Genomic DNA, 229,477 nt, shown 5'->3' with positions numbered 1-229,477 from the left:
ACGAAGCTGTGCCAGTAGTCGGCGTATCGGGCCACGAGCCGCAGCGTCTTCTGCTCGCCCTTGCCCCCGATCATCACGGGGATCTTGCGCGTCGGGGCGGGATTGAGGACATCCCAGCGCGCGTGGATGCGGGCGAGCCCGTCGGCCAGGTCGTCCAGGCGCGAGCCCGGGGTGCCGAATTCGTAGCCGTACGCGTCGTAGTCCTTCTCGAACCAACCGGCACCGGTGCCGAAGATGAACCGCCCGTCCTGCCCGTTCTTGGCGCTGATGTGGTCGATCGTGCGGGCCATGTCGGCCTGCAGGTCGGGGTTGCGGTAGCTGTTGCAGTTCACCAGAGCACCGAACTCGACGCGCTCGGTCTGCTCGGCCCACGCGCCGAGCATCGTCCACGACTCGTAGTGCAGGCCATCCGGGTCGCCGGAGAGCGGGAAGAAGTGGTCCCAGTTGAAGAGGATGTCCACCCCCATCTCCTCGAGGCGGAGGACGGCATCCCGCATCTGCGCATAGGTGACGTGCTGGGGCTGAAGCTGGACGCCCAACCGGACGGGGGTATCGGTAAGCATCCTTCCAGCCTAGGTCTCAGCGTCGGGAGCGGACCGTCTTGAGGACCACATCGATGATGTCCCAGACGGCGATCAGCACGATGCCGAATCCGAAGACGACGTTCACGATCGCGGCCACCTCGGCGCCGCCCGCTCCGACGACCGTGGGGAAGAACTGCGGGTTCAGAAGCTGGCCCTGCGACAGCAGGAGCAGCGCCGGCACCGCGAAGGCCAGGGCCAGAACGGCGTTCGCGACCGCGAGCGCCGGAGTCCACCGGCCGATCAGGTACACCACGACGGCCAGCGTCGCCTCGAGGGCCATGAGCACGAACAGCCCGGCGATCCACCACGGCCACAAGGCCGGGTTGAGGAAGGGCAGCGGTTCGCCCGCGCCGGAGACGGATGCCGGAACGAAGCCGATCGTCAGATCCCAGATGACCGCGCCCGCTGCCAGCGCCAGGAAGACGAGGGACACGATGAGGTCGGCGAACCCGACGCCGCGCTGCCGCGGCTCCGGCAGCTGGTCGACGCTCCACTCGGTGAACGAGCCCGCCCGCGCGCCCGTGCGCTCGACGATCACGAAGACCAGCGTCGTCCAGAAGCACAAGTGCACGGCGACCGAGATCAGCGTCACCACAACGCCGCCGATGATCGATCCGATCGGCTGGCCCTCCAGGGTCTCGGCGAGCGCGATGCCGAACGCGGCAGCCGGGAGCACGATCCACAGCAGCAGCTTCAGCAAGCGCCACCACTCGAGGTAGTACTTCGGTCCGATCAGGTGCAGCGGCCGGTCGGTGTAGCCGGCGGCAAGCTTGTCGGGGTCGCCGAGCTCGGTGAGCACCGCGCGTTCGGCCGCGGCGTGGTGCTCGCCATTCTCCATGCGCCCGTCGACCTGATCGGCGATCGAGGCCCGCAGCTCAGCACCGAGGTCGTCCCGCTGCTTCTCGGGCACGGTGCGCATCGCCGCGGTGACGTAGCGGTCGGTCAGGGTGGTGGTGTCCATCTCAGTCCTCCTCGTGGATGCCGGGTAGGGCGCCGATCGCGGCTGCGATCGCCTGGAAATCGGTCGTGAGCGCGGCCGCGAGCCGCGAGCCCGCGGCGCTCGTGCGGTAGAACTTGCGCGGCCGCGCCTCATCGGTGTTCCACTCGCTCGTCAGGTGTCCCTGCTTCTCCAGTCGGCGAAGCAGGGGATAGAGCGTGTTCGCGTCGGTGTCGAACCCGCGCGCGCTCAGCTCTTCGAGCAGGCTGTAGCCGTACCCGGGCGTGACGAGCAGGCGCAGGCACGCGAGCACAGCCGTCCCGCGCCGCAGCTCCTGCAGGTGCGTCTCGAGCGCTTCGGTTTCACTCATGTCCCACACTGTACTGTGTGATACACACTAACGTCAATCACACTTTGCTGTCAGCTCGACTTGTCGTGAATGCACGCGACACGCCGCGCGCCGCATGCATATACGACAAGTCAGCGATGGGGGCAGCGGACCGGGCGGCGCCGCGCGGCGCGGAAGGCGGCAGGGCATGATGGTCGGGTGAGCACCGACGCCGCAGCATCCCTTCCGTCCCTCGCCGACCTGCTCGCCACGGCGCGCGTCGTCTCGCTGCCGCTCGTGACCCGGTTCCGCGGCATCGACGTGCGCGAAGCCGTTCTCTTCGAGGGGCCCGAGGGCTGGACGGAGTTCTCGCCGTTCGTGGAGTACGACGACGCGGAGGCGGCGGCCTGGCTTGCGGGCGCGATCGACTACGGGTGGATGCCGGCACCCGCGCCGCTGCGCGACCGGGTCGCCGTCAACGCGACGGTCCCCGCGGTGGACCCGGCGTCGGTCGCCGGAATCCTGGCACGCTTCGACGGGTGCCGCACGGCGAAGGTCAAGGTCGCCGAATCCGGGCAGCGGCTGGCGGACGACGTCGCCCGCGTGCGGGCGGTGCGCGCGGCGATGGGCCCCGAGGGTCGGATCCGGGTCGATGCGAACGGCGGCTGGAACCTCGACGAAGCCGAGCACGCGATCCACGCGCTCACCGAGTTCGATCTCGAATACGTGGAGCAGCCGTGCTCCTCGGTGGACGAGCTGGCAGAGCTGCACCGGCGGATCAAGTACCTCGGGATTCCGATCGCTGCGGATGAGAGCGTACGCAAGGCAGCCGATCCGATCGCGGTCGCCCGTGCCGGCGCGGCGGACATCGTGGTGGTCAAGGCGCAGCCGCTCGGCGGCCTTCGCCAGGCCCTCCGGATCGTCGCCGACGCGGGCCTTCCCGCGGTCGTCTCCAGCGCCCTGGACACCTCGGTGGGGCTGGCGATGGGCGTGGCGCTGGCCGCCGCACTTCCGGACCTCGAGTACGACTGCGGGCTCGGCACTGCCGCACTGCTCGGAGCGGATGTGATCGCCCCCGGACTGACGCCGCAGGGCGGCTCGCTCTCCGTGGGTCGCGTGGTGCCCGAGCCCGCACTGCTGGACGCGCATGCGGCATCCGACGATCGCCGCGAATGGTGGCACGCGCGGATCGCGCGCTGCCACTCCGAGCTCACCCGGGCCTGAGTCAGCCCCCGGGCGCGACGATCACGAGCTCCGCGACCCGGGCCAGCTGCTCGCTCGTCTGGCGGCACACCGCCGCATAGTCCAGCCCCGCCATCGTCGCGCGCACGGACTCGGTCTCCCAGACGGTGAGCATGAGCCGCGCGACCTCGTCGGCGGGGAGACGGAAGACGATGTGCTTGGCCGTGCCGATGTCGGTGATGATCTGCGCGACGCTCGCCCGCATCTCGGCGTCCTGGGCGAGGTAGGCCGAGCCCAGCTGCGGGTCGCGCAGCGCATGGATGCGGATCTCGCTCATCAGCAGGATCGCGAGCCGGTCATCGCCCGAGACGTCCAGAACCTCCTGGACGACCGCGAGCGCATCGGTCGCCACGTCTTCGAGATCGCCTTCGCGCTCCAGCTGTGCGACGCGCTGACGCACGGAGTCCACACGCGCCCGGGCCACGCGGCCGGCGAGTTCGAGGAAGAGCTCGTCCTTCGTCTCGAAGTTCGAGTAGAACGCGCCCCGCGTGAAGCCCGCGCGCTCGCAGATCGCCTCGACGGATGCCGCATCCAGCCCCTCCTCGGCGAAGACCTGCGCGGCGGCATCCAGCAGCTTCTGGCGCGTCGCCTCCCGACGGCGCGAGGTCAGGCCGCTGGGCGGCACATCCACGGTGTCGGTCATCGCTCCTCTTCTCGCACGGCAGGACCTCGGGGTGGGCGAGCGGGCTGAAATACACACTCAGCACTCAGCTTCGCCTCTCGGCCGCGCTCTACGATACACTCATGTATCCGATACAGCGCTGTATCCATCTTCTCTGAAACTCTCACGCAGTTCAATCACGCGGAGGCGCTGTGTCCACTCTCCTGTATGCGCTCGGTCGCTGGTCGTACCGCCACTCGTGGCGCGTGCTGATCGCCTGGCTGCTGCTGCTGGGCGTCGCCGGCGGCAGCGCCGCTGTGTTCATGCAGGGCACGAACAACTCCTTCTCGATTCCGGGCACGGAAGCGCAGGCCGGTCTCGAGCAGCTGAGCCGGTCGTTCCCGCAGGCGAGCGGAACGAGCGCGCAGCTCGTCGTGGTCGCCGCCCCCGGGGACCGGGTCGACCAGGATCCGTACGCCAGTGAGATCGAGGACGCGATCGGTCAGCTCGAGGACCTCGACGGCGTTCTGGCGGTGACCGATCCGTTCGACGAGATGGTGTCCGGGCTCGTCTCGGAGGACGACGGCGCGGCGATCATCCGCCTGCAGTTCGACGGCCAGGCCACCGATGTGACACCCGAGACCAAGGAGCAGCTCCGCGACATCAGTGCCGAACTGCAGGACGCCTTGCCGTCGGGCTCGCAGATCGCGATCGGCGGCGACCTGTTCTCCCAGTCGGTGCCGGCGATCTCACTGATCGAGGCGGTCGGCGTGCTCGTCGCCCTGTTCGTCCTGATCATCACATTCCGCTCGTTCGCAGTGGCCTGGTTCCCCCTGATCAGCGCATTGATCGGCGTCGCGCTCGCCATCGCGCTGATCTTCGTCGCGACGGCCTTCGCGTCGATCTCCTCGACGACACCGCTGCTGGCCGTGATGCTGGGCCTCGCGGTCGGCATCGACTACGCGCTGTTCATCGTCGCCCGACATCAGGATCAGGTGCGCTCCGGAGTCGATCCGGAGGAGTCCGTCGCCCGCGCCACCGCGACGGCCGGATCGGCGGTGGTGTTCGCGGGAGTGACCGTGCTGATCGCACTCATCGGACTGTCCTTCGCCGGCATCCCGTTCCTGACCACGATGGGCATCGCCGCATCGGTCGCCGTCGCGATCGCGGTGCTGGTGGCGATCTCGCTGACACCGGCTCTGCTCGGCTTCGCGAAGGGGCGGGTCGTCGGCTGGAAGCGTCGTGCGCGCGCGCCCCGCGCCGCCCGCGCACCCCGCGCCACCCGCTCCTCGCGCCCCGCGGCTGTCGTCGCGCCGGCGGCCGGAGCGCGGCGAGGTTTCGCCGACCGCTGGGTCTCGGGCGTCACCCGGCACCCGGTCATCACCACCGTGGCCGTCGTCGCCGGTCTGGGCGCCCTGGCGATCCCCGCCACGAGCCTCACGCTCGCCCTGCCGAACGCCGGAATGCAGCCGGAGACGAGCGAAGCCCGGCAGGCCTACGATCTGACCTCGGAGAACTTCGGTCCGGGCTTCAACGGCCCGCTCATCCTCACCGGGACGATCGTCACCTCGACCGATCCCCTCGGCCTCATGCAGGATCTGGCGGACGAGGTCGAGACGATCCCGGGCGTGGAGGAGGTGGCACTGGCGACTCCGAACGAGACCGCCGACACGGGCATCGTCCAGCTCATCCCGACCACCGCGCCGGACGACCCCGCGACGGCCGAACTGGTGCGCGAACTGCGCTCGCACCATGACGAATGGCTTGAGGAGTACGGCGTCGACCTCAAGGTCACCGGATTCACTGCCGTCGCGATCGACATCTCCGACCGCCTCGGAGCGGCGCTCGTGCCGTTCGGGATCTTCGTTGTCGGCCTCTCCCTCGTCCTGCTCATGATCGTCTTCCGGTCGTTCTGGGTGCCGATCAAGGCGGCGCTGGGATACCTGCTCTCCGTCGCCGCCGCTTTCGGCGTCGTCGCGCTCGTCTTCGAGCACGGCGTAGGCGCAGATCTGCTGCACGTGGCCAAGACCGGGCCGGTCATCAGCTTTATGCCGATCCTGCTGATGGGAGTGCTGTTCGGGCTCGCGATGGACTACGAGGTCTTCCTGGTCTCGCGCATGCGGGAGGACTACGTCCATAAGGTTCGCGCCCTGGGCGGACACCACGACCGCGACATCGCCGTGGGCGCCGTGCGATCGGGCTTCACCGCCTCGGCTCGCGTGGTGACGGCCGCCGCGATCATCATGTTCTCGGTCTTCGCCGCCTTCATCCCCGAGGGCGACACGGCCATCAAGCCGATCGCGCTGGGCCTCGCGGTCGGCATCGCGATCGACGCGTTCCTGGTGCGCATGACGCTCGTGCCGGCCGTGATGGCCCTGCTCGGCGACAAGGCGTGGTGGTTGCCGCGCTGGCTCGACCGGGTGCTTCCGCACTTCGACATCGAGGGAGAAGCGGTGGAGCGGGAGATCGCGCTCACCGACTGGCCCGAGCCCGAGTCGAGTGCCGCGGTCGTCGCCGAGGGCACCCGGGTGACGGCGGGCGATGTGCGTCTCGTCGATGGCGTGGCCCTCCGCGTCGAGCCCGGGGGCGCACTGGTCCTGACCGCGTCGGATGCACGGGGTCCCCGCGCTCTGCTGCTGGCACTCGCGGGACGCGCGCCCCTCGAGGGGAATGCCCGTGTCGGCGGCCACCTGCTGCCCGGTCGGGAAGCCTGGGTGCGCTCGCACGTCGGCGTGGCGATGCTCGAGGGCTCGGCCGAGCCGCTGCGCGAACTTCGCAGGGCGCTCTCGGGGCGCCCGGGCATCGTGGTGATCGACGGTCTCGACGCCCTCGCTCCGGGGGCGGCGCTCGAGAGCGCCTCCACTGCGCTGCGTGAGGCCGCCGCCGCGTCACCCGGGCTCACGATCCTCGCGTCCTCGACGCTGCCCGACGCCGCACTCGCGCTGCTCGCCGACGCGGGATGGTTCGACGTGCCAGTGCTCGACGTCACGCCGGCTGACCCGGCGCCGTCGGATCCGGTCTCAGCCGCTCCGGCCGCATCCGCGCCTGACGGCGCCCCCCTCACTGTTCCTGCCACCGAGGTGAACGCATGACCCTGCACATCGAGCGCGCCCGTACGCGCCGCCCTATCACCTGGCTCACCCTCATCGGGGTGCTGCTGCTGCCCGTACTGATCGGCGGCATCCTCGTCGCCGCGCTGTACAACCCGGCCGAGCGGCTCGACAACATGAGCGCCGCGATCGTGAACGAGGACGAGCCCGTCACGATCGACGATCAGCTCGTGCCGCTCGGCCGTCAGCTCACGGCGGGCCTCGTCGAGGGGTCCGACGAGATCGCCAGCAATCTGGACTGGACGATCTCGAACGCGCAGGACGCGGCCGAGGGTCTGGCCGATGGCACGTATCAGGCCGTCGTGACCATCCCGGACAACTTCTCCGCCGCCGCCACTTCGACCGCTCCCGGCGGCGTGCCCGAGCAGGCGACCATCGAGGTCTCCACTCCCCCGGACTCCAAGGTCGTCGACGACGCCATCACGGCGCAGGTCACCTCGGCGGCGGCATCCATCCTCGGCACCCAGCTCTCGGAGGTGTTCCTCGAGAACGTCTTCCTCGGGTTCACGACGCTCGGCGACCAGCTGGGCGAGGCGGCCGGTGGGGCACGACAGCTCGCCGACGGTGCCGCGCAGGCGGCCGACGGCGCGGCACAGCTGCCCGGGGGCATCGCGCAGCTCGGCGACGGCGCGTCGCAGCTCGCATCGGGCGCGGGACAGCTCGGCAGTGGACTGGACACCATCGCATCCGGCACGGGCGACGCCGCGAACGGTGCGAACCAGCTCGCGGCAGGACTGGACACCGCTGCTGCTCAGGTGAACAACCAGGAACTGGTCGGTGCGGCCCAGGCGACCGCGACCTACGCGGCCACGACGGCGTCGCAGACGGCCGGTGTCGCGCAGAGCGTGGGCGGTCTCGCCCAGACACTGGGCGGGCTGGCAGCAGAATGCCTCGCTTCGGGGGCATCCCAGGCATTCTGCCACGAGGTCGGTGCTGCGGCAGCCTCAGCCGGCACCGCCGCGACCGATGCTGTGGCCGCCGCCACGAGCGCGGGCTACACCAGCGGCTACGCCGCTCCGACGGCCGCGGGCATCCAGCAGCTCACCTCTCAGACCAGCGCCGGGCTGACCGAGGCGGCCACGCAGACGCGCACTCTGGCAGGCGGCCTGACGCAGCTCGCCGACGGCAATGCCCAGTCCGCCGATGGCGCGCGGGGCCTGCAGTCCGGCGCGGCGCAGCTGGCGGACGGGGCGACGCAGGCATCCGACGGGGCGACCTCGCTCGCGGGCGGCGTCGCCGAGCTCGCCGGCGGCACCTCGACGCTCGCCGACGGCCTCGACCAGGCCGCGACCGCGCTGCCGTCGTACACCGACAGCGATGCGACCAGCCTCGCCGCGGTCGTCGCCGACCCGGTCGCTGCCGAGGGCGTCGGATCGTCTCTCTTCGGCGCCTCGGCCGTGCCCCTTCTCGCGACCCTGGCGCTCTGGTTCGGCGGGTTGGGCACCTTCGTCGCGCTGCAGGCCGCTTCGCGGCGCGCCCTCACCTCCCGGTCGCCTTCGGCCGCGCTGGCATTGCGCGGATTCGCCCCCGCCGCAGCTCTCGGCGCCGTGCAGGGGCTGATGGTCGCCGGCGTCGTGCAGCTGGCGGCTTCGTACGACGGGGGCCGGTGGTCGCTCTTCGCGGCGCTCTGCGTCATCGCCGGCATCGCGTTCGCCGCCGTCAACCAGGCGCTGGTCGCGGTCTTCGGCGGCGCCGGCCGGTGGCTCGCCGCCCTCGTGGGCGTGCTCGCCGTGGCGACGGGTGTCGTCTCCACCGTCCCCGGGCCGCTCGCCGACGCGGCCGCGCTTCTGCCGACCGCGCCCGCCTACAACGGCATGCTCGCTGCGCTGACGGATGCCGGAGGTCTCGGCGCCGCGATCGCCGGGTTGGTGATCTGGGCCGGCCTCGCCTTCATCGCGACGACGATCGCCGTGGCCCGGCGACGAGTGGCGCGGCCGAACGATCTGCTGGCCGCGTCCGCGGCGCCCGCGTAGGACGGCAGCCCGGGTTGCCGGGGGCGCCCCAACGCCCTCGGCAACGGGCTCAATCAGAGTTCACGCGCATCGGCGCTTCAGCACGGCAGCCGCGACCCGGCTGTCCCCCGCTTCGAAGCCGGACCCGACGAAAGGCGCGTGCGCGCATGTTCGAAGCGCTGAGTGAGCGCTGCCCCATCGCTTGCTGCTCCTGCACTCGATCATGTCGCGCGCCTGTCGTCCCGGTCGAACTCTGACAAAGCGCCGGCGCACCCCTGCTCGCTCGTGCGGCTCCCCCGAACCGGCTCACTCTGCGCGACCCCCAAGTCGACGCGTCCATCCGCGAGAAACGTAGACCCCGATGCAGGACCGCGTCAAGACCGGCGCGTGCTCGGCTCTGTCAGCTCAAGCCGGAGTATGCGTGCAGGCCCTTGAAGAACATGTTCACGATCGTGAAGTTGAACATCACGGCGCTGAACCCGATGATCGACAGCCAGGCCGAGCGCGAGCCTCGCCATCCGCGGGTGGCGCGTGCGTGGATGTATCCGGCGTAGAGGACCCAGATGACGAAGGTCCACACCTCTTTGGTGTCGAAACCCCAATAGCGTCCCCAGGCGTCGTTCGCCCAGATCGAGCCGGCGATCAGGGTGAACGTCCAGAAGATGAAGCCGATGATCGCGAAGCGGTACGCGATCGATTCGAGCGCGTCGCTGCCGGGCAGTGTCCGCAGGAAGCGAGGACCCGTCTTGGCCGCGGCCACGGCTTCGCTCGAGGCGTCGACCAGCGCGGCGGTCTTGCGCTCGCGCCGCGCCTGCATCAGCTGCAGCACGGACAGGCCGAACGCCAAGGCGAAGATCGCGGTGGCAAGGGAGGCGACGAACACATGGATGACGAGCCAGATGCTCTTGAGCGGATCCATGAGCGGCGAGATCTCGACGTAGAACCCGAGCGCCGCGCCGCCGAGGAGGAGGACGACCAATCCCGTGATGAACGAGCCGAGGAAGCGGAGGTCGTAGCGCAGCAGCGAGACCAGGTAGACCGCGACGATCAGCATCGTGCCGGTGAGGGCGAACTCGTACATGTTCGACCAGGGCACCCGGCCCGCCGCGATGCCGCGCGTGACATCGCCGGCGATGTGGAACAGCAGTCCGAGCACCGTGAGCGATGTGCCGATGCGCGCCCACAGCATGCGCGGGCGGTCGCCGGGACGAGCCTGGAAAGCCGCCTCGGCCTCCCGCTCCTGTGCCCGCAGGCGCGTGTTCGCGTCCCGCCCCGAGGACGAGGGCGCCGCTGCGGCCTGCCCACCGGCGGCGACCGAGACGAGTTCGCGTTCCCGCAGCGCGGCATCCTGCGCCTCGGCGCTGAGGGCACCGCGGCGGGACAGATCGACCGCGTAGGCGATGAAGGCGAAGGCATAGACCGAGATCGCGGTCCAGACCAGCAGCACGGAGACCGCGTCGAGGGTGAGGGTGCCGGGCATGGTGTCAGTCTACGCGGGGCGCGCGCGGCGAGTCCGGTCCGGTGACATCGGCCGGCGGGCGCAGCAGCGGCTCGAGGCCGCTCTCGTGCCTCTGGGCGAACTGCTCCAGCGCAGCGCCGATCGTCGGATCCTCGCCGCGGGCCAGACCCGCGTACTCGATGTGAAGGGTGTGCCCCTCCGGCCGGATCTTCACCCACATGCGGCGGCGGGGCACGAACAGCGCCGCCAGCAGGCCCAGGACAGCGAGCACGGCGAACGCGAGCACCCAGGTGGCCGCAGCGTCGCGGTGAATCGAGAGCGACACGAAGCGCTTCACGGACTGCTCGTAGCCGGTCGCGCCCTCCGGCGACTCGTTCTCGAACGTGATCGTGCCGAGTCCGTCGGGCAGGTCGACCGTCTCACCCGGCGCGAGTTCGAGCGAATCGACGTCGATCGCCCGGCCGGTCAGCTGAGTCATGTCTCCGGTGTCCAGCGCGTACACCGAGCGCGGCGTGCCGTCGTCGATGCCGAGGTCGCCCTCGTAGACGTCGAGGGTCATCACGGGGTTGCTCAGCGACGGATAGGCCGATGTGAACGCGCCCGAGGTCAGCGGAGCCTGGGTCGGGTAGAAGAAGCCCACGAGGCCGAGCTGCTCGGGCATGCCGTCGGGAACCTTGATGACTCCGAGCGAGGTCATGTTGGTGTCCTGCGCGAGGAACGGCACCGATTCGGAGAACACCACGTCGTCCGCCGCGTTGCGGATCGTAATGGTCGGGGCGTAGCCGTTGCCCATCAGGTACACCCGATCGCCCGCCATCTCGAGCGGATGGTTCACCCGCACCTCGCCCTGCTGCGGATCCTGCCCCGCCAGCTGCGTCGTGAGGTGGGCCACGAAGTCCCCCGCCTGGCCCGCGCCCCGGGTGCCGAAGGGCTGATAGGTCACGCTGAACTCGTCGAGTGTGAGCGAGTAGGGGGTCAGGGTCTCCTCGTCGACGAAGCGCCCCGGATTGAAGGAGGTGTAATCCAGCAGGGTGTTGACGAAGGTGCCGCCCTCGATGATCACGCCCTGCCCCGTGTAGGTGTAACCGCCGCCGACGCCGACGGCCACCAGCACGCCGATCAAAGCGGTGTGGAAGACGAGGTTGCCGGTCTCGCGGACGTAGCCGCGCTCGGCCGAGACGGACAGCGTGCCCCGGCCGTCGTACCGCTCGACGCGGTAGCCGCCGCGCCGCAGCTGCTCGGCCGCCGACTCGATCGCGGTGGTCGCCGCCGCGTCGGAGGCGACACCGGGCGCCAGTTCCACGATCGACGATCGGTGATCGGCCAGCCGCTCGAGCCGCGCCGGCGTGCGCGGCGGGCGCGCGCGCAGGGCCTTCCAGTGATGCCTGGTGCGCGGGATCACGCAGCCGATGAGCGAGATGAACAGCAGGATGTAGATCGCCGAGAACCAGGCCGACGTGTAGACGTCGAACAGCTGGAGGCCGTCCAGCACCGGCGCGAGGTCGGGGTTGTCGACGAAGTACTGCGTCACGCCGTTCGGGTCGGCGCTGCGCTGCGGCACGATCGACCCCGGGACAGCGGCGATCGCGAGCAGCAGCAGCAGCACGAGGGCGGTGCGCATGCTCGTCAGCTGGCGCCACCCCCACCGCAGCCAGCCGGCCGGACCGAGCGCGGGCTGGGCGATGTCCTCGGATGCGGGCGCGGCGGTGTCGGCGTGATCGGCCGGCCGCAGCGTCCCCTCGGTCAGAGCCGGATCGGGTGCGTCAGAGCGGGAGGGGGACATTCAGGAACACCCCCTGCAGCTGCGCCATCATCGCCGTCCAGACGCCGGAGACCATGAGGACGCCGAGGATCACCAGGAGCACGCCGCCGATGATGTTGACGGTGCGGATGTGACGACGCAGGAACCCGACCGAGCGCGTCGCCCAGCCGAAGCCGAGCGTGATCAGGATGAACGGGATGCCGAGGCCGAGCGAGTAGGCCAGGCCCAGGAGTCCTGCCCGAAGCGGATCGCCGAAGTTCCATGAGATCGCGAGGATCGCCCCGAGTGTCGGGCCGATGCACGGCGCCCAGCCGATGCCGAGGGCGACACCGAGCAGGGGCGCTCCGACCAGCCCCAGGTTGCCGCGCACCTGCGGCTTGAAGGTCCGCTGGGCGAACCCGAACAGGCCGATGAAGACGAGCCCGAGCAGGATGACGACCACTCCCATGACCCGGGTGATCGCGTCGGCGTACTCCAGGAAGAAGCGCCCGACGGTGCCTCCCAGGATGTTGACCGCCATGAACACGACAGTGAATCCGGCGATGAACAGGAGCACGCCGCCCAGCAGCCGGCCGCGGCTCGGCTCGGCGTCGATCAGGGTCGCCGCGGGCGCGGCATCCACTCTCTGCGTCGGAGAATCGCCCGCGCGTCGGAGCATTCCGGTCGAATCCTCCGACGTCGGCGCGATGCTCCGACGCTCGGGTGCCCGCGGCGCGACCGCCCCGCCGATGAAGCCCAGGTAGCCGGGAACGAGGGGCAGGACGCAGGGCGACAGGAACGACACCAGTCCCGCGAGCACCGCGATCGGCAGGGCGATCCACAGTGCGCCGTCGGCGATGATCGCGCCGGGGTTCACGGGGACTCCTCGAGCGTCTCGCGCACGAGAGTCTTGAGGATCGATCGATCGGGCAGCTGGCCGATGATGCGCGCCGCGACGCGGCCTTCGGCATCCAGGATCAGCGTCGTCGGTGTCGCCTGGATGGGCGTCTTCTCGGCGAAGGAGAGCTTGATCGCGGGGGTCTCCGAGGCGATGGCGCTGGGATAGGTGATCCCGTAGGTGTTCGCGAAGGCGGCGGCGGCGGCCGCCGAGTCGATCGTGTTCACGCCGAGGAAGGCGACGTCCTCCCCCGCGAACTCGCCGTGCACCGCCTCGAGGTCGGCGGCCTCCGCGCGGCACGGGCCGCACGCGGCGTACCAGAAGTTGACGACGAGCACGTCGCCGGCGTAGTCATCGCTCGAGACCGCGTCGCCGTTCTCGGTGGTGGCGGCGAACTCGATCGGCTCGCCGCGCTGGTCGGCCGGGATCTCGGTCACGGCGCCGTCCCCCGAGATGAACCCCTTGTTGTCGCCGGCCCGGTACTGATCGGCGAGCGGGTCGTTCGCGCACGCCGCGAGCGAGAGGGCTGCTGCGCCGGCGAGGAGGGTCGCGGCGGCGCGCGTCACAACAGACGAACGGATGCCGCGCATCAGACGGCTCCGACGTCGACGGCGTCCGCGGTCGAGGCCGGCTCGACGTAGTCCGTCTCGCGCCAGACATCGCCGACGAGCTCGAATGTCGTGATGCTCGAGAGCGCGCAGCGCCGCACCCTTGGGTCGTGGCGGGTCGGCAGGCCCGCGACGAAGAGGTGGGTCACCCAGATCGGCAGCTGATGGCTGACGACGACGACGTCGCCGGATTCGGTCTCATGCCAGAGCTGTGTCATCGCGGACTGCATCCGCTCGACGACCTGTTCGTACGGCTCACCCCAGGACGGGATCTCGGGCCGGGAGAGGTATCGCCAGTTCATCGGATTGCGAAGGGCACGGCTCATCCGCTTGCCCTCGAACACGTTCGTCGGCTCGATGACGCGCTCGTCGATCAGCGGGTCCATTCCCAGCAACTCCGTGAACGGCTCGGACGACTCGCGCGCACGCTGCAGCGGCGAACACACGAGCGCGCCGACTGGTCGTCCGAGGCCGTGGATGTACTGCGCCGCCTGGCGGGCCATCCTTCGCCCGTCGGCGCTCAGGCCGAAGCCGGGAAGCCGCCCGTACAGCACGCGGCGAGGGTTGTGAACCTCTCCGTGGCGCACGAGATGGAGGCGGTCGGCGGGCACCCCTTCAGTCTACGTGGGCAGTCCGTGGGGCAGCCTGGACGGCGGCCGTGAGCGGCTACAGCGCTCCCGGCACTCCGGCCGACGCGATGAGCGCTCCGAGCGGCCACGAGGCGATGATCAGCGCGCAGCCGACCAGCGGCACCCAGAACGCAAGACGGCGCTTGACCAGCAGCACGATCGCGACGATGGCCACCAGGATCAGCACGAGCCACGGCAGCGCGACAGCGACCATCAGCCCCGTGGCGATGAGGTCGGAATTGCAGTCGCGGGCGCCGCACGCGTCGCCGGCCATCGCGAGGAAGAACCCGAAGAACGACATGATCGCCGCCAGCACACCCGCGAGCACCAGCAGGACGATCGTGAGGACGAGGTCCCACGTGCGCAGCGGTCGCCTGCCCGGGGGCGGCACCGCGTAGCCGTAGGGCGCGACGGGGTAGCCGTAGGGACCGGCCGACTGCTCGGGTGGGCCCGGCGGGGGGCCGTAGGCGGGAGGCAGCGTCGTCACGCGCTCATCATAGGGCGGCAGTCCGGCCCGTAGACTGTCCCCTCGTGAGTCAACGCGTTCTGATCAAGCAGCTGCAGTCCCTTCCCGACGGTCCGGTCTCCGTGTCCGGGTGGGTCGAGACCGTCCGCGATCAGAAGAAGGTGCAGTTCGTTATCCTGCGCGATGAGACGGGCGCCGCGCAGCTGGTCAACCCGGCGACGCGTCCGCCGGTCGAGCCCGTCGAGGGCGCCGAGCCGCAGGATGCCGCCGCACTGGCGCTCACCGACACGATCTCCGCGCTCACCACCGGCACGTTCCTCACCGTTCACGGCGAGCTCAAGCACGACGAGCGGGTCAAGCTCGGCGGCGTGGAGATCAAGGTGGCCTCGCTCGAGGTGGCCTCCCTCGCCCTGCCCGAGACGCCGATCGCGGCCGACAGCGGCTTGGACAAGCGCATGGACTGGCGATTCCTCGACCTCCGCCAGCGCCGCAACAACCTGATCTTCCGCGTCTCGACCACGCTCGAGCACGCGATGCGCACCTGGTGGGTCGAGCGGGACTACATCGAGGTCCACACCCCGAAGCTGATGTCGAGCCCGTCCGAGTCCAACGCCGAACTGTTCTCGCTGGAGTACTTCGGCGACCAGACGGCCTACCTCGCGCAGAGCCCGCAGCACTACAAGCAGATGGCCCAGTCGGCCGGCTTCGGCAAGATCTTCGAGATCGGCGACGTCTACCGCGCCGACCCCTCGTTCACGTCCCGCCACGCGACGGAGTTCACGAGCGTGGATGCCGAGATCAGCTGGATCGACTCCCACGAGGACGTCGCCGCCATGCAGGAGGAGCTGCTTGCCTTCGCGATCGCCGCGGTCAAGGACAAGCACGGTGCCGAGATCGCGGAGCTCTTCGGCGTCGAGGTGACTGTTCCGACCATCCCCTTCCCGCGCATCCCGCTGTCCGAGGCGCGTGAGATCGTGGCCGCGCGCGGACACGAGACGCAGCGCACCGACGGAGACCTCGAGCCCGAGGGCGAGCGTCAGGTGTCGGCGCACGTCAAGGAGAACTTCGATCACGATTTCGTGTTCGTGACGGACTATCCCTTCGGCATCCGGCCCTTCTACCACATGAAGGATGCCGAGACCGGGCTCACGAAGAGCTACGACCTGCTCTACCGGGGCGTCGAGATCACCACCGGAGCCCAGCGCGAGCACCGCATCGAGGTGCTCGAGGAGCAGGCGCGAGAGAAGGGGCTGGCGCTGGAGGGACTCGAGCACTACCTGGACTTCTTCCGCTACGGAGTGCCCCCGCACGGCGGTTTCGGCATGGGCCTGGCCCGCGTGCTGATGCTTTTGCTGGGCGAGTCCTCGATCCGCGAGGTCACGTTCCTCTTCCGCGGCCCCACGCGCCTCGCGCCGTAGTCGCCGGCAGGGGCGACGGTACCGTGGCGGCGGCATCCCTCCTCGAGGGCTCGTACAATTTCCGCGACACCGGCGGCATCCCCCTGCGCGTCGGCGGGGCGACCCGCTCAGGCGTGCTGTACCGCTCCGACGCACTCAGCGGTCTGACCGCGCGCGGGCTGGAACAGTTGGCCGCGACCCCGATCGGCACCGTCGTCGACTTCCGCACGCCGATGGAGCGTGCCATGGCACCGGACCGGCTGCCGCTGACCCGGTCGTTCCGCGTCGTCGAACTCGCGCTGCTGGAGGGCGCTCTGACGGGCCTCGCACAGCAGGCGATGCAGGCGGGGGCGGCGGGGGATCCGGATGCCGCCGCCGCGGCGGTCGGTCAGGCGCTCAGCCAGCTGCCCCCGCTCGGCGACCTCTACGTCTCGATGCTGACGCACGGCAGTGACGCCTTCGCCGAACTGGCTCGGCTGGTCGCGTCCGCCGACCCTTCGTCCTCCGACGCGGCGGTGCTCGTGCACTGCACGGCGGGCAAGGATCGAACGGGCGTGGCGGTGGCCCTGCTGCTGGATGCCGTCGGAGCGGACCGCGAGGCGGTCATCGCCGACTACAGCTCGTCGGAGGCGAACCTCTCGGGCGAATGGGCTGCCGGCATGTTCGCCCTCATCGACATGATGGGCGTGCCTCGCACACCCGAGCTCGACGCGCTCGTGGCCGCCACACCCGCCTCGGCAGTCGCCGAGGCACTCGACTGGGTCGATCGTGCACACGGCGGCTCCGCGGGGTACCTGCGCGCGGGTGGCCTGACCGATCTCGAGTTGTCGGCGCTGCGCGCCCGGTTGGCCGCCTGAGACCTATCCGGGCGGTCCCCGGAGGGTCTAGCGTGACACTCAGCGGCCGCCTGGCCGCGTCGAACAACGGGGTGGGCGATGGCGGGCAAGTTCGAACTGTGGACCGACAAGGGCGGTCAGTGGCGTTTCAACCTCAAGGCCTCCAACGGCCAGGTCATCGCGACCAGTGAGGGGTACTCGTCCAAGGCGAGCGCTCTGAACGGCATCGAGTCGGTCAAGAGCAACGCGCCGGGGGCGGCGACGGTCGAGGTCTGACCCGCTCAGCCGGCCGCCGCGAGCAGCGCGGTGCGCAGGCCATCGGGGGCGACGCGCCAGTGCGCGTGAAGCCGACCGTCGATGAGCACGACCGGGATCTTCTCCCACCAGAGCTCGTACAGCGCAGGGTCCTCGGCGATCGAGGCCTCGGTCACGTCGATGCGATCGGCCACGTCGTCGGGGAGCTCGGCGAGCACGGTCTCCACGACCTCGTGGGCGACATCGCAGAGGTGGCAGTCGGGCTTGCCGATCAGCATCAGCTCCGTCATCGCTCGACGGGGTATCCGGCGTTGATCCAGCCGTTCGTGCCGCCCTCGACGTTCACTGCGTCGTACCCGCGCGCTTCCAACGCCTCGACCACACGGCCCGAGCGGCCGCCGACCGCGCAGATCACGTCGAACTCCCCCTCGGGAAGCTCGTGCAGGAGGTCGCCGATGCGAGACATCGGAAGATTGACCGCGCCGGGAACGCGCGCAGCGGCGAACTCGTCGGGCTCGCGGACATCGATGAGGGGCACGTCCTCGCGGGCGCGGCGCTGTTCGACGGTGATCGACTTCATGATCCCATTCTGATCGCAGTTCGGCCGGTCGGGTGCCGGCGCTCGAGGTCGGGCCGCCGAACCCACGCGCTGCCCGCGAGCCCACAGGTACGCGTGAACAGGAACCCATGGGTTCGCGAGGAACGCATGGGCTCGCGGACGGAGTCGGCAACACGAAGCGCCCGTCCCGCGGGACAGGCGCTCGGTGTGCGCGGGCTCGCGCCCGCGGCCGCTGCTACTTCTTGTTGCGGCGCTGGTGGCGGGTCTTACGAAGCAGCTTGCGGTGCTTCTTCTTCGCCATGCGCTTGCGGCGCTTCTTGATGACTGAACCCACGGAAAACCTCACTAAGTCGGGGTCTGGGCTACCTGCACTCGCGTGCAGTCATGCCCGGGAACGGCAAGAACGGAAAATGCCTGACCGAAGTCTATCAGGCGCGCCGACCGCCGATTGAGCCGGTCGGTCAGCCCACGTCGGCGATCGGGCGCTGCAGCGCCTCGGTCACCGCGGACTCGGGCACCCGGTAGCTGCGACCGAAGCGGACGGCGGGCAGCTCGCCGGAGTGCACCAGGCGATAGACCGTCATCTTGGACACGCGCATGATGTCGGCGACCTCGGCCACCGTCAGGAAGCGCACATCAGGCAGTTCCGCCATGATCTCCCCTTCCCCAGGATCGTGCTGAGCACACTCTATGGTGTCGGTGCGACGCGTGTAAACCTGTGTGACTGCTGGGACGTCCTGCGCCGACTCAACGCCCGGGCAGCTTCTTCAGCGCACTCTCCAGCGCGTGCTTGGCGGATGCGGCCGCGCGGCCCAGCGTGTCGGCGGCGTGCGCGGCGGAGTCCGGCAGCATCGAGGCGCCGGCAGCGTCGGCCGCGGCATCCATTCCGTCGTCGAGGAACGGGATCAGCCAGTCGTCGATCTCGTCCAGCGGTGCCGCCGACAGGCTGTAGTAGCGGTGCTGTCCTTCTTCGCGCACCGAGACCAGCTGCGCCTCGCGCAGGACCTTGAGGTGCTTCGAGACCGTCGGCTGGCTCACGCCGAGTTCGTGCACGATGTGCGACACGCTCGTGCCCCGTTCGCCGGCGGATGAGCGATCGAGCAGGAGCTGCAGGATGTCGCGACGTGTGCCGTCCGCGATCACGTCGAAGATGTCCGCCATAGGCTTAGGTTAGTCGGGCATCTCCCGGAGTACCATGACTCAGGTTTCGAGCGAAGGGGCCAGGCATGGCGGCTGACCCGAACAGGTCGTTCGTCCGACGCGCGACACGTGCTCTCGCCCACGGGTGGGACCGCCTGCAGGATCTGACCACCTCTTCGCCGGCGCGCTTCGCGGTGCTCGTCTTCGCGACCCTGATCCTCCTGTTCACGGCCCTGCTGTCACTGCCGGCAGCGACAGCGACGGGGCAGCGCGCTCCGTTCGCCGATGCCCTCTTCACCGCGGTCTCCACGATCTGCGTGACCGGCCTGTCGACCGTGAACATGGGGACGTACTGGTCGGGCTTCGGGCAGGTCATCGTCTTCATCGGCGTGAACGTCGGCGCCATGGGCGTTCTCACACTCGCCTCGATCCTCGGCCTGATCATCTCGAAGCGATTGGGGCTGCGGGCCAAGCTGATCGCCGCCGGCGACACGAACCCGATGCGCGCGCACGGCGGGCCGGTCAACGAAGGCCAGACCGTGCGTCTCGGTGAGGTCGGCGTGCTGCTGCGCACGGTGGCGCTCTCGACGCTCGTGATCGAGGCGGGCATCGCGGTGCTGCTGTACCCGTCGCTGATCGTCGGCGGGGTCGAGCCGCTCGTGGCGCTCTGGGAGGCCCCGTACTACGCGGCGATGGCGTTCACCAACACCGGCTTCTCGCCGAACCCCGACGGCATCCTGCCGTTCCAGTACGACTACTTCTTCCTCACCGTGATGATGGCCGGGGTCTTCCTCGGCTCGATCGGCTTCCCCGTGATCTACACGCTGTGGAAGCACCAGTGGCACGTGCGACGCTGGACGCTGCACGCCAAGCTCACGCTCATCACCACCGTGCTGCTGTTCTTCGTCGGTGCGGGCGCTTTTCTCGCTCTCGAGTTCGACAACCCGGCCACATTCGGCAGCAGGGACGCGTGGGACACCGTCTTCCAGTCGTTCTTCCTGTCGGCGATGACGCGCTCGGGCGGTTTCTCGGTCGTCGACATCGGCGAGCTCAACGGCTCGTCGCTGCTGGTCGGATCGATGCTGATGTTCGTCGGCGGCGGCTCGGCTTCCACCGCCGGCGGCATCAAGGTCACGACCCTCGCCGTCCTCGCGCTGGCGGTCTGGTCCGAGGCGAAGGGCCGCCCGTCCGTCGAGGCGTTCGGCCGCCGCATCCCGAGCGATGTGCAGCGCGTCGCCCTCTCGGTGGTCGCGTGGGGGGCCACGATCGTCGCGCTGTCGACCATCACGATCTCCCACCTGACGAAATCCCACGTCGAGGACGTGCTGTTCGACGTGATCTCGGGGTTCGCGACCGTGGGACTCTCGACCGGACTGACCGCGAGCCTGCCCGATCCGGGGGTCTACGTCATGGCCCTGACGATGTTCATGGGGCGCATTGGTACAGTGACACTCGCCGCGGCCGTGGCCGCGACATCCCGTTCGCAGCTCTACTCGCTGCCCGTGGAAAGGCCCATCGTTGGTTGAGCGCATCAGGAGCGACGCTCCTGTCCTGGTGATCGGACTCGGACGATTCGGCGCCGCGTGCGCGGGAGAGCTCGATCGGCTCGACCGCGACGTGCTCGCGATCGACGAGAGCCTTGACCTCGTGCAGAAGTGGTCCGAGCGCGTGACGCACGCCGTGCAGGCCGACGCCAAGAACATCGATGCCCTCAAGCAGGTCGGCGCCGGTGACTTCCAGGTGGCGGTGGTGGCCGTCGGCTCCTCGATCGAGGCGTCGGTGCTGATCACCGCGAACCTGGTCGACCTGAAGGTGCCGCAGATCTGGGCCAAGGCGGTCTCGCAGTCGCACGGCAAGATCCTCTCGCGCGTGGGCGCCAATCACGTGATCTATCCCGAGCGCGAAGCCGGCGAGCGCGTGGCGCACCTCGTCAGCGGACGCATGCTGGATTTCATCCGCTTCGACGACGACTTCGCGATCGCCAAGATGTACCCGCCCAAGTTCATCCGCGGTGTCGGCCTGAACGAATCGGGCGTCCGCACGAAGTACAACGTGACGGTCGTCGGGGTGAAGAGCCCCGGCAAGCCGTTCCGCTACGCCGAGGCGAACACTGTCGTGACCAATCACGACCTGATCATCGTCTCCGGCACGAACAGCGACATCGAGCGCTTCGCGGCCCTGGACCGCTGAGCCCTAGGAGCCGGCGGCCATCTCGCGGGCACGGGCGAGCGCGGCATCCGTCGCCCGTCCGAACAGCTCGTCCAGCCGTGCGTCCTGCAGGACGCCGATCGCCCGTTCGGTCGTGCCGTTGGGGCTGGTCACGCGACGGCGCAGCTCGGCCGGGTCGACGTCGGATGCCGCCAGCAGGGCGGCCGCGCCGATGAAGGTCTGCTCCGCCATCGCACGCGCTTCGGGCTGCGTGAACCCCTTGGCGACCGCTGCCCGGGTGAACTCCTCGACGAGCAGAAAGAAATAGGCCGGACCGGAACCGGAGATCGTCGAGAGCGCGTCCATCTGGGACTCCGGCACCTCGATCACGCTGCCCACGGTCTCGAACAGCGCGCGCACGAGCGCGACGTCGTCCTCAGACGCGTTCGTGCCGGCGGCGAGTCCGGTCACGGCGGCGCCGACGACGGCAGGCGTGTTGGGCATCGAGCGCAGTACGCTCGCCCGCTCCCCGAGGATCTTCTCGAACGTCGCGATCGTGACGCCCGCGGCGAGGCTCACCACGATGGTGTCGGGTGCCAGGTGCGGCGCGAGCTCACGCAGCAGGTCGGGCACCATCGCGGGCTTGACGCCGATGAGGACGATGCGGGCGGATGCCGCCGCCTCGGCGTTTCCGTCGGGTCGCTCCTCGAGGGCGATGCTCGTCACGCCGTCCAGGTCGGCGAGGGCGTCGGCCTTCCCACGGGTGCGATTCGTGACGGTCACGCCGGAGGTCGCCAGACCCGATCGGACGAGCCCCTGAAGGATCGCACCCCCCATGGATCCGGCGCCGATGATGGCGATGGGGGGCAGGTCGGCGGTGTCTGCGGGCATGCCGGTCAGTCTACGGATGGGCGCGGATGATGGTCCGCTCACCGCTTCGAGCGGCGGGTCTATAGTCGAGGAACCGGGGGCGACGGCGCCCCCTTCCCGACCACGAAGGACCTCGCAATGACCCTGTTCGACGGCATCCGCTCACGTCTGGTCGAAACCCCGGATCTGAGCGTGGGCGTCCTCGAGCGCGACGGGGATGATCCCGCGACGCCGCCCGAGCGCACGGTCGTCCTGGTCCACGGGAACGTCTCGTCGTCGCTGTTCTGGCAGGAGATCATGCAGGAGCTTCCGAGCGACCTGCGGGTGCTCGCGATCGACCTGCGCGGCTTCGGGTTGACCGAGCACGCGCCCGTCGATGCGAGCCGGGGCGTGCGCGACTTCAGCGACGACGTGTGGGCCACGCTCGAGGCGCTGGGCATCCCGACCGCGCACCTGGTGGGCTGGTCCATGGGCGGCGGCGTCGTCATGCAGTACGCGCTCGATCACCCCGTCCTGAGCCTGACGCTGCAGTCCCCCGTCTCGCCCTACGGCTTCGGCGGCACCCGCCGCGACGGCACCCGCCTCACGGATGACGACGCCGGCACCGGCGGCGGCGGAGCGAACCCCGACTTCGTGCAGCGTCTCATCGATCACGACACCTCCGCTGACGCGCAGACCTCGCCGCGCAGCGTCTTCCGTTCCGGGTATGTCGCGCCGGGATACGCGAGCGAGCACGAAGACGTTTGGGTCGAGTCCATGCTCACCACCTCGACTGCGACCGGCAACTACCCGGGTGACGGTGTGGCGAGCCAGAACTGGCCGGGATTCGCCGCCGGTACGATCGGCGTGCTCAACACGATGGTGCCCGGGAACTTCGATGTGTCGGGGATCGTGCGACTGGACCCGAAGCCGCCGATCGCGTGGATCCACGGCACCGCGGACGCGATCGTCTCGGACACGTCGTTCTACGACCTGAACTACCTCGGACAGCTCGGAATCGTCCCCGGCTGGCCGGGGGCGGAGGTGGCACCGGCGCAGGAGATGGTATCGCAGACGCGCGACGTGCTGGATGCGTATGCCGCAGCCGGCGGCGACGTGCGAGAGGTGGCGCTGGAGGGCGTCGGTCACTCGGCCCACCTCGAGGCGCCCGCGGAATTCCGTCATGCCCTGCTGTCGGTCATCGGCTACGTCGGCGCACCGGCCGACCCCGCGCCGCCCACCGAGGCGATCATCCTCAAGTCCGAGGACTGATCCGGCCGTCGCGATCGCCGCCGGGCCCTCCGTAGACTTGCCCGCATGAGTGCATCGGGCGGCGGCAAGGCGATCATCGCGGCGTTCCTGGCGAACATGGGCATCGCCCTGGCCAAGTTCATCGCCTGGTTCTTCTCGGGTTCGGCGTCGATGCTGGCCGAAGCCATTCACTCTGTCGCCGACTCCGGGAATCAGCTCCTGCTGCTGCTCGGCGGCCGCAAGGCCAAGAAGGAAGCCGACCGGGAGCACCCGTTCGGTTACGGTCGCGAGCGCTACGTCTACGCCTTCGTCGTGTCCATCATCCTGTTCTCGGTCGGCGGGCTCTTCTCGATCTACGAGGGGGTCGACAAGCTCACGCACCCGCACGAGCTCGAGAACTTCTGGATCCCGCTGACGGTGCTCATCGTCGCGATCGGGCTGGAGTCGTTCTCGCTGCGCACCGCGGTCAAGGAGAGCAACCTCGTCCGCGCGAAGGGGGAATCGTGGGTGGGCTTCATCCGCCACGCGAAGGCGCCCGAGCTGCCTGTCGTCCTGCTGGAGGACGTCGCCGCGCTCATCGGCCTGGTCTTCGCGCTGCTGGGTGTGGGACTGACCGCGATCACCGGTAACTCGCTGTTCGACGCGATCGGCACGCTCATGATCGGAACCCTGCTGATCGTGGTGGCCATCACGCTCGGCATCGAGACCAAGAGCCTGCTGGTCGGAGAAGGCGCCGGCGCCGGCGACTACAGAAAGATCGTCGCCGCGATCACGAACGGACCTGAGGTCGAGCGCCTCATCCACATCAAGACCCTGTACCTGGGGCCTGACGAGCTGCTGGTGGCGGCCAAATTGGGCTTCTCGGGCGACAAGCTGCTGGCCGACGTCGCCGCCGAGATCGACATCGTCGAGGCCCGCGTGCGCAAGGCGGTGCCCACCGCGCAGTCGATCTACTTCGAACCGGACGTGTACGGCGCGTCTGACGGCCCGAACCCGCCCACCGAAGAGGTCGTCATCCGGTCCGCCGACTGAGGGCGCTCTTCGCGCAGCTCGCCGAAGAACCGCTGCAGCAGCGCGGTGGACTCGTCCGCGCGCACGCCCGCGACCACCTCGGCGCGGGACGGCAGCCGGCGATCGCGCACGACGTCGTAGAGCGAGCCGGCCGCGCCGGCCTTCTCGTCCCAGGCGCCGAACACCAGCCGGGACACGTGCGCCTGCAGCAGCGCTCCGGCGCACATGAGGCAGGGTTCGAGCGTCACGACGAGCGTGCACCCCGCCAGGTTCCACGAGCCGAGGGATGCTGCGGCCTCGCGCATCGCGACGACTTCGGCGTGCGCGGTGGGGTCGTGCGTGGCCTCGCGGAGGTTGCGGCCCTCCCCGATGACCCGGCCCTCGGCATCCGCCACGAGCGCTCCCACGGGAACGTCGTCCGCCTCCCGCGCGCGGGCGGCCAGATCGAGAGCGCGCACCATGAGTGCGTCGTCCCGTTCGGATGCTGCAATCGCCACGGCCCCAGCGTAGGGCGTCGACGCAGAAGGCCCGGTGGCCCACTGCCCGGTGCCCTAGCCTGGGCGTATGCGCCTGCACGTCGCGGATCATCCGCTCATCACCCACAAGCTCACGGTCCTGCGCGACGAGAACACCCCCTCCCCCGTGTTCCGCCAGCTCACCGAGGAGCTCGTCACGCTCCTCGCCTACGAGGCCACCCGGGGCGTGCGCGTCGATCCCCATGAGATCCGCACACCGGTGACGACGACCATCGGAGTGAAGATCAGCGAGCCGCGCCCGCTCGTCGTGCCGATCCTGCGGGCCGGGCTCGGGATGCTGGATGGAATGGTCAAGCTGCTGCCCAGCGCCGAGGTCGGGTTCCTCGGCATGGCGCGCAACGAGGTGACCCTCGAGCCGACGACATACGCCGAGCGTCTTCCCGAGGACCTGAGCGACCGCCAGTGCTTCGTGCTCGACCCGATGCTCGCGACGGGCGGGTCGCTGGGCGCTGCGATGGAGTTCCTCTTCCGGCGCGGGGCGCGCGACGTCACCGCGATCTGCCTGCTGGGCGCGCCGGAAGGCGTGGCGGCGATCGAGAAGCAGGTCGACGGACGCGACGTGACGCTCGTGCTCGGCGCGCTGGATGAGCGCCTGAACGAGAAGGGCTACATCGTGCCCGGTCTCGGCGACGCCGGCGACCGCCTGTACGGCACGGTCTGACGCTCAGACCAGCGCGCCCACGGGCTGTGCGGCGACGAGTTCACCGGTGCGGCCACCCCCGCTGATCACGGCGATCGGAGTGACGCTGCGCCCGTTGAAGCGCGTCGCCGTCACCACGGTGTAGGCGCCCATCACCGGGCTGACCAGCAGATCGCCGACCGCGAGATCGGGAAGGAGCGCCTCCCGGGCGATCACATCGGTCGAGTCGCACGTCGGGCCCGCGAGGGTCGCCCAGCGGTGGGTGGCGGCATCCACCTCGAGCCCCTCGATCTCGCGCTCCGCGAAGATCAGCGGGTGCACGTCCTCGGTGAGCACATTCGAATAGGCGCCGTACAGGCCGTCGTCCAGGTAGTACCAGCGGCCGTCGCCGCGTTCGGCGAGGCCCACGACGCTCGTGAGGAGCGTCATCGACTCCGCCACCATGATGCGCCCGGGCTCGGCCAGGATCGTGAGCCGGTCGGCGCGCGGCTCGAGCAACGGACGGATCACTGCCGCGAGCTCTTCGAGCGGGGTGACCGCCGTGTCGTAGGCGACCGGAAAGCCGCCGCCGATGTCGAGCGTCTCGAAGCGCACGGGCAGCGCCGACTCCAGCTGATCCATGAGCGCCAGGGTCTCGGTGGTCGCCGCCGCGAACCGCGCGGGGTCATCGAGCTGGCTGCCGACGTGGAAGCTGAAGCCGCCGATCCGGATGCCGCGCGCGAGGGCACGCTCCACCAGGCGGGCGGCCTCGAACGGACCTACGCCGAACTTGGTCGACAGGTCGCTCTTGGCCTGCGGGCTCCGGTAGGCCAGGCGGATGAGGAGGCGCACGTCCGACGGGGCGGAGCGGAACTTGTCGAGCTCCACCTCGTTGTCGATCACGAATGTCCGCACTCCCGCCTCCAGCGCCTCCGCGACCTCGGATGCCTTCTTGATCGGGTGCGTGTGGATGATGCGCTCGCGTCCGATGCCCGCCAGCAGTTCCAGCTCCTCGCCGGTCGCGACGTCGAAGCCGCAGCCCTCTTCGGCCAGGGCGCTCAGCACATCGACGTGCGCGAGCGCTTTGACCGCGTAGTGGAACCGGACGAACGGCAGTGCCGCCGCGAGCCGGCGGTACTGCGAACGGACCCGCTCCGGATCCAGCAGCAGCACGGGTGTGCCGTGCAGAGCGAGCGCCGCCTTCGCGATATCCGAGGACAGCAGCGCGGCGGTCTCGGCGCGGCGGAGCTCCCGCAAGCTGCTCTCGGCACGCGCATCGTGCGCCGCCGGCGGGATGGTCATGACTCGTTCTCCGCGCTGCGGCGACCGTCGCGCAAGCCCGTCTTCGCGGTGATCGTGAAGGCGCCGGCGGCGATGGCGTAGAAGACGACGTCGGCGAAGACCTTGCCGGCCAGCAGTCCCCACACCGGGTCGGGCAGCAGCCACACGCCGAGGATGAGCGCGGCAGGCCGGATCAGCAGACTGTCGAGCAGTTCTGCCGGGCCGAACTCGGCCAGCAGCAGCAGGAACGTGCGGCCCACCGCCCGACGCCAGGTGTCCGAGACAGCAGACTGCTCGGCGTAGATCGTGATCGCCAGAACCGTGTAGAAGCCGATGCTCTCCCCGAGCAGCGCCGCCAGGGCGATGAGTGCGGGCGCCTCGGTCCAGACGGTGACCGCAAGCCCGGCGAGCACCATGGCTGCGGTCCCGACGATCTCCGCGGGCAGGTAGCGGACGACCCAGAAGACCAGTCCGCGACGCCTCGGCACCCCGTCCTGCGCGGCAGTGGCTCCGCCCATCTCGACGGCGACGGCATCCGCTGTGACGGCGATCTCGGAACCCGCGGCGATAGCGCTCATGTGACACTCCCTGTTCTCGAAGGGAGAGGACGCAGGGCGCACGGTGATACCGGCGGAAAGGAACGGCCGCCGGAAAGAGAATGGTCGCGGCATCCACGATGCGCGCGGCGCGCTCCGTGCGCGGAGGGGTGGATACCGCCCATAAAAAATGGTCGCGGCATCCACCCCTCGCCGAACGGATGCCGCGACCTGCGTCTACGAGAGACGCCCGCCCAGGCTACGGGTGCGCAGTTTCTGACCCAACGGGGTTGACAGGGCGCACCCGGGGGTCTACCCCTCGAGATTCCCTTCGTCGCCGAGAACGGGGCTCGCCGGCGGACGGCGACCGGTCTCCTGCTCCCAGAATTCCAGCTGCTGGGTGAGGGCTTTGGCCAGTTCGAACACCTGCTCGGGAGGAATCCGCACCCGGCTCACGACTCGCGCCGGAACGATGGTGCGCCGTTCGCCGGTCTCGGGATCCACGGCTTCGGCCGGCGGCTTCGCCAGCGTCAGGAAGTCCATGATGAACACCGTGGGCGTGTGCCACACGTTGGCGAAGTCCGCGTACGAACCGGCGATGAGCTCAGGGGGCAGATCGATTTCGAACTGGCGCTCGTCGGTCATGGCGGCCTCCTCTGAGATCAGCGAGAGTCTACGCGCGTGGCATCGCGCCCCTCCACGAGCCGGACGAACCCGCTGAGGCGCGTCACACCGTCGGGGGTGTGGGGAAGATCATCCAGCAGCCCCGGCGAGGAAAGGAGGTACGCGGTGTGCATCGCGCGCGAGATGGCGACGTTGAGGCGGTTTCGCAGGAGCAGGAATTCCAGTCCGCGCGGCGCATCGCGGCCGGACGAGGCCGCGAGCGAGACGATCGCGACCGCCGCCTCCTGACCCTGGAACCGATCGACGGTCCCGACCCGCACGTCGGGAAAACCGGCGTCCACGAGTGCCTGCTCGACCGCGACCTGCTGCGCGTTGTACGGCGTGACGACGATGATGTCGCTTTGGCCGAGAGGACGCGGCGGCAGCACGGTGGTCTCGCCCGCGTCGCCGATCAGGATGCCGGTCCATTCGCGCCCGACGAGGTCGCGGACGAGGTCGGCCACGACGGCGGCCTCTTCGACGGACTGCGTCGCGTTGCCGCGGTGCCGCACCGGCACGGGGATCAGGCCCGGCTCGATCCCGGCCAGTCGGCGCAGCGCGGTCGCGGGATGCGCCGCGAGCTCGCCGCTGTACGAGAGGCGCGATACCGGCTCCGCGACGTGAGGGTGCATGCGCCAGGTGCGGGCGAGGAAGTAGCCGTACTCGGGCGGGATGACGTCCGCGCCGTCCATCACCCAGCCGAGCGCCGAGGTGTCCACCGGCTCCGGATGCGTTCCCTGGCTGACCTGCGGCAGCTGCTGCGGGTCGCCGAGCAGAAGCAGGCGCCGTGCTGCCACCGAGACGGCGATCGTCGAGGCGAGCGAGAACTGGCCCGCCTCATCGATCACGAGCAGATCGAGACTGGCGCGCGGTATGCGGTCCGCGTGGGCGAAGTCCCACGCGGTTCCCCCGACGACATAGCCGGTGTCGGCGTGCTCGGCGGCGAAGCCCGCGATGCCGTTCTTCGCGATCACGGTGAAGGGGATGCCGGATGCCGAAGGATCCTTGGGCGCCTTGCCGACGAGCGCAGGATCCAGGCCGGCGGCGACGATGCGCCCGAGCATGTGCTCCACGACCGCGTGGGACTGCGCCACGACGCCGACCTTGTAACCGCGCTCGGCGACGAGGCGGGCGATGACGTGGGATCCGACATAGGTCTTGCCCGTGCCCGGCGGCCCTTGGACCGCGAGATAGCTGCCGTCGAGGTCGACGACCGCCTGCACGATCGACTGGACGTCGTCGCCGACGTGCGGCGGAAGGCCGCCGTCGGGCCGCACCGTCCGAGGCGGTCGGCGCAGCAGGATGTCGGTGGCGGGATCCGCGGGAAGCGCGGGTGCCGCGGCGATCGCGGCATCGGCCCACTCGTCGATCGCCCCCTGCTGGCGTCCGGCGCTCGGGGGCGACGGCGGGGTCAGGGCGATGGGCAGGCGATCCCACGTGCAGCCGTCCACGGCGAGTTCCTCGACGATGGCTCCGTCGTCGAGGACCTCGAGGACGCGGACCGTGCGCGTGCCGTGGATCCATCGCGGTGACGGCTCGGACGGGAAGGGCGTCGGCAGCTCGTAGATCCCGAACGGGTTGGTCCCCTCGCTCAATCGCGTTCCGGGGGCCAGTTCTCCCCGCAGCTCGAGGGTGCGGCGCTCGCTCTTGCCGTCCGGACGATGCCAGTCCTCGACCACGCGCGAGCGCTGGTGGTCCACGACCATGACATCGCGCGTCTCCTCCCAGAGCGACAGCGGCTCCCGGAGGCGCAGGAAGTGCGTTGCCCAGAAGGACTTCGACTCCCGCGGGTAGTAGTCGATCGCCGCGGCGCCCAGGCGAAGGCCGGCCGACTCGGGCGAGTCGTCGGGCCAGCCGGCCGCGAGCGCGGCCAGTGCGACGGCCCGGGGGGAGGGAGCGTAGACGTTCTCCCCCGGCTCGGGGTTCGGTGTCGGGCGAAGGCCGGCCGCGCGGGCGTGGTCGACGAGCCAGTCGCGCAGCCGCCGTGTCGAGACGCAGTCGTAGCGGTTGTAGTCGGCCAGGTCGTCGAAGATCTCCTGCATCTCGGCGCCGCGACCGTCGTCGCGCAGCGCCCGTGCTTCGACGTACCGGACGATGGAGTCATCGCCCTTCTGCACATCGCTCGTGCGCACGTCGCCGCCCATGTAGAGCGGCTCGAGCTTCTTGATCGAGTACGAGCGGGATCCGACGCGCAGGGCGCGGCGGACGATCGGGTAGAGATCGACGAACACGCCGTCGCGCAGCAGCCGGTCGACGTCGGCCTCACGCGTGCCATAGCGTGCCGCCATCGTCAGCAGGTGCGTCGGCTCATACGGTGCGTAGTGATAGATGTGGAAATCCGGATGCTGTGCGCGGTGGACCTCGATGAAGTCGAGGAACATCTCGAGTGCAACCCGTTCCTCGGCGAACGAGTGCGCCCACAGCGCGCTGTACTGCTCGCGCACGTCGATCCACCCGAACAGGTAGTCGATCCCCCAGACGGTGGCATCGCCTTCGGTGTAGAGCGGATCACCCTCGAAGTCGAAGAAGAGATCGCCGTTGTCGGGCCGCGGCAGCGCGCCGAGTGCTGCGGGGGCGACGACCTCGTACGGCGGCACGGCGGGAGGCCCGTCGCCCGTCAGGACGGCTTCGCCCGTGCCAGCGGGGGCGCTCAGCTGCAGGCGTGCCTGGGTCTGCAGCATCGCGAAGGTGTCGGGGTTCATGTGCGGCGGCGCCGTCAGAGCACTCGCGAGCGCATCGATCGTCGCGATGCCCGCCGCGCGCAGCCGGTCGCGCTGGACGGGGCGCATGCCGGCGACCAGCAGCAGGTCGCGCGAGGCGACCACCTCGAGATCACAGGTCGCACAGCGCCCGCAGGCGATCACGCCCAGTTCTCCGCGCGGGTCGCCCCAGGCGATCGCTGGTGCGTCGGCTGCCAGGTCGAGCCGCCGGTCGGCGATGAGGGCCTGAAGCCGGGTGCGGCGCAGGCCGAAGACGGGCAGAAGGTCGTCGGCGCGGTGCACGCTCGTGGTGCCGTCGCCCAGAAGCAGCTCCACCCGATCGGAGCGGGCCACCCCGAGCCGGTCGAGCTGATCCACGTACGCCGCGAGCTGCATGAGCGCGGTGACGCGGGCCCGCCGGGCCAGCTTGCTGTCCTGCACGATCCACCGGCCGTCCTCGTCGCGCGTCAGGAAGTCGGCGAACCCGACGAACTCGTCGGTGGCGAAGGCGGCCTGGTAGATGACATCGGCGTCCGACGCGAGGGCGGCGTTCGTGTGCGCCACCGCGGCGGCCAGGCCCGCGGCATCCGAGGATCGCGTCTCGGCGATCTCGACGACGCCGTCTCCGAACCGCTCGCGGTACGCGGCGAGCACGCGCACCTCGTGTTCGCCGCCGAGCCGGCCCGCGCGCTCGAGCGTGGCGTCCTCGGGCTCGTCTACCGCATCGATGCGGCCCAGACGGGCGTCGATCGCACGCAGCCAGGCGAATTCGCACTCCGCCGCGGCTTTCAGGTCGCTCGCACTCCAGACCACGCGGCCCTCAGCCGGGATGTATCGCAATTGCTGCCTTTCGTCTCCCCGATGCTACGGGCGGCCGCGGACAGTGATGTGCGGACCCTGCGCGCTGTCGTACGCCGCTGCTCGGCTAGCATTCCGGGATGACGAATGCGGCTCCCATCGACGTCTCCATCGGCGGCGACATGATCCGCCTGGGACAGTTCATGAAGTTCGCCGGCCTGCTCGATTCCGGCGGAGACGTGAAAGAGGCCATCATCGACGGCTACGTGAGGGTCAACGGCGAGGTCGATCGTCGACGTGGGCGGCAGCTGCACCCCGGCGATGTCATCGACTTCGAAGGTCGGCGGGTGCGGGTCAGCCGGTGAGGCTCCTGTCGCGCTGGGCGGCCCCTGCCGAGGCGTAGGCCGATCGGCGCCACGCGTCACCGGCGTGGGCCAGGAAGAGGACTCGTCCGGCAGTCATCCCCACCAGCAGAACGCACGACAGCACCAGCAGCCAGCCGATGTAGGTGAATGCCATGCCCAGCACGCCGAAGCGCGCCGCCGAATCCGCGAGCAGCGGAGGAAGGAACGCGCGCCCGACAAGTCCGGCGACGGCGAAGCCTATCCCGGTGAGGGCAGCGCCGGGCAGCAATCTGCGAAGGCTGACCCGTCGGTCGATCACGATCCACGACGCGATCCACCACAGCGCGCCCCACACGAGAATCTCGACGAGGAACTCCACCACCGGCAGGGCGCCGTCACCGCTGACCACGACGCGGGTCGCGACGACGAAGGCCAGACCGAGCACGACCGTCAGCAGCGAAGCGAACCATCGCCAGGCGAGCTTCACGCTCACCGATGGAGTTCGCCAGATCTTCCGGAGACTCCGCTCCAGAGCACGGGCGAACGACGTCGCGGCGATCACCAGGAGGATCACGCCGATCACCCCGGTCGCGCGAAGCTCCTGTGCCCCACCGGGCAGCGACTTCTGCAGGATCTCGGCCGTCGCCGCGTTCAGGCCCAGATGCTCGGAGATCACCGGACCGCTGCGGGGATCGAGGTTGGCGCGCACTGCCCCGGCGATGATCAGGATCGGCAGGACCGACGTGAAGACGTGCGCCGCGAGCGTCATCCCGCGGTCCACGAGTCCCAGGTCGACCAGTTCACGCACGACCCTCAGCACGAAACGTCCCGAAGTGCTTCGAGCGCCCGCGCGGACGAGGCGCATCACCGTCCACCCCGTCATTGCGCACCTCACGAAACGTCATCGTGTCATTTCCGCTTGACCCGCCGAGGCTAGCATCGGGGCTGATCAGGCGCCCGCAACGCACCTCCCGATGTCGGAGGGGGTCGCCACAATTGAGGTATGACGGCAGTCGACTGGGACTCATTGCCGGCGGCGGATCCGCTGCCCTCCGAGCGTTCCCTGCTGAGGAGTCTGATCCAGTCCCTGGTCGACAGCGAGGCTCAGATCAGCGCGGCCCGCGCTCATCAGGCGATGCTGTACACCTCGATCAGCGAGAGGAACGACGACCGGACCATGGATCAACGGCGAGCCGACATCGTCGCGGATCTGCTGCTCTGCGGCGCGCCGGCCGCGCTCGACGAGGGCACCGCTGCCATCCGGGCCCACGTCCAGGTCACCGTCCCCGTCTTGACGCTCGCGGGATCGGACGAGGCCGGTGCGACGCTCGCGGGTTACGGTCCGATCGATCCCGAATCGGCCAGGTGCCTCGCGGCGGGCGCTCCCGGCTGGGACCGCGTCATGACGCATCCGGTCAGCGGAGCCATGCTCGCCGTGGATCGGTACCGTCCGAGCGCCGACCTGCTGCGCGCATTGCGCGTCCGAGACGAGCACTGCCGTTTCCCCGGGTGCCGTCAGCCGGTTCGACGGTGCGATGTCGACCATACGCACGACGCCGCTCTCGGTGGTCAGACCGAGATCCACAATCTCGCCCACCTCTGCCGCCGTCATCACACGCTCAAGCACGCCACCGATTGGCAGGTGAGGCAGCTGGGCGGCGGGTCCCTCGAGTGGACCAGCCCGACGGGTCTGGTCTACATCGACGTGCCCACCCCCATACTGCGGTTCATTCCGTCCGGCGATCCCCCGCCCTTCTGACCCATGCCGCCGTGGGCATCCGCCGCAACCACCGGCGCAAACGACCGGTGCCCTGACAGACTGGAGCAATGAGCCTCCCGTTCGAGAGCGCGTACCGGCACGGGTTCGCCCGCGTCGCGGCCTGCACCATTCCCCTCGCGATCGCCGATCCGGTCCGAAACGCCGAGGCCGTGCTCACCACCGCCCGCGAGTGCGACGCCGACGCCGTTGCGGTCGCCGTCTTCCCGGAGCTGTGCCTGAGCGGGTACGCGATCGACGACCTCGTCATGCAGGATGCCGTCCTCGACGCCGTCGAGACCGCCATCGCGACGCTGGTGGCGGCATCCGAAGAGCTCTTCCCCGTGCTCGTCGTGGGCGCCCCGCTGCGCCATCGCAACCGCCTCTACAACTGCGCCGTCGTGATCCACCGCGGTGAGCTGCTCGGCGTCGCACCCAAGTCGTATCTGCCCACCTATCGGGAATTCTACGAGCGCCGCTGGTACGCGCCCGGCGACGACCAGATCGGACAGGACATCCGCGTCGCGCACCTGGAGGCGCCGTTCGGACCGGACCTGCTGTTCGAAGCCCTCGACGTTCCGGGCCTGGTCGTCCACGCCGAGGTGTGCGAGGACGTCTGGGTGCCGATCCCGCCGTCATCCTCGGCCGCCCTCGCCGGTGCGACAGTGCTGCTGAACCTCTCGGGAAGTCCCATCACGATCGCACGGGCCGAGGACCGCAAGATCCTCTGTCAGTCCCAGTCCCTGCGATGCCTCGCGGCGTACGCCTACGCCGCTGCCGGCCAGGGCGAATCGACGAACGACCTCTCGTGGGACGGGCAGACCCTGATCTACGAGGGCGGCAACCTGCTCGCCGAGACGGAGCGATTCCCCGAAGGTCGGCGCCACTCGGTCGCCGATGTCGACCTCGACCGCCTGCGGCAGGACCGCCTCCGCCAGGGCACGTTCGATGACAACCGTCGCGCCGAGCACGCCGAGGCGATGTTCCGCACCGTCCACTTCGAGCTCGACCCGCCCGCCCGCGATATCGGGCTGCGCCGTCACCTCGACCGCTTCCCGTTCGTGCCCGACGACCCTGCGCGGCTCGCGCTGGACTGCTACGAGGCGTTCAACATCCAGGTGTCGGGCCTGGTGCAGCGGCTGCAGGCGATCGGAGACCCCAAGCCCGTGATCGGTGTGAGCGGCGGCCTGGACTCCACGCACGCCCTCCTCGTGATCGCGCGCGCCATGGACCGCATGGGGCGGCCGCGCAGCGAGATCCTCGCCTACACGATGCCCGGCTTCGCGACCTCCGAGCACACGAAATCGAACGCGATCGCCCTCGCCGAGGCGATCGGCGCCTCGATCGAGACGATCGACATCCGGGATGCCGCCACCGAGCTGCTGACGAAGATCAAGCACCCGTTCGCCGACGGCCGCCCCGTGCACGACGTCACCTTCGAGAACGTGCAGGCGGGCCTGCGCACGGACTTCCTGTTCCGGCTCGCCAACCAGAACGGCGGGCTCGTCATCGGAACGTCCGACCTGTCCGAGCTCGCCCTGGGCTGGGCGACGTACGGCGTCGGCGATCAGATGAGCCACTACGCCGTCAACACCGGTGTGCCGAAGACGCTGATCCAGCACGTGATCCGCTGGGTCATCGCCGATCCGTCGGTCGAGCTGAGCGAGCACGCCAAGGACGTGCTCCAATCCGTGCTCGACACCGAGATCAGTCCCGAACTGGTGCCGGCCGGGCAGGACGGCAGGATGCAGTCCACCGAGGACCGCATCGGCCCGTATGCGCTGCACGACTTCGCCCTGTTCCACATCCTCCGCTTCGGGTTCCGTCCCTCGAAGATCGCCTTCCTCGCCGAACGCGCGTGGAAGGACGCGGATGCCGGCGCCTGGCCGCCTGGCTTCCCCGACGCCGATCGCTACGCGTACGACCTGCCCACGGTCACGAAGTGGCTGCGGGTGTTCCTCCAGCGCTTCTTCGCATTCGCACAGTTCAAGCGCTCCGCGATCCCCAACGGCCCCAAGGTCTCCCCCGCCGGATCGCTGTCGCCGCGCGGGGACTGGCGCGCACCGTCGGACGGCAACGCCGCGGTCTGGCTGGCCGAACTGGATGCCGCGCTCCCCGATCTCGCACCCTAGGAGCACGATGGCCAGGCGCGCGACGATCATCGGCAGCGGGCCGAACGGCCTCACCGCCGGCGTCGCCCTGGCACGGGCGGGGTACACGGTGACCGTCCTCGAAGCGTCGAGCACGGTCGGCGGAGGCGTGCGCACCGGCGAACTCACGCTCCCCGGCTTCCGGCACGACGTCGGCTCGGCGGTGCACCCGGCGGCCCTGAGCTCGCCGTTCTTCCGGGCGTTCCGGCTGCGTCACCGCATCGACTGGGTCACCCCCGAGATCTCCTACGCCCACCCGCTGGAGGGCGGTCGCGCCGGCATCGCGTGGCGCGACATCGACCGCACCGCCGAGGGCCTCGGCCGCGATGCGAAAGCCTGGCTCGCCATGCTCCGGCCGCTCAGCTCACACCTCGAGAACGTCGTGGATTTCACCGGTTCGCAGCTGCTGCGCGTCCCGCGGCATCCCCTCACGACCCTGCGATTCGGCACGCGCGTCCTGCAGATGGGAACCGCACTGGGACGAAGGACCTTCGCCACCGAGGAGGCCGACGCCCTGCTGACCGGCGTCTTCGCCCACGCCAACACTGCGCTGCCGTCGATCGGGGCCGCCGCCTCGGGACTGTTCCTCGCCGCGCATGCACACGCCGGCGACGGCTGGGCATACCCTCGCGGGGGTGCTCAGCGCATCGCCGACGCGCTGATCGCCGACCTCCGCGCGCACGGCGGCGAGGTCCTCGCCGATCACCACGTGCGGTCCCTCTCCGCTCTGGAATGGGGAGACGCCGCCGCGGGCGACCTGCTGGTGCTCGATACCTCGCCGAGACTTCTGCTGAGCCACCCCGACATCCCCGGCGCCTATGCTCGCGCGATCGAGAGGTACCGCTACGGTGCGGCCGCCGCGAAGGTGGACTTCGCGCTGGACGGCCCGGTCCCCTGGGCGAACGCCGACGTCGCCCGCTCTCCCACCGTGCACCTGGGCGGCACGTCCGCGCAGGTGCGGAGGTCCGAGAACACCGTCGCGCGCGGGGCCGTGAGCGACCGGCCCTACGTGCTCGCGGTGCAGCCGTCCGTCCTGGACCCGTCGCGTGCCCCGGCCGGCAACGCGGTGCTCTGGGCCTACATCCACGTGCCGGCCGACTCGCCCCTCGATCCGACCGAGCTCGTGACCCGCCAGGTCGAGCGGTTCGCTCCGGGCTTCCGCGACCGCATCCTCGCCTCGCAAGCGATGACGGCGGCGGACCGGCCGGGTGTCAACCCGTCCGACATCGGCGGCGACATCCTCGGCGGGGCCTTCGGCCTGATCCAGGCGATCCGCCGGCCGGTGATTTCTCCCACCCCGTGGCGCACGCCGATGCCCGGCGTCTACCTCGCGTCGGCAGCCACTCCCCCTGGTCCCGGTGTCACCGGCATGCCGGGCTGGTACGCGGCGCGGCAGGCGATCGACGACGCTGGCGTCGGCAGGCTCGAGCCCGGAGACCTGTTCCGGACGTGACCGTGTTCGTACGCTGAAGGAGTGGACGGTTTCGCGGCGGTCGACTTCGAGTTCGCACGGCAGGTGCTGCAGCGCGGCATCGCGGCTCTGTTCCTGGTGGCCTTCCTCTCGAGCCTGAATCAATTCCGCCCGCTGCTCGGCGAACACGGCCTGCTACCCGCTCCCGAGCTGCTCGACTGGGCGCGTTCGTCGAAGCGGGCGGGACGGATGCTGCATCCCACGCTCTTCCGGTGGGTGCGCTACACCGACCGCCGGCTGGTGACTCTGTGCGTAGGAGGCATCGTCGTGTCAGCGACGCTCATCGCCGGGATCCCGCAGCTGGGACCGCCCTGGGTGCCGATGATCGCCTTCCTCCTGCTGTGGGCGGGCTACATGTCGATGACGAGCATCGGGCAGACCTTCTACTCGTTCGGCTGGGAGATGCTGCTGCTCGAAGCGGGCTTCCTCGCCGCGTTCCTCGGCTCTGACTCGCAGCCGCCGCCCATGGTCGTCATCGTGCTGTTCTGGTGGCTCGTGTTCCGGCTGGAGTTCGGGGCGGGAATGATCAAGATCCGCGGCGGACGCGAGTGGCGCGATCTCACGGCGCTGATGTACCACCACGAGACGCAGCCCATGCCGGGCCCGCTCAGCAGACAGGCGCACCTGCTGCCCCGCTGGTTCCATCGCGGCGAGGTCGTGGGCAACCACTTCGCGCAGCTGGTCGTCCCGTGGTTCCTGTTCGTGCCGCTGCTGAGCCTGTGGGTCCCCGGACCGGTGCCCGCGCTCGTCGGGGCCGTAGCGGCGGGCATCGTGATCGCCACGCAGGCGTGGCTCGTCGCGACCGGCAACTTCGCCTGGCTGAACTGGGCGACGATCGTGCTCGCCGTCTCGGCGATCGGACTGCCCGGCATCGGCTCTCCCCCGCGACCGGCCGCGGACGCGCCGCCGTGGGTGATCGACGGTCTGCCGCTCTGGTGGCTGGTGGTCACCTCGGCCGTCGGCGTCCTGTTCGTCGTGCTGAGCCGGCACGCGCTGGGCAATCTGTTCGCCCGGCGGCAGCTCATGAACGCCAGCTTCAACCGGTGGCAGCTCGCCAATGCGTACGGCGCGTTCGGCACGGTCACGAAAGAGCGCATCGAGATCGTCGTCGAGGGCACCATGGATGAGGATCCGGATGCCGCCGCCTGGGTCGAGTACCCATTCCGGGGCAAGCCGGGCGAGCTTCGCCGCATCCCCCGCCAATTCGCGCCGTATCACCTGCGCCTGGACTGGCTGATGTGGTTCCTGCCGCTCGGGCATTCGCTCGACGACTGGTTCACCGGCTTTCTGGTCAAGCTGCTCGAAGCCGATCCGGCGACGCTGCGGCTGCTGGCGCACGATCCGTTCGAGGGCACGGCACCGCGCTGGGTGCGCGCTGTCTCGTATCGCTACCGGTTCACGACGCGCGCCGAGTTCCGCGAGAGCCACGAGCGCTGGTACCGCGATCGCCGGCGCGTGGTGTTCGGAGCGGCCTCGCTGCGCAGGCCTGGAAGACTGGACGGGTGAAGCTTCTCGTCGCCGCGCTCGAATCCGAACTGGTCGCCTTTCCGCCTGCGCTGCCCGGGTTCGACCGGCTGGTGACAGGCCCCGGCAAGCTGCAGGCCGCGTACGCGCTGACCCGGGCGCTCGACGCGAACGCGTACGACGAGATCCTCGTGGTCGGAACGGCCGGCGCGATCGACCCGATGCTCGACGGCGACGTGTACGAGATCGACGCGGCGATCCAGCACGATGTGACCGACATCGACGGCCGAGTGGGTCAGCACGTGTCGCTTCCCCCGCGGGTCGAGCTCGGTCGCGAGGGCATCACGATCGCGACGGGCGACCACTTCGTCGACGGCGCGGAGGCGGTGGCGGTGATCCGGCCGCTGGGCGCAGGCCTGGTCGACATGGAGACGTATGCGTACGCGTGGGTCGCGGCGCAGTTCGGTGTGCCGATCCGCGTGATCAAGGCGGTCTCCGACCGCGCGCAGGACGATGCGATCACCGACTGGCGCAGCACGGTGACGGCGTGCAGTGCGCAGCTGCGCGAGTTCGTCCGGGCCGAGTACGGCGTGTAGCGCTCGTCAGCTGTCTGAGTCGCCGCTGCGGGCGAAGATCATCCGCAGCACGAAGAACACGATCACGGCGACGACCGCGACCACGAGCAGCTTCACGATGAACGCGACGACCGAGAACAGGACGTTCACCAGGAACCACGCGATCAGGATGGCCGCGATGACGCCGACGATGGTCCAGATGGTGCCCTTGTTCACCCCTCCAGCCTAAGGCTCAGACCGTGACCGCCGAATCCTGCCGGATCACGCTCGGACCCTGCGGGGTCGCTTCGACGACGAGCCGCGCGGGCAGCTGCTCCTTCATGGCGGCGACGTGGCTGATCAGACCCACGGTGCGACCGCCCTGGCGCAGTTCGTCGAGCGTGCGCATCGCGAGATCGAGCGTGTCGTCATCGAGCGACCCGAAGCCCTCGTCGATGAACAGGGTGTCGAGCTTCACGCCGCCCGCGCGCGCCGTGACCACCTCGGCGAGGCCGAGCGCCAGCGCGAGCGACGCGAGGAAAGTCTCGCCGCCCGAGAGCGACTGCGCCGGGCGCGCCTGGCCGGTGTGCGCGTCCATGATCTGAAGACCCAGACCGGATGCCGCTCCCCGCGCCGCGCGCGCATCCGTGTGCTGCAGCCGGTACCGGCCGGAGGACATGTCGTCCAGTCGCAGATTGGCCGCCTCGACGATCTCCTCGAGCTCCGCGGCGAGGACGAAGGACTCCAGGGTCATGCGGTGCGTGTTGGGCGCCTTGCCCGCGACGGTGTGGGCCAGGCGCGCGACGACCTCGTGCTCCTCGGCGAGCGAGGAGATCGCCTCCTGCGCCGCCGCCGCCCGCCGAAGGAGGTCCTCGAGTCGCCCGAGCGTCTGGGCGGCATGAGCGGCGGCATCCACCGCGGCGCTCCATCGCTCCCGCGCGCCGGCCAGCGCGACCGCAGTCGCCGACAGATCGACGAGGTCTTCGGGCTCGCCGGCGAGCTCCAGCTCGAGTTCGCGCAGGCGGTCGCGCTCCGAGCGCAGGGCGGCGTCGTGCTCGCGGATGCGGCGATCGAGCAGGGCGCGCGCGTCGGCATCCCGCAGCGCGCCGGTCGCCCCGGCGGCGTCCGCGAATCTGGAGGCGGTGATGCGAGCCGCGAGATCGACACTCGCGTCCAGCGCGGCGGCGCGGCGCACGGTCGCCTCGGCGTGCGCCTCGACGAGCGTCTGCGCCAAGGAGCGCCGGCGGGTCGCGTCGTCGATGCGGGCGGCGACGGTGGGGAACGGACCGCGAGCGGCGTCGACCGCGGCCCGCGCGGACGCCGCCTGGGCCTCGAGAGCCGCGAGGGACTCCCGCGCAGTGGCGAGCTCGGCGGTCAGCGCGTCGCGCTCGGACTCGGCAGCGGCATCCGTCTCGATCAGCTCGTCGCGCTGGGCGGAGAGCAGTTCGTGCGCGGCGAGTGCCTGCTCGGCCGCCGCGAGGGCAGCCTCGGCGGCGTTGTGCGCGCTCTCGAGCGCAGCAACGCCCTCGCCCCCGGCCCGCGCTGAGACAGCGGCGTGCGCGGTGCGAGCAGTGCGGGAGGCCTCGGATGCGGCGCGCTCCTGCTCGGCCGCCCTGTCCTTGCCCCGTTCGGCGGCGGCCAGATCGGCGTCGGTCACGGCGTCTTGCGCTGCCGGAGCGGGGGCCGGGTGCTGGAGCGACCCGCACACGGCGCACGCCTCCCCATCGACCAGCGCCCCGGCCAGCTCACCGGCGTGGCCGGCCAGGCGGCGGCGCAGCAGTGCCGTGACGGCGGCAGCCGCCTGCTCGAGATCCTCCAGCGCTGCGGCGTGCGCGGACTCCGCGTCGCGCTGTGCGCCGGCGAGACGCTCCGCGTCGCGCGCGGCGACGAGACGGTCGGCGACCTCGCCCACGTGCGCCCGCGCCGAGGGAAGCGCGCCGGCGGCCGTCGCATGCACGCGCAGCTGCTCTTCGAGCTGCGCGAGGCGCGCCGGCAGCCCCGCGCGCGCCGCATCGATGCGCGCCGAGATCGCCTCGAAATCGTCGATGCGCGTGCGCGTCTCGGTGATGGCCGCCTCGACTGCGTCGAGTTGCTGCTCGGCGACGATCGCAGCGGCCGCCACGGCGAGATCCCCGGTGAGTTCATCGATGCGGATGCCGAGGGCTGCGGCATCCGCCCCCTCACCCGCGGCGACCCAGGTCGTCAGCGCGGTCTGCTCGGCCGCAGCGGCGGCGGCCGCCGCCTGCTCGGCCCGCTCGGCGGACTCGATCGGCGCGCGAAGCGCCTCGGCCTCGGCCGCCCGATCGAGCGTCTCCCGATCGTCAGCGATCGCCGGCGCCTGCACCTCCAGCACGGACAGTGCGGCACGTGACCGCGATCGCTGCTCCTGCTTGTCGCGCAGCGCCTCCGCGCGGCGATGCGCCGCCGATGCGGCCGCATGCGCCGCATCGGCGCCGTCGCGTTCGCGGGTGAGGTTCTCGGCGCGATACGCAGCGCGCTGCACGGCGCGCTCACCCGACGTGAAGCGGGCCGACACCGCAAGGGTTGCCTCGGCGCCTTCGCCGTCACCCGGCTCACCTGCCAGGGCGTCGGCGTCGATGAGCCGCTCCGCCTCGCCGAGCAGCAGCACGACGCCGTCGCCCGCCGCGGCGAGCGCATACTCGGCGTCCTTGCGCCGCTGCTCCAGAGCGCTCTGATAATCCTCGTAGGTGCGCGTGCCGAAGAGTTTTCGCAGCAGACGCTGCCGGTCATCGTTCTTGGCGAGGAGGAACTCGGCGAAGCGGCCCTGAGCGAGCAGGATCACCTGGAGGAACTGCTGCTGGTTCAGGCCGAGGATCTCGTCGAGCTCCCGTGCCACATCGACCGGGCGGGCGGCACGGCCGATCCACGCGGCGCCCACGAGCTCGTCGAGCTGAGCGCGATGCGGCTCGGTGGTCAGCCCCGGACCACGGTGCTTGGGCCGCTCGTACTCCGGCGAGCGGGTGACGCGCCACCGCCTGCCTGCGGCGCTGAACTCGACGGTGACGGCGGTCGGGTCATCGGGCGCGCAGTGATCACTGCGCAGGCGCTTCTCGACGCCGTCGTAGCGCGGCGCACCGCCGTAGAGGGCGAAGCAGACGCCGTCCAGCACGCTGGACTTGCCCGCCCCGGTCCGACCGGCGATGAGGAAGATCCCGTCGGCGGCGAACGCGTCGAAGTCCACGACCTGACGCTCGCGGAACGGACCGAAGCCTTGGAGCTCGAGCCGGTGCAGCCTCATCGTCCGGCCCTCACGATGACGCCTCGACGAGCGAGCGCTCGTCGATCACATCGGCGATGAGCTCGGCCTCCCGCGAGGTCGCGCCCTCGCCGTCACGCACGTGCGAGAGGAACGCATCCACCAGCTCGGCGTCGCTGCGCGCCGCGCGCACGCGACGGGAGTAGGTCAGGCCGTCCGGCCCCGAACGCCCCTCCGGCGTGTGCATGACGGTCGCGCAGAACGGGAAACGTGCCTGCAGCCGGCGCATGGGGTCGAGCTGCGGAGTCGCGTCGGTGTACTGGGCGCAGATCCAGGCGTCCTCGTCCGGCGCGAAACGCTCGTCGGTCAGCAGCTCGTCCAGCGTGGCGCGGACGGTCTTCAGGCGCCGCGGCACCGGAAGACCGAGCCACTCCACAGACCCCAATCCGCCGGCATCCATCTCGACGAGCCATGACCCGCGCGGCTTGTCCGCCTCGCCGAAGCTGTAGTGCAGCGGCGCCCCGGCGTACCGCACGCGCTCGGAGAGCTGCTGACGACCGTGGATGTGCCCGAGGGCGACGTAATCCGGGCCGTCGAAGGCCGACATCGCCACGACGTCGAGGCTGCCCTGACGGATCTCGCGCTCGACTCCCGGCGTGGCATCGACGCCCGCGGCGAAGCAGTGCGCGATCGCCACCGAGCGGCCGCCCCTCTCGGCGAGATCGGCGCGAACCAGGCCCATCACGTGGTCGACCGTCGCGTGCTGGGAGCGCAGTTCGACGCCGTCCCACAGGTGGCGCACGAGCGCGGGCTCGAGGAAGGGGATGCCGTAGAAGTGCACCGGTCCGTGCGCGTCGTCGATCGTGATCGGGGTGCCGGCCGACAGCGGGTCGGTCACGACGTGGATGCCGTCGCGCAGCAGCGCGGATTGGAATCCGAGCCGGGCGGCGGAGTCGTGGTTTCCGCTGGTCACGATGATCTGCGCCCCCGCGTCGGACAGCGACCGCAGCGCGTCGGTGAGCAGGGTGTAACACGCCGCCGCGGGGGCCGCGGAGTCGAAGACGTCGCCCGCGACGATCACCACGTCGACGTCGTTCTCGCGCACCTGCTCGGCGAGCGCGGAGAGCACGCCGCGCAGCGCATCGAGCGTGGCGTGGCCGTGGAACGACCGCCCGATGTGCCAGTCCGAGGTGTGCAGGATGCGCATGTTCACACGGTACGTGCGCCGTGCGACATCGCCGCCGAGGCGGGCGGGCGGTTCGCTCATCGCGAAGCGTCAGCTGCGGCGCGACTTCTTCTTGCGGCGGGAGCTGAGATCGACGATCGAGATCAGGAAGGCGAGTGCCACGAAGATGGCGACCGCCGTCATCCCGTACGCGTAGGCGTCGTGGTAGACCACGAGGTCGGGCGCCGAGCCCCCTTCGCGGTAGATCGTCGCATAGAAGAGCGACAGTGCGACCGCGGTGCCCACCGAAGTGCCGATCCGCTGCCCGAGCTGGCCGATGGATCCGGCGATGCCGCCCTGCTTGACGGGGATGTCGGCGAGCGTGAGCGTCTGGTTCGGCGAGATCACCAGTCCGCCTCCGATCCCGCCGATCACCATGACCCCCGCCATCACCCAGGGGACGGCATCCGCCGGGACGAACAGAGCCGCCGCGGCGAGCCCCAGGACGCACGCGAGCACGCCGGTCAGACCCCACACGACGATCTTGCGGCCGTACGTGCCCACGAGGTTGCCGCCGATCCACGAGAACACGGCACTGGCCAGCGCGAACCCGATCGTCACCATTCCGGCGTAGACGGGCTGCAGGCCCAGCCCGGTCTGCAGGAACAGGGTCGTCAGCAGGAACAGGGCCGGCAGCGCCGTGAAGTACGCCGCGATCAGCAGGGTGCCGTTGCGGAAGGACGAGACCCGGAACAGAGCGAAGCGGATGAGGGGCTGACGACCCTGAGACTCGTAGTGCCGCTCCCATGCGACGAAGGCTCCGGCGAACAGCACGAAGGCCACCAGCAGCCACCACCGGCGGGGGTCGTCGTCGGGCGATCCGGTCGTGAACAGGAACGGCCACATGAGCGAGAGCACGGCCAGGCCGAACAGCAGCACGCCGAACAGGTCGAACGACAGCGGCTTGCTCGACCGGGTGCGTGTGCGCGGCAGCACCCAGACGGCCAGCGCGATCGCGATGATGCCCAGCGGCACGTTCATCCAGAAGATGAGCCGCCACCCGTCGGCCTCGCCGCCGACGAGGATGAGAAGGCCCCCGAGCGTCGGCCCGAACGCCGTCGCGATGCCGATCGTCGCTCCGAACAGACCGAACGCCCGCCCGCGCTCCTTGCCCTGGAACAGCTGCTGGATCAGACCCAGCACCTGCGGCATCTGGATGCCGGCCGCCACGCCCTGCAGCAGCCGCGCGATCAGCAGCATCATGGGGCTGATCGCGACCGCGCACAGCAGACTCGTCGCGGTGAACAGCGACAGCCCGACGATGAACAGCGCCCGCCGCGAGCGCTGGTCTCCCAGCCGACCCATCGGCACCAGCACGAGGCCGAACGTCAGCACATAGCCCGACACGATGAGCTGCAGCTCGGTGGAACCGGCCCCCAGCGCCGCTTCGATCGACGGGAGCGCGACGTTCACCTTCGACAGGTCGAGGATCGTGATGGCCGCGACGGCGACGCACACCCAGAAGGCGCGCCAGCGCTGAGGCGAGCTCAGCACGATGTCGGTGGTCGGCGGGTTCGCGCCGCTCTTCAGGGTCGCGGTTGCGGGGCTGGAATCCGTCATCGTCCTCAGGCTATCGGCGACCGCGGGCAGGAAGGCCGCGCGCGGACGGCGAGCACGGCCTCAGGAGCCGGCGGCGGCGGGGAATGCATGGGATGGGCCGCCGCCGGCGGTCTGTGGGCTCAGACGCCGCCGCCACCCGATCCGGGGTGCGAGCGGCGCGCGAGGGCGGTCACTTCGTCGTCGGTCTGCGAGATGCCCGCATCCGACAGGCGCTGACGGAGGACTTCCTCGTATCGTTCGTGGGACTCCTCGCCGAGGTCGACGCGTGTCTGCGCGGCGATCCCGTCGAGCTTGTCCGATGTGCTGGCGTCGTTCTGCTCCAGCACGGGCTCGTCCTGCACCGGCTCGGCGGAGACGGGCGTGCGGCCTTCCTCATTGCGGGCGTCCTCGTGCAGAGCACCGCCGACGACCTCGCCTCGCTGAGCTGCGGAGTCCGGCACGGATCCGTTCGTCGTGTCCGACATCAGTCGCCGTCCTCGTCCAGGTCGTCGTCCGCGATCAGATCGGGGTCGGCGTTCTGGCCGGGCTCCGCGCCCTCCACCGCTCCCGAGTCCGCCGTGGCGTCCGCGCCGTTCGGCGTGTTCGGGGGAAGGCCGGACGCCGTGCGATTTCCATCCGTGCTCATGAGGTCTCCTATCGACCGTCCCACACTCGCCCGCCCTGACGGGCGGGCGCCAGGGGTTGACGTACACGGCTCCCCCGGACTACGAGGATGCAGCCTCGGTGCGCGCGGCCGCAGTGGCGCGATAGTCCTTCGATATCGCCTGGCCGATCAGCTGCCCTCCGCTGGTCAGCATCGCGCGCCGCCACGGGAGCATCCCCTCGATCTCGATCTGGATCGACATCGAGAGGATCGTCCGGATCAGGACGATGATGCCCAGGATCAGGGCGTCCTCCATCGACGGCTTCGAGGTGATGGTGCGGATGAGGTCGGCCGCGACCAGCACCTCGAGTCCGAGAAGGATCGCAGCACCGAGCGTGGTCCGCAGCACGGTGAAGGCTGCGGTGCCTCCTTCTCCGCGGCGGAGGGTCCGGAAGCTCAGGACGAGGGCGGTGAGGAATCCCACGACCATCGCGAGCGCGCCGACGACCTCGAAGCCCACCGCGACGAGGGTGAAGACGGTTTCGAAGTCCACGGGCCTCAGCCTAGGACCCCGCCCGGGCGGATTACGCCGTGGCGCGCTGCTGCAGAATCGCGGCGCGCTCGGGGTGCGCGGCGAACCAGTCCGCGACGTACCAGCACACCGGGATCACCCGACGCTCGCCCTGGGCTTCGAGCTCAGTGACGGCGCGGTCCACGACTTCGCCCGCGTAGCCGTGCCCGCGGAAGGTCGGCACTGTGTAGGCACGCGTCATCGCGACGGTGCGTCCGTCGTCCCGATAGTCCAGCACGCTGACCAGGTCGGCTCCCCGATGAAGCGTGTAGCGCGACGCGTCGGATTCGTGGGTGAAGGTCAGGGATGTCACCCCGCCAGAGTACGTCCGATCCGCGGCGCCGGTCGCGAGCACCGCTGTGCGATTCCCGAAAGGACCCTGGGCACACGCTTCACCGGGTGATCTCGGCCAGATCCGCCCGAAGAGTCTGGGATCGCCCGTCGGGCGTGGTGACCGTGATCTCGGTCGTGCCCGTCCCCCCGGGAAAGACCCGCAGCCGGAGCCCGTCGAGGTAGTCGTAGTCGGGCCGGTCGGTGCGCGCTCCCCACGGGATCACCGCGCCGGGCCGCACGTAGAGGGGCAGCGATGTGAACCCGTGCCGCTCGCGACGCCACGCTCCGCCGGTCACTTCCTCGCCCGTCAGCAGGTTCGTCCACGTTCCGGACGGCAGATAGAACTCCACGTCCCCGGCCTCCGAGAAGACCGGAGCCACCAGGATGTCCGCCCCCAGCATGTACTGCCTGTCGAGGTAGGCGGCTGCGGGATCATCGGGGAATTCGAGCGGCATCGGCCGCATGATCGGCGTCCCGCTGGATGCCGCCTCCAGGCTCGCCGCGTACAGGTACGGCATGAGCTGCATCTTGAGGTGCGTGAAGATGCGCGTGACCTCGACCGCCTCCTCGTCGAACGCCCACGGCACCCGATAGGAGCCCGAGCCGTGGAAGCGGCTGTGCGAGCCGAGCAGCCCGAACGCCGTCCAGCGCTTGAAGACGGCGGCATCCGGAGTCCCCTCGAACCCGCCGATGTCGTGGCTCCAGTGTGCGAAGCCGCTGAGCGCGAGGGACAGGCCGCCGCGCAGGGTCTCCGCCATCGACGCGAAGGTCGAGGTCGAATCGCCGCCCCAGTGCACGGGCATCGACTGGCCGCCCACCGTCGCCGAGCGGGCGAACAGGACGGCTTCGCCGGCGCCCCTCGCCTCGACGAGCACGTCGTGCACGGCCTTGTTGTACAGCTGCGTGTACAGGTTGTGCATGCGCGAGGGATCGGAGCCGTCGAAGTAGTCGACCTCGAGGGGGATGCGCTCGCCGAAATCGGTCTTGAAGCAGTCCACGCCCTGATCGATCAGCGCACGCAGCTTGCTCTGATACCACGCGGTCGCGGCGGGATTCGTGAAATCGACGAGCCCCATGCCCGCCTGCCAGAGGTCCCACTGCCACACCGAGCCGTCAGGGCGCTTCACGAGATAGCCGGATGCCGCCGCCTCGGCGAACAGCGGCGAGCGCTGCGCGATGTAGGGGTTGATCCACACGCTGATGCGCAGGTCGTGCGCATGCAGGCGCGCGAGCATGCCGGTGGGGTCGGGGAAGACCCGGGGATCCCACGCGAAGTCGCACCAGTTGAACTCGCGCATCCAGAAGCAGTCGAAGTGGAAGACGGACACGGGCAGTTCGCGCTGCGCCATCTCGTCGACGAACGACGTGACCGTGGCCTCGTCGTAGTCGGTCGTGAACGAAGTCGACAGCCACAGTCCGTACGACCAGGCCGGCACCACCGGAGGACGACCGGTGAGCGCCGTGTAGCGGTCGAGCACGTCCTTGGGCGTGGGACCGGCGATCACGAAGTACTCCAGCACTTCGCCCGAGACCGAGAACTGCAGGCGCTCGACCGCCTCCGAGCCGATCTCGTACGAGACGTGCCCGGCGTCGTTCACGAGCACGCCGTAGCCGCGATTGGAGAGGTGGAACGGCACGTTCTTGTAGGCCTGCTCGCTCGAGGTGCCGCCGTCGGCGTTCCAGATCTCGACGGACTGGCCGTTCTTCACGAGAGGGCCGAACCGCTCGCCCAGGCCGTAGATCAGCTCGCCGACACCGAGATCGAGCTGCTCGTGCACGAACGTGCGCTCATCCGGCGCGGCGGTGCCGCTGCGCGCGTTGCCGACCAGCCCGGTGTCGACCTGCGCGTCGGCGGTGAGCTGGATGTAGCCCTGCGAACGGGGGCCGCTGCCGGTGACGCGCCGACCGTCGACCTCGAACGAGAGATCCCAGGGCGCTCCGGCGGAGATGCGGGCGACAAGGGGACCGCTCGTGAGCGTTCCCCCCTCAGCGGTGAGGGCACCCACGCCCACGCCCCCGTCGACGGCGCCGGGCAGGTCGAACCCGAGCGGCGCCGCACCGCCGGTGTGGTGGGCGATCCGCACGCGGACCACGCCTTCCAGCGGCGAGGACAGCGTCACGGTGAGCGTCGGACGGTTGAGCACGTCGCCGCGCGCGGCGATGACCTTGGTCGGTGCCGTGACGGTGAGCGTTGCGGCATCCGTCGTGTCGATGTCGTACGCCTCCTGCGCGTACAGCGCCGTGACCCCCGGTCGCAGCTGCCAGAACCCATCGGTGAACTTCATTACTTGACTGCTCCTGCCGTGATGCCGCGCGTGAGCGTGCGCTGGAAGATGAGGAAGAAGATGAGCGTCGGGATGATTCCCAGAAGGGCCGACGCACTGGTTGTCGTGACATCCATCAGCCGGTCGCCCTGCAGCACGCTGATCGCCACCGGGACGGTCTGGTTCGCGTTGGAGGCGAGGAAGGTCAGCGGGATCAGGAACTCGTTCCACGTCCAGATGAAGAAGAAGATGAGCAGCACCGACAGCGTCGGGCGACTGATCGGGAACACGACCCGCCACAGGATCTGCCAGCGCGTCGCGCCGTCGATCGACGCCGCCTCGAGGATCTCCTTCGGGAACGTGCCGTACACCGACGAGAGCAGGTAGGTGCCGAACGCGGCCTGGACCACGGTGAAGACGATGATGACCGACCACACGTTGTCATAGAGATGCACCGATTTGAACATGTAGTACAGCGGGTACAGCAGCACCTCCTGCGGCAGCAGGTTGGCCATGAGGAACAGCAGCACGATCCACGCGCGCCCCCGTACTCGGCCGATCCCGATGGCGAACGCATTGAGCATCGAGATGAGCACGGCGAGCACCGCGACGATCCCGGAGATGAAGATCGAGTTCCAGACCTTCTCGGGGAAGTTCACGCGATTCCAGAAGTTGATGATCCCGGTGAAGTCGAGGGCCTGCGGCAGGGCGAGAGGCCCGCCGTTGGCGTAGTCGACGGGGGATTTGAACGAGTTGACCAGGACCAGATAGAACGGTGCGATCACGGCGATCGCGCCGACGATCACCAGAGCCAGCAGCAGCCAGTCGACGCCGCGCTTCTTGGTCATGCCGCCGCGTGCGCGTGGTCCGCGGCGCGGCGCCTTCTCGCTCGTGGCAGGGGTTGTCGTGAGGACGACTCCGGCAGCCATCACAGGCCCGCCCTTTCTTTCCGCTCGACCGAGTTCTGCACTCGGATGAAGACGATCGACACGATCACGACGACGATGCTCAGGACCGTCGCGATGGTGGCGCCGTAGCCGATGTTCCGCTTGGTGAAGAACTCGGTGTAGGCGTAGTACGCGGGAACGAGGGTCGCTCCGGCGGGACCGCCCCGGGTGATCACGTAGACCGGACCGAAGACCTTGAGTGCGGCGATCGTGGAGGTCAGGGTCACCACGAAGATCTCGGGGCGGATGATGCTCACCGTGATCGCCGAGAACCGCTGGAACCAGTTCGCGCCGTCGAGCTCCGCCGCCTCATAGAGCTCCGGGTCGACACGCTGCAGGGCAGCCATGAAGATGACGACCGGGTAGCCGATCTGCACCCACACGAGCACGACCATCAGCACGATCAGTGCCGAGGGCATCTGTCCCAGCCAGTCGTACGGCGCAATGCCGAACGTCCCGAGGATCTGGTTGAGCGCGCCGTCCTTGCCGGGGCGCACGATCCAGCCGATCACGATGCCCGCGATGGCGATGGGGAGGATCTGCGGCAGATAGTAGGTCGCCCGCAGGAAGCTGCCGACCTTGCCGCCGAACTTGCGGCCGATCACGTCGAACAGGAGTGCGGCGATGATCAGGCCCACCGTGGTGGGGACGACCACCATCGCGATCACCATCCAGATCGAGTTCGTGAACGAGGTCCAGAAGTCTTCGTCGGTGAGGAGCTTCTGCCAGTTCTCAAGCCCGATGAAGTCGGGCGTTCCGACGCCCCTCCACTTGGTGAAGGTGAGGAGCACGTTCCATATGAGCGGGACGATCACGATCACCAGCAGGAGCACGAAGCCGGGAAGGAGGTACATCCAGTACGCCGCGGTGCCCCCCTTGCGCTGGGGGATGGACGGCTGCTCAGGGGGCGGTTTCACACGGCCCGAGCGGGTGGTCAGAGACATGGCTCACTCCAAATCGGGAAGGGGGCGGCATCCGCAGGAGTACCGCCCCCTCCGCGGGTCAACGGAACTCTGCGGTTCCTTCGTCGTACTGCTCACCGAGGTTCGCGTTGGTCGTCTCGACGTCCTGCACTCCGGTGACGAGGCCCTGCAGCTCCTGGACGAGCACGTCGTAGAAGCCCGGCGCCGGCCAGTCGGGGTAGAAGGACAGTCCGTCGTCGTCGAGGATGCCGTTGAACGTCGCGATCAGCTCGGCGCTCTTCTCATCGGTGATGTCGGCGGGGTCGGCCGCGACGGGCACGCCGCCGTTGTTGCCGATGATCGCCTGGATCTCGGGGCGCATCGTGATGTCGATGAACTCGTACGCGAGCTCCTTGTTCGACGCGTTCTCGGGCACGACCCACAGGTTGCCCGAGGAGCCGAGCGACAGGTCCGCGCCGGGGAAGGCCGTCATCGTCCAGTCGAAGCCGGTGGCCTCGCTCACGAACCGGCCGTACCACCACGAGCCCGATACGAAGATCGGCGCGGTGCCGTTGATGAACGCGACTCCGGCGTCTTCGGCCTTGATGGAGGAGACGTCGGAGGCGATGTATCCCTTGTCGACGTATTCCTGCAGCGTCGTGGTGGCGGCCGTGACCTCGTCCCCCTGCCAGTCGACCGGGTTCTCGTAGAGCTGGTAGTCGTTGACGAACTGGCGGTCGGCGTTCGCGAGAGCGAGCTGGTACCACAGCTGGCCCAGCGGGTACTCGGCGCCTGCCTCGGCGAGGGGGGTGATGCCCTTCGCGACGAACGCGTCCAGAACGTCGACGAACTCGTCGTAGGTGGTGGGGATCTCCAGGCCGGCAGCGGCGAACGCGTCCTTGTTGTAGTAGACGCCGACGAATTCGCCGTAGTTCGGGATGCCGTACCAGGTGTCGCCGCCCATGACGCCGTCTTCGCTGTACTTCGCCGTGGTCTGCAGCGACGGTGCGAGCTTGTCCGCCCACCCGTATTCGTCGACGGCGTCGGAGATGTCGGTGATCAGGCCGGTGCTCGCGAGGAAGCCCGCCGTCGCGTTGCCCTTGTTGAACTCCATGAGGTCTGGGGCGGCGTCGGTGTCGAGCACCTGGCTGGCGGTCTTCTGGATCTGCTCGAAGGACTTCTCCTCGAACTCGACAGTCGCGCCGGTCTCCTCTTCGAAGACCGTGATGGCCTCGGCCCAGGCCTTGCCCATGGCGCTGTCGGCGCCTTCGTAGTGCCAGAGCTTGAGGGTGTCGCCGGATTCGGCGTCTCCGCCGGACGAGCCGGAGCATCCGGCGAGTGCGAGGCCCGCGATCGCCAGCGAACTGACGAGGGCGATCCCTCTTTTGGTGCGAATGGTGCGTGCCATCGGTGGCATTCCTTTCTTGGTGACCCGCAGTGGTCGGGGCAGGGTGGTGGCTGGAGGTATCAGTCGAAGCGCTTCGATGATGGGCGAGCGGAAACCAGCGTGAAGGGATGCATCAGCGCGCGCCCCCGCGGTGTTCGGGTGCGGACGCGACCGAGCCGTGCCGCACGTACGTTGGTTCGATGAGCCGCAATCCGGGCTCGGGGCGGTCGTCGCTCAGGCTGCGGATCGCCAGGTCCACCGCGAGATCGCAGGACGCCTGCGGGATCAGCGGGATCGTATCCAGGGGCGTCGCGAGCGAGCCGGTCTCGAAGGACGCTCCGACCGAGACCACGGAGATGTCCGCCGGCACGGCGAGGCCGCGTTCGGCCAGCTCGCCGAGCACGACGGCGTGCGCTTCCTCGGTGCAGTGCAGCACGAGCGCGGTCGCTCCCGCTTCCAGCAGCTGAGCCACGGTGCGTCGGGTCGCCGTGCGGCTCGTGTGCTTCGCGCCGGTGGCTCCGAACGCGGTTCTCATCCCCCGATCGGCGGCGTGAGCCTCGAAGGCGCTGCGCACGCGCGGAGGGAAGTTGGACTTGTCGTAGCTCACGGCGGGCTGACCGACGAGTCCCACCGTGGCATGCCCTTCGTCGGCCAGCCGGTTGACCGCGAGGGCGGCGGCAGCCTCGAAGTCGAGGTCGACGCAGACGAGGCCCGCGTTGTCGTCCGGCACGCCGATGAAGATCGAGGGCGTCGAGATGGCCCTGGCGAGCTTCACGCGCTCGTCGTCGGGGGCGACGTCGAGGACGAGGATGGCGTCGACCAGCCCGTTCGCCGCGACGCGGCTCATGCCGGCCGTCGCGTCCTCCTCGGTCAGCAGCAGGATGTCGTAGTCGTTGCGGCGGGCGGCGACGGCCGTCGCCAGAACGAAGGCCATGTGAGTGGGGGCATGCGTGTCGGTGCGCAGCGGCTCGGTGAGCGCGAAGATCTGCGTGCGACTGCCGGCGAGCATCCGCGCTCCGGCGTTCGGACTGTAACCCAGCTCCCGCACGGCGTCTTCGATGCGGCGCCGGGTTTCGGCCGAGATCGGCCGCTTGCCGCTCAGCGCGTACGACACGGTGCTGATCGAGACGCCGGCGGCCTCGGCCACCTCGTTGATCTTCACCATCACCGACTCCGTTGTTCGCGATCTGCATCATCGAAGCGCTTCGCGGAAGCGCTTCGACAGCGATGGTATTCGCACCTCACACGATCGCGCAAGCGTTTTGCGGGATGTGGCAACAAATCTGTTCCGCGAGCTCGGTGACGGGCCGGAGCCGCGCCGGCTCCGCACCCGATCCGGCCGATTGAGCAATGTGTAACATTCCGACACGAACGCGGGGTGAGATCGACGCGATTTGACGCATCGCGACGCATTCCGTCATAATCGCGTCATGACTGACAACGCACGCTCTCTGTCCGCCTTGGAGGCGAACGGGACTGCCGGCATGATGGCCGGCCGCGTCGTCATGTGCTGTCGAATGTGTCGCTGAACAGGTGACCCCGCCGGATCCGCGCGCTGCTTCTGAACGCCGCGCAGGATCCCCCGAGCACCCGGCTCGCCGCGTCGATCACGCGCGTCCGGATGCCGCACACCAGGCCCACCGCGGCCGCACTGCAGCACATCTCGAACATCGGCCCTCCGCCGGCCGGGTTCCTTCCGCGAGGACAATCCCCATGTCGAACACCGCCCTTCTCGAACGCCCGACCACCACCGCCCGCCACCTGCGGGCCGTTCCCCCCGTCCCCTCGATCACCGCGGGCAAGCCCGCCGCCGCTCCCGAGGCACCCGCCGAGGGTGCCCGTGCCCTGCCCGCGGGAACCGCACCGCGCGGCTTCGCGCTCTACGTCGGCATCGACGAGGCGAAGGCCGCGGCATCCGGAGTCAACCTCGGCGTCCTGGTGGATGCCCTGCGCCGCACCCTCGCCGAGCTCGCTCCCGACGCGGAGACCTACGCCACCGTCGCCCTGGCTCCCGTGGGCTCGGGCGGACGCGATGTGGACGTCGTGCGTCTCGCGCTGCACGAGCCGTCCGCGATCGCCCGCACCAAAGCCGACGAGCCGGAGGACGAGGACCGCGCGCCCGGCGGCGTCGTGGTCGACATCTCACGCAAGCGCGTGCTCATCGACGGCGATTCGGCCGCGTTCACCTTCAAGGAGTTCGAGCTGCTGCAGTATCTCGTCCTGCGCGAAGGCCGGACGATCGAGCGTGCCGAGCTCGTCGGATCCCTCTGGCACAGCTCCAGCGAAGAGGAGTCGCCGGGTGAGCGCACGATCGACGTGCACGTGCGCCGGCTGCGCGCGAAGCTCGGTCGCTACGAGGACATCGTCCGCACCGTGCGCGGCGTCGGCTACCGCTTCGACCGTCACGCCGACGTCGTGATCCGGTACGGCCACGGCACGCCCTCGCCCGACCGCTTCTGAGCGGGTGCGGCACGCCGATCTCCCCGTCGGCGACCCACCGCGTGTCGGTGGTGGCCGCGTAGGGTGGGGCGCATGACGATCGCGGTGCTCCGACCGGCGGGTCCGGATGCCGGCGCCACGCGGCCGATCGAGACCGAGTATCGGCCGCACCACGCGGTCGATGTGCGGCGCACGGTGGTGTACCAGCGCCACGGCGGCGGCGACCCCACCATGGTGATCGCCGGCGACGTGATCTGGCGCGCGACCCGCACCCCCGAGGGCATCGCGACGCTGGCGATCCGCAGCACCTCCCCCGGCGTCATCCGCGGCGCCGCGTGGGGACCGGGCGCGGCGTGGGCGCTCGCTCAGCTTCCCGCGCTGTGCGGGGCGCTCGACGAGCCCGGCGATTTCGACCCGAGCCTTCACCCCCTGATCGCGGCCGCCCATCACCGCAACCCGGGCGTGCGGATCGGACGCACCGACCTCTTCTTCGACTCGCTGGCCAGCGCGATCATCGAGCAGAAGGTCACGGGCATGCAGGCGTTCGCCGCATGGCGCTGCCTGGTCACGTGGCATGGTGAGCGTGCGCCGGGTCCGACGCCGCGGCCGATGTACGCCCCGCCGAGCATCGAGGCGTGGCGCGCGGTGCCGTCCTGGTCGTGGCATCGTGCCGGTCTCGAGCCGGCGCAGTCGCGGACGATCGTCGAAGCCGCGCGCCGCGGCGAGTCGATCGGACGCGTGTTCATGTCGGCGACCGACGGCGAAGCCCGCGACCGAGTGCTGATCAGCCAGCGCGGCATCGGAGCGTGGACCTCGGCCGAGACCCGCATCCGCGCCCTCGGCGACCCCGACGCGGTCAGCGTCGGCGACTTCCATCTGGCCCACGAGGTGGGCTACGCCCTGACCGGCGAGCGCGTCGACGACGACGGGATGCTGGAACTGCTCGCCCCGTGGGCGGGCCAGCGGCAGCGGGTGATCCGCCTGATCGAAGCCAGCGGTTTGCGCGAGCCGCGCCGCGGCGCCCGCCTGCACCCCGAGGATCACCGCGACCGCTAGAACTGGCGCTGCCGGGCCGCGACCGCCACGATGGGCACATGATCGAACTCCTCCCGGACCTGCCGGACACCGTCATCGGGTTCCGCGCGGTCGGCACTGTCGAAGCCTCTGACTACGAGTCAGTCATCGACCCCGCCATCGATGCGACCATCGCCGCAGGACGCAAGGTCAACCTCGTCTTCGTTCTCGACGACGGCTTCGAGCGCTACTCGATGGGCGCGATGTGGCAGGACGCGCTACTGGAGAGCAAGCCCGGTCGCAGTTGGGGTCGCATCGCCCTGGTGACCGATCACGCCGTGATCGGAGAGGTCATCCACGGCATCGCCTTCCTCTTCCCCGGCGAGGTTCGCATCTTCGCCGTGGCCGCGCAGGCCGAGGCGGTGCGCTGGGCGGCCGAGGGCCCGCAGCAGCTGTGAGCCGGGCCTAGGCTGTGCTCATGTCTGAACCTCGCACCGGCTGGCCCAAGGGCCGCATCCAGTGGCTTCTCGGAACGGTCCTCATCTTCGCAGGCGGGGTGATCTTCGGCCTCATCTGGGGGCAGCTGTGGATCGGGCTGATCCTCGCCGCGGCGATCTCGATGGGCTGGCTCATCGCCTACGAGTCCTGGCGCGGGCGTCATGTGGGGCTCGAGGACCCCGACGACAACGGGGCACAGCTCTAGCATCCCGTCCGGACGACCGCGCAGCGTGAACGCCGAAAGCCCCGAGGAGGGTCGCTCCCTGAGGATCGCGGTCGCCGGAGGAACCGGACGCGTCGGAGCCCACACCGTCGAGCTCGCCCGCGCGCGAGGGCACGACGTGGTCGTGCTGGCCCGCCGGCACGGTGTGGACCTGCGCACCGGCAGCGGCGTGACGGGGGCGCTCACGGGCGCGGATGCGATCATCGACGTCGTCAGCATCGACACCCTCGATGCGAAGAAGTCGGTGGAGTTCTTCGCAGCGACGACGAAGGCGCTCCTGGATGCCGCAGCCGCGGAATCCGTCCCGCATCACCTCGCGCTCTCGATCGTCGGAATCGACCGCGCGCCCGAAGGCTACTACGCCGGAAAGCTCGCGCAGGAGCGCCTGATCCAGAACGGCCCGGTGCCGTGGACACTGCTGCGCGCCACCCAGTTCCACGAATTCGCCGCGCAGATCTACGCCTCCGCGAGGGTCGGGCCGCTGCACGTGGCGCCGAAGATGCGCACGCAGCCCGTCGCCGCACTCGAGGTGGCGGAGCGTCTGGTCGCGCTGGCCGAGGCCGGGCCAAGCGGTCGGGTGCGGGATCTCGCGGGACCGCGGGAAGAGAGCCTGGTCGACATGGTGCGCCAGTACGCACGCGCACGAGGATCGCGTGGTTGGATCCCGGCGATCGCCCTGCCGGGCGCCCTGGGGCGCGCGCAGAGAGGTGGCGCACTCCTGCCCGGTGCGGATGCCGACCTCGGCCGGCAGTGCTTCGCCGAATGGCTCGCCGAGCTGTAGCGAGCGCTACATCTCCTCGTGCGTGTTCGGGTCGCCGTCCCAGAGACGTCCTCGCTCGAGCGCGGAGATCGCGCCCACCTCGTCGAGGGTGAGCTCGAAACCGAAGATGTCCGCGTTCTCGCGCTGACGCTCCGCGTCCGCCGACTTCGGGATCGGGGTGCTGCCGATCTGCACGTGCCAGCGCAGGACGACCTGCGTCGGGGTGACGCCGTGGATCTCGGCGAGCTCGCTCAGCACCTGCTCCTGCAGAAGCTCGCTGCGGCGGGCGAGCGGGCTCCAGCTCTCGGTGCGGATGCCGTGAGCGGCATGGAACGCACGCAGTGCACCCTGCGGGAAGTACGGGTGCAGCTCGACCTGGTTGACCGACGGCGTGACGCCGGTCTCATCGATCAGGCGCGTGAGCATCTGCTCGGTGAAGTTCGACACGCCGATCGAGCGGATCTTCCCCTGCTCCCGCAGGTCGATCATCGCCCGCCAGGTGTCGACGTAGCGATCGACGCTGGGGTTCGGCCAGTGGATGAGCGACAGGTCGAGGTGGTCCAGGCCCGTGAGCGCGAGCGAGCCTGTCGTGCTGTCGATCGCCTCGGCATAGCCGTGGCTGCGACCCGGGATCTTCGTCGCCACGAGCAGCTCGTCGCGGTCGACGCCGCTCTCGCGCACCGCTTCGCCGACTTCGCGCTCGTTCTCGTAGTTGACCGCGGTGTCCAACAGCCGGTAGCCGCTCTGGATCGCCGCGACGACGGCGGCGACACCCGCCTCGCCGCGCAGACCGTACGTGCCCAGGCCGAGCTCCGGAAAGGCGGTTCCGTCGTTGAGGGTCACGGTGGGGATGTTCAGCATGACTCCATCCTGGCCCACCCGGGCCGCGGCGGCGCAGGGGTGTCGCGCGATCGGGACGGTCGCTATCCTGGCCGCTCTGCCAGGATCGACACATGCACGCGCGCACGCTCGCCCTCGCCGTCGATCTGGGGGGAACCAAGGTCGCCGCAGCGCTGGTCGAGGACTCCGGAAGCGTGGTCGCGGATTCGGTGCACCGGGCGCCGACGGGGCGGGATGCCGAGCGGGAGGACATCGCTCGGGCGATCGTGCACGTCGCCGGGCGGGCGCTGGACAAGCGTGCGGCCGACGACCGGGTGGTCGGCATCGGGATCGGCTCCGCCGGGCCGGTCGACCTGACCCGCGGCGCGATCGCGCCGCTGAATCTGCCGGCGCTGGCGGGGCTGGAGATCGTGTCGCTGCTCGGCGGAGTGCAGCCGGGGGTTCCGGTCCGTCTCGCTCTGGACGGCACCTGCATCGCCCTGGCCGAGCACTGGCGCGGCGCCGCGGCCGGCTCCCGCAACGCCCTCGCCATGATCGTCTCCACCGGTGTGGGCGGCGGCCTGATCATCGACGGGCGTCCGGTGACCGGGATCTCCGGGAACGCGGGCCACATCGGCCAGCTGCGCCTGCGCGAGCGGGTCGCCGGGGCACCGGCGACCGACGGCACGCTCGAGGCGCTGGCCTCCGGGCCGTCCGCCGTGGCCTGGGCGCGCGCGGCCGGCTGGTCCGGCTCGTCGGGAGAGGAACTCGCCGTCTCGTACTCCGCCGGCGATCCTGCCGCCGTCGCCGCGGTGCACCGCTCGGCCGGCGCCGTCGGAGAGGCGATCGCGAACGTCGCGACGCTGCTCGACCTGGACGTCGCGGTGGTTGCGGGCGGCTTCGCGCAGGTCTCCGGCGACTATCTCGACCTGGTGCGAGAGTCGGCCGCCGCCGCGGCGGTCTTCGAGTACGCCCGCAGAGTGAGGATCTCGGCATCCGGTCTCGACGGTCATGGCCCCCTGATCGGAGCCGGGGCTCTCGTCCTGCGCTGACCCGCCGAGATCTGCGCCACGATGGTGATCTACCCGAGGAGGGCGACATGCCGCTCGATGCCCCCGACCTGCTGACCGAGCGAGCGCATTTCAGCCGCACCGAGGCCCGAGAGCTCGGTAAGAGCCTCCGCCGTGTCGTCGCGCGGTCCGAGCTCGCCGAACAGCGCCCGGCTGTCCGCGACGCGGTCGCGCACCTGCGCGAGCAGAACGAGACGCGTGTGCCCGAGCTGGTCCCGCTGCGCATGCAGCGGATGCTGGCCAGCCCCTTCGCGTTCTACCGAGGCACCGCCGGACTCATGGCGCTGGACCTGGGCCGAGACCCGCACTCCCGGATCCTCGTCGCATCGTGCGGTGACGCCCACATCAGCAACTTCGGCTTCTACGCGTCGCCGGAGCGCCAGCTGGTCTTCGATCTCAACGACTTCGACGAGGCGGCGGTCGCCCCGTGGGAGTGGGATGTGAAGCGCCTGCTCACGAGCGTCATCGTCGGCGGCCGCGAAGCCGGCTACGACCGCCGTGACGTGCGGCGGATCGCGTACAGCGCGTTCGCGCAGTATGTCGGGATCCTGCGGCGCCTGGTGCAGCTCAGTCCGTCCGGACGGTACTTCATGCATCTGAACGTCGATTCCGCGCGCCGGCAGCTCAGCCGTGACGGGCGTCGGGTGCTCGACGCCGCGCTGGCGGCAGCGGAGCGCCGCACGGCGCAACGGGCGATCCGCCGCACCACCGAGAGGGATGCCGACGGCAAGCTGCACTTCGTGGAGAACCCGCCGACCATGGTGCGGTTCCGGCTCGACGAGGCCGTCACCGCCGGGGACGTGGTCCCCGCGGAATCCATTCACGCCCTCTTCGGCCAGTACCGCGACACCGTGAGCATCGACATCGACACCGTGCTGGCGCAGTACGAGCCGACCGATCTCGCGCGCCGTGTGGTCGGCGTGGGCAGCGTCGGGACCCGCTGCTACCTCCAGCTGCTGCAGGGAGCCGACGAGGACGCCCTGCTGCTGCAGGTCAAGGAGGCCGGCGAATCGGTGCTGGCGCAGTACGGTCGCATCCCGCAGCCGACCCGGATCACCGACGGCGTCGCGGCGCACGGCGGGGGCTTCCGCGTCGTCGGGATGCAGCGCGTGCTGCAGGCCGTGTCCGACCCGTTCCTCGGGCACCTCGAGGCGAACGGCCGCGCCTTCTACGTCCGCCAGTTCCACGACATGAAGGGTGCGGTGGAGCTGGAGGGTCTGCCGGTCGACGCGTTCAGCGACTACGTCCTCTCGTGCGCCGGACTGCTCGGGCGGGCTCATGCGCAGAGCCCCACCGCCGGTCAGGTGCTCGGCTACATCGGGACCTCGGATGCGGCAGCCGATGCGGTGGTGACCTGGTCCAGCGCCTACGCCGAGCAGTCCCTGCGCGACTTCGAGTCGGCCTCCGCGGTGGCCTGGTGACCCGCGGAGGCCGGTGAGGGCTGGCTAGCGAGCGGTGGTGATGGCCACCGTGCCCGCCGACACCGTGACATCGACCACGTTGCGCGCGCCCAGCTCGGTCGGCAGGCCGTTCTCGAAATCACCGGCCGACACGTCGGAGCTGACGTCGTAGGTCGCGTCGGGCAGGCGCAGGTCGAGCGAGCCCGCGCTGACATCGACCGTGACTGAGCCCGGCGCCGAACCGGTCAGGCGCGCGTCGACGGCGCCGGCGTTGACGGTGAAGTCGGCTTCGTCCACATCGGCCAGGTCGATGTCCGCGCCGCCCGCGTTGAGCTGGGCCGTCAGCGACCGCGCCGATCCGTCCACGGACAATGTGCCCGCACCCACCTCGATACCGAGGTCGCCGAACTCCCCGTCGACGGCGAGCTCCCCGGCAGCGAGCTCGAGCGCCGCGTCCAGCTCCGACCCCTCGAGCTCGCGGGGAAGCGTCAGAGTCGCCCGCACCTCGCCGCCGAACAGCCACCGCGGTCCGAATCGGGGGGGCGTCGCGACCCTCAGCTGATCGCCGTCGCGCTCGAGCGTCCAGGCGCCGACGCCGAAGCCGCTGGTCACATCGAGCGTGGCCTCCGAGACGTCTGCGAACTCGATCCGCAGCGAAGCGGCATCGACGGCGACGTCGAGGCCCGTCACCCCGTCCGCATCGACGGTCTGCGTCTCGGTGCTGACGCTCGCGGCCGCCACCGTCGAGAACGCGGCGGATCCGATCGTCCCCAGCACGATCGCGCACCCCAGCGCGATCGTCAGGATCGCCACGACGCGGGATGCTCCGCGGGTCTCCCGCGGCGGCGGTCCGCTCGCCGGGACGGGCGGGGCGGGGGAAAGGGGGGTTGCGGTGCTCATGAGGAGGCTCCTGTCTGCGGCGTCGTGCCGCGGTGTTCGAGGTGGACGAGCGCTGCGAGCACCCGCCGGTTGCCGGATTCATCCGGTTCGAGGTCGAGCTTCTGGAAGATCGCGGTGATGTACTTCTCGACGCTGGCCTCTGAGACGAAGAGGGCCGCGGCGATCGCCTGGTTCGATTTGCCTTCCGCGATCAGCGCGAGGGTCGATGCCTCACGGGCGGTCAGGCGCTGCATCCGCTCGTCCTTCGGCCGACGGCTGAGCAGCTGCGCCACCACCTCGGGATCCAGGACGGTGGCGCCTTCGCTGATCCGCGTGATCGCGGCGAGGAAGTCCGTGACATCGGCGACGCGGTCCTTCAGCAGGTATCCGATCGCGCCGCCCGGCGCCGTGATCAGATCCGCCGCGTAACGCTCCTCGACATACTGCGAGAGCACCAGGACCGGAAGGGCGGGATGCTGTGCCCGCAGCCGCAGCGCGGCGCGGATGCCCTCGTCGGTGAAGGTGGGGGGCAGCCGGACGTCGAGGATGCAGAGCTGCGGTTCCCCCTGGGCGACCGTCTCATCGAGGCGGCCGGCGTCCGGCAGCGCAGCGACGATGTCGTGACCGGCATCCTCGAGCAGTCGGACGAGCCCTTCGCGCAGCAGCACCGAGTCTTCGCAGATCAGAATGCGCACGGGACGCTCACCTCCAGCGAGGTCGGGCCGCCCTGGGGGCTGTCCAGGCGCACGGTACCGCCCGCGGCCAGGATGCGATTGGAGATCCCGTCGAGGCCGCCGCCCGGGATCACCTGGGCGCCGCCGATGCCGTTGTCCTCGATGCGCGCCCAGAGGGCTCCGTCCGCGCGCTGGCGGACGACCACTCGGCACTCGCCTGCTCGCGAGTGCTTGGCCGCGTTGGTCAGGGTCTCGGCGATCGCGAAGTACATCGCCGCTTCGGCGTTGCGGTCGCAGCGGGTGTCGAGGCGGACATCGAGGTGGACGGGGATGTGCGAGCGGCCGGCCAGCGCTGAGAGCGCGGCATCCAGCCCCCGATCATCGAGGACCGACGCATGGATGCCGCGGGCCAGCTGCCGCAGCTCGGTGATGGCGGCCTTCGTCGAGGTGTGCGCCTCGGCGAGCAGTGCCTTGGCCGCCTCGGGATCGTCGTCGATCTTCTGCTGCGCGAGGCCGAGGGTCATGCCGACCGAGACCAGCCGCGGCTGAACGCCGTCGTGCAGGTCGCGCTCGATACGGGTGCGCTCCACCTCGGAGGCGCGGATGGCGCCGGCCCGCTGCGCGTCCGAGGTGCGGGCCTGTTCCGTGAGCTGGGCTTCGCGTGTCGGCACGACGATCACCCGAGCGAGCACCCCGTGCAGGACGGCCAGTCCGACGACGGCGGCCAGGGCGATCACCGCGGCGAGGATGCCGACCACCGACGCCCATGCCACCGGCACATCGATGCCCGTGCCGGCGAGCCGCACGGCGCCACTGCGGGCGAACAGCGGCGCGAAGGCCAGCACGATGCCGGACGCGACGATGGACAGCAGCGGAAGGACGACCAGGCCGAGAACCGTGGAGATGGCGGCGCTGGCCACCGCGCGCCACATCGTGGGGTCGATGAACTGCTGCCACACCATCCGCAGGAACCCGCCGAAACCGGGGCGGGTGCGCGCGCGGGGGCGCAGCCCGGGCAGCCCCAGATCGTACAGACCGTCGACCCGAGCCGTCTCGAGCCACGCCACGGCGTAGAGCGTGTAGATGAAGCCGAGCAGAACGATGAGGCCGATGCCGAGCACGGGCACGAGACCCAGGCCGATGCCCAGCAGGGCGAACAGCACGGTGAACACGATCGGGCCGACGACGCCGAGCGCGGCGAGCTGCGCGATCGCACCGCCCACCCGCAGCGGAGAGGTGAGGGTCGATCGACGCGCCGAAGGCATGGACGCGACGGCGGGATGCGCAGCAGTCTGGGAGGTCATGCCTCCACGGTACGGTCGCGCCTTCATCGGCGCCCCCGGGACTGCTGGAGTTCTCGCTTCGGGTTTTCCGGAAGAGACGCCTGCCTCGCGCCTTCCTCCTCGCATCGGCCGGCGTGCGCCATCATGAGAAGCGTCCCCGGTGAGAGGTCCTCCGATATGCACAGTCCGGCGCCGCTGGATGCGGCTCTCGTGCAGCGATTGGTGGACACGCAGTTTCCGCAGTGGTCCTCGCTCGGCATCCGGCAGGTGGTTCCCGGCGGCTGGGACAACCGCACCTTCCGGCTCGGCGATGACCTCCTCGTGCGACTGCCCAGCGCGGACGGGTACGCCGCCGCCGTCGCGAAAGAGCAGCAGTGGCTGCCGGTCATCGCCGCGCATGTCGGACTGCAGATCCCCGAGCCGGTGGGGCGGGGCGCGCCGACTGCCGAGTTCCCCCGCCCGTGGTCGGTGTACCGGTGGATCGACGGCGAATCCTCGGCGAACGCGCCCATCGAGGACCTCACGGCGTTCGCCCTCGATGTCGCGGGATTCCTCAGCGAGCTGGTTCGGTGCGACGCCGCGGGCGGGCCGGCGGCGGGAGACCACAGCTTCCACCGCGGCGCTCACCCGCGCTTCTACGACGCGGAGGTGCAGCGCTCGCTCGAGCGGCTGGAGGATGTGATCGACACGACAGCCGCGCGCCGCGTCTGGGACGCCGCACTCCGCACGCGGATCACCGCCCCGCCGGTGTGGTTCCACGGCGACATCGCCCCCGGCAACCTGCTCGTCCGGGGCGGCCGGCTGGCGGCGGTCATCGACTTCGGCACCTCGGGTGTCGGCGACCCCGCGTGCGATCTGGCGATCGCCTGGACGATGTTCGACGAACCCGCCCGCGTCGCCTTCCGCGACGCACTCGGCTGGAGCGAGGACGTCTGGGCCCGCGGACGGGCCTGGGCGCTGTGGAAGGCGATGCTGCTCGCCGCGGGGGACGCCGGAGCGCACGACCCCGCCGCCGAGGCGCGCAGTGCGCGCGACGTCATCGCGCGCATCCTGGCCGACGCCCCCTGATCGCGTCCTACGATGGGCATCACCGTGACCGATCAGCTGCCCTCGCCCCCGCACGTCGCCACTCTCGTCGTCGACGAGGCGCTCACCAAGCTCGAGGGCCTCGACGTGATATCGCGCACGCTCGGCGCGTCGATCGAGCGCGCGGGGACGAGTCGCCCGTTCATCGCCCTCGGCGCGTCGACCCGCGTCGAGATCGAGATCCCGAAGTTCGGTGAAGCACCGCCGCTGGCGTTGGACGTCTCCTCGTCGGAGAGCGTCGCGGACGCACGGTCGGCAGCGCTGGAGCTCATGAACCGGCTCACGGCCGCGACGAGATGGCGGATCATTCCTATGTTCGCCGACTGAACCCGACCCAGACTGCGCCGCTCGCTCGGCAGTTGCGGAGCCGGCTAAATTGGTCAACCGGTGTTACGATTTCGGTGTCGGACTCGTGCGCCGGCGGAAGGATGTCGACGATGACCCGCATGTCAGGACTGCCGAGAGCGGAGCCGTCCCGCACCTGGAGTCTCGGGAGCTCCCCCTGGCAGGCGATCCCTCCGGCATCCGCGCCCCGTGCTCGCCTCATCATCGACAACGACTTCTCGGGGGACCCCGACGACCTCTACCAACTCGTGCACCACCTGCTCTCACCGAGTGTCACGATCCCTCTCGTCGTCGCGTCGCATCTGCGCCCGGACGATCCGTTCGATCCCAGCGACCGCCAGGCGGAGAACGCGGCGAGCGTCGTCCGCGACCTGTTCGCCCGGATGGGGCTCACCTCCTCGGCTGTGATCGTGCAGGGCTCGAACGGTGCTCTCGAGGATCGACGAACGCCTCAGCGCTCCGCCGCGGTCGCCGCGATCGTCGCGGAGGCCATGCGCGATGACCTCTCCACGCCGCTGTTCTACGTCGCGGGCGGCGGGCTCACCGATCTGGCCTCGGCGTGGCTCGTGGAGCCGCGGATCGCCGAGCGCCTCACGGTCGTCTGGATCGGCGGCTCGGAGCACGGGGGCCTGGCCGTTCCGCCGCCGAACGCGATGCCCATCGAATACAACCTGCTGATCGACCTGATCGCCGGGCAGGTCGTCTTCACGGACTCCACCCTCCCGATCTGGCAGGTGCCGCGGGACGTCTACCGCCAGTGCCTCGTCTCCGATGCGGAACTGCGACTGCGCGTCGCGGCTGCAGGACCGCTCGGCCGCCACCTGTACGACGAAGTCGCCGCGGTGTTCGCGCTGGTGGGGACGCATCTGGGCGGCGCCTCGGAGACGTACGCGCTGGGCGACTCCCCCCTCGTGCTGCTCACCGCGCTGCAGTCCCTGTTCGAGCCCGACTCCACCTCGAGCCGGCACGTCCAGCGGCCCACTCCGGCGATCCAGGACGACGGCTCCTACCGCGCCGTGGCCGGAGCGCGACCGATGCGCGTCTACACCTGGGTGGACACCCGATTGATGTTCGAGGACTTCTACCTCAAGCTGGCCGAGTTCGAGCGCTGGCAATCCACCGGCCCGACGGCAGGAGTCAGTGCATGAAGCCCGAAGCCGCGGCATCCCGCGTGTCCACCATCCCCCGCCCGCGCACGATCGTCACCGCAGACCCCGAACTGGACGATCTGAACTCGATGATCCGCTTCCTGCTCTACGCCGATGAGCTGAAGATCGAGGGACTGGTGTATGCGAGCAGCCGCTTCCATTGGCGCGGCGACGGAGACGGGACGACGTTCTTCCTGCCCGAGCGCGAGTACGACGAACCGCAGACGTCCTGGCGGTGGGCCCCGGGCGAACGATTCATCGACGACGCGGTCGACGCCTATGCGCAGGCCTATGAGAATCTCGTCGTCCATGACCCCCGCTATCCCTCGCCCGATGAACTGCGCGCGGTGATCCGCGAAGGGAATGTGGACTTCGAGGGAGACACCGCTGCGGAGTCGCCCGGCTCCTCGCTCATCGCCGATGTGCTCCTGGACGACGAGCCGGGACCGGTCTACCTGCAGCTGTGGGCAGGGCCGAGCACCGTCGCGCGCGCCCTGATGTCGATCGAGGAGCGGTTCGCCGGCACGGATGACGGGGAGCGCGTACGCGCGGAGGTGTCCGCCAAGGCGGTCATCACGAAATTCGCGTCGCAGGATGCGACCTACGACGACTACATCCGTCTGCACTGGCCCGCCATCCGGGTCATCGAGGTCGCCACGCTCGCGTGGGGATACATGGCGCGACGCACGATCCGCCCCGAGGACCTGCCGCTGCTGGGCGCCGAGTGGACGCGGGAGAACGTGACGTCACAAGGTCCCCTCGGCGCGCTGTACCGCGTCTGGGGTGACGGGCGCCAGATGGTGCCGGGCGACCTCACGGATTACTTCCACCTCTCGGGCCAGACGGCTGAAGAGCTGCGCGCACAGGGCTTCGGGGTGTGGATGGATCCGCAGCCGGCGGGCGAGTGGATCTCCGAAGGAGACACGACCAACATGCTCGCGCTGCTGGTGCCGGGCCTCCGGGGGCATGAACACCCGACGTACGGCGGGTGGGGCGGTCGCTACGAGCGCACAGCGGAGGGCGATGACTCGTGGGGTCTCGTCGACGCCGCCTTCGCGCCGGGTGGGGCGGACTGGGCGAGCGGCGGTCCCACCGGGGACGAAGCGTCGGTCACGCGGTGGTTCGCCGACGCCCAGGCCGACTTCGCTGCGCGTCTGCAGTGGAGCGTGACGCCGGCTTTCGCCGATGCGAACCATCACCCTCACCTCGATGTCGCGGAAGGCATCGACCTCGACGTCGATCCGGGCCAGTCGGTCACCGTGACGGCCGAGGCGTCGGACCCGGACGGCGACGGCGTTCTGGTTCGCTGGAGCGTGTACGACGAGGCCGGGACATACCCCGGCGAGGTCGAGGCGTCCTCCGCGACCGGTGCCACGACGATCGTCGCCGTACCCGCCGATGCGCGCCCCGGCGAGACGATCCACCTGATCGCCGAGGCGACGGATGATGCGCCGGCGCCGTTGAAGGCCTACCGCCGCGTGATCCTCACCGTGCGCTGAGCACGCTCGGTCAGCGGGCGGTCGCGCCGCGCAGCGCCGCGTCGACCTCGTCCAGCAGCGGGGGCGGCACGAACATGAGTGCCGACGACACGTTGCGCTTCGCCCCCCAGACCGTCTCGGCCCGCACCGCTTCGGCGCGATCCGCATCGAAGCGTGCCACCGTGTCCAGCAGCGCACGGTACGCGCGCGGGTCGTCGATGACGTCGGCGAGGGATGCCGCGAGCCCGGGCAGCGCCGGGCGCTCGGGTTCCGGCGGAGCCGCGAAACTCCACTCGTGCTCGCCGGAGCCCACCTCCCCCGTCGTCCCCGGCAGGTCGAGAACCGCGCTGGTGTTCGCCGGGACGACGGCGCGGACGACGATCCGATCGCCTGTGCGGACCCACGAGACGGATGCCGGGCCGTAGGGCGTGAGGTGGCGCGCTTCGGCGTGCTCGAGCGCACGCAGGGGTCGCGGCGCGATCCGGATCCGGCGGTAGCCGGGCTCGTCAGGGGCCAGCCCCGCGACGGTGCGGTGCAGCCAGTCCGCCACCGCGCCCAGGGCGTAGTGATTGAACGACGTCATCTCGCCCGGGTTCACCGTGCCGTCCGGCAGCAGCGAGTCCCACCGCTCCCACACCGTGGTGGCACCCATCGTGACGGGGTACAGCCATGAGGGGCTCTCGGTCTGCAGCAGCAGGCGCTCGGCGGCATCAAGATGTCCGCCCGCCGTCAGGGCGTCGGTGACGAGCGGCGTGCCCACGAACCCCGTGGCTATGCGGTAGCCCCCCTCGCGGACGACCGCCGCGAGGCGGCGCGCCAGTGCCTGGCGCAGGGCGGGATCGCGCACGAGATCGAACTCGAGGGCGAGGGCGTAGGCGGTGGGCGCGTCGCTCATCATGCGGCCGGCCGGAGTGACGTACTCCGCCACGAAGGCGCCACGACTGCGCTCTGCCAGGGCCGCATACGCGGCGGCATCGGCGTCGTGTCCGAGGAGGGCGGCCGCCTCGGACACGAGGCGCAGCGAGCGGGCGAGGTAGGCGGTCGCGACGATGTCGCCGTCGACCTTCGCCTGTCCCGGCTTGTCGGGCGGCGCGGCCGGGTCCAGCCAATCGCCGAGCTGCATCCGGCCCGCCCACAGACCGCTGTCGCCCGCCTGCGAGAGCACCAGATCGACCCAGGCGCGCATGCTCGGGTACTGCGCTTCGAGTACGCCGACGTCGCCGAAGCGGTCGTGCAGCACCCGGGGCACCACGGTGGCGGCATCGCCCCACGCGGCGGTCGCGCCGAGGTCGCCGAACGAGGGCAGGGCGGCGGGCACGACGAGGGCGACGTCGCCGTCGTTGCGGGCCTGCTCGTGGGCGAGGTCGCGCAGCCACGAGGTGAGGAAGGCATCGCAGTCGTAGAGGAAGCTCGCGGTCGGAGAGAAGACCTGGATGTCGCCGGTCCACCCCAGGCGCTCATCGCGCTGCGGGCAGTCGGTCGGGATGGACAGGAAGTTGCCGCGCATGCCCCACACGACGTTCTCGTGCAGACGATCGAGCAGCGGGTGCGAGGAGGAGAACCATCCCGTACGGGTCATATCGGTGTGCAGGACGACGGCCTCGACGTCGTCCGGATCGAGATCGAGCCCGGTGATCTCGGCATAGCGGAAGCCGTAGAACGAGAAGCGGGACTCCAGGACCTCCTCGCCGCCCGCCAGGTCGAAGGTCGCGGTCGCGGCGGCGTTGCGGAGGGGCCGGATGCTGAGCTCGCCGTCCTCGAGCACTTCCGCGTGCCGCACGACGACGTGCTGCCCGGCCGTACCGCGGGCACGGATCCGCACCCGGCCGACGAGGTTCTGGCCGAAGTCCAGGATCGTCCCCCCGGAGGGTGTCGGGACGACCGCGGCGACGGGGAGGGCGTCGATGCGGCGGACGGGCGCGGCGATCCGAGCCTCGGGGGCCGGCACGTGCTCGTAACCCGGGTTCGCGGCGGCGCCGACGCGCGCGGGCATCCAGTTCGCGTCAGCGCGCTCTCCGCTCGCCGCCTCCGGATCGGACCAGCCGGGTACCGCCCGGCGCAGGTCCTGATGCTCGCCGGCGTAGATGCCGCTGTCGACCACGGCTGCATCGCCGAAGGCGCTCCACCCCTCTCCGGTCGCGGCCACCGTCTCCACCGCGCCGTCGGCATATGTCACCCGCAGCTGGCCGAGGAACGAGGGCTGCGCCCCGTAGAGACGTTCAGCGAAGTCGTAGAAGCCGTATTTCTCCGTATACCAGGCACCGGCGATCGTGGCACCGAGGACGTTCTCGCCCTCGTGTACGAGCGCGGTGACATCGACGGTCTCGTGCACGAGACGGTCCCGGTAGCTCGTCCAGCCCGGCGAGAGAACGTCGTCCGAGACGGCGCCGCCGTTGAGCTCCGGCTCGGCGACGCCCAGCGCCGTCCAGAACAGCGTCGCGCGCGCGACGGGGCGGTCGATCGTGAAGGACGTGCGCACCAGGGCGGGCTGCGCCTCCCGTGCGGGCTCGGCAAGGCCGATCGGCTGGGCGATCCACTCGTCGTGGGCGAGGAAGCCCGCCTCGACTTTCCGCGGTGCGCTCCACGGCGTCTGCGCACCGTCGGTGGAGCGCGCTCGCACCGAGATCTCGCGGCTCTCACCCGCGGCGAGAGGCGCGAAGGGCCAGGCGACCAGGACGCTGTCGCGACCCTCGTTCGTGACGATCGCCTCACCGTCGGTGATGTCGGCCGCTGCCTGCACCCATCCGGATCGGTCGGAGTGGACGGTCCAGCTCAGGCGCGGAGTCGCCGTCGCGACGAAGGCACTGTCATCGCGCAGCTCCGCGCGCAGCGTGTCGATCCGGGCGCCGCTCATTCATCGTCTCCTTCGCAGATCCATCGGTGAAACGACACGTCGCCGCTCGCCGCGTAGAGGCCGATGACCCGGCCGGTGAAGCTCTCGGTCGTCTCGGATGACAGGAAGCGTCCGTCGACCTCCGCCAGGGGGATGCGCACGCCGTCGATCGTCGCGGCGAGCTCGAAGATGTCGCTGGTGCTGACCATGCCGGAACCGGCGGGCTTGCGCGAGTCGATGTGCAGATCGAGCTCTCCGCCCGCGAACGGGTGGGTCCACTCCTGGCGGAGCCCCCCGATCACGGCCCGAGCCGTGACGCTGCCCGCCCCGGCTTCGACCTCGACGTGGAAGCGCTCGTCGTAGCGCACCGCGAGTCCGCCGATGCCGGCAGCGGTGTCCGCGCTGACCGTCACCCGGTTGGTCAGGTGCTCCTGCCGGCGACCCACGAAGACCGGCCGGGCGTCATCGAGCGTCGTCCCGTCGGCGTGAAGCGTCAGCCATCCGTCCCGCGCAGCGAGGTCCGCGATCGCGGCGGGCGGACGGCGCACCGCGATCCACTCGGCGTCGAGTGCCTCCTCGAGCGAGAAGGCGACCTCGACGCGGGTGCCGGGACGAGCATTCAGCTGCACGGGTTCGATCGCGGGCCAGCCGTCCTCCTGCCATTGCACACCGGTGACGTACGTCTCACGGCCCAGAGCCGAGAACGCACGCGTCATGCTGCGCGGACGCACCCCCAGCATCAGGCAGAACCACTCGCCGCCGGGCCCGATCACCAGGTCGCCGTGCCCGGTGTTCTGCACGGGCCGGATGGTCGACCGGGCCGACACGAGCGGGTTCTGCGGCGCCGTCTCGAACGGGCCCTCCGGAGAATCACCGCGGGCGATGCTGATCCCGTGTCCTCGCTCGGTGCCGCCCTCGGCGATCATCAGGTACCAGGTCCCGCCGACCTCGTAGAGGTGCGGCGCCTCAGGGAACTGACCGCCCGTGCCCGACCACACCGAGCGGGGCTCCTCGAGGGCGACGTGGTTCTCCAGATCCACCTTCGCCTGGAGGATGCCCAGGTGAGTGCCGATCTGCGCGCCCTCAAGGATGAGCCCCGAGTAGGTCACGTACACCGTGCCATCGGCATCCCAGGCGATGTCGGGATCGATGCCGTCGAGGCTTCCCGAGCCGTCGGCCCTGCGGATGACCTCGCCCGCGCTCCACGGACCGGCGGGGTCCGCGGCCGTGAAGTGCAGCATCCCCCGCCCCATGGCGACCGTGACCACGAGATGGAAGACGCCGTCGCGGTGACGGATGGTCGGCGCCCAGACGCCGCCGGCGGTCGGGACCTCGCCGATGCCGAACGTCTCGGGGTCCGCCCCCACATGGCCGATGAGCTCCCAGCTCTCGAAGTCGCGCGAGCGATGGATCGGGATGCCGGGCAGATACTCGAAGGTCGAGGTGGCCAGGAACCATTCGTCCCCCACTCGCACCACGCTCGGGTCGGGGTGGAAGCCGTTCAGGACGGGGTTGTACAGGGTCGTCATGCGTGCTCCTTCGTACCGGGCATCAGGACAGGAGAGCGCCGAGATCGGCGGCGAGCGAGAACGCGCGCGGATCGCCGCCGCCGGGCCAGGGCCCGCGGGCGATGGTGTAGGCGAAGGCCACTCCGGTGTCGGGATCGACGCAGGCGAAAGCACCCGCCGCACCGTCGTGGCCGAACGCCCGCGGACCGCCGAAGGCCATGGATGCCGTGGGCTTCTGGAACACGATGGCATGCGCCCGGCCGGGCTGGCCCAGCACCTCGTCGTAGCCGCGCACCTGCTGCTGACCGATGATCTCCACGGTGTCGGTGCTCAGCACCGCAGGTGCGCCGTCGACGCCGGTCACCGTCGCAGCCAGCAGCCGGGCAAGCCCCCGTGCCGTGCCGGTTCCCGAGACCGCGGGGTGGCCGTGGCGCCAGCTAACCGGGTCGTTGGCGAAGTCGACCGGGGCACCGGCCATCCCGAAGACCACGGGGCCCAGTGCCGAGCTGAAGCTGGTCGACGCATCCGAGACCGGACGGATCATCGGCAGGACCGGCACTAGCCGCTCCTCCTGCTCTGGCGGAAGTCCGAGGAAGAAGTCGATGCCGAGCGGGGCGCGCAGCTCCTGCTCGTAGTACTCCCGCAAGGTGCGTCCGGTCACCCGGAACACGAGCTCCGAGGCGAGGTTGCCGATGGTGACCGCGTGGTAGCCGAACGCGCTGCCCGGCTGCCAGAACGGCCTGCTCTGCGCGAGCCGCTCGGCGGCCGCGTGGTCGTCCAGCAGCTCGGCCCCGCTGAGTGAGGGCGTCGCCTGCGGAATGCCTGCCTGATGCGAAAGCAGCTGGCGGACCGTGACGGATCGCTTGCCCTTCGCGGCGAACTCGGGCCAGGACTCGGCCACCGGCGCGTCCAGATCGATCAGGCCGCGCTGAACGAGCAGTCCGATCGTCACGCCGATGGTGTTCTTGGTGACCGAGTACGGCACCATGACCGAGTCGACCTCCAGGTGCGGCCCTCCGACGGCGTCGAGCACGAGCTCGCCGCCCGAGTACGCGGCGACCTGGAACGAGAGATCGGGGTCGCCGCCGAGCATGCCGTCCAGGCGCGCGACGAGGGTGCCCAGCCGATCGTCGGCGACTCCGGCGGCGAGACCCGAGAGCGCGCCGAGGCTCACGCCTCGACCGTCCAGCCCACCGTGAGAGGCAGTTCGGCTACCGATCCGCCGATGCGCAGTGTGTACAGGCCCGGCTCGACGACCCACCCCTCGTTCCAGTACGCCAGCCGGCGCGCGGAAACCGGGATCGAGGCGGTCACGGTCTCGCCCGCTTCGGCCCGCACCACCGCGAAGCCGACGAGCCAGCGTGCGGCCCGCTCGACCGCGGAGTCGGCGCGCTCGGCGTAGACCTGCACGACCTGCTTTCCCGGTCGCTGTCCGCTGTTGGTCACCGTGACCTCGACGGCGTAGCCGTCGTCGTCGGCGTGCGCCGAGTCCCAGGACCACGAGGTGTAGCCCAGGCCGTGCCCGAACGGGAACGCGGGGGCGGTCCCCGCGCGCAGCCAGGCGCGGTACCCGACGTGGATGCCTTCGTCGTACGACAGCACCCCGTCCTCGGGCGTGACGGCGCTGACCGGCACGTCGGCGAAGGCCGCGGGCCACGTCGTGGGCAGTCGCCCGCCGGGCTCACTGGCGCCGGTGAGGATGTCGGCGATCGCCGTGCCGAACTCCTGACCGCCGAAGTAGCCGAGCACGATCGCCGCGACATCCTCCGCCCAGGGCAGCGCGACGGGAGAGCCGGCGTTCACGATGACGACGGTGCGCGGGTTGGCCGCCGCGACAGCGCGAACCAGGTCGTCCTGCCGGCCGGGCAGGTCGAGGTTCTCGCGGTCGTATCCTTCGGATTCCACCTTCGAGTTGGTGCCGACCACCACGACGGCGATGTCGGATGCCGCTGCCGCCGCCGCGGCCGCGGCGATGAGCCCGTCGGGGTCGGAGTCGTCGGGCGCGATGCCCAGCGTGGCGCTCAGGACGCCCACCAGCGGCGAGTCCGCCCCGGCGAGGGTGAACTCGACGCGGAGGTCGATCGGTGTGCCGGCGGTCGCCGCGAAGGGGGCCGTGAGCGAGGGCGGATTCAGGAACGCGGCGCCGAGGTCCGTGCCCTCGATGACGGGTGTGTCATCGACCGCGAGGGCGCCGTCGACGAACAGGCGGCCGTGGTTGGCGCCGGCGAAGCCGAGCAGGATGGTGCCCGTCTCATCGGGCGTGTAGGTGGTGTGCAGCACGAGCCGGCTCGCGGTCGAGACGGGCGCGTCGCCGCCGAACCACACCAGTGCGCTCGAGCGGCGGTCCTCGCTGAACAGCTCGGCACCCTCGGCGTCCACGAACGTCGAGGTGAGGCCGGGTTCGCCGGTGCGCGGGTTGGTCATGTGCTCGAGCGGCAGGGCGGCGACGCCGTCCTGCACGGCCGCGCCGAGCGAGTACGAGATCTCGGCGCCCGGGAGGGCGGAGCGCAGCGCGTCCAGGGGCGAGATCACGCGTTCGGGGATCACTGTCGCACTGCCGCCGCCCTGGGTCCGCGCCTCGCGGGCGTTGTGGCCGATCACGGCGATGCGGCGCCCGGCATCGGCCGGGATCGGCAGCACGCCGTCGTTGGTCAGCAGCACGGCACCCTCGACCGAGGCCTCGTGCGCGAGGGCGACGCCGTCGATCCGGGTCGGCGTCAGGGCGACCGAGTCGCCGAGGGCTCCGACGCGCTGGGCCAGCAGCAGCAGCCGCAGCACCTTGCGATCGATGTCGGCCTCCTGCACGCGGCCGTCGCGGACGGCGTCGACCAGTCCGGCCCATGCCGGAGCCGGGCCGGGCATCGCCAGGTCCTGCGCCGCGGGGACGGAGGCGAGGCTGCGGACCGCCGTCCAGTCCGAGATCACCACGCCGTCGAAGCCCCACTCCGAGTTGAGCGGGTCCTCGAGCAGGTCGTTCTCGGTCATCGTGACGCCGTCGACGGCGTTGTAGGCGCTCATCAGCGCCCAGGCCCCGGCATCCACCGCCCGCTCGAACGGCGCGAGGTACAGCTCGCGCAGCGCCCGGTCGGTCGGGCGCACGTCGACGGTGAAGCGGTCGGTCTCGGAGTCGTTGGCGACGTAGTGCTTCGGAGTCGCGGCCACACCGTTGTCCTGCAGACCTCCGACGTAGGCGGCGGCCAGCTCGGCACTCAGTTCGGGGTCCTCGCTGAAGCACTCGAAGTGGCGTCCGCCCAGCGGCGAGCGGTGCAGGTTGATCGTCGGGCCGAGGACGACGTCCACGTCTTTGCGACGCGCTTCGGATGCTGCGGCCGCCCCGTACCGGTAGGCGAGATCCGCATCCCACGAAGCGCCCAATGCCGAGCCGGAGGGCAGGTTCAGGGAGGGCTCGCGCTCGTCCCACCGGGGACCGCGCACGCCGGCCGGTCCGTCGGACAGCGTCATGGCGCGCAGCCCGATCGAGGGCAGCGGAACGGTCGTCCAGAAGTCCGCGCCCTGGATGAGCGAGGCCTTCTCTTCCAGTGTCAGCTTCGACAGGAGCGGCAGGAGGTGATCGGTGGAGGAGGTCACGGAAGGATCCTTCGATGGGTGGGACGGGACCGGCGGTGGACCGGGCCCGGTGGGCGTGCGTGGGATCCCGGTGGCCGCGATCGACGAAGTCGACCACCGGGAAGGGGGTCAGGCTGCGGCGGACTCGGCGTCCAGAAGGGCGCGGCGCTCGGTGCGACGCACCTCCTGCTTGTCGGGATCGGGCACAGGTGAGGCCATGAACAGGCGCCGGGTGTACGGGTGCGCGGGGCGACCCGTCACCTGCTCGCCGTCGCCGCTCTCGACGATCTCGCCGCGGTACATCACCGCGACCCGATGGCTGATATGACGCACGACCGCGAGGTCATGCGTGATGAACAGGTAGGCGACACCGGTGCGCTGCTGGATGTCGATGAACAGATCGAGCACCCGTTCCTGCGTCGACAGGTCCAGAGCCGAGACCGGCTCGTCGCACACGATCAGCTTCGGATCCAGGGCGAGCGCGCGTGCGATCGCGATGCGCTGCCGCTGCCCACCGGAGAACTCCCGCGGGAGGCGGCTGCGGGCGTCGGAGGGCAGTCCGACCTGGTCCAGCAGCTCCCGCACTCGGGTCTTCGCGGTGGTCGATGCGACGCCGCGCGCCTGCAACGGCTCGGCCAGGATCTGCTCGATCGTCAGCGACGGGTTCAGCGAGGAGTACGGATCCTGGAACACGACCTGGATCTCGGAGCTGAGGGCCCGACGCTCCTTGCGGTGCAGGCGACTGATGTCCTTGCCGGCGTACGTGATCTTCCCGCCGGTGACCGGGGCCAGACCGAGAACCGCCCGGCCCAGGGTCGTCTTGCCCGACCCGGACTCGCCGACCAGGCCCACCGTCTCGCCGGGCTTGATGTCGATCGAGACGCCCTTGAGCGCCGGGAAGGGCTTGGCGCGGAAGCCCTTGCCGGGGTATTCGACGACGAGGTCGTCGACGGTGAGCAGTGACTCGCTCATCGGTTTCCTCCCTGGGTTGCGGCGCCGACCAGCGGCGGGCGTGCGGGGCCCTCGTCGAGGATCGACGCGAGCAGGGACTTCGTGTACGGGTGCTCCGGGCGCTGGAAGATCGCCCGCACCGGACCGGTCTCGACGAACAGACCGGACTGCATGACCGTGACCCGGTCGCAGAGGTCCGCGACGACGCCGAAGTTGTGCGTCACCAGCAGCATCGCCATGTGGCGCTCGGCCTGCAGATCGCGCAGCAGATCGAGCACCTCGGCCTGCACCGTCACATCGAGCGCTGTGGTCGGCTCGTCGGCGATGATCAGGTCGGGATCGGTCGAGACCGCCCCGGCGATCAGCACGCGCTGGGCCATTCCACCGGACACCTCGAACGGGTAGGCCTTGAACGTGCGCACCGGGCTCGGGATGCCGACCCTCTCGAGCAGGGAGAGCGCCTTGTCTCGCGCCTCCTTCTTGCTCATGCCGAGCGTGACCCGCAGCGGCTCGGTGAGCTGGCTGCCGATCGTGAACGACGGGTCGAGGTTGCTCATCGGCTCCTGCGGGATGTATCCGATGCGGCGGCCGCGGATACCGGCGTACACGGCGTCGCTTCCGTTCTCCAGGCGCGTCCCCTCGTAGTCGATGGACCCGCCGGTGACGCTGCCGCCCTTGGGCAGCAGGCCGAGGATCGCGAAAGCGGTCTGCGACTTGCCCGACCCGGACTCGCCGATCAGCCCGTGGACCTCGCCCTTGCGGATGTCGAGCGAGACGCCGTGGACGACCTCGGTGACGGCGCCGTCGCTCTGGCCGTAGCCGACCCGCAGGTCGCGAACGCTCAGCACCACCTCGGACGAGCGGATCGCCGACTGCTGGTCGTCGTCGTGGCGGATGGGCTCGCCGTCCGGCGTGACGATGTCCACCTCGTCGCCGAGATCGGTCACGCTCGTGGCCGTGGTGACGGCGGCGATCGAACCGGTGCGGCTGGTCACCGCGCGCCGCCGCTTGCGACGCACCACCACCGTGCGCTCCAGCACGTCGCGGATCGCGTTCGCCAGCAGCATCAGGGCGATGCTCGTCAGCCCGATCGCGAGAGAGGGCCACACCATGAGCAGCGGAGCCACGTAGATCTTCGTGAACGCGTCCTGCAGCATCCCACCCCAGGTGGGCACCGAGGTGTCGCCGAGACCCAGGAACTCCAGGCCCGACTGGATCGCGATCGCGATGATCGCCACGACCGCGGTCTGGATGATGATCGGTGCCCGCACGACCGACAAGACGTGGCGGCCGATGATGCGCAGATCACTCAGGCCCGACACGCGTGCGGCGTCGACGTAGAGCTCCGACCTGACCGCTGTGACCATGGTGTACACCAGCCGAAAGTAGGCCGGTGCCAGCACGATGCCGAAGATGAACATCGAGGCCCACACGGAGGGTCCCATGACTGCTCGCGCAGCTAGCAGGATCACCAGGGCGGGCAGTGCCATCACGAGCGAGGTCACCCACGAGGCGACGTTGTCGAACCAGCCCTGGTAGTAGCCGGCGATCAGGCCGGAGACGACTCCGAACACGAGGGCGGTGACAACGGCCAGCAGTGCCGCGGCGATGCTGATCTGAGTGGCGACGAGCAGTCGCGACAGCACGTCGCGCCCGGCTGAGTCGGTGCCGAGCAGGTGCTCGGGACTCGGCGGCTTGAGGATCGCCTGCAGATCGGCAGGGTTGGGGTTGTAGGGCGCGATGAGCGGTCCGATGAGCGCGATCAGCACCACGAACGCGAGAAAGATCAGTGAGATCAGGGCCAGCGGGTTGCGCACCAGCTTGCGGAGCAGGTGATCGGTGCGCGCCCCGGGGGTGGGGATGTCCGTGGGGACTTCGATGGCGGTCATGACAGTCGCACCTTCGGGTTGAGCGCAGCCTGCGCAAGGTCGATGAGGAGGTTGACGACCACTGCAATGACCGCGTAGACGATGACGAGCCCCATCACGATGGGGATGTCACCGGCCGCGGTCGCCGTGACGGTGAGCGATCCGATGCCCGGGAGGGCGAAGATCTGCTCGACGATCACTGCGCCGCCGACCATGCCGACGAACGACACGGCCAGCAGGGCGAGAGCCGGGCCGCCGGCGTTGCGCAGGACGTGCTTGTACACGACACGGTTCGAGTTCAGCCCGCGACTGCGCAGTGTGCGCACGTAGTCGCGCGAGAGACCGTCGAGCACCGATCCGCGCACCTGCTGAGAGATCGTCGCGATGCCGCCGATGGACAGGGCGATGATCGGCAGCGTCACACTGCTCAACCACCCCGTGAAGGACGTCGTGATCGGGATGTAGCCGGTCGCTTTGAACCAGTGGAGGTTGATCGCGAAGATCAGGACGAGGAAGAGGGCGATGAGGAAGCCCGGGATGGCGAAGCCGACGATCGAGATGAACTGCACCGTGCCGTCGACGGCGCCGCCTCGACGGGCGGCGAGGATGCCGAGAATGGTCGAGACGATGGCGGTGATCAGGATCGCGCCGATCACGATCGACAGTGTGACCGAGAGGCGGCTGGCGAGCTGGACGCTGACCAGCTGACCGTTGAACCAGGAGCGACCGAGGTCGCCCGTGATGGCGGACCCGGCCCAATCCAGGAACTGGACGATGAGGGGCCGATCGAGGCCGAGCTCCGCCGCCTTCTGCGCCACGAGCTCTTCACTGGCGTTCTGGCCGAGGATGGTGCGGGCGATGTTGCCGCTGCCGAGGTACAGCAGCGTGAAGGCGATGACCGTGATCACGAAGATCAGGATGATGCCCGACAGCACGCGGCGCAGGATGAATGTGAGCATGGCTCCACTCCTGTGTAGAGATACCGGATAGTGCGGGTATGGGAGTCCGGCCCGCCCGATCGCTCGGGCGGGCCGGAAGGCGACTACTGCTTCGGCTCGAAGTCGTAGATCGCGGGGTACGCGTTGGTCGGGAGCATCTCGACCGTCGTGTTCGCGTCGGTCGCGACGCTGCCCTGCACGCGGTAGAAGGGTGCGAACCACGCCTGCTCGACGATGTAGGTGTTCAGCTCCTTCGCGACCGAGGCCTGGGTGGCCTCGTCGCCGTACTGGATCTCCTTGATGTACTCGTCGACCTGCGGGTCCTGGTACTTGAAGGGGTTGAACACCGCGGTCGGAGCGATCATGAACTGGATGAGCTGCCAGTCGGGATTCTGCTCGAGAGCCATGAACGACGCCGGATACTTCGGCGCCAGCAGGTCGCCGATGAAGTTGCCCATCGGCACGTCCGTCTGCTGGACGGTGATCCCGACCTCGGAGAGCTGCTGGGCGATCAGCGTGTAGGTCGTCGCGCCGAGGGCTGTGACGGCCGGCATCGCGATCGTCAGACCGTCGGGATAGCCGGCTTCGGCCAGGAGATCCTTCGCCTTCTCGGGGTCGTAGTCGTAGTAGCTATCCAGCTCGGGGTCGTACGCATCCGAGGACGCGGGGAACACCTGCGTGGTCACCGTGCCGTGGTCGAACTGCAGCGCGGTCAGCAAGCCCGCGCGATCGAACGCGTAGTTGATCGCCTGGCGCACCTTGACATCGGCAAGAGCCGGGTCCATGGAGCCGGAGCGATCCAGCAGCAGCAGCCCCTGGAAGTCGAGCTCGTTGGCGTTGATGGTCCAGCCGGCGCCCTCGACCTCGGTCAGCGCGGCGTTGTCGACGAGCTTCACACCGTTGGCTTCTCCGGCCTTGATCGCGTTCAACGCAGCCGTCGGGTCACCGAGGACGTTGATCACGAGGTTGTCGTAGTGCTGGACGTCGGGGTTCCAGTAGTCGGCGTTCTTCGTATACGAGTAGGTCGTGCCCGTGACGGTCGAGGCGGTGTCCAGGACGTACGGTCCCGAGCCGATCGGCGTCGTGGCGGCATCCGGGTTGTCGAAGTTCGCCTCGGCGCCGACCAGTCCCGGGTCACGGGTCAGGTAATTGAGCATCGCGGGATCGGGAGCGTTGAGGGTGATGACCACCGTCGTGTCATCCGGGGCCTCGAAGCTCGCGACACCGGCGAAGTAGCCGGCATCGGGCGAGGTGCCTTCCTTGAAGCGCTGCAGGTTGCCGACGACGACATCGCCGGTGAGCTTCGATCCATCCGTGAAGGTGACGTCATCGCGCAGGGTGAGCGTGAGAACCGTGTTGTCCTCGTTGTAGGACCACTCGGTCGCCAGCCACGGCTCGATCGTGCCCTCGGGGGTGGCGAGCAGGAGCGTGTCGAAGACGGCCTGGTAGTAGGGCGAGCGGTTGCCCCACTCGGCACCCGAGGGATCGTACGTCGTCGGCGCGAAGAGAGCGCCGAGCGTGAGGGTTCCTCCGCCGCCCTCGCCACCGCCACCGCCGTCGGTTCCGCCGCCGGCACATGCCGTGACCGCGAGCGCGGTGGTGACGGCGATAGCCGCTGCTGCCGCGACCTTCTTCCATCGGATCATCTTCGAGTCCTCTTGGTAAGGGGCGATTCCACTGCGGACCACCTCGTGGACGAAACGGTAACACCAAATCCGAGTACACACTAGGTTTTCGAGATAAATTTCTAGTGGTTACTAGGTTTTCGTCCGCGGGGGGCGGACAATGAGTGCACCAGAGCCGGGGAAGCCCCGATGAGAAGACCGAAGACGGTCCGGAGGATACGGTGGAGAACGTGACCCAAACCTCGTCACCACCCCGCGCGCGCAAGCCCCGGGGAGAGTACGCGAAGACCGGCGCGAAGCGCATGGCCATCCTGGATGCCGCCCTCGAGGTCTTCGCGGAGTCCGGCTACCGGTCCGGGTCGCTGCGCGACGTCGCCGGCAAAGTCGGCATGAGCGAAGCGGGGCTGCTCCACCACTTCCCCAACAAGAGCGCGCTCCTGGCGGCGGTGCTCGACAGGCGCGACCAGCATTCGCTCGAGTTCGTCCACTTCGACGATGAGGACGGCGCCGTGGCGCTGCGCGGCCTCGTGGAGCTCGCGGTCTACAACGCGTCGGTGCCCGGAGTGGTCGAGCTGTACTGCGTCCTCTCCGCGGAGGCGACCGCGCCCGACCATCCCGCGCACGAGTACTTCATCGGCCGCTACGACCAGACCCGCGCCAATCTGGGCCACGCGTTCGAGACGCTCGAGCGGGACGGGCGGCTGATGGCGGGTGTGACGCCCCAGGGAGCCGCTGTCGCCACGATCGCCATGATGGACGGCCTGCAGGTGCAGTGGCTGCTGGACCGCGATGTCATCGACATGGCCGAGGAGCTCAAGGGATTCCTCGGCGCCTTCGTCGACGTCGATTTCTCGGACCTGCGCGTGATCACCGACGCGGGCGCGTCACCCGCGGACTCGGCGTGAGTCAGGCGCGCCTCACACCTCGCAGCGACGCCACGAAGTCCAGCTTGTCGAGCACCGGCGCGGGGATCACGAACGGGTAGAGGTCGTCCTTGCCCATCGAGCGGTTGATCATGTTGAGGGTGCTCGACAGCGGAACCCACACACCCGTGACCAGATCCCGGAATCGCGAGAAGGCCTCGACACCGGCGACGGCCGTCAGGCCGTATGCGGATGCCGTCTCGACCGTGTCGCAGATGTGGAGGAAGTGGGCCCACGTCTCGGCGAAGTCCTCGTAGGGGTGCATCGTCGCGTACGTGGTCAGGTACGACTCCTCCCAGCCGGCGGGCGGCCCGAGCGCGTAGTGCCGGTCGATCTCGGTCTGATAGTCGATCGTCTCGTCGCCGAACAGCTCGCGGCACCGCTCGATCCGCTCGGCGTCGCCCCCGCGCTCGACGAGCTGCCACTCGTAGTAGTGACCGATCTCGTGACGGAAGTGGCCGAGCATCGTGCGGTACGGCTCGTCGAGCTCGCCGCGAAGCCTCTCGCGATAGGCCGGATCGCTCTCGGCCAGGTCGATCGTGATGACGCCGTCGTCGTGGCCGATCGTGACGCTGCGATCGGTGCTCGAGAGCAGATCGAAGCACACGCCGTTCACCGGGTCGCCGCCGGTGGCGGCGTCCTTGCCGACCACAGGGAATCCCAGGCGATCGAGCTCGACGATGAGGTGGCGCTTGGCCCGTTCTGCCACGGGGAAGTTCGCGACGCCGGCCGCGTCCGCATCGTTCGGGCGCGTCCGGGTGAGCGAGCAGCTGAAGCACTGGCCGCCCTGCAGCGGGGCCAGCCACGTGCAGCCCGACAGATTCAGGTTGCGGCACACGTGCCAGATCAGGCCCGATCCGTCGACGTAGCGCCCATCCGGACCGACGGGGACGATCTCGCCCTCGTCGCGCGAGAAGCCGAGGCCCACACCGCACGAGACGCAGACCGAGTTCTCGAAGTACAGGGGGCTGCCGCACACACGGCATCGATACGATCTCACCCTCCAGGGTCGCATACGCCCCGGCGGGAAGCTCAGGCTTGCGAATACTCCTCGAGTGGTGCAACGTCCACGGCCACGCGAAGCGTCGACTTCTTGGCCTCGGTGAAGATGACGCCCTTCACGGGAGGCACATCGCCGTAATCGCGCCCCCACGCCACGGTCACGTGGCGATCGGAGGCCCACTGGTCGTTGGTCGGGTCGAAGGCGAGCCACTGGTCGGACCCGGGGATCCACGCGGCCACCCATGCGTGGGACGCGTCTGCGCCCACCATGCGGGGCTTGCCGGCGGGTGTACGGGTCGCGAGGTAGCCGCTGACGTAGCGCGCCGCGATTCCGTGGCTGCGCAGGCACGCGAGCGCGAGGTGCGCGAAGTCCTGGCACACGCCCGCGCGCTTGTCCATCACGTCCGCCACCGTGCTGGTCACGGTGGTCGCGGTCTTGTCGTAGTGGAAGTCCGTCTTGATCCGGTGCATCAGATCGGTCACGGCCTCGCCGACGGGGCGGCCCGCGGTCAGGGATGCTGCGGCATAGCGCCGCGCCGCCTCCACGTGCCGCGCCTTGGGCGATTCCAGGGCGAACTCGGCGGCGGCCCACGCTCCGCGTGCGATCCGCGGATTCAGGATGGGTCGCGCGTTCTCCCACGGCGTGAGCAGTGCGTCGGCGTCGTACTCGGTCGGCACGACCGTCACCTCGCTGAGAGCGTCGATCGTCAGTTGCAGGTGGGGCTCGGTCACGTGGAAGTACGAGACGACATTGCCGTAGCAGTCGATGTCGTCGCTGATGTCGTTGGGCACCGGGTCGATCGAGACCGACCGCGAGGCGACGTGCTGCCACGGCAGCTCGCGAGGGCGGCAGTGGGCGATGCCGAAGCTGCTGGACACGTCGTCGTCGTACGTGTAGGTCGTGGTGTGCGAGACCCGGTACCTCACCTCGGATCCCCCATGACCTCGGTGAGCGACAGCGACGAGATCGGCTGGGGCACCGGCCCGGCTGCGAAGTGGACGCCCACGATCGCATCGCCCAGGCGGTGCAGCTGCGCGTGCGTTTCGGTGAGGAAGTCCTCGAGGACCGCGCGTCGCCCCTCCACCGCGGCGGTCAGCACCGCGATGTCGATGCCGTCGAGGGCTTCCCGCAGATCCGCGAGCAGGCGCTCCGGCCGAGTGGAGCCGGTCGAGCCGGCGAGCTTGGACAGGTGGAACTGCAGCTCGGAGAGCCCGTACGCGACAGACCGCGGGTTGTCGGCATCCAGCAGCAGCAGCTCGAGCACGTCGGCGGTGCGCGCGCTGCCGCGGAAGCGGCGTCGGTGGGTGACCGAGCTCTCGGCGGCCAGGAGCACGCCGCCGAGGACAGCGCGATCGACACCGACGCCGCGCGAGCTGGTGGTTGTGGCCGCGAGCAGCGTGCACACCTGGATCGCCCGCTCGAGGTAGCGCCCGGCCTCGATCGCGTGCCAGCCGTCGTCGCGGATCATGTTGGCCGTCACGCCCTGCAGGGACAGGATGCCGCCCAGCATCCGGCTGGCCGATTCGGCGATCTGCTGCCGCCCGGATCCCCGCAGCGCCCTCATCGCGCGGTCCGTGCTGCCGAACGCGCGCCACGTGTCGACCGACAGCTGATCGCGCACGCCCTCGAGCGCGTCGCGCATGCGCTGGAGCGAGTGCGCCGCCGAGCCCGGGCGGTCGGCATCCGCCAGCAGCGAGCGCTGCTCGAGATCCGCGTCGAGCCAGCGCGTCCCGCAGAGACGCTGCAGCACGCCGTTGAGCGCGCGCAGGGCTGCGCCGCCCTCGGTGGTCGAGGTGTAGTCCAACTGCTCCGCGTGGGCGGTCGCGGTGATGACCAGGCGCACGAGGTCCTCGGCCCGCTCGGTGTAGCGACCCGACCAGAACATGTCCTCCACTGCACGCGGGGAGAGCACCGGGACCGCGCGGGCGCGAGGCACGGCGGCCACCTCGACGATGCCCTGGTCCAGGTCATCGGGCGCGCTCTTGAGCACCCAGACGTCCTTGGTGCTGGGTGCGGCGGCCCGGTCGTCGACGAGGGTCGCAAGTCCGCCGACCAGCGGCCGGTAGACCGCGCCGTCGCGCACGGTGAAGGCGCGCAGCACGAGCGGATGCGGGTTCGCCCGTCCGCTCGCCCGCCCCACGTCGCCCCACGACGGAGCCTGCGAGAGCGGCAGCCGCTCCTGGCCGACGAAGCGATGCGGCGCCGTGCGGATGCGCTCCTCGAGCTGCGCCGGGTCCAGGGCCGCCAGCTCGGCCGCCGTGCCGTCGATCTGCCGCACGATCGTGCCGGCGGGGTCGGCGGAGATCGCCGCGAGGACGCGCTCGAGGCCGTCCGGATCGCCGCACCACGTCGTCTCGACGGACGGCAGGCGCAGCTGCTCTCCCAGCAGCCGCTCGCACACGGCCGGCATGAAGGGCATGAGGCCCGCGTTCTCCAGAACGCCCGCGCCCAGCCCGTTCACCAGGCGCACCCGGCCGCGGCGCACTGCTTCGGTCAGGCCGGCGACGCCCAGCTGGGAGCCGGCGCGCAGCTCGAGCGGGTCGCACCACTCGGCATCCACCCGGCGCAGGATCACATCGACGCGCTCGTACGGCTGGTGCTGGGGGAAGCCGGCCGGCTTCATCCAGACCCACCCGTCCTGCACGACGAGGTCCTCGCCCTGCACGAGCGGGAAGCCGAGGATGTTCGCGATGAAGGCCTGGTCGTACGCCGTCTCGGAGTGCGTCCCGGGCGAGAGGACGACGACCCGCGGGTCCTCCGCCTCCGGGGGCGCCGCCTGCAGTAGGGCCGAGCGCAGGGCCGAGAAGTACGGCTCCATGCGGTGCAGCCCCGCTTCTTCGTACAGCTCGGGCAGCACGCGAGAGAGCACGCGCCGGTTCTCCATCGCGTAGCCGAGGCCCGACGGCGCCTGCACCCGATCGGTCAGCACGCGCCACTCCCCCGCCGCATCCCGGCCGAGGTCGGTGCTGGAGAGGATGAGCGGGTTCGGGTCGAAGCCGCGGGCGCGGGCGATCGGGCGGGTGTAGCCGGAATGGCCGAACACGATCGCCGAGGGGATGACGCCCTCGGCGAGCAGCCGCTGCTCGCCGTAGATGTCGGCCAGCAGGGCGTTGAGCAGCTCCGTCCGCTGCGCGAGACCGACCTCGAGCCGTGCCCAGGTGGCGGCATCCAGCACGAGCGGCATCGGGTCCAGCCGCCAGGGCTGCGAGCCGGCCTCCGGGGTGCCGTACGTCGCGCCGTCGTCGGCGAGCAGGGTCGAGATCTCGCCGTCGATGCGCCCGAGCTCGGCCGGAGTGAGCTCCACGGCGATCGATGCCATGCCCTTCCAGGCCGGCCGCAGGGCGCCGTCGGTGCCGACGACCTCGTCGAACCGCACGCCGTTCCCGGTCAGCGGCAGCGTCGGCTGAGAGATCGACGCGGCGTACTCGCGAAGGAGGCTCACGCGGTCGGCACCCTCCGCAGATCCAGGGTGTGCGGGTAGTCGGGGCTGAAGGCACGCCGCGCCCGCTCTCGCAGAGCGACGACATCCAGATGGCCGGACGTGTGACCGTGCGGCTCGAACCTGCTCGCGCGGCGGGCCTCCGCCTCGTTCGCGTTGATCGGCGGGTGGTCGTAGGACCGCCCACCCGGGTGCACCACGTGGTAGGTCGCGCCGCCGACACTCACTCCGGACTCGATGTCCACGACATCGAACACGAGCGGTGCGTGAACCGGGATCGACGGGTGCAGCGCGGACCAGGGCTGCCAGGCACGGTAGCGGACGCCGGCGTAGTACTCGCCGGCGCGACCGGTCGAGGACAGTGGCACGGGAACAGCCTGACACGTCACGAGGTGCCGGCGCGGATCGACGCCGGTCACCTTGACCTGCACGCGCTCGACGGACGAGTCGACATACCGGGAGGTGCCGCCCTCGGCGACCTCTTCGCCCAGCACGTTCCACGGCTCGATCGCCTGACGCAGCTCGAGCTCGATCCCGCTCGCCAAGCGGGTCATGCCGATCCGGGGGAAGCGGAACTCGGTGAACGCGTCGAGCCAGTCCGGCTCGAAGGCGATGCCGTGCGCCTGCAGATCGGCCACGACCTCGTCGATGTCGGCCGAGGATCCCTCGGGCAGGAGGAAGTCCTCGTGCAGGCGCGTGCCCCAGCGCACCAGCGGCGCCGTGTACGGCTTCTCCCAGAACATGGCGACGAGGCTGCGCACGAGCAGTGCCTGCACGAGCGCGAGCTGCGCGTGCGGCGGCATCTCGAACCCCCGCAGCTCGAGCAGTCCCAGCCGGCCCCGGCTGCTGTCGGGGCTGTAGAGCTTGTCGATGCAGAACTCCGCGCGATGGGTATTGCCGGTGAGGTCGGTCAGCAGGTGCCGCAGCGCCCGGTCGACCAGCCACGGAGACGATTCCTCGCCGGTTTCGCGTGCAGCCTCGAGCTGACGCTCGATCTCCTGCAGCGCGATCTCCATCTCGTAGACGGCTTCGGGCCGGCCCTCGTCGAAGCGCGGCGCCTGGCTCGTCGGGCCGATGAACCGGCCGGAGAACAGGTAGGAGAGGCTGGGATGCCGCTGCCAATAGCTGATGAGACTCGCCAGCAGATCGGGCCGGCGCAGCAGCGGCGAATCGACCGGCTGGGCTCCCCCGAGGGTGATGTGGTTGCCGCCCCCCGTCCCCGTGTGCAGGCCGTCGAGGTCGAACTTCTGGGTCGCGAGCCTGCTCTGCCGCGCCTGCTCGTAGAGCGTCACGGTCAGATGGCGCAGGTCGCTCCACGAGGAGGTCGGCTGCACGTTGACCTCGATCACGCCCGGGTCGGGCGTGACGATCAGCTGCGTCAGGCGCGCGTCCGGCGGCGGGCCGTACCCCTCGAGCACGATCCGGCAGCGGGTCAGGCTCGCCGCCCGCTCGATGACCATCAGCAGGTCGCAGTACGCCTCGAGCGTGATCGTCGGCGGCAGGAACACGTGCACGTGACCGCCTCGGGCCTCGAACGTGATCGCGGTCGTACGCGCATCCTTCGGATCGACGACGGTCACCTCCGGGATGCCGGGCTGCAGCGCGGGGCCTGCCTCCAGGTACGACGGCTCACCCGGATGCTCCGGGTCCTCCCACGAGACCGAATCCAGCGGCAGCCGCAGGCCGACGGCGCTCGAGCCGGGGATCAGCACGAGACGCCCGCGACGGAACGTCCAGGCCGGGCTGGTCCACTCGCCCTCGGTCGTCAGCGGCAGCACCCAGCCCGTCTCGACGGTGACGGCGCGATCGAGGCGGTCGACATCCAGGTCCTGCTCGTCGACTCCCGGGCGAGGACCCTCGGGCTGCCGGATCTCCTCGGCGATCGCGGCGAACGGATCCTCGTAGGCGGGCAGAAGCCGTCGATCCGGGATGCCGAGCACCGCGGTCACCGCGCGGGCGAGCGCCTCGGCGTTCGAGCGCGCGTCGGCGTCGGCATCCGCGCCCCACGGATCGGCGAGCAGAGCCGGATCACTCCACAGCGGTTCGCCGTCGGTGCGCCACTGCAGGGCGATGTTCCAGCGGGGCAGCTCCTCGCCCGGGTACCACTTGCCCTGGCCGCGGTGCACCACGCCGCCGATGGCGTACGTCGCGCGAAGGCGCTCCGCGAGGACGCCCGCGAGTTCCCGCTTGTGCGCGCCGTCGGCATCGGTGCTCCACTCAGCGCTGGTCTTGCCGTCCTCGTCGGCGCTGTCCAGAGCCACGAAGGTCGGCTCGCCGCCCATCGTCAGGCGCACGTCGCCCGCGATCAGGCGCTCATCGACCGAGGCGCCCAGCGCATCGATGCGGGCCCACTGCGCGTCGGTGTACGGCCTGGTCGTGCGGGGATCCTCGTGGATGCGGATCACTTCGTTGCGGAACTCGAAGGTCACCTCGACCGGCTCGGTGCTTCCCTCGATGGGTGCGGCGCTGGAGGGGTGCGGGGTCGCGCTCAGCGGGATGTGACCCTCGCCGGCGAACAGCGCGCTGGTGGGGTCCATGCCGACCCACCCGGCGCCCGGGATGTACACCTCGGTCCACGCGTGCAGGTCGGTGAAGTCGACCTCGGTGCCGCTCGGTCCGTCGAGCGCCTTCTGGTCGGCGGCGAGCTGCACCAGGTAGCCGGAGACGAACCGCGCCGCGAGCCCGTACTTGCGCAGCAGACTCACCAGCAGCCACGCGCTGTCGCGGCAGCTCCCGATCGCGCGGTGCAGGGTCTCGTCCGGGCTCTGCACGCCGGCCTCCATGCGGACGTCGTACGCGACGTCGCGGTGGACGGCGGAGTTGAGCCCCGCGAGGAACTGCACGGTCGGCACGCCGTTCTCGGGGAGCGCCGGCAGCGATTCCTTCCAGATGCCGGCCTGCTCACTGTCCTCGACAGGGCGCAGGTACGGCGCGAGGTCGGCCTTCAGACCCGGCTCGTACGCGAAGGGGAAGTGCTCGGCGTACTCCTCGATGAAGAAGTCGAACGGATTGATCACCATGAGATCGGCGACGAGGCTCACCGTGATCGACAGGTGGTCGATCTTCTCGGGGAACACCAGGCGGGCGACCCAGTTGCCGAACGGGTCCTGCTGCCAGTTGACGAAGTGCTCCTTGGGGCTGACCTCGAGCGAGTACGCCTCGATCGGGGTGCGCGAGTGCGGAGCAGGCCTCAGGCGCACGACGTGGGGCGTGACGTTCACCGGTCGGGCGAACGTGTACCCGGTGTAGTGCGTGAGCGAGACCTTTGTGGACATCCCCACAGTGTCGCCGATATTCGTTGCGCGCGCGTTTCGTGCGCGCTCCCCCTCGCCCGTCCCTATCCCCCGTGAGACGACAACTGCACGTCGAGACTGTGGGGTCTACCCGCAGTCTCGACGTGCAGTTGTCGTCTCAGCGTCCGGAGGTCAGCCCAGGAGGGCGGGGCGCTGCCACTCGGCGCCGTGCACGTGCTGGTCCAGGAACGCGAACACGGTCTGGTACCAGACGACCGCGTGCTGCGGCTTCAGGACCCAGTGATTCTCGTCGGGGTAGAACAGGAACCGGTGCACGGTCGACCCGTCGGCCTCGGCGTGGTGCTCCGCCAGCTCCGACCACAGCCGCAGGCTCTCGCCGATCGGCACGCGGTAGTCGCGATCGCCGTGGATCACCAGCAGCGGGGTGCGGATGCTGCCGACGAAGCGGTGCGGAGAGTTCTCCATCATCGCCTCGGGGGTGAAGATCCGCTGCCAGTACTCCGAGCTGTCGGTCGTGCCGCCGAACTGATCCATCGCCCACAGGCTCGCGTGCGTCACGATCGCACGGAAGCGGTCGGTGTGCCCGGCCACCCAGTTGGCCATGTATCCGCCGAACGATCCGCCCATCGCGGCGGTCTTGGACTCGTCGATGTCGGGGCGTGCCACGACGGCATCCGTGATCGACAGCAGGTCTGTGTAGGGCTTGCCGCCCCAGCTGTTCCAGCCGCGAGCGATGAATTCGAGGCCGTAGCCGGTCGACAGTGCGGGGTCGGGCAGCAGCACGGCGTAGCCGCGCGCGACGGCCAGCAGCGGTGCCCAGCGCCAGCTCCACGCGTTCCAGCTCGCGAGCGGTCCGCCGTGGATCCACAGCAGCAGCGGTGCGGGCGCGGCATCGGAGGCACCTTCGGGCAGCAGCAGCCAGCCCCGCACCCGAGCACCGTCCTGCGCGGTGGTCTCCACCTCCGTGATCGTGCCGGGGGCGACCGGCAGCGCGGCCGGAGTCGCGAGGGCGGTGACGGTGCCGTCGGCGGTGATGCGCACCGGGTGCGAGGGCGCGACCCAGTTCGAGCGCAGGGCGACCAGGTCGCCCGAGGTGCGGTCGACGGCGACGTGCGTGTAGGTGAAGTCGTCGTGGGTGACCTGCACGGGCGCGCCGCCGTCGAGCGGGATGCGGTACACGGGTCCGCGGCCGTCGGAGTCGGCCGTGGCGATGAGCGCGGAGTCATCCGCGGCGAACACGAGGCTGGTCGCCCACCGGTCCCAGTCCGCGGCGAGGCGCCGGGGGCTCTCGCCGTCGATGCCGGCCACCCAGACCTCGACATCGGTGGGGGCGGCCGGCGATCCCTTCTCCATGCGCACGTAGGCCACCGTTCGTCCGTCGTGGCTGATCGCCGGCGCCTCGAAATCGACATCGGGCTCGTCGAAGAGCCAGGTGCGCTCGGTGGTCTCCATGTCGATCGTGGCCAGCGCGAAGCGGCCGTCCCGAGTCTCGGGAATGCGCAGCGCGGCGATCAGGGTGCGCCCGTCCGGGGTGAGTGCAGCGCCCGCGGTATCGGCGCTGCGCCCCGGGCTCGGTGTCAGGTCGACCGGACGCGGCAGCGTCGCAGGATACGGAGTGCCGGCATCCCCGCCCTCCTCGACCGCTTCGTCCGGGGCGCGCTCGCCCGATTCGGCGGCGACCGCGGCCACCGTGTCGGCCAGGCCGGCGAGGTCCACCGCGAGCAGGTGCGGCTCGGCGGGCCCGAGGTCGTGGTCCCAGAAGCGCACCGGGTAGCGCTCGTGGAGGATCGCGGCGACCTTCTTCTTCTTGCGCAGCGCCCGCAGCTTCGCCTCGGCCTCGAGGCTCTCCCCGCCCGGAAGCAGCTCGGCGCTCAGCACCAGGCGGTCGGCGGCCTCGGCCACCCCGGCGATCGACGAGACGCCTCCCGCGAGCCGGGTCACCGGGCGACCCTCGCCGCCCGCGGCCGGAAGCAGCCAGAGCTGGCTGGACTCGTCGTCGCCGTCCCCTTCGGCGTCGGGCCGGGCAGAGACGAACAGGATGTCGCCGGCCGCGGTGAACGCCGCGCTGGACTCGCCCTTGGCGGAGCGGGTCAGCCGGCGCGGAGACCCCGTTCCGTCGGCCGCAACCGCCCACAGCGAGCGCTCGTACCCGGTGCCGTCTTTGGTGAGGGTCGCGACCGTGAGCACCGCCTGGCTGCCATCGGGTGAGAGCGCGAGCGCTTCGACGCGGGGCAGTGCGATGTAGTCGTCCAGGGAGGAGAAGGGGGAGGATGCCATGCGTTCCACGCTAACCTCCGGCGCCCTCACTGCGCATCGACTCTCGCCGAGAGGGCGGCGGCGGTGCGGGATGCCGCTTCCCGCGTCTGCGTCATAGCGCGCGCACCGGCCTCGAGCCCTTCCTCCCTCGCGCCACCGCCGGCATCCGAGCTGTGCTCGGCAGCGAGCCGGAGGTCTCCGCGGAGGTTGACCATCGCCCCGGCCACTCCGGCCACCAGCGCGTGCGCAGCCACGACGAGGTCGGCGGTGATGTGCGGGTTGCCGATCTCGGCGAGCAGCTCGAGTTCGGGTACGAGACTCTCCGCGACCTCGCCCAGGGCAGCGGACGATTCCGCTGCCGCGAGCGCGGCATCCCGCACGGCGTCGTCGCGACCGGCGTCGTCCTTCTCACGCGCGAGGGCAGCGCCCAGGGCCGCGGAGCAGGCGCCGTCCGCGTCAGCCGCCTGCAGCGCGTCGCGGCGGAGCCCGACGAGCCGGTCCCCGCTCTGCGCCGCGCGCGGACCCTCGGTGTACCCCGCCACCATGTGCAGCAGCGCGGCGGAGACGCCGAGTATCACTCCGCACGCGGCCCCGCCGCCCGGCGCCCCGTCGGCTTCGGCAAGGCTGCGCAGCCAGGCGTCGAGGGCCTTGGTCGCCGACCCGTCGCCGGTCGCCTCGCCGGTCACCGGTCGAGATCGCCGTCCTTGGTGCCCTCGGTGCTCGCGAGGACGTCGGCCTCGGCGCTGTCGACCTGGTTCGCATCGGCGTCCGGGTCCACGGCCGCGTCGTCGTCGTCGAAGGGCTCCAGGTCATCGACCCCCTCCGCGCCGTCGTCGTCACGGCGGTCGACGATCGGGGGGATCGGCGGCTGACCGCCCGAGCTGTTCATCGTCATCGTCATCGTCCTCTGCGTCGCGCCGACCGGGTGCCGGCGTCTGCGACGCAACGTTACGACCGCGCGGATGCCGCCCGGCAGGGCCTGGAACGGGATGAGCCGACGTGCTAGGACGTGTGCACGAGCTGCGGGGACTCGACCGTCGCGGTCGCGGACCGACCGGCATCCATCATCGCATCCACTGCGGCGAGCGCCGCCATGACGTCCTCGGTCAGGTCGTCCACGTGCTCGAGGCCGATCGAGAGGCGCACGATGCCGGCGCCGGGCTTGGCCGGTCCCGCGACCGGGCGGTGCGTCAACGAGGCGGGATGCTGCACGAGCGAGTCGATGCCGCCGAGTGAGACCGCATGCTCGATCAGCGTGCAGGACTCGGTGAACGTGGCGGCGGCATCGTAGCCGCCGGCGAGTTCGACGGCGATGATCGAGCCGGGTCCGTCGAGTTGGCTGCTCAGCAGCCCCCTCGGGTCCTGGCCGGGAAGTCCTGGATAGAACACCCGGGCGACGGCGGGGTGCGCGCTGATGCGCTCGGCGAGCACCGCGGCCGTCCGCTGCTGAGCACGCACGCGCAGAGGCAGGGTCCGAAGCCCCCGGTGCAGGAGGTACGCCGCCATCGGGTGCAGCAATCCGCCGGTGAGCGCACGCACCTGGCGCAGCCGCTGCACCCAGTCGCCGTTCGTCGCGACGACGCCGCCCATCACGTCGCCGTGGCCGCCGAGATACTTCGTGGCGCTGTGCAGCACGAGGGTCGCGCCGTGACGCGCCGGCTGCTGCAGCACCGGTGTCGCGAACGTGTTGTCCACCAGGACGGGCACGGAGCCCGCCGCCGCGACGACCTGCCGAAGGTCGACCAGTTCCAGCGTGGGGTTGGCCGGTGTCTCGACGATCACCAGACCCGTGTCGGGGCGGATCGCCGCGGCGATCTCGTCCACCGTCGCCCACGTCACTGTCGTGCCGAGCAGGCCGTTCTCCAGCACGTGGTCGGTGCCGCCGTACAGCGGACGGACCGCGACCACATGGGGTGTGCCCGCCGTCACCGCTGCGATCAGGCATGCGGCCAGCGCCGCCATGCCGCTGGCGAACGCCACGGCGCCCTCGGTGTGCTCGAGCTCGGCGAGCGCGTCTTCGAATCGCGCGACACCGGGCTGCCACAGGCGCTGGTACACCGCGCTGCGACCGGGCGCGAGGTCGTGCCCGGTCGCCAGCTCCTCGTAGGCTGCACCGCCGCTGTCCACGTCGGGCAGCGGATACGTCGTCGAGAAGTCGATGGGCGGAACGTGCGCCCCGCTCTCGCGCAGACCCGCCATCCCGGCGTGCACGGCGCGGGTCTCGATGCGGTGTTGGGTGTGGTCGGTGGAGCTGGAATGCATGCCTCGAGAACAGCAGAATGCCGCCGAAACGGCAATCGAACATGGAGGATGCCGCGCCGGGGCTACTGTGGGTCGAAGAAGCTTCATTCTCGATGCGGCGAAGGAGCACCATGGCGCAGGTCCTTGAACTCGATCGCACCGACCGAGCGCTGCTGCGGGCACTCACCGCGAATGCGCGCGCGTCGGGCGCATCGCTGGCCTCGACGCTCGGCATCGCCGAGTCGACGGTGTCGCTGCGGCTGCGCCGGCTGCAGACCAGCGGCGTGATCCGCCGGTACCGCGTCGACCTCAACCCGCTCGCGCTCGGTGCAACGGTGCAGGCGCTGATCGCGATCCGGCTCGTCAAGCACGCGCGCGAGGAGATCGAGGCCTTCCGGCGCGCGGCCCCGAGCCTTCCCGGCGTGCTGAGCCTGTTCCACATGGCCGGTGCGGACGACTTCCTGCTGCACGTCATGGCGCGCGACGCCGCGGAGCTTCGCGAGTTCGTCCTGGCCCACCTGACCGGCCATCCGGCGGTGGCGCACACCGAGACGAATCTCATCTTCGAGCACGCGGACGGCGACGGCTGGGAACAGCTGATCCGCTGACCGCACGGGGTTCAGGTGGCAGGATCTGCCGCATCCTGCCCCGCGAAGCGACCAGACGCGCCACCTGAAGCCGGACCCGAGCAGGGTGGTGCGAGCGGGGGCGGACCGGCAGACTTCCGTCGAAGGGGAGATCACATGAGCAACGATGAAGGCCCGACCGCCGAGGAGTTCGCTGCACGCCTGTTCGCCTCGGCGCTCGGATTCGCGGACATCCTCGCCGTGCACATCGGCGATCGGCTCGGCTGGTACCGCAGCCTCGCCGCGGCCGGCCCCGCTACGGCGACGGAGCTGGCGCACCGCACCGCGTCCTCACCCCGGTACGTGCGCGAATGGCTCGAGCAGCAGGCGGTGACCGGGGTGCTGCAGGCCGAGGAGGGTCACGACGGTGCGCAACGCCGCTTCCGCCTGCCCGCCGGCGCCGCAGAAGTGCTCACCGACGAGCGGAGCCTGAACTACCTGACCCCCCTGGCGCGCATGCTGGGAGGGGTGGGGCCTGCCCTGCCCGACCTGCTGACGGCCTATCGCACCGGAGGCGGCGTCAGCTGGGCAGACTTCGGCGCTGACGCGCGCGAGGCTCAGGCCGACATGAACCGCCCCTGGTTCGACGAGCTGCCCCGCGCGTTCGCCGGAGTCGACCCCATCCATGCCGCACTCACCCGCCCGGGGGCGCGCATCGCCGATGTCGGCACGGGTGCCGGGTGGTCCTCGATCGCCCTGGCGCGGGCCTACCCGGAGCTGCGGGTGGACGGCTTCGACGTCGACGATCCCTCGATCGAACTCGCGCGGGCGAATGCGCGGGATGCCGGCCTCTCCGATCGGGTGCGCTTCCACAACGCGAACGGAAGCGGGCTCTCCGCCTTCGGGCCGTTCGACGCGGCGTTCGCCTTCGAGTGCATCCATGACATGCCGCAGCCGGTCGAGGTGCTCGCGGCGATGCGCGCGGCGGTGCGCGACGACGGCCCGGTGATCGTGATGGACGAGGCCGTCGCCGAGGACTTCAGCGCACCGGGCGACGACCTCGAGCGCATCATGTACGCCTACAGTCTTCTGATCTGCCTGCCCGACAGCCTGTCGCACAGCCCCAGCGTCGGCACCGGAACCGTCATGCGACCCGACACCTTGCGCGGGTACGCGCGAGAAGCAGGATTCGCGGACCTCGACGTGCTGCCGATCGAGGACTTCGCGTTCTTCCGGTTCTATTCGCTCACCCGCTGAGCCGCCGGGGCACGGCGATTCACTGCGCCTCGATCGACCCTTCCGGCGCTCCGAGAAGGATCTCGGCCGCCCGAGCCATCTTGGGGATGTAGCCCTCAACCTCGATCCCGCGGGCCAGGGACTGGGCGTTCAGGCCGTCGATCATGCCGAGCAGCTGCCAGGCGGCATCCGACGAATTCGGCGTGGTGAAGGCTCCCGTCGCGAGACCGCCGTCGATCACCGCGGCGACCATCCGATGCCATGCGTCCATCTGAGCGCGCACCGCTTCGGCGAGCGCGGGGTTGCGCCGACCGAGCGCCCAGGCTTCTACCCACACCACGGTCAGGTCTTCGCGAGTGCCGTCCAGCAGCGTCTCGATGAGCATCGCCATGCGTCCGGCCGCGCCCGCGCGCGTGCCCATCACCTGCTCGACGTCGCGGATCTCTGCCGCGACGAGGTCGCTGTAGACGCGCGCGATGAGGTCGTCCATCGAGGGCTGGTAGTGGGCGATCAGCCCGGATGCGACGCCCGCGCGCTCTGCGACGGCGCGCAGGGTCAGGCCGCTGAGCCCCTGCTCACGCGCCAGCTCCGTCGCTGCCGCGAGGATCTCGCCGGAGCGCTGAGCCGGAGACTTGCGGGTCCGGGCTTTGGTCGAAGTGCTTGACATGGTCCCGCCAGTGTAGGTACCGTCGGCTTTATTGATCGCATGATCAATACTACACGAACCGAAAGCGGATGGCATGAGCATCACCGCACCCGTCGCCGGCGAAGCCGGCCGCGCCGGCGATGTCGCCGGGCACATCGAGACGCGCGGAATCGACTACATCCCCGATGCCGAGCGCCACGGGCATCCGCGCGCGCTCTTCGGCATCTGGGCCGCCGCGAACGTCCTGTACCTGAACTTCGTGTTCGGCGGCATCCTGATCCTGCTCGGCCTGGGGATCGCCGAAGCGCTCGCGATCTGCGTCCTGGGAAATCTCTGGTGGTTCGTCATCGGGTGGATCGCCGTCAGCGGCCCGGCCGCCGGCACCCCGAGCGTGATGATCATGCGCGCGATGTTCGGCGTGCGCGGCAACGCGCTCTTCGGCTCGGGCCTGGGGGTGCTGATCGGGCTGTTCTACATCGTGCTGAACATCGCCTTCACGACTCTGGCGAGCGAGGCGCTGCTCGCCACGGTGGGCATCATCCTCCCCGCCGGGCTGAGCGTCGTCGTGCTCGTGGTCGTCTCGGCCCTGAGCCTGGTGGTCAGCGTGTTCGGGCACGCGACGATCGAGAAGCTCAGCGGCTACCTGTCCATCGCCGTCGGAGCCGTTTTCGCGGTCGTCGGAGTGTTCGTGCTGGTCGCCGCCGACTGGTCGTACTCCCCGGATGCGCTCCCGGCGGGAGAGAACATCGGGATGCTGCTGCTCGGCCTCACCGTCGTGGCATCCGGTCCCCTCTCGTGGGGCACGAGCGCCGACTACTCGCGCTACCTGCCGGCGGGCACCCGGCGGCGTGGCATCATCCTGTGGACCGCACTCGGCGGCTTCATCCCCTCCGTGCTCCTGGCGGCCCTCGGGGTGCTGGCGGGCACCGCGATCGACATGACCGACCCGCAGACGGCCATCGCCGCGATCCTGCCGCCCTGGCTCTACCCGGTCTTCCTGCTCGCGATCATCGTCGGAACGCTCGCGAACAACGTGCTGTGCTCGTACTCGACCGGCCTCTATGCCCAGGCGTTCGTGCCCCGGATCCGCCGGGCGGTGTCGGTCGTCATCGTCGGCGTGATCGCGGCGGCCCTGGCCGCCTACCTGCTCTACGGCGCGCCCCGGTTCCTGGACACCCTCAGCTACGCGATCGAGATCGCCGTCGCCGTCATGGGTCCGCTTGTGGCCATCTACGCGATCGACATCGTGCTGCGCCGGGGCCGCTACAACGGCCCGGCGCTGAATGACACCACGCGTCGCAGCCCGTTCTGGTACTCCGGCGGCTGGTTCGTGCCGGGCACGCTGGCGATGATCGTCTCGACCACGGTCGCGGTGCTCATGGTCAACACGACCCTCTACACCGGACCGATCTCGACCGCGCTCGGAGGCGCCGACCTGTCGTCGCTGGTCGGTCCGGCACTGGCGGCCGGCCTGTACGCGCTGCTGTGGCGCACGACCCGCCCGTACCGCGACCCGCTCGCGCGGCCGGGAGCGATGGATGCCGCGGCGGCAGCTGACCGCGAGCCCCGTGCGCCGGCGCTGCCCACGCAGCAAGATGAGAGCAGGCACGACGACGCCATCCCCGTGCCGGGCGACGCGATGAGGAGCACCCGATGACCTGGACCATGCCCGCCGAGTTCGCCCGGCAGGAGCGCATCTGGATGGCGTTCCCGCGCGTCGGCAACACGCTCGGGGACGACGCGGCCTCGGCGGACGAAGCCCGCGACACCTGGGCGGCCGTCGCGAACGCCGCAGTCGCATTCGAGCCGGTCACGATGGTCGTCGACCCGTCGGCGGTGGCCGAGGCGCGCACGAGGCTCTCGAGCGAGATCGACATCGTCCAGGCCCCGCTCGACGACTACTGGATGCGCGACATCGGGCCGACCTTCGTGCTCGATGAGCAGGGTGCCCTGGGCGCCGTGGACTGGACCTTCAACGGGTGGGGCGCGAACGCCTGGGCCACCTGGGAGCGCGACGACCGCATCGCGAGCGCTGTCGCCGGTCTCGCCCGCGCGACGCATGTGCCCTCGCCTCTCGTGAACGAGGGCGGCGGCATCCACGTCGACGGCGAAGGGACGGTGCTGCTCACCGAGACCGTGCAGCTCGATCCCCGCCGCAATCCGTACACCACCAAGCAGCGCGTGGAGTGGGAGCTGACCCGCACGATCGGCGCGACGAGATTCATCTGGCTGCCCCGCGGCCTGACCCGCGACTACGAGTCGGCAGGCACGCGCGGGCACGTCGACATGGTCGCGACCTTCGCCGCGCCCGGCCGGGTGATCCTGCACTGGCAGGACGACCCGCAGCATCCCGACTACTCCGTCGTGCGTCAGGTCCGCGCCGTTCTCGAAGGGGCGACGGATGCCGCAGGCCGCAGCCTCGAGATCATCGAGCTGCCCGCCCCCGACACCCTGCAGGACGAGGACGGCTTCGTCGACTGGAACTATGCCAACCACCTCGTGGTCAACGGCGGGGTGATCGCGTGCGGCTACGGCGAGCCGGATGCCGATGCCCGCGCCGCGGCGATCCTGGGCGAGGCATACGGCCGGGAGGTCGTGACGATCGATGCGCGCCCGATCCTGCAGCGGGGCGGCGGCATCCACTGCATCACCCAGCAGCAGCCCGCCTCGACCGCGCGATGAACGTCGTCGAGGCCTCGATCGCCGAGCTGCGGTCCGCGCTCGAGTCCGGGGCGACGACCTCCGTCGAGCTGACGCGTGCGTATCTCGCGCGCATCGAGGCGTACGACCGCACCGGCATCCGCCTGAACGCGCTCGTCGAGCTCAACCCCGACGCACTCGCCGAGGCTGAGGAATCGGACCGGCGGCGGCGCTCGGGCGCGCCGCTCGGGCCGCTCGAGGGCATCCCGTACACCGCGAAGGACAGCTACCTCGTGCGCGGGATGACCGTCGCTTCCGGCTCACCCGCCTTCGCCGACCTCGTCGCCCGTCGCGACGCGTTCTCGATCGAGCGGCTGCGCGATGCGGGCTGCGTGTTCATCGGCCTGACCAACATGCCGCCGATGGCGAACGGCGGCATGCAGCGCGGGCTCTACGGGCGCGCCGAGAGTCCGTACAACGGGGACTACCTGACCTCCGCCTTCGGGTCCGGCTCGTCCAACGGCTCGGGCACGGCGACGGCCGCCTCGTTCGCCGCGTTCGGCCTCGGCGAGGAGACGTGGTCGAGCGGTCGCGCGCCGGCATCCAACAACGCCCTGTGCGCCTACACCCCCTCCCGCGGGGTGATCTCGGTGCGCGGCAACTGGCCGCTGGTCCCGACGATGGACGTCGTCGTACCGCACACCCGCACGATGGCCGACCTGCTCGAGGTGCTCGATGTCATGGTCGCCGAAGACCCCGACAGCCGCGGCGACCTGTGGCGGACGCAGCCGTGGGTGCCGATCCCCCGCGCCTCGGCCGTGCGGCCCGACTCCTACCCGGCGCTGCGCGACGGCGCGGCATCCGCTCTCTCCGGAAAGCGGCTCGGGATTCCGGCGATGTACCTCGGCGATGATGCGGATGCCGGCACGGGACCGGGCATCGGAGCCTCGACCGGTCAGCGCATCGAGCCGCGGGGATCGGTGCTCGCGCTGTGGGAGCAGGCGAGGGCCGACCTCGAGGCGGCCGGCGCAGAGGTCGTCGTCGTCGATTTTCCCGTCGTCAGCAACTACGAGGCCGATCGAGCGGGGGCGCCGTCGATCTTCGAGCGCGGCATCGTGCCGGCCGGATTCTTCGACGCGGAGATCTGGGACCTGTCGATGTGGTCGTGGCACGACTTCCTCGCCGCGAACGGGCAGCCGGGCCTCTCGTCGCTCGCCGAGGTGGACGGCGCGAAGATCTTCCCGCATCCCGAGGGCGCACTGCCCGATCGCTACGGGTCGTTCGACCTCGACATCTCCGAGTACGTCACCCGCGCGAGGGCGAACGGCATGACCGATCCGCTGGGCGGGCTGTTGGCCGACGTCATCCGGGCGGGCCTGGAGGGCCTCGAGCGAACGCGCCGCATCGACCTCGAGGAGTGGATGCAGCGGCTCGGGCTGGATGCCGTCGTCTTCCCCGCCGTCGCCGACGTGGGCCCGGCGGATGCCGACGTCAACGAACAATCGGCGGTCGCCGCCTGGCGCAACGGCGTCTGGGTCGCGAACGGCAACCTGGCGATCCGCCACCTGGGCATCCCGACGGTCACGGTGCCGATGGGGACCATGGCGGACATCGGGATGCCGGTGGGCCTGACCTTCGCGGGCGCCGCGTACTCGGACACCGAGCTGCTGCGCTGGGCCGCGGGCTTCGAGTCCCTGCGTCCGCGGCGCACCGCACCGCCCCGCACACCCGCGCTCTGAGCGGTCAGGCGCTCGGGGCCCGGGCGCGACGCGCCGCCGCCGCGCTCAGCCGGCGTCGCGCAGCAGCTGCTCGCGCACCTGACGGCGCAGCACCTTGCCGATGAGTGAGCGCGGCAGCTCGTCGACCGCGAAGAAGCGCCGGGGCACCTTGTAGGCCGCCAGGTGCTGCTTGCAGTAGTCGCGCAGCGCCTCGGGGTCCAGCTGCGCTCCTTCGCGCAGCACGACCGCGGCGACCACCTCTTCGCCGCCCTTGCGCGGCAGCGCGACGACCGCCGCCTCCCGGACGTCGGGGTGTCCGTGCAAAGCCTCTTCGACCTCGGTGGGCGCGACGTTGAAGCCGCCCGTGATGATGATCTCCTTGAGCCGGTCGACGACCGTGACGAACCCGTCGGTCGAGACGGTGACGATGTCGCCGGTGCGCACCCAGCCGCCCGGCAGCAGCGACTCGGCGGTCTCGTTCGGGCGCTGCCAGTATCCCTGGAACACCTGCGGCCCGCGGATCAGCAGCTCTCCGGACTCGCCGAACGGCCGATCGGCAGACGTGTCCGCGGGATCCACCACCCGGATCTCGGTGCTCGGGAACGGCACGCCCACGGTCCCGGGGCGCCGCGTCGGTCCGATCGGGTTGCCGAGCGCCACCGGCGAGGTCTCGGTCATGCCGTACCCCTCGACCAGCAGTCCCCCGGTCGCATGCTCCCAGCGCGCGACCGTCTCCACGGGCAGGCTCATCGCCCCCGAGATCGCGAAGCGCACGCTCTTCAGATCGATCGAGCCCTGCTCGGCCGACCGGGCGAGCTGGTCGTAGATCGGGGGGACGGCGGGCAGGAAGGTCGGCGGGCTCTTCTTCGCGGCATCCGCCACGAGCTTCGCGTCGTATTTCGGGAACAGCACCAGCGTCGCCCCGATGCTCATCGCGAAGGTGAGGCACAGCGTCATGCCGTAGGCGTGGAACAGCGGCAGCACGCCGTAGAAGATCTCCTCGCCCTCGTGCAGCCCCGGCACCCAGGCACGGCCCTGCATCGCGTTGGCCCGCAGGTTTCGATGGCTGAGGATCGCGCCCTTCGGCGTGCCGGTGGTGCCGCTCGTGTACTGGAGCAGTGCGATGTCGTCCAAGACGGGACGTGGATGCCGCCGGCTCAGGCGTCGGCCGTCGACGAGCTTCTGCCACGTGAGCACCCGGCGTGCCTTCGGGGTGGCGGTCAGCTGCGCCCGCGCCTCCCGGGCCTTGGCGACGGGGAGCCGCAGCGCCACCCGCGTGGTCCAGGGCATGGCCTCGGTGATGTCGACGCTCACGATGCGCTCGAGCTTCAGGTCCGACGGGAACCCGTCGAGGGTGTCGTACACCTTGTCCCAGGCGATCGCGAAGCGCGCCTGATGGTCCTCGAACTGGTGGCGCAGCTCTCGCGCCGTGTAGAGCGGATTGTGCTCGACGACGATCGCGCCCAGCCGCAGCACCGCGTAGAAGGCCACCACGTGCTGGGGGCAGTTGGGCAGCACGATGGCCACCCGGTCGCCGTGCGTCACGCCGAGCCGACGCAACCCCTCGGCCGCTCGCTCGATCTGCTCGCCGAGATCACGGTAGGACGTGCCCGCCCCGAAGAACTCCAGAGCCTTCGATCGGCCGTAGCGGGCGATGCTCGCCTCGATCATGTCGGACAGGGTCTGGACGACCTCGTCGATCTCACCGGGGACTTCGGGGGCGTACGCCGCGAGCCAGGGACGGTCCGCGTACGGGTTCGGCGACTGCATCCTCCGAGCCTGACACACTCGGCGGGGCGGCGCCCGACCGGTCTCAGCGGATGCCGGATCCCACGCTGTCGGCGGGTGCGTCATCTTGCGCCCGACGGTCGCCCGCGTCGTCGGCATCCGTGATCGCGTCGTCGGATGAGCCGCCCTCGTCGGTCTCGAGCGACGGGGGCGCCGCGGCGTAGGCGGCGGACAGCTGACGATACGGACGCGAGACGAACGCGAGCAGCACGACCACCAGCAGCAGGGCGCTCGCGAGCACGAAGACCAGTGCGATGCCACGGGCTTCGCCGGCGCCGAGCAGCCAGCCGAACGCGTCCTGGCCGTCGGTGGACGCCATGAACGGGATGAGCCAGAACTGGGCGATCGGCCCCACGATGAACGCCGAGATCGGTGCGGCGGCGGATTCGATGCTGGCCGCGAAGCCGAAGACGCGACCCTGCTTTTCGAACGGCACCACCCGCTGGACGATCGTCTGCTCCGCGGCCTCGGCGATCGGCATGAGGGCCATGAAGACGAGGATGCCGAGGGCGTACAGCCACCACCACTCGCGGATCGCGAAGGTCATGCCCAGCACCGCGATGCCGATGTTGACCAGCAGCAGGGTGCGCAGCGGATTGCGACCGAGGCCGAAGCGCGCCACGATCAGGCCGCCCGCGATGAAGCCGATGCTCGTGATGCCGAGGATGATGCCCCACACCTCGACCGAGAACAGCGTCAGCCCGTACGGGTCCATCAGCGCCATGAAGACCCCGCCGACGAGGTTGTTGAACGTCGAGAAGAGGATGAGGGCGAGCAGCCCCGGCACCACCATGATCGCCGGGATGATGCCCCGGAAGTCGAGCCCGGTCGCGGCGCCCTCGACGTGGGCGACGCCGCGCTCGGGGATCCGCACGAACAGCAGGTGCAGCAGCGCGAGAGCCGTCGCCGCAATGGCGATCACGACCGTCCACCCCATGCCGAGCAGCCCGATCGACAGACCTGAGAAGACGCTCGTCACCATGAAGGAGATGCCGTGCACCGTCCCGACCAGGCCGTTCGCCCTGTCGCGCCGGTCGGCCGGGATCAGGAGCGTGACGGTCGTGGACAGCGCGATGTTGCGCAGGTTCTCCACCACCCCGCCGACGAGGATGATTCCCGCGAACACCCAGAACCACGGGCCGCCCCAGTCCACGAGCACGCTCTCGGGGAAAGCGAGGTAGAGGGCGCCCGCGAGCAGGTACGCCGTCAGCGTGATCGAGCTGGAGAGGACCATGACGGCCTTCTTCTTCATGCGGTCCACGATCGCGCCGAACACGATGCCGAACACGGCGACCAGCAGCATGTACGAGCCGCCGATGATCGCGGTCGCGAGCACCGAGCGGGTCTCGAGGTACGCCCAGAAGGTCAGCGCCCACCAGAGGTAGCTCGAAGTCACGTTGGCCACGGCCGTGTTCACGAGCACCTGGTAGAAGCTGCGGATCGTGCGCGGTCCGGGCGGCTCCTGACCGGAGGGCACGACGGCCTGGGGGGATGCCGGAAGCTGGTCGGTCATGATCGCCTTCGAGTGTCGTCTCGGGAGCGCTGTGCGCTCCGGCTACAGTTGCAGTGGACGCCGTACACATTCCGTTCGGCGGCAGCGTCCACGTTGATGTTCACACCGTACACACCCGATCGAGGCGATGCAACGATGAGTTCGCTCGCACGGACCTATCATCACGGCGACCTCCGACATGCGCTGATCGCCGAGGCCTCCCGGCGCGCGCGCACCGGCGGACCGGCCGCGATCTCGCTGCGCGAGGTGACGCGCGCGGTGGGGGTGTCGCCGAACGCCGCATACCGGCACTTCGCCGACCGCGACGATCTCGTGCGTGCAGCGGCGGCCGAGGCTCAGATGGCGCTGGCCCTGGCGATCTCGGCGCGCGTGGCCGCGGCATCCACCGATCTTCCGCCGGCGGCGGCGTCTATCGAGCGCCTGCGACGCGTGGGACTGGCGTACATCGACTTCGCCCGCGCCGAGCGCGGGTGGTTCGAGCTCGCCTTCGCGACGCAGGACCCGAATCCCAGCGAAGGCATCGTCACGCTCGACGACGAGGTCGTCGCACCCTTCCAGCTTCTGATGGACACGCTGGACGCGATGGTCGCCTGCGGCGCTCTGACCGCCGAGCGACGGCCCCTCGCCGAGTGGTCGTGCTGGTCGGCCGTGCACGGCTTCGCCGACATCGCCGTCCACGGCCCGCTGCAGTGGCAGCCGAGCGAAGTGGTCGACGCGCTGGCCGCGTCGGTCGTCGAGGCAGCGATCGCCGGCGTGCGCGGCACCCCGGAACAGCCCGTCGAACGCGGATAGACCCGCACCTCGTGCGCGGTGCTCCCCGGCGCTAGCGTGGTGGGGTGACCGCACCCATCGATCCCACCTCCACGTCCGCCTGGGCGCAGCTCCTCGCTCACCGCGACGCGTTCAGCCCCGATCTGCGCGGCTGGTTCGCCGACGATCCCGGACGCGTGGAGCGACTGAGCCTGCCGCTGGGCGAACTGCACGTGGATCTGTCCAAGAACCTCGTGACCGACGAGATCCTCGCCTCGCTCGTCGCGCTCGCGGAGCAGACCGGGGTCGCCGAGCGCTACGCGTCGATGATCGCCGGGGAGCACATCAACACGACCGAGGACCGCGCGGTGCTGCACACGGCCCTGCGCCGGCCCGCGGGCGCCTCACCCGCGCTCGTCGTCGACGGGCAGGAGGTCGACCACGACGTGCAGGCCGTGCTGGATGAGATGTCGGCGTTCGCCGACCGCGTCCGGTCGGGTGAGTGGCGGGGGGTAACGGGCAAGAAGGTCACGCACGTCGTGAACATCGGCATCGGCGGCTCGGACCTCGGCCCGGTGATGATCTACGAAGCCCTCAAGCCGTACGCGGATGCCGGCATCCGGGCTCTGTTCGTCTCGAACATCGACCCGACCGACCTCGCGCAGAAGACCGCGGATCTCGACCCCGAGACGACTCTGTTCATCGTCGCGTCGAAGACCTTCACGACGCTGGAGACCCTCACGAACGCGCGGCTGGCGCGGGACTGGCTGTGGTCGGGCCTGAGTGCGGCCGGTGCGATGGACTCGTCGGAGGACGCGAAGACGGATGCTGTCGCCCATCACTTCGTGGCGGTCTCGACGGCCCTCGACAAGGTCGCCGCGTTCGGCATCGACCCGGCGAACGCGTTCGGATTCTGGGACTGGGTGGGCGGCCGGTACTCGGTGGACTCCGCGATCGGCCTGTCGCTGGCGATCGCGCTCAGCCCGGGGGTCTTCCGCGAGCTGCTCGCCGGGTTCCACGACGTCGACGAGCACGTGCGCACCACTCCCCTCGCCTCGAACGTGCCGGTGCTGATGGGTCTGCTCAACGTCTGGTACACGAACTTCCTCGGCGCCCAGACCCACGCCGTGCTCCCCTATGCGCAGCAGCTCAGCCGGTTCGCGGCCTACCTGCAGCAGCTCACGATGGAATCGAACGGCAAGTCCGTCCGCTGGGACGGCACCCCGGTCACGACCGACACGGGTGAGGTCTTCTGGGGCGAGCCGGGCACGAACGGGCAGCACGCGTTCTACCAGCTGATCCACCAGGGCACGCGGCTGATCCCGGCGGACTTCATCGGCTTCGTCAACCCCGCCTACCCGCTGAAGGACGACGGGCGCGACGTTCACGGTCTGTTCCTGGCGAACTTCCTCGCGCAGACGAAGGCGCTCGCGTTCGGCAAGACCGCCGAAGAGGTGGAGGCGGAGGGAACCGCAGGGGCACTCGTCGCCGCGCGGACCTTCCCGGGCAACCGGCCCACGACCTCGATCTTCGCACCGGCGCTGACGCCCCGGGTGCTGGGCCAGCTCGTCGCGCTGTACGAGCACATCACGTTCACGCAGGGCGTGATCTGGGGCATCAACTCGTTCGATCAGTGGGGTGTCGAGCTCGGCAAGCAGCTCGCGCTGCAGATCGCCCCGGCGATCGAGGGCGACGCGGCCGCGCGGGAGGCGCAGGACGCCTCGACCCGCGCGCTGCTGCAGTACTACTCCGCCCACCGCACCGGCTGAGCCCTCACGCGAACCCCTGCGTCCCGGGCGAGCCCATCCACTCCCGTGGCAGGCACTGTGTGGGCTCGCAGGGAATGCCTGGGTTCGGCACACGGCAGGCGCGGAGTGGGTCAGCCGTAGAGCTCGCCGACCGGGACGGCGATGGGCAGCACGTTGCCCGGCTGCGCGAGCGGACACGCCCAGGCCGGGTCGTACGCGCACGAGGGGTTGTAGGCGAAGTTGAAGTCGAGCACGAGGGTGCCGCGCGCCGCGTCCGAGCCGAGATCGGCGCCTTTGATCGTGTCGATCAGGTATCGGCCTCCGCCGTACGTGCCTCCGGGCTTGCCGGCGAGCGCATCGCGCACCGGGATGAACACTCCGCCGCCGTACGTGGTCAGCCGCCAGACGTCGAGGGTTCCGGCATCCGGGATCTCGACCTTGCCGATCCGCTCGAACGGGACGATGCCGTCGGTTCCGGTGGCGAACTCGAACCCGCCCGGATCCGCCGGAAGGATCGGCAGCTCGTACCTCCACGCCGCGTCGTACGGTGCGATCGGAAGGCCCTCGAACAGGGGCGAGTCCTCTTCCAGAAGGGGCGTGGCGGGATGCCGCCCCATCAGGTCGTCGCGCTCGATGCGCCACAGCTCGTGTGCCTCTTCGGGGTCGTCCTGGGCGCGGACGGCGTCGTACAGCGCGAAGACGCGGCGGCGCCAGTCGGCGATCTCCAGGGCAGTGCGGGCTGAGTCGGAAGCCATGGCACCAGGCTACGCGGGCTCCTCCTGCGGCTGGACGGCGATGCTCTGCAGGAACGCGACGTGCCCGAGCAGGAAGGCGCGCTCGTCGAGCCTCTTGCGCCGCATCCATCCGGTCACCTCGTCATTGGACTTGCTCGCGTTGCACGACCGGCATGCGGGCACGATGTTCTGGACGGTGTAGCGCCCGCCGCGCGACAGCGGCAGGACGCAGTCGCGCTGCAGCGGGACGCCGATGGCTCCGCAGTATGCGCAGCGCTCCTGCCACGCGGCACGGATCTGCGACCACTCGAGCGTCGTCAGATCGTTGTCGGCGGCATCCATCCGGCGCTTGCGCTTGCGGGCGGCCCGGGCGCGCCGGGACTGGGGAGCGGCCATACCGCCAGGGTAGGGGCGGGGGATGCCGCGCCCCCGGCGCCGTGCCGCGTCAGCGCTCCGCCCCCTTCCCCGCGCCGTGCCGCGTCAGCGCTGCGCCCCTCTCGTGACTTGTCGTATATGTCGCGGTCCCTCGGCGTGTCGCTGACATATACGACAAGTCGACGGCGGGGCGAGGGTCAGAGCGCCGTGAGCTCCAGCACCAGAGCCTGCTGCGGTGAGAGCAGGGGCAGCGGCAGACCGATCTCTGCGAGCACCGCCCCCGGCAGGTCGACGTGGCCGGCCGCGTACCAGGGTGGCGGCGAATCCTGCAGAGCGCGCGGCTCGCCGCCGAGACGGAGCGGACGGACCCGGTACGTGCGGTGCGAGTCGAGACCGGGCAGGCGCGCGGGGGGCGGCACCGCGGCCAGAGACGCCGTCAGCATCGCCGCCGAGTACACCGCATGCGTGCGATCGTGCGAAACGACGCCGTGCACCCACTGCGCCGGGTCCGCCGGGTCCGCCCGCACCACCCGGCCGCCGTGCAGGAGCGGACGCAGCCGCTTGTAGTGCGCGATCCACTCCGCGATCCGAGCGAGGTCGGAGCCGGTCGCTGTGGACAGGTTCCACTCGATGCCGGCGCTGCCGAAAAGCGCGGTCGCCATGCGGAACGACAGGTCGCCGACGCGCCCCGTCAGGTGCGCTCGCTCGTCACCGAGATGAGCGCCGAGGTATTCGGGCGGCACGAGCAGCGACGCGTAGCCGGCGATCGCCTGCCGGTCGAGCGCGTCGTTCGTATCGCTCGGCCATACCCGGTCGACGCGGCGCAGCATCCCCAGGTCGATGCGGGCGCCGCCCGATGCGCACGACTCGATCTCCACCACCGGGTGCGCGAGACGCAGGCGGTCGATCAGGGCATAGACCGCGGTCGTCTGGCGATGCGCTGAACCGTCGAGCAGATCGCGATTGTGATCCCACTTGAGGTAGGCGATCGGATACTCGGTCAGCAACGCGTCCAGACGGCCGAAGACATGGTCGGACGCGGCGAGGATGCCGAGGTCGAGCGTCCGCTGGAATCGCCACTCGAGGCCGTCGGCACGTCCGACGATCCACTCCGGATGAGTGCGGGCGAGATCGGAGTCGGCACTGATCATCTCGGGCTCGACCCACAGGCCGAACTCCATTCCGGCGGCCTGCACGGCGTCGACGAGGGGATGCAGCCCCTCCGGCCACACGTCGGTGTCCACCGTCCAGTCGCCCAGAGCGCGGCGGTCGTCTCGGCGGCCGGCGAACCAGCCGTCGTCGAGCACGAAGCGCTCCACGCCGACCTGCGCCGCCGCAGCGATGAGAGGCTCGAGCCGCTCCATGGAGTGGTCGAAGTACACGGCCTCCCACGTGTTGAGCGTCACCGGGCGCGGCCGGTCGATCGTCGACCAGGAGCGGACCCAGGGGTGGACTCGATCCGACACACCGCCCATGCCGGTATCGGAATACACCGCGACGCACCTGGGTGCGGCGTACGTCTCACCGGGCGCGAGGACGATTTCGCCCGGAGCGAGAAGCTCCCCGGCCGCCAGCGACGCCGCACCGAGGGGCGAGGACTCCGCCCACAGCTCGGTGTCGCCGCTCCACGCGGCGTGCACCGCCCAGACTTCGCCGGACTCGAGTCCGAACGCCGGTGTGCCGGCGGCGAGAAGGAACGCGCTGTCGTGCCCACCCCGGCCATGGCGCCCCTCCCGGGCATGCACGCCGTGCGCGAGTGGGCGGCGGATCGGGCGGCGCTCGCGCCCCCACACTCCGCTGAAATCCATCAGCTCGCTCGCCCGTGCCGGAACCGGCAGCACCGCCGCTGCCCGGCCGATCGTGAGCGGGCCCAGCCCACGGTTGGTCACTTCGAGCCTCACCGCGAGCACACCCTCAGCGCTCAGCTCCAGCCGCACGCCGACATCCAGCAGTGCTTCCTCATCCCTCAGCCCGAGCACCAGTGCGGAGCCGTCGACGATGGGCGCGGCATCCGGCCTCTGCCTCAGCCTCGGCGCACGGGCCCGCTCCGCCGCCACCGCGCCGTCGGGGCCGCCCGGATCGCGCGAGACCTGCAATCCGGGACGCCCGCTCCAGCCGTCGCCCCAGGTGGGCACGAGTCCGAGCCGGAGAGGCACGTCGACCGACGAGGGCGCGATCGCGGGAATGGATGCCGCCGCGACGGCTTCGGCCTGCTCCGTCGTGAGGTCACCGAGGTCAGGGCCCCAGTGCAGCACGGCGGGCATGGCCGTGCCGCGGGCGTCGACCAGAAGGCTGACACCCGCGGCACGGAGGTGATGGATCACTCGCAGAGACTACTTGCTGCGGCTACTTGGCGACCGGGATCGACTGCGCCTCGAGGGCCGCGATCGTCTTGGCTTGACCGTCGGCGAGCGCACCGGCCAGCGTGCCGTCGCCCGCGATCGCAGCCTTGAACCCGTCCGACACGTCGGCGTAGGTCTGGGTCATCGTCGGGCCCCACACGAAGTCGGGGTTGACCTCGCCGGCGGCTTCGGCGAAGACCTCGTAGATCTTCTGGCCGCCGTAGAACTCGACGCCTTCCTGCAGCACCGGCAGCTCGAGTCCCGCCTTGGTGGCCGGGTAGATGGCGGCGGTCTCGTTCAGCGACGTGAGCGACTCCTCGGAGCTGTTCAGCCACAGCGCGAACTTGGCAGCTTCGTAGAGGTGCTCTGTGCCCTTGAAGACGGCGACCGACGAACCTCCCCAGTTGCCGGCGGCCGAGTCCCCGGCCTCCCACTGCGGCGACTTCGCGACCGACCACTTGCCCGCCGTGTCGGGCGCGCCGCTGGCGATCGAGTTGGCACCCCAGACCGCGGAGTTCCACGTCCAGACCTCACCCGAGTTGTAGGCGTTGTTCCACTCGTCGGTCCAGGGCGGGTAGACCGCGACCAGGTCGTTCTCGATGAGGTCCTGCCAGTAGTCGGCAACGGTGATCGACGTGTCACCGGTCAGATCGACCGTCCACTCGTCGCCGTCGTTGGCGAACCACTGTCCCTCGCCCTGCCAGACGAAACCGGCGAACTGGTTGATGTCGGACTGGGAGAAGTTGGTGATGTACCCGCCCAGAGCACGGATCTTCACTGCCGCATCACGGTACTCGGCCCACGTCGTGGGAACCTCGATCCCGTTCTGCTCGAACAGGTCGGAGCGGTAGAACAGCGCCATGGGTCCGGAGTCCTGCGGGATGCCGTACACCTCGTCGTCCGTGCCGAGCGAGACCTGTCCCCAGGTCCAGTCGACGAAATCGTCCTCGGCGGCCACGACGTCCTCGCATGCTGCGAGGTTCTCGAGCCCGTCCTGCACCCGGAAGTTGGGGATCGCGTCGTACTCGATCTGTCCCAGGTCGGGCGCGTTGCCGGCCTCGAGCTGGTTGAAGAAGTTCTGGTACGTGCCGGAGTTGCCGTTCGGACCGGTCTGCACCTCGACCTGGATGTCGGGGTTGGCGTCGTTCCAGATCGCGACGGCGTCCTCGATGCCGGGGATCCAGGACGTGAACGTGAGGGTGACTTCTCCGTCGGAGGGCTCGCAGGCGGCGGCGTCGCTGCCGCTTCCGCTGCCACCGCTGGAGGAGCACGCGGCCATCGTCAGGGCGAGGCTCGCGATCACCGCCACGCCTGCTGTTCGTTTCATGTGACGCATGGTTTCTCTTTCTCGGATGTGACTTGCTGGGGGTGGGGTTTTCATACGGCCGGCCGGTGCCATCCCGGTCGGGTCTGTCACTTCAGCGCGCCGGTGCCCAGGCCCGTGCGCCAGTAGCGCTGAAGAAGAAGGAAGGTGACGATCAGGGGGATGATCGACAGCAGGGCGCCGATCAGCACGAAGCTGCGCAGCTCGGGGAACTGGTTGATGGTGGAGTTCCAGGCGTAGAGGCCGTACGTCACCGGGAACAGCTCCTCACTGCGCAGCATGATCAGCGGCAGGAAGAAGTTGTTCCAGATGCCGACGAACTGGAACAGGAAGATCGTGATCAGCGCCGGAAGCATGAGCCGGATGGAGACGGTGAAGTAGGTGCGCACCTCACCCGCGCCGTCGAGGCGAGCGGCTTCGAGCAGTTCGTCGGGAACGCTCGCCTCGGCGAAGACGCGGGCGAGGTACACGCCGAACGGGCTGACGATGCTGGGCAGGAACACCGCCCAGAACGTGTTCGTCAGCTGCACCTGGCTGAAGAGCAGGAACAGCGGCAGGGCGAGCGCCGTCGCCGGCACCAGCACACCCCCGAGCACGACGTTGAAGAGCACTTCGCGCCCGCGGAAGCGGTACTTTGCCAGCGCGTAGCCGCACATTCCGGCGAGGATCGTCGCGACCAGCGCGCCGATGCCCGCGTAGCCGATGCTGTTGACGATCCAGCGCAGGTAGATTCCGCCGTCGTAGCTCAGCAGCGCGACGAGGTTGTCCCAGAAGTTCAGCTCGGCGAACCACAGCGGGTTGGTCGTGAACAGGTCACCGCGGGACTTGGTCGAGGCGACCAGCAGCCACCAGATCGGAATCAGGAAGTACAGGGTGAAGATCACCATGATGAGCATCGCGACGCTGCGCGACACGACGCTCTCGCGCTGCGCGCCTCCCGGCCGGGAAGTGCGGGGGGCTGCCGACGCAGTGCGCAGCGCCTTGGCGTCGGCGTCGATCACGCGGCTCATGCGTCTGCCTTCCGTCGGGTGATGCGCAAGAACGTGAAGGAGAGGATGAAGGTCGCCAGGGCCAGGACGACCGAGAAGGCTGCAGCGAGGCTCACGTTCGGAATGGCCGAGGTCGCGTAGATCGTCATGTTCGGCGTGTACGTGCTCGTCACGGCGGAGCTGAACGAACGGAACACCTGCGGCTCGGCCAGCAGCTGCAGCGTGCCGATGATCGAGAGGATCGCCGTCAGCACAAGCGATGGCCGCACGAGCGGGATCTTGATCGACCACGCGATGCGCATCTGCCCGGCGCCGTCCAGACGCGCTGCTTCGTAGATGTCGGTCGGGATCGCCAGGAGCGCGGAGTAGAGGATCAGCATGTTGTAGCCGACGAACACCCACGTCACCACGTTCGCGATCGCCCACAGGACCAGTTCGGCCGAGAGGAAGTCGACGTTGCCGGTCAGCACCGTGAACGGCGAAAGGTTCGGCGAGTAGAGGAACCCCCACATGATCGCGGCGATCACACCGGGGACCGCGTACGGAACGAAGAATGCGAGGCGGAAGAACTTCTTGCCGCGCAGCAGCGGTGAGTCCAGCAGCAGGGCGAACAGGAGCGCGAGCGCGAGCATGACGGGGACCTGCACGATGCCGAACAGCAGCACTCGGCCTACCGAGGTCCAGAACGCCACGTTCTGGAACACGAGGATGTACTGCGTCAGGCCGCCGAACACCTCCGTGGCCTGACCGAACGTCCCTTCCCGCTCCACAACGAGCAGGGACTGCCAGATCGCGATCGCGATCGGCACGAGGTAGAAGAGCAGGAACAGGATGACGAACGGAGCCGTGAAGATCAGGATGGCGCCCTTGTGCTGCACCTTCCCCCGGCTGCGGGCCGGACGCCGGCCGGCTTTCGCGCCCTTGGGCGTGACGAGCGCCTCCGTGGCTGTCTGTGCGGTCATGAGACGGCGTCCTCTCGGATCACTCGGACGGCTCCGGCCGGAACGCGGATCGTTCCGGCGGCGTTCTCGCCCGTGACGAGGTCCACACCCCGGGCGTTCAGCAGCACGTCTTCACTGCCGTGGTTGATGATGAAGCGATAGCTGCGGTCGGCTCCGACGCGGCGGACGACGTCGACGTCGGAGCGTGCGCCGGCGGCGCGATGAACGCCCGCGGAGGTCAGTGCGCGGTCGAGGATGCGGACGAGGTCGGCGTGATCCGGAAGCGTCGCGAGGTACCAGGCGTCGCCTGCGGCAGCCTCGCCTCGGCGACGAGTGAGTGCGGGCAGGCCGCCGGCCGGTCCACCGACGAAGCGATCCATCACTTCGGCGTCGAAAGCGACGAGACGCTCGGTCCACAGGCGGGCGGTGCTTCCGGATTCGAGCGCGACGGTCTCGCCCGGCAGCACGGGAGCGAATTCCTCGACGCGGATGCCCAGGAGGTCGCGCCAGACCGCGGGATAGCCTCCCGGCCTCACACGATCGTTCTCGTCGACGATGCCGCTGTAGAAGGTCACCAGCGCGTCGGAACCCGCGGCGACCGCAGCATCGAGCGTCTTCGCATCGCGGTCGCGAATCAGGTGCAGACCGGGCACGACCACGAGCCGGTAGCCGGACAGGTCTGCGCCCGGACGCACGATGTCCACACCGGCTCCGGACTCGCGAAGCGCCCGGTGCAGGGCCCAGACCTGGTCGAGATAGGCGATGGCCGAGCTCGGCCGGTTCTCGGCGTCGCTGGCCCACCACGCCTCCCAGCTGAACAGCAGTGCGACGTCGGCGACGACCCGGGTGCCGGCCACCTCGCCCATGCGATCCAGCAGCGACCCGAGCTCGAGCGCCTCCCGCCAGAGGGCTGAGTCGGTGCCGGCATGCGGGATGAGGGCCGAGTGGAACTTCTCCGAGCCCTGCAGCGAAGCGCGCCACTGGAAGAAGCACACCGAGTCCGCGCCTCGCGCGACGTGCTGCAGTGAATCCCGTGTCATCTGGCCAGGTGCCTTGGCCAGGTTGTGCGGCTGCCAGTTGACCGATCCGGTGGAGTGCTCCATCAGCATCCACGGTTCCCCGCCCGCGAGTCCGCGGGTGAGGTCGGCAGCGAACGCGAGTTCGGCTGCCGGGTCGTCCAGGCGGTGATCGAGGTAGTGGTCGTTGGCGACCACATCGACCTCCGGCGCCCACGTCCAGTAGTCCAGCTCGCGGATGTGCGCGGTGACCATGAAGTTCGTCGTCACCGGCACCTCGCTGTGCCTCCTGATGGTCGCGTGCTCGGCGCGGTAGTAGTCCAGCAGCTCGTCGGAGCTGAATCGGGCGAAGTCGAGCACCTGGCTCGGGTTCGGGGTCGACAGCGTGAGGCGCGGCGTGCCGATCTCCTCCCACTCGCGGTAGCGCTGGCTCCAGAAGCTCGTGCCCCAGGCGTTGTTCAGGGCGGTGATCGTGCCGTAGCGCAGCTGCAGCCACCCGCGGAAGGCGACCGCGCTCACGTCGCAGTAGCAGTGCGCGTTGTGGCAGCCGAGCTCGTTCGAGACATGCCACAGCACGACGGCGGGGTGCTGTCCGTAGCGTTCGGCGACCGCGTCGACCAGAGCCAGGGCGTAGCGGCGGAAGACCGGCGAGCTCGGGCACCAGGCCTGGCGGCCGCCGGGGTAGCGCGTGGTCCCGTCGGCGACGACGGGCAGGATCTCGGGATGCCGGGTCGTCAGCCATGGCGGGGGGGATGAGGTGCCGGTGCCGAGGTTCACCCGGATGCCCGCCTCGTGCAGGAGCGCGATGACCTCGTCGAGTCTGGAGAAGTCGACATCGCCGTCGGGGCCCTGCAGCTCGGACCACCCGAAGATGTTGACGGCGACCAGGCTCACGCCGACTTCGCGCATGAGGGCGATGTCCTCGCGCCAGATGCCCGGATCCCACTGCTCGGGGTTGTAGTCGCAGCCGAAGTCGATGCCGCGGTGCTCGTAGCGGCGCCGGGCGGTGGCCTGCTCGGCGGCGGCGAGGGGACGGTTCACGAGACTCCAGGGTCGACATCTTCGGCGGCTGTGTGCACGTGCACAGACTCTCGGAGTGAAGTTCAGCTCTGAGCTTCTGTGAACGTACACAGAATGACACCGGGCGTTCCCGGTGTCAAGTGCGCAGGACGATACAGTGGTCGCGTGTCGACGACTTCCGGACGACCGCGGCGCGCCACGGTCCACGACGTGGCGGTCGTCGCCGGCGTGTCCCGCGGCACGATCAGCCGGTACGTCAACGGCGACCCGTACGTGTCGGCATCCGCCCGCGAGGCCATCGAGGCGGCGATCGCCGAGGTCGGCTACGTCCCCAACACCGCCGCCCGCCACCTCGTGATGCAGCGCACCGAATCCGTGGCCTTCATCGTGCACGAGCCGCACTCGCTCTTCGTCGAGGACCCGAACATCGGCGGCATTCTGCTGGGCGCCAACGCCGCCCTCTCCGAAGCGGATCACCAGATGGCCGTGCTCATCGTCGACTCCGAGCGCGACACCGAGCGTGTCGCGCGATACCTGTCCGGCGGAGCGGTGGACGGCGCGATCATCGTCTCGGCGCGTGCGAACGACCCGATCGCGCGCGTGGTGGAGCGCCTGCGCCTGCCGGCCGCGTTCGTCGGCCACCCCCCGGGCGCGTCTTCGGCCGCGTTCGTCGTGATCGACAACCGAGGTTCAGCCCGCGCGATCACCTCGCGGCTGCTCTCCACCGGCCGCCGGCGCGTCGGCATGATCGCGGCCGCGCTCGACCGCGACTCGGGCTCGGAGCGGCTCGCCGGATTCGCCGACGCCCTCGGCGACCGATTCGACGAGGCGCTCGTCGAGCCGATTCCGCTCTACTCGTATTCGGCCGGCCGTGACGGAATGAATGCCCTGCTCGATCGCGCGCCCGACATCGACGGCGTGTTCGCCGCGTCGGATGCCGTCGCCGCCGGGGCGATGGAGGCCTTGCGCGCTGCGGGCCGGCTCGTGCCGTCGGATGTCGGCGTGGTGGGCTTCGATGACAGCGCCTGGGCTCGCCGGACGCTGCCCCCACTCTCGACGGTGCGCCAGCCGGCCGAGGGACTGGGCCGTCAGGCAGCAGCTCTCGTGCTCGAGCAGCTGCGGGGCGATGCCACCCCCGGCGAGGTGCTCCTCGAGTGCGAGATCGTGTGGCGCGAGTCGGCCTGAGCCCGGCACCGGTGGCGCTCCGGAAGCCGCTGCAGAGCCGCTGATCAGGACTTTCCCGATCGGCGGCTCCCACGGTTCTGCCAGCGTGCGCTGGGGGTTCGTCCAGACGAGGTGCGCAGACTGGAGACTTCGCGTCCACCCGAGGGCGCACTGCCTGCGTGCGCGCGGGCCTCAGACACCTCAGGAAGACCCACTCCCCCCATGCTCTCTCGCAAGTCCCTCCGTCGTGCCCGCCGTGCCACCCGTTCCACCGTCGCCTCCCGCTCCGCGCTCATCGGCACGGCATTCGGACTCGTCGTCCTGACCGGCTTCGCCTCGACGAACCCGGCCTTCGCCGCGCCCGCCTTGAGCGCTCCCCTGCCCGCCGTCGCCTCGGCGCTCGGCTCGGCCAGCGAGACGCTGGATGAGATCTCGACGGATGCTGCGTCCACACTGCGCGCCGCCCGGGTCGCGGTCGCTTCGGCGTCGGCGATCGAGTCCGAGGTGGCGGCATCCGGTCTGGCTCTGACGGGGCCGACCGCGATCGACACGCGCGACCTGCGCGATCACATCGACCGGCTCTCCAGCCTCGACGTGCTCCCGACGCTGCTGCTGCCGGCCGTCACGGACGAGACCGCGGCCGTGTCCCGGTCCGTGAGTGCCCAGATCGGCGACCTTCGCGAGCGCCTCGATGCCGCGCAGGCGGAGAAGGCCGCCGCTGAGGCCGCGGCTGCCGCGCAGAAAGCTGCGGAAGAAGCCGCCGCGAAGGCGCAGGCCGAAGCCGAGGCCGCCGCGCAGGCCGCAGCAGAGGCCCTCGCCGCGGCGAACACGCCCGAGGGTGCCCAGGCGACCGCGCGCCAGCTCGCCTCGGCGAACTACGGATGGGGCGATGACCAGTTCTCGTGCCTCTCGTCGCTGTGGAGCAAGGAGTCGGGCTGGAACTACCTGGCTTACAACGACTCCAGCGGCGCCACCGGCATCCCCCAGGCGCTTCCCGGCAGCAAGATGGCCAGCGTCGGGTCGGACTGGGAGACGAACGCGACGACCCAGATCATCTGGGGACTCGGCTACATCTCGGCGTCGTACGGCACCCCGTGCAGCGCGTGGGGACACTCGCAGGCGACCGACTGGTACTGATCCGGTTCGCCGGGCACCGCTCAGTTTCGCTGGTCGGCGCTCGAGGCCTGCTCTCCTTCGCTCTCGCCGCGCACGAACGGCAGCTCCTCGTCACGACCGCGCTCAGCCGCGGCGATGGCGTCGGCGGCCCGCACGAGGCTGAGGTGCGAGAGGGCCTGAGGGATGTTGCCCATCTGCCGACGGCGGACCGGGTCGTACTCCTCGCTGAGCATGCCGACGTCGTTGACGAGGGCGGTGAGCCGATCCATGAGCCGGCGGGCGTCCGGAAGGCGCTCGGATGCGGCGTAATGCTCGACGAGCCAGAACGAGCAGGCCAGGAACGGATGCTCCTCGCCGGGCACCCCGTCCACACCGGACTCGGTGCGGTAGCGCAGCAGCAGACCGTGCTCGAGGAGGTCCTCCTCGATGGCGCGGACCGTGCCGAGCATCTTCGGGTCGTCGGGCGCGATGAAGCCGATCTGCGGCAGCTGCAGGAGCGCCGCATCCACCGCGCTGCCGTCATAGTGCTGGACGAACGTGTTGCGGGCGGCATCGAAACCTCGCTCGAGGATCTCGTCGCGGACGCTCTCCCGCAGCGCCGCCCAGCGCTCCCGGTTGCCGGGCAGACCGAATTCGTCCACCGCTCGAACGCCCCGGTCGAAGGCCGCCCAGACCATCGCGCGGGAATGCGTGAAATGCCGCTCCTCGCCCCGGATCTCCCAGATACCGCGATCCGGTTTCGTCCAGTTCTCGGCCAGGTAATCCAGCAGCGCGCTCTGCAGGGGCCAGGATGCCGGCGTCTCCTCGAGCCCGGCCGCGCGGGCGCCGTGGAGGGCCACCATCACCTCACCGAAGATGTCCCACTGGCGCTGCAGGTAGGCGGCGTTCCCGACGCGGACGGGCACGGCCCCGCCGTACCCTGAGAGCTCCCCCAGCTCCCACTCGGGCAGCCGTCTCTCCCCGCCGACGCCGTACATGATCTGCACATCCGCCGGATCACCGGCGATCGCCCGCAGCAGCCAGCCCCGCCACTCCTGCGCCTCGGCGCGGTATCCATGCGTCATGAGCACGCCGATGGTCAGCGCGGCATCGCGAAGCCAGACGTAGCGATAGTCCCAGTTGCGCACGCCCCCGAGCTCCTCCGGAAGGCTCGTGGTCACCGCCGCCACGATCCCACCGGTGTCTTCGTGCGTGAGCGCGCGCAGATACAGCAGCGAGCGCTGCACGTGTTCGTCGTACGGCGACGGCGGGTTGCTGCGCGACGCCCAGTCCTGCCACCACTCGACGGTGGCCGCCAGCGCGGCATCGACGTGGATCGGCTCCGGCGGTTCCCGGTAGGAGGGATACCAGGTCATGACCAGGTCCACGGTCTGACCGGCGGCGACGTCGAAGGCGGCACGGTGCCGGTGACCCTCGGCCGTCATGCGCGGCCCGGACACCAGCACGGCGTCGGGACCGGCGGATGCCAGGACCGCCGATCCGGCGCCGTAGGCGACCTGACGCACCCACGGCATCGCTGCGCCGTAGTCGAAGCGGATCCGCAGGCTCTCCTCGAACCGGACGCGGCCCGCCACGCCGTGGATGCGGCGGACCAGGTTGGCCCGACGATCGTGCAGCGGCATGAACTCGATGACCTCCGCCTCGCCCTGGGCGGTGCGCCACCTCGTTCGCAGCACGAAGGTTCCAGGGATGTACTCGCGGCTGCAGGAGATGAATCCGTCTGCCGGTGCCAGCGACCATTGACCGGCATCCGGGGTGTCGACCAGAGCGGCGAAGACCGTCGGGGAATCGAATCGCGGCATGCACAGCCAGTCGAGCGCGCCGTGCCGGGAGATGAGCGCGGCGGTGTGCAGGTCGCCGATGAGCGCATAATCCTCGATCGGCGCCGGGGATCGCGCACCACTCCCCGCGGTCGGTGGCTCCTCTGTCATGAGCCGACGCTAGAACGCCGGAGGCGCCCCCGCGATGCCTTGCGAACGGACCGAGAACGCCGTAAGGGTGCTCGCCAAGCGCGTGCGTGCGGCCGACATCGGCACTGCCGACGGCCGCTGGAAGGCGACGGAAAAACAATCACAAAAAGATAACGACAAACTCTTCCCTTCCGTTACCTGGCCGTTATAGAGTTCAACCACGGAAGTTGTTTTGCTGTGGCAACGACCGCATGTGATTGCAGGACACTCTTGGTGCAAGGGACAAGGGCCGGTCGGGAAGCCTCTCCGACCGGCCCTTACTTGTGCCCGGGGCGCGCCGGCCCTGGCCGCAGCGCGAGAGACTTCGCCTAGACCCCGCCGCCTCCGCCGCCTCCGCCGCCCCCGCCCGACGATCCGCCGCCGCTGGACCCGCCCGACGTCGAGGACGACGAGGCGGAACTGGCCGACAGCGAGCTGATCCCGGACGAGAACGAGCCGGCGCTGAAGCCGTGCGTGCCGGCGTACCAGCCGGGTGAGCTCTCCGGCCCGTAGAGCACCGCGAGGTGCTCGGCCCACTGCTTCTCCTGCCCGAAGACCACGGCATACGGCAGCAGCACTTCGTAGAGCTTCAGCATCTCGGCGGGATTGCGCGGATCGATGCGGACGCGCTCGGCCCCCGCCGGCGACTGCAGCATGCGGATGCGGTCGGCCTCGGCCCACTCGATGAATTCCTGCAGCCCCTTCAGGTGGTCGCGCACCTCCGCGCCGGCCGCGGTCAGCGGCACGCGCGAGATCAGGGCGATCACGACGAAGAACACCAGACCCGAGCCCACGATGAGCAGGATCGGCACGAGCGGATCGACCGCCGATCCGAGCGCGAGCATCGCGGTCAGGAAGACCAGCGCGCCGGTCGCCATGGCCAGAAGCACCGGCCACGCGCGGACGGTCTTCGGCACCTGCTTGCGCAGGCCTCGCCGCACCAGTTCGGCGTTCGCGAGTTTGATGATGTTCTGCGCCGCCGACGAGAACCGGGTGTCGGTGCTGCCGAACTCGTACTCGGTGCCCGGCTGCAGGAACGGGAAGAGCCCCGACAGCAGCAGCCGGCCGTCTCCGTCGGCGCGCGAGGGGTCGATCAGCTGCGCCTTGAGCTTCACCCCGCCGAAGAACTTGCGCTCTCCCTCGACGATGCGGATGCTGCCCACCACGGCCTGCTCGAGCACCTCGGCGGGGATCGCCTTGGTGGTCCTGCCCAGCAGCACGGCGCTCTCGAGGGCGTCGATGCCCGGCGGCGGGGTGTACTCGGCGATGATCGTCGGGCGGCCCGGTTCGTCGCGCAGGTGCCGGATGCGCGTCACGATGGCGAAGATCAGCGCGGCGAGCACGCCGAGCCCCGCGATGCCGTTGAGCCAGCCCCAGGGTGAGGCGAGGTACGACGAGTCGAACGGGGTGAACGTGCCCTTCTCGAACGCGACGGCGATGGTCATGGTCTGGTAGGCGAACACCGGCCCGGCGGTCGCCTCGAACGTCGCCGTGCCGTCGGCCGCGGCATCCACGAAGATTCCGCAGGTGTCGCCCGACCCCTCGTAGCCGAGGTAGCAGGACTGTGCTCCGGCGAGCGAATCAGCCAGCTCGGGCGGGACGACCAGGTGCACCGAGACCCGTCCGAAGTCCTGCTGCCACTCGGTGCCGTTGACGTCCCAGTACAACTCGTCGACGCCCGTGTCGCCGAAGAACCGCGTCACGTTCTCGAGCGTGTAGGTGAACACATAGGTCTGGGCTCCGCGGACGTAGTCGTCGGCCCGCGAGGTCATCGAGTAATAGCCGTCCTCGGAGTTCGTCTCGGACTCGCGGGGATTGCCCTCCCCGTCGGTGATCGAGATCAGCTCCGGGTTCAGCGGCGCTCCGAGATACGAATCCGGGATGCTGCGCCGCATGCCCCGGTTCTGGTCGTAGTCCGGAAAGCGGGCGACGAAGGTCTCCTCGACCAGCATCGTGCTCGTGCCGTCGTCCGCTCTGCCGAGCGTGTACTGCACGTCCAGGCTGTCGAAGCTGAAGTCGTTCACGTTCGTCGAGACCGGAGCGGTGTCGCCGTCGCTCGAGACGCTGAACGAGCACGCCGTGAGAAGCGCGACCGGCAGCCCGACCATCACCACAGCGAGCGCCAGAAAGCGCAGCAGCCTTGCCCCCATGAACGCCAGCCTAGGGGTCGAGGCCGCGCGGCGCGGATCCGCGCGGCGGCGTCAGTGGGAACTGTCCCGCGCTTCCTTTACAGTGGTGCCATGTCCGACCGGCGACTGGCGATCGACGCCTGGGAGAGTCTCTTCCGTGCGCAGCACGAGGTGTTCGAAGAGATCGCGTGCGACTTCGACGAGACCACGCTGACCCAGGCCGAGTACGACGTGCTGCTGACCGTCACCCGCGGCGAGGGCATGACCGCGCGCCTGCGCGATGTGACCGCCAACATGCTCATCAGCCAGCCGAGCGTCTCGCGGCTCGTCGACCGCATGGCCGTACGCGGGCTCATCTCGAAGTGTCCCGACCCGGAGGACGGCCGCGGCTCGCTCGTGCGCGCCACCCCGGACGGCGCAGCGACCTTCCGCCGGGTCGCCTCGACGCACGGCCGGTCGATCGCCGAGCGCATGTCGACCCTCGACGATGCCGAACTCGCTCAGCTGCGCGACCTGACCGCCAAACTCCGCAAGACGCAGGAGAGCTGCTGAGATCTCACGCGGTGCGCCGGCGCAGGGTCAGTGCGGCCACGATGAGCGATCCGACCGCGAAGGCGGTCACGATCAGCAGCGGTCGCACGAGATCCCACCCTTCGTCCCCGGCCTGCACTGCGTTCACCGCATCGATCGCGTAGCTCAGCGGCAGCCAGTTCGAGATCGCGTACAGCGCGTCGGGCATCTCCTCGCGCGGCATGAACAGCCCGCCGAGCAGGATCTGCGGGAACACGATGAGCGGCATGAACTGCACCGCCTGGAACTCGGTGCGGGCGAAGGCGCTCGCCAGCAGCCCGAGCGCCGAGCCGAGGATCGCATCGACCACCGCGACCAGCCCGAGCTGCCAGATCGGGCCCTCGACATCGAGCCCGCACACCAGCACCGCGAAGGTCACGGTGATCACCGCCTGAAGGGTCGCCATCAGAGCGAAGGCGAGCGCGTAGCCGAGGATGAAGTCGGCCTTGCCCAGCGGTGTCGTCATGAGCCGCTCGAGGGTGCCGGAACGCCGCTCGCGCAGCGTGGTGATCGAGGTGATCAGGAACATCACGATGAAGGGGAACAGCGCCAGGATCGCGCCGCCGAACTGGTCGAACACGCCTTCCTGGTCGCTGAACAGCCACGCGAACAGGCCGACGAGCAGGCTGGGGGCGATGAGCATGAGGGCGATCGAGCGCGGGTCGTGGCTGAGCTGGCGCAGCACACGGCCGGCCGTGGAGAAGGTGCGCGTGCCGTTCACCTCTTGCCCTCCCCGCTCTCGCGCCGCGCCCGTCGGGACAGTGGATGCCGTGCCCCCGGCTCCCCGCCGGTCGCCGGGTCGTCGGAGGCCGGGTGGCTGTTCGCATCCCGCTCGATGAGAGTGAGGAATGCGGCATCCGGATCCACCGCCCCCGTTTCGGCGAGCAGCCCATCCGGGGTCGTGTCGGCGATGATGCGCCCGGCCCGCATGAGCAGCAGGCGATCGCAGCGCAGCGCCTCGTCCATCACGTGACTGCTGACGATGATCGTGGTGCCGCGGTCGGCGAGCGCGCGGAAGACCGCCCACAGCTCGGCTCGCAGCACGGGGTCCAGGCCCACGGTCGGCTCGTCCAGCACCATGAGCGCCGGTGAGCCCAGCATCGCGACGGCCAAGGACACCCGGCTCTCCTGACCGCCGCTGAGCGAGGCCACCGTCTGATGGCCGCGGTCCACCAGGCCCACCTCGCGGATCACCCGGTCGATGTCGGTGCGCGGTGCGCCGATCAGGCGGGCGAAGTATGCGAGGTTCTGGTGGATCGTGAGGTCTCCGTAGACCGAGGCCGCCTGGGTGTCGTACGCCACACGGTGCCGCTGCAGCGCAGAGCCTGCCGGTTCGCCGAGCACGCTGACGGTGCCGCCGGCGACCCGCTGCACCCCGACGATCGAGCGCATCAGGGTGGTCTTGCCGCATCCCGAAGGACCCATCAGCCCGGTGATCTGACCCCGCGGGATGTCGAGGTCGAGCCCGCCGAACACGACGTTCCTGCCCCGCTGCACCCGGAGGCCGCGCACCTCGACTGCATTGGTCAAGGCGAGAGCCCGTGGCTCCGATTTATTCATCACGCGATGAATTATCCGCGCGGGGAGTCCGCGCGTCAAGACTCAGGCGTCAGCCGGCGGGCTTTGTCGCCTTGCCGTCGAGCCACAGCGTGTCGGAGGGATCGCTGTGCGCGGTGCCGGAGTTCACGTGCTTCGCATCGATCTTGTCGCCCTTGGTGATGACGTGGACGAGCGCCATCGCATGCCCGCGGCCCAACCCGTAGTCCTCGGCGAGCCACGCGACGATCTCGCCGGACTTGGTTCCGGGGCCGAATCCCTTGGCTGCGGCCAGCTCGATGAACTCGCGCGGGGTCACCCCGGTCTTGTCCTCGATGTTGTCGAGGTAGGCCTGGAAGGTCATGCGTCATCTCCTCTCCGCCCCGCAGGCAGAGTCATCCGGTCAGGTACCGCTGCACGGTCGGGCCCACCTGGGCGACGATCTCGTCGACGCTCGCGGAGGCCAGCGCGGGCAGTTGCAGCACGTAGCGCGCGATCAGCACTCCGGCGATCTGGCTGGCCACCAGCGACGCACGCAGGGCGGCATCCGGCGCATCGATGCGGGTCGCGACACGGCCGACGAGCTCGCGCTGCAGGAAGGCCGACAGGAGCGGCGTGGTGAGCCGATTGCCGATGCCCGAGCGCAGCAGCACCACCCCGCGCTTGCGTGTCTCGGGGCGCTCCCACGCCTCGAGGACGTAGCGGACGATGCGCTCGCCGAGGACGTCCTGCGGGCCCTCGAGCAGTGCCGGGATGTCCAGGTCCGGGCGCATCGGCGCGTCGATCGTCTGGGCGAACAGGTCGGCCTTGGTGCCGAAGTAATGGTGCACCAGCGCGGAGTCCACGCCCGCGCGGGCGGCGATCCCCCGCATGGTGGCGCCGTCGTACCCCTGCTCGCCGAACTCGTCGACGGCGGCGGCGATGATGCGCTCCTGCGCGTTGGACTCGCCGGCTTTCGGCCGGCCCGGCCGCCGCTTGGGCGTCGGCACGGCGTACTCGGGCATGCGGTCAGCCTAGACCTGGGCGGATGCCGGGGCGCCGGCATCCCGCGCCGTCTGCCGCTTGCCGAGCGCCCGGTGGCGCCTCAGTTGGCGCATCGCGGCGGGTACAGGCTCCAACGCGACGGATGCGGCCAACGAACGGCTCGGTACTGAACTGATACTTGGCCGAGGTCGTCGCATCGGTGCGCCGGACCCGGCGATTCCGGCCAACTGAAGCGGAGCATCGGCTCCTCCCCGGCGCATCCACCCCTCGGGAATTCCACCTTCGCCTCCGGACGGCGGCCGCGGTCTGCACCGCCCCGTCACGATGGGACATGCCACCACGACCTCGTTCCCTGCCGCATCCACTGAGCGAGAGCTTCTCGGTTCGCGAGGGTGCGGATGCGGGGCTGTCCGAGCGCCGCATGCGCAACTCAGATCTCGATGCGCCGTTTCACGGCGTCCGGCTCCGCAGGGAGGTCACCTCAGCAGCGATGACCGCGGCGGAGGGCGAGATCGCGGCCGACGCCAGCGCCGTGGCCGTCGCCGCCCGGTTTCACCGTGCGGTACTGGCTGCGCGTGCCCGAGCGTTCGCACGGGTTTGTCCGCCGCACATGTTCTTCCGCGGCGTGACGGCGGGCGTGGTGTGGGGCGTCCCCTTGCCGCTCCGATGCGTGAACCCGGATGCGCACGCCCGCCTGAGCAGGCGGGAAGGCCTCGCGCTCGACCGCGACAGCCCTCGTCCACTCGATACGGCGGTGCTGCCGCCGCACCGCGCATCTCGCGCCTCGGGTGTGAACGGGCGCCAGCTCTCCGAAGCGCTCACCGTCGTGCAGGAGTACGACGGTCTTCGGGTGGTGAGCCCGGCAACCCTCTGGACCCAGCTCGCGCAGGAACTGACCGTGGATGAACTGATCGTCGTCGGCGACGCGCTCGTGCACGAGCCGCGCAGATCCGATGGCTCGCGTGCGCCTGCGGGAAGCGGGCGCACGACCCTCGGCCGGCTCGAGGCTGCACTCAACGCCGGACGCCGCGTCGGCGCGGCGAAGCTGCGCGAAGCGCTGCCGCAGATTCGAGTGGGAGGTGCATCGTCGGCAGAAACAGACCTGCGGCTCGCTCTCATCCGTGCCGGACTTCCGGACGCGGTGCTCGATTACGACGTCGTCGGATTACGCGGAGAGTTCATCGGGTACACCGAGTTCGCATACCCGGCGTTTCGGCTGCTGCTCGAGTACGAGGGAGACCACCACCGCACGGATCGCGCGCAGTGGAACCGGGACATCGAGAAGCATGCCGCGGCGACGGCGGCAGGTTGCACCGTGCTCCGCCTCACGTCGCGTCACCTGTATCCGCATGCCGCGCCGGCGGTGGAGCAGGTCCGGCAGGCACTGCTCCGCGCCGGCTGGCGGCCATGATCCCGGCCTGGATGAATCCGGGCACTGCGGCGCAGCATCCACCGGCTTCACTTGTCGCATCTCGTCGCCAGGCCGTCTGCACGCGACAAATTGCGCCAACTGATGCAGCGGGCCGCGAGGTCAGTTGGCTCATTCTGTCGGCTCACCCCAGGTGTCCCGCCGGTTTGAGCCAACCGAACGCGCCCGCAGCGCAACCGCTCAGCACTCGATGACGTTGACCGCGAGGCCGCCCTCGCTGGTCTCCTTGTACTTGTGCGACATGTCGATGCCCGTCTGGCGCATCGTCTCGACCACGGCGTCGAGCGACACGTAGTGCGAGCCGTCGCCGCGCAGGGCCAGCCGGGCCGCGGTCACCGCCGTCGAGGCCGCGATCGCGTTGCGCTCGATGCACGGGATCTGCACGAGCCCGCCGACCGGGTCGCACGTGAGGCCGAGGTGATGCTCCATGGCGATCTCGGCCGCGTTCTCGATCTGGCGGTTCGTCCCGCCCATCACCGCCGTCAGCCCGCCCGCTGCCATCGCGCACGCCGAGCCGACCTCGGCCTGGCAGCCTCCCTCCGCCCCCGAGATCGACGCGTTCGCCTTGAACAGCGAGCCCAGCGCGGTCGCGGTGAGCAGGAATCGACGGATGCCGCGGCGCCGGTTCGCGTCGGCGATGAGCTCCTCGTCGATGACGTCGGGCACGATCGGTCCGAGCTGCTGACGCCCGGCGAAGCCCAGCAGCGCGCTGCCGACCAGCTCGCCGTACGGGGTGACGGCATTGCCCGCGCCGAGCCCCGAGTCGGCGAGGAAGCGCCACCAGTACATCGCGACGGCGGGAAGGATGCCGGCCGCACCGTTCGTGGGAGCGGTGACGACCCGGCCGCCCGCAGCGTTCTCCTCGTTCACGGCGAGCGCGAACGCGCCGAGCCACTCCCCCGGAAGCTCCCGGTGCCCGCCCGCCTCGGCCTCTTCGAGCTGCGCACGGATCGCGCCCGCCCGCCGCTTGACCTGCAGCATGCCCGGAAGAACCCCGTCGGCCCGCAGCCCGGCCTCGACGCAGGCCGACATGGCATTCCAGATGCTGTCGAGCCCCTCGGCGACCTCCTCGTCGCTGCGCAGAGCCGACTCGTTGATCCGGGCGGCTTCGGCGATCGTGATGCCGCGCTCGTCGCACAGCTCCAGCAGCCCCTCGGCGCTGTCGAACGCGAGCGGATACGCGTGCGCAGCCACGCGCGGCGCCTCACCCTCCCGGCGGATGAATCCGCCCCCGATGGAGTAGTACGTCTCACGCAGCACGAGACCGGCATCGTCGGGCGGGAGGACCTGATCCGCCCTGGGCGCGGGCGAGCCCGTCGAGCGGATGCCGGCCGCCGCGAGCCGCGAGGCGGCGGCATCCGTCCCCTCGACAGGCGCGGCCGATGGCACGCTCCACGCTTCGAGGGTCATCGCGTTCGGGTGCGCCGGGAGCCGCACGCGGGCCGCGAAGACGACGTCGGACTTGGAGAAGGCGACCGGCTGGGTGCCGTCCAGCTGCAGCGGTGCACCGGCGCGCCACTCGGTCCAGGCGCTGCGCACCACCGCAGGATCCACCGTCTCGGGCGAGAGCCCCTGCAGGCCCGCGACCACCGCGTCCGGAGTCCCGTGGCCGATGCCGGTCGCCCCGAGGGATCCGTACAGCGTGCAGGTGACCCTCACGACGCGGTCGAGCAGTCCCTGCCCGCGCAGGCGGATCGCGAAATCACGGGCCGCCCGCATGGGTCCGACCGTGTGGGAGCTCGAGGGTCCTACTCCGATGGAGAACAGCTCGAACGCCGAGACGTAGGCGCTCACACGCTCCAGGCTACGCCCGCGGCGCGCGTCCCCCCCAGAACGACGGAAGCCCCGGTCACCACGACCGGGGCTTCCGCCTGTCAGGCGTTACTGCTCGACCGGCTGCGGCGCGTCGGCGTTCTCGTGCGCCTGGATCACCGGCGAGCTGCCGTCGGTCGCGACCTCGATCTTGCGCGGCTTCGCCTTCTCGCTCACCGGGATGGTGACGCTGAGCACGCCGTTGCTGTAGTTCGCCGCGATGCGCTCGGTGTCGATGCCCTGTCCGAGGTTGAGCTGGCGCAGGAAGCTCGCGGCCTCGCGCTCACGCGTGATCCACTTGACGCCGTCGCCCCCGGTGAGGGTGCGCTCGGCGCGGATCGTCAGCAGCTGACCATCGACGTCGATGTCCACCGAGCCCGGGTCGATGCCCGGCAGGTCGGCGGTCAGCACGTAGTGATCGCCGTCGCGGTACAGGTCCATCGGCATGCGACGGGGGCCGCGACGCGGATCGAAGAGCGTCGACGCGAAGCGGTCGAGTTCACGGAACGGGTCGTAGGTGGCCATGAGTCCTCTCCTTTTCGTGAAGCCGGATGCTCTCCGGCGGGTGTTCTGAGAGTTGAGCCGACTCGGCTCAACTACGTCCAGATTAGCACTCGACCACCGAGAGTGCCAAGAGTTCGCGTACGGCGAATGACATTGTCGCAGCGGGAGGACCGACGACTCTCAGTGCCGCTGAAAAGCGACGAGACCGACCGTGTTGCCTTCCGAATCGCGGATGAACGCGTGCCACTCCTCGTGCCCCTCAGCGCCGAGGGCATCGTCCTCGTGGGTGAAGATCAGGTGCGGCTTCGACACGACCTCCACGAGCCCGTCGAGGCGATCCAGCTCGTCGTGCACGTTGTCGACGTGCAGGTAGAGCAGGGACGCCGGGGCACCGCGCTCCAGCAGAAGGCGCACGCCGTCCAGGTCGAAGAACAGCAGACCGGCGGCGTCGAACCGGGCAGTGGGCGGCTGCTTCGTCAGCACCGTGTAGAAGTCCGCCGCACGATCGAGGTCTTCGGCGCGCAGCGCCACCTGGACGAGTCTCATCTGAACCTCCTGGTCGCGTCCGCAACAGTCTGTCAGCCCTTGCTCGAGACCGTATTGTGAAACCGGCAGGAGCGAGCACGAGGGAGTGGCATGCCGAGACTGACCGCGGAGTGGGCGCGCGACATCGAAGAGGTCAGGCGCATCGCGACGGAGTCGGTGGGCGCCTTCGACGGTCCGTTCGCCCGGCGCTTCGCGGAGCACTTCCCGACGCTGCATCCGCTCTTCGTCGAGCTCTACGGCCAGCGCCCGGACGGACTGGACCAGCTGGCGGCGGTCGTGACCGACGCCGCGGCATCGTGGAACCGGCGACCGCTGGAGCTGCGTGCGCGAGACGATCTGCGCGAGCAGACCCCGGACTGGTACCTGTCCAACCAGATGCTCGGCGGCGTCTGCTACGTCGACAGGTTCGCGGGCGATCTGCGGGGCGTGCGCGACAGCATCCCGTACTTCGAAGAACTCGGCCTGACCTACCTGCACCTCATGCCGCTGTTCGAAAGCCCCGAGGGCAACTCCGACGGCGGCTACGCGGTCTCGAGCTACCGGCGGGTGAACCCGTCGCTCGGCACGATGGACGATCTCGCCGCACTCGCCGCCGACCTCCGGCTGGCCGGCATCTCGCTCGTCGTGGACTTCATCTTCAATCACACGAGCAATGAGCACGAGTGGGCCCGCAAGGCTGTCGCGGGCGAACCGGGCTACGAGGACTTCTACCTGATCTTCCCCGACCGCGAAATGCCCGATGCGTACGAGAAGACCGTGCGCGAGATCTTCCCCGACGACCACCCGGGATCCTTCGTCCAGCTGCCGGACGGGCGGTGGATCTGGGCGAGCTTCTACCACTTCCAGTGGGACCTGAACTACGCGAACCCGTCCGTCTTCCGCGCGATGGCCGGCGAGATGCTGTTCCTGGCGAACCAGGGCGTGGAGATCCTGCGAATGGATGCCGTCGCCTTCATCTGGAAGCGGCTCGGCACGGCATCCGAATCCCTGCCCGAGGCCCACCTGCTGCTGCGCGCGTTCAACGCCGTGCTTCGGATGGCCGCTCCGAGCCTGCTGTTCAAGTCCGAGGCGATCGTCCACCCCGACGAGGTGATCGAGTACATCTCGCTCGAGGAGTGCCAGCTCTCCTACAACCCGCTGCAGATGGCGCTCACCTGGGAGGCATTGGCGACGCGCGACCCGCGCCTGCTGCAGCAGGCGCTCGAGCGCCGCCACGCCCTGCCGGCGGGAACCTCATGGGTCAACTACGTCCGCAGCCACGACGACATCGGCTGGACCTTCGCCGACGAGGATGCCGCGGAATTCGGCATCGACGGCTACTCGCACCGCCGGTTCCTCAACGACTTCTACGTCGGACGGTTCCCCGGCAGCTTCGCCCGGGGCGTCCCCTTCCAGGAGAACCCGAAGACGGGGGACGCGCGCATCACCGGCACGACGGCATCGCTCGCCGGTGTCGAGGCGGGCGATGCCGGCGGCGTGGACCGCGTGCTGCTCGCGCACGCGATCGCGATGTCGACCGGCGGGATACCGCTGCTGTATCTCGGCGACGAGGTCGCGCAGCTCAACGACTACTCCTACGTCGACGACGAGGCCACCGCCGGCGACAGCCGCTGGGTGCACCGTCCGGTACGACCCGTCGACCGCTACGAACAGCGGATGGATGCCGCCACCGATGCGGGCCGCGTGTACCGCGGACTGACCGCGCTGATCCGGGCGCGCCAGATGACCCCGGAGCTCGCCGGCGGCGAGCTGATCGGCTTCGACGCGAAGCACCGGTGGGTGCTGGGCTATCAGCGACCGGGGCCGGATGCCGTGATCCTCGTGCTCGCGAACGTGGGCGACGACCTCGCGCTGATCGACCCGGTCACCCTCAGCGGCTTCGCAACGGCCGCGCGCGACGTCGTCTCCGGCGAGGAACGCGACCTGCGACACGGACTCGCCCTCGAGCCGCACCGGTTCGTGTGGTTGCGGGTCACACCCGTCTGAGGCTGCAATCCTCGCCTGCACGGGAACAGCGGGCGCCCGCCGGCGGTTCGGGTGAGGGACGTGGCAGCACACACCGAGACATCCTCCGAAGGAATCCCTATGAGCCAGACCGTTTCGACGCATCAGGATGCCGCCGTCCTGGACAACCCGGCCTGGCATTCCCTCGCCGGGCCGCATGCGTCGTTCGCGATCGGCGACGACCTCGTCCGTCGCTATCCGTCCGACGTGGCGCCGTTCGTCGCCGTGCGCACCTGGGACGAGCCGCGCGTCTGGGACGCGCTGGTCGAGCTCGTCGGCCCCGGTGCGGAGATCGGCCTGTCCGCCACGGATGAGCTGCCCCCCGAAGGCTGGGAGATCCTCGGCCGCGGGGAGGGAGTGCAGCTCGTGCAGACCGAAGCTCTGAGCCCGCGGCCGGACGACGAGGCGATCGTCCTCGGCGTCGCGGACGTGCCCGAGATGCTCGCCCTCGTCGAGCGCAACGAGCCCGGCCCGTTCCGCCCGCGCACCCACGAGCTCGGGCGCTACATCGGCTTCCGCCGCGACGGGAAGCTCATCGCGATGGCCGGCGAACGACTGCACCCCGAGGGGTGGACCGAGATCAGCGCCGTCGCGACGGACGTGCAGTACCGCGGACAGGGGCTGGCTTCGCGCCTCGTCCTGGATGCCGTGTTCCACATCCAGCAGCGCGGCGACCGCGCCCTCCTGCATGCCGCGGCGACGAATGTCGGCGCGATCGCCCTGTACGAACGCCTCGGCTTCACGCTGCGCCGGCGCACGACCTTCTCGTTCGTGCGCACCCCCGCCTGACGCACGCACGAGTCGGGCCGGGGTTCGGATGAACCCCGGCCCGATCTGGCGGCATCAGCCGAAGGGGATCGCTCCGACGAGCACACCCACCAGCAGCATGACCAGCGACACGACGCACGCACGCCACAGCACCTTCTTGTGGTGGTCGCCGAGGTTGACCCCGGCGAGGGACACCAGCAGCAGAATCGCCGGAACGAGCGGGCTCTGCAGGTGCACGGGCTGTCCAGTGATCGAGGCACGCGCCATCTCGACCGGCGCGATGCCGTAGGTCGCGGCGCTCTCGGCGAGCACCGGCAGGATGCCGAAGTAGAACGCGTCGTTGGACATGAAGAACGTCATCGGGATCGACAGCACCCCGGTGATCACGGCCAGGTACTGACCCATCGAGGCCGGAACGACCTGCACCACCCAGTCGGCCATCGCAGTCACCATGCCGGTGCCGTTGAGCACTCCGACCAGGACGCCGGCGGCGAGCACCATCGAGACGACGCCGACGATGCTGGGCGCGTGCGCGACGATCTCGTCGGCCTGGCTGCGCAGCTTGGGGAAGTTGATGACGAGCGCCAGAGCGGTTCCCACCATGAAGATGTACGCGAGCGGCATGATGTCCATCACCAGCAGCACCATGACCGCCAGGGTCAGCGCGAGATTCACCCAGATGAGCTTCGGCCGCAGCGTCGGGCGGTCGGCGCTCAGCATCGTGTCGGCCATCATCGTGTCCAGATCCTCGGCTTCGAGCACCTTCTGCTCGGCGAGGGTCGCCTGAGCGACCGGCATCCGCTGGCCCGGCCGCACCGTCACCAGTCCCGTGGTGGACAGCGTCGCAGCGGCACCGGGCTTGACGGCCGTGCCCTGCACGACGCGGTTGCCGCCGAAGACACGGCGCCAGAACGCGGGCTGCCCGGCGGGAGCGGCATCCATCTGGATGTTGGCCGGCGAGTACTCCAGCGACCCGATGCGCTTGCGCTCGGCCAGGCCGAGCGTCCACGCGAAGACGAGGGCGATCACCAGGCCCGTGGCCAGCGAGGGCAGCATCGGCACGAAGATGTCGGTCGGAGACACCCCGAGCGCCGACGCAGCACGCACGGTGGGTCCGCCCCACGGCACGATGTTGAGCGTGCCGTTCATGAGGCCCGCGACGCACGTCAGGACCACCGGGCTCATGCCGAGGCGCAGGTAGATGGGCAGCATCGCCGAGGTCGTGATGATGAATGTCGTCGAGCCGTCGCCGTCGAGCGAGACCGCGCCGGCCAGGATCGCGGTGCCGAGCACGACCTTGGCCGGGTCATTGCCGAGGAACCGGGTGATGAAGCGGATCAGCGGGTCGAACAGGCCGACGTCGATCATGATGCCGAAGAACATGATCGCGAACATCAGCAGCGCCGCAGTGGGGGCGAGGTCGCCGATCGACTCGATGATCATGTCGCCCAGGCCGAGGCCCGCGCCGGCGAAAAGACCGAAGATCGTCGGCACGAGGATCAGGGCGACCATCGGCGTCAGGCGCCTGGTCATGATGAGCACCATGAAGGTCAGGATCATGGTGAATCCGAGGATGACGAGCACATCGACTCCTTTGTCTGAGATCGTGCAGCCGAGGACGACGGATGCCGCTCGGCGGTCACCGCGGGGGCGGATGACGTTCGCACGAAGCTAGCCGGGCGGCAGGGGCGCCGGCCGGTATCTCGCGTTGATGCACGTATTGCGCATATCGTGAGTTCTGCGCATTTCGCTCAGTGCGCCGCGAGGAGGCGGACGTGCGGTTCTCGACGCAGATGCTGCTGCTGCAGCTCGCGTGCGTGACTGCGGTCGTCGCCGTCTGCACCGGAGTGTTCGTCTGGATCGGCGTCCAGCAGCTGCGTGCGGAGGCGGAGAGCTCGGCGCTGTCGATCGCCCGCACGGTCGCCGCCGACGCTGATGTGCGCGCGGGCGTGGCGCGCATCTCGGGTCAGCCCGGCACTCCGCGCAACGCCGACCTGCGCGACGGGCCGCTCGCCGCGCTCGCGGCGGGAGCCGAGCAGAACACGGGCGCCCTGTTCATCGTCATCACCGACGACCACGGCATCCGGCTCGCCCACCCCGACCCGGAACTGCTCGGGAAGGTCGTGAGCACGGGCTTCGCCGATGCGCTCGCCGGACGCGAGACCGTCGCCTGGGAGGCGGGCACTCTCGGCGAATCCGCTCGCGCCAAGGTGCCGGTGCGCGATCCGGTGTCGGACGAGCCCGTCGGCGAGGTGAGCGTGGGGTTCGCCCCGGCGAGCGTGTTCACCGAGCTTCCGCTGCTGCTCGGCGGCGTGGCGCTGGCGGCGCTCGTGGCGGTCGCGCTGGGTGGGATCGTGTCTCTCGTGCTCCGGCGGCGCCTCGAACGGCTGACCCTCGGCCTGCAGCCGGAGGAGCTGTCCACGCTCGTGCAGAACCAGGCCGCGGTGCTCGACGGCGTGGGCGACGGCGTGCTCGCCTCGGGTCCCGACGGCGTGGTCACCGTCGCGAACACGACAGCCGCTCGTCTGCTCGGCACGCCCGATCTCGTCGGTCGCCGCATCCGCGACCTCGACCTGCCTTCGGCGGTGCGGCATGCACTGGGCGACTCCGCTCCGGCGAACGGCGGACGATCGGATGCCGCGGAGCCGCTGTCGGTCGGCCGGAACGTGATCTACATCGACACCCGGCCGGTCTCGCGCGCCGACCGCGATCTCGGCATGATCGCCGTGATCCGCGACCGCACCGACGTCGTCGCGCTCACCGATCGCCTGGAGACCGTCTCGGCGATGACAGACGCGCTGCGCGTGCAGCGGCACGAATTCGCGAACCGGCTGCACGTCACGGCCGGACTCATCGACGCGGGGCGGGTCCCCGACGCGCGGGACTACCTGGACGAAGTGCTCGAGGCCTCACGGGAGGACTCGGCGATACCGCTGCACGAGCACGTGTCCGAACCGTTCCTCGCGTCGTTCGTCGAATCCAAAGCCCTGCGCGCCGGCGAGCGGGGCGTCCGACTGAGCGTGAGCGGTGATTCGCTCGTGCGGGGCACGGTCGGCCTCGCCGAGGATGTCGCCACGGTCGCCGGCAACCTCATCGACAACGCCGTCGCCGCGGCGGTGGGCGGGGACGAGCCGCGCTGGGTCGTGGTCGAGCTGCTCGACGATGCCGACACACTGGTGCTGACCGTGGCGGATTCCGGGAAGGGTGTCGCCGACGAGCGCTCGCTGTTCGGCGCCAGGCCCGCGACCGACCTGGATGAGGATGCCGTGCACGGCCGCGGCATCGGCCTGCCCCTCGCCCGGGAGGTGGCGCGCCGGCTCGGCGGGGACGTGTGGCTCGCGGACGCCGGCGGAGAGGCCGGCGGCGCCGTCTTCTGCGCGCGCCTTCCCGGCGTGATGCGGGCACGTACGACCGCGCCGGACGAGAGGGAGGATTCATGAGCAACCTGATCCACGTGCTCGTGGTGGACGACGACTTCCACGTCGGCGGGCTGCACCGCGACATCATCGCCGCACGGCCGGGTTTCGCCGCCCTCGAGCCCGTGCGCGGAGTGCGCGAGGCCCGCGCCGCGGTGCGCGACCGGCATCCCGATCTCGTCGTGTGCGACGTCTATCTGCCCGACGGCGACGGGATCGGTTTCGTCGCCGAACTGGCCGTCGACGCCTTCGTCATCAGCGCCGCATCGGATGGCGCCACCGTGCGCCGAGCCCTGCGCGCCGGCGCATTGGACTACCTGATCAAGCCGTTCGAACCGGGGATGCTGGGCGAGCGGCTGGACGCCTATCGTCGCTTCCGCAATCTGGCCCCCGAGGATCGACGGCTCGATCAGGACGCGATCGAACGCGCACAGCGCGTGCTCTACGCCCGGGAGTCCGGCGCCGCGCCGGTCTCGCGCTCGACGACGGAGCGGCTCATCGTCGAACTGCTGCGCGAGGGCGAGGCCTCCGCGAGCGACATCGCGACGCGCGCGGGCATCTCGCGGGCAACGGCCCAGCGCCACCTGGCATCGCTGGCCACCCGCGGAGCGGTGGAGGTGACGCTGCGATACGGCTCGACCGGCCGGCCCGAGCACCGCTACCGCGTCGAGGGCTGACGCTCGGCAGGACCGGTGCCGTCTTCGAGCGGGAGTTCCAGCAGGTCGAGCTCCTCGATGGGTCCGCTCCGGGGCACCCGGAAGGTGCGCACCCGGTACGGAGTGAAGTGGGCCTCGATCACCCGGTCGAGCAGCGGCAGCCGGATGACGGCATCCGTCTGCTCTCCCCGCGTCTCGACGGCGCGCACGATCAGGTCGGCGCTGTCCTCTTCCGTGCCCGGATCCTCGCTGCCCTTGATGGCCGTCACCATCACGCCCGCGCCGCCGTCATCGGCGAAGGTCATGCTGCTGGGCAGAGTGCCCGGATGGAACGACTCGAACATGGCCCGGACGGGCGAGCCCAGTTCGATCGCCCGGCGCTCCGGCTGCGCGGCGCGGTAGTCGCCGCCGTGCGGCACCAGCTCGTAGCTGAAGCGCTGAATGCCCTGGTCCTGGTAGCTGTAGATGCCGTCCGGGTCGAGCAGGCGCGAGTCGTGCCACGAGTACACCGGGCTGCGCACGGCGGTCAGTCCGATGCTCGCCGCGTCGCCGGGCGAGGCGTCCCAGCCGTGCTTGCTGTTCGCGATGACCGTCAGCCCCGCGGGTCGGCCCGCGATCGTGCCCGTGAGGTCGACCCACGCCTGCGCGGGCTCCTCGGCACCGTCGACCGGCCGCTCGATCACGCCGTACGGCACCTCGTAGGTGGCGGTGGGAGAGTCCAGGCCCGTCGGGAAGCGCAGCTTCAGCAGGTGGGTCTTCTCGCGCCAGTCGAGGGTGACGTTCACCCGGAGGGCCTGACCGTCGTGCGGGAGCACGAGCTCCTCGATCAGGGTCGAGGCTCCCCAGCTGCGCTCGATCCGGACCCGGGAACGCAGCGGCCCGGTCTCGCGCACGAGTATCCGGTCCAGGCTCATCTCCGCACCCGCCCACGCGTACGAGATGACCCGGTGACCCCAGGTGTCGGTCGGGTCCTCGCAGATCTGCGTGTGCGGCTGCGCTGACGTGCCCGCCAGCAGGTCGGCGCCGGAGGCCTTGTGCACGAGCGAGGAGATCCACCCGGTGCGAGGATCCAGCTCGATGCGCAGGTGGTCGTTCTCGAGCAGCGACTCGGTGACCGTCAGCGGCGCAGCTGCCGGAGCCTCGGCCGGGGCGCCCGAATGCAGGCGGTACAGCCGGTAGCCGAACGGCGGGACCTCGGCCCGGAAGACGATGGCGCCGCGGCTGCGGTCATCGGTGGTCGCCGTGGACTGGCTCAGCTGAGTGACGACGGCACGCCCCTCGGCATCGGTCATGTGCACGCCTTTGGGCTGCATGCCGTAGTGCAGGTCGACCTCGGCCCTGACTTCCCAGGGGTGGGGGTTGAAGACGACGATCGGGTGGGTGCCCACCTCGATCGGGATGTCGATCTGCCGAGCGAGCACGTTGTGCGCGCGCGTGATGATGCGCTTGGCGATCGAGGTGGCCTCCCCGAGCTGATCGCGGGCATCGTCGTAGCCGGACTCGATCGCCGAGCCGGGGAGGATGTCGTGGAACTGGTTGAACAGCACCTGCTTCCAGGCGCGCTCGAGGTCGTCCCGCGGGTAGTCGATGCCCTCGCGCAGGGCGGTGACCGCCGCCCATCGCTCGGCCGACAGCAGCGCGAACTGAGCGCGCCGCTGCCACGCCTTGATGCCGGAGTGCGCCGAGTAGCAGCCGGGCGCGTGATGCTGCAGGTCTTCACGGCGCACCGTGAGCCCGTCGAGGAAGCGCGGCCCCCGGGCCAGCATCTCGTCGAAGTACTCGCGCGGAGACGACATCTTCATCCTCCCGAACGAGCCCATGCGGTCGTACCGGTGGATGGACTCGATGTTGGCCCTGGTCGGGCCGCCGCCGTGGTTGCCGACGCCGTAGAAGACCATCATCGCGCCGAGGCTGCGGTCGAGGGCGGCGAGCGACTTCTCGGTCTGTTCGACGATGTCCCCGGGCGGGCTGCCGTATTCGAACGGGATGCGGTACGCCAGCACTCGGCTGCCGTCCGGCGACTCCCACCAGAACAGCGTGTCGTCGAAGTCGGACTCCTGGGGACCGGGCCGCATGAACAGGTAGGAATCCATCCGCTGCTGACGAAGGACCTGCGGGATCATGACGTTGTGACCGAAGGGGTCGACGTTCATGCCGACCTGCGCCATCCGCCCGAAACGGGACTGCAGGTAGCGCTGGCCGTAGAGTCCCTGCCGGGCGAAGGACTCCCCCATCGGCATGTTGCAGTCCGGCTCGACCCACCATCCGCCGGCGTTGACCCAACGACCTTCGGCGACGCGCTCCCGGATGCGGGCGAACAGCTCGGGGTCCGATTCCTCGACCCAGGACAGCAGCACGATCTGATCGCACGTGAAGACGAAGTCGGGGTACTCGTCCATGCGGTGGATGGCCGACCAGAAGGTCGCCCGCGCCTCCTGGTAGCCCTCCTGCCAGGGCCAGAGCCACACCGGGTCGAGGTGGGCGTTGCCGATCATGTGGATCGTGCGATCCGGGGATGCCGCCGGCCGCGCTGCCGGCGCGAGATCCTGCGGCTGGGTGCCGGACGGCGCGTTCGCGAGCGGCGCGTCGCTCACGGGTACTCTCCGTCGCCGTCGACCCACGCGTCGACCATCTCGGAGATGACGTGGAGCATGAAGGTGTGCATCTCCTGGATGCGGGGGGTCGTCGTCGACGGCACCAGGAGGGCGACATCGGCGAACTCCTTCGACGGTCCGCCGTCGCCGCCGCCGAACAGCACCGTGGTCGCGCCCTTCGCCTTCGCGGCCCGCAGAGCGCCGACGATGTTGGCGCTGCGGCCGCTCGTCGTGAAGGCGGCCACGACGTCGCCCGGCCGGGCGAGCGCCTGCACCTGCCGCGAGAAGACGTCGTCGTACGAGTAGTCGTTCGCGATGCAGGTCATGGTCGTCGCATCGGTCGAGAGGGTGACGGCCGGCAGAGGCCGCCGGTCGCGCTTGTAGTGGCCGATGATCTCGCCGGTGAGATGCTGCGCATCCGCCGCACTGCCGCCGTTGCCGAAGGTGTACAGGATGCCGGCGCCGCGGTACGCGTCGATCAGCAGCTCTCCGACGCCGCGGAGGCGGGGCAGGAGTTCGCCCATCGCGGCGGCCACCTCTTCGTGATCGCGCAGCTGAAGCTGCATCCACTCGGTACGGTCAGCGGACAAGGCTGTACTCCTCGAGGTCCTCGAATGCTCTTGCGGCGGCGCCCACCACGCACACCGCTTCGCCCAGTTGTGCGAACTCGATCCGCACGGCCGCGGCAGCCAGGGGCATCGCCGTCCGGGCCACCGTCGCGCGCACCGGATCGATCAGTGCGGCCCCGGCCCGGGTGACCCCGCCGCCCAGCACGACGACTTCGGGCTCGAACGTGTTGACGAGGTCGGTGACGGCCTGGCCGATGACGTCCGTCGTCTCGGTCCACAGCTGCACCGCCAGCGGGTCCCCGGCCTCGGCTGCGGCCAGCACGTCCTCGGCCGTCGGTGCCGGCACGTCGGCCAAGCGGGAACCCGACGTGTCGGTGGCGAGGGCTTCACGGGCACGCGCGGCGATCGAGGTGCCGGACGCGTAGGCCTCCAGGCATCCGGATCGACCGCACGTGCAGCGGCGGCCGCCGGGGCGCACCGTGACGTGGCCGAACTCGCCGCCGTTGCCGGCCGCTCCACGGTGCAGGCGGCCGTGGATCACCGCTCCTCCCCCCACCCCGGTCGAGATCGTGAGGTACAGGGCGATCTGTGCACCGCGCGCGGCGCCGTAGCGATGCTCTGCCAGCATGCCCGCGGTCGCATCGTTGACGAGAACCGCCGGCAGCCCGAACTCGGCCCGGGCGAGGTCGGAGATGGGGACATCGATCCAGTCCGGCAGGTTCAGGGGCGCCATCACGATCCCGGTCGCAGGATCCAGCGGTCCTCCTGAGCTGATGCCGATGGCGGCCATGCCGCCGGGTCCGGCGCTCGCGATCGCCCGATGGCCCATGTCGAACAGCCGCGCGATGACCCTGTGGTGGCCCTCCTCCTTGAGCGTCGGCTCGACGAGGAACGCGTGCACGACGCCGTCCGCGGTGAGGACGCCGACCGCCAGCTTCGTGCCTCCGATGTCCAGCGCCAGCACCTTCCGGGACTCAGCGGACATTGCTTCCCCTGCCTGATCGACGCGGGCGACACACAGCGCGCACCGGTGTGACATCGTTCCCACATTCTACGAGCACGGTTCTCACCGGGTCAATCCACCGGTCGTCGCGGGAGCGTTCCTCAGCGAGCCAGCGCGGCGGTCGAGCCCCGGTGAACAACGCGCGTCGGCACGACGACGGTTGCCGGAGGCGACCCCGGCTGCCGGATCTTCGCGAGGACCGCTTCGACCGCCGCCACCCCGATCGCACCCGGATCCTGCACCACCGCAGTGACCCCCGGTTCCACCATCGACATCCAGGCGGCGTCGTCGAAGGCGACCAGCGAGAGGTCGGCCGGGATGCGCAGCCCGCGGTCGTGCGCGGCGCGCCAGACACCCTCGGCGATGAGGTTGTTGACGGCGAACACCGCGGTGGGGCGGTCCGCCCGCTCGAACAGCGCGTTCGCCGAGTTCCGTGCGTCCTCGGCGTCCCATCCCGACGTCACGACGATGCTGTCGTCCACGGGCAGGCCTCCCCCGCGCAGGGCGTCGGTGTAGCCGTCCAGCCGGTCCTGACCCGTCGTCCACTCCGTCTCGTCGACCAGCAGCGCGATCCGCCGGTGCCCCAGGGCCAGCAGGTGCTCGGTCGCCGCACGCGCGGCGGCGCGGTTGTCGACCACGACCCCGCTCGCCCGGCGCGGGACGAACCGCCGGTCCACCTCGACCACGGGGATGCCGTGGCCGATCGCGAAGGTCACGAGGGCGTCGGAGACGGGTGTGCCGACGATGCCGGCGACCCGGAGCGAGACGAGCGCCTCGGCGGCGTAGCTCTCCTCCGAGCCGGCGTCGCCGTCGTCGATGAGAACGGTGGTGTAGCCCGCGGCGCGCGCGGCGCGCGCGGCGCCCGAGGCCAGACCCGCGTAGAACGGGTTCTTCAGATCCGACACCACGACGCCGATCAGTCGGCTCGACTGCTGCTTGAGGCTGCGGGCGGTCACGTCTACGACATAGCCGAGCTTCTTCGCGGCGTTGCGCACGCGCGCCCGCACGGGCTCAGCGACGTACCCGGTGCCGGCGAGCGCCCGCGAGGCGGTCGAGCGCGACACGCCCGCGGCTTCGGCGACCTCTTTGATCGTCGACCGCCGATAGGGGACGACGGCGTCCTCGGTCACGTCGGTGTCGGGTACGGCGGCGTCCGAGAGATCTGAGCTCATGGGCTTCCCATCGCGGAACACGGTCGTTCCGAGCCACATCCTATTGCGGCGGTCCTGTCGCGCCGTCATGCATCTCGAGCCGCTCGATCGCGGCATCCACCGCCGACTCGGGCGAGCTCAGCACCGGGATGCCGACCGCCGAGCGTGCCGCCGCGCCCGCCATCGAGGCCTGGGCGAGCACGATCACATCGGCGCTGCGCGCCGCGGCCGTCACTGCGTCGGCGATGAGCGCGTCGTGGTGCTCGCCGTCACCGGCCTCGCGAGCCGCGAGCGCACCGGGGACGACCGCCAACTCGAGCGTCGTGCCGCGATCGGCGGCAAGGCGCTGCAGCAGGCGACCGGTGGGGCCCAGCGTCGCCTCCAGGGTGGCGAGCACCGCGATGCGGCCCGTCGCCGCCGAGGCGAGCTGCATCGCGCGCTGAGCCATCGCCGCGTCGATGCGCAGCACCGGCACCCCGATGCGAGCCCCGACGGCCTCGGTCGCCTCCCCGATCGACGAGCAGGTCACGAGCACCGCGTCCGCCCCCGCGGTGACGAGGTGGCGTACGTGCGCATCGACGGCGGCTTCGATGCGGGGGCCGACCCCGGCACGCACCGCGTCGGCCAGCAGCTGTGGATCGACCACGTGCACGGCGGTGGATGCCGGGCGGCGCTCACGCAGCAGCTCGTCGAAGCGCACGGCGAGCGCGGGCACCGTGTGCACGAAGCCGAGCCTCATCGCGCCTCGCCCCACGGTCTCGCGTCCCGGTCGACGATCTCCACGAGGGATTCCAGCCGCGGGACCGACCGCTCCCTCAGCGAGGCGAGTACATCCGGCGTCCCGACGACGTCGCTCCACAGCGCGCGTCCGGCGAGGAAGCCGCTCGCGCCCGCCCGGCACGCCGCCCGCACTGCCGAGGCGAAGCGGTCCTGCCGCACGCCCTGCGACAGCACGACCCACGGACCTGTCACATCCGCCGCCAGACGTTCACTGGCTCGGCGCTGCTGGACGTCGTCGCCCGCGCCGCCCAGCGGCACCTGCACTTTGTAGAGCGAGGGATGCAGCGGCGACAGCTCGCGGGCGGCTTCGCGGATCGCCCCCTCTTCGTCCCACGAGCCTTCCTGCAATTCAGCGGGCGTGGCCCGCACCACGGGCTCGAGCACCGAGAGCACGCCGCGTCGTCGGGCCTCCGCGATGAACCTCTCCGCCAGGGCGACGCGCTCGTCCCGCCGCTCGTCCCGCCGCCAGATGAGCAGCAGCTTGACCGCGTCCACGCCCTGACGCACGGCATCCATCGCACCCTCGTCCAGGGCCGTCTCTTCCACCGGCCCGCCCGCCTGCTGGGTCAGCGCGTCCGTCGCGAGGATGAAGCCGCAGCGCGGAGGCAGCAGACCGTCGGCGAGGATCTCGAGGCCGCCGAATTGCCGATCCACCAGGAACCCCGACGCAAGAGGACCGAGGGCGGTGGCGACGTCGCGCTTGAACTGCACGAGCACGGCGTCGTCGGGCCGCCCGGCACCGGCGAGGTCGAACATGTGGCGCAGGCTCTCGCGCTGGTCCATCGCGACCATGGCCAGGCCACCCCCGGGCCGGGCGATCGCGTCGAGCGTGGCGGTCATGCTGCTCCCCTCCGGTCGATCGGCACCCCGGTCGCCACGAGTGCGGCGCGGAAGTGCGCGACGACGTCTGCGATGGTCAACGGATCGGGGCCCACCGTGCGCGTCGGCGCGACGAGGTCGCCGACTTCGCCGCCGCGCACGGCCGCCAGGGCCGCGGCGCCCGTGGCGACCGGCGCCTGCAGATCGATCAGTTCAAGTTCCTGCCCCGCGACCGACGCCGCCAGAGCCGCGAGGCGCGGGGTGAGACGGAACGGCGCGCCGACGAGCCGTGGCGCGGACCCCGGGCCGCTCACATCGTCCGCGGCCTCGAGCATCCAGCCGCCGTGGGCGGCGACTCCGCGCAGGAGCGCGTGCAGCTCGGCCGCCACGTCGCCGTCGGCGACGCCGAACATGCGCAGCGTGGCCGACGCGTCGGGATGCGGGCACTGCCGCCCGCGGGGGTACGGCAGCGCGATCGCCGCGTCGGGCCCGGGCTCCGAAAGGGTCCGGCCGGCCAGACCGTCGGCATCCCCTCCCCGATGGAGGGCGCGCTCCCGCCACTGCGCGAAGAGGGAGCCGGCCGCGGGGCTTCCGGCGAGCACCGCCTCGTGATCCCCGTTGACGGTGCGAACGACGCTGAAGCCCTGCTCGCCCGCTCGCCGCCGATCGACGCCGTCATCGGCGACCGCCACGACCGCCTCCGTGGTGCCGATGGAGCGCACGCGGCCGCCCGGGGAGCGGATGCCGGCCACCCAGGCGGCCACGGCGTGGTCGTGACCGGCGACGAAGACAAGTGCCGAGGGGTCGACGCGCCCGTCGAGGGCAACGACCCCTGACGCGGTCACGGTCCCCGCCGGTTCGCCGGGTGCGAGGATGCGGGGCGGGAAAACGAGCGGGATGCCGAACTCGGCGAGCGCGGCGTCGTCCCACGTCACGCGCAGGGGGTGTCCGGCCGGCGGCAGCGGCAGGGCGCCGCTGCGGCCGGCGAGGGTGTGGTCGGTGACACGGCGGCCGGTGAGGGCGACCGCGATGAGATCGGCCGCGAACGCCCATCGGGCGCGCGATCGCCCTTCGCACACCTCCGCCCACGTCAGCAGGGGAAGCTTGGCGGTCAGCGGCACACCCGTCGCCGCATGCAGCGCGGCCGCGTCCAGCCGTCCGGACCACTCGGGCCTGCGATCGTGGGAGGCGTCCCGATCCCACCGCAGCAGGGGTCCGCGCGGAGTGCCGGCGTCATCGGTCAGCGCCCCGGTCTCCGCCATCGAGGCGATCCCGATCACTCGCGCCGGGCCGCAGTCCGCCCGGCGCAGCGCGTCTGCGGCGACGCGCAGCGACGCGGCGGCAAGTCCGGCAGCATCCCGTCCGGCGGTCGAGGTCTGCACCACCGAGCGTTCGGTCACGGTCGCACCAACCTCGATCACCGAGGCCTTCACGGCCGTGCTGCCGACATCGATGCCGAGCGCGATCATCCCAGGTACCGAATTGCCATTTGTGAGATCGTACCCACACCCCTCACCGTGTCCGCAAGGGGTGGTGAACCCCGCTTTTGCACGTGTTCTGGCGGCGAGCAAGGGGCTTGCTTCTCCCGGGAGGCGCACTTATGGTGGCTCTCGCATTGTGGAATCGATGCCATAAGAACGGCGGAGTCTGCGCGCTCCGCAGAAGGGAACGCCGATGTTTCCGTACTCCCCCCCGAGCAACGCCCGCGGCCGCACAGGAAGGCGGCTCGCCCATGGCCACGACTGAGCTCGCCGCGCCGGCCGCAGCGGCGTCGGAGAAGCCGAAGAAGCGGCGCCGGAACGACTTCAACCGCCGAGAGGCGATCGCCGGCTACCTGTTCATCTCCCCCTGGCTGCTGGGGTTCCTCGTGTTCACCTTCGGCGCGATGATCTACAGCCTGGTGATCTCGTTCAGCTACTACCAGCTGGCCACCAACTCGGCCCGGCCGGCCGGTTTCGCCAACTACGAAGCGCTCATCTCCGACCCCAAGGTCATGCTGTCGCTCGGCAACACGCTGTTCTACGCCATCCTCGCCGTGCCGCTGGAGATCACCTTCGCGCTCTCCCTCGCGCTGCTGCTGAATCGCGTCGGTCGGAGCGCGGGCGTCTTCCGCACGCTGTACTACCTGCCGAAGATGACACCGGTCGTGGCGACGGCGGCGATCTTCCTCCTGCTGCTGAACGGCAATCAGGGCGCGATCAACAAGGGACTCGCCGCGATCGGCATCCAGGGCCCGCAGTGGCTGCTCGATCCGGCGTGGATCAAGCCGTCGATCGTGATGATGACCCTCTGGGGCGTCAGCGGCACGATGATCATCTTCCTCGCGGCGCTGAAGAACGTGCCGCGCGATCTCTACGAGGTCGCGCAGCTCGACGGCGCGGGGCCGATCCGCCGCTTCTTCTCGATCACCCTGCCGATGATCTCGGGCGCGCTGTTCTTCAACATCATCGTGCTGACGATCGCGGCCATCCAGGTGTTCGACCAGGCGTACCTGCTCTTCTACCGGGATCAGGTGCAAGGGGCCTCCGACGCCTCGCTGTTCTACGGCATCTACCTGTTCCAGCAGGCATTCCGGCAGTTCAACTTCGGCTTCGCCTCGGCGATGGCCTGGCTGCTCTTCGTGATCATCATCACGATCTCGCTCATCCAGGTGAAGCTGAGCAACCGATTCGTCTACTACGAGAGCGACCGCTGATGACCACCGAGCGCATCAACCCGCCCGTCACTCAGAAAGTGCCGGACACCGAGCACCGCGATGACGCGGTCACCGCCCCCACCGGGAAGGCACCGGAGACGGCGGCCACCCCGCCCAAGCGCAAGAAGCGCCTGTCCGCCGCCGGCTGGGTCGGCCGCATCCTGCACTGGGCCGTCCTCATCGGCTTCGCGCTGCTGTTCCTGTACCCCTTCGCGTGGCTGCTGGCGGCCAGCTTCAAGCCCCGCGGTCAGGTCTTCGACAACAGCCTCATCCCGAAGACGTTCCAGCCCGAGAATTACGTCAAGGTGTTCAGCGAGCTGCCGCTGCTGAACTGGATCGGCAACAGCGTGTACATCGCGGTCCTCGCAGCGCTGCTGGTGGCCGTCTCGAGCTCGATCGTGGCCTTCGGGTTCGCGTACTTCAAGTTCCCCGGTCGCAACATCCTGTTCGGACTCGTGCTGGCCACGATGATGCTCCCCGGAGCTGTCACGCTCGTGCCCCAGTACCTGATCTGGAACCAGCTGGGCCTGGTGGGAACCAGCGTTCCGCTGTGGGGGATGAACCTGTTCGGCTCGGCCTTCTACATCTTCCTGCAGCGCCAGTTCTACCTCGGGCTGCCGCGCGAGCTGTTCGAGGCGGCGCGCGTGGACGGCCTCGGCTACTTCGGCATGTTCTGGAAGATCGCGATGCCGCTGTCGATCCCGTCGTTCATCATCGTGTTCCTCTTCGAGTTCCAGGCGAGCTGGAACAACCTGCAGGCTGCGCTGATCTATCTGAACGCCGGATCGCCGGAGGGGTACACCGCGCCGCTCGGCATCGCCTCGGCCATGACGAAGTACAGCCCGACCAACGGCGGCCACGGCGACTACCAGTACGTCATGGTCGCCGCCCTGCTGGTCACGATCCCGATGCTCATCCTCTTCGCGATCGGACAGCGGTACTTCGTGGAGGGGCTGGCCACGCAGGGCCGCAAGGGGTGACGCGAGCGCACGAAGAGGGCGGCATCCACATCGGATGCCGCCCTCTTCGTGCCGCCGCCTGGAGCGACCGGGCTCTCAGCGCCGGCGCATCATGATCAGCCGGCCGCCTGGTCGTAGGCCCGCTGCGCCGCGGCCTGCGCGTCGGCCAGCGCGTCCGTGGCCGACTTCTCACCGAGAAGGGCCGAGGTCACCGCGTTCTGCAGCTCGCTCTGGATCTGCTGACCGGCCGGCGAAGAGCCGAAGGACGCACCGCTGGAGGCCACGTCGTAATACGTGGCGATCGCCTCGTCGAAGCCGGCGTAGGCGGTCGGCTTGACGTACGCGTCACGGATCGCCTGGTCGGACTCCGGCGAACCGGTGAACAGTCCCGCATTGATGCCGTTGCGAGCGGGGTCCTCCTCGGTCGTCTGCGCCCGGGCCTCACCGGCCGCATCCCACGCCTCCGGCGAGGTGAGCTCGATCATCCACGCGCACGCCGCCGAGGGGTTCTTCGACGACGCAGGGATCACGAAGGACGATCCGCTGGCGACCGTGAACGGATCGCCTTCCTGGGTGACGAGGGGGGTGGCCGAGATCTGCACCTGCTCGGCGTACGGCGTCAGCACGTTGACGTACCACTGGTCGAACACCGCCGCACCGACCTGGTCGGCGACATAGGAGTTGTTGTCGCCGAAGACGTCGAAGGAGTCGACGAAGCTCTTGACGTTGGCGTAACCGCCCTGCGCGTCGTAGATCTTCTTGAGGAAGTCGATGGCCTCCGCGTTCTTGGGGTTGTCCAGTGTCGGCTTGCCCTCGTCGTCGATCGTGGAACCGCCGAAGCTCAGCATCCACAGGCCGGCCTTGCCCACGCCCTGCGGGTCGAAGCCGAGCCGCGTCGGGTTGGATCCCTCGAGGGTCGTCATCTTCTGCACCGCCGCGAGGAAGGCCTCCTGGTCGGAGACGTTGAGCTGGTCGGCCGTGACGCCCGCCTGCTCCATGACGCGCGTGTTCAGCAGGATGGCCGGCGGCTGATAGAACTGCGGAACCGCCCAGACGGAATCGTCGTAGCTCACGTCGTCGATCACCTGCGGGTACCAGTACTCGCGAGGGTCGATGTCGTAGAGCGCGAAGCAGTCGTCGAGGGGCATGATCAAGCCCTGTGCCGCGTACGTCGTGACGAACTGGCGGTCCATCTGAACCACGTCGGGGATGCCGCCACTGGCCGCAAGGGTCGTGAACTTCTGTGCGTCGAACGGCGATGCGTCCAGATCCACTGTCGTGTCCGACTCGCCCAGCTTCTCCTCGGCGAGGTCGAGACGGGACTGGCCGACCTCGTCGGCGTTCTCGAATCCCCACGCCGTGAGGGTGCCGGAGTAATCCTTCGAGAACTCCGCAGCGCCCTGGGGTCCCGCAGATCCTCCGCCACCACAGGCGGTGAGCGTGAAAAGCGCTCCCGCGGCGGTGACCGCGAGGAGAGCCTTCTGCCGATTCTTCATTGAACTGTCCTTTCGGAAGGAGCAGATCCCGTGGCGTGGGGGGCCGGGACGTGCAGACTGTGTGGTGCTGTGTGTGGGAACCATCCCACAGCGGAACGTACAGGAGGAGTGCCGGGGAAACAAGCCACTTGCAAACGGCCGCAGAGCCTGCATTCCTGCTGTTTTCGGGCCTCGGAGCCAGCGCGACGGACTCGTCGGCGACGGCACCGCCACGCCGCCGGCAGGTTCGGTATGGCATCGATCCCATGTCGGATGCGAGAATCAGCCTGTGATGCCGACGGCGCGGTCGACGACGCTGGGAGAGCTCCTCGCCCGGGCGCAGTCGCTCATCGCGGCGCACGACGGCCGTTCCCTGCTCGGAATCACCGGCCCTCCCGGAACCGGCAAGACGACGCTCGCCGCCGCCCTGGTCACCGGCCTCGACGCCGGGACGGCGGCCGTCGTCCCGATGGACGGCTTCCACCTCACCCGCGCCCGGATCGCGGGAACCGATCTCGCCCGGCGGCGGGGGGCGCCCGACACCTTCGACGGCGACGCATTCGCCGCGGCCCTCGACTCGGTCCGGCACGGCATCGATCGCGACATCGCCCTTCCGGCGTTCGACCACCTCGTCGCAGACCCCGTCCCAGACGCGGTCATGGTGGGACGCGGAATCCCCCTGGTCATCGTCGAGGGCAACTACCTGCTGCACCCCGATCCGGCCTGGGCGGCGGCACGTCAGCAGCTCGACGCGGTGTGGTACATCGACGCCCCGGCGGAGGTGCGCCGCCTGCGGCTCGAAGCGCGCCACCGTCGTCTCGGACGCAGCGCCGCAGATGCCGCACGGTTCGTCACCGAGTCGGATGAGCGCAATGCCGCCGTCATCGCGCAGACGGCCTCCGCTGCCGATGCGATCTTCACGCTCGCCGACATCGGCTGAGTGCGGGCAGCTCAGACCCCGCGGAACAGTTCGTCCAGCACGTGCCGTGCCAGCTCGGCCTGCCCGGGCGGCTTGTTCGTGAGCATGATCAGCCCCTTCCACAGCGCCCATCCTCGACCTCGAGCCCACGTCGCCTCATCGAGTGCGAGGCCGTTGCGGAAGGCATCCCGAGCGGCACCCTCCAGGTGCGTCCAGACGATCGCCGTGTCGCACGCCGGGTCGCCGACTCCGGCGCACCCGAAGTCCACCACGGCCGAGAGCCGCCCTCCGCGAAAAAGCAGGTTGCTGATCGACACGTCGCCGTGGAACCACACCGGCGGACCGGCGAAGGTCGCGCTCAACGCGTCGCTCCAGATGCCGCGCGCGAGATCGCGCTCCCGGCCGTGCACCCGCAGGATCAGCGCGTCCAACTCCTGCGCCCAGTGGGTGAGCGGTCCCCCGCGGAACGCGCTGTGCAGCCCGGGCGCCGGCGCGCCGGTCGTGTCGATCGAGCGCAGGGCGACGCAGAAATCGGCGAGTTCGGCCGCCAGTCCCGTTCGATCGGCGATGGATGCGGTCGCGCTGGGTTCGCCGTCGAGCCAGCCGTAGACCGACCACGGCGCCTCGAACAGCGGGGATGGCGCGCCGAGCGCGCGCACCGTCGGAATCGGCAGCGGAAGGTGCGCCGCCAGACGCGGCAGCCAGAGCTGCTCCTTGCGCACCTGAGGCACCGACCGCTCCGCGGCGGGCAGCCGGACGAGCAGCTCGTCGCCGAGGCGGAACATCCGGTGATCGTTGCCGCCGCGGTCGATGGCGCGCAGCGGCAGCGCCTGCCAGTGCGGGAACTGCTCGGCCAGCAGCGCCCGGATCAGGCGTTCGTCGATGCGCGCGAAGTCGATCCCGTCGCCGTCCACGCGTTCACGCTACCGCCGGCGGCATCGGCGAGCTCAGGAGCGGGCGCCGGACCTGCGGCCGCGAGCAGCACCGCCGACAGGTCGTTCGGGCGCTCGAGGTGCGTCCATCGCCCCGACGGCAGATCCACGATCGTCACGTCGGCGATCCGCGCGAGCTCTCGGGCCGGGTCGATGCCGGCCGAGATCCATCGGCGCGCATCTTCTCCGGTGAACTCGGTCGCGACCACGGTGACCGGCACGTGCAGCCGGCGCTCGTCGGACAGCCGCTGCACGCCGTCGAGCACGTGCGCGGCGTTCTCGGTCACGCGCCGGTGCAGCGCGGCGAGACTCGGGTCGATCGCGCGCTGACCGCCGGTGTGGGTCAGTCCGCCCACGGCGTCGGCGGTGAAGCCGCTGAGCACTCCGGCGCCGTCCGCGCTCGGGAAGCCGCCGACATAGACGGCGCGGGCGACCGACTCGGGCCGCCGGTTCACCGCGGCATGCACCAGACCGCCGGACTCCGCGTGCGCGACCAGCAGGGCGGGCCCGTCGCACCGGTCGATCGCGGCGACGATCTCGGCGACATGATCGGCCAGCATCATCCCGGCGCGGTTGCTGGTCCGCGAATCGAGTCCGCGCAGCGTGAGCGCCGTGGCCCTGTGTCCGGCCTCCGCCAGGCGGGTGACGACGTCATTCCACGAGCTGGCGTCCAGCCACAGGCCCGGAACGAGGACGATGTGCATGCGCGATCCTTCCGTCGAGAAGCGATTCTCGCGCGCACGCGCTTCTGCCGCACGGGACTTGCGCTTCTCCCCGGTCCATGCTCCTCGCCGCAGCATGGCGCGGAAGAGATCACCACCGGCAGCGCGGCCGAGGGAGTCAGACGGACGCTTCCACGTCCACGAGAGCCTCGGCATGCTGGCCCAGCAGCAGGTCGCCGATCGTCACGTCCACGGCCACCCGGCATCGGCGGCCGGGGGTCGACGGAGTGACCTCGAGCGCGAACGAGCGCTCTTCGAAGGCGGCGAGGGATGCCGCACTCCTCGGCGTCGAGGTCTGCCATCCCTCGGGAAGCACCAGTTCGGCGCTGGCCTCCGCCCGCTCGCCGAAGGGATTGCGCACCCGCACGGTGTAGGTGAGCACGTCGCCGACGACGCCGCGGGCGCGGTAGGGCTCGATGCGGGCCGCCTGACCGTCGGGCCGGAGGTCGACGGCATCCAGCGGCAGCAGCTCGCGGTGGATGTCATCGACCGCCTGGCCCGCCTCTTCCAGGTGATCGAGGTAGTCCCGATCGACCCAGCGCGGCTCCCAGTGACCGGTGGCCATCAGTCCCGGCGCGATCCGGCGATACAGGGCGGCGCTGCGCGGGTAGTCCCCCAGCCGGAACAGGTTGCGGTACTGGTAGTTCATGACGTCGCGGCGCCCGTCCCGGCCGCCCAGTCCCTGCTGCTGGTCGCCGGTGAAGACGACGGTCACGCCATCGACGGTCACCGCGTAGGCGACCGCGTACAGGGTGTGTCCGGGCTGGGCGAACACCGAGATCTCGTACTCGTTCCAGGTGAACGGCTCCTCCAACGGCAGCACCCGGTCGGCGGGGATCGGGTCGTACCACTGGCAGGGCAGGTCCTGACGCCACGGATCCGCCAGCACCGGTGCGACGTTCTCGGGGATCCACAGCTGGGTGCCTTCCACCTCGCGCAGCAGCGGCATCCCGGCGACGTGGTCATCGTGGTAGTGCGTGGGCACGGCCACGGTGATCCGTGTCACGCCGTGATCGCGGCGCAGTGACGCCAGTGACGCCAGCCAGGGCCGCCGGGCGCTCCGCTCCTGCGAGCGGACCAGTCCCGTGGTCATGTCGTAGCCGTAGTCGATCAGCAGCGCCTCCCCCGTTTCCGAGAGCAGCACGTAGGAGCACGAGATCGAGGTGCGGTTCAGCAGCAGGTGGGGCGTGAGCGCGACGTAGGGGTCCTCGAGGCGCGCCCGCACGTCCCACGGGTAGCTGCGCCGCGAATCGATGTAGCGCTGCATCGCGTCCACGAGCAGGTCCAGCGCCTGTCCGGGATCGTGCATCGGATCCCCGTGCGACGGAGCCAGAAGCGTCGGCTGCTCAGCCTGCAGCACGAGCGCGCTCAGCACGGTCATCGCCGGGCCTTCGTTCTCGGTGTACGACCACTGCGTCGCCGCCAGCGACCAGACCTTGCCCGGTGCGTACACGAGGTCGCCGCTGAACGCGATGCGCTCATCGTCGCGGTCGAGCAGGTAGGTGACCGAGCCGACCGTGTGGCCGGGTGTCGGCAGGACGCGCAGCCGCACGCCCGCGCACACCAGCTCCCGGTATTCCGGCACCGTGGCATGAACGGGCACGGACTGCAGCAGCGAGAAGCGATCCTGCCGGAGGTCGTAGTCGTTCGCGAGCGTGCGGCTGGACCACATCTCCTCGACGCGATCGAACAGCTCGACCTCCACCGGTGGGACGTGGATGCGGGCACCGTGCGCGACGGCGCGCGGCAGCCCCTGACCCTGATCGCGGTGGTGGTGGGTCATGAGCACATCCGTGACCCGCCGGATGCCGAGCTCGGCCAGCCGGTCGAGCACGCGACCCGACCCGAAGTCGATGGTGACCGCGTCGCGCTCACCGAAGGGCGCACCCGGGTCGACGATGACGTAGACCTGGCATGTGTCGGCGATGCGCCAGACGCCCGGGGCGATCTCGGTCGGGCTCACTCCAGCGCGCTCCGATAATCCGCCCACGTCCCCTGGATGACGGCGAGGTGCTCGGGCAGGATGACCTCCGCAGGGTCGAGCCGGTCGATGTCATCGGCCACGCGCTCGATGTAGTACAGCGCCGGCACCCCCAGTCCCCCTTGGGTGCGCGCGTAATCCAGCCATTCGTCCCGGCTGGGCATCGGCCACTGGTCGGTGTCGACGGGGTGGTCGGGCATCGTGGCGGCGACGATCTCGAAGCGGGCCCGCAGCTGCGCCGCGACCGAGACCGGAGCACCGGTGACGTCGTGCTCGAGCACGTCGTTGGTGCGCACCATGTCGCAGATGTCGCCGAAGGACGGATGCACGGTGTGCGTGATGATCAGAGCGTCCGGCTTGACCGCCTTCGCGGTGCGGTGGATGCGCCCGACGAGCCGGTGCAGGGCGGCGACGCCCCAGACGCCGTCGCTGTCCGCAGCGGAGCGCATCGTCGCGCCGCTCGGCGTGCGCTGCGTGAAGTCGACCTTGAAGCCGTCGGCATCCAGCCCGCCCCGACCCAGCAGCCGGTCGATGATGCCGTCCAGACGCGAGAGGTAGGCGGGACTCCCGGGGTCCGCGGCCACGGCACGCCCTGCGGCATCCGTGATGCACTCGTCCACGGGCAGGCCCGTGGGGTCCCACGCCTTCCACCACAGCAGAACCCGGCGACCCTCGGCGTGGCGCCGGGCGATCCACCCGCGCAGATCCGGCCAGGCCTCGGCATCCGGCTCCGCGGTGGCGTACTGCGCCTGCCAGCGGTCGTCCACGACGATCGTGCCCGGCTCGAGCGAGGCCTGCGAGAGCGCGGCGAGGAAGTCGTCGTAGACCTCCTGGCGGCAGAAGGCCGGCGCGTCCGCCGTCCCTCCGCGTGCGACCTGGCCGCCCCAGCCGCAGAAGATCGGCTGCAGCCACCAGGATGCGGGCGGATACCGGCCCGCCGGCGCGTGGCCGTGCGCAACCAGGTCGCTGCGGTGGGCCTCCAGGGCGTGCTTCGGAGAGTCCACCGGCCGGATCACGATGGTGGGCGATCGCCAGCGGCCGTCGACGCGGGTGTGCCCTTCGTAGTTCAGGCGCAGGAGCGCGCCGTCGTCGACCGGCTCGTACCGCAGCGTGGTGAAGCCGAGCTCTTCCACCGCACCGCGCAGCCAGAGGCCGAGCCACGCCCCGGGACCGGGTGCGAAGGCGTCCACCGCCGGGTCCCTGCCGAAGGCGAGGGCGAACGGCGGGGGCGAGAAGACCCCGTTCAGCCGCCCGGGGTCGGCGTCGCCGACCACCCCCAGCGAGGCGGCCGACCACACCGGACGCACGAACGCCACCGGCTCGGTGGGGCTCGGCACGTAGATGCTCTTGGCGTCCAGACCGCTGCGGAACGTCCCCGAGGCGCCGGAGGGCAGCACACCGTCCCCGCCCAGGAGCGTGACGTCCTCGAGCGCGCCGTCGCCCTCCGCCTCGAGAGTCAGCTCGATCGCCTCCCCCGTGCAGCGCACGACGAGCGCGCGGGCCGACCAGGCGGGCGACTCGGTGGACACGACGATCACGATCGCGTCGTCGTCCACCGCGACCGTCGGTTCCCGCACAGCCGTGGTCTCATCGCGGCCCTCGCGGGTGTGGGCGCTCGAGAGGGCGCTCAGCCGCATCCACCGCGACCCCTCGGCATCCGACAGCTCGAAGTAGGGCGACTTCACCAATCCCGCCGGACCGGTCCTCCAGGCGAGCATGTACCCGTCGCCGCGCACGATGGTGCGGTCGGAGTCGCCCGCCAGCGAGGGGGGAGTCATGTCCTCCATCCTATGTGACAACGTTCCCAGAAGCGCTTCTCCGCGCCGGTGAGGGCTTGTCAACCCCCGTGCCGACACGAGGCGCAACGGTCACGCTCGATGGCGATCAAGGAGTGACCGATGACCGATTCTTCGCCCCGTCCGCACGGTCCCGAGCGCCTGCCCGACGAGCAGCCGACGCCCGACCCCACCGACCTGACCAATCAGGAAGCGCTCCAGAACGGCGCGCGCTCTCGCTGGCTCGTGCCGGCCGGCGTCCTGGCTGCCGTGGCGGTGGTGCTGTACTGCTTCGCGTTCCAGATCCAGATCGTGCTGCCGCTCATCGGCATCGTCTACGTGATCGCGGTGTGGCTCGTCATGTGGGCATCCTCGCGCGCGAGCGAGCGCGGCCCCCGAGGAAATCGGCGCCTCGCGTGGCTCATGGGCGCCATGGCTGCCGGCGCCCTGGCGATCGCGATCGCGATCTACATCGTGGAGTCCACCCGCGTGCCGTGGCGCTGAGGGCGAAGACCTGCCTAGAGGACGTCGCCGAAATCGCTCAGCGGGTCGGCATCGATGCTCGGGGGATGCTTCTCCCACTCATCGATCTGCTCGGGTTCCATGCGGATGGTCTCGAAACGCACCCCGACACGCGGCGTGATCAGCACGCGGATGGTGGAGCGCCCGACGGTCTTGAATTTGACGAACCCCGCGCCCTCGCGGGCCGCAACCAGGATCTTCTGCTGCAGCGCATCGAGATCGGCATCCGGCCGCAGGACGAAGGTCTGACCATCGACGCGGACTTTGTGGATCTTCATGATGCTCCGAACCGAGCATCCAGGGGGGATAGCGCGTGCTCGCACGCTACGCCTGTCTCCCCCCCCGTACCAGGAGTACAGCCAACTGCCAGGTTGGGCCGGTCATTGCTAGCACCACCCTCTCGAGGCGTCAACCTGTACGCAGGTCGTTGCCCGGGTCATACCGTGGAGACGGACAGAGGCTGAATCGCCGTCGGCAGGAGGTGCCGGATGGGAAAGCTGAGCTACGAGGGCCTGGTCAAAGTCGACTTCGAGGACAAGATCCTCTTCCATCTGCAGACCGTCATCGGATCAAAGCTGCGACGCGGAGAGTCCTTCCACTTCACCTGGATCGACGACACGAGCATCGGCAACGGCAGGACCGCCATCTGGGTCCATCCCCACTGCGCTCTCGTGTACAAGTACTACGGCAGCCGGCGTCCGCAGCTGAACACGGCATGGATCGAGGCTCTCGCCTTTGCCGCGAACTCGCCGACGGGCCTGTATGTGGTGCCGGAGCCGGCGGAATTGGCCGCACGGGCCGAGGCGACCATCTGACGGCTTCCTCGCGCGGGTCGCCGGGCTTGTCAAGCCCCTGATCCTGCCCGCGCCAGGGTGCCTACCGTGGCCACGTGCGAAAGGAGCAATCATGACAACCGCACGAGAGATCATGTCCACCGATCCGCGCTGCATCGGCGAGAACGACACCCTCGCGGACGCAGCCCGCTTGATGGTCGAGCTCGACGTCGGAGCTCTGCCCATCTGCGGCGAGGACGACCGCCTCAAGGGGATGCTGACCGACCGCGACATCGTGGTCAAATGCGTCGCGCGCGGCGGCGATCCGGCCTCGACGACCGCAGGATCGCTCGCCGAGGGCAAGCCGGTCACGATCGGCGCAGACGATGACGTCCGTGACGCCCTCACGACGATGGAGCAGTATCAGGTGAGGCGGCTGCCGGTGATCGACGGTCACGATCTGGTGGGAATCATCAGCCAAGCCGACATCGCGCTATCGCTGAGCCCCACCGAGACCGGCGAGACGGTCGAGGCGATCTCGGAGTGACCCGCCGCTCTGCGATGTGAAGTGCTCCACGGCCCCCGCGACCGCCGCGGGGGCCGTGTGCTGGGCCAGGTGCCGGCGACGGGGGATCTCGACCAGCACGGCGTCTCGGGCGTGATCGCGGAGCCGGCGGGCCCAGGCGAGTCCGGCGACCGGGTCGCGCTCCCCGCGGATCACCAGCACCGGCATCCGCAGCAGCGCGATGCGGTCTTCGAGCCGATAGCGCAGCATATGGCGCAGCTGCGTCAGATACCACCGGGGACCGCACATCAGATAATCGGTGAAGACAGTGAGGTTGCCGTCGATGGGCTCGCCCAGCGTGTCGACGGCCAGAGCGCTCGCCTGCGCGAGAGCGGTGCGATGGCGGTCGTCGACGACCGGACCGATCACCACGACGTGCGAGACGAGATCCGGGCGCTGCAGCGCCAGCTCGGTCACCCACTGCGCACCCATCGAGTGACCCACGAGAACGGCGCGAGACACACCGAGTCGCTCCACCGCGCCGGCGAGCGCTGCGGCCATCTGTGCGATGTCCACGTCGCGTCCGGGTTTGGGCAGTCCCCCGAATCCGGGCAGATCGACCGAATGCACGCTCGCCGTGCGCGCGAGCCGCCGATGAAGCCGCGCGAGGTACCGGTGCGACATGCCGATGCCGTGGATCAGGACGAACGTCTGCTCCGGTCTTGCGGTCGGTGCGGAGGAGCTCACGGCTCGGAACGCGAGTCCGTCGACGTCGATGCGCCGCGGCGTCCCTCCGGGCCGGCTCAGGGCGACACCGGCGGCTCGGCCGTCGTGAAGCGGATGAGCTTGTGTGTTCCGTCGCACCACGGCTTGATGGCGGAGGCGCCGCACCGGCACAGGGCCACGGTGCGGCGCGGGTTGTCCAGGAGCCTTCCGTCGTCTCCGACGAGCTCGACGGCGCCGCGGATCAGCAGCGGCCCATCGACGCACGCCGTGATGCGGGGCATCGGTCGATCAGTCATCCCGGTCTCCTGTTCGAAAGCGCCGCTCGGCGGCGGAGCGACCGCATCGGCGACGCCGCCGACCGGATGCGGTGGTCGGCATAGGCGACGCCGCCCCGGAGGCGCAGCGCCACTGCGATCCACGCGGTCACCGCGCGCTCCAGCATCCATGCCGGTGTCCACAGCGAGCCGACGGGCGGAATCCGCGCCGCGCCCCCGTCGGCGCGGCGGCCATACTCCGCGGCGGCGACACCCAGGACGGCGAGCGCCGCCAGGGCGCTCCACGCGCGCCGCCGCGCGCACGTGACGATCAGCGGCAGCAGCGAAAGCTCGGCGACGAGCCGCGCGGGCTGAGCGAACCCGTCGTAGGCCTGCCGCACCCGTTGCCGGAGAAAGTGCGACAGTGTCGGTGGCACGCGCGGGACGCAGACGTCCCTCGCCACCTCCACGCGACCTCCCGCGGCACGGACGGTCCGCTCCAGTTCCAGGTTCTCGAAGAGCACATCGGTGCGGTAGCCCCCCGCACGTCGGATCGTGGAATGCCGCACGCCCACCGTGCCGCCGAAGTCGCCGCCCAGCGCGCGGCCGATCAGCATGCGGGCGGTGTCCCACTGGGCGTACCAGGGATAGGCGGCATAGACGTTCTGGGGGCCGCACGAGGTCGGCGCGGTCGAGTCGCTCGAGGACCGCCGTCAGGGACGCGTCGTCGTAGCGCACATCGTCGTCGGCCAGCACGATCCGTTCGCGCCGCGCGACATCGAAGGCCGTCATGACACCTCGTGCCCTGCCGTTCAGCCCGGCCTTGTGAGGCGGGATGTGACGGATGCCGGCGGGCAGGCGTTCGTGCAGCGCGGCGAACAGCACGGCATCCGAGCCGTCGACGACCGTGACATCCATGCGGGCCGCGACCCACTGCAGATAGCGCAGCAGCTCCCACTCTCCCTCTCGGTCGGAGCGGCGCAGCGGAAGCACATACTCGGCGTCTGCCTCAGACACCGCTCAGCGCACCACCCCTGGTCCTCGCGCGCAGCGAGCTGCGCCCACCCTCGAAGGCCGCGCGGATGCCGTCGGCCGCGCGGTCATCGACCCAGAGGCACGCCGCCGCTCCGAAGAAGATGTCGGGGATGAGGTCCGGACGGTCTTCGCCGAGGGCGCCGGCGAGATCGCGGGCGGCGATCTGCTCGTGGACGGCGTCCGCCTCGACATGCTCGTCGAAGTACTCCGTCACGTCCGCGCCGAATCCCAACCGGCGGAATCCGTCGCCGTACATCCGGTTCGGAAGCGAAGAGGTCATCTCGAACGCCGCGAGATGGCCGACGATCGCCCCGAGCAGCCGCCGGTTGAGGCCGAACATCGACATCGCGTTCTGAGAGGCCAGCACTCCGGCCGACACCTCGTCCAGGTATGCACCGTATGCGGCATCGAGTCCGGCGCCGCGCATGGTGCGGGCGAAGATCTCCGCGTGCATGCGTTCGGGGCGTCCGGCCCCATACTCGTCGGACTGGATCTCGACCAGGGCGGCTTTGGCCCGACCCGAGAGGCGGGGAATCGCCCACGAGTGCGGGTCGGCCTCTCGCAGCGTGTAGATGCTGCGCTGGATCAGGAACTCACGGGCCTGCTCCAGGGTCGCGTGCTTGGCCACGAAGCGCGCGAGCGAGGGGCCGGGCGCCGGAGCGGTCAGCCGGAACAGCGCCGCAGCGATGGTCTCGGCATCCGGTCCGGGAAGCGGCGGCACGGGAACCTCCCGCCGCAGCTCTCGCTCGAAGGCCGTCTCGATCGCCGAGCGCACCTGGAGGAGGCCGGCGTTCCATTCCCATGCCGGGTCGATCCAGGCCAGCGACCCGTACGCGCAGGCGTACAGCAGGAACAGGACCAGCTGCAGGTCGTCGTCGGCGGTGACATCTGCTGTCTCCTCGATCGCGTCGAGGACCGCCTGCGAGAGCGCCGGTTGCAGGGGGTCGGCCGGGTCGGCATCCTCGAGCGTCTCGATCAGGAGTTCGCTCACGGGGCCTCGGGCGACCAGACTGCTCTGCGGCTTGACGACACTCACGATGGGCATGATCTTCTCCTCCGACGCTGCGGGCGCGCGCGACGGAGCGGGCGCGCCAAGTGAACCATCGCACCGCCGGGGAGGGTCGCACCCGGGGGTTGACGCGGGTCACGGCCCCGGCTAGTCCGGCGACGGGCGGCAGGGTAAGGGCGCTCGAGCGTCGTGTCCACCCCGTCGGCGTGGCGTCCCGACGGGACGAGGGTGGCGCCATGGACTTCACTCCCGTGCATTCGATCGTGACCGCCTCGGACTCGGGCATCGGCCGCGCGACGGCGGTCGCGCTGGCAGACGCCGGCCTCGAGGTCGGGATCACCTGGCACAGCGACGAAGAGGGCGCGCACGAGACCGCGCGTCTCGTACAGGCGCGGGGCAGCCGCGCCGTCGTGCGCAGACTGGATGCCGGCGACACGGTGGCCGCGGCAGAGACCGTCGATGCGCTGATCACCGAGCTCGGCGGATGCGATGTGTTCGTCAACAACGCCGGCACCAGCGACAGTGCGCCCTTCCTGGAGCTGACCCTCGAGCAGTGGCGTCATACGGTCAGCGTGGATCTGGAGGGTCCGTTCGCCGTGTTGCAGCGCGCCGCTCGGCACATGGTCCGGGCGGGTCGCGGGGGGCGGCTCATCGCGATCACGAGCGTCCACGAGCACCAGCCGCGCGTCGGCTCGGCGGCCTACGACGCGGCCAAGCACGGGCTCGGTGGCCTGATGAAGACCATCGCGCTGGAACTGGGCCGGCACGGCATCACGTCCAACGCGGTCGCGCCCGGCGAGATCGCGACGCCGATGACCGACCAGGAGGACATCGACCCGCATACGGTCGATCGCCCGGGCGTTCCGCTCGGCCGGCCCGGTGACCCCGCGGAGATCGCCGCCGTCGTGGCCTTCCTCGCCTCGCCCGCCGCGTCCTACGTCACCGGTGCGTCGTGGACCGTCGACGGCGGGATGCTGCAGATGGGCCCGCAGGCCGGATCCCACCTCACCGATCACGGCTGGCGGTCGGCGGAAGCGTGAGAGCGGCCGGCGGTTCGCCGGATCAGAAGCCCTCGTTCTGCGTCTGCTCGTCGGCGACACGCACGCCGTACCGGTACGAGAGCTTTCCCCCGAGCCAGCCGGAGAAGCCGACGATGGTAAGGCCCACCAGGCTCAGGATGAAACCGAGGACGCTGACCTCGTCGTGACCCTCCGCGGCGCGGACGGCCCAACTGATCGCGAACACGACCACGGCGGCGAGATTGGCTGTCATGTGGATCAGGGCGGTGCGCCGGGCCTTCGTGCCGGCCGCGAGCTGCGAGAGGTCCATCAGTCCCCACACCGCGGCCACGACCGCCCCGATGATGCCGATCGCGATCAGGATCTGCGCGGCGAGGGCGTAGGGGGTGGGATCCTCCGCCAGCAGGCCGATGATGTCGAAGATGATGCTCGCGGTCCAGGTTCCGATCGGGATGGTCACGAGGATCGGGTGGAATGGGTGCCCGTAGGGCCCTGCCAGGGCCGCGCGGGGATGCTTGGCCCGGGTGCGCGTGCTGTTGTCCGCCATGTCAGCTTCCTTTTCGTCGACGTGCCGATCTGGGGTGATCGCCGTCACGTTAAGGCCGCGATACGGCGCACGCGCAGGGGCTTGACAGTCGCCCGCCCATACCCGTCCGCGCCGGTTGTCAAGGGCCTGGGGAGCGGGGTGGATCAGGAGCACATTGGGCTGAACGATGAGGCCGGAAGGAGCGCGCCATGCCTGATTTCACCCCCGAGGAAGCGGGGCCCCAGACCGGAGAGCGCGTCGTGTTCGGGACCTGGGCCGCGATCATCGCGGTCGGACTGGTCGCCATGATCGCGATCCCGTTGATGGGACGCTGACATGCTTCGCTCCGTCCGCAACAACGCCCTCAGCATCCTCTTCCTCGTCCTGTTCACCGTCGCGCTGATGGGACAGTCCATCGCCGGCTTCCTCGAGAACAACGAGGAGCTGACCCAGCACGCGCAGGCGCCGATCGGCTTCCTGGAGTTCATCACGTCGTCCGAGTTCGTCGTCGACGTCGCGGAGAACTGGCAATCGGAGTTCCTGCAGTTCTTCCTCTTCATCGCCGCGACGATCTGGCTCGTTCAGCGCGGGTCACCGGAGTCGAAGAAGCCCGGCGACGAGGGTCCGGGCGATGATCGCGACCAGAAGGTCGGCCGGTACGCCGAACCCGATTCACCCGAGTGGGCGCGGCGCGGGGGCCTTCCTCAAGTGCTCTTCGCCAACTCGCTGCTGCTGGTGATGGGCAGCATCTTCCTGCTGTCCTGGCTCGCGCAGTCGCTTGCGGGGGTCGTCGTGTACAACTCCGAGAACGCCGAGCACGGGCAGGCCGCGGTGGCGTGGCTCGAATACCTCTCCACGCCCGATTTCTGGAACCGGACACTGCAGAACTGGCAGTCCGAGTTCCTCGCGGTCGGCACGATGATCGCCTTCTCGATCTTCCTGCGGCAGCGCGGGTCGAGCGAGTCCAAGCCCGTCGGCGCCCCGCACTACCAGAGTGCCGAAGAGTCCCAGTGACGCATCGGCTCAGCTGGTCTTCTGAATCCGCGGCTCGATCCGCAGGACGACGACGTCCGTGTTCTCGGAGCGGGTGACGGCGAACAGGATCGCTTCGGCGACCTCCCGGGCGGGGAGCATCTCGTGGGCCTGCACGGCCTGCCTGAGCTCCTCCTCCGATCCCTCCTGCATGTCCGTCGCGGTGGCACCCGGCTGGATCACCGTGATCCGGATGTTGCGGTCGGCCGAGATCTCCTTGCGCAGCGTTTCGGCGAACGCATCCACGCCCGCCTTCGTGGCGGCGTAGACGCTCTCTCCCACCGCTTTGATCGTGCTGCTGATCGATCCGACGAACACCAGCTGTCCGCCTCCCCCGGCTGACATCACCGCGATCGCGCGGCGGGCACACGCCATGTACCCGATCAGATTCGTCTCGACGACGTAGCGCCACTCCTCGTCGTCCATCTCGGACAGCGGCCCGGCGCCGAGGGCAGCACAGCAGACCAGCACATCCAGGCCGCCCAGATGCTCGTCGACCGCCCCGAACGCCCGGTCGACCCCTTCCCGTGTGCCGGTATCCGCGGTCAGCCCGAAGACCTCACCCCCACCTGCCGCACCCGCATCGGAGAGGGTGTCCTTCAGTTCGGGCTCATGTCTACCCAGCGTGACGACGCGAGCGCCGTGTTCCGCGAGCAGCAGCACGCTCTCGCGTCCGATGCCGGTGGTGCCTCCGGTGACCAGCACCCGCTTGCCCTGAAGTTCCGTGTGCTCGCTGTCCATGGCGCCGAGTGTGAGGCGGCACCGCGGCGTGACAGAGGGGCTTGCCAAGACGCCGGGGCCGTGGCAGTCCTCGGGCATCAGGCTGCGGCGTGCGCGGGCTTCTGCACGTCGGTCAACGAGATGGTCGACTCGCGCCCGGCGCTGACCCAGTGGTCGCTCCAGCGGGCGAGAAAGCCGTCGGATGCCGGCATGACGAGCCGCACTCGCGCCTTCAGCCGCCGGTCGCCGAAGATGCGCAGACGCACCTCGCGGGCGGAGGACGCGGTGACCTCGAACGGGTACTCGCACGAGAGCTGGATGCCCGATTTCTCCAGGCGCACGTGAGTCCGCGCCATCGTCGAGAAGGCGATGCCGGCTCCGTAGACCTCCTGGCCGACGGTGCCCGCCTCTTCGAAGCCGTCGCCGACGTCTTCGACCGGAATCCAGATGTCCGGTTCCGTGTGACCGGTCTTCGGTTCTTGCGAGAGCGCATCCTGCGGGATGTGCTGGGGATAGTAGTCATCGAGCTTGGCGGTGACGTGGCGGATCAGTTCAGGAAGGAGCACCTCGAGCGAGGGTGCGATCGCGTCGCCGGCCTCGACGAGGTAGGTCACGACCGCCCCCGCGACCTCCGCCTCCTCGTATGCGGCGGTGTACGGGGCGTCGGGCATCGGGAAGACCGCGCAGAACGTCGACCGCGCCTTCCTCCAGCCGTACCGGATGGACCACAGACCGACGTTGTCCAGCAGGCAGGCGCACAGCACGCGGGACAGATCCCGCCACTCCGGCTCCCCCGTGAGGGCCGACAGGCGCTGCAGAGCCACCATTCCGAACGCGACGGTGTTGGTCTGGTACGCGAGCTCGAAGCCCTTGCCCCGCAGCGCGCCCGCCGCCTCCCGCGCCTCATCCAGATACCGCTGCTCGCCCGTGAGCTCGTGCGCCTGCAGCATGACGTGCGCGTAGATACCCGGCACGTCCTTCTCCCCACCCTTGCCCGGCTCCGCTTCGGCCTTGATCACCTCGAGGGTGTCGATGTCGTAGAAGATCGGCCACTCGTGCCGGAAGTGGTGGGCGATCTCGATGACCCTGTCGAGCGATCCGAGCAGCATCCGCCGTGCTCGTTCATCGCCGTGCTTCGCGAGCCGGCCCAGGTTGAGCAGGGGGTGGAACAGATACCAGGAGTCCATGATGCGCGGGCCCTCGTGCTCCTCGCCGCCGTCGAGGAGCTGCTCGGCGCCAGGCAGCCAGCGCCCGATCATCCCGGTGCGGTCGTCGTGGAAGGTGCCGAGGATCTCGCCGAGGCTCTCGATGAGCGGATCCTCCTCGGACGACCACATGCTGCGTTCGAGCAGGGGGACCAGAACCGCCAGCTGCACCATGCTCTCCGGCGGATGGTTGTCATCGCCCACGTACGCGCGCAGGTAGCGGCCGCCCTCCACCTCGAGCCAGCAGGCCTCGGAGCTTTCGAGAGCGGCGCGTGAGGCGTCGGCGCGCTCGAGCCAGTCGATGTAGTCCGGGGTGGGACGGTCGATGTGGAAGTACAGGGCCGCCAGCAGAGTCAGATACTGATCGGCGACGGCGACCGGCTGCTCGGGCACCTCATCGGCCAGGGCCAGGCGCCACGCCGAGATCGTGATCGATGCTCCCTTGTCGATGGGAGCCTCCCCGAGGGGAAGCGCGAACCCGATATCCGGCCAGTCGCCTCCGACCGTGTCGGCGGCGGAGGCCCGAGACGCATCGCAGTAGTCGCCGAGGAGCGTCAGATCCTGCAGATACATGAAGGATCCGGATGCCGGTCCCGTCAGGCTGGCATGCAGGAGGCCCGTTCGCAGGCCTCGCTGGTGCGTGTGCACGCGTCCTTCCGTCCGGTCGTCGAGATCCGGCACGATGTCGCGCGGCCATCCTTCGAACACCATGTCTTCGGCCGCGCGCAGGGTCGTCGTCGCGCTGATCGTGCCGTCCTTCTCGAATGCCACGGACGCGGTCTGGTCGCCGAGGCTCGAGGACATCGCGACCTCCACGCTCGATCCGTCCGGTGCGGGCGCGATCGCATCGACGCGCAGGTAGCCGGGAGTCAACGCCAGCCGGCACGCGATCCGCGCCCCGTCGCCCCACTCGCTGATCAGCCAGAGCGCGGACGCCGTCTTGGCGACGGTGTGCCGTCGGCCCTTGCGTTCGAACACGTGCAGTTCTTCGGGTTCTTCGGACAGTTCCTGGCGTTGGGCGACGTGCCAGGCGGATGCGGGTGCCATGCGCTCAGTTTTCGATGAGAGCGTCCGCATGGGCATCCCCGTTGACGCGGTGCGCCCGCAGGTGTACTCCGTGATGCTGGATGAGCGGTCCGCACCCCGCACTACGCCTCAGCGCCGCGCCCGTCCACCCCTTTTGCTCCGGGCGCCCGCCGGGTGAAGGTGGAGCGTGCGGTTGACAGAGGATCTCGGCGCCTGGGTGGCGCGGCAGCGGTGGTATGCCGGCAAGAGCCACGAGCCGCAGTTCCGCATCCTGGACGCCCGCCCCGTCGTGGGGGCCACGAGGTACCTGCTGATGGATGACGCGGGCTCCCGGCCCACGCTCTACCAGGTCCCCCTGGCGCTCGCCGCCTCTCCCCCGGCGATGACGGATGCCGTCATCGGGGAGGCGGAGGGGGGATATGTCATCGACGCGGCTCGTGATCCCGCCTTCGCGACCGGGATGCTCGCCGAGATGGGTGTGGACGTGCGCCGCGTGACGGGCGCGCGGGTTCTGGCCGGCGAGCAGTCCAACACCTCGATCGTGTTCGAGGAGGACCGGCATCCGACGATCATCCTCAAGCTGTTCCGCGCGCTCCATCACGGGGAGAATCCCGACGTCACCGTCCAGCGGGCGCTGAGCGGTGCCGGGTCCCCGTTCGTGCCGCGCTTCCTCGGGAGCATCGACGCAGAGTGGCCCGATGTCGGGCAGGAGTCCGGCGTCTCGCGGGGCACGCTCTGCTTCGCGCAGGAATTCCTGCCCGGGGTGCGCGACGGGTGGGCGGTGGCCCTCGACGCGGTGCGGGAGGGGCGCGACTTCACCTCCGCGGCGCGCGACCTCGGAGCCGCCGTGGCGGGAGTGCACGGCGCCCTCGCCGCGACGCTGGAGACCGTGGATGCCGGAGCGGGCGATGTGTCGGCCACGGCCACCGCCTGGCGGCGGCGCCTCACGATCGCGGCATCCGAGGTGCCCGCTGTGGCGTACCGCTCCGATGCCATCGATGCGATCTATCGCGCCGCGCTCGAGCGGCCGTGGCCGCGGCTGCAGCGCATCCACGGCGATCTGCACCTCGGACAGGTGCTCGCCGTGCCCGACGACGGAGGGTGGCGGATCGTGGATTTCGAGGGCGAGCCGCTCCGGCCCATGACCGAGCGCGCGATTCCCGACCTGCCGCCCCGCGACGTCGCCGGCATGCTGCGCTCGTTCGATTACGCGAGCGCCGTGGGTGGTGGTCCGGATGCCGCCGAGTGGGCGACAGCCTGCCGCGACTCGTTCGTGGACGCCTACGTCCGCAGCCCCGGATCGGTCGCACTCGATCCGGTCCTTCTCAACGCACTCGTGCTCGACAAGGCGGTCTACGAGTCGATCTACGAGGCCCGAAACCGACCCGACTGGCTGCCGGTTCCGCTCGCCGGCATCGACGCGGCGCTGCGCTGAGCGGCACGGCGCGTCATTCGACGACCGGCTCCGGTGGCGCGAGCACGAGGAAGAGCGCGCCGTAGGCCGGGAGCGACACGGTGAAGCTCTGCAGGTCGTCGACGCGTCCGACGGTCTCGCGCGTGGCCCCGTCGATGACGTCGCTGTGCGGCACGAGCTTCTCCGACCGCACGGTGCCGTCGGTCGGCTCGGCGGAGAAGTTCAGCACCGTCACCTGCATGGGGGCGTCCGCGTGGGCGTCGCCGTTGTCGAGGCGGTGCACGAGCACGAGCATCCCGGGGTGGGCGACCTCGGGGATATCGACCTGCGAGGCCGTCGCGATGCCGTAGTCACGCCGCAGGTCGATGATGGCCGCCAGCCGTGAGGCGAACGATGCCGGGTCTTCGAGTTGAGCCGGAAGCGGGCCGTACAGCGCGCGCCCTCGTGGCATGCCCGCCGAGGACCGGGTGGCGGCCGGGTCGAGGTCGAGCAGGTCATGCGCCCCGCGCTCGATCCAGCGGGTGTCCCCGGCCGCGATCAGGTCCGAGACCTCGTCCGCAGGGACGGTCAGCATGCCCGTGAGGTCCCAGCCCGACAGGGCGAAGACGCCGGGCTGCCAGGCGTTGTAGGCGCACAGCAGCAGGTGGGCATCGCGGATGGCCGGCACCTCGGCCGCAGTGACCTCATCCAGCCGCGCGATCCCCCGCGTGGCGGCGATCAGCGACGTCGTCGTGCACGCGATCCCGTTCTGGGTGAATACGCGGTTGTAGTCGGCGGTGCCCGTCAGGCTCTCGGTGAGATCGGCGCGCACCTCTTCGGCGAGCTGACCGCCCGAGATCTCCCGGCCGCGGAAGCGGTACTCGTCGTTGCCGTGTCGCGTCGCCCAGTGCACGAGCTCGTAGGTCAGCTCGTCGTGGTTCTGCAGGCCGTGCACGAGCTGCACGGGCGAGACGCCGAGTTCGAGCGAGGTCGTCAGCGCCAGGCGCAGGAATTCGGTCTGCCCCGTCGCCAGCGCGTGGTGGTAGCCCGGCCGGCCGATGAAGTCGTAGGACAGATCCGCCCCCACGGCGCCGGTGTCGCGGATGTCCTCAATCGTGAGATTCAGCTCCTGGAAGGTGAAGCCGCCGACCTTGCGCACCATGCCGGCGATGATGTGGTTCGCGGCGTGCGAGAGCGGATGCCCCTCCGACCAGGCAGGCAGGCCCTCCGCGCTCACCTCCACCCCGAGGAAGCCGTTGGCATCGAGGCGCAGCGCGCTCGTGCCGAGCTCGCCGAGCGAATGCAGCGCATCGCCGATCACGAGGCGCATGCCCGCGAACGTCGGGTCCAGCCAGTTGATCGACGGCTGGCCCTGCTTGAAGTAGTGCAGGTAGACCCATCGGCGCGTCACACCATCGGGGCCGGTGGTGGGAGCCGTCGCGCTCCAGTTCGTCTCCTTCACCCCCGGGGTGTAGAAGATGACGCGCTGCAGGGCTCCGATGATGTAGCCGCGGTCGGCGAGCTCCTGCTCGGTGGCCTGATCGAGGTTGGCGCTGTCCACGCCCTCGGGGACGTCGGGCAGGAGGGACCAGTCCTCGGGCGGGATCTCGATCATGTGGTAGATGCCGGGATAGTCCTTGAACCCCATCTCGGCGAGACGGAAATCGGCCCCCTTGCCGGTGTGGCCCGGCACGATGTCGTCGATCACACTCCCGCCGTGTGCTTCGGCGACGTCGCACAGGGCGCGGAACTCGTCCTCGGTCCCGAAGGCCGGGTCGATCGCCGTGCTGATGCGGTCGAAGTGCCCGTCGACACTCGGGGTCTCGCGCCAGCCGGCGATTCCACCCGCCCGCTTCACCGGACCCGTGTGGATCGCCGTGATCCCCACGCGCTCGAACGCCGACCACAGCTCCTCGTCGCCCAGGCCCGCCAGGAACGACGTGCCGGGCCGGGTGATGAGCGACAGCGGGTACGCCGTGAACCACACGTCGCTGGTCGAGATGGCACGCCGCGCATCGGGACGCGCGTAGGGGTTGCGCCACATCGTCGGCTGCCCGGAGAGCTGCCGCGCGAGCACGTCGGCATCTTTGAGCATCGACTGCCGGACGAGCCATTCGACGTACGAGGGGTTGGTGCCGGTCGCCATGCGGGGATCGGTCGTGATGCGTCGCACACTGCCGCCCCGGAAGTGATCACGTGGTCGCAATCGCCGCGGCCGCGCCGGATACCGCTGCTCGTCGTAGGTGATCTCGGTCATCTCCGACTCGGCCTGCTCGGCATCGATCGTTTCGAGCAGGGGAAGGTCGATCGGGCCGGTGTAGAGCTCCTCCGGCCGGTGCTCATCGTGCGCCATCCCTCGACGCTACGGCCTTCGCGCCTCGGGGACGAGGGACTGGCGCGCTCGGGCCGGAGCAACTATGGCGACGGGAGCGCTTCGTCAGAGGTGGCGCAGGATGTCGTCGACCCTGTCCTTCGCGTCGCCGAAGAGCATCTGCGCGTTCTCGCGGTAGAAGAGCGGGTTCGGCACGCCGGCATAGCCGGAGGCCATCGAGCGCTTGAAGACGATCACCTGGCGCGCTTCCCACACTCTCAGCACCGGCATCCCGGCGATGGGGCTCGTGGGATCCTCGGCGGCGGCCGGGTTGACGGTGTCGTTCGCGCCGATCACGAGCACGACATCGGTCGAGGCCAGGTCGTCGTTGATCTCGTCCATCTCGAGCACGATGTCGTAGGGGACCTTGGCCTCTGCCAGCAGCACGTTCATGTGCCCGGGCAGGCGCCCGGCGACGGGGTGGATGCCGAACCGCACGTCGACGCCCCGTTCTCGGAGCCGCTGCACGAGATCGGCGACGCCGTGCTGCGCCTGGGCGACGGCCATGCCGTACCCGGGGGTGATCACGACGCTGGATGCGGAGACCAGCATGTCCGCGGCGGACTCGGCATCGATCTCGCGGTGATCGCCGTAGTCCTCGTCGCCCGCGGCGGGCGCCTCGATGCCGAATCCGCCGGCGATCACCGAGAGGAACGAGCGGTTCATCGCCTTGCACATGATGTAGCTGAGGTAGGCACCCGACGAGCCCACGAGCGCGCCGGTGACGATCAGCAGATCATTGTTCAGCAGGAATCCGGCCGCGGCTGCCGCCCAGCCGGAGTAGCTGTTGAGCATCGAGACGACCACCGGCATGTCGCCGCCGCCGATCGAGGCGACCAGGTGCCAGCCGAGCGCGAATGCGAGAGCCGTGACGAGCACGAGCAGCCACAGCTCGGGCGCGATGACGTACCAGACGGTGAGGGCGAAGAAGGCGACGAGGGCGCCGAGGTTGAGGACGTTCTTGCCGGGCAGCACGAGGGGCTTGGACGAGATGCGCCCCGACAGCTTCAGGAACGCGACGATCGAGCCTGTGAAGGTCACACCGCCGATGAAGACGCCGACGAACACCTCGGCGTGGTGGATGTCGGCCAGGGCTCCCTCGAGTCCGGTGTCGTACAGCGCGCCGTTCCAGCCCACGATCACGGCGGCGAGCCCGACGAACGAGTGCAGCAGGGCGATGAGCTCCGGCATCCCGGTCATCTCCACGACGCGTGCGCGCCACAGTCCGATCGCCCCGCCGATCAGGACGGCGGCCACCAGCAGCGTCAGCCCGAGTGCCGCCTGCGGCTGCCCCCACGCACCGGCAACCGTCGCGCCGACCGTCGCGACCAGCGCGATCGCCATGCCCACGATGCCGAACGCGACCCCCCGCCGACTGGTCTCGTGCTTGCTGAGGCCCGCCAGGCTGAGGATGAACAGCAGCGCCGCGACGATGTACGCGGCGCCGGCGACCGCGCCGGCGGTCTCGGTCGCGCTCATCGGGTCTGGCCCTTCTGGAACATCGCGAGCATGCGCCGCGTCACCGCGAACCCGCCGAAGATGTTGATGCTCGCCAGCAGCACACCCACCGCCGCGAGGATCTGCACGGTCAGGTCGGGCGCCATGATCTGCACCATCGCACCGACGATGATGATGCCCGATATCGCGTTCGTCACGCTCATGAGCGGGGTGTGCAGGGCGTGCGCGACATGTCCGATCACGTAGAACCCGACCACGACCGACAGGGTCAGCACGAGGAAGTGCTGCGGCAGCGGCGCCGGTGCGAACGCGCACACGGCGAACAGCACGGCGATGCCCGCCGCGAGCAGCCCGCCGCGGGCGCGCGGTGACATCGGCTTCTTCGGCTCCACGACGGCGGCGGCCGCCGCGGGCTTGGCCGGGGCGGCGGAGACCTGCACGGGAGGCGGAGGCCACGTCACCTCGCCGTTGCGCACCACCGTGACGGTGCGCTGCACGACGTCGTCGAAGTCGATGATCAGCCGGCCGTCCTTGCCCGGGGTCAGCAGCTTCACGAGGTTGACGAGGTTCGTGCCGAACAGCTGCGAGGCCTGTTGGGGCAGGCGGCCCGGCAGGTCGGTGAACCCGAGGATCACCACGCCGTTCTCGGTGACGACCCGCTCGCCCTCGACCGATCCCTCGACGTTCCCGCCCTGCGCGGCCGCCATGTCGACGATCACGCTGCCGGGCTTCATGCTCGCGACATCGGCCGCCGTGATGAGCCGCGGCGCCGCGCGTCCAGGGATGAGCGCGGTCGTGATGATGATGTCCACATCCGCCGCCTGCTCGGAGTAGATCTGCGCCGCCCGTCGGTCATAGGCCTCGCTCGTCGCCTTCGCATATCCGTCGGCGGAGACCTCCTTGGCCTCATCGGGCACGACGACCTCGAGATACTGCCCGCCGATCGAGGCCACCTGATCGGCGACCTCGGGGCGCGGATCCGTCGCGCGCACGATCGCGCCCAGGCTCGAGGCCGCCCCGATCGCCGCAAGCCCCGCCACGCCCGCTCCGGCGACCAGCACCTTGGCGGGCGGCACCTTTCCCGCCGCGGTGACCTGGCCGGTGAAGAACCGGCCGAACTCGTTCGCCGCCTCGATCACCGCGCGGTATCCGGAGATGTTCGCCATCGAGCTGAGCACATCCATCGACTGCGCCCGCGAGATCCGCGGGACCGCATCCAGCGCGAGCGCCGTGATCGGCCGCGTCGCAAGCGACTCGACCAGCTGCGGGCGCAGCGCCGGGCTCAGCAGCGCGATCAGCGTCGCGCCGTCCCGCAGCAGGGCGATCTCGTCGGGTGTCGGCGCGTCGACCTTGAGGACGATCTCGGACGCCCACGCTTCGGCGGTCGAGACGATGGTGGCACCGGATGCGGCATAGGCGGCATCCGGAAAGGACGACTCGGCCCCCGCGCCGGCCTCCACCACGACGTCGTAGCCGAGCGCGATCAGCTTGGGGACGGTGGTGGGAGTCGCAGCCACGCGCTTCTCGCGGGGCGCTTCGGCGACGATGCCAATGCGTGACACGTGATGTTCTCCCTGTGGATCGGTGTGTGCTCAGCATGCTCCTTCCGGCCGACCCCACCGGCGGTGTGACACGCATTCTGTGCGCAACTCTCGCGGTTCTTGATCGACGGTGAAGTATTCGCGGGCACGGGAAGCGGGAATCGTAGTGAGGCGCGGGCGGCCGCGGTAGCCCTGCGCTGATGCTCCGGCGTCCTTCGGATACTGGTGCGATGCTCACCCCCCCTGCGGAATCCGCTGCCCGGCGCCGCGGCCTACTCCTGGGTGGCGGCGCTGCGTCAGCCGTCGTACAAGCTCGTCCAGCCCGCTCGTCCTCACCAGTCGTGGACTGTTCCATCGAGCAAGCGGTTGTAGGGAAGGTAGGCCTGCTCGTAGGGGTACTTCCCCGCTTCGTCGACATTCAGCTCCACTCCGAGGCCCGGATTCTCGCCGGGGTGCAGGTAGCCGTCCGTCCACGTGAACGACTGCTCGAACACCCGGTCGGTCTTCGCGCCGTGCTTCATGTACTCCTGGATGCCGAAGTTGTGGATCGCCAGCCCGAGGTGCATGGCGGCGGCCATGCCGACCGGCGAGATGTCGGTCGGCCCGTGCATGCCGGATTTGATCTGGTACATCGCCGCGTAATCGAGCGTCTTCTTGAGCGCGGTGATGCCGCCCATGTGGGTGACCGCTCCGCGGACGTAGTCGATGAGCTGATCGCGGATGATGTCCTTGAAGTCCCAGACCGTGTTGAAGATCTCGCCGATCGCGAGCGGAGTCGTGGTGTGCTGACGCACCAGGCGCAGCGCCTCCTGGTTCTCCGCGGGAGTGCAGTCCTCGAGCCAGAACAGGTCGTACGGTTCCAGATCCTTGCCGAGCCGCGCCGCCTGGATCGGCGTCATCCGGTGGTGCCCGTCGTGCAGCAGCGGAAGGTCGGGTCCGAACTCGTTCCGCACCGCCTCGAACACCCCCGGCAGGTGGTTCAGGTAGGCGCGGGTGTCCCAGTCCTCCTCGACCGGCTTCGCTCCGCGGCGGGCGGGCTCATGGTCGTACCGCACCGTCGCGTCGCCGACGTCGGCCCCCTGCGCGGCGATGCCGTAGATGGCCTTGAGCGTGGGCACACCCGTCTGGATGCGGATCGCCTTGTAGCCCTGCTCCTGGTGCGCGCGGACGGAGTCGAACAGCTCGGGCAGCTCCTTGCCCGACGCGTGACCGTACGCCATCAGCCCGTTGCGGCTGGCGCCGCCGAGCAGCTGGTAGACCGGCATCCCCGCCGCCTTGCCCTTGATGTCCCACAGGGCCATGTCGACCGAGGCGATCGCCGCCATCGTGACGGGTCCGCGACGCCAGTACGCCGACCGGTAGAGGAACTGCCAGGTGTCCTCGATCCGGGAGGCGTCGCTGCCGATGAGCAGCGGCACGACGTGCTCGGAGAGGTAGGCGACGACTGCGAGCTCCCGCCCGTTGAGGGTGGCATCACCCAAGCCCGTCAGGCCGTCGTCGGTGGTGATCTTGAGCGTGACGAAGTTGCGGTCCGGGCTCGTGACGATGACCTCGGCCCTGTCGATGATCATGGCGATGCTCTCCTTGCGATGTGGGCACGATCGCGGACGCGATCGACGAATGTGTCGGATGCGGCGAGGAAGGGCGATGCGAGAGCGACAAGCTCCCGGATCGGATCAGTCGCGAGGAGGGCGGCATCCACTTCCGCCCGCCGCGAGTCGGGCGCCGGATGCGCCCCGCGAACCCAACGGATCCAGGCCGCGATGGCGGCAGCGCTGGCGTCTGCCGAGCGGCCAGATGCGACGCCCCGTTCGGCGACGGCCGCCAGACGGTAGGCGACCTTCGTCGTCGCTTCGCCGGCGATCTGCGCGAGCGAGTGGACGATGCGGGGATTGGTGAAGCGGCCGATGAGGTCCCGCCGGTACTGGACGTGCTCGATTCCGGGCGGCAGAGACTGCACCGCCTCGTGCCAGAAGGCGTCCACCAGGGCGCGGCACTGCGGATCGGCCACCGCCTCGGCGACGGTCTCGTGACCCCTGAGCTGTCCATCGAAAGCCAGGATGGAGTGCGCACCGTTGAGAAGCCAGAGCTTGCGATGCTCCCAGGGCTCGATGTCGTCGACGAATCGGGCACCCGCACTCCTCCAGTCCGGGCGTCCCGCGGGAAAGTCCCCGCTGAGCACCCAATCGGAGAAGGGCTCCGTGACCACCTGCTCCCCCGCCACCTGGGGGGTGATCCGGTCGACCGACGTGCTGACGAACGAGACGTGGGCACGGATCCATTCGCACAGCTGTTCGTCCAGCAGTGCGGCGAAGCTCAGGACGCCTCGCGAAAGGAAGCGGCCGTTGCCCGGGATGTTGTCGCAGGACACCACCGCGATGGGTCCGGCTCCCCTGTCCCGGCGCGTGGAGAGCGCGAGCGTCAAGCGACCGAGCACGGACCGCGCGGTACCGGCTCCGGCTTTCAGCGCGGCGAGGTCGTCGCGCACGTCGCCCTCATCCACGTCCGCTTCGCCCGATGCGCCGATGCCGTATCCGGCCTCCGTGACGGTGAGGGTGATCACTGCCACCTCGGGTCGGCTGACGTAGCCGCACAATGCGTCCACGTCGGATCCGGGAAGAACGGCGACGACGCTGTCGATCGTCTCGATGGTGTCGGATACGGGCCCGCGGACGATCAGGGGGTAGACGCCCTGATGCTCTGCCAGATCTGCGGCGATCGTCGGGCTCCGCACGGTGAAGGCCGCGATGCCCCAATCGGCCGCGTCACCGGCGCGAGCGGTGTACCAGGCCTGGTGCGCCCGGAAGAAGCGACCGAAGCCGACGTGCACGATGCGCACCGGTCGCCGCGTCGGGCGTTCGGCGATGGCGCTCGCCCCGGCGCTCACAGCTTGAACACCTCTCGGGGGATGCGATCCACGAGGTCGCGCATGATCCGCTGAGCGGTCGGCATGGTGACTCTGCCCTCGCCGACCAGACCGGCGAGGAACGCGGCATCTCGTCGCCGCGCCGTGTCGTGACGGGCGGGGATCGACAGGAACGCCCGCGTATCGTCGATGAACCCGCTCGACCGGTAGAAGCCGGCCGTCTCGGTCACCGCCGCTCGCCACCGCAGCATCGCGTCGGGAGCGTCGAGGAACCACCAGGGGGCACCGATGTAGACGCTCGGGTAGAACCCGGCGAGAGGGGCGATCTCGCGCGAGTAGGCGGTCTCATCGACCGAGAAGAGCACCAGGTGGAAATCACGCGCCGTGCCGAAGGCCTCCAGCAGCGGTCGCAGGTTCTCGGTGAACTCCGTCGCCACCGGGATGTCATGGCCCGTGTCCGGGCCGAATCTGCGCCACGTCGGCCCGTGGTGGTTGCGGCGCACCCCCGGGTGGATCGTCATGACCAGGCCGTCCTCGACGCTCATCCTCGCCATCTGGAAGAGCATGTGGCCGCGGAAGAGCCGTGCGCCGTCGGTGTCGAGTTCTCCCCGGATCGCTCGGGCGAAGAGCGCGTCCGCGGCGGAGGGGTCCAGGTCGACCGTCAGTGGCTCGAGGACGCCGTGGTCGGCCGAGACCGCACCGCGGGCGATGAAGTGTGCGCGACGCTCCTGAAGGGCGCCGAGGTATCCGGAGAAGGAGGTCGGCTGTCCGGTCATCCCCAGGAGGCGCTCGAGGCGCTCGGCGAAGTCGGCGCCGTCGGGATCGACGTAGGCATCCGGCCGGAACGTCGGCAGGACGCGCCCGTGGAACGTCCGGTCGGCGCCGAGCGCCGCATGCGCGGAGAGTTCGTCCAGCGGGTCGTCGGTGGTCGCGAGTACCTCGAGACGGAAGCTCTCGAACAGCGCCCGCGGACGGAATTCGGGCGTCTGGATCGCTGTCGCGATGCGGTCGTAGATCTGGTCGGCGCTGGCGGGTGAGAGTTCGTCGTGGATGCCGAACAGCGACGCGAGTTCGAACTCGAACCAGTAGCCGCTCGCCGTGCCCGCGAACCGGTGCCAGTGCTCGGCGAGGGATCGCCACGTCCGTCGCGGGTCGACGTCGGAAGCAGGATCGAGGCCGATCTCACCCAGGTCCACGCCGGCCGCGTGCAGCATCCGGGTGACGTAGTGGTCTCGCGTGATGAACAGCTCGGCCGGATCACGGAACGGCCGGTTCTCGAGGAGCAGTCCAGGATCGACATGACCGTGCGGCGAGATGATGGGAGCTGCCGCGACCTCGGCGTAGAGCTCCCTCGCGAGGCCGTGCAGACGCTCGTCCGCCGGCAGCAGCGCGTCGGACTGCGGCCCGTTTCGCAGGGAGCGCGCGCTCGGCACGGCGACGTCGGCCGCGCTCACAGTCGCGTTCCGAAGGTGTCGCACCAGACGTTCTCGTTGAAGGTTCCCCGGAAGGGCGAGCGCCCTTGGATCTTCTCCACGGTGGCGCGGATGTTCTCCCGCGACGGGGCGTGCGCGTGGATGACCGTTCGAACCCAGGGGACGTCGATCAGGTGGGTGGGCAGAGCGGTCGAGACGAACACCGTCGGAACCTCCGTCGCGTACCACGGGATCTCCGCGGCCATCGGAGTGGACCACCGCAGCCGGATCGTGCTCTCCTGGGCGAAGCCGGTCACGTTGGCGACGATGATCGCCGCGTCGTACTTCGACGCGTACTGCTCGTTGGCTTCATCGCTCATCACGGTGTGGAAGAAGACGCCCTCCTCTCCGTCCGCGATGCGTTCGGCAAGCGTGCGGAACACGTGGACCTCGAAGCCGGCCGTCTCCAGCTCCTCCCGGAAGACGTCCAGGAAGGCGCGGGGATCGGCGCCGGTGAAATCGGCATCCGACGAGACGCCGTAGAGGCGGATGCGCGGATGCGTGCCCGGCGTGAGCGGAAGAGAGCGCCCCGTGTCCTTGACGAGGGTCACCGTCTTGTCCGCGATCGCAGCGGCTATCCGATGATGCTCCTCGCTTCCGACGATTCCGAGAGCGTCGGCGGGCGGAACGAGTTCCCCCGACGCCTGCCGGAGGTGAAGACCGAGCGACGCCTTCAGCCCCAGGATGCGCTCGAGAGCGTCCTGCAGGCGCGCCTCCGTGATGACGCCGGACTGAACCGCGTCGAGCATGTACGAGACGTCTTCGTCGGCGTTGCGGAAGAACAGCACCATGTCGCAGCCGGCCACGATCAGCGCAGGCACCAGCTCGCGGCGGGGAAGGACGCGAGTGAGGCCGACCATCGCCGACGCATCGCTGACGATCAGTCCGTTGAAGCCGAGCCGGCCGCGCAGCAGATCGCCCAGGAGTTCCGGTGCGAGCGTCGCGGGCAGGATCTCTTCGTCGCGGATGCCGGGACGCAGCTCGCGGGACAGCCCCGGGGCGCCGATATGGCCCACCATCACGGAAGGCACGCCGTGTTCGATCAGCTCGCGGTACACGCGTCCATACGACTCATCCCACGCCGCGTAGTCCAGGGTGTTGAAGCTCGCGGTCACGTGCTGGTCGCGCTCATCCACGCCGTCGCCCGGAAAGTGCTTGATCGCACAGGCGACGTTCGATTCGGTGATGCCATCGATGAACCGCTTCGCGCGCTCGATCACGAGATCGGCATCCGACCCGAAGCTGCGGGTCGCCACCACGGAGTTGCGCCAGTTCATGTGGATGTCGACGACCGGCGCGAACGCCCAGTTGCAGCCGACCGCCGCGGCCTCGAGACCGGCGATCCGGCCCATCTCATAGGCGATCTCGGCATCGGGGTGCGACCCGGCCTGCAGATGCGTGCACACCAGCGTGCCGTCATCCGCGCTTCCGAAGCCGCCCATCTCGGGGTTGGAGGCCACCAGCAGGGGCACCGGTGAGCGCTCCTGCAGGAATCTCACGTGCGCCTGGATCTCGGGCGAGTCCGCACCCCGGTAGCGCACGGCACCGACGTGGTACTGATCGACGATCCGCTGGAGGTAGCCCTCGTCGAAAGACACGTCGAGGTTCACGAACAGCTGGCCGACCTTCTCCTCGAGCGTCATCCCCGCGATCGTGGAGCGCACCCAGGCGATGCCGGCTGGATCGAGGTGGAAGGGTCTCGCAGACAGATCGACCATTGGTGCCCCCGGGGTTCGGCAGCCGGCGGTGGCCGCATCCCGATTGTCGCAGATGTGGCAATCGATTGCCAGTCCTGCGCCCGATCCTGTGGCCGCCAGGGCATGATGGGCGTGTGGTCTTCCTTCTCGCGCAACCGGGTGCGGTGCATTCGTGACGTCCAACGTGCAACCGAATGCCGCCGGAGCGGCCAGTCCGGGGCAGGACCGGCGCCCCACGATCTACGACGTCGCCCGCCTGGCGGAGGTCAACCCTTCGACGGTCTCCCGGGCGCTGAGCAATCCGGGCCGCGTCAGTGCGAAGACCGAGAAGCGCGTCCTCGAGGCCGCTCGAACACTGAACTTCCAGGTCAATCCGGCGGCGCGTGCCCTGCAGACCGGCCGCACGAGCAACATCGGCCTGCTCGTCGCGGACATCACCAATCCCGTCTTCTTCAACCTCGCCCGCGGAGCGGAACGGGCGGCGGCGCAGCGCGGCTACACGCTGGTGATCGCCGAGTCGCAGGAGTCCGGCAGTCGCGAGGGTGAGGCTGCCGAGCGCATGCTCCGCGCGGTCGACGGCATCGTGCTGGTCTCGAGCCGACTGAGCGACGAAGAGATTCTTTCCCTCTCGCGCCGCACACCGGTGGTCGTCCTCAATCGCGTGGTCGAGGGCGTACCAGGGACCGTCCCGGACATCGCGACCGGGATCGATCAGGCCGTCGCGCATCTGGCTTCGCTGGGGCACCGCCGCGTCGCCCACCTTCCCGGCCCCGAGCGATCGTGGATGACGGCCGCCCGGCGCGCGGCACTGCACGAGTCCGCCGGTCGTCGCGGGATGGACGTGCACGTGCTGGCCGCTCGCGATCCCACGCGAGCGGGCGGCGCAGCTTCGCTGCCGTCGCTGCTCGCGTCGGGCGATACGGCCGTGATGACGTACAACGACCTGATGGCGATCGGCCTGTTGGCGGCGTGCGGGGAGGCCGGCATACACGTTCCGCGGCGGTTGAGCATCATCGGCTTCGACGACATCTTCGGCTCCGACTTCACCTCGCCGACACTGACCACGATCCGCACCCCGCTCGACCGCATGGGCGAGAACGCGGTGCTGAACATCCTCGACCGCCTGGCAGGAACAGCGGAACCGGAGCCGGCCGGGGAGCTCGAGACCCAGCTGGTGATCCGGCGCTCAACCGGACCGGCCGGGTGAGCGCGGCGAGATCGCAGCAAGGATGCCATCCATCGTCCGGGCGACCTCGACCGTCTCTGCGCGCCCGTGCCAGGGGTGCTCCACGAGACCGTCCTCCAGCGCTTCCATGACCGCGGCCAGCATCGGCCGGTACCCGTGCCAGCGTGAGCGGGTAGATACCGCGATCGCGCAGCACGCTCCCGCCCTGCGCAGGCGTGAGCACCCGACCGCGTGCTTGGAAGCGGGTGCCGAAGCTCGCGCGGACGCTGTTCACCGAACCGAGCCGGAGCCCCCATCCGGGCAGGGCGTGATGCCCCGCCCGGGTGGAGCGGCCTCAGCGAACCGTCTTGACCTTGAAGATGATCAGCGCCGCCCCGACGAGGGCCAACGCGCCACCGAGCAGGTACAGCAGCGTGTAGTTCTTGACCCCCTCGGCGGCACCGATCGTGATGATCGCAGCCGCGAGGATCGGAGCGAAGGCGCTCGGGATCTTCTGGGCGAACTGCACGACTGCCATGTAGCGGCCGGCCTCGGCTCGCTCGGGCAGGATCGCCATGACGATCGCCTGGTCGACGGCGCCGAAGGCGGCGAGGGCGAGGTTCATCAAGACCGCACCGACGATGAGGGTGGGCACCGAGTACGCGGTCGCTTCGACGATCGCCCCGGCGGCGAACAGCCCGGCACCGATTCCGACGAAGAGCTTGCGTCGGCCGAGTTTGTCAGACAGCCAGCCGCCGCCGATTGCTCCCACGACCGCCGCGACGATGCCGAGCAGCCCGATGATCGCCACCAGCCCGGCGATCTCGGAGATGGGCAGGCCAAGTCGCTGCGAATAGAAGAAGGTCCCGAATGCGGTGTTGAAGTAGAGGCCCACGAAGAAGATGAAGCGCCCCAGCCAGTTCCACCCGAAGTCGGGGTACTTGCGCGGGTCGAACACGAACGCCCCGAAGACCTTCTTCAGCGAGATCTTGTCGCTGGGCAGGTCCATGTAGCGGGAGTCGGCGTCCTTGCCGAAGAACACGAAGAACAGAGCCAGGATCGTGCCGACGATCCCGGGGAGCACGAAGACGAGGAACTGACTGACGTTGACGACGGAGTAGACGACCCCGATGCCGACGATGGCCGCCACCTGAGCGGCGACACCGGTCATGGCCGACACTCTGCCGCGCTGCGAATCGGGCAGCTGGTCGGCCTGGATGAACAGCACCGTCGCTGCGGCGTTAGCCCAGCCGAGCATCCCGATCGTCCAGCCGAGGATCATGAGCGGAACGTTCGGGGAAACACCGATGATCGCGAGCCCGGTCATCCCGACGACGATGCCGCCGAGGATGAAGGGCTTGCGTCGTCCGATACGACTGCGTGTGCGGTCGCTCCAGATGCCGATCAGGGGCGAGGTGAGGATGAACACGGTCTGCGCGATGCCCGTGGCATAGCCGAGGATCTCCTCGTGGCCGGGAGCGAGCTCCTGGATGCGCAGCGCCAAAGAGTAGGTCAACGGGACGATGAAGGCCATCGCGGCACCGAAGTTGAGCAGGACGAGCCAGAGGATGAAGCTCTTGCTGACGCGCTCGGTCGGCCCGTTGTCCGTGGCGACGGTCGTCGTCAACGGCCCTGCCGCGGGGCCGGCGGTGATCGGCCGGCCGGCGGCGACGGCAAGGGTGATGCGCTCCGATTCGTCCTCGGTGAGGTCGTCGTTGGCGTTCATGTGGGACTCCTTTGTCAATTGTGGATGTTCGTGGCGGGTGGAGGGAGAGGTGTCAGTCGGCCGTGCCGGGCTTGCGCCCGTCCAGGCCGCGCCAGCGTTCGCGGAGGGCATGCGCGGCGGCCTTCGGCTTGCGATCGCGGGTGAACACGCCCTTCTTATTGCCCTCGACGCGGTGGATGCCGTTGGAAGTGGCGAAGTCGGCGAAGTTCCAGACCTGCTCGCCGACGAACTGCGGAAAGCGGTCGAAGACCCGATGGTTCATCGCGAGATAGTCGCGCTGGTACTCCTCGGTCCACGCCGCGTCCCAGATGGAGTGCACGCCGGGCTGCGTGTCGGCGCCGTACTCGGTCATCAGGATCGGCTTGCCGGTGCGCTCGACCCAGCCCTGGATGTCGCCCTGCAGGTACATCTCGGCGAGCGCCAGATCGCCGGTGGCGATGTACCACCCGTAGTAGCGATTCATGCTGACGACGTCGAACAGGTCGATGATCCTGTCGTTCTGGAACGTCGCGAACATCACGAGCGAGTAGGTGACCGGCCGCGTGGGGTCCAGCTCGCGTGTGAGCTGGACGAGCGGCTCGAAGTACTCGTACGCGCCGTCCTCATTCGAGGCCGGCTCGTTCGCAATGCACCACATGACCACGCACGGGTGGTTCTTGTCTCGGGCGATGAGTTCCCGCAGGTGCTGCGCGTGCGCGCTCTGCGTCTGGGCGTTGGCGTACTGGTCCGAGAAGGTGGGGAACGGGGGGATGCCGGACATCCCGCCCGCGACTCCCATGTTCAGGCCGACGGCCGCCGTCTCGTCGATGACCACGATGCCGTGCCGGTCGGCGAATTCGAGCACTTCCTCCGCGTACGGGTAATGGGACGTGCGGAACGAGTTGGCGCCGATCCAATCCATGAGCTGGAAGTCGTGGACCATGAACGCGTCGTCATGCCCCTTTCCGCGCACCGGCGCGTCCTCGTGCTTGCCGAAGCCGGTGAAGTAGAACGCCTCGCCGTTGATGAGGAACTCGTGACCGTGCACCTGGACGGTGCGGACGCCGACGGGGATCGGGTAGCTGTCCACGACCTGGCCGTCCGCCATGATCTCCACGGTCAGGTCGTAGAGATACGCCGCACCCGGCCGCCACAGGGTCACGTCGGGAACGGAGAGGACGCCGGTGCTGCCCGAGCCTTCGACGACGACGGCGCCGGACGCATCGGCCAGCCGCACACGGATGTCTGCGGTATCCGTCGCCTCGACTCGGTACTGGACCGAGCCCTCCGAGCCGCTGAAAGCGGTCACGACAGTGACGTCGGAGATGTGCAGCTTCGGCCGGCTGTAGAGCCAGACGGATCGCGCGAGGCCGGCGTAGTTGTAGAAGTCGTGGAAGTAGGTCTGCCGGCGCTTGCCGTCCATCCCGACCTCGATCTTCCCCGGCGGGACCGTCTCGTTGGTCAGCTCGCCGCTCACCCCGACCGTGAGGCGAAAGGATCCCCCGGGCCGGACGATGTCCGTGAGGTCGACGTCGAAGGGCGTATAGCCTCCGACGTGTTCGCCGACGAGCCGGTCGTCGACGTAGACCCGTGCCGCGTGCGTCGCCGCGTCGAAGCGCAGCAGGATCTGATCGTCCGCCCACCCCCGTGGCACACGCACCTCGCGCTGGTAGTAGACCCAGCCGACGTGGTCGCGGATCTCGGGGTCGGCGAACAGATCGTTGTAGCTGGCCGGCACTGCCGCTTCCAGCGGCGTGTCCAGTTTCGTCAGCCACGGCTGCTCCGACAGGCGGCTGTCGATGCCGAAGCGCCAGACACCGTCCAGGTTGACCAGCTCGCGGGTGGGGGTGGATTGGGGCTTGAGCATCGGTTGCCTTTTCTCGGGTGCCGGGTCAGATGGTCTGGCCGGCGTCGGCCAGAAGGGTGCTGCCGGTCATGATCATCGACATGTCGCTCGCGCAGAACAGCACCACTCGAGCGATGTCATCGGGCGTTCCCAGCCGACCGATCAGGCTGTGGTTCATGACGGGGACGGTCGCCGGGTCGACGCCGGCCGCCTCCATCGCTGCCGCGCCGGCGGCCATGTTGCCTTCCGTAGGCACGAAGGTGGGGGCGACACCGAGCACACGGATGCCGAGCGGAGCGAACTCCAGGGCCATCTGCTTGGTCATCCCGCGGACGGCGTGCTTGGAGCCGACGTAGGCCGACAGTCCGGGTGCGGTGCCCTGGAAGCCCGCGGTGGAGACGATGTTGACAATGACTCCGGAGCCGCCCGGCGCCATCCGGCGAGCTGCTTCACGTGAGCCGTTGAAGACGCCCCGCGCGTTGACGGCGAAGACGCTCTCCCACGCGGCGTCCTCGGTCTCGAGCACCGGGATGCTGGGGAAAACACCCGCGTTGTTGATCCACAGGTCCAGGCCCGCGAGATCCTCGATGACCGAATCGGTCGCCGCGCGCACCGAGGCGGCATCCGTCACGTCCATAGGCACGCCCACGGCCTTGACGGCGAATCGACGTGCGATGTCGGATGCCGCCGCCCGAGCAAGTTCATGGTCGATGTCCGCGATCGCCACGTCGGCACCGGCTTCAGCCAGCCGCAGTGCGATCGCCTTGCCCAGGCCTCGAGCGCCGCCGGTGACCAGAGCGCGGCGACCGGCCAGCGACAGCAGGTCGCGCACCTGCACCTCGGCGACGTCGGCGAAGGGAAAACTCATGCGAGCACCTCGGCCGGCATCGCGTTGTGCTGTGCGATCCGGCCCAGCCACGCCAGGCTCGGCTTGGGCGTGCGCTCGAACGTCTCGCGATCGATGGCGATGAGCCCGAATGTCGGCTCCCAGTGGCCCCACTCGAAGTTGTCCAGCAGCGACCAGTGCAGGTACCCGCGCACATCGATGCCCTCGGCGATCGTCTCGAGCAGGCCTTCCAGAGCTGCGGCGGTGTAGCGGATCCGCTCCGTGTCGTCCTCCGTCGCGATACCGTTCTCGGTGATGAGGATCGGAACGCCCTCGGTCACCTCCGTCGCGTGACGCACCGCCATCGCAAGCGAGTCGGGCCGGAAAGTGGTGCCGACGAGCGTGTTGTCGGGGAGCTGCGGGTGCGGGACCAGCCCGTTCGCATCGACCTGCTGACTGGAGTACGCCTGCACCCCCGCCCAGTCATCCCCGCGGCTGCCCTCCCAGAAGATGTCCTCCTTGCCGTAGCGGATCTCGAGGAGCTTCTCCTGGCCACCGGGTGCGGCGGTGAGGGCGCCGGCGGCGATGGTCCAGCCGACCTTCGCGTCGGTGCGCGCGCGAACGACCTCTCGCGCGGCGTGGTGGATCTCGACGAACGTGCGGCTGATGGCGGGATCGGCGTACGCGAGGAAATCGTTGCGCGCCGCCTGCTGACTCTCTTCATCGCTGGTGTGCTCGGCTTCGACGGTGGGGCTCTGCCACTGACCGCCCGACTGCGCCATCCTCGCCATCGCGGTCATGATCGCCGCCTGCATGTTGGGCTCGTTCATGGTGGCGACCCATTCGACTCCATCGAGGATCGTGCAGGCCTGCTCCACGTAGCGGACGAACAGCTCCGTCGCGTCAGGTCCCGACCATCCGCCTGCCTCGGCGAACCACTGCGGTGTGGTGAAGTGCTGCAGGGTCACGACGGGGGTGATGCCGCGATCCAGGCACGCGTCGATGACGCGACGGTAGTGCGCGAGCTCGGCGCGGGAGAAGTGTCCGCGGATCGGCTCGATGCGTGCCCACTCCAGGCTGAATCGGTACGACGTGAGACCGGCATCGGCGAGGAGCTGGATGTCCTCGGCATAGCGGTGGTAGCTGTCGCAGGCGTCGCCGGACAGCTCCATCCCGGGCGTGACCTGTTCGCGGGCCCACCAGTCGCTGTTGACGTTGTTGCCTTCGATCTGGTGCCCGGCCGTGGCCGCGCCCCAGAGGAATCCGTCCGGAAAAGTGCTCATCTCGGTCCTATCGATTCGTGTGGTGGCGTCAGAGCGCCGGGGTGAGGTGGGGGGTCGCGTGAGGCAGGGGCCGGCGTCCGGAGAACGCCCCGGGTCCGGCTTCGTGACTCGTGCCGTCCGGAAAGACGATCCGAGCGCGGGTCGCTGCCGGCACGTCCGCAGCGATGTGCAGCTCGTCGCCGTCGATGCGCCATTCCACGCGGATGGGCCCCTGCGGGCCGTCGTGCATGCCGCGGGCCCAGGTGAGCGAACCGCCGAGCACCGGCTCGACGACCACGGATTCCCACGCCACCGACCCTGGGGCCTGGCGCAGTCCGAGAACGTGGGTGTGGAGAAAACGCACGACCGCGCCCTTGCTGTAGTGATTCAGCGACTCGTGGGCGACTCCGGATTCGTCGATTCCCTCCCAGTCCTCCCAGATCGTGGTGGCGCCCCGGTCGATCATGTTCAGCCACGACGGAGCAGTCCTCTGGAGCAGCAGTTCGTACGCGACATCCGCATGGCCGGTGTCGGCGAGCACCGGGAGCAGGTCCCCCGTGGACAGGAAACCCGTTCTCAGGTGCGTGCCGGCCGAGCGGATGAGCTCGACCAGGCGCCGGGCGGCGGCATTCCGCAGCGGCTCGGGAACGAGATCGAAGGAGAGGGATCGCACGTAAGACGCCTGAGAATCGGTTGCGGTCGTCCCATCGGGGCGGAGGTAGGCCGCCTGCCACGCGGAGCGGATCCGTTCGGCGATATCCGTGTAGCGAGCGGCGAGCTCGTCGTGGCCGAGCACCGCGGCGATGCGGGCAAGAGTGGAGGTCGACCGATACAGGTAGGCGGTGCCGACCTCGCCCTTGTCCGCCATGAACCACGTCATGGGGTCGTCCTTGACAGGGTCGATCGGCGTCCCGTCGGCGCGCTTCTCCCGCGGCTCGGTCCACTCACCCCAGTGGAACGTGCCGTCCCACAGGTAGTCCTCGAACGGCTCCGGATGCGGGTGCCTCCGAGCCCTGGCGTGGTGGCGTTCGGTCCGGGCCTTCTCCAGCGCCCACTGCACCCAGCGCACCATGGCTTCCCAGTTCTCGGCGAGCACCTCGGCGTCGCCCGAGGACTCGTACAGCTCCCACGGCACGGCCACGATCGCGTCGCCCCAACCGGCCGAGCCGGTCATCATTGCGAACTGGTCATCGAGGTGGTGCTTGATGCGCCGGCCGTCGGGCGAGAAGTTGGCGATGCGGCCGTCGTCCAGCTGGTCATCGCGCACCGAGCGCAGCCACTTGCGGCTGAAACCCCGCACGTCGTACAGCCTCGTGGCGGTCGGCGCGAAGATCTGGTAGTCGCCGGTCCACGCCAGGCGCTCCCGCGTCGGGCAGTCGGTCGGCACGTCTACGGCGTTGCCGCGGAAGCTCCAGTCCGCGATCTGGTGCAGACGATTGAGATCCTCGTCGCTGCACGCGAAAGTGCCCACGCGCGCCAGGTCGGTGTGCACGATCTGCATCGTGATCGACGCGGCATCGAACGGTGCGCCGCGACGAGTCACGCGCACGAACTGGAACCCGTGCACCGTGTGGCGGGGTTCGAACACGTCCGCAGCCTCACCGGCGGTGACTTCGTCGTGCTGCCGGAAGACGACGGGAGGTTGGCCCGGACGCGTGGAGTCCAGGTGCGCCGTGTCGATGTCGCCGTTCGATCCGAGGTGCTCGCCGTAGTCCAGTGTCGTCACTGTGCCGAGCGGTCCGAGCTCGGTGAGACGCACCCACCCGGATGCGTTCTGACCGAAGTCCACGATCCAGACGCCTTCGCCCACCGCGTGCACCGATCGCGGCGCGCGCGCCTCGATGACCCGGACCGGCGGAGCGGGCGACCACTCGATGGGGGGAGCATCGACCGCGCCGACGATGACCGCGACGTCGTCGGAGGCGGGCCGAGTGAAGTCCACGCTCTGCCCGTCCATCAGGTCGGCACGCATGATGCGGGAGGCGCTGCTGGTCCAGCCGGCATCCGTGCCGATGACCCGCCGCGATCCGTCGGCGTGATGGACGTGGACCTCGAGTCGCACCGCCAGCTCGTCGCCCCACTCCGCCGGAATGCGGAAGGCGCCGACGTTACCTCGATACCAGCCGTCGGACAGCTCGATCTCGATGCGGTTTGCCCCCGGAACGAGCGCGTCGGTGACATCGGCCGCCTGGGCGTACAGCGTCCGATCGTAGGAAGTCGAGCCGGGCGACAATTCCGTGCGGCCGATGCGTTCGCCGTTGACGGTCGCGGTGTAGATTCCGAGCGCGGTCGCATAGAGCCGGGCGGACGCCACCGGGGCGTCCAGGTGGAAGTCACCGCGCAGCAGGTGGGCCGGACGATCGGCGCGACCGGCATCCGGTGTCGGGACCGGCGAGATCCACGCGGCGGTCCAATCTTCGTCGCGCAGACCTGCCTCGAACGCGGCCCACTTCGACCAGTCGGACTTGCCGACGCCTTGGATGCAGCGCACGCGCCATGACACCCGCTGCCCGCTGGAGAGTTCGGCCCACGGCCAGCTGACGAAGCGGTGCAGAGATGTCGAATGGATGCCGGGGGCGGGCGCACCGTCGATCGAGGCTTCGACCTCGAACACGGGACGAACGCCCGCGGGGTCGAACTTCCAGGAAAGACGGGGCATTGCGCCGGTGACGGGGAACTGGTCACCTCCGCTGTCCACGGTCAGCTCGAACGGAGCGCGCATCAGAGTCCTTCGATGGGTGGGACCTTGGCGAAACTCTGTCAGGGCCAAAAGTAACCATCATGGTTACTTTTGTCCTACTGTAACCACTGTGGTTACTTTTGGCAAGCGTTCCATTCGAAAAACTGCGATACGTTCGGTGCTGGAATGATCGACTTCAGCCAGGGACTCTCGTGACGGGCATTGTCGCGGGCGGGACGAACCCGCCCACCGGCAAGAGAACGCGCGGCCAGTCCGCCTCGACACCGGCCAGGCGGGCGGAGATCATCCGCGCCGCGTCCGCGAGCATCGCGGAGCATGGGTTCGAACGGGCGTCCTTGCGCGACATCGCCGCGCGCGCGAACGTGACTCACGCGGCCCTGCTGCGCCACTTCCCCAGTAAAGACGCGCTTCTGCTCGCCGCCCTCGCCCAACGGGACGAGGACGACGAGGAGTTCGCCCGACGGATCATGGTCGCTCGCGTGCCGGCGGAGGAAGTGCTCAGCACAGTGCTGCGGGAGGAGTTCGCACACCCGGAGCAGCAACGCAACTGGATGTCGATCGCCGTCGCAGCGACCAATCCCGAGCATCCCGCACACGACTTCTTCATCCAGCGTCGTGAGCGCCTTCGGGCCCACGTGTCCAGTGGGCGGCTGGGCACTGCGCACGACAGCGAGGAACTCAGCGCCGACGAGAAGGTCACCATGGTGATGGCCATGATCGACGGGCTGCGCATTCAGGCTCTGCTGGATCCGGAACGCGACACCCTGCCGCTGCTCGAGACGTTCATGCGGCTCATCGCGACACCCCGATCCGACTGATCAGGATCACCTGTCGTTCTCCTCGAGCCAGGCGACGGATTCGGCGATGCCGTCGAAGACGTCCTCGGCATAGTCGTCGAATTCGATGATCCGCAGTGCGTGCGGAGCCGCGGCGAGCACGGCTTTCAGATCCATGTCGCCCCGGCCGGCCGGAGTCTGGTCATCGACGGCATCCAGAGGCCCGTCCTTGACGTGCAGGAACTGAACACGGTCGCCGAGGCGCCGCAGCAGCTCCGGGGTGTCCACTCCCCCGACGGTCGACCAGAAGACGTCGATCTCCAGCACGACCTCCGGAGACAGGCGTTCCACGAAGTGCTCGAAGACCGGCCGCCCCTCAGAGCGGTTCGAGAACTCCCAATCGTGATTGTGATAGCCGAAACCGAGACCTGCCGCCGATGCCGCGGCCTGCAGCTCGTTCACGCGGTCGGCGAGTCTGTAGGCGTCCTCAACGCTCAGCCACCGGGCACTCGGAACTCCCGGATCGATGACCGTGCCGACCCCGAGCCGCGCCGCCGCGTCGAAAGCCGGACACGCGTCGTGGGAGTCGATCACCGCCAGGTGGCCGGAGGGCGCGGTGATGGAGAAGGAGGCGAACGCACGCGCGTACTCGTCGGCTCGGTCGATGAAGCCGTACGGCTCCACCTTCGTGAAGCCCATCTGCGCCAAGCGTGCGACGGTGCCGTCCAGATCGCTCTTGATCGCATCCCGCACGGAATACAGCTGCACCGACGCGGTCACACGGCGCGCGTCGTGAGACGGCGATCCGTGGCTGTCTGCTTCTGCGGTCATCGTGGTCCTCCTGGGCACGTAGCGGTCTGTTCGGCGAGATTCCCTCGCGGCATCGTCGGGAAAGCAGTCCCTTGACAACAGCGAGTGTTCACCCCTCGCCTGCCGCAGTCTGGCCCTCGGGGTCGTTCGGTGCCACACTGACCATCGCCGCCGTTCGCGTGCGACAGCTGCGCCTCGTGGCAACAGCGGCAGAGCCGGAGAGAATCGACGACATGTGCAGCGACCCCTCGTGAAGCGAACGAGAGCCGCCGGACTCGTGCCCATCCTGGGATGGATCCGCTCCTACGACCGACGCTGGCTGCGCGGCGACGTGATCGCCGGACTGACGGTCGCGGCGTTGATCGTCCCGAAGAATCTGGGCTACGCCGGCATCGCCGGTGTGCCCCTGCAGAACGGCCTGTATGCCGCCGCCGCGGGAGCGATCCTCTACGGGATCTTCGGGAGCAGCCGGCAGATCTCGATGGGCCCGAGCTCGGGACTGGCCGCCGTAGCGGCGAGCGCGGTGCTCGTCACCGGGCTGACCAGCGAAGGCGATGTCGCGTCGTTCGTCGCCGGGATCACCCTCGCCTCCGGCATCCTGTTCCTCCTCCTGTTCGTGCTGAAGATGGGGTGGATCGCGCAGTTCCTCTCGCGGGCCGTCGTGACGGGGTTCCTCTTCGGAGCAGCCATCGACGTGGTGATCTCCGAGCTGCCCAAACTGACCGGAACGTCCGCCGACGGCTCGAACTCCTTCCAAGAGCTCTGGTCGTGGATCGGCTCACTCGCCGAGTCGGATCCGGCCACGGTGGTCGTCGGCCTCGTGTCGCTCGCCGTCGTCTTCGGCCTGCGGCGGATCGCGCCGCGCGTCCCGGGCGCCCTGGTACTGGTGGTGGGCGGTTTGGTCGCCTCGTGGCTCTTCGATCTCGGCGAGCGCGGCGTGGCCCTGGTCGGCGATGTCCCGCGCGGCCTCCCCACGTTCACGCTTCCGAACCCGGGACTGATGTGGGAGCACGCCGGCACGGTGGCAGTCGCCGCCATCGCTCTGGTGATGATCGGCTTCTCGCAGACCGCGGGAGACGCCCGGACCTTCGCCGCGAAGCACCGCTACCAGGTGGACATCGATCAGGAGTCGGTGGCTCAGGGGCTTGCGAACACGGGAGCGGGGCTGTTCCAGGGGATGCCGGTCTCGACGAGCCTGTCGGCGAGCTCGCTCAACGACCGCTCCGGAGCGCGCACCGGACTGGCCTCGCTCACCTCGGGCTTCACGGTGCTGCTGACCCTCCTGTTCCTCGCCCCGCTGTTCTCGGGGCTGCCCAAGCCGGTCCTGGCCGCACTCATCATCGAGGCGGTCGTCATGGGGATGATCAACATCCCCGAGATGCGGCGGCTGGCTCGGGTGCAGCCGTTCGACTTCTGGGTCGCGATCGCCGCGATCGTCAGCACGCTCGCGTTCGGAGTCCTCGCCGGCGTGGTGATCGGCATCGGCCTGTCCCTCCTCTGGCTCATCGCGGTGACCACTCACCCCTACATTGCCACGATGGCCCGCAAGCCCCGCACCGACGTCTTCCGCGATGTCCTCGACCACCCCGACGGCGAGGTGACCCCCGGGGTGGTGGTCATTCGCATGGACGGCGGCCTGTTCTTCGCGACGTCGGATGCGCTCGAAGACCGCCTGCGGACGATCATCCACGAGACGCCGGGGCTGAAGGCGGTCGTGCTCGACTGCGGCGGAATCAACTTCGTCGATTCACAGGGTTCGGCGAAGATGAACGACCTCGTCACGCTGGCGCGTGATTCCTCGATCACGCTGCGCCTCGCCCGTGTCAAGGCGGCCGTCAGCGCCGTCCTCGCCCGAGACGGCGTTCTGGAGCGCATCGGCCCGGAGAACATCCACGGCAACGTCTCGACCGCCGTGCGCGCGCACCTCGACGCGGACCGGGCGCCGAAGTCCGACCCGACCGATCCCGCAGGCTAGGGGCCTTCGGACTCCGACGGCTCCGGCGACGGAGTCGCTTCGGACTGGCCCTGCTGAAGGTCGGAGATCGCCTGCTGGAACGCGGCGATGGTTGCGGCATCCACCGTTCCCGTCGGCTCGACGCCCAGTTCGACCTGGAACGCCTGCACGGCCTCGGTCAGGGCAGGCGTCCACACTCCATCGACCGGCCCGTCCCAGAACCCGGCGAGCTTGAGTGTCTGCTGCAGCGCCGCCGTCGTCGCAATGGATTCCTGAGCGGCGGCGCCACCCAGGGCGAGCAGCTCTGCCTGCAGCGCTTCGGCGGTCGCCTTGTCGACGGTGCCGGTGACCGAGAGTCCGTTCGCTCGCTGCAGCTCTTCCACCGCGGCGACCGTCGCCGGCCCGTACACCCCGTCGACGGCTTCTGCGTAGTAGCCCGCTGCCGCCAGATCCTGCTGCAGCGCCGTCGTGTACGCGACCACCGCCGCCGCGGCCTGCTCCTGCTGCTCGTCCGGGATGCAGCCGGTCTCGGCGAACAGCCTCAGCCAGGCCATTTCGAGGGCGACGGCCGCACTGTTGAACTGTTCGGACGCGTCGGCCAAAGATGTCTCGTCGGTGATCGCCGCCTGCGCATCGGCGAACTCCGCCTCCGCCTGAGTGACCCGGTCGATCGTCGCCGCCGCGGCGAGCGGCGAAGGCGAGGGCGAGGCCGCGGGTTCCGCCGGCGCCTCGGTGCTTCCCGCTTCCGCTTGCTGCAGGGCAGCCTGCGCGTCGGCGAGGTCCTGCTGCGCCGTGGCGACCGACTGCTGCGCGTCTGCGGCGGCGGCAGCGCTGTCCCGCGCGTCCGCGCCCGGATCGGCGAGGTCAGCACCCGCGGACTTCACGTCGCCCACGGTCGGTGCGGTGCTGGTCAGGATGTCGCCGTACTGGTCCAGCGCCAGGATGTAGGCCTTGCTTGCGTCGCAGAAGTCTGCCGATGCCGTGGTGAAATCGGTCTGCGCCTCCGTCAGCGCCTTCTCCTTCGCACTCACCTGCGCCTGGGCCCGCTCGACGGGGGTGAGTCCCTCGCTGCAGCCTGCCAGCGAGAGGGCGGCCACCGAGACCAGTGCGACGGTGACGGTGCGCACACGCACGGATCGTACGGAGGAGTGGTTCATGGGGGCCTCCCAGTCGCGGCGGGGGTCGCCGACCGGCGACGCGGGATCTCGGCGACGGCGGGAACGAACGCGGCAGCTGCGACCTCGCGTCACGCTATCGCTGCGCCGACTTCCCGCCCATCACCCGCGACGAGTGATCTGCGCCGGGCCGACATGGGATCATCGCGCTCGTCTTGCAGGGCGACGGTCGGCGCCCGGGACGGACTTCTGCGGATCAGGGAGCGTTCGTGTTGGCCGCCGGCGATCGGCTCTCCGCACTCCAGGAGGCGAGGAGCTTCAGTCGCTCGGCGGAGGGCGAGCCGGGCTCCGCGGTGTAGATCAGCAGGACGTGGCCGGGTTCGGCCGTGATCGCGAGCTCTTCGTACGCGAGGGTCAGCTCGCCCACGACCGGGTGATGGAAGCGCTTCGTTCCGGCGCCGTGGGTGCGAACGTCATGGGCCGCCCACAGGGTGCGGAAGATCTCGCTGCGCGTGGACAGTTCCCCGACGAGTTCCTGAAGGCCCTTGTCGTGCGGGTCGCGGCCGGCCTCGGCGCGCATGATCGCGACGCACATCTGCGCGAACCTCTCCCAGTCGGGATAGAAGTCGCGCGCCGCCGGGTCGAGGAACTGGAAGCGGGCGAGATTGGGGGTGCGGCCGCCGTCACGGATCACCGGAGAGTAGAACGCACGGCCCAGGTCGTTGACCGCGAGCAGGTCCTGGCGCTGGTCGCGCACGAATGCGACGCCGTCGGTGATCGAGGACAGCGCCCACTGCAGACTGTGCCTGGGTGCGGCCGGTCTGCCGGCGCGACGGCGCGGGCGACCGCTCGTCGGGACGCCGTCCGCCGCGCGAGCGAGATCCAGAAGGTGTGCGCGCTCGGTCTCATCCAGTTGCAGGGCGCGCGAGACGGCGTCCAGCACCGACGCCGATGCGCCGGCGACAGCCCCGCGCTCGAGTTTCGAGTAGTACTCCACGCTCACTCCGGCGAGGGTGGCCACCTCGCTGCGTCGCAGGCCCGCCACCCGCCGGTTGCCGCCTACGGTGAGGCCGACCGCGTCGGGGGTGACCCGTGCGCGACGCGTCATGAGGAATTCGCGCACCTCTGCTCGGTTGTCCATGCCCTTCAGGCTAGGACCGTCGTGGTCCCGGTGGGAGTCCCTGCCAGGACACCCCTCGCAGTCCACCGGCGCGATCGGTCGGCGACGAAGGGTGCCCTTCCGGTACACCTCTCACCAGGGACTCCCCCGAGGTGAGGGATGCCGCGAAGCTGGTGTCATGCCCGATCCGTCGCACGCCGCTCCGTCGCTGGTTCGCCGCGCCCTTCCGACTCTGCTACTGCTGCTGACCGTGTTCGGCCCGATCTCGATGGACCTGTACCTCCCCGCGCTTCCGGCCCTCACGGCCGATCTCGCCGCAGCAACCTCGGTCGCGCAGCTGACCGTCACCGCGTGCCTCATCGGCCTCGCCGCGGGGCAGCTGCTCGCCGGGCCGTTGTCGGACCGGTTCGGGCGCCGCGGCATCCTGCTGGGCGGCATCGTGGCCTACATCGCGACCTCCGCGCTCTGCGCGATCAGTCCCACCATGGAGGTGCTGATCGCGGCGAGGTTCGTGCAGGGCCTCGCGGGCGGTGTCGGCATCGTGATCGCGCAGGCGGCCGGGCGTGACATCTACACGGGCGGGGCGCTGATCCGCTTCTACGGGCGCCTCACGGTCGTCGGTGGCTTCGCCGCGATCGTCGGCCCGCTCTTGGGCGGGCTGCTGAACTCCTTTACCGACTGGCGCGGGCTGTTCGTCTTCCTCGCGCTGATCGGCGCCGGCATCCTCATCGTGACGCTGCTCGTGTTCCGCGAGACCCTTCCTGTCGCGAAGCGCACGCGCGGAGGCTTCGGCCAGACCCTCCGCGACTACCGGACCTTGCTGTCGGATCGGGTGTTCGTCGGTGCGGTGCTCAATCAGGGGTTCCTGTACGCGGCCCTGTTCGCCTACCTGGCCGGGTCGACGTTCGTGCTGCAGGACGTCTACGGCCTCTCGCCGCTCGGCTACGCACTCGCGTTCGGCCTGAACTCCGCCGGTTTCATGACCTTCGGGTACCTCGCCGGCCGCGCTGCCGAGCGGTGGAGCATCCCCGGCACACTGGCTGTCGGCATCCTGATCGCCGGAATCGGCGCCCTGGGTCTGCTCGCGTCGGGGATCACGGTCCTGCCGCTGTGGGTCGTCGTCGTGTCGCTGTTCCTCCTGGCCGCCGGCGTCGCCATCTCGTCGCCGCCCGCCACCACGCTCGCGCTCGTCGAGTACCCGCAGATGGCCGGCACCGCCTCGTCGCTCCTCGGCATGGTGCGATTCGGCTTCGGCGGTGTGGCCGCACCCCTCGTGGGCGTCGCGGGGGCGCTCAGCATCCTTCCTCTCGGCCTGGTCACCACCACGGCCGTGCTGCTGGCCGGCGCCGCTTTCCTCCTCCTGGCCCGACGGGCCACTCCCGCGTCCACCGCCGCCCCGGCGAGGGACGTTCTCCCTGTCAGTTCCGGCAAGTAAGGACACCATCATGCGTCAGGTCACCATGTACGCCCCCGGCGACGTCCGCGTCGAAGACCGCGATGACCCCGTCATCCTCGAGCCCACCGATGCCATCATCCGCTTGGCGGCATCGTGCATCTGCGGCTCCGACCTCTGGCCCTATCGGGGCGCCGAGCCCCTGTTCGCCACACCGCAGCCGATGGGCCACGAGTATGTCGGTGTCGTCACCGAGATCGGTTCCGCGGTGAAGAACGTGAAGGTCGGGGACTTCGTCGTCGGCTCCTTCGTCGCCTCCGACAACACCTGCGAGATCTGCCAGGCGGGCTACCAGTCCCGGTGCGTGCACAACGTGATGATGGGCGGCATCGGCACGCAGTCCGAGTTCGCACGGATCCCCCTCGCCGACGGCACGCTGGTCGCGACACCCGGGCTGCCGGACGCCGACCTGATCCCCTCGCTTCTGGCTGCGTCGGACGTGCTGGGCACCGGCTGGTTCGCCGCCGTCGCCGCTGAGGCAGGACCCGGCAAGACGGTCGCCGTCGTCGGTGACGGCGCGGTGGGGCTGCTCGGCATCCTCGCCGCACGCGAGCTCGGGGCCGAGCGGATCATCGCGATGTCCCGCCACGCCGACCGCCAGGCGCTCGCCCGCGACTTCGGCGCGACCGACATCGTGGAAGAGCGGGGGGATGCCGGTGTCGCCAGGATCAAGGAGCTCACGGGCGGCCTCGGCGCACACTCGGTGATCGAAGCCGTCGGCACCCAGGAATCGATGGAGCAGGCCATCCGCGCCACCCGTCCCGGCGGCCACATCGGCTACGTCGGCGTCTCGCACGATGTCTCGCTGGACGGGCTCGAGCTGTTCTTCTCGGGTGTGCACCTGCACGGCGGACCCGCGCCGGTCCGCAGATTCCTGCCGGACCTGATCCAGCTGATCTGGGACCGCAAGATCAACCCCGGGGTCGTCTTCGATCTCACCCTTCCGCTGGAGGATGCCGCCGCCGGCTACACCGCGATGGACGAGCGCCGTGCCACCAAAGTCCTGCTGACGGTCTGAACGGAGACGCCATGAACATCGAACCCACCGCGCCCACGGTCAAGAACCCGCCCGAGCAGTTCGCCGGCGACGTGTGGGTCGACGTCATCGCGGCACCGCACGAGCCCGACCAGCGCATGACGGTGGCCGTCGTCCGGTTCGCGCCGGGGGCGCGCACCGCCTGGCATTCGCACGCACGCGGGCAGTACCTCCGCGTCACGCAGGGTGTCGCCCGGTTCGGGCACCGGGACGGCACCGTCATCGATGTCCATCCCGGCGAGACCCTCTACACGCCGCCCCGCGAGGACCACTGGCATGCGGCGGCGAACGGCTGCTTCATGGAGCACATCGCCATGTTCGAGTCCGGCGACGACCCGGCAACCACGACCACGTGGAAAGAGCACATCACGGATGCCCAATTCGTCGGCATCCCGCCCACGACGGGCGCCGCCGACCCGGAGTGAGGAAGACGGTGGGAACACCCATGTCCGAGATCAGAATCACCCTCACCGTCAATGAGACGAGCGTCACGGGGGTTCTGCGCAACAATGCGGCGACGGCCTCGTTGCTGGCGCAGTTGCCCCTCGAACTCTCCTTCCGGGATTTCGGCGGCCAGGAGAAGATCGCGGGGCTTCCCGAACCGCTCGCGCTGGAGGGGATGCCCTCGGGCAGCGGCGCCGAGCCGGGGATGATCGGCTATTACGCCCCCGACCAGGCTCTTGTCCTCTACTACGACACGGTCGGGTACTACGACGGCATCATCCCGCTCGGTACGTTCGACGACGTTGCCACGGTGCAAGACTCACCGACCTTCACCGGCACTCTGGCCGAGGACTGACCGCTCCTAGGGTGGCAGGTATGACAACTCAGAAGCGCATTCTCGGCATCGCGGGGCTCGAAGTCTCTGCGATCGGACTCGGCTGCATGAGCATGACCGGCGGCTACAGTGGCCGCCCCGATCGCAATCGGATGATCGACGTGCTTCGAGCCGCAGTCGAGAAGGGCGTCACGTTCTTCGACACTGCGGAGATCTACGGTCCGCATGCCAACGAGGAACTCGTCGGGGAGGCCCTGCAGCCCGTGCGCGACGCGGTGGTCATCGCCACGAAGTACGCAGAGGACATCGATCCGAACCGACGTACACCCCGGGGTCGGATGCTGATGCCCGGTGAGCTGCGGAACGCGGTCGAAGGATCGCTGCGCCGGCTGCGCACCGATCGCATCGACCTGTATTACCAGCATCGGGTCAACCCCGAGGCTCCCATCGAAGACTTCGCCGGCGCGGTCAGAGAGCTGATGGATGCCGGCAAGGTCGGAGGCTGGGGCCTCTCGGAGGCTGCCGCCACGACGATCGAGCGCGCCAACGCGGTCACCCCGGTCACCGCGGTGCAGAGCGAGTACTCGCTGTGGTGGCGGCGCCCCGAGGAAGCGGTGCTCGCCGTGTGCGAGGCGCACGGCATCGGATTCGTCCCCTTCAGCCCGCTCGGCAAGGGGTTTCTCACCGGGACCATCGACGACTCCACCAGCTTCGAGGAGGGGAACGACCTGCGCACGCAGATCCCCCGCTTCGCCCCGGAGGTGCGGGCCCACAACCTGGGGCTGATCAGCATCGTCAAGGAGGTGGCAGCCGCACACGGCGCGACGCCCGGTCAGGTCGCGCTTGCCTGGCTCCTCGCTCAGCGCCCCTGGATCGTTCCGATCCCGGGAACGACGAAGCTGCACCGCGTCGAGGAGAACCTCGCCGCGGCGGACCTGACCCTGTCGGAGCAGGACCTCGCCCGGCTGACCGAGGCTTCCGACGACGCCGAGATCCAAGGTGGACGCTACCCGGACTTCCTCGAAGCCCAAACCGACCTCTGAGCACGACGCCACCACCTCATCGCGGCCGAGGAATGCGGCGGTGATCGCGATCTCGTTCCATCCGTTGAGGCGCGGGCTCCGAATGACGAATAGCGGCTGCTGAATGCTGCCGCCGCGGCTGACATGCCGCCAGACGAAGGAGTCCATCCCATGAAGATCGCAAAAGCAGCCGTCGCCACACTGGCGGGACTGGGGCTGCTCTTAGGAACCGCAGGAGCGGCATCCGCCGCTCACGACGACAACCCATCCGCCAAGGTCGCGAGCTACAGCTACGGCCTCAATTCGATCCAGCCCTCCAACGTACCCGGCGGGCAGGCAACCGGAACGACCCGCATCAAGGCGCTTCCGAACGGCAAGCTGGTGGTCACCGTCGAAGCGTGGGGCCTGGCTCCGAACCTTCCCCACGCCATGCATCTGCACGGCGTTCCGGGTCCGGTCGCAGACATGGCCTGCCCGGGACCCGATGCGGCGGGCGCGGACGGCATCGTGACCGTTCTCGATGGTGTTCCCTTCTACGGCGGCATCCTCACCTCGCTCACGTCGAACGGTGACGTCTCACCCAGCAGCGCGCTGGCTCTCGATCGCTTCGCCGTTGCGGACGCGACCGGGCACCTCTACTACCAGCGCACGCTGACCAGCATTGAGGGCTACACGGATGCCGGAACGGTGCAGGTCGTCGTGCACGGCATCGACTTCGACGGTAACGGCCAGTACGCGTTCAACCCGGCCGACCAGTTCGCCAGCCGGTCGTCTTCGCTGAGCGCAGCAATTCCCCTCGAGGCGACGGTGCCCGTGCTCTGCGGCGGCATCGCCAACTGAAAGTGATCCATCCTGCGACGAGATCGGCCTTCTGAGCAGGACATGAGTCGATAGGGCTGGCGCGACACATCGCGCCAGCCCTATCCGTGCGTCTTGGCGCACGGTCGTTCCGCGTCGTGCAGCAGGGCAAGCGAGCTGCCCGCGAGCGCCCAGCGGCTGGCGGAGTTCTGCTGTGACGTCAGGGCGCGGAGAGTCGTGCGGCGTCCTGCCGGCCGAGGGTCCCTGCAGTCGCTCTCAGTTGTGCTCGACCCAGCAGACCAGAACCGCCGTCGCGATCCCGTACGCAGCCTGGGACCGAGTGGTGGTCTTCTCGGCGCCGAGCGTGGCCGGTAGCGCGGTCGCGTCCACCAGCAGTGTCTTGCCGTCCCGCAGGAATGCAACGATTCCCTCGCCGGTGGAGAAGGACCGCACGCCGAGGCTCAGCGTTCCCTCGATGGTCGCGGCGTTGTCCGTGCTGTCCTGCAGGGTCGCGAAGTACTCTTCCCCTTCTGCTTCATCCGTGGCGTCGTGCACGGAGAGCACCAGAGGCTGGCCGTCGATCTCGTAGGTGCAGGTGAACATGGGCTCTTCCCACGACGACGACGGAGAAACCTTGTTTCCCAGTTCGAGGATGTTGGCGACCGCTGTCACCACTTCTCCGGCGCAGATCATCTGCGCTGCGGCCGAAGGTCCGTACTCGTTCTCGTGATCAGCTTCGTGGTCTTCATGCTCGGAACCGGACATCGTCGTCCCATCCGCCATGACGTGAGCTGACTCCGGATTCGTGCCCGACGGGGTCTGGGGTGCGGTGCCCGCACAGCCGGTCAGCAGGAGCGTGGCGACCGCTGTAGAAGCGAGCCATCTTCGGTTTTGCATGCGTGGTCTCCAATTGTGTGATTCAGCTCGGGCCGCGAGCCTCGCTTAGACGGCGAGATCGTTCAGCCCTAGAGCCTGACCGAGCGTGAGGTGCTCCCTCTGGAGATGACGGTTCCACTCAGAGCGCGCGGAGCATCGCGTTGATCACGATCCGAAAGTTATTCGTAGCCCTGCCCGGGACGGATGGCGTCGATCTGGACCAGGAGGCGACGACTGAACCCCATCAGCTTGTTTACCTCGTCGACCGCGTGCTGCCGTCCGTCGGCGTCCGCATCAATGCCGGGAAGGTGAGAAGTGCGATCACTGCTGCCAGCCCAGCGGCGGCAGCCGCAGCCAGGTTCGCGGCTTGGAGTCCGGCATCCGCCGCCGCCAGAGATGTTCCGCCTGCCTGCAGCACCGCTGCTCGTCTCGCAGCGTCCAGTGCGCCGAAGACTGCGATTCCGATGGCTCCTCCCAACTGCGCTGTCGCGGAGGCGAGGCCCGAGCTGACTCCGGAGTTCCGGGCGGCGATGCCCTCCGATATGACGAGCGTGGTCGGGGTGAAGCTGAACGCGACGCCTGCGGCAGCGATCACGAGCGCCGGCAGCACGCGCAGCAGATACGAGTCACCGTTGTCGACGGTGGCGAAGATGAGGTGAGCGAGGGCGAGCAGCACAAGTCCGATGAGCGCCACCCGCTGGTATCCCAGCCTGTTGAGAGCCCTCGGCAGGATGGTGATGCTGATCAGGAACCCGGCCACGGATGTCGGGAGCATGGCGAGGCCGGCCAGAGCCGGACCGTACTCGAGCACCTGCTGCAGCAGCAGGGCGACCAGCACGAAGCAGGCGATGCGAGCGGCGCCGCCGAGCAGGTTCACCGCGATTCCACCGCTCACGCGGGTGTCGCGGAGCACGTCGGTGGGCAGAACCGGGTCGGCAGCTCGTCGTTCGGCCAGGACGAACCCGGTAACGCACGCCACAGCGAGGATTGCCGCACCGACGACCTCTATGGAGACGAGTCCGCGATGCGGTGCGGACAGCACGCCGAAGACGACGGCCACGGCCGCGCCGGTGAGCAGGGACGCACCGGCGGCATCGAATGGTCGCCGGGTTGTCGCCTTCTCGGCAGGGAGGAGTATCCATCCCGCTACTCCGACAGCTGCCGCGACGGCACCCGTGACGAAAAGAACGCTCTGCCAGGAGAACGCCGCCGTCAGAATGCCGCCCAGGGTCACGCCGGCAGCTCCACCGACGGTGGAAGCGGCGCCCCAACCACTCATCGCCCGAGCCCTTCCAAGGCCTGTGAACCGGGCCAAGATCACCGACATGGCGGCGGGGCTCAGCATCGCCGCGCCCGCGCCCTGAATCAGCCGGGCGCAGATGAGGATCGGCTCGGTCGTGGCAAGACCGCCGAGAAGCGAGCCCAGGACCAGCACACCGGCTCCGAGGAGGAACATCCGGCGTCGCCCGAAGACGTCCGCTGCGCGTCCCGAGATGAGGAGCAGACCGCCGAATGTCAGGAAGTAGGCGTTGAGCACCCAGGCTGTTCCCACCGGTGTCAGCCCGAGGTCGGTCGCAATGGAGGGCAGCGCCACATTCAGGATGCTGGAGTCAAGCATCACGACGAACTGCGCCGCGACCAGGGTGATCACGAGCGGCGATGCCCAGCGGCGTGGTGTCATGATGATCGATTCTCGCCGATCGCCACATGGGGGGCGCTGGTCGCAATCAGAAGCGGTCCCGCAGTGCGCGTTCCCGGCCGTAGACGACCATCACCGCGAGGATGACGAAGCCGTACAGCGTGCGCGCTTCCCCTTCTGTGAATCCCTCGCCGATCAGGATCGTCGAAAGCACGGTCAACAGCAGTGCGCCGATGACGGTTCGGCCGTAGCTGCCGTGAACGCTGCCGAATGTGGTGCCGCCGATGAGAACGGCGGCGAGTCCGGTGAAGAGATAGGGCTCGCCGATCGACACCGAGGAGCCTGCGGAGAAGGCGGCGATGAAGACACCGGCGACCGCGCTGACGGCGCCGTTGACGGCGAAGGCGCTGACCCACACCCGCCGTGTCCGGATCCGCGTCAATGCCGCTGCTCGCGGGTTGGCACCCGTCGCGTACAGCCGTCGTCCTGCCGGCGTCCGGGCAAGGAAGAGGCTGATGATGATCGTCGCCAAGATCCAGATGACGACGATCGGTGGGATGGGGAGGCCGAATGTGGTCGCCGTCACGCGGGTCAGATCGCGAAGCTCCTGCGGGGGTGCGGAGAGGAACTGGCCACCGGATATGAACAGCGTGCCGCCGGCCAGGATCGCTCCGAGCCCGAGCGTGACGACCAGAGGCTGAACTCCGAGGCGGTGGCACACGTAGCCGGCCAGAGCCGCCGTTCCCCCGCACACGACAACGGCGAAAAGTATGGCCAGGCCCAGGGGCCATCCGGCGCCCCCCGCAAGGTTGGCCGCCGCGAAGGCGCCGACGGTGATGTAACCGGGAACGGCGAGGTCGAGTCCTCCCAGTAGGACCACGAGTGTCTGCCCGATCGTCGCGATCCCGAGGAGTGCGGCGAGCACCAGAACCGAGGCGATCGCGGTGGGGTTCGCGAGACCGGGGATCCGGATGAGTGCCCAGATGATGAGGACCACGAGGGCGACGCCCTGCAGCAGCGGGAACTCGGTGATCAGGCGACGCAGTCGCGGTCGGGGCGACGGCCGGCTCTCGGTGGCGACGATGTCGGTCATGTTGTCCTCCGGTTCTGCGACAAGACCGTCGCTCCGACGATCACGCCGACCAGCAGCACGACGCCGTACATGAGTTGGATCAGATTCGACTGCACTCCCCACGCGGTGAGCACCTCCTGCAGAAGGAAGATCGCGGTGGCCCCCAGCGCTGTGCCGAGCATGCCGCCTCGCCCCCCGCCGAGCGGCGTCCCACCGAGGACCACCGCGGCGAGACCGATGAGCGCGTACACCGTCGAAAGGGAGGGTTCCGAGGATTGGATGAGCGCGGTCAGGGCCAGGCCTCCGAGCGAGGCGATCAATCCACCGAGCGCGTAGGCGATCACGCGGACCCGCACGACGGGGACACCGGAGCCGAACGCGGACAGCTCGTCGTCTCCGACGGCGAGGAGGTTACGGACGTATGCGGTCCGTCGCAGGACCCACCACAGCAGCGCCACGGGGATGAGCAGCAACAGGGCGCCGGGGAATCCGCCGATCGTGCCGGCGAGCGCCGCCGTCCAGCTGTCGTCGACGGCAGCGGGCCGCGGTGCGATCACGAGCGCACCGCCGACGAAGACGAAGAGAGTGCCGGTGGTGGCCACGACGGGGTGCAGCCGCACCACGGCGACGAGCAGTCCGTTCGCCAGCCCGGCTGCAAGCCCCACCAGAAGGATGATCGGCACGGACGCGCCGATCGTGCCGAGTCCCGCCGGTACCAGCACTGCCACGAAGAGGCAGTTGATGAAGGTCACAAGCGGGCCGATCGACACATCGATCCCTCCGGACAGCACCGACGGCGTCGACGCCAATCCGACCAGGATGAACGGGGCGAGCGTGGCGAGCAGCGCAGGCCAGCGAGCTGGATTCGCGATCTGCGGCGCCGCGACGATGTTGAGGATGAGGAGGATGATCACCAGTGCGAGGGCGAGTGCGTACGGGCGCCGCCGCAGGCCTGCGAGAGCGCGTCTCATGCTGCAGCCCCCTCTTGCCCGAAGTATGCCGCCGCCAGCCGCTGGCGCGACAGCTCTGAACGAGTGAGCTCCTGCGATACGGCGAGGTCGCGGAACACCACCACACGATCCATCAGCTCGATCAGCTCGTCCATCTCGCTGGAGAGCATCACCACGGCGAGCCCCTCCCGGCAGAGCCGGTCGAGCAGGACATACAGTTCCCGCTTGGTACCGAGATCGACTCCGCGGGTGGGGTCATTCAGCAGGAGAACCCTCGGATTGCTGGCCAGCCAGCGGCTCATGACCACCTTCTGCTGGTTGCCGCCGGACAGGGTGGAGATCGGATCGCGATCGGAGCGCATCCGCACGCGGAGATCGTTGCTGTACGCCTCGAACCTCTGCGAGGAGCGTCGGGGCGACCACCACCCCGCCGTGCTGTCGCTCGATAGCGTCGGCAGGGCGAAGTTCTCGCGGATGCTGAGGTCGTTGAACAGCGATTCCCCGCGGCGCTCGCGCGGCAGATAGGCGATGCGCAGCTTCTCTGCGCGGGAGGCCGACATGCTTTCGAAATCTGCCCCGGGCTGGTCCACCAGAACGGTGCCGATCCCCTTCTGAAGCCCGGCCAGACGGCGCAGAAATGACTCTTGCCCGTGCCCTTCGAGCCCGGCGAGGCCCACCAGCTCCCCCGCTCGCAATTCGAAGTCGATGGCGGCACGTCCCTCTGCCAGGCGCACGCCGTCCGCACGCAGGATGAGCTCGCCGGGCTGCTGTGTCACGCGCGCAGAGGCCACGAGTGGCTCCGCGCCCGTCATGAGGCCGAGCAGGCGCGCCGGGTCGGCATCCACCCGATCCACGGTGGCGACCGTCGAACCCGACCTGAGCACCGTCACGACATCGGAGATCTCAGTGATCTCATCCATGCGGTGCGAGATGAACAAGACGCTCGTCCCTTCGGCAGTAAGGCGGCGAACGCACCCGAAGAGCCGGTCTCGCGTCGCGATATCCAATGACGCCGTCGATTCGTCGAGGATCAGGACCCTAGGCTCAGCGACGAGGGCCCGCGCGATGCATACCGCCTGACGATCAGAGAGGGACAACGAGGCGGCAGGAGCGTCGAGGTCGAGCTGACGCCCGAGCAATTCCACCAACAGCTCATCCGCACGGGCACGCCTGTGAGCGCGGCCGCCGCGCACGGAGAACACGCCGTCGCTTCCCAGCCACACGTTGTCCAGCACCGATTGAGCACCAGCGGTGAGCACCTCCTGGAACACCGGGGCGATGCCGGCTCGTCGTGCCTGGTCGGGGCTGCGAAAATCCACCGCCTGCCCGTCGAGCAGCAGCTGGCCGTCATCAGGCCGGTAGATCCCGCCGAGCACTTTGACCAGGGTGCTCTTTCCCGAGCCGTTTTCGCCGAGGAGCGTGTGCACCTGCCCGGGCAGCACGGTGAGATCTGCCCGAGCGACAGCCCGGGTGGCGCCGAAAGATTTGGTGATGGCGGTGATGGACAACCTGGGTGCGTCGGCCAATTCGTCTCCTCATTGAGCCCGTCCTCGGTGACGGTTCTTTCGATACTAGACGTTTCGAACAGAATCGGCTAGCTTCACACCAGGTCGCACAGCGACCGGACTCAAGGAGGAGTGATGACTACACAGCCAAAACTGCGCGGCCCGAGAAGTCGAGCGGCGCTGGGGGTGATCTCCGCATTCGCGGTGATCGCGCTCGCAGGATGCACCGGCGGAGGCACCGTCGCCGGCGCTTCAGCGAAGCCCGATGCGACGGAGGCAACGGGGGCGACCGGGGAATGCGGTTCCGTTCCTGACCTGGGGGCGAACGATCCGGATGGAGTGCTCGAGGAGTTCCCCGACCTCGCCGCCTACTACAACGGGTTCCCCTACGAGGTGAAGCCCTCCCCGTGGGCCGACTGGAGTCCCGACCACAGCGGGCCGTACACAGCGGGGATCGTGATGAACCCTTTGAGCAACCCCTTCCAGACCAACCTGCATGACGGTCTCGTGAGCGCGCTCGACGAGGCGGGCATCGAGATCGTCGCCGACCTCGCTCCCCCGACCCAGCAGGACGTGCCCGTGCAACTGCAGCAGTTCCAGCAGGTGCTGGCTCAGAAGCCGGACATCATCTTCTTCGGACCGATCGCCGCCGATGCCGCCGTGGAGCTGGTGGATGCCGCGGGCGAGGCGGGCATACCCGTGGTGTCCATGCACAACGCCACAGACAGCGAATACGCGGTGAGCGTCGGCATGAACAATGTCCTCATCGCGATGGACCTGGGCGCATCTGCACTGGATGCGATCGGTGGCGAGGGGACAGTGCTGCAGGTGCACGGAGTCCCCGGCATCGCGCAGGACAACGATGCCACCGCCGGGTTCGAGGCCGTGATGGAGCTGTGCCCGGATGTGCAGGAGGTCGCCGAGGTCAGCGGCTTCTACCAGAACTCCGTCGCTCAGCAGGCCGTGATCCAGTTCCTGGCGACCACTCCGGCGGGCGTCGACGCCGTGTTCCAGTCCGGTGTCATGGGCCTGGGCATCCTGCAGGCGTTCGAGCAGTCCGGCCGCGAACCGGCCGTCATCACGGACGGCGGCAGCTCCAACGGCACGGTGGCCTACGCGAAGGAGAATCCGGACTACCCGTTCTTCGGCAACAACACGCCGGGATTCCATATGGGAGAGACCTTCGGCGAGGTGGGACGGCGAATCCTCGCCGGCCAGGGCCCGAAGATCAACCAGTTCGTGGTGATGCCCCAGCTGATCACGCAGGAGAACATCGACGAGGTCTACGAGGACGGCATGAGCCTCACCGACCCCAGCGACGCCGTGGGGGACGCCGACGTGTACTTCCCGAAGGAGCACCTGGACGAGCTGTTCAACAACCCCGAGAACGAGCTGCAGTGATGTCGTGAGGGCGACGCTGTGAAAGAGGACCGGGGCCGTCAGGCCCCGGTCCTCTTCTTCCACGTGCAGGGGTCAGACCTGCAACTCGGTGATCCCGGCGAAGTCCGCCGGCAGCATGCGGAGTTCTTGCCGTATCCGAACGATCGTCTGCAGGCCGATGGTGCTCGGCGCGATCGTGCGCGGCCGTGCCGCCCAGGCTGAGGCAGCAGCGAAGGCCGGAAAACCCTGGGCGATCAGCAGATCCGCCCCCGCAGCATCCGTCATGCCGTTCGAGATCTCCACCGCTTCGCGCAGCACGTCGAGGTACGCAGCCACTTCCTCGGCCTTGTCCGTCCGGGCGCGACGAGACGCGACCAGACCCTGCCCCGGATAGTCCGGATATCGTGCGTTGACCGATTCGAGGGCGATCAGCCCGCCCGCCAGCCCCATCGCGTCAAACGGCGGTCCGAGAAGCGTGGCATCGGCATCGCCGTTCAGCAGCGCATCCAGCCGTTCTTTCACTCCGCCGACCTCTACGAGCACGGGTGCCGCGCCGGAGCCGGTCAGCAGCGCCATCGCCGCGAGCGAGAAGCCGTTGCGCGACGCGTCGACGGCCAGGCGCGCGCCCTCGAGCGCCGCGAGCGACGGAAAGTCGGCGCGGGCGAACAGGGTCAGCGGCGTGGTCTGCTCCATCTGGGCGATCACGCCGACATCCGCCCCCGATCGGTTCCAGACGATGAGGTTGTCGACGGATGTCACCGCCAGATCGATGTCGCCCTCCCGGAATCCTGAGAGCTGCTCGGCGCTGCCTGTGGTGCGGAACGCCTCCAGGTGCACTCCTGCGCGGCTGAGAATTCCTGCGTGCTCGGCGACCGCGAGCGGCACCGGAATCACGAACTGACTCTGACGCAACGTCATGACAGCCTCTCCACGATCATCCCCATGCCCTGGCCGCCGCCCACGCACAGGGTGAGCAGCCCGATCGATTGATCACGCGCACGCAGCCCGTTGAGCAGCGTGGCCAGCATACGTATGCCTGTGGCACCGAAGGGGTGGCCCAGAGCGATCGCCCCTCCGAACGGGTTGACACGGTCCGGGTCCAGGTCGAGTTGCCGCACGGTCGGCACCACCTGTGCGGCAAAAGCCTCGTTGAGCTCGACGATGTCGATGTCACCGAGCGTCATGCCGGTGCGGCGCAGGACGGTCCGCGTCGCCTCGATCGGGCCGAGCCCCATGACCTCGGGCGAGAGGGCGGTAGCACTGGAGCCGAGTATCCGAGCCAACGGGGTGATTCCCAGCTGGGCTGCGCGGGCAGCGCTCATCACGATGGCCGCCGATGCGCCGTCGTTGAGCGGGCTGGAGTTGCCCGCCGTCACGGTGCCTCCGGCGAGGAAGGCCGGTGCAAGGCCCGACAGTGCTTCCGAGGTGGTGGTCGGTCGAGGCCCATCGTCCGTGTCGACGGTGGACCCGTCTGAGCGTCGATAGGGCGTGATCTCTCTCGCGAAGAAGCCCGAGTCGATCGCACGAGCCGCCCTCAGCTGAGACTGGAGCGCCCAGGAGTCCTGCTCGGCTCGCGATGTGGAGGTCGTTCTTGCGACGAACTCGGCCGTCATGCCCATGGGGATGTAGACGTCGGGCATCAGCCCGGCATCGCGGGGGTCCGACCAGGGCTGCTGGGTCCGGAAACGGTCCTCCGCTCGCTCCTGCGCTTCGTCGAATGCCGGATGCCGGCTCTGGTCTCGCTGTTGGGCCGACGACACGGACTCCATGCCGCCCACGAGCACCGCGTCGGCATCCCCCGCGCGGACGGCGTTCGCCGCCATCCGCAGCGCTTGCACCGACGAGGCGCAGAAGCGATTGACGGTCACCGCCGGAAGACTGTCCAGACCGGCCAAGACCGCGACCCGGCGCGCGGGGTTCTCGTTCTGGGCGCCCTCGGGCACGGCGCAGCCGAGATAGAAATCATCGAGGTCTCGGGCCGGAAGCGCCGGAACATCCTCCAGGGCCGCCCGGACCACGGAGACCGCGAGGTCCTCGGGTCGCTCAGCGGCGAGCGAGCCCTTCCGCGCGCGGCCGATGGGGCCTCGGCGGACCGAGACGACAACGGCGTCTCGGTCCGCCAGTGCTGAGGGGGTCACCGGTCGTTGTGCGCCCTCAGCGCCGCTTCAGCAAGCTCGGCCTCTGTGCCCGGGACAACGCCCTGCTCTGTCGAGGTCGGGGCCGCTGCCGGCGGCGATGCTTCCAGCATCGACGCCGGAAGGGTGGCGTTGCGGAACATGTCGTTGGGTCCCTGGTCGATCCGCCAGACGTTGGGCTTCCAGTCGGGGATGTAATTGCGGTAGCCGCCCGAGTTGAGTTCGATGCGCAGGCCACTGGGGTCGCGGAAGTAGAGGAAGTTCTGCTCGCCGATTCCGTGGAATCCGGGACCGTACTCGATCGGGACGCCGTTCTCGGTGAGGACGTCGGCGGCCTCGGTCACCTGCTCGGTGGTGTCCACCCAGAACGCGTAGTGATGGATGCGGCCCGACACCTCTGAGGCGTCCAGCAGGATGCCGAGGTCATGCGACTTCTCATTCGTCGTGATGACGCCGAAGAACAGGATCTCGGGCTGAGGGAGCTGCGCATATGCCATGATCCGGAACCCGAGGACGTCCCGGTACCACTCGGCGAAACCCTTGATGTCACGTGAGGCGATCGTGACGTGATCGAGCTGGCGGGGCGCGACGCCGACGGTGGATCGCTTCGCCGGGCGGTCGGGGTACGTCGAGGCGTCCTCGCCCTCTGCCTTGTAGTGCTCGACGTCCCAGAAGAGCTGCATGGTGTGGCCGAAGGGTCCGGTGAACTCATACGAGCGCCCGATGCCGTCAGCCGGCTCGAGCCACGAGCCGGCGTGCTCGGTGGCCTCGACACGCGCCACGGCCTGGTCGAGGTCTTCTGCGGAGTTGGTGCGCCATGCCATGCGCACGAGGCCGGAATCATCGCCCGGGCGAAGGACCACACTGTAGGCGTAGTAGTCGCCCCAGCACCGCAGGAACACGCGCCCCCCGTCCCGTGAGACGACCTTCATGCCGAGCTTGTCGGTGTAGAACTTCACCGACTCTTCGACGTCGGTGGCATAGACCTCGACGTGCGCGAGGTGTGACAGGTACTTGCTCATGATCTCTCTTTCTCCGATATCAGGCCGCGCGGGTTCGCGCGATGCTCTTGCTCAGGGCGGCAACCGGCTCGATGAGAAGTTCCAGTTGCTCGGCCGACGACGCCACGCCGTACACGTACCGGTCGGGGCGGACCAGGACCGCTTCGCCTCCGGACGCCTCCAGCAGCGCCGGCACGCCGGGCTCGTTCTCATCCAGGATCAGCACGAGGTCATCCCCGAGTGCCTCGAAAACGTCCTGCGCGATGGAGCCGAGCAGCTCAGCCCGCCCCGCGAGGAGGAACCTGTCACCGATCCGGTCGTCGAAGCGGCCCTCCGGCACGCTGGGCTGCACCGCCCGCTGACCGGCGAGATGGCCACCGGAGTGGAAGCCGGAGCCGAGCGGCGGCGGCGGCGCCACGGCCGCTTCGGGGTGATCCCGAAGGAATTGATCCCGTCCGGCGGCGACCTTTTCGTCAGTGGTCTGCAGGGTGTCCGACATCCGCGTCGCCGCCTCCACCCATGCACGGGAGTGCGCTTTCCGCTCGGACTCGTACGTGTCGAGGATCGATTCGTCAGCACCTTGCAGGACGAGCGCGAGCTTCCACGACAGGTTCGCCGTATCGCGGATGCCCGAGCAGAGTCCCTGTCCGAAAAGCGGAGGCAGAAGGTGCGCGGCATCGCCGGCCAGGAAGATGCGCCCGTGCCTCCACGTGTCCACGAGGCACGAGCGGAACGTGTACACCGCGGTGCGCTCGGTTGCGAAGTTGTCCGGTCGCATGACACCATCGCTCTCGCGAGCGATCCATTCGGGAGAGCCCACCTCGCTGATGTCATCCGAGGGGAGCACTTTGAACTCCATTCGGCGTCGCATGCCCGGCAGCGCCGCCCAGAGTCGCGGGCGTGAAAAGTGTCCGAAGAAGAGCATGCTGTCGGGGATGTCGGGCTCCTCCAGGAAGGTGCCGTCCACCACAAGCCACGGGTTGTTGGGTCCCAGCTCCTCGTACTTCAGCCCGAGGGCGTGGCGGACGAACGACTGTGCGCCGTCCGCACCGACGAGGTAGTTCGCCGTGAAGTCCCGCTGATTGCCGTCCGGGTCGACCGTGCGTGCGGTGACGGTCTCGCCGCTCTGGGTGATCTCGGTCACTTCGTGGCCGCCGAGGAGCGTGATCCCGTCGAGGTTGGTCAGCGAGGAGCGGAGGATGCCGTCGAGGTCGGGCTGGTGGAACATGATGTCGCTCAGCCACCCTTCCGGTCCCGGGTAACCGGTGGGGAAGGCGAGCAGCACCTCTCCCGCCTCATTGACCATCTTGTAATTGCGCATCGGCTCGGACTGGCCGAACACCGCGTCGCCCAGGCCGATGGACTGGAGGGTCCTGAGCGTCTCGCCGTCGAAGTGCACCGCGCGCGGCTTCGGCCACACGTCGAGCTCTTTCTCCAGTCCGATCGCCGTCACGCCGCGATGCCCCAGAAGGGCCAGAAGAGTCTCCCCGACGGGGCCTCCCCCGACTACGATGACCTGTGCGTCAACCATCTTTCGCTCCTTTGCGATCCGGCAGCGCCGGTCTTCTGTATTTGTGAGTGGGTATCAAACGGCAGCGCCGGGCAGAGCCCGGTGCCGGTACCACGGCGGCGTCTGGCCGCGGGGTCCGCGGACGGTCTGTCGCTGGGTGCCCAGACCGGTGATGGTCGCCTCCAGCTCGTCGCCGTCTTGAAGGAATCTGCCCCAATGCGATCCGTTCCCGGCAGGAGAGCCGGTGATCAGCATGTCGCCAGGCCTCAGTTCCACGAACGAGGAGATGTATGAGATCAACTCCGGGATGCCGAACAGCATGTCGTCCGAGGTCTGATCCTGCTTCACCTCTCCGTTCAGAGAGAACTGAATGCGAAGCGCTGTCGGGTCTTCGACGAACCGGGCGGGGACCAGCACGGGGCCGGTGGGATAGAAGGTGGGATGGTTCTTCGACCGGAACCAGTCCGTGCCCATCATCGGAATGTCGGGGCGAGGCACGAGGGTCCGAAGCGTCAGGTCGTTGCAGATCGTGTAGCCGGCCACATGCGACATGGCATCTTCGAGAGGCACCTGGTAGGCGGCGGTCCTGATGACCACACCGAGCTCCAACTCCCAGTCAGCTTGCGCGCCGACCTCCGGCAGACGCACCTCGTCGAACGCGCCACTCATCGCGGAGGGCAATCCGATCCATACGTACGGGTCGCCGTGTGCCGCGCGTGCGTCGGCCTCCGCCGCAGCTTCGACCGCCAGTTCCTCCTTGGTCGCGTCGGACCGGCCGAGCCCGTGGGCGACCGAGAGCTGGATGATGTGGGTGCGGTAGTTGGCGCCGGCCGCGATCAGGTTTCCGGCTGGCTGCACGGGCGGTCGCACGTCCAGCTCGTCCATCGTCCAGGATTCCCGCTCGCGAAGACCACCTGATGCGATGACGGCGGCGATCGTGTCGAGGTGGCGGTCCCACTCGGCGAACATGTCGCGTGTGTCGGCGGCATCCACGATTCCGCGCAGGTCGTACACCCGCTCGTCGGCGACCAGGCCGGGGAAGATGACGCCGGAGACGGCGAAGCTTCCGACCGAGAAGGTCGGGGTTGCAGCGGCCATGTTCGCTCCTTCGCGTGTCACCGTAGTCCGATCGCTCACGATAGTACCCGAAACGTATCGTTTCGTATAGTCAGGCACGCATCGCCAGGCTGGACGAGGAGCACTAAGAGGCGACTCCGCGAAGCGCCATGCTGACGATCGACTGCGCGAAGCTGTCGTCGAGAGGACCGTCCTTGAAGAGAAGCCGCTGGTATACCGGCGCGTAGACCAGGCTCGCGACGAGATTCGGATCGGCCGTCGGGTCGATGGCCCCCTCGTCCATACCCCGCTGAACCAGCGCGATGGCGGCGTCGCGCCGATCGTCCCAGAAGCGACGGTGCAGTTCCTCGAGGGTTTCGGCGGAATACTGGCTCTCTGCGATCAGCTGGGCGATCACCGCGCCATCCATGCCGGCGTATTGGCGCACCACCGAAGAGAGGTGGTCCACCAGCGCCTCGCGGAACGGCAGATCGGTGCGCACCACCGTGCGCGGAAGGTACTCCACCACGAACGCGTCGATGACCACAGCGGCCTTGCTGTCCCACCAACGGTAGATCGTGGTCTTGCTGACGCCGGCGCGCTTGGCGATCGCTTCGATGGTGAGGCGCTGCACCGTCGTTCCCGGCTCCTGTGCGCCCTTGACGCCCAGCAGTTCCAGGGTTGCCTGCAGGATGGCCTGACGGCTGTCCTCGCTTCGTGCGACCATCTGGCTCAACTTCCGATGTCGTGATCTCTCTGCGGCTCGTCCATCCTCGCGGATCGACGACGTAGATACCGTACGACACGGGCCGCCCTGAATGCGCCGGCGCCGACTTCTGCGCGCTCATCGCCGAACACCTGACTGCGAGAGCAGCCCTTCCCAGTCCAGCACCGGGACCTGACCCTGGGCGAGCAGAGCCCGCGCCTGACGATGCACACGCGGAGCATTCAGCGTCTCCACTGCCGTGACCCGCTCGTCCCGCGTGCGCGCAATCACCACGCGACCGTCATGGTGCGCTTCGACGACCGCGTCATCGTCGGGTGCGGCGATGCCGACTATCTGGAGGTTCTGGTTCGCCTGATGACTCCAGAACCACGGCACAGCCGCGTATCCCGTCTCGCCGGTTCCGGTGAGCACGTGGGCGAGGTGGCGCGCCTGGTCGACGGCGTTCTGAACCGACTCCAGCCGGATATGACCGAAGACGTGGGGGTGCGGAAAACTGACGCAGTCACCGATCGCGTAGATGGAAGGATCGGAGGTTCGCAGGCTGGAATCGACCACGATGCCGTTGACCACATCGAGCCCAGCTTCGGCTGCGATCTCGATGTTGGGCTGGGCGCCGACCGAGACGATGACGACGTCCGCCGGCAGAATCGTTCCGTCGTCCAGCTCGACGCCGCTGACAGCTCCGTCTCGGTCGACGAGTCTTCGAACGCCGGTGTCGACCAGGATCCTGGTCCCCTCGTCGGCATGCCTCGCGGCCAGCTCGCGTGCCATCGGCGCGCTGAGGGATCGTTGCAGAAGCTCCGCCGCCCGCTCGACGACGACAACCCGTGTGGACTTGGCCGCGGACGACGCGATCTCCAACCCGAGGAACCCACCCCCGAGCACAACGACGTCGCGCGCCTTGCCGAGTGAGCGGCGCAGAGCAGCGGCATCCACGCGCGTGCGCAGCAGGTGCACATCGAGCAGATCGGAACCATCGAGGACGAGAGAGCGGGGACGGGATCCTGTCGCGATGACCGCGATGTCGTAGGACACGTGGGAGCCGTCGTCGAGGTGAAGCCGCCGCGCGGGGCGATCGATCGCTGCCACCGTCGCGCCAGGGCGATAGCCGATGCCATCACGCTCGAGCAGGGCACGCGTGCGGGTGATCAGCCCGTCCTCGTCGACACTGCCGGACAGGTAGTCCTTCGAGAGGGGCGGCCGCTGGTAGAGGTCTCCCCCTTCACTGTCGACGAGCTCGATCGCGCCCTCCCAGCCGGTCGTCCGCAAGGTCGTCGCCAGCGTCGCCCCGGCCTGGCCGGCGCCGATGATCGCAACACTGCGATGCACATCGGGAGGATCGGACGCCATGTCACACCTGGCGTTCCGGAAGCCGCACGGTGATGCTCTCGAAGTGCAGACCGGCCTTCAGCTGGCATCCCAGTCGACTCTCCGATTGCCGCGGAGAGGCGGTGCATTCCAGCATTTCGTCCTCGTCCTCGCTGAGGTCGGGAAGATCGGCCGGCGCATCCTCGACGTAGACATGGCACGTGGCGCACATCGCCTGCCCCCCGCACTCGCCGACGATGCCGTCGATCCCGTTCTGCAGAGCGGCGCGCATGACAGAGGTGCCCTCGGCGACCGACACCGACTCGCGTTCGCCGTCTCGATGGACGTAGGTGACCGTGGACATCGTGCTCCTGCTTCGTCGAAGGACCAGCGGGTTCATGCCGGCTCAGCCATGGTGCGCGCTGTCCGAATCCCATGTAAAGCGGATATATCCATGCTGATATCCCGGCTCAGTCGGAATTGCCTTATCCTGACCGGATGGATCCCCTCCGCGCTGATGCTCCGGGCTATGCCGCACCGTTCACTCTTCGTCAGCTCGAGTGCTTCGTCGCCGTGGCCGAGTCCGGCTCCATCGCCCGGGCCGCCGACGTTCTCAGAGCATCCGACTCGGCCGTCTCGGACGCACTCACGGCGATGGAGAAGACGCTCGGCTGTCGCCTGTTCGACCGTCGTCGATCCCGGGGGGCGACGTTGACCTCGGACGGGCTGGCGATCCTCTCGATCGCGCACCGGATGCTCTCGGATGCCGAAGAGCTCTCCGCCGCAGTGGGCAATGACGCCTCCGCGCTCATGGGACCGGTGCGGGTGGGCGCGGTGGACACCCTCGCACCGGTCATCATCCCGCGGCTCATCGAGCGCATGCGCACGGATCATCCCGCGCTCCGGGTGGATTTCCGCACCGGCGACCAGCCGAGCATGATCGATGCACTCGAGCGCGCGGAACTGGACCTCGTCATCACCTTCGACATCGACGTGCCGCCGGAACTGCGGCGCCGCTCGCTCTGGTCCACCCACGCGTGCGTCGTGGTCGCGGCCGACCACCCGCTCGCCGACCGAGGGAGCATCGGACTCGATGAAGTGGCGGACGAGCCGATGGTGCTGCTGGACATCTTCTCGAGTCGTGTCCACACGCTGGAGCTCATGTCGAGCAGATCCATCACTCCTCGGATCGCCTATCGCACCGACAACTACGAACTGTGCAGATCTCTCGTCGCTCGCGGACTCGGCTACACGCTGCTGATGCGGCGAGCGATCAGAAGCCAGACGTGGGATGGGGCCGGCGTCACCTCGCTCGAGATCGACCCTTCCCCGAGGGATGTGGAGATCCTGGCGGTCTGGACGAACCGAGGACATCCCCCGCGCGTAGCCGCCGTCGTCGAGGCAGCCGCGGCCGTCGGAGACACCGTCCTGATGCGGTAGCGAGCCCTGCGCCAACGAGGCGCAACCGGATTAGTTGCGCGGGAAAATCCGCTTTCCCCGGACTTGTCCTGATGCGATGCTACCCAGAGACCGTCGAGTGAGAGTGCTCGGCCGATGCGAGGGAGCATTCACATGAACGACGAGACGACCGATGCTCTGGTCCTGGACCCTCCCGTCGCCGACTGGTTCGACCCGGCCGAGATGATGCGCGACCCGTATCCCGCCTATGACCGATTCCGAGAGCTGGGCGACGTGGTGCACGCCCCGCGCGTCGGACGCTACTTCCTGACCACGCACGCCGCGGTCACGGGAGCCGAGCAGCAGCCCCAGCTTTTCTCCTCGTACTCCGAAACGAACCTGACGATGATGCGGGCGCTGGGGGGACGTCCGATGCTCCGAAAGGACGATCCCGAGCACTCGACGGAACGAAGCGCGATCAACCCGACCCTCCGCCCCAGGCAGGTCAGCACGCTCTGGTCGCCACGGTTCGCTCAGACCGTGGAGACCTGGCTTGATCGCCTGGAAGACATCGGGAGGGGCGCGGACCTGAATCGCGACTTCGCAGCCCCCGTCGCCAGCCAGAACCTCATCGACCTGCTCGGCTTCCCGCTCGACACTGATGTGCGGGACATGCATCGCTGGTCGACGGACTACATCGCCGGCATCGGCAACCTTCTGGACGACCCGCAGATCTGGGAACGCTGCGAGCAGAGTCAGCGCGAGGTGAACGCCGTGCTGGACGAGCTCCTTCCTCGGCTCCACCGCGAGCCCGACGGGTCCGTCACGTCGCATCTGCTGCAGGTGGGCCTACCTGAGAAGAGTGTCCGGGCGAACGTGCATCTGACAATCTCAGGTGGCATGAACGAGCCACAGCACATGATCACCAACATGGTGTGGGCGCTGTGCCGGCATGAAGACCAGCTCGATCTCGTCCGGACGGGGCAAGTGGAGTGGGGCGCTGTCTTCGAGGAGGCCGTTCGATGGCTTTCACCGATCGGGATGCTGCCCCGCGAAGCCACAGCCGACATCGACTGGCAGGGATACAAGATCCCCCAGGGTGCGAATGTCGGGCTGCTGTTGGCGTGCGCCAACCGCGACGCGGCCGTGTTCGATGACCCCGACCGCTTCGACGTTCGCCGTCACGCACGCGGGCACGTGGGGTTCGGCGCCGGCGTTCACATGTGCGCGGGTCGCTGGGCCGCGAAAGAGGCGGTCGGCGAGCTGGCGGTCCCACGCCTGTTCGAACGCTTTCCCGGGCTGCGCATCGACGACACGCGTGCGACCGACTGGGACGGCTGGGTCTTCCGCGGCATCACCTCGCTGCCCGTCACCTGGTGATCACCCGACCGCGTGCCGGGAGCGCGCGAACTCGGCCAGGTCCTGGAGGAGTGACGGATCATCGATGGCGCCGAGATCGGCCACGTCCTCGAGGGCCGCACCCTGCAGCAGCCTCTTGACGGGCACCTCCAGCTTCTTACCGGTGCGCGTGTGCGGAATGCCCCGAACGAAGATCACCTCGTCCGGGAGGTAGCGCGCGGAGAGATTCGAGCGAATGGCGGACGTGATCGCCGCTCGCGCCCGACCGGGATCGGCCTCGTCCGTGAGGGCGACGAACAGCGGCATGTAGTAGTCGGTGCCGATCTCTGCGCCGACGACCAGCGCTTCACGCACCTCGGGGACCTGCTCCACGGCGGCGTAGATGTCCGCTGAGCCCAACCGCAGTCCGTTGCGGTTCAAGGTCGAGTCGGATCGTCCGAGGATGAGGATGCCGTGCTCGTCGAACTGTATGTAGTCGCCGTGTCGCCACACTGCGGGGTAGGTGGAGAAATAGCTGGCCTGGTAACGCGTGCCATCGTCGTCACCCCAGAAGAACAGTGGCATCGACGGCATCGCCTCGGTCACCACGAGCTCCCCCTGACCGGTGGCCGGACGACCGCGTTCGTCCCAGGACTCCACACGCACTCCGAGCGCCGGCGCTTGGATGTAGCCGACACGCACCGGAAGTGTCGGCGCTCCTCCGACGAAGATCGAAGCGATGTCGGTTCCGCCGCTCATCGAGCTGAGCCAGACATCCCCGACACACCGGTAGACCCAGCGGAACCCATCGGCCGACAGCGGAGAGCCGGTCACTTGGACGGCCCGCAACGCAGCGAGGTCATGGTCGCGTAAGGGCACGAGATCTGCTTTCAGACACGAGTGCACGAAACCCGCCCCGATGCCCAGAGCCGCGACGCGTTCGGCGGCGACGACCTCCCACACCCGGTCCAGAGACGGGTAGGTGGGATTCCCGTCCATCAGCACCGGCGTCGCTCCGACGCCGAGCGCTGAGACGAGCGAGTTCCACAGCACCCAACTGGTGGAGGCCACGTTGAGGTAGCGATCGCCCGGCCGCAGGTCGGAATGCAGGGAGAGCAGCTTCAGCATCTCCAAGAGTGCACCGCCATGCCCGTGCACGATGCCCTTGGGCTTGCCGGTCGTTCCCGACGAAAACATGACCCACAGCGGATGAGCGAACGGGACCTCAGCGAATTCCAGATCTGCCGGCGAGGACACCGCCTCGTGCCATGGCGCGCCAAGGGCCGCCGTGAAAGGAGGATCCGTGTCAGTGTGGGCGGTCACCCACACGACGTCGGTCACGCTCGGCAGAGCGGCGAAGATCTCGCCGAGATCGCCGGTACGGTCGCGGTCGCGTCCGCCGAGACGGTACCCGGGCACGGCCACCACGATCTTCGGCTCCAGCTGTGCGAAGCGGGACACGATCGCCCCGGCGCCGAACTCGGGCGCGCAAACCGACCACACCGCTCCGATGGCGGCCGCGCCCAGGAACGCGATGACGGTCTCGATCACGTTCGGGAGGATGCCGACCACGCGATCGCCCTCGCCGATCCCGCGCTCGCGAAGGAAGCGGGAGAAGGCTCCGACCTGCGCGCGCAGGTCGGACCACGTCATCTCCGTTCTGGCGCCGTCCTCCGCCACCGCGATCAACGCTGCTCCTGCGCGGTCCTGCTCCAGCAGGTGCCGTGCGAAATTCACGGTGCGTCCGGGGAACCACCGGGTCTGCGGCATGGGGTCCTCCGTGCGGACCTGATCGCCGGCGCCTCCCAGCGCCACCCCCGAGAACTCGGCGAACTCCGACCAGAACCTGCTCACGTCGTCGACCGACCACTGCCACAGCTCGTCGTAGTCGCCCACCGGCAGGGCATGACCTCGCGATCGCAGAAACCCGATCAGTCGGCTGACGCCCGTCGCGCCGACGAGCGCATCGTCCAGCCGCCAGATCAACCCGCCATCCGGAGCATCGGCATCGACGATCATCGCATCTCCGCAGAGGCGGCATTCGTCGTGCGCCGCGCCGCGATCTGCTCCGGGGAGAGCGGCGGGGTTCCGATCAGGACGAAGAGCATCCTCGAGGATCGATCGGTCCGGTTGGACCACGAATGATTCGTCGCACGCTGGATCACGACGTCCCCCGGACCGAGTGTCGCCTCACCGGCATCCACGAGCAGAGTGATCTCGCCCTCGAGGACGATCGCGTAATCCAGCGAGTCGGTGCGATGGAACCAGAAGTGCCGATCTTCGCTGTCCACGGCTGCCGCGTGCCGCTCCGCGTGGCCGTCGATATCGGTGAAGACCACGTCTGCCGCGCGCTCGGGGTACGCCGAGTCCGGCGGGAAATCCGCGATCCGCATGATCGTCTCACCGGGACCGGGGAAGGATGCCACGCGGGCGTCGGCCGAGGCAGGATCGGCGTCGCTGACGTGGTCGATCACACCGTCAGGCGTCCACCACGGTACGGTCGCTCCGAAGCCGGGCACCGCATCCGACGACCAGTCGTTGGGCGCCGCGCCATCGGAGAGGATCACCGCTCGTCCGGCATCGTCGTGGCCGGTCACGACGCGACGGACGGCTTTGCGATCGGTCATGCTCCTGTCTCCGCGTGAGGGTTGTGCTTCGGCTCCGGCCACCACGGGATGTGCTCGCTTTCGGTGGCGATGTGCGAGCGCAGTGTTCCGACTTTCTCCAGTTCGAGCTCCAGCACGTCCCCGCGATTCAGGGTCCGCTGAAGCTCTACTCCCGCGCCGAAGGCCATGGTCCCCGAACCGATGACGTCGCCGGGCTGCAGCCTGTCCGCGATGGAGACGTACGCGATCAGTTCGGAGGGCGTGTACACGAAGTCCTCGACGACGGTGTCGGACCACACTTCTCCGTTGACCCGGACCTGCCCGCGAAGACCTTCGATCGCTCCGACCTCATCAAGCGTGGTGACCCACGGCCCGATGCCGTAGGCGAAGTCCTTGCTCTTCTGAGGGCCCATGCCGATGCCGAACTCCACAGCCTGCACATCGCGGGCGCTGAAGTCGTTGAAGATCGTGATTCCGAAGACATGGTCGAGCGCGTCTTCGGGTGCCAGGTTGCGGCCAGGCGCGCCGATCACGTAGCCGATCTCGAGCTCATAGTCGAGCGCCTCGGTGTAGGAGGGGTAGGGGATCACCTCGTCATGGCCGTACAGGACGCCGTTGGAGCCTTTGAAATAACCCGGTCGGACATAGATGCTGGGGTTCGGTGGAGTCTTCATCACATTCGCGAAGAAGTTGGTGATGTGCCCCTCGAAAGTGAGACCGTCACGGATCACGGGTGCATCCACGGCCGCTCGCCAGTGGACGTCGGCCAATCCGGTGGAGGCGTCATCCGCGGCAGCAAGCGCGAGCTCGATCGATTCGCGGAACCTCGGTCCGCTGCCGATCGCCGCGGCAAGGCTGCTCGGGAAGGTGGCCAGGGCGATTCGACGGGCTGCTTCGGGAGTCGCCGACCGGCGTTGCTCCACCAGCGCGAATGCCCGGGCCAAATCGATCACCCGGTCGTTCTCCGGCTCCACGGCCACGAGGCGGATGGTCTCACCATCCGGTGTGGGGACTGCGATGCGTCCAATTTTCGTCATGTCTCTGCCCTCCTTTGGGTGGACCCGATACTATACGAAACGTGCAGTATCGCTACTATGTGATCAGCAGACACTCGCGGATGGGCAGCAACGAGGCGATCCACCTGGGCGAGTGGCAAGGGAGCGACAATGGGTTTCGCCGCCGCATCCTCACATCGGCTCCCGCTCTTCTTGACGGACGCGGACGTCGAGAAGCTGGCCCATTGGCCCACAGCGATCGCCGCGATCCGTTCGGCGTACGCGGATTCGATGAAGGGTCAGCCGACGCCCGGACGGATCTTCGCTCAGACAGCTGATGAGTGGATCCGGATCATGCCGTCGATTCCTGCCAGCGGCCGGCTCTTCGGATCGAAGTCGATCGCCGGCTCCTTCCATGACGGCCTGACGGTGAGCTACCTCATCTCACTGTTCGACAAGCGGACCGCGGAGTTGGTGGCGCTCGTGGACGGCAACCGCGTCACAGGGCTGCGCACCGCCGCAACCACGGCCGTCGCCGCCGCGCTCATCGCACCGCGACGTGCACTGGTCGTCGGCGTGATCGGCTCCGGCTTCGAGGCTCGCTCGCACCTCAGCGCTTTGTCGCACGAACTCGCCTTCAGCGACATCCGTATCTTCAGTCCGACGCCGGGCAACCGGGAGGAACTGGCGGCCGACGTGCTGGCGAGCGGAACGAGCGCCCGCGCGGTCGACTCGGCGCACGAAGCGGTTGCCGGTGCCGACCTTGTCCTGTGTGCCGCCAGATCGCGGGACGAGTCACCGACAGTCCGGTCGGAATGGGTCGCTGAGAACGCCGCCATCATCTCCATCGGATCGACCACGCCCGCTCAGAGAGAGCTTCCGATCGAGCTGATCGGCCGCGCTGCGCTCATCGTGGCCGACAGCGTCGAAGAGGTGATGCACGGCAGCGGTGACATGATCGCCGCCCGGGAGTCCGGACTGGACATCGCATCGGTGACGGTGTCGCTCGCATCGGCGGTCGGGGCGGGAAAGCCGCTCCCCTCCGAGGGCATCCGCATCTACAAGTCCACCGGTTCGGGCCTGCAGGATGTCGTCGTGGCCGAGGCGCTCTACGAAAGCGCCCGATCGGCCGGCGTGGGCACCCTGCTGCCCGTCGGCATCGTCACGAACCGCAAATAGAAGAGGCGCAATCATGGTCGACTATTCGAAGACAGACGCACGGGCTTGGGCGCGGCAGAACTTCGTCGGCACCGTGGCGGTGACCCATCCCTCGTTCGCACCGGACTTTTCCGGGATCAACGAGGACGGCATCCGCCATGACGTCCTCAAGCTGAAGGAACTGGGGTTCGCCGGCACTCTGCTGGTCGCCGAAGTGAACATCACCCCGGACGAGAACGCCCGCATCACCGCGATCGCCCGCGAGGCGGCCGGACCCGACTTCGCCCTGTTCTTCCATGCGACCTTCGCCACGCTGGAACAGAACATTCTTGCCGCCGATCTGGCCGCAGCTGCCGGCGCGGACCGGGCGCTGCTCGCCTATCCCGGATCGTTCTGGCCCACCGGCTACGACGAGGTCTTCCACTACACGAAGGCCTTCACCGACAACACCGATCTGGCCACCATGCTGTTTCCGCTCCCCGCGTGGGGATTCGAGCGGATCCACCCGGCCGGCATGAGCGTCGAATTCGTACGCCGGGTGCTGGATGCCATGCCGAGCATCGTCGCCATCAAATCCGAACAGGGCTACCCCGGAATCCCCGGCGTGATGGAGATGTACCACCACTTTCGTGAGGAGGTCGTCATCTCGTGCCCCATCGAAGCCGAGACGATCCCCCTGATGTCGGTCCTGGACTTCCAGTTCTCCGGAACGAGCAACACCAACTGGATGAGCGACTACTACCCCAGAGCTTTCGAACTCGCACGTCGCGGAAAGTGGGAAGACGCGATGGCGCTGTACTGGCAGGTGCACCCTGCTCGCCTCGCGAACTCCGCAGTCTCGGCGACGTCGACACCAGGCACGTCTGCGATCAACAGGACGCAGTGGAAGTATCAGGAGTGGCTTGCCGGCTTCAACGGCGGCGCTCTGCGCGCCCCGGCCCCGCGGTTGCCCGACCGATTCATGAAGCAACTCAGAGCAGCGCTGGTCGCGTCCGGACTGCCGGTCACCGAGTCCCCCGACGAGGACTTCGTCCTCGGCAGAGTCCGCTCCTGACAGAGGGTTGCTACTTGTCGCTCGACGCGCGTACGTCGAAGTCCTTATTGCGGGTCAACTCCAGATACGGAAACCGCTCCACCGTCGCCCGAACCCGCTTGACCCGGTTCCCGTAGTCGCCCCAGTGAACGAGGACTTCGTTGCCGATATGAGATTCCTCCAGATCGATCACCGTTTGGGAGATGAGCTGCCGGTAGTAGTAGCTGTAGACGACGGCGGACGAAACACCGATCGCCCGCCCGTCAGCGGTTGTCACGAGATCGGCGTGTCCACCCGCAGGCTGCTGAGGAGTCACGGGGAACTCGAACACCTTGTATGGCTCTCCCTGCTCGAACTGCGAAGCGAACACCTCCAGCACGTCTTCCGCATTCCAGCGCAGGATCACCGTCTTGCGTTTCGGATTCGCGATTTCGCCTTCGAACGCTTCTCGGCCGACGAAGTCGTGGTTGAGCTTCCCCATCCACGACCAGTTGACTTCGTGTGGTGATCGCAGTCGCGACCTCACGTCAGCAGGGTCGATGCTTCCGGTGAGGGGAGCGTCCAGCAGTCTCCCTACCGAACTCTCCCTTACCGCAGGGTCGAAGAGCATCGACGGCAGCCACGTGACGCCGAGCTGAGGAAACCCGCCTTCAGTGTGGTTGACGGCATACGTGCGCCAACCCAGTCGAGTGATCCCCAGGGGCTTGCCGGCTTCATATACGGCGTCGTAGACGCTCGCGCTGGCTTCCAGTGGGCCCCGGATTTCATAGGCAAGGGTGCCGGCCATGCCGATCCTGGACAGTTCGAGTTCCATCACGAGATCGACACCAGGAATGGATACCCGAACGGCGTCAAGGAACCTGAGATCCCGGACTCCCTCACCCAGCAGCTGGACCAGCACGTCAAGCGACTTTGGTCCGGCCACCTGGAGGATGAAGATGTCGTTCACCGTCATCTGCACGTCGAAGTCGAGGCGGCGCATCTGGAAGAGCGGCCACGGCGGACCCGCGATCATCCGGAACGACTCCCGGTCGCGAACAGCCAGCGCATGGCTGGCGATCACACCCTGCTCATCCAACATGACCAGGTGCTTGGATCTTCCGACGGACCAGTTGTAGACGTCATTGATACTGATCTTGGAGAGAAACGCCTGGGCATCGGGACCGGTGAAGACGTACTCGATCGGGCCCACGAGATTGGCCGCGAGATAGACCCCCTCTTTCCAGGACATCGACTCTTGCTGCCAGCCGTCGCCCTCCCATACGCGCAAGTGGCCCCAGATGGGCGCGTAGCTCTTGATGCCCGGATACGCGGGCACCGCTCCGATGCTGGGCAGCGCCAACGGGTCCTCGAGCGGCATGCGTTCTCCTTCCCCAGCGTGAAGTCAGACGACGCGCCGCATGAGGCGCCCTGTTCCCCGGACCAGTGCGACGATGCGCTCGCCCTCACGGACCGTGATGTCCGCTACGACGCGCCGCTCATCCCAATAGATGACGTGCGCATCCGCTTCCAGTTCATCGCCGACGAGCGCGGGCGAGAGATACGAAATAGACGCGTCGACGGTCGCTGTGCCCTCGAGCACCGAATTGGCGGCGCACGCGAAGGCTTGGTCGGCCAACGCGAAGATGAAGCCGCCTTGTGCGACGCCGTGCCCGTTGGCCATGTCGGGTGTCACTCGTTGTCGCACCTTCGCGTGACCGCCGCTCGCTTCGCTCGCGACGACGCCCAGGCGAAGTGCGCTGCGGTCAGCTTCGAGCATGCTGTGGACGTACCGGCTGATCGTCATCGACGGCACCTCATCCTCAATGTCCCCAACCGACGGCCACTGCCGCACGGTCTAATCCGAATCGTACCGTATCGTATCGCGAGAATGAGCGCGATCGTTCCGTCCGCGCCGAGCTCAACTCTTCTGATTCGAATCACAGGCGAATCAGACGACAGGGGGAACAGAAAAAGGGCCGAGAACCGGCCCTTTTCCCAATCACTGTCTCAACACAGTGTGCGCCCGAAGAGACTCGAACTCCCAACCTTCTGATCCGTAGTCAGATGCTCTATCCATTGAGCTACGGGCGCATGGCCGCCCTTGCGAGCAGGCCAGCGTCCAGAATACCCCACGCTCGTGCGCAGGCCGAATCGAGGCTCAATCCGCCACGGGCACCACGGGATCGGCATCCAGCGCCCGCAGCTGACGCACCAGGGCGACGCGACGGTAGGACGTGTCCAGCAGCTCCTCCAACAGATCCCAGGGGCCGGATGCCGCTTCCACGCGAATGGCCAGCCACCCGTAGGCGCCCTCGTAGGGCGGCACGAAGACGTCGTCCCGCTCGAGAAGGGCTTCGCGCTCGAGCGGATCGGGGATGAACAGCACCGACGCGGACTCGCCGGATCCGACGATCGCGAACTGCGGCTTGCCGGCGCGAAAGGTGCAGCGCCCGTGTGCGATGGCCTCGACCGCTTCGGGGTACCGCATGCAGAGCTGCCGCACCCGCTGCACGAGCGGATGATCAGGCGGGAACCTCATCGGATGCGGCTGCCGGTCCACGAGGCTCCTACTCCGCCGCCGACTCCGGGGCGAACTCGGCAGCGTGCCGCATGCCACCATCGTTGAGCTTGCGCCGGTGCGCCGAGAGCCGAGGCAGGTCGACCAGTCGCAGTGCCTGCATGCGCGCACCGCGCATCATCTCGTAGTCGGGATCGACATCGGGACGCATGCCCTCGACCCGCAGGCGGCGCTGCAGATTGGCCTCGACATCGCCCCACGCCGCATCGCGCGCCTGCTCGACGAGCTCGGCGACGGCCTCCGGATCGGCAGCGCGAACCCGCAGCTCTTTCGCGACCCGTTCGTACTGCTTCTCGCGCTTGCGCAGATTGCGCATATCCCGGTCGCGGTAGTCGTGGGTTCCGTCGGAATCCGTGAACTTGCCCCAGGCGCGCTTGCGCTGCTTTCGCGTGAGCGCCGCCGCCTCCTCCTGCTCGACAGCGAGCTCGATCAGGGTCTGCTGGGCGAAAGGCGCGAGCTGGGCGGGATCGAAGGACTCATCGTGAGCGATCGTCTCGACGAGGATGTGGTTGCGCACGGTCAGGCGCGCAGCCGCGGATGCGATCGAGACACCCTCGGCGACGGCATCCGAGGTCTTCCCCATCCGCGCCACCTCCCCTGCAACGAGAGTACCGGCCGCGGGTGCGCCGCGTCGGCGACCATGGTTCCGCCGCGGTGACGCGCCCGGAAACGACGGACGTCCCGTGCTCGCAAGCACGGGACGTCCGTTGACAGCTCAGTGGGCTCAGATGCCCTTGGTGCGGAACTTCTGGACGAGTCCGCACTCGAACGGGTCGGCCGCGGCCAGACCCACGTCGTTGAGGTAGCGGATGACGATGCCGTACGACTTGATCAGCGTCGTCTCGGTGTACGGGACCCCGAGGGTCTTGCAGTGCTCGATCACGATGTCGCGGGCCTGCGAGAGGTGCGGGCGCGGCATGCTCGGAAAGAGGTGGTGCTCGATCTGGTAGTTCAAGCCGCCCATGAGCGTCGTGGCCCACCAGCCGCCGGAGACGTTGCGCGAGGTGCGGACCTGCTTGGTGAAGAAGTCGAGCTTCGCATCGGCGTCGATGATCGGCATGCCCTTGTGGTTCGGCGCGAACGCGGCACCCATGTAGACGCCGAAGACGGCCATCTGCACACCGATGAAGGCGAAGGCCATGCCGAGCGGCAGGAAGAGGAAGACCGGGGTGAGCACGAGCACGAAGCGCAGCGTCAGCAGGGCGATCTCGGTCCAGCGGGACTTGACCGGCTGACGGAAGTTGAGCACGTGGCGGAACGCGAGGAAGTGCAGGTTCAGGCCCTCGAGCGTGAGGAGCGGGAAGAACAGCCATCCCTGGCGCCGGGTGATCAGGCTCATCGGGCCGCTGACCTTCTCGGCATCCACTTCGAGGAAGCGGATCGTGTCGACCTCGATGTCGGGGTCCTTGCTGACCCGGTTGGGGTTGGCGTGGTGGCGGGTGTGCTTCGAGCCCCACCAGTCGCGGCTCATGCCGACGATGCCGTTGCCGAGGATCAGTCCGAGCGTGTCGTTGGCGCGTCCGGACTTGAGGATCGTGCGGTGCGCGGCCTCGTGCGAGAGGAATGCGACCTGCGTGAACAGGATGCCGAGGGCCGCAGCGATCAGCAGCTGGAACCAGCTGTCACCCAGCAGGATGAAGCCGGTGATCGCTCCACCGAAACCGAGCGCGATCGCGGTGCCGACGGCGATGTAGAACCACGGCGTGCGCTCCAGCAGTCCGGTTTCGCGGACCACCTGCGAGACCTTTGTGTAGGCCTGGGTGATGGGCGGGAAGCTCTCTTTGCGCGCGTACGTCTGGCGGACGCGTCCAAGAGTGGACTCGGGTGCGGAGACTGCAGTGATTGCGGCACCTGCCTTATCGGAGCGTTCTCGGGAGAACGGGCGAAAGAGAAAGGCGGCTGCCGATCGTCTGAGGCCCACCCTACGCGGTGGTACATACGGGGGCCGGAATGTGATAGCAGTCTCATCATGTGTCGGGCGGATGCACAGCGAGCCCACCCACAGGGGACGCTCAACCGGCCGTGCTAGCGTTGATCTCGGCGGATTCTTCCGCCCAGCGTCGTTGTCACGCTTCGCGGCTTCTTTGCCGCGGTTCTTTTCACACGGCGAACCGATGCGCGAACCCGCGCCGTCGCCCTCTTCACGCCCGTTCTGCGGCGTGCCTTCCTGAAAGCACCACTATGTCTACTTTCCTCGACCTCGGCGTGCCCGCGCCGCTGGCCACCGTTCTCGCCCGTGAGGGCAAGACCGAAGCCTTCCCGATCCAGCGCGACACGCTGCCCGACTCCCTCGCCGGCCGTGACGTGCTCGGCCGCGGCCGCACCGGCAGCGGCAAGACCATCGCCTTCGCACTCCCCCTCGTGGCGCGCCTGTCCGGCGCCTTCGCCTCGGGCCGCACGCCCGGCCGCCCCCGCGGCCTCGTGCTCGCCCCGACGCGTGAGCTCGCGACGCAGATCGCCGCGACCATCCAGCCCCTCGCGGCGGCATCCGGCCTCACCGTCACCACGATCTTCGGCGGCGTGAGCCAGAAGCCGCAGGAGTCGGCGCTGCGGGCCGGTGTCGACATCGTCGTGGCCTGCCCGGGCCGCCTCGAAGACCTCATGAAGCAGGGCCACGTGCGCCTGGACCGCGTCGAGATCACCGTGCTCGACGAGGCCGACCACATGGCCGACCTCGGGTTCCTGCCCGGCGTGACCCGCATCCTCGCCGCGACCCCGCAGGGCGGACAGCGCATGCTGTTCAGCGCCACGCTGGACCGCGGCGTCGACGGCCTGGTGCGCAAGTTCCTGCGCGACGAGGTCCGCCACGAGATCGACGACCAGAGCGTCCCGCAGGGCGAGATGACGCACCGCGTCTTCCTCGTGAGCGACGACGAGAAGTCAGACCTCGTCAAGCACCTCGCGTCCGGCCGCGGTCGCCGCATCCTGTTCACCCGCACGAAGCACCAGGCCAAGAAGCTCGCGAAGGTCCTGACCGCCGCCGGCATCCCTGCCGTTGATCTGCACGGAAACCTCTCGCAGCCGGCACGTGAGCGCAACCTCGCCGCGTTCGGCGCCGACCCCGCCAAGGGCGGCGTGCGCGTGCTCGTGGCGACCGACGTCGCGGCGCGCGGCGTGCATGTCGACGAGGTGGAGCTGGTCGTGCACGTGGACCCGCCCATGGAGCACAAGGCGTACCTGCACCGCTCGGGCCGCACCGCCCGTGCCGGCGCGGCGGGCACCGTCGTGACCGTCACGATCCCCTCGCAGCGGCGCGATGTCGCCGACCTCCTGCGCAAGGCGGGCATCACCGCTCCGCTCGAGCAGGTCGGCGCCGAGTCGGCTCCGATCACCGAGCTGGTCGGCGAGCGCGCCGAGTACGTCAAGCCCGCGCCCGTGCAGGCTGTGCAGCAGCAGCGTCCCTCCAAGCCGCGCACCGCTCAGGCGTCGCAGGGCGGCCGGGGCGGCCAGGCTCAGGGCAACGGTCGCGGCCGGGGCAACGCGTCCGGCTCGACCGGCCGCGGCAGCGCCGCCGGTTCGGCACGGGGCGGCGACCGCAGCGCCGCCGCCACGTCCGGCGGATCGCGTCCCATGTACTCCACGGGCACCGGTCAGCCCTCGCACGCGCACAACCCGCGCCCGGCGCAGGCCCGCCCGACCGGTTCGCGTCGCGCCCAGCACAGCGGCACACGCTCCGGCGGTCCCCGCGGCTGAGCTGCAGCATCCGACGAAACGGCCCGAGGCGATCGCCTCGGGCCGTTTCTCGTCGTGCGGACTACGCCTTGACGGGCTTGGAGTAGGTGGCGTCGCCGAAGCCGAGGATGAAGTAGCCGATGAACGCGATCAGCCATAGCAGGAAGAAGGACCAGACAGCGCTCTTGCCGAACGCGGCACCGAGCTTGATGGCCACGACGATCGAGAAGACGACGTTGACGATCGGGATCAGGTAGAGCAGCGACCACCAGCCCGAAAGACCGGCGATCTTCACGAGGATCACGATGTTCACGATCGGGATCAGGGCCAGGACGCCGGGCCACCCGGCCTTCTTGAAGACCATCCACAGCGCGATGGCGATCAGGACGTACCAGAGGAACGACAGGATGCCCGTGGTGACGTTGAAGAGCGATTCGTTGAGGTTCGCGGCGATGGGGTTGACGTCGGCGAGCACCGAACTGATGGCGAGATTCATGCGGCTCATCCTAGGGGCGCGTCACGACCCGGCCTGAGATCTACGACAGCTTCGCGATGACCGCGGCGACGCGCCGAGCACGCGTTTCGGGGGCCTTCGCTCCCTCGACCCCGGTGGCGTGAGCCTTCTGCTGGCTCGGCGGGAGCTTGTCGAACGCCTCCCGTAGTCCCGCGGCAGCCAGCGCCTCGGCCAGGTCGTCGGGGACAGCGACCGTGCGCGGCTCCGTGTCGAGCGTCAGATCGACGGTGATCGTCTCGCCGCCTTTCAGCCCCGTCGCCGCGCGCTTGTCCGAGCTGAACGCGATCAGCGAGCGGCCGCCCATCGGCGCGACCGCGCTGCGGTACGAGAAGTCCTCGCCGCCGTTGGCGCCGACGACCGTGACGTTGACGAGGGGCCGCTTGCCACCGCCGAGCTCGTCGAGGACGCCCGGCGGAACCAGGATGCCGGTGTTGTTGCCGACGAGCAGAAGAGTGGTCTCGAATCGCATGGCTCCGAGTGTGCCAGATGCACCGGGCAAACCGATCCGGTGCCGCCTCCGAAGACTCTTCAGACGCGGCACCGGCCGCGCACAAACAGGAGGTCGCACATGCGCTCGTCACCGAACCGCCTCGTCGCCACGATCTTCGGCGCGGTCTACATCCTCGTCGGACTTCTCGGCTTCGCCGTCACCGGCGGCGTCGGCTTCATCGCGACCGAGGGCGGACTGCTCCTCGGCATCTTCGAGGTGAATCCCCTGCACAACATCGCTCACCTGCTGATCGGCGCAGCGCTGCTCATCGCGGGCCTCGTGTCGGCCCGCGCGGCAAAGACCGTCAACATCGTCGTCGGAGCGACCTATCTCCTGCTCGGCATCGTCGGGTTCTTCCTGGTCGGGAGCGCGCTGAACATCCTCGCCCTGAACACGTTCGACCACTTCCTGCACCTCGCGAGCGCTCTCGTGCTCCTGGGCGTCGGAATCGCTGCTGAGCGCGGCACCCGCACCGAACTGTCCGGCCGCACGGCCTGACGTGTACGGAGAGCCGAGATGAACACCTTGACAGCAGCACGCGCGATCGCACCACACGAGACGGAGGTCGGCGGCCAGGGGGGCCTCGCCGACGCGCCGTCGTGGCCCGCGGTCGCGGCGTGGGGCGGAGGACTCGTTCAGCTCGCTCTCGGCGCCGGCGCGATCACGGCCGCTGAAGGAGGACTCGCCATTCGGGTGGTGGGGATGCTCCTGGCCCTGATCGGCGCCGCCGCGATCGGCTGGGGAGCCGCGACGCTCGCCCGAGGACGCCTGATCGTCCCGCGGCTGAGCATCGCAGGCTCCCTGGCCGGCATTCTCACGGCCACCGTCGCGATGTCGCTGGACCCGACTCGGGTGAGCGTCTTCGCGGTCGCGGCCGGGACGATCCTGCTGGTCGCCGTCGCCTTCGGCTGCGCACGCACCCTGCGCGGGGACCGTTCACGCGCACGCGGAACGGATGCCGGCCGCGGCCGGCTCGTCGGGCTCGTTGTGGCCGCGGTCCTGGTCGCCGGGGTCGTCACCCCCGCGCTGGCTGCGACCGAGGCCGGGCAGCACGCCGTGCCGCACGGCGAGATGGTCGAGCCGGGCCACCACCACTGACCGGCTCTCGCCCGTACGCGAGGTCACCCGCTTTTCGCGAGGTCATCCGGCAGTACTGCGTGCACCGTGTGATCTCGCGCGCAAACAGTGATCTCGTGCATCAGCCGATCGCGGAGATGCGCCAGGATGCCGTGGCCGACGCGCCCGGCTCGAGCACGATCAGACCGGCGTCGTAGTCGTAGCGGTCCGCGTTGAAGGCGTCGGGGGCGCAGGTCATCGGCTCGACCGCGAGGCCGGTGCGATGCCCGGGCTT

General features: G+C 69.4%; 205 protein-coding genes and 1 tRNA gene (2 of these 206 only partly in view). 71 read left to right on the top strand and 135 right to left on the bottom strand.

Going from position 1 to position 229,477, the window contains the following annotated elements:
* The 3 genes in view from RWQ91_RS09620 to RWQ91_RS09610 are tightly spaced (at most 16 nt apart) and all read right to left on the bottom strand, a layout consistent with a single transcriptional unit that may run on beyond the window.
* Positions 1–563, bottom strand: partial view of an LLM class F420-dependent oxidoreductase gene (locus RWQ91_RS09620; RefSeq protein ID WP_314505345.1) — the 5' portion only. Its footprint begins 235 nt before the window's first position; 563 of the gene's 798 nt are visible here — the first part of the coding sequence; it begins with the start codon at positions 561–563; the stop codon falls past the left edge of the window.
* Between the two features lie 16 nt (positions 564–579).
* Positions 580–1,545: a permease prefix domain 1-containing protein gene (locus RWQ91_RS09615; RefSeq protein ID WP_314505342.1), complete on the bottom strand. Its 966-nt coding sequence runs from the start codon at positions 1,543–1,545 to the stop codon at positions 580–582.
* 1 nt (position 1,546) lies between these two features.
* Entirely contained in the window at positions 1,547–1,891 is a 345-nt protein-coding gene (locus tag RWQ91_RS09610; protein WP_314505339.1) for a helix-turn-helix transcriptional regulator, read from the bottom strand.
* Between the two features lie 177 nt (positions 1,892–2,068).
* Between RWQ91_RS09610 and RWQ91_RS09605 the strand changes: the two genes are divergently transcribed.
* Positions 2,069–3,073 carry an o-succinylbenzoate synthase gene (locus RWQ91_RS09605; RefSeq protein WP_314505337.1) on the top strand — a complete coding sequence of 335 codons (1,005 nt, stop codon included), beginning with the start codon at positions 2,069–2,071 and terminating at the stop codon, positions 3,071–3,073.
* 1 nt (position 3,074) lies between these two features.
* Here the strand turns inward: RWQ91_RS09605 and RWQ91_RS09600 are convergent, their stop codons facing one another.
* A complete protein-coding gene (locus tag RWQ91_RS09600) occupies positions 3,075–3,734 on the bottom strand; it encodes a helix-turn-helix domain-containing protein (RefSeq protein WP_314505334.1) in 660 nt (219 codons plus the stop codon).
* Positions 3,735–3,904: 170 nt separating this feature from the next.
* Between RWQ91_RS09600 and RWQ91_RS09595 the strand changes: the two genes are divergently transcribed.
* Positions 3,905–6,784, top strand: a complete 2,880-nt coding sequence (locus RWQ91_RS09595; RefSeq protein ID WP_314505331.1) for an MMPL family transporter — start codon at positions 3,905–3,907, stop codon at positions 6,782–6,784.
* Positions 6,781–8,775 (top strand): YhgE/Pip family protein, encoded by a 1,995-nt coding sequence (locus RWQ91_RS09590; RefSeq protein ID WP_314505329.1) that lies wholly within the window; start codon positions 6,781–6,783, stop codon positions 8,773–8,775. The genes RWQ91_RS09595 and RWQ91_RS09590 overlap by 4 nt, the downstream gene beginning before the upstream one ends.
* 379 nt (positions 8,776–9,154) lie before the next feature.
* On the opposite strand, the gene ccsB is transcribed toward RWQ91_RS09590, so the two are convergent.
* Genes ccsB through RWQ91_RS09560 form a run of 6 tightly spaced genes read right to left on the bottom strand, consistent with a single transcriptional unit; the run spans position 9,155 to position 14,576 of the window.
* Complete coding sequence (gene ccsB, locus RWQ91_RS09585; protein ID WP_314505327.1) at positions 9,155–10,234, bottom strand: c-type cytochrome biogenesis protein CcsB; 1,080 nt, start codon at positions 10,232–10,234, stop codon at positions 9,155–9,157.
* 4 nt (positions 10,235–10,238) lie between these two features.
* A complete protein-coding gene (locus RWQ91_RS09580; RefSeq protein WP_314505325.1) occupies positions 10,239–11,996 on the bottom strand; it encodes a cytochrome c biogenesis protein ResB in 1,758 nt (585 codons plus the stop codon).
* On the bottom strand, positions 11,977–12,831 hold the full coding sequence (locus RWQ91_RS09575; protein ID WP_314505322.1) for a cytochrome c biogenesis protein CcdA: 855 nt from the start codon (positions 12,829–12,831) through the stop codon (positions 11,977–11,979). Before RWQ91_RS09575 ends, RWQ91_RS09580 begins: the two co-directional genes overlap by 20 nt.
* Positions 12,828–13,442 (bottom strand): TlpA disulfide reductase family protein, encoded by a 615-nt coding sequence (locus tag RWQ91_RS09570; RefSeq protein ID WP_314505320.1) that lies wholly within the window; start codon positions 13,440–13,442, stop codon positions 12,828–12,830. Before RWQ91_RS09570 ends, RWQ91_RS09575 begins: the two co-directional genes overlap by 4 nt.
* Positions 13,442–14,071: a histidine phosphatase family protein gene (locus tag RWQ91_RS09565; protein ID WP_314505319.1), complete on the bottom strand. Its 630-nt coding sequence runs from the start codon at positions 14,069–14,071 to the stop codon at positions 13,442–13,444. Before RWQ91_RS09565 ends, RWQ91_RS09570 begins: the two co-directional genes overlap by 1 nt.
* A gap of 55 nt (positions 14,072–14,126) precedes the next feature.
* Positions 14,127–14,576 carry a DUF6264 family protein gene (locus tag RWQ91_RS09560; RefSeq protein WP_314505317.1) on the bottom strand — a complete coding sequence of 150 codons (450 nt, stop codon included), beginning with the start codon at positions 14,574–14,576 and terminating at the stop codon, positions 14,127–14,129.
* 44 nt (positions 14,577–14,620) lie between these two features.
* Between RWQ91_RS09560 and aspS the strand changes: the two genes are divergently transcribed.
* From aspS to RWQ91_RS09545, 3 genes are all read left to right on the top strand, one after another.
* Positions 14,621–15,973, top strand: a complete 1,353-nt coding sequence (gene aspS, locus RWQ91_RS09555) for an aspartate--tRNA(Asn) ligase (protein ID WP_314505313.1) — start codon at positions 14,621–14,623, stop codon at positions 15,971–15,973.
* A 23-nt stretch (positions 15,974–15,996) separates the two neighbouring features.
* Positions 15,997–16,809 (top strand): tyrosine-protein phosphatase, encoded by an 813-nt coding sequence (locus RWQ91_RS09550; RefSeq protein ID WP_314505310.1) that lies wholly within the window; start codon positions 15,997–15,999, stop codon positions 16,807–16,809.
* A 78-nt stretch (positions 16,810–16,887) separates the two neighbouring features.
* Positions 16,888–17,064, top strand: coding sequence for a YegP family protein (locus tag RWQ91_RS09545; RefSeq protein WP_314505307.1), 177 nt, complete (start codon positions 16,888–16,890; stop codon positions 17,062–17,064).
* 5 nt (positions 17,065–17,069) lie between these two features.
* Here the strand turns inward: RWQ91_RS09545 and RWQ91_RS09540 are convergent, their stop codons facing one another.
* The 5 genes from RWQ91_RS09540 to RWQ91_RS09520 all read right to left on the bottom strand — a co-directional run bounded on the left by RWQ91_RS09540 (position 17,070) and on the right by RWQ91_RS09520 (position 18,763).
* Complete coding sequence (locus RWQ91_RS09540; protein ID WP_314505306.1) at positions 17,070–17,333, bottom strand: glutaredoxin family protein; 264 nt, start codon at positions 17,331–17,333, stop codon at positions 17,070–17,072.
* Complete coding sequence (locus tag RWQ91_RS09535; protein WP_314505302.1) at positions 17,330–17,623, bottom strand: rhodanese-like domain-containing protein; 294 nt, start codon at positions 17,621–17,623, stop codon at positions 17,330–17,332. Before RWQ91_RS09535 ends, RWQ91_RS09540 begins: the two co-directional genes overlap by 4 nt.
* Positions 17,624–17,837: 214 nt before the next feature.
* Positions 17,838–17,936: a 30S ribosomal protein bS22 gene (locus RWQ91_RS09530; RefSeq protein WP_003792170.1), complete on the bottom strand. Its 99-nt coding sequence runs from the start codon at positions 17,934–17,936 to the stop codon at positions 17,838–17,840.
* 127 nt (positions 17,937–18,063) lie between these two features.
* Positions 18,064–18,255, bottom strand: coding sequence for a helix-turn-helix domain-containing protein (locus tag RWQ91_RS09525; RefSeq protein WP_179434504.1), 192 nt, complete (start codon positions 18,253–18,255; stop codon positions 18,064–18,066).
* Between the two features lie 94 nt (positions 18,256–18,349).
* Entirely contained in the window at positions 18,350–18,763 is a 414-nt protein-coding gene (locus RWQ91_RS09520; protein WP_314505293.1) for a metalloregulator ArsR/SmtB family transcription factor, read from the bottom strand.
* 65 nt (positions 18,764–18,828) lie between these two features.
* Here RWQ91_RS09520 and RWQ91_RS09515 point away from each other — a divergent pair, with 65 nt between their 5' ends.
* Complete coding sequence (locus RWQ91_RS09515; RefSeq protein ID WP_314505290.1) at positions 18,829–20,268, top strand: potassium transporter TrkG; 1,440 nt, start codon at positions 18,829–18,831, stop codon at positions 20,266–20,268.
* On the top strand, positions 20,261–20,932 hold the full coding sequence (locus RWQ91_RS09510; RefSeq protein ID WP_314505287.1) for a TrkA family potassium uptake protein: 672 nt from the start codon (positions 20,261–20,263) through the stop codon (positions 20,930–20,932). Before RWQ91_RS09515 ends, RWQ91_RS09510 begins: the two co-directional genes overlap by 8 nt.
* Before the next feature lie 3 nt (positions 20,933–20,935).
* On the opposite strand, the gene proC is transcribed toward RWQ91_RS09510, so the two are convergent.
* On the bottom strand, positions 20,936–21,781 hold the full coding sequence (gene proC, locus RWQ91_RS09505) for a pyrroline-5-carboxylate reductase (RefSeq protein WP_314505284.1): 846 nt from the start codon (positions 21,779–21,781) through the stop codon (positions 20,936–20,938).
* Between the two features lie 117 nt (positions 21,782–21,898).
* On the opposite strand from proC, the gene RWQ91_RS09500 reads away from it, so the two are divergent.
* Both RWQ91_RS09500 and RWQ91_RS09495 read left to right on the top strand, forming a co-directional pair.
* Positions 21,899–23,011 carry an alpha/beta hydrolase gene (locus tag RWQ91_RS09500; RefSeq protein WP_314505280.1) on the top strand — a complete coding sequence of 371 codons (1,113 nt, stop codon included), beginning with the start codon at positions 21,899–21,901 and terminating at the stop codon, positions 23,009–23,011.
* A gap of 45 nt (positions 23,012–23,056) precedes the next feature.
* Positions 23,057–24,022 (top strand): cation diffusion facilitator family transporter, encoded by a 966-nt coding sequence (locus RWQ91_RS09495; RefSeq protein WP_314505278.1) that lies wholly within the window; start codon positions 23,057–23,059, stop codon positions 24,020–24,022.
* Here RWQ91_RS09495 and tadA read toward each other — a convergent pair.
* Positions 23,941–24,492, bottom strand: coding sequence for a tRNA adenosine(34) deaminase TadA (gene tadA / locus RWQ91_RS09490; RefSeq protein ID WP_314505493.1), 552 nt, complete (start codon positions 24,490–24,492; stop codon positions 23,941–23,943). The genes RWQ91_RS09495 and tadA overlap by 82 nt on opposite strands.
* A gap of 73 nt (positions 24,493–24,565) precedes the next feature.
* Between tadA and upp the strand changes: the two genes are divergently transcribed.
* A complete protein-coding gene (gene upp, locus RWQ91_RS09485) occupies positions 24,566–25,198 on the top strand; it encodes a uracil phosphoribosyltransferase (protein ID WP_314505273.1) in 633 nt (210 codons plus the stop codon).
* Positions 25,199–25,201: 3 nt separating this feature from the next.
* On the opposite strand, the gene RWQ91_RS09480 is transcribed toward upp, so the two are convergent.
* From RWQ91_RS09480 to RWQ91_RS09465, 4 genes are all read right to left on the bottom strand, one after another.
* The gene (locus RWQ91_RS09480; RefSeq protein ID WP_314505270.1) at positions 25,202–26,458 is read right to left on the bottom strand and encodes a type III PLP-dependent enzyme; all 1,257 of its coding nucleotides are present in this window, start codon (positions 26,456–26,458) and stop codon (positions 25,202–25,204) included.
* Entirely contained in the window at positions 26,455–27,015 is a 561-nt protein-coding gene (locus tag RWQ91_RS09475) for a hypothetical protein (RefSeq protein WP_314505268.1), read from the bottom strand. Before RWQ91_RS09475 ends, RWQ91_RS09480 begins: the two co-directional genes overlap by 4 nt.
* 270 nt (positions 27,016–27,285) lie before the next feature.
* Entirely contained in the window at positions 27,286–27,618 is a 333-nt protein-coding gene (locus RWQ91_RS09470) for a DUF3467 domain-containing protein (RefSeq protein ID WP_314505265.1), read from the bottom strand.
* A gap of 17 nt (positions 27,619–27,635) precedes the next feature.
* The gene (locus RWQ91_RS09465) at positions 27,636–31,175 is read right to left on the bottom strand and encodes a TM0106 family RecB-like putative nuclease (RefSeq protein WP_314505262.1); all 3,540 of its coding nucleotides are present in this window, start codon (positions 31,173–31,175) and stop codon (positions 27,636–27,638) included.
* Positions 31,176–31,273: 98 nt separating this feature from the next.
* Here RWQ91_RS09465 and RWQ91_RS09460 point away from each other — a divergent pair, with 98 nt between their 5' ends.
* Positions 31,274–31,498 (top strand): RNA-binding S4 domain-containing protein, encoded by a 225-nt coding sequence (locus RWQ91_RS09460; protein WP_314505260.1) that lies wholly within the window; start codon positions 31,274–31,276, stop codon positions 31,496–31,498.
* Here RWQ91_RS09460 and RWQ91_RS09455 read toward each other — a convergent pair.
* Entirely contained in the window at positions 31,488–32,285 is a 798-nt protein-coding gene (locus RWQ91_RS09455; protein WP_314505257.1) for a YhjD/YihY/BrkB family envelope integrity protein, read from the bottom strand. The genes RWQ91_RS09460 and RWQ91_RS09455 overlap by 11 nt on opposite strands.
* A gap of 195 nt (positions 32,286–32,480) precedes the next feature.
* Here RWQ91_RS09455 and RWQ91_RS09450 point away from each other — a divergent pair, with 195 nt between their 5' ends.
* The 5 genes from RWQ91_RS09450 to RWQ91_RS09430 all read left to right on the top strand — a co-directional run bounded on the left by RWQ91_RS09450 (position 32,481) and on the right by RWQ91_RS09430 (position 38,914).
* The gene (locus RWQ91_RS09450) at positions 32,481–33,236 is read left to right on the top strand and encodes a DUF222 domain-containing protein (RefSeq protein WP_314505254.1); all 756 of its coding nucleotides are present in this window, start codon (positions 32,481–32,483) and stop codon (positions 33,234–33,236) included.
* Between the two features lie 68 nt (positions 33,237–33,304).
* A complete protein-coding gene (locus RWQ91_RS09445) occupies positions 33,305–35,365 on the top strand; it encodes an NAD(+) synthase (protein ID WP_314505251.1) in 2,061 nt (686 codons plus the stop codon).
* A gap of 7 nt (positions 35,366–35,372) precedes the next feature.
* Positions 35,373–36,836 carry an NAD(P)/FAD-dependent oxidoreductase gene (locus tag RWQ91_RS09440; protein ID WP_314505248.1) on the top strand — a complete coding sequence of 488 codons (1,464 nt, stop codon included), beginning with the start codon at positions 35,373–35,375 and terminating at the stop codon, positions 36,834–36,836.
* A gap of 21 nt (positions 36,837–36,857) precedes the next feature.
* Positions 36,858–38,360 carry a lipase maturation factor family protein gene (locus RWQ91_RS09435; RefSeq protein WP_314505244.1) on the top strand — a complete coding sequence of 501 codons (1,503 nt, stop codon included), beginning with the start codon at positions 36,858–36,860 and terminating at the stop codon, positions 38,358–38,360.
* The gene (locus tag RWQ91_RS09430; RefSeq protein ID WP_314505240.1) at positions 38,357–38,914 is read left to right on the top strand and encodes a nucleoside phosphorylase; all 558 of its coding nucleotides are present in this window, start codon (positions 38,357–38,359) and stop codon (positions 38,912–38,914) included. The genes RWQ91_RS09435 and RWQ91_RS09430 overlap by 4 nt, the downstream gene beginning before the upstream one ends.
* A gap of 6 nt (positions 38,915–38,920) precedes the next feature.
* Here RWQ91_RS09430 and RWQ91_RS09425 read toward each other — a convergent pair whose 3' ends face one another.
* From RWQ91_RS09425 to RWQ91_RS09365, 13 genes are all read right to left on the bottom strand, one after another.
* Positions 38,921–39,109, bottom strand: a complete 189-nt coding sequence (locus RWQ91_RS09425) for a hypothetical protein (RefSeq protein ID WP_314505238.1) — start codon at positions 39,107–39,109, stop codon at positions 38,921–38,923.
* 16 nt (positions 39,110–39,125) lie between these two features.
* The gene (locus RWQ91_RS09420) at positions 39,126–42,131 is read right to left on the bottom strand and encodes an SMC family ATPase (RefSeq protein WP_314505235.1); all 3,006 of its coding nucleotides are present in this window, start codon (positions 42,129–42,131) and stop codon (positions 39,126–39,128) included.
* Between the two features lie 10 nt (positions 42,132–42,141).
* A complete protein-coding gene (locus tag RWQ91_RS09415) occupies positions 42,142–43,296 on the bottom strand; it encodes an exonuclease SbcCD subunit D (protein ID WP_314505490.1) in 1,155 nt (384 codons plus the stop codon).
* Positions 43,297–43,365: 69 nt separating this feature from the next.
* The gene (locus RWQ91_RS09410; protein ID WP_314505233.1) at positions 43,366–44,874 is read right to left on the bottom strand and encodes an MFS transporter; all 1,509 of its coding nucleotides are present in this window, start codon (positions 44,872–44,874) and stop codon (positions 43,366–43,368) included.
* A 119-nt stretch (positions 44,875–44,993) separates the two neighbouring features.
* Complete coding sequence (locus tag RWQ91_RS09405; RefSeq protein ID WP_314505229.1) at positions 44,994–45,338, bottom strand: hypothetical protein; 345 nt, start codon at positions 45,336–45,338, stop codon at positions 44,994–44,996.
* Positions 45,338–45,499: a hypothetical protein gene (locus tag RWQ91_RS09400; RefSeq protein ID WP_314505225.1), complete on the bottom strand. Its 162-nt coding sequence runs from the start codon at positions 45,497–45,499 to the stop codon at positions 45,338–45,340. The genes RWQ91_RS09405 and RWQ91_RS09400 overlap by 1 nt, the downstream gene beginning before the upstream one ends.
* A gap of 79 nt (positions 45,500–45,578) precedes the next feature.
* The gene (locus RWQ91_RS09395) at positions 45,579–46,010 is read right to left on the bottom strand and encodes a DUF1622 domain-containing protein (protein ID WP_314505223.1); all 432 of its coding nucleotides are present in this window, start codon (positions 46,008–46,010) and stop codon (positions 45,579–45,581) included.
* 31 nt (positions 46,011–46,041) lie between these two features.
* On the bottom strand, positions 46,042–46,341 hold the full coding sequence (locus RWQ91_RS09390) for a GNAT family N-acetyltransferase (protein WP_314505219.1): 300 nt from the start codon (positions 46,339–46,341) through the stop codon (positions 46,042–46,044).
* A gap of 79 nt (positions 46,342–46,420) precedes the next feature.
* A complete protein-coding gene (gene yicI / locus RWQ91_RS09385; protein ID WP_314505216.1) occupies positions 46,421–48,646 on the bottom strand; it encodes an alpha-xylosidase in 2,226 nt (741 codons plus the stop codon).
* Entirely contained in the window at positions 48,646–49,554 is a 909-nt protein-coding gene (locus RWQ91_RS09380; protein WP_314505487.1) for a carbohydrate ABC transporter permease, read from the bottom strand. The genes yicI and RWQ91_RS09380 overlap by 1 nt, the downstream gene beginning before the upstream one ends.
* A complete protein-coding gene (locus RWQ91_RS09375) occupies positions 49,554–50,516 on the bottom strand; it encodes a sugar ABC transporter permease (protein ID WP_314505213.1) in 963 nt (320 codons plus the stop codon). The genes RWQ91_RS09380 and RWQ91_RS09375 overlap by 1 nt, the downstream gene beginning before the upstream one ends.
* Before the next feature lie 58 nt (positions 50,517–50,574).
* Positions 50,575–51,882, bottom strand: a complete 1,308-nt coding sequence (locus RWQ91_RS09370) for an extracellular solute-binding protein (protein WP_314505211.1) — start codon at positions 51,880–51,882, stop codon at positions 50,575–50,577.
* A 112-nt stretch (positions 51,883–51,994) separates the two neighbouring features.
* Positions 51,995–53,026 carry a LacI family DNA-binding transcriptional regulator gene (locus tag RWQ91_RS09365; protein WP_314505210.1) on the bottom strand — a complete coding sequence of 344 codons (1,032 nt, stop codon included), beginning with the start codon at positions 53,024–53,026 and terminating at the stop codon, positions 51,995–51,997.
* Positions 53,027–53,574: 548 nt separating this feature from the next.
* Here RWQ91_RS09365 and RWQ91_RS09360 point away from each other — a divergent pair.
* From RWQ91_RS09360 to RWQ91_RS09340, 5 genes are all read left to right on the top strand, one after another.
* A complete protein-coding gene (locus tag RWQ91_RS09360) occupies positions 53,575–54,321 on the top strand; it encodes a winged helix-turn-helix domain-containing protein (protein WP_314505207.1) in 747 nt (248 codons plus the stop codon).
* A gap of 72 nt (positions 54,322–54,393) precedes the next feature.
* Positions 54,394–55,356, top strand: a complete 963-nt coding sequence (locus RWQ91_RS09355; RefSeq protein ID WP_314505204.1) for a DNA-3-methyladenine glycosylase 2 family protein — start codon at positions 54,394–54,396, stop codon at positions 55,354–55,356.
* Between the two features lie 38 nt (positions 55,357–55,394).
* On the top strand, positions 55,395–55,772 hold the full coding sequence (locus RWQ91_RS09350; RefSeq protein ID WP_314505201.1) for an STAS/SEC14 domain-containing protein: 378 nt from the start codon (positions 55,395–55,397) through the stop codon (positions 55,770–55,772).
* Positions 55,773–55,792: 20 nt separating this feature from the next.
* Positions 55,793–56,017: a hypothetical protein gene (locus RWQ91_RS09345; protein ID WP_314505198.1), complete on the top strand. Its 225-nt coding sequence runs from the start codon at positions 55,793–55,795 to the stop codon at positions 56,015–56,017.
* 58 nt (positions 56,018–56,075) lie between these two features.
* On the top strand, positions 56,076–56,816 hold the full coding sequence (locus RWQ91_RS09340; protein WP_399546224.1) for an SDR family oxidoreductase: 741 nt from the start codon (positions 56,076–56,078) through the stop codon (positions 56,814–56,816).
* A 6-nt stretch (positions 56,817–56,822) separates the two neighbouring features.
* Here the strand turns inward: RWQ91_RS09340 and RWQ91_RS09335 are convergent, their stop codons facing one another.
* Entirely contained in the window at positions 56,823–57,656 is an 834-nt protein-coding gene (locus RWQ91_RS09335; RefSeq protein WP_314505193.1) for an aldo/keto reductase, read from the bottom strand.
* A gap of 92 nt (positions 57,657–57,748) precedes the next feature.
* On the opposite strand from RWQ91_RS09335, the gene RWQ91_RS09330 reads away from it, so the two are divergent.
* Together RWQ91_RS09330 and RWQ91_RS09325 are read left to right on the top strand one after the other, a co-directional pair.
* The gene (locus RWQ91_RS09330; RefSeq protein ID WP_314505191.1) at positions 57,749–58,666 is read left to right on the top strand and encodes an ROK family protein; all 918 of its coding nucleotides are present in this window, start codon (positions 57,749–57,751) and stop codon (positions 58,664–58,666) included.
* Between the two features lie 47 nt (positions 58,667–58,713).
* Positions 58,714–60,105: a DUF2252 domain-containing protein gene (locus RWQ91_RS09325; RefSeq protein WP_314505189.1), complete on the top strand. Its 1,392-nt coding sequence runs from the start codon at positions 58,714–58,716 to the stop codon at positions 60,103–60,105.
* A gap of 24 nt (positions 60,106–60,129) precedes the next feature.
* Here the strand turns inward: RWQ91_RS09325 and RWQ91_RS09320 are convergent, their stop codons facing one another.
* Genes RWQ91_RS09320 through RWQ91_RS09310 form a run of 3 tightly spaced genes read right to left on the bottom strand, consistent with a single transcriptional unit; the run spans position 60,130 to position 62,941 of the window.
* On the bottom strand, positions 60,130–60,984 hold the full coding sequence (locus RWQ91_RS09320; RefSeq protein ID WP_314505187.1) for a hypothetical protein: 855 nt from the start codon (positions 60,982–60,984) through the stop codon (positions 60,130–60,132).
* Entirely contained in the window at positions 60,981–61,658 is a 678-nt protein-coding gene (locus RWQ91_RS09315) for a response regulator transcription factor (protein ID WP_314505185.1), read from the bottom strand. The genes RWQ91_RS09320 and RWQ91_RS09315 overlap by 4 nt, the downstream gene beginning before the upstream one ends.
* Positions 61,646–62,941 (bottom strand): histidine kinase, encoded by a 1,296-nt coding sequence (locus RWQ91_RS09310; protein ID WP_399546179.1) that lies wholly within the window; start codon positions 62,939–62,941, stop codon positions 61,646–61,648. Before RWQ91_RS09310 ends, RWQ91_RS09315 begins: the two co-directional genes overlap by 13 nt.
* A gap of 156 nt (positions 62,942–63,097) precedes the next feature.
* Between RWQ91_RS09310 and RWQ91_RS09305 the strand changes: the two genes are divergently transcribed.
* The 4 genes from RWQ91_RS09305 (at position 63,098) to RWQ91_RS09290 (ending at position 66,998) form a co-directional block, all read left to right on the top strand.
* A complete protein-coding gene (locus RWQ91_RS09305; protein ID WP_314505182.1) occupies positions 63,098–63,988 on the top strand; it encodes an aminoglycoside phosphotransferase family protein in 891 nt (296 codons plus the stop codon).
* A 12-nt stretch (positions 63,989–64,000) separates the two neighbouring features.
* On the top strand, positions 64,001–64,333 hold the full coding sequence (locus RWQ91_RS09300; RefSeq protein ID WP_314505179.1) for a hypothetical protein: 333 nt from the start codon (positions 64,001–64,003) through the stop codon (positions 64,331–64,333).
* Positions 64,334–64,443: 110 nt separating this feature from the next.
* Positions 64,444–65,499: a nucleoside hydrolase gene (locus RWQ91_RS09295; RefSeq protein WP_314505178.1), complete on the top strand. Its 1,056-nt coding sequence runs from the start codon at positions 64,444–64,446 to the stop codon at positions 65,497–65,499.
* Entirely contained in the window at positions 65,496–66,998 is a 1,503-nt protein-coding gene (locus RWQ91_RS09290; RefSeq protein ID WP_314505177.1) for a nucleoside hydrolase-like domain-containing protein, read from the top strand. Before RWQ91_RS09295 ends, RWQ91_RS09290 begins: the two co-directional genes overlap by 4 nt.
* A gap of 10 nt (positions 66,999–67,008) precedes the next feature.
* Here RWQ91_RS09290 and RWQ91_RS09285 read toward each other — a convergent pair whose 3' ends face one another.
* The 8 genes from RWQ91_RS09285 to RWQ91_RS09250 form a co-directional block, all read right to left on the bottom strand.
* Positions 67,009–69,831 (bottom strand): family 78 glycoside hydrolase catalytic domain, encoded by a 2,823-nt coding sequence (locus RWQ91_RS09285; protein WP_314505174.1) that lies wholly within the window; start codon positions 69,829–69,831, stop codon positions 67,009–67,011.
* Positions 69,828–71,339, bottom strand: a complete 1,512-nt coding sequence (locus RWQ91_RS09280; RefSeq protein WP_314505172.1) for a family 43 glycosylhydrolase — start codon at positions 71,337–71,339, stop codon at positions 69,828–69,830. Before RWQ91_RS09280 ends, RWQ91_RS09285 begins: the two co-directional genes overlap by 4 nt.
* A 22-nt stretch (positions 71,340–71,361) precedes the next feature.
* Positions 71,362–72,492, bottom strand: coding sequence for a serine hydrolase domain-containing protein (locus RWQ91_RS09275; RefSeq protein WP_314505171.1), 1,131 nt, complete (start codon positions 72,490–72,492; stop codon positions 71,362–71,364).
* Positions 72,489–74,780 carry a beta-glucosidase gene (locus RWQ91_RS09270; protein WP_399546222.1) on the bottom strand — a complete coding sequence of 764 codons (2,292 nt, stop codon included), beginning with the start codon at positions 74,778–74,780 and terminating at the stop codon, positions 72,489–72,491. Before RWQ91_RS09270 ends, RWQ91_RS09275 begins: the two co-directional genes overlap by 4 nt.
* 234 nt (positions 74,781–75,014) lie before the next feature.
* Complete coding sequence (locus RWQ91_RS09265; protein WP_314505166.1) at positions 75,015–75,857, bottom strand: ATP-binding cassette domain-containing protein; 843 nt, start codon at positions 75,855–75,857, stop codon at positions 75,015–75,017.
* Positions 75,854–77,725, bottom strand: a complete 1,872-nt coding sequence (locus RWQ91_RS09260) for a dipeptide/oligopeptide/nickel ABC transporter permease/ATP-binding protein (RefSeq protein ID WP_314505164.1) — start codon at positions 77,723–77,725, stop codon at positions 75,854–75,856. Before RWQ91_RS09260 ends, RWQ91_RS09265 begins: the two co-directional genes overlap by 4 nt.
* Positions 77,722–78,663, bottom strand: a complete 942-nt coding sequence (locus tag RWQ91_RS09255) for an ABC transporter permease (RefSeq protein WP_314505161.1) — start codon at positions 78,661–78,663, stop codon at positions 77,722–77,724. Before RWQ91_RS09255 ends, RWQ91_RS09260 begins: the two co-directional genes overlap by 4 nt.
* An 83-nt stretch (positions 78,664–78,746) precedes the next feature.
* Positions 78,747–80,288: an ABC transporter substrate-binding protein gene (locus RWQ91_RS09250; RefSeq protein WP_314505158.1), complete on the bottom strand. Its 1,542-nt coding sequence runs from the start codon at positions 80,286–80,288 to the stop codon at positions 78,747–78,749.
* Between the two features lie 209 nt (positions 80,289–80,497).
* On the opposite strand from RWQ91_RS09250, the gene RWQ91_RS09245 reads away from it, so the two are divergent.
* Positions 80,498–81,172: a TetR/AcrR family transcriptional regulator gene (locus tag RWQ91_RS09245; RefSeq protein WP_314505155.1), complete on the top strand. Its 675-nt coding sequence runs from the start codon at positions 80,498–80,500 to the stop codon at positions 81,170–81,172.
* A 1-nt stretch (position 81,173) separates the two neighbouring features.
* On the opposite strand, the gene RWQ91_RS09240 is transcribed toward RWQ91_RS09245, so the two are convergent.
* The 8 genes from RWQ91_RS09240 to RWQ91_RS09205 form a co-directional block, all read right to left on the bottom strand.
* Complete coding sequence (locus tag RWQ91_RS09240) at positions 81,174–82,169, bottom strand: putative zinc-binding metallopeptidase (protein ID WP_314505154.1); 996 nt, start codon at positions 82,167–82,169, stop codon at positions 81,174–81,176.
* Between the two features lie 53 nt (positions 82,170–82,222).
* Positions 82,223–83,119, bottom strand: coding sequence for a transglutaminase family protein (locus RWQ91_RS09235; RefSeq protein WP_314505151.1), 897 nt, complete (start codon positions 83,117–83,119; stop codon positions 82,223–82,225).
* A complete protein-coding gene (locus tag RWQ91_RS09230; protein ID WP_314505148.1) occupies positions 83,116–85,635 on the bottom strand; it encodes a circularly permuted type 2 ATP-grasp protein in 2,520 nt (839 codons plus the stop codon). The genes RWQ91_RS09235 and RWQ91_RS09230 overlap by 4 nt, the downstream gene beginning before the upstream one ends.
* Positions 85,632–88,907: a transglutaminase family protein gene (locus tag RWQ91_RS09225; RefSeq protein WP_314505145.1), complete on the bottom strand. Its 3,276-nt coding sequence runs from the start codon at positions 88,905–88,907 to the stop codon at positions 85,632–85,634. The genes RWQ91_RS09230 and RWQ91_RS09225 overlap by 4 nt, the downstream gene beginning before the upstream one ends.
* 150 nt (positions 88,908–89,057) lie before the next feature.
* Entirely contained in the window at positions 89,058–91,163 is a 2,106-nt protein-coding gene (locus tag RWQ91_RS09220) for a prolyl oligopeptidase family serine peptidase (RefSeq protein WP_314505143.1), read from the bottom strand.
* 26 nt (positions 91,164–91,189) lie between these two features.
* A complete protein-coding gene (locus RWQ91_RS09215; protein WP_314505140.1) occupies positions 91,190–91,828 on the bottom strand; it encodes a cyclodeaminase/cyclohydrolase family protein in 639 nt (212 codons plus the stop codon).
* Positions 91,825–92,037 carry a hypothetical protein gene (locus RWQ91_RS09210; protein WP_314505139.1) on the bottom strand — a complete coding sequence of 71 codons (213 nt, stop codon included), beginning with the start codon at positions 92,035–92,037 and terminating at the stop codon, positions 91,825–91,827. The genes RWQ91_RS09215 and RWQ91_RS09210 overlap by 4 nt, the downstream gene beginning before the upstream one ends.
* A 107-nt stretch (positions 92,038–92,144) precedes the next feature.
* Positions 92,145–93,404, bottom strand: a complete 1,260-nt coding sequence (locus tag RWQ91_RS09205) for an aminotransferase class I/II-fold pyridoxal phosphate-dependent enzyme (protein WP_314505136.1) — start codon at positions 93,402–93,404, stop codon at positions 92,145–92,147.
* 110 nt (positions 93,405–93,514) lie between these two features.
* On the opposite strand from RWQ91_RS09205, the gene RWQ91_RS09200 reads away from it, so the two are divergent.
* Positions 93,515–93,991, top strand: a complete 477-nt coding sequence (locus tag RWQ91_RS09200; protein ID WP_314505133.1) for an Lrp/AsnC family transcriptional regulator — start codon at positions 93,515–93,517, stop codon at positions 93,989–93,991.
* Between the two features lie 135 nt (positions 93,992–94,126).
* Entirely contained in the window at positions 94,127–95,206 is a 1,080-nt protein-coding gene (locus tag RWQ91_RS09195; RefSeq protein WP_314505132.1) for a class I SAM-dependent methyltransferase, read from the top strand.
* Positions 95,207–95,225: 19 nt separating this feature from the next.
* Here RWQ91_RS09195 and RWQ91_RS09190 read toward each other — a convergent pair whose 3' ends face one another.
* A complete protein-coding gene (locus RWQ91_RS09190; protein WP_314505131.1) occupies positions 95,226–95,852 on the bottom strand; it encodes a TetR family transcriptional regulator C-terminal domain-containing protein in 627 nt (208 codons plus the stop codon).
* Positions 95,853–95,925: 73 nt separating this feature from the next.
* Here RWQ91_RS09190 and RWQ91_RS09185 point away from each other — a divergent pair, with 73 nt between their 5' ends.
* The 3 genes from RWQ91_RS09185 to RWQ91_RS09175 are packed head-to-tail and all read left to right on the top strand — an operon-like array spanning position 95,926 to position 100,210.
* Positions 95,926–97,488: a cytosine permease gene (locus tag RWQ91_RS09185; protein WP_314505130.1), complete on the top strand. Its 1,563-nt coding sequence runs from the start codon at positions 95,926–95,928 to the stop codon at positions 97,486–97,488.
* Complete coding sequence (locus RWQ91_RS09180; RefSeq protein ID WP_314505128.1) at positions 97,485–98,513, top strand: agmatine deiminase family protein; 1,029 nt, start codon at positions 97,485–97,487, stop codon at positions 98,511–98,513. Before RWQ91_RS09185 ends, RWQ91_RS09180 begins: the two co-directional genes overlap by 4 nt.
* Complete coding sequence (locus RWQ91_RS09175; protein ID WP_314505125.1) at positions 98,510–100,210, top strand: amidase; 1,701 nt, start codon at positions 98,510–98,512, stop codon at positions 100,208–100,210. The genes RWQ91_RS09180 and RWQ91_RS09175 overlap by 4 nt, the downstream gene beginning before the upstream one ends.
* 45 nt (positions 100,211–100,255) lie before the next feature.
* Here RWQ91_RS09175 and RWQ91_RS09170 read toward each other — a convergent pair whose 3' ends face one another.
* Positions 100,256–101,959 carry a long-chain-fatty-acid--CoA ligase gene (locus tag RWQ91_RS09170; RefSeq protein ID WP_314505122.1) on the bottom strand — a complete coding sequence of 568 codons (1,704 nt, stop codon included), beginning with the start codon at positions 101,957–101,959 and terminating at the stop codon, positions 100,256–100,258.
* A gap of 43 nt (positions 101,960–102,002) precedes the next feature.
* Positions 102,003–103,490 carry an MFS transporter gene (locus RWQ91_RS09165; RefSeq protein WP_314505119.1) on the bottom strand — a complete coding sequence of 496 codons (1,488 nt, stop codon included), beginning with the start codon at positions 103,488–103,490 and terminating at the stop codon, positions 102,003–102,005.
* 135 nt (positions 103,491–103,625) lie between these two features.
* Here RWQ91_RS09165 and RWQ91_RS09160 point away from each other — a divergent pair, with 135 nt between their 5' ends.
* Together RWQ91_RS09160 and pgi are read left to right on the top strand one after the other, a co-directional pair.
* Positions 103,626–104,282: a TetR/AcrR family transcriptional regulator gene (locus tag RWQ91_RS09160; RefSeq protein ID WP_314505116.1), complete on the top strand. Its 657-nt coding sequence runs from the start codon at positions 103,626–103,628 to the stop codon at positions 104,280–104,282.
* 44 nt (positions 104,283–104,326) lie between these two features.
* Positions 104,327–106,009 carry a glucose-6-phosphate isomerase gene (pgi, locus tag RWQ91_RS09155; protein ID WP_314505113.1) on the top strand — a complete coding sequence of 561 codons (1,683 nt, stop codon included), beginning with the start codon at positions 104,327–104,329 and terminating at the stop codon, positions 106,007–106,009.
* A 110-nt stretch (positions 106,010–106,119) separates the two neighbouring features.
* Here the strand turns inward: pgi and RWQ91_RS09150 are convergent, their stop codons facing one another.
* The 7 genes from RWQ91_RS09150 to RWQ91_RS09120 form a co-directional block, all read right to left on the bottom strand.
* The gene (locus tag RWQ91_RS09150; RefSeq protein WP_314505111.1) at positions 106,120–106,743 is read right to left on the bottom strand and encodes a DUF1684 domain-containing protein; all 624 of its coding nucleotides are present in this window, start codon (positions 106,741–106,743) and stop codon (positions 106,120–106,122) included.
* Positions 106,744–106,752: 9 nt separating this feature from the next.
* Positions 106,753–107,118 (bottom strand): HNH endonuclease signature motif containing protein, encoded by a 366-nt coding sequence (locus tag RWQ91_RS09145; RefSeq protein WP_314505108.1) that lies wholly within the window; start codon positions 107,116–107,118, stop codon positions 106,753–106,755.
* 176 nt (positions 107,119–107,294) lie between these two features.
* Complete coding sequence (locus RWQ91_RS09140; protein ID WP_314505107.1) at positions 107,295–109,421, bottom strand: alpha-galactosidase; 2,127 nt, start codon at positions 109,419–109,421, stop codon at positions 107,295–107,297.
* 22 nt (positions 109,422–109,443) lie between these two features.
* Positions 109,444–110,775 (bottom strand): extracellular solute-binding protein, encoded by a 1,332-nt coding sequence (locus RWQ91_RS09135; protein WP_314505104.1) that lies wholly within the window; start codon positions 110,773–110,775, stop codon positions 109,444–109,446.
* A gap of 77 nt (positions 110,776–110,852) precedes the next feature.
* Positions 110,853–111,773, bottom strand: coding sequence for a carbohydrate ABC transporter permease (locus RWQ91_RS09130; protein ID WP_314505102.1), 921 nt, complete (start codon positions 111,771–111,773; stop codon positions 110,853–110,855).
* Complete coding sequence (locus RWQ91_RS09125) at positions 111,770–112,714, bottom strand: sugar ABC transporter permease (RefSeq protein ID WP_314505099.1); 945 nt, start codon at positions 112,712–112,714, stop codon at positions 111,770–111,772. Before RWQ91_RS09125 ends, RWQ91_RS09130 begins: the two co-directional genes overlap by 4 nt.
* On the bottom strand, positions 112,711–114,750 hold the full coding sequence (locus tag RWQ91_RS09120; protein WP_314505096.1) for a beta-galactosidase: 2,040 nt from the start codon (positions 114,748–114,750) through the stop codon (positions 112,711–112,713). Before RWQ91_RS09120 ends, RWQ91_RS09125 begins: the two co-directional genes overlap by 4 nt.
* Positions 114,751–114,894: 144 nt before the next feature.
* On the opposite strand from RWQ91_RS09120, the gene RWQ91_RS09115 reads away from it, so the two are divergent.
* Both RWQ91_RS09115 and RWQ91_RS09110 read left to right on the top strand, forming a co-directional pair.
* Complete coding sequence (locus RWQ91_RS09115; protein ID WP_314505094.1) at positions 114,895–115,914, top strand: LacI family DNA-binding transcriptional regulator; 1,020 nt, start codon at positions 114,895–114,897, stop codon at positions 115,912–115,914.
* 201 nt (positions 115,915–116,115) lie between these two features.
* The gene (locus tag RWQ91_RS09110) at positions 116,116–117,030 is read left to right on the top strand and encodes a phospholipase (protein ID WP_314505092.1); all 915 of its coding nucleotides are present in this window, start codon (positions 116,116–116,118) and stop codon (positions 117,028–117,030) included.
* A gap of 20 nt (positions 117,031–117,050) precedes the next feature.
* Here RWQ91_RS09110 and RWQ91_RS09105 read toward each other — a convergent pair whose 3' ends face one another.
* On the bottom strand, positions 117,051–118,940 hold the full coding sequence (locus RWQ91_RS09105) for a glycoside hydrolase family 15 protein (RefSeq protein ID WP_314505090.1): 1,890 nt from the start codon (positions 118,938–118,940) through the stop codon (positions 117,051–117,053).
* Between the two features lie 347 nt (positions 118,941–119,287).
* Entirely contained in the window at positions 119,288–121,108 is a 1,821-nt protein-coding gene (locus RWQ91_RS09100; RefSeq protein WP_314505088.1) for a DUF2207 domain-containing protein, read from the bottom strand.
* Between the two features lie 90 nt (positions 121,109–121,198).
* On the opposite strand from RWQ91_RS09100, the gene RWQ91_RS09095 reads away from it, so the two are divergent.
* Positions 121,199–121,639 carry a MarR family transcriptional regulator gene (locus tag RWQ91_RS09095; protein ID WP_314505085.1) on the top strand — a complete coding sequence of 147 codons (441 nt, stop codon included), beginning with the start codon at positions 121,199–121,201 and terminating at the stop codon, positions 121,637–121,639.
* A gap of 4 nt (positions 121,640–121,643) precedes the next feature.
* On the opposite strand, the gene RWQ91_RS09090 is transcribed toward RWQ91_RS09095, so the two are convergent.
* The 4 genes from RWQ91_RS09090 to RWQ91_RS09075 are packed head-to-tail and all read right to left on the bottom strand — an operon-like array spanning position 121,644 to position 124,197.
* On the bottom strand, positions 121,644–122,378 hold the full coding sequence (locus tag RWQ91_RS09090; RefSeq protein ID WP_314505082.1) for an ABC transporter permease: 735 nt from the start codon (positions 122,376–122,378) through the stop codon (positions 121,644–121,646).
* On the bottom strand, positions 122,375–123,217 hold the full coding sequence (locus tag RWQ91_RS09085) for an ABC transporter ATP-binding protein (RefSeq protein ID WP_314505481.1): 843 nt from the start codon (positions 123,215–123,217) through the stop codon (positions 122,375–122,377). The genes RWQ91_RS09090 and RWQ91_RS09085 overlap by 4 nt, the downstream gene beginning before the upstream one ends.
* A gap of 49 nt (positions 123,218–123,266) precedes the next feature.
* Complete coding sequence (locus RWQ91_RS09080) at positions 123,267–123,557, bottom strand: DUF4287 domain-containing protein (protein ID WP_314505080.1); 291 nt, start codon at positions 123,555–123,557, stop codon at positions 123,267–123,269.
* Positions 123,558–123,588: 31 nt separating this feature from the next.
* On the bottom strand, positions 123,589–124,197 hold the full coding sequence (locus RWQ91_RS09075; protein WP_314505076.1) for a TetR family transcriptional regulator: 609 nt from the start codon (positions 124,195–124,197) through the stop codon (positions 123,589–123,591).
* 401 nt (positions 124,198–124,598) lie between these two features.
* Between RWQ91_RS09075 and RWQ91_RS09070 the strand changes: the two genes are divergently transcribed.
* Positions 124,599–125,588, top strand: a complete 990-nt coding sequence (locus RWQ91_RS09070) for a hypothetical protein (protein ID WP_314505075.1) — start codon at positions 124,599–124,601, stop codon at positions 125,586–125,588.
* 198 nt (positions 125,589–125,786) lie between these two features.
* On the opposite strand, the gene RWQ91_RS09065 is transcribed toward RWQ91_RS09070, so the two are convergent.
* The 3 genes from RWQ91_RS09065 to RWQ91_RS09055 form a co-directional block, all read right to left on the bottom strand.
* Entirely contained in the window at positions 125,787–127,400 is a 1,614-nt protein-coding gene (locus RWQ91_RS09065) for an L-serine ammonia-lyase, iron-sulfur-dependent, subunit alpha (RefSeq protein WP_314505072.1), read from the bottom strand.
* Between the two features lie 87 nt (positions 127,401–127,487).
* Positions 127,488–127,943: an Hsp20/alpha crystallin family protein gene (locus tag RWQ91_RS09060; RefSeq protein ID WP_314505071.1), complete on the bottom strand. Its 456-nt coding sequence runs from the start codon at positions 127,941–127,943 to the stop codon at positions 127,488–127,490.
* Between the two features lie 159 nt (positions 127,944–128,102).
* Positions 128,103–128,468, bottom strand: a complete 366-nt coding sequence (locus tag RWQ91_RS09055) for a methylmalonyl-CoA epimerase (protein ID WP_314505068.1) — start codon at positions 128,466–128,468, stop codon at positions 128,103–128,105.
* A gap of 90 nt (positions 128,469–128,558) precedes the next feature.
* Between RWQ91_RS09055 and RWQ91_RS09050 the strand changes: the two genes are divergently transcribed.
* Entirely contained in the window at positions 128,559–130,454 is a 1,896-nt protein-coding gene (locus RWQ91_RS09050) for an amylosucrase (RefSeq protein ID WP_314505065.1), read from the top strand.
* Between the two features lie 99 nt (positions 130,455–130,553).
* A complete protein-coding gene (locus RWQ91_RS09045) occupies positions 130,554–131,261 on the top strand; it encodes a GNAT family N-acetyltransferase (protein WP_314505062.1) in 708 nt (235 codons plus the stop codon).
* Between the two features lie 54 nt (positions 131,262–131,315).
* On the opposite strand, the gene RWQ91_RS09040 is transcribed toward RWQ91_RS09045, so the two are convergent.
* Positions 131,316–132,800: an SLC13 family permease gene (locus tag RWQ91_RS09040; protein WP_314505478.1), complete on the bottom strand. Its 1,485-nt coding sequence runs from the start codon at positions 132,798–132,800 to the stop codon at positions 131,316–131,318.
* A 215-nt stretch (positions 132,801–133,015) separates the two neighbouring features.
* Between RWQ91_RS09040 and RWQ91_RS09035 the strand changes: the two genes are divergently transcribed.
* Together RWQ91_RS09035 and RWQ91_RS09030 are read left to right on the top strand one after the other, a co-directional pair.
* Positions 133,016–134,680, top strand: coding sequence for a sensor histidine kinase (locus tag RWQ91_RS09035; RefSeq protein WP_314505059.1), 1,665 nt, complete (start codon positions 133,016–133,018; stop codon positions 134,678–134,680).
* Complete coding sequence (locus tag RWQ91_RS09030) at positions 134,677–135,333, top strand: response regulator (RefSeq protein ID WP_314505055.1); 657 nt, start codon at positions 134,677–134,679, stop codon at positions 135,331–135,333. The genes RWQ91_RS09035 and RWQ91_RS09030 overlap by 4 nt, the downstream gene beginning before the upstream one ends.
* Here the strand turns inward: RWQ91_RS09030 and RWQ91_RS09025 are convergent.
* The 7 genes from RWQ91_RS09025 to RWQ91_RS08995 form a co-directional block, all read right to left on the bottom strand.
* Entirely contained in the window at positions 135,315–137,906 is a 2,592-nt protein-coding gene (locus tag RWQ91_RS09025; protein ID WP_314505052.1) for a glycoside hydrolase family 38 C-terminal domain-containing protein, read from the bottom strand. The genes RWQ91_RS09030 and RWQ91_RS09025 overlap by 19 nt on opposite strands.
* Entirely contained in the window at positions 137,903–138,496 is a 594-nt protein-coding gene (locus RWQ91_RS09020) for an SIS domain-containing protein (protein WP_314505050.1), read from the bottom strand. The genes RWQ91_RS09025 and RWQ91_RS09020 overlap by 4 nt, the downstream gene beginning before the upstream one ends.
* Positions 138,486–139,460, bottom strand: coding sequence for an ROK family protein (locus RWQ91_RS09015; protein ID WP_314505045.1), 975 nt, complete (start codon positions 139,458–139,460; stop codon positions 138,486–138,488). Before RWQ91_RS09015 ends, RWQ91_RS09020 begins: the two co-directional genes overlap by 11 nt.
* 119 nt (positions 139,461–139,579) lie before the next feature.
* Positions 139,580–140,650: a LacI family DNA-binding transcriptional regulator gene (locus RWQ91_RS09010; protein ID WP_314505042.1), complete on the bottom strand. Its 1,071-nt coding sequence runs from the start codon at positions 140,648–140,650 to the stop codon at positions 139,580–139,582.
* A gap of 40 nt (positions 140,651–140,690) precedes the next feature.
* Entirely contained in the window at positions 140,691–141,353 is a 663-nt protein-coding gene (locus tag RWQ91_RS09005; RefSeq protein WP_314505039.1) for an aspartate/glutamate racemase family protein, read from the bottom strand.
* Positions 141,354–141,364: 11 nt separating this feature from the next.
* Positions 141,365–142,249 carry a hypothetical protein gene (locus tag RWQ91_RS09000; protein WP_314505037.1) on the bottom strand — a complete coding sequence of 295 codons (885 nt, stop codon included), beginning with the start codon at positions 142,247–142,249 and terminating at the stop codon, positions 141,365–141,367.
* Positions 142,246–143,697, bottom strand: coding sequence for an FGGY family carbohydrate kinase (locus RWQ91_RS08995; protein WP_314505034.1), 1,452 nt, complete (start codon positions 143,695–143,697; stop codon positions 142,246–142,248). The genes RWQ91_RS09000 and RWQ91_RS08995 overlap by 4 nt, the downstream gene beginning before the upstream one ends.
* Before the next feature lie 263 nt (positions 143,698–143,960).
* On the opposite strand from RWQ91_RS08995, the gene RWQ91_RS08990 reads away from it, so the two are divergent.
* Together RWQ91_RS08990 and RWQ91_RS08985 are read left to right on the top strand one after the other, a co-directional pair.
* A complete protein-coding gene (locus RWQ91_RS08990; RefSeq protein ID WP_314505031.1) occupies positions 143,961–144,923 on the top strand; it encodes a sugar ABC transporter permease in 963 nt (320 codons plus the stop codon).
* Positions 144,923–145,903: a carbohydrate ABC transporter permease gene (locus RWQ91_RS08985; RefSeq protein ID WP_314505028.1), complete on the top strand. Its 981-nt coding sequence runs from the start codon at positions 144,923–144,925 to the stop codon at positions 145,901–145,903. Before RWQ91_RS08990 ends, RWQ91_RS08985 begins: the two co-directional genes overlap by 1 nt.
* 95 nt (positions 145,904–145,998) lie before the next feature.
* On the opposite strand, the gene RWQ91_RS08980 is transcribed toward RWQ91_RS08985, so the two are convergent.
* Entirely contained in the window at positions 145,999–147,378 is a 1,380-nt protein-coding gene (locus RWQ91_RS08980) for an extracellular solute-binding protein (RefSeq protein WP_314505025.1), read from the bottom strand.
* Positions 147,379–147,646: 268 nt separating this feature from the next.
* On the opposite strand from RWQ91_RS08980, the gene RWQ91_RS08975 reads away from it, so the two are divergent.
* The gene (locus RWQ91_RS08975) at positions 147,647–148,297 is read left to right on the top strand and encodes an AAA family ATPase (protein ID WP_314505023.1); all 651 of its coding nucleotides are present in this window, start codon (positions 147,647–147,649) and stop codon (positions 148,295–148,297) included.
* Positions 148,298–148,308: 11 nt separating this feature from the next.
* Here the strand turns inward: RWQ91_RS08975 and RWQ91_RS08970 are convergent, their stop codons facing one another.
* The 4 genes from RWQ91_RS08970 to RWQ91_RS08955 form a co-directional block, all read right to left on the bottom strand.
* Entirely contained in the window at positions 148,309–149,190 is an 882-nt protein-coding gene (locus RWQ91_RS08970) for an aminoglycoside phosphotransferase family protein (RefSeq protein WP_314505021.1), read from the bottom strand.
* Entirely contained in the window at positions 149,145–149,912 is a 768-nt protein-coding gene (locus RWQ91_RS08965; protein ID WP_314505019.1) for an alpha/beta fold hydrolase, read from the bottom strand. The genes RWQ91_RS08970 and RWQ91_RS08965 overlap by 46 nt, the downstream gene beginning before the upstream one ends.
* 136 nt (positions 149,913–150,048) lie before the next feature.
* Positions 150,049–151,893, bottom strand: a complete 1,845-nt coding sequence (locus RWQ91_RS08960; protein WP_314505018.1) for an MBL fold metallo-hydrolase — start codon at positions 151,891–151,893, stop codon at positions 150,049–150,051.
* Positions 151,890–153,689, bottom strand: a complete 1,800-nt coding sequence (locus RWQ91_RS08955) for a hypothetical protein (RefSeq protein ID WP_314505016.1) — start codon at positions 153,687–153,689, stop codon at positions 151,890–151,892. Before RWQ91_RS08955 ends, RWQ91_RS08960 begins: the two co-directional genes overlap by 4 nt.
* A 120-nt stretch (positions 153,690–153,809) precedes the next feature.
* Between RWQ91_RS08955 and RWQ91_RS08950 the strand changes: the two genes are divergently transcribed.
* Positions 153,810–154,190: a hypothetical protein gene (locus tag RWQ91_RS08950; RefSeq protein WP_314505013.1), complete on the top strand. Its 381-nt coding sequence runs from the start codon at positions 153,810–153,812 to the stop codon at positions 154,188–154,190.
* 14 nt (positions 154,191–154,204) lie between these two features.
* Here RWQ91_RS08950 and RWQ91_RS08945 read toward each other — a convergent pair whose 3' ends face one another.
* Positions 154,205–154,486 carry a hypothetical protein gene (locus tag RWQ91_RS08945; RefSeq protein WP_314505011.1) on the bottom strand — a complete coding sequence of 94 codons (282 nt, stop codon included), beginning with the start codon at positions 154,484–154,486 and terminating at the stop codon, positions 154,205–154,207.
* A gap of 210 nt (positions 154,487–154,696) precedes the next feature.
* Between RWQ91_RS08945 and RWQ91_RS08940 the strand changes: the two genes are divergently transcribed.
* Entirely contained in the window at positions 154,697–155,023 is a 327-nt protein-coding gene (locus tag RWQ91_RS08940; RefSeq protein WP_314505009.1) for an ATP-dependent DNA ligase, read from the top strand.
* 91 nt (positions 155,024–155,114) lie between these two features.
* Positions 155,115–155,528 carry a CBS domain-containing protein gene (locus RWQ91_RS08935; protein WP_314505007.1) on the top strand — a complete coding sequence of 138 codons (414 nt, stop codon included), beginning with the start codon at positions 155,115–155,117 and terminating at the stop codon, positions 155,526–155,528.
* Here RWQ91_RS08935 and RWQ91_RS08930 read toward each other — a convergent pair.
* The 4 genes from RWQ91_RS08930 to RWQ91_RS08915 all read right to left on the bottom strand — a co-directional run bounded on the left by RWQ91_RS08930 (position 155,475) and on the right by RWQ91_RS08915 (position 158,546).
* Positions 155,475–156,233 carry an alpha/beta hydrolase gene (locus RWQ91_RS08930; RefSeq protein ID WP_314505005.1) on the bottom strand — a complete coding sequence of 253 codons (759 nt, stop codon included), beginning with the start codon at positions 156,231–156,233 and terminating at the stop codon, positions 155,475–155,477. The two genes, RWQ91_RS08935 and RWQ91_RS08930, sit on opposite strands and share 54 nt — an antisense overlap.
* A 56-nt stretch (positions 156,234–156,289) precedes the next feature.
* Positions 156,290–156,508, bottom strand: a complete 219-nt coding sequence (locus RWQ91_RS08925; RefSeq protein WP_314505004.1) for a CDGSH iron-sulfur domain-containing protein — start codon at positions 156,506–156,508, stop codon at positions 156,290–156,292.
* Positions 156,505–157,083 carry a hypothetical protein gene (locus tag RWQ91_RS08920; protein ID WP_314505002.1) on the bottom strand — a complete coding sequence of 193 codons (579 nt, stop codon included), beginning with the start codon at positions 157,081–157,083 and terminating at the stop codon, positions 156,505–156,507. Before RWQ91_RS08920 ends, RWQ91_RS08925 begins: the two co-directional genes overlap by 4 nt.
* 392 nt (positions 157,084–157,475) lie before the next feature.
* Complete coding sequence (locus tag RWQ91_RS08915) at positions 157,476–158,546, bottom strand: iron-containing redox enzyme family protein (RefSeq protein ID WP_314505000.1); 1,071 nt, start codon at positions 158,544–158,546, stop codon at positions 157,476–157,478.
* Positions 158,547–158,746: 200 nt separating this feature from the next.
* Here RWQ91_RS08915 and RWQ91_RS08910 point away from each other — a divergent pair, with 200 nt between their 5' ends.
* Positions 158,747–159,550 carry an SDR family oxidoreductase gene (locus RWQ91_RS08910; protein ID WP_314504998.1) on the top strand — a complete coding sequence of 268 codons (804 nt, stop codon included), beginning with the start codon at positions 158,747–158,749 and terminating at the stop codon, positions 159,548–159,550.
* Between the two features lie 22 nt (positions 159,551–159,572).
* On the opposite strand, the gene RWQ91_RS08905 is transcribed toward RWQ91_RS08910, so the two are convergent.
* Positions 159,573–160,076, bottom strand: a complete 504-nt coding sequence (locus RWQ91_RS08905; RefSeq protein WP_314504996.1) for a DUF2231 domain-containing protein — start codon at positions 160,074–160,076, stop codon at positions 159,573–159,575.
* 188 nt (positions 160,077–160,264) lie between these two features.
* Between RWQ91_RS08905 and RWQ91_RS08900 the strand changes: the two genes are divergently transcribed.
* Both RWQ91_RS08900 and RWQ91_RS08895 read left to right on the top strand, forming a co-directional pair.
* Entirely contained in the window at positions 160,265–160,390 is a 126-nt protein-coding gene (locus RWQ91_RS08900) for a hypothetical protein (RefSeq protein ID WP_314504994.1), read from the top strand.
* 1 nt (position 160,391) lies between these two features.
* On the top strand, positions 160,392–161,069 hold the full coding sequence (locus RWQ91_RS08895) for a DUF6766 family protein (RefSeq protein WP_314504992.1): 678 nt from the start codon (positions 160,392–160,394) through the stop codon (positions 161,067–161,069).
* Between the two features lie 9 nt (positions 161,070–161,078).
* Here RWQ91_RS08895 and RWQ91_RS08890 read toward each other — a convergent pair whose 3' ends face one another.
* Positions 161,079–161,828, bottom strand: a complete 750-nt coding sequence (locus RWQ91_RS08890; RefSeq protein ID WP_314504991.1) for an SDR family oxidoreductase — start codon at positions 161,826–161,828, stop codon at positions 161,079–161,081.
* Between the two features lie 77 nt (positions 161,829–161,905).
* Positions 161,906–164,059, bottom strand: coding sequence for a hypothetical protein (locus RWQ91_RS08885; protein ID WP_314504989.1), 2,154 nt, complete (start codon positions 164,057–164,059; stop codon positions 161,906–161,908).
* Between the two features lie 166 nt (positions 164,060–164,225).
* Between RWQ91_RS08885 and RWQ91_RS08880 the strand changes: the two genes are divergently transcribed.
* A complete protein-coding gene (locus RWQ91_RS08880; protein ID WP_314504986.1) occupies positions 164,226–165,473 on the top strand; it encodes a maltokinase N-terminal cap-like domain-containing protein in 1,248 nt (415 codons plus the stop codon).
* Between the two features lie 13 nt (positions 165,474–165,486).
* On the opposite strand, the gene treS is transcribed toward RWQ91_RS08880, so the two are convergent.
* From treS to RWQ91_RS08845, 7 genes are all read right to left on the bottom strand, one after another.
* Positions 165,487–167,784, bottom strand: a complete 2,298-nt coding sequence (gene treS, locus RWQ91_RS08875) for a maltose alpha-D-glucosyltransferase (protein ID WP_314504985.1) — start codon at positions 167,782–167,784, stop codon at positions 165,487–165,489.
* 84 nt (positions 167,785–167,868) lie between these two features.
* On the bottom strand, positions 167,869–169,281 hold the full coding sequence (gene pntB, locus RWQ91_RS08870) for a Re/Si-specific NAD(P)(+) transhydrogenase subunit beta (RefSeq protein ID WP_314504982.1): 1,413 nt from the start codon (positions 169,279–169,281) through the stop codon (positions 167,869–167,871).
* On the bottom strand, positions 169,278–170,822 hold the full coding sequence (locus tag RWQ91_RS08865; protein WP_314504980.1) for a Re/Si-specific NAD(P)(+) transhydrogenase subunit alpha: 1,545 nt from the start codon (positions 170,820–170,822) through the stop codon (positions 169,278–169,280). The genes pntB and RWQ91_RS08865 overlap by 4 nt, the downstream gene beginning before the upstream one ends.
* Before the next feature lie 311 nt (positions 170,823–171,133).
* The gene (manD, locus tag RWQ91_RS08860) at positions 171,134–172,372 is read right to left on the bottom strand and encodes a D-mannonate dehydratase ManD (RefSeq protein WP_314504978.1); all 1,239 of its coding nucleotides are present in this window, start codon (positions 172,370–172,372) and stop codon (positions 171,134–171,136) included.
* A complete protein-coding gene (locus RWQ91_RS08855; protein WP_314504974.1) occupies positions 172,369–173,688 on the bottom strand; it encodes a mannitol dehydrogenase family protein in 1,320 nt (439 codons plus the stop codon). The genes manD and RWQ91_RS08855 overlap by 4 nt, the downstream gene beginning before the upstream one ends.
* Positions 173,685–175,121 (bottom strand): glucuronate isomerase, encoded by a 1,437-nt coding sequence (uxaC, locus tag RWQ91_RS08850; RefSeq protein WP_314504971.1) that lies wholly within the window; start codon positions 175,119–175,121, stop codon positions 173,685–173,687. Before uxaC ends, RWQ91_RS08855 begins: the two co-directional genes overlap by 4 nt.
* Positions 175,118–176,857: a glycoside hydrolase family 3 N-terminal domain-containing protein gene (locus tag RWQ91_RS08845; protein WP_314504969.1), complete on the bottom strand. Its 1,740-nt coding sequence runs from the start codon at positions 176,855–176,857 to the stop codon at positions 175,118–175,120. Before RWQ91_RS08845 ends, uxaC begins: the two co-directional genes overlap by 4 nt.
* 151 nt (positions 176,858–177,008) lie before the next feature.
* On the opposite strand from RWQ91_RS08845, the gene RWQ91_RS08840 reads away from it, so the two are divergent.
* Positions 177,009–178,043 (top strand): LacI family DNA-binding transcriptional regulator, encoded by a 1,035-nt coding sequence (locus RWQ91_RS08840; protein ID WP_314504966.1) that lies wholly within the window; start codon positions 177,009–177,011, stop codon positions 178,041–178,043.
* A 313-nt stretch (positions 178,044–178,356) separates the two neighbouring features.
* On the opposite strand, the gene RWQ91_RS08835 is transcribed toward RWQ91_RS08840, so the two are convergent.
* Genes RWQ91_RS08835 through RWQ91_RS08815 form a run of 5 tightly spaced genes read right to left on the bottom strand, consistent with a single transcriptional unit; the run spans position 178,357 to position 186,362 of the window.
* On the bottom strand, positions 178,357–179,727 hold the full coding sequence (locus RWQ91_RS08835; RefSeq protein WP_314504964.1) for an MFS transporter: 1,371 nt from the start codon (positions 179,725–179,727) through the stop codon (positions 178,357–178,359).
* 52 nt (positions 179,728–179,779) lie between these two features.
* Positions 179,780–181,573, bottom strand: coding sequence for a beta-glucuronidase (gene uidA, locus RWQ91_RS08830; RefSeq protein ID WP_314504962.1), 1,794 nt, complete (start codon positions 181,571–181,573; stop codon positions 179,780–179,782).
* A 25-nt stretch (positions 181,574–181,598) separates the two neighbouring features.
* Positions 181,599–182,420, bottom strand: a complete 822-nt coding sequence (locus RWQ91_RS08825) for an SDR family oxidoreductase (protein ID WP_314504960.1) — start codon at positions 182,418–182,420, stop codon at positions 181,599–181,601.
* Entirely contained in the window at positions 182,417–183,661 is a 1,245-nt protein-coding gene (locus tag RWQ91_RS08820) for a family 1 glycosylhydrolase (protein ID WP_314504958.1), read from the bottom strand. The genes RWQ91_RS08825 and RWQ91_RS08820 overlap by 4 nt, the downstream gene beginning before the upstream one ends.
* Positions 183,662–183,689: 28 nt before the next feature.
* Positions 183,690–186,362 carry a family 78 glycoside hydrolase catalytic domain gene (locus tag RWQ91_RS08815; protein WP_314504955.1) on the bottom strand — a complete coding sequence of 891 codons (2,673 nt, stop codon included), beginning with the start codon at positions 186,360–186,362 and terminating at the stop codon, positions 183,690–183,692.
* 170 nt (positions 186,363–186,532) lie between these two features.
* Here RWQ91_RS08815 and RWQ91_RS08810 point away from each other — a divergent pair, with 170 nt between their 5' ends.
* Positions 186,533–187,159, top strand: a complete 627-nt coding sequence (locus RWQ91_RS08810) for a helix-turn-helix domain-containing protein (RefSeq protein ID WP_314504952.1) — start codon at positions 186,533–186,535, stop codon at positions 187,157–187,159.
* A gap of 6 nt (positions 187,160–187,165) precedes the next feature.
* On the opposite strand, the gene RWQ91_RS08805 is transcribed toward RWQ91_RS08810, so the two are convergent.
* Entirely contained in the window at positions 187,166–187,948 is a 783-nt protein-coding gene (locus tag RWQ91_RS08805; protein ID WP_314504950.1) for a sugar phosphate isomerase/epimerase, read from the bottom strand.
* A 229-nt stretch (positions 187,949–188,177) separates the two neighbouring features.
* On the opposite strand from RWQ91_RS08805, the gene RWQ91_RS08800 reads away from it, so the two are divergent.
* Positions 188,178–189,902, top strand: a complete 1,725-nt coding sequence (locus RWQ91_RS08800; RefSeq protein ID WP_314504948.1) for a sulfate permease — start codon at positions 188,178–188,180, stop codon at positions 189,900–189,902.
* Here the strand turns inward: RWQ91_RS08800 and RWQ91_RS08795 are convergent.
* Together RWQ91_RS08795 and RWQ91_RS08790 are read right to left on the bottom strand one after the other, a co-directional pair.
* Positions 189,899–191,038 (bottom strand): peptidoglycan-binding domain-containing protein, encoded by a 1,140-nt coding sequence (locus RWQ91_RS08795; protein ID WP_314504946.1) that lies wholly within the window; start codon positions 191,036–191,038, stop codon positions 189,899–189,901. The genes RWQ91_RS08800 and RWQ91_RS08795 overlap by 4 nt on opposite strands.
* 214 nt (positions 191,039–191,252) lie before the next feature.
* Positions 191,253–192,137: a helix-turn-helix transcriptional regulator gene (locus RWQ91_RS08790; RefSeq protein WP_314504945.1), complete on the bottom strand. Its 885-nt coding sequence runs from the start codon at positions 192,135–192,137 to the stop codon at positions 191,253–191,255.
* A gap of 157 nt (positions 192,138–192,294) precedes the next feature.
* Between RWQ91_RS08790 and RWQ91_RS08785 the strand changes: the two genes are divergently transcribed.
* The 6 genes from RWQ91_RS08785 to RWQ91_RS08760 all read left to right on the top strand — a co-directional run bounded on the left by RWQ91_RS08785 (position 192,295) and on the right by RWQ91_RS08760 (position 197,245).
* Positions 192,295–193,551, top strand: coding sequence for a multidrug effflux MFS transporter (locus tag RWQ91_RS08785; RefSeq protein ID WP_314504942.1), 1,257 nt, complete (start codon positions 192,295–192,297; stop codon positions 193,549–193,551).
* A 10-nt stretch (positions 193,552–193,561) separates the two neighbouring features.
* Positions 193,562–194,587: a zinc-dependent alcohol dehydrogenase family protein gene (locus RWQ91_RS08780; RefSeq protein WP_314504939.1), complete on the top strand. Its 1,026-nt coding sequence runs from the start codon at positions 193,562–193,564 to the stop codon at positions 194,585–194,587.
* Positions 194,588–194,598: 11 nt separating this feature from the next.
* Positions 194,599–195,030 (top strand): cupin domain-containing protein, encoded by a 432-nt coding sequence (locus tag RWQ91_RS08775; protein ID WP_314504936.1) that lies wholly within the window; start codon positions 194,599–194,601, stop codon positions 195,028–195,030.
* Between the two features lie 20 nt (positions 195,031–195,050).
* On the top strand, positions 195,051–195,404 hold the full coding sequence (locus RWQ91_RS08770) for a cyclophilin-like fold protein (RefSeq protein WP_314504934.1): 354 nt from the start codon (positions 195,051–195,053) through the stop codon (positions 195,402–195,404).
* Positions 195,405–195,424: 20 nt separating this feature from the next.
* Positions 195,425–196,426, top strand: coding sequence for an aldo/keto reductase (locus RWQ91_RS08765; protein ID WP_314504929.1), 1,002 nt, complete (start codon positions 195,425–195,427; stop codon positions 196,424–196,426).
* Positions 196,427–196,576: 150 nt separating this feature from the next.
* On the top strand, positions 196,577–197,245 hold the full coding sequence (locus RWQ91_RS08760; RefSeq protein ID WP_314504926.1) for a hypothetical protein: 669 nt from the start codon (positions 196,577–196,579) through the stop codon (positions 197,243–197,245).
* 234 nt (positions 197,246–197,479) lie between these two features.
* On the opposite strand, the gene RWQ91_RS08755 is transcribed toward RWQ91_RS08760, so the two are convergent.
* The 5 genes from RWQ91_RS08755 to RWQ91_RS08735 form a co-directional block, all read right to left on the bottom strand.
* Positions 197,480–198,100 carry a hypothetical protein gene (locus tag RWQ91_RS08755; RefSeq protein ID WP_314504923.1) on the bottom strand — a complete coding sequence of 207 codons (621 nt, stop codon included), beginning with the start codon at positions 198,098–198,100 and terminating at the stop codon, positions 197,480–197,482.
* A gap of 232 nt (positions 198,101–198,332) precedes the next feature.
* Complete coding sequence (locus tag RWQ91_RS08750; protein WP_314504921.1) at positions 198,333–199,760, bottom strand: MFS transporter; 1,428 nt, start codon at positions 199,758–199,760, stop codon at positions 198,333–198,335.
* Between the two features lie 46 nt (positions 199,761–199,806).
* Positions 199,807–200,811: an ABC transporter permease gene (locus RWQ91_RS08745; protein ID WP_314504919.1), complete on the bottom strand. Its 1,005-nt coding sequence runs from the start codon at positions 200,809–200,811 to the stop codon at positions 199,807–199,809.
* Complete coding sequence (locus tag RWQ91_RS08740) at positions 200,808–201,761, bottom strand: ABC transporter permease (RefSeq protein WP_314504918.1); 954 nt, start codon at positions 201,759–201,761, stop codon at positions 200,808–200,810. The genes RWQ91_RS08745 and RWQ91_RS08740 overlap by 4 nt, the downstream gene beginning before the upstream one ends.
* Positions 201,758–203,266 (bottom strand): sugar ABC transporter ATP-binding protein, encoded by a 1,509-nt coding sequence (locus RWQ91_RS08735; protein WP_314504916.1) that lies wholly within the window; start codon positions 203,264–203,266, stop codon positions 201,758–201,760. The genes RWQ91_RS08740 and RWQ91_RS08735 overlap by 4 nt, the downstream gene beginning before the upstream one ends.
* 114 nt (positions 203,267–203,380) lie before the next feature.
* On the opposite strand from RWQ91_RS08735, the gene RWQ91_RS08730 reads away from it, so the two are divergent.
* A complete protein-coding gene (locus RWQ91_RS08730) occupies positions 203,381–204,646 on the top strand; it encodes a substrate-binding domain-containing protein (protein ID WP_314504914.1) in 1,266 nt (421 codons plus the stop codon).
* Between the two features lie 72 nt (positions 204,647–204,718).
* On the opposite strand, the gene RWQ91_RS08725 is transcribed toward RWQ91_RS08730, so the two are convergent.
* From RWQ91_RS08725 to RWQ91_RS08690, 8 genes are all read right to left on the bottom strand, one after another.
* Positions 204,719–205,543, bottom strand: a complete 825-nt coding sequence (locus RWQ91_RS08725) for an ABC transporter substrate-binding protein (RefSeq protein WP_314504912.1) — start codon at positions 205,541–205,543, stop codon at positions 204,719–204,721.
* Positions 205,540–206,763 (bottom strand): acetyl-CoA C-acyltransferase, encoded by a 1,224-nt coding sequence (locus tag RWQ91_RS08720; RefSeq protein ID WP_314504909.1) that lies wholly within the window; start codon positions 206,761–206,763, stop codon positions 205,540–205,542. Before RWQ91_RS08720 ends, RWQ91_RS08725 begins: the two co-directional genes overlap by 4 nt.
* Positions 206,760–207,782, bottom strand: a complete 1,023-nt coding sequence (locus tag RWQ91_RS08715) for a VOC family protein (protein WP_314504906.1) — start codon at positions 207,780–207,782, stop codon at positions 206,760–206,762. The genes RWQ91_RS08720 and RWQ91_RS08715 overlap by 4 nt, the downstream gene beginning before the upstream one ends.
* A 19-nt stretch (positions 207,783–207,801) precedes the next feature.
* Positions 207,802–209,292 (bottom strand): bifunctional 3-(3-hydroxy-phenyl)propionate/3-hydroxycinnamic acid hydroxylase, encoded by a 1,491-nt coding sequence (locus tag RWQ91_RS08710; RefSeq protein WP_314504903.1) that lies wholly within the window; start codon positions 209,290–209,292, stop codon positions 207,802–207,804.
* A 54-nt stretch (positions 209,293–209,346) separates the two neighbouring features.
* On the bottom strand, positions 209,347–210,369 hold the full coding sequence (locus RWQ91_RS08705) for a fumarylacetoacetate hydrolase family protein (RefSeq protein ID WP_314504900.1): 1,023 nt from the start codon (positions 210,367–210,369) through the stop codon (positions 209,347–209,349).
* Positions 210,370–210,472: 103 nt separating this feature from the next.
* Positions 210,473–211,054 (bottom strand): TetR/AcrR family transcriptional regulator, encoded by a 582-nt coding sequence (locus RWQ91_RS08700; RefSeq protein ID WP_314504897.1) that lies wholly within the window; start codon positions 211,052–211,054, stop codon positions 210,473–210,475.
* Positions 211,055–211,171: 117 nt separating this feature from the next.
* The gene (locus tag RWQ91_RS08695) at positions 211,172–212,383 is read right to left on the bottom strand and encodes an FAD-dependent oxidoreductase (protein ID WP_314504895.1); all 1,212 of its coding nucleotides are present in this window, start codon (positions 212,381–212,383) and stop codon (positions 211,172–211,174) included.
* A gap of 22 nt (positions 212,384–212,405) precedes the next feature.
* Positions 212,406–212,726 (bottom strand): 2Fe-2S iron-sulfur cluster-binding protein, encoded by a 321-nt coding sequence (locus RWQ91_RS08690; RefSeq protein ID WP_314504891.1) that lies wholly within the window; start codon positions 212,724–212,726, stop codon positions 212,406–212,408.
* 134 nt (positions 212,727–212,860) lie between these two features.
* Between RWQ91_RS08690 and RWQ91_RS08685 the strand changes: the two genes are divergently transcribed.
* A complete protein-coding gene (locus RWQ91_RS08685; protein WP_314504888.1) occupies positions 212,861–213,802 on the top strand; it encodes a LysR substrate-binding domain-containing protein in 942 nt (313 codons plus the stop codon).
* Positions 213,803–213,934: 132 nt separating this feature from the next.
* Positions 213,935–215,140: a cytochrome P450 gene (locus RWQ91_RS08680; RefSeq protein WP_314504884.1), complete on the top strand. Its 1,206-nt coding sequence runs from the start codon at positions 213,935–213,937 to the stop codon at positions 215,138–215,140.
* Here RWQ91_RS08680 and RWQ91_RS08675 read toward each other — a convergent pair whose 3' ends face one another.
* Genes RWQ91_RS08675 through RWQ91_RS08665 form a run of 3 tightly spaced genes read right to left on the bottom strand, consistent with a single transcriptional unit; the run spans position 215,141 to position 218,741 of the window.
* On the bottom strand, positions 215,141–217,117 hold the full coding sequence (locus tag RWQ91_RS08675) for an acetoacetate--CoA ligase (protein ID WP_314504881.1): 1,977 nt from the start codon (positions 217,115–217,117) through the stop codon (positions 215,141–215,143).
* Positions 217,114–217,725: a cupin domain-containing protein gene (locus RWQ91_RS08670; RefSeq protein WP_314504878.1), complete on the bottom strand. Its 612-nt coding sequence runs from the start codon at positions 217,723–217,725 to the stop codon at positions 217,114–217,116. The genes RWQ91_RS08675 and RWQ91_RS08670 overlap by 4 nt, the downstream gene beginning before the upstream one ends.
* A complete protein-coding gene (locus RWQ91_RS08665; RefSeq protein ID WP_314504876.1) occupies positions 217,722–218,741 on the bottom strand; it encodes a fumarylacetoacetate hydrolase family protein in 1,020 nt (339 codons plus the stop codon). The genes RWQ91_RS08670 and RWQ91_RS08665 overlap by 4 nt, the downstream gene beginning before the upstream one ends.
* 129 nt (positions 218,742–218,870) lie before the next feature.
* Between RWQ91_RS08665 and RWQ91_RS08660 the strand changes: the two genes are divergently transcribed.
* Complete coding sequence (locus RWQ91_RS08660; protein ID WP_314504873.1) at positions 218,871–219,878, top strand: hypothetical protein; 1,008 nt, start codon at positions 218,871–218,873, stop codon at positions 219,876–219,878.
* Between the two features lie 13 nt (positions 219,879–219,891).
* Positions 219,892–220,911, top strand: a complete 1,020-nt coding sequence (locus RWQ91_RS08655; protein WP_314504871.1) for a dihydrodipicolinate synthase family protein — start codon at positions 219,892–219,894, stop codon at positions 220,909–220,911.
* Positions 220,912–220,921: 10 nt separating this feature from the next.
* On the opposite strand, the gene RWQ91_RS08650 is transcribed toward RWQ91_RS08655, so the two are convergent.
* The 6 genes from RWQ91_RS08650 to RWQ91_RS08625 all read right to left on the bottom strand — a co-directional run bounded on the left by RWQ91_RS08650 (position 220,922) and on the right by RWQ91_RS08625 (position 225,293).
* Positions 220,922–222,250 (bottom strand): hypothetical protein, encoded by a 1,329-nt coding sequence (locus RWQ91_RS08650; protein WP_314504869.1) that lies wholly within the window; start codon positions 222,248–222,250, stop codon positions 220,922–220,924.
* A gap of 24 nt (positions 222,251–222,274) precedes the next feature.
* Positions 222,275–222,724, bottom strand: coding sequence for a hotdog fold thioesterase (locus RWQ91_RS08645; RefSeq protein WP_314504866.1), 450 nt, complete (start codon positions 222,722–222,724; stop codon positions 222,275–222,277).
* A gap of 166 nt (positions 222,725–222,890) precedes the next feature.
* A tRNA-Arg gene (locus RWQ91_RS08640) sits at positions 222,891–222,963 on the bottom strand.
* A 67-nt stretch (positions 222,964–223,030) separates the two neighbouring features.
* A complete protein-coding gene (locus tag RWQ91_RS08635; RefSeq protein WP_314504864.1) occupies positions 223,031–223,411 on the bottom strand; it encodes an MmcQ/YjbR family DNA-binding protein in 381 nt (126 codons plus the stop codon).
* 28 nt (positions 223,412–223,439) lie between these two features.
* The gene (locus RWQ91_RS08630) at positions 223,440–224,033 is read right to left on the bottom strand and encodes an asparagine synthase (protein WP_314504862.1); all 594 of its coding nucleotides are present in this window, start codon (positions 224,031–224,033) and stop codon (positions 223,440–223,442) included.
* A 141-nt stretch (positions 224,034–224,174) separates the two neighbouring features.
* Positions 224,175–225,293 carry an acyl-CoA desaturase gene (locus tag RWQ91_RS08625; RefSeq protein ID WP_314505474.1) on the bottom strand — a complete coding sequence of 373 codons (1,119 nt, stop codon included), beginning with the start codon at positions 225,291–225,293 and terminating at the stop codon, positions 224,175–224,177.
* A gap of 338 nt (positions 225,294–225,631) precedes the next feature.
* Here RWQ91_RS08625 and RWQ91_RS08620 point away from each other — a divergent pair, with 338 nt between their 5' ends.
* Positions 225,632–227,143: a DEAD/DEAH box helicase gene (locus RWQ91_RS08620; protein ID WP_314504859.1), complete on the top strand. Its 1,512-nt coding sequence runs from the start codon at positions 225,632–225,634 to the stop codon at positions 227,141–227,143.
* Between the two features lie 61 nt (positions 227,144–227,204).
* Here the strand turns inward: RWQ91_RS08620 and RWQ91_RS08615 are convergent, their stop codons facing one another.
* Positions 227,205–227,618, bottom strand: a complete 414-nt coding sequence (locus RWQ91_RS08615; protein ID WP_314504856.1) for a DUF5684 domain-containing protein — start codon at positions 227,616–227,618, stop codon at positions 227,205–227,207.
* Between the two features lie 40 nt (positions 227,619–227,658).
* Positions 227,659–228,105 carry a YdeI/OmpD-associated family protein gene (locus RWQ91_RS08610; protein WP_314504854.1) on the bottom strand — a complete coding sequence of 149 codons (447 nt, stop codon included), beginning with the start codon at positions 228,103–228,105 and terminating at the stop codon, positions 227,659–227,661.
* Between the two features lie 99 nt (positions 228,106–228,204).
* On the opposite strand from RWQ91_RS08610, the gene RWQ91_RS08605 reads away from it, so the two are divergent.
* Positions 228,205–228,624 (top strand): DUF4383 domain-containing protein, encoded by a 420-nt coding sequence (locus tag RWQ91_RS08605; protein WP_314504850.1) that lies wholly within the window; start codon positions 228,205–228,207, stop codon positions 228,622–228,624.
* 18 nt (positions 228,625–228,642) lie between these two features.
* Positions 228,643–229,224, top strand: coding sequence for a hypothetical protein (locus RWQ91_RS08600; RefSeq protein ID WP_314504846.1), 582 nt, complete (start codon positions 228,643–228,645; stop codon positions 229,222–229,224).
* Positions 229,225–229,324: 100 nt separating this feature from the next.
* Here the strand turns inward: RWQ91_RS08600 and RWQ91_RS08595 are convergent, their stop codons facing one another.
* A protein-coding gene (locus tag RWQ91_RS08595; RefSeq protein WP_314504843.1) for an aldose 1-epimerase family protein crosses the window boundary here: on the bottom strand, positions 229,325–229,477 show its final stretch. 789 nt of this gene lie beyond the right edge of the window; only the last 153 of its 942 coding nucleotides appear in the window; its start codon lies off the right edge, out of view — the gene reads right to left on this strand; the stop codon is at positions 229,325–229,327.

This window comes from uncultured Microbacterium sp., from assembly GCF_963524805.1.
In the GTDB taxonomy this organism is placed as follows: domain Bacteria; phylum Actinomycetota; class Actinomycetes; order Actinomycetales; family Microbacteriaceae; genus Microbacterium.
Note: the sequence above shows the minus strand (reverse complement) of the source record. Positions and strands in the feature narration are given on the sequence as shown.

Coding starts and splice junctions, on each gene's coding strand:
- RWQ91_RS09450 (WP_314505254.1), top strand. CDS start 32,481: ATGACGGCAGTCGACTGGGACTCATTGCCGGCGGCGGATCCGCTGCCC.
- RWQ91_RS09305 (WP_314505182.1), top strand. CDS start 63,098: ATGCACAGTCCGGCGCCGCTGGATGCGGCTCTCGTGCAGCGATTGGTG.
- RWQ91_RS08820 (WP_314504958.1), bottom strand. CDS start 183,661: ATGAGCACTTTTCCGGACGGATTCCTCTGGGGCGCGGCCACGGCCGGG.
- RWQ91_RS09475 (WP_314505268.1), bottom strand. CDS start 27,015: ATGAGCGCTATCGCCGCGGGTTCCGAGATCGCCGTCACAGCGGATGCC.
- RWQ91_RS09015 (WP_314505045.1), bottom strand. CDS start 139,460: ATGTCCGCTGAGTCCCGGAAGGTGCTGGCGCTGGACATCGGAGGCACG.
- RWQ91_RS09210 (WP_314505139.1), bottom strand. CDS start 92,037: ATGACGATGAACAGCTCGGGCGGTCAGCCGCCGATCCCCCCGATCGTC.
- ccsB (WP_314505327.1), bottom strand. CDS start 10,234: ATGCCCGGCACCCTCACCCTCGACGCGGTCTCCGTGCTGCTGGTCTGG.
- RWQ91_RS08890 (WP_314504991.1), bottom strand. CDS start 161,828: ATGGACAGCGAGCACACGGAACTTCAGGGCAAGCGGGTGCTGGTCACC.
- RWQ91_RS08665 (WP_314504876.1), bottom strand. CDS start 218,741: ATGACGAAAATTGGACGCATCGCAGTCCCCACACCGGATGGTGAGACC.
- RWQ91_RS09375 (WP_314505213.1), bottom strand. CDS start 50,516: ATGTCTCTGACCACCCGCTCGGGCCGTGTGAAACCGCCCCCTGAGCAG.
- upp (WP_314505273.1), top strand. CDS start 24,566: ATGCGCCTGCACGTCGCGGATCATCCGCTCATCACCCACAAGCTCACG.
- RWQ91_RS08635 (WP_314504864.1), bottom strand. CDS start 223,411: ATGAGGTTCCCGCCTGATCATCCGCTCGTGCAGCGGGTGCGGCAGCTC.
- RWQ91_RS09400 (WP_314505225.1), bottom strand. CDS start 45,499: ATGAGCACGGATGGAAATCGCACGGCGTCCGGCCTTCCCCCGAACACG.
- RWQ91_RS09205 (WP_314505136.1), bottom strand. CDS start 93,404: ATGCATTCCAGCTCCACCGACCACACCCAACACCGCATCGAGACCCGC.
- RWQ91_RS09540 (WP_314505306.1), bottom strand. CDS start 17,333: ATGACGGAGCTGATGCTGATCGGCAAGCCCGACTGCCACCTCTGCGAT.
- RWQ91_RS08745 (WP_314504919.1), bottom strand. CDS start 200,811: ATGACCGACATCGTCGCCACCGAGAGCCGGCCGTCGCCCCGACCGCGA.
- RWQ91_RS09360 (WP_314505207.1), top strand. CDS start 53,575: ATGTCGAACACCGCCCTTCTCGAACGCCCGACCACCACCGCCCGCCAC.
- RWQ91_RS09095 (WP_314505085.1), top strand. CDS start 121,199: ATGTCCGACCGGCGACTGGCGATCGACGCCTGGGAGAGTCTCTTCCGT.
- RWQ91_RS09085 (WP_314505481.1), bottom strand. CDS start 123,217: ATGAATAAATCGGAGCCACGGGCTCTCGCCTTGACCAATGCAGTCGAG.
- RWQ91_RS08705 (WP_314504900.1), bottom strand. CDS start 210,369: ATGGCCGCTGCAACCCCGACCTTCTCGGTCGGAAGCTTCGCCGTCTCC.
- RWQ91_RS08710 (WP_314504903.1), bottom strand. CDS start 209,292: ATGGTTGACGCACAGGTCATCGTAGTCGGGGGAGGCCCCGTCGGGGAG.
- RWQ91_RS08715 (WP_314504906.1), bottom strand. CDS start 207,782: ATGAGCAAGTACCTGTCACACCTCGCGCACGTCGAGGTCTATGCCACC.
- RWQ91_RS08825 (WP_314504960.1), bottom strand. CDS start 182,420: ATGAGTTTTCCCTTCGCCGACGTCGCCGAGGTGCAGGTGCGCGACCTG.
- RWQ91_RS08680 (WP_314504884.1), top strand. CDS start 213,935: ATGAACGACGAGACGACCGATGCTCTGGTCCTGGACCCTCCCGTCGCC.
- RWQ91_RS08670 (WP_314504878.1), bottom strand. CDS start 217,725: ATGACCGATCGCAAAGCCGTCCGTCGCGTCGTGACCGGCCACGACGAT.
- pntB (WP_314504982.1), bottom strand. CDS start 169,281: ATGAGCGCGACCGAGACCGCCGGCGCGGTCGCCGGCGCCGCGTACATC.
- RWQ91_RS09145 (WP_314505108.1), bottom strand. CDS start 107,118: ATGGCCGCTCCCCAGTCCCGGCGCGCCCGGGCCGCCCGCAAGCGCAAG.
- RWQ91_RS09525 (WP_179434504.1), bottom strand. CDS start 18,255: ATGGCGGAACTGCCTGATGTGCGCTTCCTGACGGTGGCCGAGGTCGCC.
- RWQ91_RS08605 (WP_314504850.1), top strand. CDS start 228,205: ATGCGCTCGTCACCGAACCGCCTCGTCGCCACGATCTTCGGCGCGGTC.
- RWQ91_RS08995 (WP_314505034.1), bottom strand. CDS start 143,697: ATGATCGCGCTCGGCATCGATGTCGGCAGCACGGCCGTGAAGGCCTCG.
- RWQ91_RS08685 (WP_314504888.1), top strand. CDS start 212,861: ATGGATCCCCTCCGCGCTGATGCTCCGGGCTATGCCGCACCGTTCACT.
- RWQ91_RS09255 (WP_314505161.1), bottom strand. CDS start 78,663: ATGCTCACATTCATCCTGCGCCGCGTGCTGTCGGGCATCATCCTGATC.
- RWQ91_RS08885 (WP_314504989.1), bottom strand. CDS start 164,059: ATGGCACCCGCATCCGCCTGGCACGTCGCCCAACGCCAGGAACTGTCC.
- RWQ91_RS08900 (WP_314504994.1), top strand. CDS start 160,265: ATGCCTGATTTCACCCCCGAGGAAGCGGGGCCCCAGACCGGAGAGCGC.
- RWQ91_RS09370 (WP_314505211.1), bottom strand. CDS start 51,882: ATGGCACGCACCATTCGCACCAAAAGAGGGATCGCCCTCGTCAGTTCG.
- RWQ91_RS09110 (WP_314505092.1), top strand. CDS start 116,116: ATGCTCTCTCGCAAGTCCCTCCGTCGTGCCCGCCGTGCCACCCGTTCC.
- RWQ91_RS09185 (WP_314505130.1), top strand. CDS start 95,926: ATGAGCATCACCGCACCCGTCGCCGGCGAAGCCGGCCGCGCCGGCGAT.
- RWQ91_RS09515 (WP_314505290.1), top strand. CDS start 18,829: ATGGCGGCTGACCCGAACAGGTCGTTCGTCCGACGCGCGACACGTGCT.
- RWQ91_RS09480 (WP_314505270.1), bottom strand. CDS start 26,458: ATGACCATCCCGCCGGCGGCGCACGATGCGCGTGCCGAGAGCAGCTTG.
- RWQ91_RS09410 (WP_314505233.1), bottom strand. CDS start 44,874: ATGACGGATTCCAGCCCCGCAACCGCGACCCTGAAGAGCGGCGCGAAC.
- RWQ91_RS09270 (WP_399546222.1), bottom strand. CDS start 74,780: ATGACGCTGTCCGACGGACCGGCCGGCGTGCGCGGTCCCCGGTGGGAC.
- RWQ91_RS08760 (WP_314504926.1), top strand. CDS start 196,577: ATGAAGATCGCAAAAGCAGCCGTCGCCACACTGGCGGGACTGGGGCTG.
- RWQ91_RS09075 (WP_314505076.1), bottom strand. CDS start 124,197: ATGCCCGAGTACGCCGTGCCGACGCCCAAGCGGCGGCCGGGCCGGCCG.
- RWQ91_RS09050 (WP_314505065.1), top strand. CDS start 128,559: ATGCCGAGACTGACCGCGGAGTGGGCGCGCGACATCGAAGAGGTCAGG.
- RWQ91_RS09280 (WP_314505172.1), bottom strand. CDS start 71,339: ATGACGACCCTGTACAACCCCGTCCTGAACGGCTTCCACCCCGACCCG.
- RWQ91_RS09200 (WP_314505133.1), top strand. CDS start 93,515: ATGGCGCAGGTCCTTGAACTCGATCGCACCGACCGAGCGCTGCTGCGG.
- RWQ91_RS08955 (WP_314505016.1), bottom strand. CDS start 153,689: ATGACTCCCCCCTCGCTGGCGGGCGACTCCGACCGCACCATCGTGCGC.
- RWQ91_RS08915 (WP_314505000.1), bottom strand. CDS start 158,546: ATGCCCATCGTGAGTGTCGTCAAGCCGCAGAGCAGTCTGGTCGCCCGA.
- RWQ91_RS09105 (WP_314505090.1), bottom strand. CDS start 118,940: ATGACAGAGGAGCCACCGACCGCGGGGAGTGGTGCGCGATCCCCGGCG.
- RWQ91_RS09610 (WP_314505339.1), bottom strand. CDS start 1,891: ATGAGTGAAACCGAAGCGCTCGAGACGCACCTGCAGGAGCTGCGGCGC.
- RWQ91_RS09325 (WP_314505189.1), top strand. CDS start 58,714: ATGCCGCTCGATGCCCCCGACCTGCTGACCGAGCGAGCGCATTTCAGC.
- RWQ91_RS09055 (WP_314505068.1), bottom strand. CDS start 128,468: ATGAGACTCGTCCAGGTGGCGCTGCGCGCCGAAGACCTCGATCGTGCG.
- RWQ91_RS08815 (WP_314504955.1), bottom strand. CDS start 186,362: ATGCGCGCTCCGTTCGAGCTGACCGTGGACAGCGGAGGTGACCAGTTC.
- RWQ91_RS08610 (WP_314504854.1), bottom strand. CDS start 228,105: ATGCGATTCGAGACCACTCTTCTGCTCGTCGGCAACAACACCGGCATC.
- RWQ91_RS09125 (WP_314505099.1), bottom strand. CDS start 112,714: ATGACCGCACAGACAGCCACGGAGGCGCTCGTCACGCCCAAGGGCGCG.
- RWQ91_RS09580 (WP_314505325.1), bottom strand. CDS start 11,996: ATGTCCCCCTCCCGCTCTGACGCACCCGATCCGGCTCTGACCGAGGGG.
- RWQ91_RS09260 (WP_314505164.1), bottom strand. CDS start 77,725: ATGACCGCCATCGAAGTCCCCACGGACATCCCCACCCCCGGGGCGCGC.
- RWQ91_RS09295 (WP_314505178.1), top strand. CDS start 64,444: ATGACCCGCATGTCAGGACTGCCGAGAGCGGAGCCGTCCCGCACCTGG.
- RWQ91_RS08615 (WP_314504856.1), bottom strand. CDS start 227,618: ATGAATCTCGCCATCAGTTCGGTGCTCGCCGACGTCAACCCCATCGCC.
- RWQ91_RS09470 (WP_314505265.1), bottom strand. CDS start 27,618: ATGACCGACGAGCGCCAGTTCGAAATCGATCTGCCCCCTGAGCTCATC.
- RWQ91_RS08965 (WP_314505019.1), bottom strand. CDS start 149,912: ATGCACATCGTCCTCGTTCCGGGCCTGTGGCTGGACGCCAGCTCGTGG.
- RWQ91_RS08990 (WP_314505031.1), top strand. CDS start 143,961: ATGGCCACGACTGAGCTCGCCGCGCCGGCCGCAGCGGCGTCGGAGAAG.
- RWQ91_RS09040 (WP_314505478.1), bottom strand. CDS start 132,800: ATGATCCTGACCTTCATGGTGCTCATCATGACCAGGCGCCTGACGCCG.
- RWQ91_RS09320 (WP_314505187.1), bottom strand. CDS start 60,984: ATGAGCACCGCAACCCCCCTTTCCCCCGCCCCGCCCGTCCCGGCGAGC.
- manD (WP_314504978.1), bottom strand. CDS start 172,372: ATGATCATCGACAGGGCCGAGGTCATCGTCACGAGCCCGGACCGCAAC.
- RWQ91_RS08920 (WP_314505002.1), bottom strand. CDS start 157,083: ATGCTGATCGGCCGCGCGCTGGGCGGCGACTTCGGCGGCACGGTGGGC.
- RWQ91_RS09250 (WP_314505158.1), bottom strand. CDS start 80,288: ATGATCCGATGGAAGAAGGTCGCGGCAGCAGCGGCTATCGCCGTCACC.
- RWQ91_RS09000 (WP_314505037.1), bottom strand. CDS start 142,249: ATGACCGCCACGCTCGACGCGATCGCCCGGCCCGGGGGTGGCCTGGCC.
- RWQ91_RS09220 (WP_314505143.1), bottom strand. CDS start 91,163: ATGGCATCCTCCCCCTTCTCCTCCCTGGACGACTACATCGCACTGCCC.
- RWQ91_RS09335 (WP_314505193.1), bottom strand. CDS start 57,656: ATGCTGAACATCCCCACCGTGACCCTCAACGACGGAACCGCCTTTCCG.
- proC (WP_314505284.1), bottom strand. CDS start 21,781: ATGCCCGCAGACACCGCCGACCTGCCCCCCATCGCCATCATCGGCGCC.
- RWQ91_RS09600 (WP_314505334.1), bottom strand. CDS start 3,734: ATGACCGACACCGTGGATGTGCCGCCCAGCGGCCTGACCTCGCGCCGT.
- RWQ91_RS08940 (WP_314505009.1), top strand. CDS start 154,697: ATGGGAAAGCTGAGCTACGAGGGCCTGGTCAAAGTCGACTTCGAGGAC.
- RWQ91_RS09615 (WP_314505342.1), bottom strand. CDS start 1,545: ATGGACACCACCACCCTGACCGACCGCTACGTCACCGCGGCGATGCGC.
- RWQ91_RS08780 (WP_314504939.1), top strand. CDS start 193,562: ATGCGTCAGGTCACCATGTACGCCCCCGGCGACGTCCGCGTCGAAGAC.
- RWQ91_RS08620 (WP_314504859.1), top strand. CDS start 225,632: ATGTCTACTTTCCTCGACCTCGGCGTGCCCGCGCCGCTGGCCACCGTT.
- RWQ91_RS08600 (WP_314504846.1), top strand. CDS start 228,643: ATGAACACCTTGACAGCAGCACGCGCGATCGCACCACACGAGACGGAG.
- RWQ91_RS08770 (WP_314504934.1), top strand. CDS start 195,051: ATGTCCGAGATCAGAATCACCCTCACCGTCAATGAGACGAGCGTCACG.
- treS (WP_314504985.1), bottom strand. CDS start 167,784: ATGGCGCACGATGAGCACCGGCCGGAGGAGCTCTACACCGGCCCGATC.
- RWQ91_RS09520 (WP_314505293.1), bottom strand. CDS start 18,763: ATGGCGGACATCTTCGACGTGATCGCGGACGGCACACGTCGCGACATC.
- RWQ91_RS09060 (WP_314505071.1), bottom strand. CDS start 127,943: ATGGCCACCTACGACCCGTTCCGTGAACTCGACCGCTTCGCGTCGACG.
- RWQ91_RS09070 (WP_314505075.1), top strand. CDS start 124,599: ATGCGCAACTCAGATCTCGATGCGCCGTTTCACGGCGTCCGGCTCCGC.
- RWQ91_RS08765 (WP_314504929.1), top strand. CDS start 195,425: ATGACAACTCAGAAGCGCATTCTCGGCATCGCGGGGCTCGAAGTCTCT.
- RWQ91_RS09030 (WP_314505055.1), top strand. CDS start 134,677: ATGAGCAACCTGATCCACGTGCTCGTGGTGGACGACGACTTCCACGTC.
- RWQ91_RS08785 (WP_314504942.1), top strand. CDS start 192,295: ATGCCCGATCCGTCGCACGCCGCTCCGTCGCTGGTTCGCCGCGCCCTT.
- RWQ91_RS09330 (WP_314505191.1), top strand. CDS start 57,749: ATGCACGCGCGCACGCTCGCCCTCGCCGTCGATCTGGGGGGAACCAAG.
- yicI (WP_314505216.1), bottom strand. CDS start 48,646: ATGAAGTTCACCGATGGGTTCTGGCAGCTGCGACCGGGGGTCACGGCG.
- RWQ91_RS08700 (WP_314504897.1), bottom strand. CDS start 211,054: ATGGTCGCACGAAGCGAGGACAGCCGTCAGGCCATCCTGCAGGCAACC.
- RWQ91_RS08910 (WP_314504998.1), top strand. CDS start 158,747: ATGGACTTCACTCCCGTGCATTCGATCGTGACCGCCTCGGACTCGGGC.
- RWQ91_RS09285 (WP_314505174.1), bottom strand. CDS start 69,831: ATGAGCGGCGCCCGGATCGACACGCTGCGCGCGGAGCTGCGCGATGAC.
- RWQ91_RS08980 (WP_314505025.1), bottom strand. CDS start 147,378: ATGAAGAATCGGCAGAAGGCTCTCCTCGCGGTCACCGCCGCGGGAGCG.
- RWQ91_RS08730 (WP_314504914.1), top strand. CDS start 203,381: ATGACTACACAGCCAAAACTGCGCGGCCCGAGAAGTCGAGCGGCGCTG.
- RWQ91_RS09160 (WP_314505116.1), top strand. CDS start 103,626: ATGAGTTCGCTCGCACGGACCTATCATCACGGCGACCTCCGACATGCG.
- RWQ91_RS09100 (WP_314505088.1), bottom strand. CDS start 121,108: ATGGGGGCAAGGCTGCTGCGCTTTCTGGCGCTCGCTGTGGTGATGGTC.
- RWQ91_RS09460 (WP_314505260.1), top strand. CDS start 31,274: ATGACGAATGCGGCTCCCATCGACGTCTCCATCGGCGGCGACATGATC.
- RWQ91_RS09355 (WP_314505204.1), top strand. CDS start 54,394: ATGACGATCGCGGTGCTCCGACCGGCGGGTCCGGATGCCGGCGCCACG.
- RWQ91_RS08725 (WP_314504912.1), bottom strand. CDS start 205,543: ATGACGTTGCGTCAGAGTCAGTTCGTGATTCCGGTGCCGCTCGCGGTC.
- RWQ91_RS08935 (WP_314505007.1), top strand. CDS start 155,115: ATGACAACCGCACGAGAGATCATGTCCACCGATCCGCGCTGCATCGGC.
- RWQ91_RS09345 (WP_314505198.1), top strand. CDS start 55,793: ATGTCTGAACCTCGCACCGGCTGGCCCAAGGGCCGCATCCAGTGGCTT.
- RWQ91_RS08750 (WP_314504921.1), bottom strand. CDS start 199,760: ATGACACCACGCCGCTGGGCATCGCCGCTCGTGATCACCCTGGTCGCG.
- RWQ91_RS09300 (WP_314505179.1), top strand. CDS start 64,001: ATGGGCATCACCGTGACCGATCAGCTGCCCTCGCCCCCGCACGTCGCC.
- RWQ91_RS09135 (WP_314505104.1), bottom strand. CDS start 110,775: ATGCGTCACATGAAACGAACAGCAGGCGTGGCGGTGATCGCGAGCCTC.
- RWQ91_RS09535 (WP_314505302.1), bottom strand. CDS start 17,623: ATGAAGTCGATCACCGTCGAACAGCGCCGCGCCCGCGAGGACGTGCCC.
- RWQ91_RS09590 (WP_314505329.1), top strand. CDS start 6,781: ATGACCCTGCACATCGAGCGCGCCCGTACGCGCCGCCCTATCACCTGG.
- RWQ91_RS08655 (WP_314504871.1), top strand. CDS start 219,892: ATGGTCGACTATTCGAAGACAGACGCACGGGCTTGGGCGCGGCAGAAC.
- RWQ91_RS08675 (WP_314504881.1), bottom strand. CDS start 217,117: ATGATCGTCGATGCCGATGCTCCGGATGGCGGGTTGATCTGGCGGCTG.
- uidA (WP_314504962.1), bottom strand. CDS start 181,573: ATGCTCAAGCCCCAATCCACCCCCACCCGCGAGCTGGTCAACCTGGAC.
- RWQ91_RS08775 (WP_314504936.1), top strand. CDS start 194,599: ATGAACATCGAACCCACCGCGCCCACGGTCAAGAACCCGCCCGAGCAG.
- RWQ91_RS08790 (WP_314504945.1), bottom strand. CDS start 192,137: ATGGACAACCGAGCAGAGGTGCGCGAATTCCTCATGACGCGTCGCGCA.
- RWQ91_RS09420 (WP_314505235.1), bottom strand. CDS start 42,131: ATGAGGCTGCACCGGCTCGAGCTCCAAGGCTTCGGTCCGTTCCGCGAG.
- RWQ91_RS09545 (WP_314505307.1), top strand. CDS start 16,888: ATGGCGGGCAAGTTCGAACTGTGGACCGACAAGGGCGGTCAGTGGCGT.
- RWQ91_RS08945 (WP_314505011.1), bottom strand. CDS start 154,486: ATGAAGATCCACAAAGTCCGCGTCGATGGTCAGACCTTCGTCCTGCGG.
- RWQ91_RS09180 (WP_314505128.1), top strand. CDS start 97,485: ATGACCTGGACCATGCCCGCCGAGTTCGCCCGGCAGGAGCGCATCTGG.
- RWQ91_RS09010 (WP_314505042.1), bottom strand. CDS start 140,650: ATGAGCTCAGATCTCTCGGACGCCGCCGTACCCGACACCGACGTGACC.
- RWQ91_RS08650 (WP_314504869.1), bottom strand. CDS start 222,250: ATGCCGCTCGAGGACCCGTTGGCGCTGCCCAGCATCGGAGCGGTGCCC.
- RWQ91_RS08835 (WP_314504964.1), bottom strand. CDS start 179,727: ATGAACGCCAACGACGACCTCACCGAGGACGAATCGGAGCGCATCACC.
- RWQ91_RS09130 (WP_314505102.1), bottom strand. CDS start 111,773: ATGAGCCGCGTGATCGACGCCGACGCCAAGGCGCTGCGCACTGCGTCG.
- RWQ91_RS09350 (WP_314505201.1), top strand. CDS start 55,395: ATGATCGAACTCCTCCCGGACCTGCCGGACACCGTCATCGGGTTCCGC.
- RWQ91_RS09290 (WP_314505177.1), top strand. CDS start 65,496: ATGAAGCCCGAAGCCGCGGCATCCCGCGTGTCCACCATCCCCCGCCCG.
- RWQ91_RS09190 (WP_314505131.1), bottom strand. CDS start 95,852: ATGTCAAGCACTTCGACCAAAGCCCGGACCCGCAAGTCTCCGGCTCAG.
- RWQ91_RS08925 (WP_314505004.1), bottom strand. CDS start 156,508: ATGACTGATCGACCGATGCCCCGCATCACGGCGTGCGTCGATGGGCCG.
- RWQ91_RS08985 (WP_314505028.1), top strand. CDS start 144,923: ATGACCACCGAGCGCATCAACCCGCCCGTCACTCAGAAAGTGCCGGAC.
- RWQ91_RS08805 (WP_314504950.1), bottom strand. CDS start 187,948: ATGACCGCAGAAGCAGACAGCCACGGATCGCCGTCTCACGACGCGCGC.
- RWQ91_RS09195 (WP_314505132.1), top strand. CDS start 94,127: ATGAGCAACGATGAAGGCCCGACCGCCGAGGAGTTCGCTGCACGCCTG.
- RWQ91_RS09225 (WP_314505145.1), bottom strand. CDS start 88,907: ATGTCCACAAAGGTCTCGCTCACGCACTACACCGGGTACACGTTCGCC.
- RWQ91_RS09440 (WP_314505248.1), top strand. CDS start 35,373: ATGGCCAGGCGCGCGACGATCATCGGCAGCGGGCCGAACGGCCTCACC.
- RWQ91_RS09170 (WP_314505122.1), bottom strand. CDS start 101,959: ATGCAGTCGCCGAACCCGTACGCGGACCGTCCCTGGCTCGCGGCGTAC.
- RWQ91_RS08690 (WP_314504891.1), bottom strand. CDS start 212,726: ATGTCCACGGTCACCTACGTCCATCGAGACGGCGAACGCGAGTCGGTG.
- RWQ91_RS09495 (WP_314505278.1), top strand. CDS start 23,057: ATGAGTGCATCGGGCGGCGGCAAGGCGATCATCGCGGCGTTCCTGGCG.
- RWQ91_RS08845 (WP_314504969.1), bottom strand. CDS start 176,857: ATGGTCGATCTGTCTGCGAGACCCTTCCACCTCGATCCAGCCGGCATC.
- RWQ91_RS08895 (WP_314504992.1), top strand. CDS start 160,392: ATGCTTCGCTCCGTCCGCAACAACGCCCTCAGCATCCTCTTCCTCGTC.
- RWQ91_RS08795 (WP_314504946.1), bottom strand. CDS start 191,038: ATGAACCACTCCTCCGTACGATCCGTGCGTGTGCGCACCGTCACCGTC.
- RWQ91_RS08740 (WP_314504918.1), bottom strand. CDS start 201,761: ATGAGACGCGCTCTCGCAGGCCTGCGGCGGCGCCCGTACGCACTCGCC.
- RWQ91_RS09500 (WP_314505280.1), top strand. CDS start 21,899: ATGACCCTGTTCGACGGCATCCGCTCACGTCTGGTCGAAACCCCGGAT.
- RWQ91_RS09405 (WP_314505229.1), bottom strand. CDS start 45,338: ATGTCGGACACGACGAACGGATCCGTGCCGGACTCCGCAGCTCAGCGA.
- RWQ91_RS09175 (WP_314505125.1), top strand. CDS start 98,510: ATGAACGTCGTCGAGGCCTCGATCGCCGAGCTGCGGTCCGCGCTCGAG.
- RWQ91_RS09415 (WP_314505490.1), bottom strand. CDS start 43,296: ATGCGCATCCTGCACACCTCGGACTGGCACATCGGGCGGTCGTTCCAC.
- RWQ91_RS09265 (WP_314505166.1), bottom strand. CDS start 75,857: ATGAGCGAGTCACTGCTCACCGTCGACGACCTCGTCGTCGAATACCCC.
- RWQ91_RS09165 (WP_314505119.1), bottom strand. CDS start 103,490: ATGACCGACCAGCTTCCGGCATCCCCCCAGGCCGTCGTGCCCTCCGGT.
- RWQ91_RS08905 (WP_314504996.1), bottom strand. CDS start 160,076: ATGGCGGACAACAGCACGCGCACCCGGGCCAAGCATCCCCGCGCGGCC.
- RWQ91_RS09365 (WP_314505210.1), bottom strand. CDS start 53,026: ATGGTGAAGATCAACGAGGTGGCCGAGGCCGCCGGCGTCTCGATCAGC.
- RWQ91_RS09570 (WP_314505320.1), bottom strand. CDS start 13,442: ATGCGCGGCATCCGTTCGTCTGTTGTGACGCGCGCCGCCGCGACCCTC.
- RWQ91_RS08950 (WP_314505013.1), top strand. CDS start 153,810: ATGACCGATTCTTCGCCCCGTCCGCACGGTCCCGAGCGCCTGCCCGAC.
- RWQ91_RS08630 (WP_314504862.1), bottom strand. CDS start 224,033: ATGGGGAAGACCTCGGATGCCGTCGCCGAGGGTGTCTCGATCGCATCC.
- RWQ91_RS09310 (WP_399546179.1), bottom strand. CDS start 62,941: ATGACCTCCCAGACTGCTGCGCATCCCGCCGTCGCGTCCATGCCTTCG.
- RWQ91_RS09150 (WP_314505111.1), bottom strand. CDS start 106,743: ATGGCTTCCGACTCAGCCCGCACTGCCCTGGAGATCGCCGACTGGCGC.
- RWQ91_RS09445 (WP_314505251.1), top strand. CDS start 33,305: ATGAGCCTCCCGTTCGAGAGCGCGTACCGGCACGGGTTCGCCCGCGTC.
- RWQ91_RS09380 (WP_314505487.1), bottom strand. CDS start 49,554: ATGGCTGCCGGAGTCGTCCTCACGACAACCCCTGCCACGAGCGAGAAG.
- RWQ91_RS08660 (WP_314504873.1), top strand. CDS start 218,871: ATGGGTTTCGCCGCCGCATCCTCACATCGGCTCCCGCTCTTCTTGACG.
- RWQ91_RS09045 (WP_314505062.1), top strand. CDS start 130,554: ATGAGCCAGACCGTTTCGACGCATCAGGATGCCGCCGTCCTGGACAAC.
- RWQ91_RS09080 (WP_314505080.1), bottom strand. CDS start 123,557: ATGACCTTCCAGGCCTACCTCGACAACATCGAGGACAAGACCGGGGTG.
- RWQ91_RS08755 (WP_314504923.1), bottom strand. CDS start 198,100: ATGCAAAACCGAAGATGGCTCGCTTCTACAGCGGTCGCCACGCTCCTG.